The following is a 230,686-nucleotide window of genomic DNA, read 5'->3' on the forward strand; positions in this document are numbered from 1 at the left end:
ATTCGTCGATGATCCGCTTGCTCGCCGCGACCGCCAGCGGTGCCGCGGCCGCGATCTCGGCGGCCAGTTCGAGTGCGGTGTCGAGCGCGCCGCCCGGTTCGGTGACCCGGTTGACCAGGCCGAGTTGATACAGCCGCTCGGCGCTGATCCGGCCGCCGGTCAGCGCCAGCTCGGCCGCGGTGCTGCGCGGTAGGCGCTGGGTCAGCCGCAAGACACCGCCGCCCGCCGCGACCAGGCCGCGCTTGACCTCCGGAATGCCGAACTGCGCGTCCCGGGCGGCGACGATCAGATCGCCGGACAGGGCCAGCTCGAAACCACCGGCCAGCGCGAAGCCTTCGACCGCCGCGATCATCGGCTTGGCAGGCGGTTTGGCCGCGATACCCAGCGGACCGCGATGCGGAGTCATCGGCATTTCCCCGCGCGAGGCGGCGACCAGATCCATTCCGGCACTGAAGGTGCCGCCTGCGCCGGTGAGGACCAGCACCCGGGCTTGCACATCGGCCTCGAACGCGTCCACGGCCGCCTCGATGGCCTGCGCCGTGGCCAGATCGATGGCATTGCGCGCTTCGGGGCGGTTCACGGTCAGCACGGTGATCGCATCACGCCGTTCGACCAGCACCAGATCGGTCATGGGATGTCCTCTCGATGGGCAGCACCTGGCCGTCATCGGATCGTCGACGACCACCGGGATCGACACTATGCGAGGCGGGCCACGCGTGACCCGGCTTCGGTTCGCTCTCCCGCTCAGCGAACCGGCGCCCGGGACCAGTGCGGCCCCGAGTCCTCGAAAGCGCCCCACGGCCGAACTTACCGCAGAGTAAGATAATGCCATGGGCTCACACATCGCGGTGCGATTCGAGGGCGAACGCGCCTACGTCACGCTGAACCGGCCGGACAAGCACAACGGCCTCACCATCGAGATGCTGCGCGATCTGATCGAGGCCGCGGATACCGTGGCGAAGCGGCGCGAGGTGCGCGCGGTCATCCTGTCCGGCAACGGGCCCAGCTTCAGCAGCGGCCTCGATATCGCCAAGGCCACCGGCGATCCGCTGGCCATCGTGCGCAATTTCGTCCCGCTGCCGTGGCGCGGCACCAACACCTTCCAGGAAGCGTGCTGGGCGTGGCGGCGGTTGCCGGTGCCGGTGATCGCCGTCGTGCACGGCCGCTGCTTCGGCGGCGGTCTGCAACTGGCCTTGGCCGCCGACTTCCGTTTCGCCACCCCCGATTCCGAATACTCAATCATGGAGGCCAAATACGGCCTGATCCCGGACATGACCGGCACCGCGACGCTGGCCCGGCTGGTCAGCGCCGATCAGGCCCTGCTGCTCGCCATGACTGCCGACATCGTCGACGCCGCGCACGCCGCCCGCATCGGCCTGGTCACCGAGCTCAGCGCGGATCCACTGGCCGAGGCCGAGAAACTCGCCGATCGGATCGCGGCCCGTCCGCCCGAGGCCGTCGCCGCCGCCAAGCGCCTGATCGACCGCACCTGGCAGGCCTCGGCCCGCCGCGCCTTCGCACTCGAGCGTGCCGCGCAGTTGCCGCTGATCATCCGGCGGGCGTTGGGATCGGGTGGAAAAACACCGAAATAGTTTTGGGGGATCGGCCGGTCGAAGGCGCAACCCCCCAATTCTGGGGATTTCACTGCTAGCATTTCCGACGATTTGCCAGCCAGTCGAAATGTGGTGCACGACACACGCGTGCGTTCCGTGGATCGAGGCCCATTTCGGCGCGACCCCGGAGGCCCGACCCAGTGCGCAGAACCGCGTCCCTCCTGATGTCCGCGCTCGCGGGCGCCTCGGCCCTGCTCCTCACCGCGACTACCCCGGCTACGGCAAACCCAAACGCCATCAACCCGATCCCGGTGCTCAACGGCACCAACGGCCTGCCCAACCTGCCCGGGCGCACCCAGGCCGTGTTCCAGGTGACGGGCATGGCCAGCCCGAACGTCACCCAGAACTACAACGTGCTCGGCACCGACCTCGGCATCATGTGGGACAACGGGCACGGCGAGATGCTCACCGCCTTCGGTGACACCGCCGGCCTCGGCTTCCCGAACCTGCTGGCGGGCAGCATGTGGGCCTGGCGCAGCAACATTCTGGTGCGCAGCCACACCAAGGACCCCTCCGGCGGCATCTACTTCGACAGCGTGGTGCGCGATGTCTTCGGCCAGGCCCGGGATCTGATTCCGAGCCCGAAGATTCCGTTCCTGGAGATCAGCCGCATCCCCACCGCGGGCATCTCGGTGGGCGGCGTGCAGTACATGAGCACCATGTCGGTCAAGACCTGGGACGCGCCCGGCGAATGGACCACCAACTTCTCCGGCCTGGCCGCCTCCGCCGACAACGGCGAGACCTGGGCCGATCTCACCGCGACCCGGCGGCCGAATGAGGGCGGTAACGCCAACTTCCAGATGAACGCCTTCCTGAAGGACGGCGGCTTCGTCTACGTCTACGGCACGCCGTCCGGCCGCAACAACGCCGCCTACGTCTCCCGGGTGCGCGAACCCGATATGCAGAACCTCGGCGCCTACGAGTACTGGGACGGCAGCAGCTGGGTGCGCGATGTGAACAAGGCCGCGCCGATCATGCACGGCGTCGGCGAGCTGTCGGTGATGTACAACGACTATCTCGGCCAGTTCATCTCGCTCACCACCGACCCGTGGAACTCGGTCGTCATGCGCCGCGCGTCCTCGCCGGTGGGCCCGTGGAGCCCGCCCGAGGTGCTGATCGACACCCGCGCCCTGCCCACCGCGTACGCGCCGTCGATCTTCCCGTACCAGACCGGCAGCGATCTGTACTTCCTGACGACGGTGCACAGCCAGTACAACGTGCTGTTGATGCGCACGCGGCTGTAGATTCCGGTTCCGCTGTCACGGTGCCCCGCGCCTGATCGCGCGGGGCATCGGCATGTTCGGGCCTGCCCGAGGCGGATTCGGCGGATGTCACGGCGACCGCGCAAGTCCGAGCGGCGCGTCTTGACCTGAACAATGGTTGATGTACGAGCCTGGTCCCACGCACGATCGACCAGGAGGACGTCATGACCGCTCGAGTGGACTCGGATATCACCGAAGTGCAGCAGTGGCTGCGGGCCCGCGCCCAGCCGGTGCGCACCGAATCCGACGCCGTCGGAGCCGATCTCGATCCGCTGACCGCGCGGCTCGCCGAGGCGACGGTGGTCGGGCTCGGCGAGTCGACCCGGTTCTCCCGCCAGACGTTCGGAGTGCGCGAGCGCATCTTCCGAACCCTGGTGCTACAGCACGGTTTCCGCGCGCTGGCGATTCAGGACGGTGCCCGATCCGGCGAGCGGCTCGACGCGTATGTGCGCACCGGTCAGGGTGATCCGGTCGCAGCGCTCGGCGGGGCCTGGCGGCCGTGGCGGACCGCGCAGATGGTGGCCGCCCTCGACTGGATCCGGGACTTCAACGAACAACATCCCGACGACCCCGTGACGGTGTTCGGCATCGAACCGCCGGCCGCCGAACCCACCGACTACGACGTGGTGCTCGACCACGTCGGCCGGGATTCCCCGGAGGCGCTGGCGCAGCTGCGATCCCATCTCGATCCGATCCGCACCGCGCACCGCATCGACGAGCATGTGCAGCGTCATCGGGGCATCCATCCCGGCCGCCCGTTCGTCGACCACGCCCGCGACGCCCTGCGATTGCTGGAGCAACTGCCCGCCGTCCCCGACGACATCGCCGCGCGCATGCGCATGATCGTCGATTTCCATCAGCACAGCGTCGCCGGACAGGGCGGGTTCGCCAGGGATGAACGCCGGTCGGCGGAGACCATCATCGAGCGGCAGCGGCGCACCGGCGCCAAGATCGTCTACTGGGACGGGCTCGGCCACACCGCGGCCTCGAGCGCGGGAGTCGGGCGCACCGACCAGGCACAATTCCGGGGTGCGGGCGTCCATCTGCGGGCCGAGTTCGGCGAGCGGTACAGCTCCGTCGCGATCGGCTTCCACCACGGCGACCTCGGCCTCGCGATCGTACCGGACCCCGCGCCGGATCTGCTCGACGCGCAACTGGGAGCCGTCGACCTGCCCGCCTTCGCTGTCGATCTGCACGGCGACGCACCCGAACAGGTCGACCGGTGGCGGCGCGGTCCGGCGAAACTGCGCACGATCAGCGGAATCTACGACCCGGCCAAGGACGACGAAGCGTTCGTCGAGGTCGGCTCGCTCACCGATGCCTTCGACATGCTGATCCACATCCGCGCGACGACCCCCGTCGACTGGCTGCCGGAGTTCGACGCCTGACCTCATAGGCGTCAATACACTGGCCCTCATGGACGCGGCCGAATGGGATGCGCGGTACGCGCAGGGTGAATTGGTGTGGGGCGCACCGCCGAACAGCACGGTGGTTGAGCATGTGTTCGGCCTGGATCGGGTGATGCCGCTGCACCCGGACCCCGACGGCGTCGTCCCCGATCTGCCGCGCGCCCTCGATCTGGCCTGCGGGGAAGGGCGCAACGCGCTGTGGCTGGCCACCCATGGCTGGCGGGTGCACGCGGTGGATTTCTCGCAGGTCGGCATCGATAAGGGGCGTACGGTCGCGAGCCGGTTGTCGCGTTCGGTCCGGGAACGGCTCACCTGGCAGTGCGCCGACCTCACCGACTTCGCGGACACCGGGATCACCGGCCCGTACGAACTGGTGCTGATGGTGTTCCTGCATCTGCCCGCCGCTCAGCGCCGCCCGCTGGTGCGGGAGGTGGCGCAGCTGCTCAGCCCCGGCGCGACCCTGCTGGTGCTCGGCCACGACAGCACCAACCTCACCGACGGCTACGGCGGCCCCCAAGACCCGGACATCCTGTTCACACCCGACGACATCGTCACCGATCTGGCCGGTCTACCGGATATCCACATCCGCGTCGCCGACCGCATCCAGCGCCCCACCGAGGGCCGCGACGCGATCGACGCCCTCGTCATCGCCACCCGCGCCCACCTCGATCCGGAGCCTGCGCCGCCGGCCGAGTGAGCGGCGGCACCCATTACGGCCCGCCGCTCCACCGCCGCAACCAGGCACCCGCCGTCTCACCGATGACGTCGAACCCGGCCCGGAAAGAATGCGGCTGACCAGGGATGACGCACACCTCCGCGGCGTCGCCGGGGTCCGGGATCCCGAACGGATCGCTCCCACCGTTGATCACCACGACCTCGATCGCACCGGGCGCGAGCAGCTCCTCGCGCCGGGATTTCTCCGGTTTCCCCGGCGGATGCAACGGGAACGACAGGGCGATCACCCCGCGCGCGCCGACCTCGACGGCGGTCCGGCACGTCACCCGCGCCCCGTTACTGCGCCCACCCTGGATGAGCGGCAGTTTCTTGCCCGCGCGCCGGCGCACGGCGTCCACGATCTCCACCCAGGCGGCGTCCTGCTTCACCGCCGACCCGGGTGCGCGTCCGCCCGCGACCCGGTAGGGCTGCGTCACCAGACCGACCGCCCCGCCTTCGGCCAGTGCCGAATCGCGAACAGCCAGAATGTCTTTGGCATCGACGCCGCCACCGGCGCCATGAGTCAGCAGCAGCAGGAAGGTCGCCGCGCGCGGCTTGCGCAGCTGCACCTCGGCGGGCCCGGCACTCGTCTCGATCCGCACACCTCACAGTAACCGCAGGTCAGCTGCCAGCCCCGGGCCCGGTGGCGGGCGGCGTGTTCATCGCGTCACATTGGCGGTTTTCGTCTTTGCGACCGCCTTACTGGCCGGTAATATGGCGAATAAGTTACCCGCGAGTAGCATGCGGAAAACCGGTATGGCTACCCGGAGGCGACAACGGGCGGGAACGGCAGAACAACCGACCGCACCAACTCGATGGAGAGTGAGTAGCAGACATGGGCCATTACAAGAGCAACGTCCGCGACCTGGAGTTCAACCTCTTCGAGGTGCTCGGCATCGGTTCGCTGCTGGACAGCGGCGCCTACGGTGACCTGGACACCGACACCGTGAAGGAAATGCTGAACGAGGTCCGGCGCCTGGCCGAGGGCCCGCTGGCCGAATCCTTCGTCGACGGCGACCGCAACCCGCCGGTCTTCGACCCGGAGACCCACACCGTCACTCTCCCCGAGTCGTTCAAGAAGTCCTACCGCGCCCTCGAAGACGGCGAGTGGGCCAAGGTCCCGGTCCGCGAAGAGCTCGGTGGCCTCGGCGCCCCCAGCGTCGTCGGCTGGGCCCTCGGCGAGATGATCCTCGGCGCCAACCCGCCCGCGCAGATGTACGCCGCCGGCGCCGGTTTCGCGCAGGTGTTCTACAACAACGGCACCGATGAGCAGAAGAAGTGGGCCCAGATCATCGCCGAGCGCAACTGGGGCGCCACCATGGTGCTGACCGAGCCCGACGCGGGCTCCGACGTCGGCGCCGGCCGCACCAAGGCCATCAAGCAGGAGGACGGCTCCTGGCACATCGAGGGCGTCAAGCGCTTCATCACCTCCGGTGATTCCGACGACCTGTTCGAAAACATCATGCACCTTGTGCTGGCCCGCCCCGAGGGCGCCGGCCCGGGCACCAAGGGCCTGTCGCTGTTCTACGTCCCGAAGTGGCACTTCGACTTCGAGACCCAGACCAAGGGCGACCGCAACGGCGTGTTCGTCACCAACGTCGAGCACAAGATGGGCATCAAGGTCTCGGCCACCTGTGAGGTCACCTTCGGTGGCCACGGCATCCCCGCCAAGGGCTGGCTGGTCGGCGAGGTGCACAACGGCATCGCGCAGATGTTCGACGTCATCGAGAACGCGCGCATGATGGTCGGCACCAAGGCCATCGCGACCCTGTCGACCGGTTACCTGAACGCCCTGGCCTACGCCAAGGAGCGGGTGCAGGGTGCCGACCTGACCCAGATGACCGACAAGACCGCCCCGCGCGTCACCATCACCCACCACCCGGATGTGCGTCGCTCGCTGGCCATGCAGAAGGCCTACGCCGAGGGCCTGCGCGCGATCTACCTCTACACCGCCGCGCACCAGAACGAGGACATCGCCGAGCTGGTCTCGGGTGCGGACAAGGACACCGCGTTCCGCGTCAACGATCTGCTGCTGCCGATCGTCAAGGGTGTCGGTTCCGAGCGCGCCTACCAGTACCTGACCGAATCGCTGCAGACCTTCGGTGGCTCCGGCTTCCTGCAGGACTACCCGATCGAGCAGTACATCCGCGACGCCAAGATCGACTCGCTCTACGAGGGCACCACCGCCATCCAAGCGCAGGACTTCTTCTTCCGCAAGATCGCCCGCGACCGCGGTGTGGCCCTGGCGCACGTGGCCGGCCAGATCCAGAAGTTCATCGACTCCGAGGCGGGCAACGGCCGGCTGAAGGGCGAGCGCAAGCTGCTGGCCACCGCGCTCGAGGACGTACAGGCCATGGCCGCCACCCTCACCGGGCACCTGATGGGCGCCCAGGAGCAGCCGACCGAGCTGTACAAGGTCGGTCTGGGTTCGGTGCGCTTCCTGATGGCCGTGGGCGACCTGCTCATCGGCTGGCAGCTGCTGCGTCAGGCCGAGGTGGCCGGCTCCAAGCTGGACGAGGGCGCCACCGGTGCCGACGAGGCGTTCTACAAGGGCAAGGTCGGCGTCGCGCAGTTCTTCGCCCGCAACGTCCTGCCGGAGCTCACCTCCACCCGCACCGTGCTGTCGAACCTGGACAACGACATCATGGAGCTCGACGAGGCCGCCTTCTGAGGCAGCGCACCCGAGCGATAACAGCATGATCGAAGCGGCCCGGATTCGTCCGGGCCGCTTCGCTGTATCTGGCAGCTGCCGGTCGTCCCGGTTAAGGTTCTCTTGCGTTCGGAACAGGTGGGATCTGGCCAGGAGGAAACGTTGAAGCTGAACCGGTCGTTGGCCGCGCTCGCTCGCGCCGGGGCGGTGGGTGCGGTGTGTTCGATGGTTCTGGCGGGGCCCGCCATCGCGGACCCGAACAATGTCAATCCGATTCCCGGCCTGAACGGTCAGCCGCGCGGACTGCCCGCACTGCCGGGGCCGACGCAGGCCGTCTTCCAAGTCACCGGGATGGACAGCCCGAACCGGACGCAGAACGTCAACGTGCTCGGCACCGACCTGGGCATCATGTGGGACGACGGGCGAGGCGGGATGATCACCGCCTTCGGCGACAGCGCCGGGCTCGGCGTGCCGAATCTGCTCGCGGGCAGCGTCTGGGCGTGGACCAGCAATGTGCTGTTCCGCAGCCACGACCCGAACCCGGCGGACGGCATCATGTTCGACGGCGTGGTGCCCAATCCGCTGCCCAGCCCGAAGATTCCGGGTATCGAGATCAGCCTCATCCCCACGGCGGGCATCTCCGTGGGCGGGGTGCAGTACATGTCCATGATGTCGGTGCGGCACTGGGGTGATCACGGCAAGTGGGAGACCAATTTCGCCACTTTGGCCGTCTCCGGTGACGGCGGCCAGACCTGGGCTCAGCTGCCCACCACCCGCCGCGCGAATGTCGACGGCTTCGAGAAGTTCCAGCAGAACGCCTTCGTCAAGAGCGGGGGCTACGTCTACAAGTACGGCACCCCGGCCGGTCGCGACCACGCCGGATACATCTCCCGGGTGAAAGAGCACGAGATCGCGAATCTCGATGCCTACGAGTACTGGGATGGCCACGGCTGGAAACCCAACGACGCCAAGGCCGCCGCGCCCATTGTCGGTGGGGTCGCCGAACTGTCGGTGCAGTGGAACGACCACCTCGGCCACTACGTCATGCTCACCACCGACCCCGCCAACTCGGTGGTCCTGCGCACCGCGCCTGCCCCGGAAGGCCCGTGGAGCCCGCCCCGCACCCTGATCGAGGCCGCCGCCCTCCCCACCGCCTACGCGCCGATGATCTACCCCTATCAGACCGGTAGCGACCTGTACTTCCTGCTCACCGTGCACAACCAGTACAACGTCATCCTGATGCGCACGCCGCTGTAGTTCGCCCACCCGGGCCGGTTCATGTGCCGGCTCCCAGTCCGGGCATGGCGCTTCCGGCCGCACCCGGTCAGGTATGCCATACTCTGCCCGCGGTACCGATTGCCTTTCGCTCCAATGCATTCGAAGGGCAGGGGTAACGAATGTGCGACGACTCGGTGTAGCGATACGCCGAGGTAGGGATCGGCGCCTATCGTTTCCCTTCTCGGTAGGCAAGTTGTGCGCAATGTGGACATCCGGCGCGGCAGAGGCGTAATTCAGCACACTCTGGCGTGCCGGTTTCGTGGTTTCTGGCGGAAGCGGTGAGGGGACATGATCGAACAGCGCTACACGATCGGCGAATACGTGCGCGAGCGGCGGCATTCGGTGGGAATGAGCTGCGGCGAAATGGCGGTGCGGGCACGGATTCCGCGGACGATCGCCGAGGAGGTGGAAAGCGGTGCGCGCGAACCCAGTTCGCAAACCTTGACGCAACTGTTCGACGCCTTGCAGGTTCCGGTGTGGTTCCGCGGGCATATCAGCACCCTGACCCGGCCGGATTACCTGCCCAGCGGGATCGGCGCCGTACCGGACACGCCCACGCCCGATGATCTGGCGGATCTGCGCAGCCTGACCCACCCGGCGTGTTTCCAGGTATTGCCGACCTTCGATATCGTCGCCGCCAATTCCGCGTATCAGCGGTGGTTTCCCGGCGTGGAGGCCGGGACCAACGCGCTGGAATGGATGTTCCTGAATCCGGCCGCGAAGGCGGTGCTACCCGACTGGCAGGCCGAGGCGCGACTGCTGGTCAACGCGTTCCGGGTGCTGTCACCCGGGCTCGCCGACGACAAGCGGATCGCCGAGATCGCCGACCGCTGCTCCCGGACACCGGAATGGGATCAGCTGTGGGCGGCGCCGCTGCGGCCCGACGAGCTGCACCGGGATCGGGTACTGGTGCGCGATCCCGTCACGCGACGTCAGCGCGGGATGATCGCGCGCATCTACGCGCCGGAGTTCCCGATGCGGCCGTGGATGCTGTACCGGCTGGTGCCCGGCGCCGGGCGCTGATCGCCCACGCCGGGCAGCGCGGCCCGCTACTCACATTTGACGATCGGGATCGGATCGTATTTCACGGTCCGCGTGGTTCGCGAAATCTCTTTACCGGTCGCGATATCGGTGATCACCCGGGTGTCGCTGACGGTGAAACCGTCGGCGCCCTCGGTCGCGATGCAGCCGTCGCCCTTGGGCAACGTGATGGTCTTGGGTTTCGTGGGTTTGGTGCGCTCGCCGGTGATGGATTCCACCTCGACGGTCTTGGTGCCCCAGATCCGCACCGTCACTTCGGAATTGTTGGCGGTGGCTTCGATATAGACGCCGTTCGGTGTGTTGTTGCGGAAACTCAGATCGATGGCGCCGTCGAAGACCGTCGCTTCCCGGGCCGCCGGATACCGCGAGATGTAATAGCTGTGCTCGGTGTGGCCGGCGTCTTCCAGGCCGGCGAAATAGGCGGCGTTGTAGAGGGTGGTGGCGAACTGGCTGATCCCGCCGCCGACCGCTTTGCTCGGTCGGCCGTGATCGATGATGCCGGATTCGACATAACCCTCCGCGATGCCGCGCGGACCGGTGAACTCGTTGAGTGAGAAGGTTTCTCCGGGTTTCACCACCGCGCCGTTGACCTCGCGGGCGACGGTGCGGATATTCACCCCGGACGGTCCACTGAACCCGCTGGTGGTGAATTCGCCCATCGGCTCGACGATGCCGAGGCCTGCGGCCGCTTCGGTGGTCAGCTTCGGCTCGACCTTCTCGTAGACCGCCGGTGCGGTGCGCTGCGGCGCGGGCGCGGCCAGCAGGGTCGCGAGCGGTTCGAGGGTCTTCGGCCAATTGATCTTGTCGCCGACCACCGACGGCACCACGGTGGGCTTGCCGCCGGCGAGGGTGAAGGTCGCGTCCTTGGGTTCGACCTCGGACTCCTTCAGCTGCGGAGCCAGCAGGTCGGTGGCGACCTTCTGGTCGATGCGCGGGGTCAGGCCGCCGTGGCCGTCGGGCGCGAAGGACACGATGGTGGCGATCTGCTCGGGCGCCAGCTGGGCTTTGCCGCCCTTGCCGTCGAAGATCACCGGCGCCGACACCGCGGGCTGCGCGATCTGCTGCAACGCCTGATCGATCGCGTCCTGTCGCACGGCGACCGGCGCGGGCGCGACCGGCACGTTCAGCTGGGTGGCCGTGATCCAGTCGTGGACGAGGACCTCGCGCGCCGCCGCAGCGTCGAGCACCCGGCCCGGGACCGGGGCGACCGCCACCGGCTGCGCGTTCTCGAAGACGATGGTGCCCTCGACCGTCGGCCGGTCGTGCACCCGCAGGCCGTCGAGCGTGGTGTTCAGCGCCTGTTCGTCGACGGCGGTGGCAGCGTCCACGTTTTCGGTGCCGAACAGCGAGGTCAACCGGGTGACCGGGTTGAGCGGCTGCCCGCCGATCCGATCCCAGGTGCCGTCCCAGTCGACGCTCAGCCCCGCCGACCCCGGCACCAGCGTGGTCTGCACATCGCCGATCGTCACAGGCAGTTCCCGACCCGCCCGGCCGTCCAGTTCCGCGCGCAGTTTCGCATCGGCCGCGGCCTTGTCCATACCGCCGATCTCGACCCCGGCGACCACCACGCCACGCGGCACGTCGCCCGAACTCATCGCCAGATCGGCCACGTACCCGAGCAGCCCCAGGCCGAACAGCGCACCCACCGCGATCCCGATCTTGCGCGCCTTCGGCGACTGCATGATCTGCAGGAACTCCGGGCGCTTCTTCGACTCGTCCGCTTGCCGGGAAATCGGGCGCCGCTCACCCGGGGCGCGCGGAGCCGGCGGACGAAGAGACTCGTCGTCGGCCGATCCGTGCTCCGCGCGGTTCGGCGCCGAGTAGGCGAGGTGTTCCTGCGCTCCCCCGTCGTGCCCTCCGGCGGCCACGCCCTGCCCGTCCCCGGACGGCGGCGCGAACCGCAGGGTCGACTCCTGGCCGTTGTCGCGCGCGCTACTGGTGGGCGGAACGGCACTCATGACCTCGGTCGGGGGATCCACGGGCTGCCCGGGGGCCCGGGCGCCGCTGAACCCATCAGCGGACCGACTCGTCGCACTCGCCACATCATCGGACCGACCGGGGCGACCGCGCCCGATCGGTGCATCGGCAGACGGGCCGGGGTAGCCGGCGCCGTTCGATGCCTCCATCGGCAGGCCGAGGTGAGGCACACCATCCGGAGAATCAGCGGATGGACCGGGCCGACCGGCGGCGCTCGAAGAGCCCGCACCAGCGCCGGGTCCGCCGGCCGCCGCACCGGCGGCAGGGCCGGGACGCCCGGGCCTGTTCCTGCCGGCGTGCTCAACGGGCAGGGCGTCGGTCTCGGCGGTTTGGTCGGCCGGACGGGAGGAGGGGACAGCCGGGGCGGGCGGGACGGGGAGCCGCTGCGTCAGGGGTTCCTGGGGCGACGAATCCACGGGCCGCGGATCCCCCGAGTGCGGCCAAGCGTTCTCCGCCTGCGGCCGAACATCCTGCGCATGCGTCCGAGCGAACTCCGCTTGCGACCCAGCACTCTCCGGGTGCAGCCGCGGATCCTGCGAGTGGGGCCGCGCGTGATCCGGCTGGACCGGCAGGCGCTGGGTCAGGTGTTCCGGCGCCGGCTCGGAGTGGCCGGGCGCACTCGGCGACGAGGGGGCGGATGGCATGGGCAGGCGCAGGGTCGCGCGGTCCAGAGGCGAGGTCGCACGTCCGAATCCGGGATCGGGTGCGGGGCGATCGGCGGCGGGCCGATTCGCCGGGGGCATCTCGCCGGACGGTGCACCGGCAGGTCGCTCGAGATCGCGCGGACTTTGGGTGTTTAGACCGGGAGCCGCCGGTGAATCCTGGGGCTGCGGGTGCCGATGGTCACTGAGTGACTGTTGGGGCCGCTGCGGTTGCTGAGGCTCCTGCGGCGACTGAGCCGACTGCGCCTGCTCGGCCTCCCTGCGCTGCTGTTGCTGCTGGGCGCGGGCCGATTCGAGGAACTGACGGAGCCCGCCGGTGGTGGGCTGGGTACGGCGGGCGGGCTCGGATCTCTCGCCGCGTCCGGTGTTCGACTCGCCGGTCACGAATCGTCCTCCCCACATCGGGTTACAAGTTCTCGCGCGGTGCGCGCGCTCGCCCAACGATAACGGTCGGGGTCGGCCACGTCAGTGCCGCACAGATCACACTGGATCGCGATCCAGCAAACCGCGGGCAAAGTTGCAGTTCGCACACCAAAAGGCTCCGTGCAGTTGCCGGGTCGGGGGTCTGGCAACTACACGGAGCCGATCTGTCTATCGGTGCCGCATTCGCCGCGTTACACCCGCCTGCCACATCAATTTCCTCCGGCGCGGGACAATCGGGCACGACCAGGGGTGACGACGAACGAGGAGATGATGGCATGCAGCTGGGAATGATCGGCCTCGGCCGGATGGGCGCCAACATCGTGCGCCGGATCGTCGCCGACGGGCACACCGCCGTCGGATATGAACGGCACGCGCCGCTCATCGACGAACTCAGCGCCGAGCTGGACGCCGCGTTCTCCGGCACCACCGATCTGGCCGAGTTCGTCTCGCGCCTGGAAACCCCGCGCGTGGTGTGGGTGATGATCCCGGCGGGCGCGACGGGCGCGGTCATCGATCAGGTCGCCGAACTGCTCGAGCCGGGCGACATCATCATCGACGGCGGCAACAGCCGCTATCACGAGGACATCCAGCGAGCCGAGCGGCTGAGCCCCAAGGGCATCCACTACGTCGATATCGGCACCTCCGGCGGGGTCTTCGGGCGCACCCGCGGCTTCTGCCTGATGATCGGCGGCGAGGCAGGCCCGGTGAAGTACCTGGATCCGCTGCTGCGTTCCATCGCGCCCGGTGTGGACGCCGCGCCGCGCACACCCGGCCGCACCGGCGAGCCCTCCCCCGCCGAGCAGGGCTATCTGCACTGCGGTCCGGCCGGTGCCGGGCATTTCGTGAAGATGGTGCACAACGGCATCGAGTACGGCGCCATGGCCGCCTACGCCGAGGGCCTCAACATCCTGCACAAGGCCGATTACGGCACCGGATACGACGGCGGCGCGCATTCGGCCGAGGAGACTCCGCTCGAGCACCCCGAGTACTACCGCTACGACATCGACATCCCCGAGGTGACCGAGGTGTGGCGGCGCGGTTCGGTGGTCGCCTCCTGGTTGCTCGATCTGACCGCCGCCGCCCTGCACGCCGACCCGAACCTGGACTCCTTCGGCGGCCGCGTCTCCGACTCCGGTGAGGGCCGCTGGACCATCGACGCCGCCATCGACATCGGCGTCCCGGTCCCGGTGCTCTCGGCCGCGCTGTTCCAGCGCTTCTCCTCGCGCGGTGAAGCGCACTACGCCGACAAGATGCTCTCGGCCATGCGCAAGGCCTTCGGCGGGCACAACGAGCTGCCGCAGGAGTGAGAACCGCAACCACTTCCGCGACTTGCGCGTCGGCGGTCCGCCCGCGGGTAACCGGGTTATATTCGGCGCGACCGGCCGGCCGGGTGATCAGGATCATCCGCGGTTGCGCGTGCGGATCGACGCCGCCCGGGTGTCGACTCTGAGTACCGAACGACCGCCGTGCCACGGCGGGAGGCTAGGAGGCTGGTTCTATGCTGCGGGAATTCCTGGACAAGGGTGTCGTGTCGGCGCTGGATCGCGCCGCGCACGCGCAGGCGCCGGTGGTGGCGAAGTACGCGTACTGGCTGCGCGACCGGCATCCGGAGGAATCGCCCGAGCAGATCGTGCGCCGGCTGGAGCGGCAGTACCTGGTCGCGGTGACCGCGAGCGGTGTTGGCGTGGGTTTGAGCGCGGCGGTGCCCGGCGTGGGCACGGTGGTGGCCCTGTTCGCGACCGGCGCCGACACGCTGGTGTTCCTGGAAGCCTCGAGCGTGCTGACCACGGGAGCCGCCGCCGTCTACGAGATGTCGCCGCAGGACGTGCTCGACAAACGCCTGGTCTCGGCGGTGGTGCTCGGCCAGGCCGGGACGAAGGCGCTGGGCCAGACCGCGGGCCACGCGGCCGGTAAATGGGCCGACGCGCTCGGCAACTGGATCCCGGGCCTCAACCGCATGGACGACTCGCCCATGAAGCGATTCCTGGTGCAGTTCATGGTGAAACGCGGCGTGCTCATGTTCGGCAAGGTGATTCCGGCCGGTATCGGCGCGGTGATCGGCGGCGTCGGCAACAACGCGCTCGGCCGCAACGTCATCGCGAACCTGCACAGCACGCTGGGGCCGGTACCAACGCCGGAACCGGCGCCCGCCACCATCTGAGACTTATGTTTCGGTTCGGCGGACGCGACGCAGCAGCGTAGTCCGCCGCTGCACCGCGCTGGCCTGCCGCGACTTTCACGCCTCCCGGCTGCGCACCCACGCGTACCCGAAACCGAGCGTGAAGCCGAGGTGCACGACGAGAAACACCGCCGCGAGGTCACGCGCCTCACCACTGATCACGCCCCAAATGTCATTGGCGGCAACGGCACCGAAGCCGACGATATTCGCCAGCACCACCGTCCCCCGCACCGCCACCGCCTCCGCATTACGCGAGGTCCAGTTCAACACCGCGATCCCCAGCAGCGGCCCACCCAACAGCCGAAGCAGTGCGATCAGTTCCGGCGAAGCATCCTCCGGCACCGCCCCGACGCCGAACTGCGACGGCACGAAGATCAACGCCAGACCGACGCCCGCGAGATAGATCGCGGTGATGACGAAAAGCGGCTTGAGCATACGAGCACCTCGGGAGGAGACTGCGACGAACTCAGGATCGCAGAAAACGATCGGCCAGGCAGGCCAACTGTGCTTGAACAGCGTCCGCTCACGAACCCGAACCCGCCATTGCCTCCGGGATCGCGGTCTGTCGCGCTCAACCACCGCAAACCCGCTGTAGCGGACACGGCGCTGGTTGTCGAGGTCGTGTCGCCGACCACCATGACCGCCCACTTGGTCGACAAGCGCGCCGAGTACGGGCGGTTCGGGATTCCGGCCGCATCGGCGTTACCACCTTGTGATCTTTCGCATGGTGCAGGCTGCCGAAATCGACGGCAATGCGCGGCGCGGCGATGCTGATACGGTCGCCATTACCAGGCGATCTCCTTCCGATTCCGCGGAATCCGCGGACGTCACCCGCGGCGCGTGGCATGGTTGCATTTGCCGGTCAGGGTGTGTTTACCTGCTCGTAACCTGCTGGGCTGTCGGGGCCGGGTGGTGATCGATCGGTGTTTCGGCATCCGAGCCGGTCAGTTCGGAATGTGGCTATCCGCGGGAAATGTGCTGTCACATCGCGCATTTCTTGAATTCGAGATCAAGAAATCGAGCGTGCGGAGAGGAAGGCTGAACGGCTGATGCGTATCGGAATGGTGCTACGCGCGGCGGTGGTGCTGCTCGCGGCCGCGGTCGGACTGGGCCTGGCCACGGCGCCTGCGTCCGCCGGCGAACTCGACCGCTATCTGGATCTGCCGCTGGTGAACCGCAATGCCGAAGCGGGCCCGGGCGGGGTGCATCCGGATCTGCCCTACGACGCGGCTCAGTTGCGCGGCCTGCTCGATCAGGCCCGCGCCGAGGGCGTCGCCCCCACGCGCTACGCCGCGCTGCTCTACCAATACTGGCTGGTGGACGCCACCAACAAGGCCGGAATCGACCTGCGGACGTGGGATCCACGCGCCGGCGTGGAGGCCAACCGGCAGAACCTGATCAGGTCCTACCGCTACTACGAAGACCTGCAACTGGCCCACCGCGAACTGCAATGGGCGGGCATGGGTGGCCAGGTCGGCGCCGACTTCGGTGGCGGCCTCATCGACTTCGAGCTGATGAGCAACATCTACTCGCTGCCCGGGCTCTCGGAATCGGCGCGCGGTGTGATCGCCGCCGTCGAACAGGCAGCGGGCCCGCAGGCGGTGGCCATGCTGCCGCGTGGGCTGGCCGCGCTCGCCGAGGCGGGACCGCGAATCGCCCCCGAGGACTTGCACTACATCATCGGGATGATCCTGGTGATGCAGAAGAACATCTTCTCCGATCTGATGCCGATGCACGACGCCTACGTCACCGGCGGGCTGCCCGCCCTCGAGGAATTCCAGGCCGCGGGCCTCTTCGGCGCCGACATCATGAATGCCTGGCGCGGCATCGCCTCCGGCGACCACGACCGCATCGCCGACGGCAACGCGACTCTGCTGCGGCGTGAACAGGAATGGGCCATCGGCGCCCAGTGGGACAAGGTGCGCGCGTACAAGGGCGCGGTCGGCGAGGCCATCACCTACGTCAGCGGCGCTGCCGGTTCACCGTCGGTCGCCGGGGTGGCGCCACCGCGGGAATTCAATCCGGTGCGGATTCCGTTCACCATGGCCGACGGCAGGCCCGCCCTGTTGACGATGCCGCTGCCGGATTGGAACTGGTCGGTGCTGGATGCCCGCTGGGACTACATCACCTCCGAGCTGCTGCCCAAATACAAGTGGCAGGTCGAAAACAATTGGCCCGCATTGGAAGCGGTTATGCGCACGCCGTACGAAATCCAAATGGAATCGCATCGCCCGCTGCTGAATATCCCGCAGCTGCTGGATTCGGCGGTGCGGCAGATGAAGGTGACGCCGGTCGGCGCGGAAATGGCGGTGAATTGACCATGAAGGCAACACGATTCACGCGACCGTCCCGGTTCCGTGCCCTCACCGCGCTGTCCGCGGCCGCGGTGACGCTGTTCGCCGGTGCCGGCATCGCTTTCGCCCAACCCGAACCCGAGCAGCCCGCGCCCTTCGTCCCGCCGCGCACGCCCGGACTCGGCGAGGTGTTCAACGGGTATGTGATCGGCACGCTCCAGGGCGCCACCCTCGCCTCACCGCAGGAAGCCTTCCAAGCGCTGCTCGCCAACGACCCCTTCTATCAGGAGCCCCCGCTGACCGGCGACGAAAAGCCGGGCACAGTGCTGAAATCCAAGAAGGTCGACGTCTTGTTCTCCGGCGTGAAGCCGGCGAACCTCGATGCCTACAAGCTGATGTACGTCACCACCGGCGTCGACGGCGTCACGCCCGTGATCAGCACCGGCATCCTGATGATCCCGGTCGACGGTAAGCCGAACGACCAGCGCAAGCTGATCTCCTATCAGGAGGCCAACGACAGCGTCGGCGCGTCCTGCCATCCCAGCACCCAGTGGACCGGCGGCGACCCGCTCGACGGCGCGTCCTGGTCGGCGCTCGGCCCGCTGGCCATGCTGTTCGGCAAGGGCTACGCGGTGATGATCTCCGATGTCGGCAATGACGCCGACCGCAAACCGCACGGCGTCTTCGCGGGCAAGTTCGCCGCCCACGCCCAGCTCGACGGCGCCCGCGCGGCTCTGAACTTCCGCGAGGCCGGACTCGACCCCAAGGCCCAGGTGGGTCTGTTCGGTATCGCCGGTGGCGGCGTCGGCGCGGGCTTCTCCGCCGAACTCCAGCCCACCTACGCACCGGAGCTGGATGTGAAAGCCACGGTGCTGGAAGGCATGGTGGTGAAGCCGCGCAACTTCATGCGCGTGGCCGACGGTTCGGTGGGCTCCGGCTTCGCCTTCGCGACCCTGCTCGGGCTCGAGCCGTGGTATCCGGAGATGAAGATCGACGAAAAGCTCAATCCCGCAGGCAAAGCCATCGCCGATTTCTTCCGCACCCAATGCCAGACCCCGGCCTACTTCGGCATGCCGTTCGTCCCGCTGAACATGCTGTTCAAGTCGGGCCTCAACCCCGCCGACGAACCGGCCTTCCAGCACGTCTACGACGACAATGTCCTCGGCCACGCGGGCACGCCGGAATCCAAGGTGCTCATCACTTCGTGCGCGGCAGACGATTCGTTCATGTCCCTGGTCCCGGCCGCGGACTCACGTGAGCTGGCCGATATCTACCGTTCCAAGGGGACCGACGTCACCTATGCGCCGTCCAATTGCAGCATGGTCCGGATGATCACCGATCTTTACGGTTGGGGCACCGATCTTTTCGGGATGCAGACCATTGATTGGCTGGATGCGCAGTTCGATTGACGGGTGAGCGCCGCCCGGCCGGGTGATGGTGGCCGGGCGGCTCACGCGCCGGTGCGACGGCAATCCATATCGGCCTGCGGCAGTTCGCCGTCGAGCAGAAATTGGTCGACCGCAGCTCCGATACAGGGATTCTGGAGCGTGAGAACACTGTGCCATCGCGTATCGCGCAGGGTGACCAAGCGAGACGCGCTCATCAGCCGGCGCATGGACTGCGCACCCGAGTAGGGAGTGCGGATATCGCCGTCGGCGTGCAGCAGCAGTACCGGTACAGAATGCTGGATCCGAGTCGGCGGCTCCAACGGTGCGGGCCAGAATGCGCACGGCGCGATGTTGTTGGCAAGCGGTCCGAAGATCGGCCACTCGATTCTGCTGCGTTCGATATTGCCCCAGTACCACTCCGGATCACGCGGTGCGGCGACGTCGCCACACTTGATAGCCATATGCGCTTCGAACAGGCCGCCAGACCCGACCCATCCGCGCATCACTTCCCACAGCGGGATCGGTTGCACGGCATGGCCGTCACCCACGGCGCGAAGCTGCTGGATCAATTCGGCCAATTCGGCGGTGTACATCGGATACGACAGTGCGAGATTCAGTACGGTGAGCAAGTTGTCGTCGTCGACGCTCAGTCCAGCGATCTCGATCGGCCGCTGCGCCACTCGCGCAATGAGGTCCCGAACCGTGGTCAGCACCGCCCCGGTACTGTCACCCAGCTGAAACTGCTGCTGTTCGGCAGCCACCGTTTTCGCCCATTCGGCCAACGCGGCCTCGGTGGCTGGGCCCGAATCCTGGAACAGGCCCAGCCAGTAGCGTTCCGGGTCGACCACGCTGTCCAGCACGATCCGGTCACTGTGCTCCGGGAACATCTGGGTGAACACCGCTCCCAGGTAGCTGCCGTAGGACGGCCCGTAATAGCTGATCTTCGACTCGCCGAGCACTCCACCGATCATCCGCATATCGCGCGCGGTATTGCGGGTGTTGATGTGCGGTAGCGCCGCGCCCTCCGCCCCGATGCACAGCGCGGCCAAGTGCGCCGCGCGCTGGACATTGCGGTCGAAGGAGGCTCGATCCGGACCTGGCTGGGCATCGCCGCCCGGTACACGGCCTGCCGGCCATCCACAGGCGACCGGCGCCGACCGGCCGACCCCGCGCGGGTCGAACCCGATCAGGTCGTAGGCCGCCCGCACCTCGGCCGACAGCCCACTGCGGACCCCCTGGCCAGGATTCAATGCGGGCACGCCCGGGCCACCGGTATTGGTCAGCAATACCCCACGCCGCCGGGCCGGGTCGGTCGCGGGCATGCGTGAAATCGCGAGGCCGATCGTCCGCCCACCCGGCGCGCTGTAATCGAGCGGAACCCTGATCTCCGCGCATTCGCCGCGCACCGCGGCCAGATCGGGGTCCGGACACGCATGCCAGACCACGCGCTGACGCTCGAACGGCTCGAGTCCGGCCCCCGCGCCGACAAGCTCGGCCCCCGCTCTGGTGAGTCCCGGCTCCGCTCCGCCCAGTCCAGGCCCGGTCCGGGCAAATCGCGCTGCCGCGTCGGTGATTCCGGAATCCGCCCAGATTGATCCGGCTCCCGAGCCGATAGATCCGGCGCCGAGCCCCACGGCGGTCGCGAGAGCCGCGCCAACGGTGACAAACGCAGCACCGCGATGAAACCACCTGGCGTGCATATGAATCCCCTCCTGAAGGAAGGTTATCGCGGGTGCTGCGTCGGGACAACGAGTCGCGTTCCGGATCGAGCGCAGCCGAGCTCGCCGGGCAGACCTTGTCGTTCATTCCGGCTGTCGGATCCGCACTGAGCGGGCATGATGAGGACGTTCCGTCCCGAATCGACCGCCGTCACCGAGGAGGTAGCCGGTGCTTCCCGTCACGTACTCGATGAGTGTCTCGCTGGACGGTTTCATCGCCGGACCAGACGACGACATCAGCTGGACGGCCCCGGAGCCGGAGATCTTCCGCTTCCACATCGAGCAGACCCGCAATCTGGCCGGGCTCGTGTGCGGCCGCAAGTTGTACGAGGCGATGCTGGTGTGGGAGACCGCCGAGCAGACCATGACCGACGAGGACGAGCTGGAGTTCGCCCGGATCTGGCGCCCGATCCCCAAGGTGGTGTTCTCGAAGACCCTGGATTCGGTGCAGGGCAACGCCCGCCTGGCCACCGACGATCTCGCCACCGAGCTCGCCCGGCTCCGCGATCAGCCCGGCGACGGCGTGGTCGAGATCGGCGGCGCCACCCTCGCCGCGACCGCCATCGCCGAGGACCTGATCGACGAATACCGCCAGTTCGTCTACCCGATCATCGTCGGCGCCGGCATCCCGTTCTTCCCGCCCCGCGCCAAGTCCCTCGAACTGGAGCTGGTCGAGTCGCGAGCCCTGAGCCCGACCGTCGCCTACCTGCGTCACCGGCGCAAGCGCTGAACCGGACATGCCTGCGAGCCGCAGGCACGCCGCCTCGCGGCAACCGCCGGTAGCCGCGATATCGCCAAGGTCAGTCAGCGAGTTCGGCCCGCCTGAAACGGAGCTCGCGTTCGACCCGACGCAGGGGAAAGGCAAATCGGCAGTATATTGCCGATTGCCGCCGTCCAGGACCGCTGGAGGTAGCGATTTCAGACAGATCGGCAAGATTCTGCCGATTTATTCGTGAGCCTGCGACTGCGTCTCGGTTCCGAAGTTCGCCGGGTAACTCCCGCCGACGCGAAAAAGGGGTGGCACCCGGCGCATTGCCGGATGCCACCCCTGATGCGAGGTTCCGCGTAACCGCGGAGCGGGTCAGCGCTCCAGGATCGCGACGACGCCCTGGCCGCCGGCGGCGCAGATGGAGATCAGCGCGCGGCCCGAGCCCTTCTCGGCCAGCATCTTCGCGGTCGAGGCCACGATGCGGCCGCCGGTGGCGGCGAACGGGTGGCCCGCGGCCAGCGAGGAGCCGTTGACGTTGAGCTTGCTGCGGTCGATCGAACCCAGCGCGCCGTCCAAGCCGAGGCGCTCCTTGCAGTACTGGTCGGACTCCCAGGCCTGCAGGGTGGCCAGCACGACCGAGGCGAAGGCCTCGTGGATCTCGTAGTAGTCGAAATCCTGCAGGGTCAGGCCGTTGCGGGCGAGCATGCGCGGCACCGCGTAGGTGGGCGCCATCAGCAGGCCGTCGGGGCCGTGGATGTAGTCGACGGCGGCGACCTCGGAGTCCACCAGGTGCGCGAGCACCGGCAGGTTGCGCTCGGCGGCCCACTCGTCGCTGGACAGCAGCACCGCGGAGGCGCCGTCGGTGAGCGGGGTGGAGTTGCCCGCGGTCATGGTCGCGTCACCGGCCTTGACGCCGAAGACCGGCTTCAGGGTGGCCAGCTTCTCGATCGAGGAGTTCGGGCGCAGGTTGTCGTCGCGGGTCAGCCCGAGGAACGGGGTGATCAGGTCATCGAAGAAACCGCGGTCGTAGGCGGCGGCCATGTTCTTGTGCGACAGGTAGGCCAGCTCGTCCTGGGCCTCGCGAGCGATGCCGAACTCCTTGGCGGTGATGGCGGCGTGCTCACCCATCGACAGGCCGGTGCGCGGCTCGGCGTTGCGCGGGATCTCGATGCCGAGCATGCTCGGGCGCAGCTGGCCGACCAGCTTGAGGCGATCCTTGTTGGTCTTGGCGCGGTTGGCGTCGAGCATCCACTCGCGCATGCCCTCGCTGACGCCGATGGGCGCGTCGGAGGTGGTGTCGGTGCCGCCGCCGACGCCTGCGTCGATGCGGCCGGCCGCGATGGCGTCACCCACGGTGACGATGGCCTGCAGGCCGGTGCCACAGGCCAGCTGCAGGTCGTGGGCGGGGGTGTAGGGGCTGAGCTTGCTGCCGAGCACGCTCTCGCGGATCATGCCGTGCTCGCCGACCCGCTTGAGCACGGCGCCGCCGACGACCATGCCGAGCCGCTCGCCCTGCAGGCCGAAGCGGCTGACCAGGCCGTCCAGGGCGGCGGTGAACATGTCCTGGTTGGAGGCGTGGGCGTACGCCTTGTCGGAACGAGCGAACGGAATCCGGTTACCGCCAACGATCGCGACCGGACGCGGCTGCTTGGTGGTCTTGGCCGGGCTCTTCGTCGAACGGGCTTTGCTAGTCACTCGAGTCTCCAAGGTCTCGTCGGGATCTTCCGGCGCGCCCCGGTGCCGGTGCGGAACCCCTCCACACGTCTCGGCGCCGGTCGCAATCGGTTTACATTAAACTTACTCTGGAGTAAGTTTGTTGTCGATACCGCACCCCGCAATTGTGCGCTCGCGCACCTCACCGATGGTGGTGGTTCCGCTGGTCGGGCACCCTAGGGAGAGAGAACGAGCGCAAACCGGGGGGACGCACCGACATCCACATCGAGCACAGAAAAGGTGGGAATAGTGGCAGCCAAGAGCAAGGGTGCACCCAACCTCTACGGATCGTTCGTCCATTCCGCCCCCGGCGCCTTCCTCGCGAGCAAGCTCGGCCTGCCGCAGCCGGAAACCCTGCGGCGCTACGTCAAGGGCGAGCCCGCGCTGCCCGGTCCGGTGCTGCTCGGCGGTAAGGGCCGGGTCGCCGAACCGATCCGCGCCCTGCTGACCGACTACACCTTCGCCGATGCCCCCAGCCAGGGCACCAAGTACGGCGCGCTGGTCTTCGACGCCACCGGCATCGGCTCCATCGAGGATCTGTCGCAGCTGTTCGAGTTCTTCCAGCCGGCCATGCGCAGCATCGCCGCCTCCGGCCGCGTCGTCGTCATCGGCACCACGCCGGAACTGGCGTCGAGCGTCGACGAGCAGATCGCCCAGCGCGCGCTCGAGGGCTTCACCCGCAGCGTCGCCAAGGAACTGCTGCGCGGCGCCACCGCCCAGCTGGTGTACCTGCACCCGGAGGCCTCCGCCGCCGCCACCGGCCTGGAGTCGACGCTGCGGTTCCTGCTCTCGGCCAAGTCGGCCTTCGTCGACGGCCAGGTCATCCGGGTCGGCAAGGACGACGCCGTCGCCCCCGCCAGCTGGGACCGCCCGCTCGAGGGCAAGGTCGCCGTGGTCACCGGCGCCGCCCGCGGCATCGGCGCCACCATCGCCGAGGTCTTCGCCCGCGACGGCGCGCAGGTGATCGTCGCCGATATCCCGGCCGCCGGTGAAGCGCTGTCGGAGACGGCCAACAAGGTCGGCGGCACCGCGCTCGCGCTCGACGTCACCGCGCCCGACGCCGCGCAGAAGCTGGCCGAATTCGCCACCGAACGCTTCGGCGGCATCGACATCATCGTGCACAACGCCGGCATCACCCGCGACAAGCTGCTGGCCAACATGGACGAGGGCCGCTGGAACTCGGTCATCAACGTCAACCTGGCCGCGCCGCACCGCATCACCGAGGGCCTGGTGGCCTCGGGTGCGCTGCGCGCCGGTGGCCGCGTGATCGACGTGTCCTCCATCGCCGGTATCGCCGGTAACCGCGGCCAGACCAACTACGGCGCGTCCAAGGCCGGCGTCATCGGCATGGTCAACGCCGAGGCGCCGAAGCTGGCCGAGAAGGGCATCACCATCAACGCCGTCGCCCCCGGCTTCATCGAGACCGCGATGACCGCCGCCATCCCGCTCGGCACCCGCGAGGCCGGCCGGCTGATGAGCTCGCTGCTGCAGGGCGGCCAGACCGTCGACGTCGCCGAGACCATCGCCTTCTTCGCCAGCCCGGCGTCGAACGCGGTGAACGGCAACGTGGTTCGCGTCTGCGGTCAGAGCCTGATCGGAGCATGATGACCGAGACCATCACCCTCACCGAACCGCCGAAGAACGGCAAGCTGTACCTGAAGGCAGCGCTCGGTTCGGTGCCGTTGCCGCTGGTCTCGGCGCGCAAGCCGACGCTGCCCGATCGCGAGATCAAGCTCGACGGCGTGCGGGTCGACCCCGATCACCTGGCCGCCTACTGCCGGGCGACGGGGCTGCGGTTCGGTGATTCGCTGCCGCTGACCTACCCGTTCATCCTCACCTTCCCGGTGGTGATGCAGCTGGTTGTGCAGCGCGACTTCCCGTTCGTCGCGGTGGGCGCGGTGCACGCGGAGAACGTCATCGAACGCACCCGCGAGATCTCGGTGAGCGAGCCGCTCGACATCACCGCCCATATCGAGAACCTGCGCGAGCACCCGAAGGGTCTGCTGGTCGACGCGATCAGTGAGATCCGGGTGGGCCGCGAGCTGGTGTGGCGGCAGGTCACTACCTTCCTGCACCAGCAGCGCACCTCGCTCTCGGGTGGGCCCAAGCCCGAGCCGAAGCCGGACGAGGTGCCGCCGCCTCCGCTGCGTACCTTGCGCGTCGATCAGCCGACGATCACCCGCTACGCGGCGGCCTCGGGCGACCACAACCCGATCCACACCTCCGCGCTCGGCGCGAAGGCCTTCGGTTTCCCGAAGGCGATCGCGCACGGCATGTGGTCGGCGGCAACGGTTCTCGGCTCGATCGAGGGCCGGATCCCGGAGCAGGTCACCTATGCGGTGAAGTTCGGCAAGCCGATCTTCCTGCCGTCCACGGTGAACCTGTACGCCGACCCGGCCGACGGCGGCTGGGACCTGGCGCTGCGGCACCCGAAGAAGGGGTACCCGCATCTGACGGCGACGTTGCGCTGAACCGGATTCGATAGGAGCCGCGCACCTTTCGGGGTGCGCGGCTCCTTCGGTTCGGGCATTGGCAGCAGCCTTGCCACCGCGGGTTGCGTGCCGTGGCGGTGGACAGGCGATGCACGCACGCCGGGCAGCGCCGTTCAGCAGTCGCACCCGCATCCGTCGCAGCAGCCACCGCAACATCCGCCACCCTCGCCACCACCGCAGCAGCTGCCGCAGTTCGAGCAGCAGTCGATGCCGTCACAGCAGTTGCCGAGATTCTCCTTCCACCAGGCGGGTTGGCGTTCGCCGGTGCAGGGGTTGGTGTGGTCGGCGCAGCACGCGTATCCGGTGCAGTAGATGCCGAGGACGGCGGGTATGGCCTCGCCGATACCGGGGCGGCGGCGGGTCGGCGGGCGATGGCGGGTTCCGGTTCGGCGTCCGTGGCGGCTTTCAGCCGACTCGCGTGGTGCAACCGAGCAGGCGTGTGCCACGACGCCCGCGCCGCGCCCGATGCGGCGCACCAGCGCGTGCAGCGGGTCGAGCAGCATCCACCGGACGGCGGGCTGCTCTCCGAGATCGGTCGCCGCGATGGCCGCGCGCAGACGCGAATCCGACTGGTGCAGCAGGTCATATGCCTGCGGCATTCCGGTGCCGGTGGCGGCGAGCGGGTTGAACCGGCCGCGTTCGAGGTCGGACTCGTAGTCCTCGATGGCGTCGGCGAGGTGGGCGATGTGGCCGAAATGTTTGCCGGCCTCGCGCAGCGGGGCAATGTTGTCCGGCCGGTCAGCGAGGACCGCCGAGTGGGCGAAGAATTCTGCGACGCACAGCTGGGTCGGCTCGGTCAGCTCGTCGAGGGTCAGCAGGTGTGCGCGACGTTCGCGATCGGATTGCGAATCGAGCGCCGCGACAAGCGGTTCCACGTCGAAGCCGATCAGCCGCGCCTGGCGCCGGGCGGCGTCGGCCCAGCGGGTCGACATCGTCGTCATCGGACGACGGGTCAGTGCGGCGGTGTCACGATCGTCGACGTGGTCGCGGATCTCGGCCGAGCCCAACAACAGTGACGCCGTCGACGCCAGCATGATGCCCTTCGAATCGGCCGTGGCCACCTGCGCGCGCCGCATCCCACGCAACGCGCACCGCCCGGCGGTGGTTCGTTCGCCCGGGCCGTCGAGTTGGGCCTCGGTGAGCATGCTCAACACGATCGCATCGGTATTGGTGGCGCTGCGGGCGAGTTGCCCGTGCCCGTCGCGCAGGCCGAGACACAGCCCGCACATGTGCGCCTGCCACTGCCCCGGATCCACCCCGTATTTCGCCGCGCTGTGCGCACACGGCTGCAACAACCCGAACAAACGTCCCCTCCCGCAAATCCTGCCGAGATCCCCGGCCCCGTAGAACGCCCCGAACTCTCGCACCAACCGCGCCGCACAGCAACTCCGCCGCCGCCCGCGCCACCTCAGACACAGCCCTCCCGAGCGCTACATGGCTGAGGCATTTCGCGAGTAGCGCCCTCGCTCATGTAGCGCTCGTGGGCTATTCGGCTTTCTTGCGCCCTGCCAGGCCGCTCCAGGCGAGGTCGTCGAGGAGGTCGACGGCCTTGGACACTTCGATGCGGCCGGTGGCGACGCGGTCGGCGATGGCCTCACCGGCGCCGATGACGGCGGCCGCGACGACGTCGAAATCGGTGCCGGGGTCGGCGTGCTTGGCGCTGGATTCGAGCAGTTTGGCGGTCAGCTCGATGACGCGCTCGCGGGCGTTCTCGATCTCGGAGGCGAAGGCTTGCTGGCCGATGGCCTGCCGGTAGAGCACCTGCCAGGAATGCCGGTTGTGGTCGACGAAACCGAGGAAGCCCTCCAGCGCGGTGCGCAGCTGTTCGTGCGGGGACAGCAGCGGATTTCCGGCCGGGGCGACCGATTCGATCAGCCGCAGGCCCTCGCGCTGAATGCAGGCGCGGAACAGTTCGTCCTTGGAGCCGTAGTAGAGGTAGAGCATCGGCTTGGAGATCTTGGCCTCGGCGGCGATGGCGTCCATCGAGGTCTCGTGGAAACCCTTACGCGAGAACACCTCGACGGCGGCGTCGAGCATTTGCTGCTCACGAACCGCCCGGGGAAGTCGCTTCGTTCCGCCCGCCATCCGCTCTCCTACTACAGGGTGAGCACCCTATATTACTCCAAGGTAAGTTCTTGGTGGACAGATTTGCCCAGCAGTCGCTCAGATCGGGTCTTTCCCGCCGAGACTCTCAGCAGTGCAGGGGCGCGCCCTTGAACCAGGCCATCCGCAAGACCGAGGCGTCCACCTGGGCGATCGGCAGCCGTCCGCTCCACACGGCCTGCTCCAGCCGGTCGAGCACCTGGGGGACGGCGTCGGTGGTGATCCACAGCGCGTTGTCGGCACCGGCCACGAGTGCGGCCTCGACCGCTTCCGGAATGCTCATGCGGTCGGTGATTGCCGCCATGCCGCCCAGATCATCGGTGAAGATCGGTCCGTCGAAGGGGGCGGCGCCGTAACCGGTGCCCTTACGCAGCAGTTCCATCGCGGCGGGGCTGATGCTGGCGGGCACGTTCGGCTCGGTCAGGCCGGGCACATCCAGATGGCCGACCATCACCCCCGCACCCGAACCCACCAGATCGCGGAACGGCACCAGATCGCGATTCTGCAACTGATCCAGCGGCGGCGTGCGCACCGCACCCAGATGCGAATCACCGGAACCGGCGCCGTGCCCGGGGAAATGCTTCATCACGGTGCCGACGCCGACCTCACGCATGGCCCGGATATAGGCGCCCGCATATTCGGTGACGACCATCGGATCATCGGAGAACGACCGGTCGCCGATGACGGAATTGTCCGGCTGACTGCTCACATCGACGTCGGGCGCGAAATTCACCGTCACGCCCAGGTCTTTGAGCGCCTTACCCCGCTCCAGCGTGGCGGTGTAGAACTCCTCGGTGGTCATCGTCTTCGCGGTCTGCCGGGCCGAGGGCGCCGGGCCGATCAGATCGCTGACCCGCGAGACGCGCCCGCCCTCTTCGTCGATGGTGACCATCAGCGGCGCATTCGCCGCCGCCTTCACCTGCTCGACCTGACCGTCGGCCAGCAGCGACTCATCGGTCCAACCGCCGATGAAGATGCCGCCGACCTGGTGATCACGCACCACGGCCAGCGCATCGGCGGTGCTGTTCACGCCGACGGTGAGCAGCTGGGCCAGCTTCTGGCGCGGGGTGAACTTCGCCAGATAGTCGGCCGAGCAGTCACGCTCGGCGGTGGTGGTGGCGCCGGGCGTTGGCGCGGAGGTCGCATTGGTGGCGACCGGGCGCGTGGTGGTCGAATTTCCGGCGTCGCCACCGGAACAACCGGTCGCGATGGCAGCCAGGACCGCGAACAGGACGAGAGGCGTCTTGCGCATGTAACGACGGTAATCCGCGCGCACGGGTCGGCGGTAATCCACCGGTCAGTGCGCCCGCGCGGGAGCCGGTCGGCTGCCGGGTCCGGGAGTAACCTGAGGACGTAGCCAGGAGACCACCGGGAGGTCGCCGTGCCCTGCGATCTGATGCTCATCGCCTACGACGGGTCCGACCACGCCAAGCGGGCCATCGAATACGCCGGCCGGTTCCTCACGGCCAATCGCGCGGTGGTGCTCACCGCGTGGGAACCCATGGTGCGCCAGGCCGCCCGCATCTCGGGGCTGTCCGGGGTGATGCAACCGGAATGGGTGCCCGACGAGGAGATCGAGGACGTCGCCTACGTCTCGGCCCGCGAAACCAACCGTGAGGGCGTGCGCCTGGCCGAACTGGCCGGACTCAACGCCGAGGCCAGAACCGCCGAATGCACCTCGACGATCTGGAACGCCATCGTCGAATGCGCCGACGAACTCGACGTCGACATCATCGTGGCGGGCACGCGTGGGGCCACCGGCATTCGGGCGCTGCTGCACAGCAGCGTGGCGGACGCGGTGCTCAAACACTGTCATCGGCCGGTATTCCTGGTTCCGCCGGAGAAGTGAACCGTCCCCGATGAGATCTACGTCGCCCCGGCGGACGTAGCTCCCCAACTCGGGGAAATCCGGGGCTACCGTCGGGCTATGGACGGGTTCTTGCTTGCCGCCCCGGACGGTGTGGTCCGGGCGCACGACACGCGCGCCACCTTCGATGACGCACAGCAGGCGGTTGCCGCCCTGCGCGACGGAACGGCCGCGATGGTGGTCGGTGCCCTGCCCTTCGACCCGCGGGAACGGGCGGCATTGAGCGTGCCGGGGCGGGTGGAGCACACCGCGGGTCCGTGGCGGCCGGCCGCCGTCCCCGAGCTACCGCCGGTCAGCGTCATCAGTGAGCTGCCGAGCAAGGGTGAGCACCTGGCTCGGGTGGCGAAGCTGGTCGAGCAGCTCGGCGATCCGCGTCAATCGTTGCGCAAGGTGGTGGCGGCGCGTTCGGTACTCGCCGCGGCCGATGCGCCGTTGGATCCGGAGGTGGTGGCGGCGCAATTGCTGATCCGGCATCCGCGCGCCCACGTCTATGCGGTGGACCTGACGCCGGCCGGACGCGCGGGCGAGACGCTGGTAGGCGCGACGCCGGAAGTGCTGGTCTCCCGGCACGGCAACACCGTCACCCTGCATCCGCTGGCGGGCACTTTGCCCCGGCTCGCCGATCCGGACGCCGACGCGGTGCAGGCCCGAGAGTTGCTGGCCAGCATCAAGAATCGCGATGAGCACGCGTTCGTCATCGAATGGATCGCGGACAAGCTGGGCCCGCTGTGCACCTCGCTGACGATCCCGGAAGGTCCCGAACTGGTGCAGACCCAGCAGGTCTGGCATCTGGGCACGCCGATCACCGGCACGCTGCGCGATCCCGCGCCCACCGCCCTCGAACTGGCGCTGCTGCTTCACCCCACCCCCGCGGTGTGCGGGACGCCGACACCGGACGCGCTGGAGGCGATCATCGAGCTCGAAGGCGACCGCGGGTTCTACGGCGGCGCGGCCGGCTGGTGCGACGCGAACGGCGACGGCGACTGGGTGGTGGCGATCCGCTGCGCCGAGATCGCGGCCGACGGACTGTCGCTGCGGGCGTTCGCCGGCGGCGGGATCGTGGCGGCCTCCGAGCCCGGCATCGAACTGGATGAGACGACCGCCAAATTGCGCACCCTGCTCGACAGCCTCAATTGCGCACTGCCGACACAGTGAGTCCGGGCGCGACGCCCGTCACCAGCCGATCCGGAAATATCTTTTCGCTATAGCAGACCTGCGCATACGCGAATCCCGGAAGTCCTGCTAGGTTGGCCGGGAATACCTGCCTTCCGCGAAGTATTGGAGTGCCCCGATGAAGTTTGCTGTACCTGGTGCCGCTAGTGCGGTCGCCGGCGCCGTCCTGGGTGCGATCGCGGTGTTCATCATCACGGCGGCTGTGCAGCAGAACTCCCGCCCGGACATCGACCGCAGCGGCGACGCCGACTCCTCGCTGTTGAACAACGTCGAATACGGCAGCCGCTGATCAAGCCCCGGTTCACCGAGGATCGCTCGCGCGCGGCGCGGGCGATCTCCTGACCGTGGTGCGCGCCGATCCTGCGCAGCGCCACGGTCTGGACCCCCGCGAGACCATCGCGAGTCGGTCCTGCCCGCAGTCCGCGTTCCCGATCGATGCGACCCGGCGGGTCGCCGCGAACCGGTGGACCGCCGCGAACCGGTGGGCCAGCGCGAACCGCGGGACCGGCGCGACACGGTGGGCCGGCGCGACCCGGTGGGCCGGCACGAACCAGCAGACCAATCCGGATCAGCGTCCGATGCCGGCACCGAGCCACGATCAGCCGCCGGCAGGTTCACTCATGCTTCGGCTGCCCGCCGACGAGGTGCGCCGAGCAGACTGCCCCGCCCCGACGCTCGGTTGCCCGACCCGATGACCTCATCTGCGCCGGTTGAGCGTGTCGCGGCTACCCTCGCGTGTGCTCGCCCCGAAGCCCGCGATGCCGACTGATACGAACGTGATGCCCGACGACACCAAGACCTCCGTGCGCCGACCGGACACCGACCGGCCGTCCACGGGCGTACCCGGTGCGGATCGGGCACCTGCCGAAACCGCGCCGCTGGGCCGGCGCTGGTTCGCGGGCACCGTCGTCGCGGCCTTCCTGCTGACCTTCCTCCAGGCCCCCGGACTCACCGTCGCCGACACCAAGTACGACCTGGCCGAGAACCCGCTCGGATTCCTGGACCGCGCCTCGCACATGTGGAGCAGCCAGGCCCCGATGGGTCAGGTGCAGAACCAGGCCTACGGCTACTTCTTCCCGCACGGGACCTTCTTCTCCCTCGGCGACCTGCTGGGGCTACCGGCCTGGGTGACCCAGCGGATCTGGTGGGCGCTGCTGCTGCTCGCCGGTTTCTGGGGCATCGTCAAGCTGGCCGAGACGCTGGGCATCGGCAGCCGGGGTTCGCGGGTGATCGCCGCCGTGGCGTTCACCTTGTCACCGCGCGTGCTCACCACGCTCGGGTCGATCTCCTCGGAGACGTTGCCGATGGTGCTGGCGCCGTGGGTGCTGCTGGCGCCCGCCGCGATCGGCACGGCGTATCAGCGTCGTCGTGGCGGCGCGCGTTCCCCGGCGGGCAGTGCGCTGGCGTTGGCACTGATGGGCGCGGTGAACGCGGTGGCGACCGTCGCGGCGTTCCTGCCCGCGCTGCTCTGGTGGGTGTCGTACCGGCCCAATCGGCGCTGGTGGCGGTTCACCCGGGCGTGGGTGCCGCTGCTGGTGCTGGCGACGTTCTGGTGGGCGGTGCCGCTGCTGCTGCTCGGCCGGGTGAGCCCGCCGTTCCTCGACTACATCGAGTCCTCCGGCGTCACCACGCAGTGGGCCTCGCTCGGTGAGGTGCTACGCGGCACCGACAGCTGGACGCCGTTCGTCTCGCCGGAACGCATCGCGGGCGCGGTGCTGGTCACCCAACCGGCCGCGGTGCTGGCCACCGGGCTGATCGCGGCGGCGGGCATGGCCGGGCTGGCCATGCGGTCGATGCCCGGACGCGGGCGGCTGACGTTGATCCTGTGCGTCGGGCTGGTCGGCATCAGTGCGGGCTACGTCGGCGAACTGGGCGGGCCGTTCGCCGAATCGGTGCGGGTGTTCCTGGACTCGACCGGCGCGCCACTGCGCAATGTGCACAAGCTGGAACCACTCATCCGCATCCCGCTGGTGCTGGGCCTGGCGCACCTGATCGCGCACGTTCCGCTGCCGGCTTCGGTGCCGATGCCGGTCTGGCGCAGCGCCTTCGCCCATCCCGAGCGCGACCGTAAGGTCGCGGTGACGGCGCTGATCCTCACCGCGCTCGCGCTGTCCACTTCGCTGGCCTGGACCGGCAAGCTGGCCCCGCGCGGCGCCTACGACGAGGTCCCCGGCTATTGGCAGCAGACCGCGCAGTGGCTGGCCGACAATGCCGCCGACACCCGCGCGCTCGTCGTGCCGGGGGCGCCGTTCGGCAGTCAGGTGTGGGGCCTGACCCGCGACGAACCGCTGCAAGCGCTGGCGGAAACGCCGTGGGCGGTGCGCGATGCGGTGCCGTTGAACCCACCCGGCACCATTCGCGCGATGGATTCGGTGCAACGGCTCATCGCCGACGGGCGGCCCTCGGCCGGGCTGGCCGCGACGCTGGCCGGGCAGGGCATCGGCGTGGTGGTGCTGCGCAACGACCTCGACCCGGAGACCTCGCGCTCCACTCGGCCCATGCTCGCCCATCAGGCGCTCGACAATTCGCCGGGCCTGCGCAAGGTGGCCGAGTTCGGTGCTCCGATCGAAACCGGCGTCATCGCCGCCGGATTGGTGGCCGACGGCGATCTGCGTCCGGCCTACCCGGCAGTCGAGATCTACCGGGTCGATATTCCGGCCCCCGGCACGCCCGCCGAGCTGCGCAGCGGTACTGGCGCGCCGGCGGAACTGCCCGGTGCCTACACGGTTCCGCTGAGCACGGTGCCGACGGTGCAGGGCGGGCCGGAGGTGCTCGAACGGCTCAATCGCGATCCCGGTGCGGGCGCCGATCCCAGGCTGCTGGCGGCCGATGCCGAGCGTGCCGGGTTACCGATGGGACCGGTGACCATCACCGATACCCCGATGGCGCGGGAAGCCGATTTCGGCAAGGTCGACAATCACAATTCGGCCCTGCGCGCACCCGACGACGCGCGCCGCACCCACAATCTCGTCCCCGACTATCCGGTTCCCGGTGCGGAATTGGTGCGCGGCGAATGGTCCGGAGCCACCGTAACCGCGTCCAGTTCCGCCGCCGACGCCACGCAGCTCGGCGGTTCCGCACCGGGCAGCTCCACAGTGGCGGCCGTCGACGGCGATCCCGCCACCAGTTGGGTCAGCAATGGTGCCGAACGTGCTGTGGGGCAATGGCTTCGGCTCGACCTCGACCAACCCATCCGCGCCGGGCTGCTGCGGTTGAAGACCAGCGCCGCCGCCATCGGCGATCCGGTGAAATGGGTGGAGGTGCGCACCGATAACGGCAGCGTGTCCGCCCGCATCTCCGAACCCGGTGCGCAGGTGTCGATTTCGCTGCCCGCCGGCACCACCACCTGGCTCACCATCACCGCCATCCGCACCAGGGACGGCACCGCGGGCGGCCAGTTCGGCATCAGCGAACTCACCCTCGACGACTATTCGGTGCGTGACGCGCCGGTCCGCGTCGACATCCAGCACCGGACCGTACTACCGCCCGCACCCGAGGGCGCCGCCGTCGCCGGCTGGGATCTGGGACAGGAATTCCCTGGCCGCAGCGCCTGTTTCGACGCGCCCGACCGGGTGCGCTGCGGCAAGGGTCTGGGACTCGCGCCGGAAGAGCTGGGTGCCTTCCAGCGGACGCTGTCGGTGCCCGAAGCCGTGGCCGTCACGCCGGAACTGACCCTGCGCACCCGTCAGGGACCGGCACTCGAGGCTCTGCTCACCGACCCGCGCCGGCCCATCGCGCGCGGCCAGTCCGACGTGGGCGACCTGCGCGGTTCGGCCTTCGCCGCGACCGACGGCGACCCGCGCACCAGCTGGACCGCTCCCGAGGACTCGGTGCGAAACCTGCTCAGCGCCAAGCCGACCCTGACCATCGAGTTGCCGGAACCGGCACTGGTCACCGGGCTGGACATCACGGCGTCGCTGGGCGGGCTGCCCGCCGCACCGACCAGCGTCGCGGTGAACCTCGGCAATGGGCCACAGGTGCGCGAACTCGACGACGAGACGACCCGTATCGCGCTGCACCCCACCGTCACCGACCGGATCGAACTCACCGTGCAGAGCTGGAAGTCGGTACTCGACCGCACCGCGCTCGGCTTCGCCCAGACCCAACCACCCGGACTGGCCGAGGTGTCGGTGCTCGGGCCGGACTATCCGCCGCCCGCCGACCCGGACCGGTTGATCACCGTCGGCTGCGCGGACGGGCCGACGGTCATGCTGGGCGGACGCGTCTTCCAGACCTCGGTGACCGCTACCGCTGCCGAATTACTTTCGGGAGCACCGGTTTCCGCGCGGGTTTGCGGAGGCGATTCGACGCAGGCCGAGCCGGGTGCGACGGGCAACGAACTCGGCGCGACGCAGCCCGATTCCGGCACTGCCGACGGAGCCCGCTCCCCCGGGGCGGATGGTGAACCGACCCGTCCCACCGTCGACCTGTTCCCCGGCCGGGTCGACGTGATCGCGGCGCCGACCGAGCTGTTCTTCGTCGACCGGTTGCGGCTGGACAATCCGGCGGTGGACCCGGTGCCGAATCCGGCTGTCACCGACGGCCGGCAGCTGCTGGTTCTCCCGCTGAGCACCAACGTCGGCTGGACCGCCGAAACCGCCGATGGTCGTGAACTCGACCCCGTCGTGGTAGACGGATGGAAGCAGGGCTGGGTGGTGCCCGAGGGCGCGCAAGGCCCGATCACCGTGTCGTTCCCCGTCGACCGCTGGTACCGGCTGGCCATCTTCGGCGGCCTGCTGCTGTTGATCCCCCTTGCCGCCCTGGCCTTCCCCCGTCGCGGCCGATCCCTCCCTGATAGCCCGGCCCCGCGCACTTGGCGCTCCCGCTGGGTCCCCGCCGTCGGCCTCACCGCCGCCACCACGATCATCTCCGGCCCGGTCGGCACCGCACTAACCGCGGCAGGACTCGCCCTGATCCGTTTCGTGCCGCGCATCCCGCGCACCGCACTGGTCGTCGTCGCCGGCGTCGGTACCGCGCTCTCGGCCGCAGCGTTGTCGACCGGACCGTGGCGCTCGCCGGACGGCTACATGGGCGGTTCGCTCTGGGTGCAACTACCGGCCCTCATCGCCGTCATCGCGGTGGGTATCGCCGCCCTGCCGCCGCGCGGGGACAAGGAGAAGAGACCGGACTCCGGCCACTCGTCATAAGGGGGCGTGACGCTGCGTTCAGCCTGGCGTCACGCAGAGGCGCCGTAGCCGACCACTACGCCTCCGCGGTTTCCGCCTTCCGTGCCGCCGCCAGCTGTTCACGGCGGCGCACGTAACGCCGGACCGGCTCTTCGACGAGGGCGTAACTGGCGGCGGAGATGGGCAGCGTGATGGCGATGGTCAGGGTCAGCACCAGCAGGAAATCACCGCTGAACGGGATGATGCCGAAGACCGGGAATACGATCGACAGCACGGCCAGATGCCAGATGAAGATGCCGTAGGACCAGCGGCCGATCGCCTGGCAGACCGGCGATTCCAGCCAGCGGTGCGGCTTGGCGTCGGCGTCGCGCAGGATCAGCGGCGCCAGCAAACAGAACCCGATCAGCGCACCCAGCCCCATCTTGGCGGCGTACTGCCACGGCTCGGCGCGGGTGAGGCCCGCCGGACCGCCGAAGTTCGTCGCCGAGATCGCGAAGACCACCAGCGCCACGCCCCACATCAACGGCTGGTTTCCGGCGATCCGGCGGAAACGCAATAGCGGTCGGCTATCGAAAATTAGCTCGGCCAGAAGCATGCCGCCGGCGAACCACGGCAGATATCCGGGCAGCCAATTGTCGGCGTGAATCGCATCCGGCGTCGGCACCGGAAGGAAATTCCAGCCCAGGCAGATCAGCCCCAGCGCGAGCACCGCCGGAATGCGCGCCTTCGCCGCCGCACCGCGCAGGCCCGACAGCGCGAACGCCAGCAGCGGCAGCACCAGATAGAAGGCCACCTCGACCGACAGGCTCCACATCTGGGTCAGGCCGTCGGTCAGCGTCAGGGGGATGAACACCTGCAGCAGCAACAGATTCGACAGCCACACCCGGAACCCCGCGGTATCGGCCGCGCTCGGCAGCAGCACCAGCACCACGCAGACCACCACCCAATACGCGGGCAGGATGCGCGCGGCCCGGTGCCGCAGGTAGCGGCCGACGCCGGGCGCGGTGCCGAGCCCACGAGCCGCCGCGGCGTGCGGGCGCCACAGCAGGAAACCCGACAGCGCGAAGAACACCGCCACCGCCATATCGAAGCGCTCCAGCAACCGGCCGAGCACCGGAATTCCCGTCGCGGCGGTCTGGAACGCCACATGGGTGAGCAAGACACCCAGTGCCGCCATACCGCGCATCCCTTCCAATGCGGGCAGGAAGGCGCGCGGACGGGCCGGGGCGTCCGTTGTGGTGGGTGCGGTGGCGATCATCGGGTCCAGTCTGCCCTGCGGATTTCGACATGAGAATCCGACATTTCACTTTTCGCGCTAGACTCGGGCGATTTTAGGTCCGATTCCGGCCTCGGCACGGCGTGGTTCATCACCGGGCTGTTAGTGTCGGGGCTCACGAGTGCTGTGGCATGCCCACAGTACCGACGGAGCGACCCGTGTTCTACAACGAGGAGACTTTGCATGGCACAGAGTGCCGGAACCAAAAGGACGGTTGCCTGCCTGCTCGTGGGCCTCGGCGCGCTGCTCATCGTGGCCGCGCTGATGATCCCGACCTATACCTTGAGCAAGATGGCGAAGACTCCCCTCGACCTCGAGATCACCACCATCGCCACCAATGTGCCAGGCGAAGAAAGCCTCGTGCTCGACGCCAAATCGCTGACCGCCCCCGAGGGCTCGGCGAAGGTCGATCAGAACGTGCCGCTGGTCTTCCAGCGGTTCGTCACCGTCGAGGAGCCCTCGGACGCGGAGAAGATGACCGTCCAGGCGGGTACCACCCTGCGGCGCACCGACAAGCAGGGCGACACCGGGCTGCTGACCGCCGAGATCGACCGGGTCACCATCGACCGCAAGACCGGTGAGCCGGTGGACGAGGACCCCAACGGCTCCATCGCCACCACGGTGAACAAGGAAGGCGAGAGCGTCGCCGAGCCGTTCAAGCGCGAAGGCCTGCAGTACCGCTTCCCGATCGGCACCGAGAAGAAGGACTACCCGTACTTCGACCGGACCGCCCGCGTCACCTCCGATGCCAAGTTCATCGAGGAGACCGAGATCAACGGCACCACGGTGTACCACTTCCGTCAGGTGGTCGAGCCGGCCAACCTGTACGAGGCCACCAAGAACCCGGCGTTCCGCCTGAAGCTGCCCGCCGCCAAGTGGGGTGTCGAGGGCGAAGGCGACGTGTCGATGGACCGCTGGTACACCAACACCCGCGACCTGTTCGTGGAGCCCGAGACCGGCACCGTCGTCGACGGCCAAGAGGCCATCCACATGTACTACGCCCGCAGCGGCGACAAGCCGGAGGTCACCGCGCTGAAGGCCACCCTGACCTTCGACGAGCCGACCATCGAGTCGCAGCTGTCGGTCGCCAAGGAGAACATCGACAAGCTGTCGCTGTTCGGCCGCGTCGTGCCGATCATCCTCGGCGTCGTCGGCGTCATCGCGCTGATCGCCGGCATCGTGCTCGGTGTTCGCGGTGGCGGTGCCGCCGCTCCCGCCGGCCGTGGTGGCGTGCCGCCGCGTCGCCCGGCTCCCGCCGCGCCGACCGCTCCGCCGGCCGGTCGCCGTGGTGACGCGGACGCGCCGACCGAGACGATCAAGCTTCCCGAGAAGCCCTGATCGCTCGGCGGTAGATACGCACTGAACAACTCGGCTCCCCTGGTACTGCGCCAGGGGAGCCGAGTTGTTTTCGTGGGACCCGTTCTTCGGCGGTCCGGGTCAGGAGTCGGTCTTCGGCTCGGCCGGTTTGCGGGCTGCCGTGTAGAGCACGAGGACCGCGACGATGGCGGTCGTGGTGGCGGCGACGCCTGCTGCGGTGGTGATGAGGGCGGGGATGGTGCGGGCGAAGGCCAGCATGAGGGCGAGTTCGGTGGCCAGGCCCAGCCAGGTGAGGCCGGCCAGGGCGGTGCGGTCGACGGCGATGGCCGACAGCAGCGCGCCTTGCAGCACCGCGAGCACAGCACCGTGCAGGGCGAACAACCACAGCAGCCCTTGGATCGGCGCGTAGTCCTCGCCGGCGAACAGCGGGGCCAGCGGGGCGGCCACCGCCGCGCCGAGCACCGCGAGCACGCCGATGCCCGACAGCACCGCCAGCGCCGAGCGGATCGCACCCGCCGAATGCGCCGGCTGGGCCATTCGGGGGTACAGCACCATGCCGACGGCGGCGGGCAGCCAGAAGGCGATCTTGGTGGCCATGGTGCCGAGCGCGTACCGGCTGGCGTCGTCCTCGTTCAGCACGATGCGCACCACGATCAGGTCCGCCGACGACAGCGCCATCAGCGCCGCCTGCACCTGCGCGGCCCGCAGCACCGCGATCACGCCCGCGAATCCGGCGTTCGGGACAGGTGCGTAGACATCCAGCGATGCCGCGCCTTCGAGGTCGACGGGCGCCTCGCCGGCGTCGGGCACCAGCGCCGCCTCCGCCGCCGGACCCGCTACATACCGGGCGAATACCGCCGCGCCCGTGATGCCCAGCGCCGCCGCCCACAACGCCGGCGCCGCACCGAAGCCCAGCGAAAGCACCACGATCGCGGGCAGCACCCGCGCGACGCCCGCCGCGCCCAGCACGACAGCCAGCCCACGGAACCGCCTGCCGCCCTGCAGAACACCCTGCTCGCCGGACAGCATCACCAACGCCGGGGCCGCCATGAGCGCGGCCGCACAGGCCACCGGACTCACCTCGAGCACCACGGTCACCACCGGGATCAGCGCCACCGCGACCGCCGCGACGATCACCGCGCACCGCCACTGCAACCCACGCAGCGCCGTCACGCTCGCCCCGCGCACCAGCTCCCTGGCGACCACGTTCTGCAGCGCGAGCGCAGGCACCGCACACAGCAACTGCACCGCGAGCAGACTGGCGAATTCGCTGTACCCCGCTACCCCGAGCCACCGCCCGGCCAGCAATTGCAGCAGATACCCGGCCACATTGGCCGTCATCGCCCCCGCCGTCACCAAGCTCAGATCCGCCACGACGGGAAGGCGACGAACAGCAGGCACGCCCGCCATCGTCGCACCCCGAACCCCCACACCGCCCCGCCACCCCCAACGCCGCGCCGAACCGAGCAACCCACCGCGCTGCCGGACCACACACGACGCGGTCGGGCGCTTCAGGGGTCGGGTGGCGGGAACGTAGGGTGCTCAGTCGTGGGTGCGCGTGGTCGGAGTCGAGGCGGTCGGTGGGCGGCGGTCGTTCCGGCCGGGTACAGCGCACTACTTTCGCTGATCATTGCCGCGCCGCTGCTCGGGCCCGGCTATCTGTTGCTGCGGGATGCGGTGAGTACGCCGCGGTCGTATCTCACCGATGCGGCGCTCGGGCTCGGTGATGCCGCGCCGCGCGCCGTCCCGCAGGATGCGCTGCTGGCGGCGTTGTCGACGGTGGTCGACGGCGGGGTGCTGGTGAAGGTGATCCTGCTGGCCGCCCTGTGGGGCGCCGGGTACGGTGCGGCGGTTCTGGCGCGCACCCTGCTGGGGGTACCGGTGGCGGCGCAACTCGTGGCCGTCACCGTGGCGCTCTGGAATCCGTTCGTCGCCGAACGCCTCCTGCAAGGCCACTGGAGCCTGCTCACCGGATACGCGGCGTTGCCGTGGACGGCGCTGGCCGCGCACCGGCTCCGTCAGCGCGGGGGCGGGCACAGCGAAACCCGCAGCTCGCACTACCGGGACTGGGCGGCGCTGGCCGGATGCTTCGCGGCGGCGGGCCTGACGCCGACCGGTGCACTGCTGGCGGGCGTCGTCGGTCTGATCGTCGCCGGCCGCCGCAACTTCCCCGGCGCCCTCGCTCTGCTCATCGCCGCCTCCGCGCCCTGGCTGATCGCCACCGTCGCCTCCGGTGCGGGCACCGAAACCTCCGATCCCGCCGGCATCGCTGCCTTCGCCGCCCGCGCCGAACCCGCCCTCGGCACCCTGGGCAGCCTCGCCGGTCTGGGCGGGATTTGGAATGCCGACGCCGTCCCGTGGTCACGCACCACCCCGCTCGCCTTGATCGGGACCGCGATCCTGCTGGTCCTGGTCGCCCTCGGGGCACGGACCGTTGCCGGATGGCCCCTCCGCCCCCGCTCCACAACGGACAAGGCGCCTGCGGCCGACAGCGCTCGCACCGGCCGCCGCCTCCTCGGACTGGCGATCGCGGCCGTGCTCTTGCCCGCACTCGGCGCCACGTCATGGGGCATGGACGTCCTCGAGTGGCTCGTGGTCGAATTGCCCGGCACCGGGCTGCTTCGCGACACCCAGAAGTACGTCGCCCTCGCGATGCCGGCCTACGCCCTCTGCGCCGCAGCGGGGTGTACAGCCCTCGCCGCACGTTTCGGCCCTCGAACCACCACGATCCCGCAGCCGGGTTCCGGCGACGGCGGTACCGCGGCGAACGACACCGCCAGGCAGGGCAGCGTCGACGCCGCCGGCGTGCCCGACACCGATCGCCCGCGCGTCCCGGATACGCCGGATCGATCCGAGGAACGCCCGAAGACGCCCCACCGCCCATCGAGCCCAGCGCTCACAGCCGTCGCAACCCTCTTCATCGCGGCGCTGATCCTCCCGCTCATCGACTTGGCGTGGGGTGTCGGCGGGGAGATGCGGGCGGTGCGGTATCCGGCGGCCTGGCAGGAGGCGGCGGCGCGCATCGACGGTCCCGGTGACGTCGCCGTCTTGCCTGCCGGCATGTTCCGGCGGTTCCCGTACAGCGGCAGCGCACCGGTCCTCGATCCCGCCCCGCGCATGCTGCCCAACGATGTCTTGCAGACCGGCGAGCTTCCGGTGCGCGGGCAGCGAGTATCCGGCGAGGGCGTGCGAGCGCGCCGGGTGGAACAACTGCTGATAGGGGGCGGTACCGCGGAAGAGCTCGCAACGTTCGGCGTGGGCTGGGTGCTGGTCGAACACCGCACACCGGGACCGATGGGCGAAGCCGAAACGACGCTCGCGCAGCTGGAACCGGTGCTGCGAACCCCGGATCTGTCGCTCTACCGCGTACCCGGCGTCACGACCGAACGAACGAGCGCGCACCGCCCGCTGGTCATCGGCGCCCACGTGCTCTGGGCCGCCATGCTCCTGGCACCGCTGCTCGCATTCGCGCCCACCCGATCACACCGAAATCGCTGACGATCAACCAGAGCCCGGCTGATAGCACTCAACTGGTCATCGACATGACCGGCACGAGCCTCCGCCGGTCGGATCGGAATCCAGGCGGTGGAGAACTGGCGCCGAACCAGCTACCAGCCCGACTCGAAGCCACCCGGCTGCACATCGCGCGGCGAACCACAGCCGCCCCGACTCACACCGGCGGAATCAACCCCGAAACCTTGCGCCCATCGGCAGCCGCCGCCAGCACCTGATACACCCCGGACGCCGTACTCTCCCAAGAGAATTCCCGCGCCCGCGACCGCGCCTTCTCCCCCATGATGGTGCGGGCGGCCGCGTCGTCGAGCAGTTCGGCGACCGATTCGGCCAGCTGGTCGACGTCGTCGACGAGAACCCCGGTGACCCCGTCGACGATGGAATCGGTGAGCCCGCGCGAGGATCGGTAGCCCACGGTGGGCACGCCGTGCTGTGCCGCTTCGATCACCGCCAGGCCCCAGCCTTCCTTGCGGGAGGGCATGACGTGCACCCAGGAGCGGGCGAGCAGTTCGTGTTTGCGGCGTTCGTCGACGTGCCCGTGGAAGGTGACGGCGTCGGCGATACCCAGCTGCGCCGCGACCGATTTCAGGTTGTCGGCCCACCACCCGTCGCCGATGACGTCGAGCTGCACGCCCGGGATCCGGCCGCGCAATTGCGCGACGGCGGCGAGGGCGTCCTCGATCTGCTTGTGCGGGACCAGCCGTGACAGGACCACCACTCTGGGCTCGGCGGTACGGGTTTCGGCGGCCCCTGTCGGAGCATTCTCTGGAACAGGTTCAGCGCCGTTGCGCACCACCGCGATGCGCGATCCGTCGACGCCGAGCGTTGTCAACTCCTCTGCCGACGGCAGCGAAACCGTCAGGTATTGATTGTCGCGATGCACCCGTGGCGACAGCCGCGATTCGATCCACCAGCCGATCCGGCCCACCAGTCGCCCGGCGACGGGCCACTGCTCACGATGCCCGTGATGCACCAGCACCACCGACGGCGCCTTGCTGGCGGCGCGGGCGAAGAACGGGATGCCGTTCTGGGTGTCGATCACGGCGTCGGGCCGGATGCCGCGCAGCGGTCCGAGGCCGAGGCGGCCGAGGGCGATGGCGGCGAGCGCGCGCGGGTATACCGAGTACCGGCCGCCGGCCCGGCTGATGTGGATGCCGTCGACGGTTTCGCGCCGCGCCGCGCCTGGATAGCGGGCGGTGCGCAGGGTGACTTTGACGCCCCGGGCGGCGAGGTGGGCGCCGACCTGCTCGAGGTAGCGTTCGCTGCCCCCACCCTGCGGATGCCCCGTGTCGCGCCAGCAGAGCAGTAGGACTTCGCGCACGGTCGAGCTTCTCCGGTCGTCGGGTCCCCGTCGGGAACGTCGGATATCGTCGTACACCCTAGTGGACGGCTTCCGGCCGTGGTCCGATCCCGGTCCTGACCGGCTGTCGACCCGGCCGCGACCGGGCGGCGCGGCGGTTTGTGCGAGACTCGGCGCCGTGCTCAGAGCCGAGAGAACGACCGGCTGGTCCCCGCAGGCCCGGATGCGTCCGGGGCGCCCGGCCGTACCCGCACCCGCCGGTGCGCGACGCCGCCGCCCCCGTTTCGCCGAGCGCGCTACCCTGCGCCGCTCGATCCGGCTGCTGAGCAGTTTCCGCTTCGAGCAGTCCGCGCCCGCGGTGTTCTACGGCGGCCTCGCCACCGACAGCGCCGCCATGATCAGCGACTTCTACGCTGATGTGACCGGACGCGAGCTGGCCGGCGCCACGATCATCGACGTGGGTGGCGGCCCGGGTTATTTCGCCGACGAGTTCGCCCGCACCGGCGCCCGCTACATCCCGGTGGAGCCGGATCCGTCCGAGCTGCATGCTGCCGGGCTGACGGTGCCGGGCGCGGTGCGTGGTTCCGGGATGGCGCTGCCGTTCCGCGATGGCGCGGTCGATATCTGTTTTTCCTCGAATGTCGCCGAGCACGTGCCGGATCCGTGGCTGATGGCCGACGAGATGGTGCGGGTGACCAGGCCGGGCGGGGTGATCGTGCTGTCCTACACGGTCTGGCTCGGTCCGTTCGGCGGGCACGAGACGGGTCCGTGGCACTACGTGGGCGGTGAGTACGCGGCGCGGCGGTATGTGCGCAAGCATGGTCGCGAGCCCAAGAACAGGTTCGGCCGGTCGATGTTCGCGGTGCGGGCCGCCGACGGTCTGCGGTGGGCGCAGCGGACGCCGGCGCAGGTCTTCGCGGTGTTCCCGCGTTATCACCCGCGGTGGGCCTGGTGGCTGGTGCGTATCCCGTGGTTGCGTGAGTTACTGGTCAGCAACTTGGTGGTCGTCGCGGTCAAACCGGACTGAAAGCCCTTGCGCCGGCGCGGAACGGGCGTTCGCTTGTCAGCGCACCCACAGCGCCTGGCGCCAGCCCCGGGTGACGTGCCGCGCTTCCTGCCAGGGCGATTCCCGCATGGCGAGGCCGACGGTCTCCAGCGTTGTCAACCCGACCAGATCGGCCAGCGTGCCGACCACCGCGACCGCCTCCGCGGCCTGCATGGCGGCGGTTGCCTGCTCCATGGTCAAGGTGCGCCCGGGTAGGAAGGACACTACCCAGCCGCCGCTGCCAACGCTCTTAGCTTGATGCTCGGTCTGGTCGCTGGTCATCAACGACCGGCCGATCACTTGCACCGCCATGAATCGGACTCCCCAATTGCGGTATCGGTTCGATGGGTCGAGCGAGCTGATCAGTAGCTACAGCATCCACTGTCCAGCAACAGAACGCAATAGTGCGTTCTGACGAAAAGCGAACCGACAGGTCGGAATTCACGCAGCTCATGGCAGTGCGTGATGATCGAACTGAAACGTGTTACAGACAACGGGCCGACAAAACTGTAACGTGTTCTCATGGATTACGACAGCCTCTTCATCGGCGGCCGCTGGACCGCGCCCGCCACCACCGAGCGCATCCAGGTCATCTCCCCGGCCACCGAGGAGCCGGTCGGCAGCGTTCCCGCGGTCGACCGGGCCGACGTCGACGCCGCCGTCGCCGCGGCCCGCGCCGCCTTCGATTCGGGCCCGTGGCCGTCGACGCCGCCGGAGGAGCGGGCCCAGGTGCTCACCCGTGCCGCCCGCCTGATCGAGGAACGCGGCGCCGACCTGGCCGCCACCCTCACCGCCGAGATGGGCGCCCCGCTGATGGCGGCGACCACCCTCAACCAGATCCCGGCCGTGGCCGCGCTCGATTACTACGCGGGGCTGGCGAAATCGTTCCCGTGGAACGAGACGCGCACCGGCGTGTTCGGCACCACCCGGGTCTCCCGCGAACCGCGCGGTGTGGTCGCCGCGATCACCGCGTGGAATGTGCCGCTGTTCCTGGCGGTCAACAAGCTGGGCCCGGCACTGCTGGCCGGCTGCACCGTGGTGCTCAAGCCCTCCCCGCTGACGCCGCTGACCACCAACAAGGTGGCCGAGATCTTCGCCGAGGCCGGCCTGCCCGAGGGCGTGCTGTCGGTGCTGCCCGCCGAGGCCGAAGCCTCGGAGTACCTGGTCTCGCATCCGGGGGTGGACAAGCTGACCTTCACCGGCAGCACCGCCGTCGGCCGCAAGATCGGCGCCATCGCCACCGGGCAGCTGAAGTCGGTGTCGCTGGAACTCGGTGGCAAATCGGCGGCAATCCTGTTGCCGGACATGGATATCGCCGCGAGCATCCCGTCGCTGGCCTTCTCCGGCCTGATGAACACCGGCCAGGGCTGTGTCGCGCAGACCCGAATCCTGGCGCCGCGCAGCCACTATGACGAAATCCTCGAGGCGCTGGTCGCTCATGTGCGCACGATGACCGTCGGCGATCCCACCGATCCGGCGACCCAGCTCGGCCCGCTGATCTCGCAGCGGCAGCGCGAACGCGTCGAGGGCTACATCGCCAAGGGCAAGGCCGAGGGCGCGCGCCTGGTGCTGGGCGGCGGCAGGCCCGAGGGACTCGACAAGGGCTGGTTCGTGGAGCCGACCATCTTCGCCGATGTGGACAACGCCTCGACGATCGCGCGGGAAGAGATTTTCGGGCCGGTACTTTCGGTGATTCCGTACGACACCGAGGACGAAGCCGTCGCCCTGGCCAACGATTCCGATTACGGCCTGGCCGGTTCGGTGTGGACCACCGATGTGGAGCACGGCGCCGAGATCGCCGCGCGGGTGCGCACCGGCACCTACGCGATCAACTGGTACGCCTTCGATCCCACCGCGCCGTTCGGCGGATACAAGAACTCCGGCCTCGGCCGCGAGAACGGTCCCGAGGGGCTCGACGCGTACTGCGAACAGAAGTCGGTGCTGATGCCGCTGGGCTGGACCGGCTAGCGGCGACACAGCGGCCGGCCCGGTGCCGGCGTGCGAATCGGCCTCCGGGTGCGGGCGAACGCCTCACTCCGGAGGCTGTACCACGCGCAGAATCGATTGCGAATCCTGCGCGGACGCGGGTGCGTCGACCACTTCGACACACCAGCCCGGCGGCAGGACCGATTGCAGACGCCGGGCCGCCCGCTGCAACGGCGTGCTCGCGTGCGGCAACGCCGCGGTCGGTAGTTCGGCTACCGGAGATCCGGTGTACCCATCGGCCATGCTCCACACCCTCTCGCGCGGCGATCGCGTCGTCGGCGGCGGTTCTCACGCGCCACGAGCAGATCGAGGAAGCAATTCAGTCGATCAGTTAACTGTTGGCAATCGAACTGTCGGTCGTGAGACGGAAGAACATCCAAAGCATAAGCCACACAACGGGCTCAACCCGGCACAACGGACAGGTACCCGCGCCGCGTCGCGCCAAAACCCCAGGCCCCGCAAGAAAAATCGATACCGCCCGCACCCTGCTCTGGATGCGGACGGTATCGAAATGCGGTCTGTGACTAACCCAAGCGCTGCTTCAGGGCCTCGAACTCGTCGCGCACCCCGGACGGCAGCTTGTCGCCGATGAATTCGAACCACTCTTCGATGAGCGGGATCTCCTTCTTCCACTCCTCCGGATCGACCTTCAGCGCCTCGTCGACGTCGGCGGGGTCGACGTCGAGGCCGTCGAGATCCATCTGGGCGGAGGTGGGCACGTGACCGATCGCGGTGGACTCGGCCTGCGCCTTGCCCTCGATGCGGTTGATGACCCACTCCAGCACGCGGGAGTTCTCACCGAATCCGGGCCACAGGAAGCGGCCGTCCTCGCCGCGGCGGAACCAGTTGACGTAGAAGATCTTCGGCAGCTTGCCCTCGTCGGCGCTCTTGCCGACGTTGATCCAGTGGTTCAGGTAGTCGCCGACGTGGTAGCCCATGAACGGCAGCATGGCCATCGGGTCGCGGCGCACCGCGCCGACCTTGCCCTCGGCGGCGGCGGTCTGCTCCGACGCCATGGTGGCGCCCATGAAAACGCCGTGCTGCCAACTGAAGGACTCGGTCACCAGCGGGACGGTGGTCTTGCGGCGGGCGCCGAACAGGATCGCCGAGATCGGCACACCCTGCGGGTCGTCCCATTCCGGGGCCAGGATCGGGCACTGCGACATCGGGGTGCAGTAGCGCGAGTTCGGGTGCGCGGCGAGGGTTTCGGTCTCGCGCAGGTACCAGTCGTTGCCCTTCCAGTCGATCAGGTGATCGGGCTCGCCCTCCAGGCCTTCCCACCACACATCGTTGTCGTCGGTCAGCGCGACGTTGGTGTAGACGGTGTTGCCCGCGTCCATGGTGGCCATGGCGTTGGGGTTGGAGCTGTGGTTGGTGCCGGGCGCGACGCCGAAGAAACCGAACTCCGGGTTCACCGCGTAGAGGCGGCCGTCCTTGCCGAAACGCATCCAGGCGATGTCGTCGCCCAGGGTCTCCGCGCGCCAGCCGGGGATGGTCGGCTGGATCATCGCGAGGTTGGTCTTACCGCAGGCGCTGGGGAAGGCGGCGGCGATGTAGTAGGCCTTGTTCTCCGGGGAGATCAGCTTGAGGATCAGCATGTGCTCGGCCAGCCAGCCCTCGTCGTGCGCCATCGCCGAGGCGATGCGCAGCGAGTAGCACTTCTTGCCGAGCAGCGCGTTGCCGCCGTAGCCGGAGCCGTAGGACCAGATCTCGCGGTCCTCCGGGAAGTGGGTGATGTACTTGGTGTCGTTGCACGGCCACGGCACGTCTTCCTGGCCCTCGGCCAGCGGCGCGCCGACGCTGTGCAGCGCCTTCACGAACGGGCGATCGGTGCCCAGCTTCTCCAGCGCGGCGGCGCCCATGCGGGTCATCACGCGCATGGAGACGACGACGTACTCCGAGTCGGTGATCTCGACACCCAGCTTGGGGTCCTCGGCACCGAGCGGGCCCATGCAGAAAGGCACCACGTACATGGTGCGGCCCTTCATCGAGCCGCGGTACAGCTCGGTCATGGTGGCGCGCATCTCGGTGGGGTCGACCCAGTTGTTGGTCGGGCCCGCGTCGGCCTCGGTCTTGGAACAGATGTAGGTGCGCGATTCCACGCGCGCGACGTCGGAGGGGTCGGACAGCGCGAGGAAGGAGTTGGGCTTCTTCTTCGGGTCCAGGCGCTTGAAGGTACCCGCCTCGACCAGCTGAGTCGTCAGGCGATCCCATTCGGCGTCGGAACCGTCGGCCCAGACCACCCGATCAGGCTGAGTCAGTTCGGCGACTTCCTGTACCCAGGTGAGCAGTTCGCTGTGTTCGGTCGGCGCTTTGCCGTCGGATCCACGAAGACCAGGAATGGTCGCTGAGGTCATGAAAACTCTCCTGAGATGGGCGGTTCTGCGGTGTTTCGATCCTGGCCCAATCGGCGCGTGACCAGCCCCGAACCACCGAGCGCCACCATTGGCTGGATGGCACCCGCTACGGCCCGTCGATCACGCCGGCCGGCTGGACAGCGCACAGGGCGAAGCGGACGCCCAGGTTCCTGTCTAGAGGTTAACGCGATATGACGAACCGTACGGAATCGGGTTCCTCATAGGTACCCCCGATCATTGCCGATCATTCGTCCCACGTCCGGCCGACGACATCCAGTGATCGATGCTCTCGATATCGCGTTCGCAGGCGGCCAGCTGACCGGGTTGTTCGGCGATATAGCGGCGCAGGCGGGCCTCGAGTTCGGCGGCCTTGCGGTCCACCTCGACCATCCGGTCGTTGCTCGCCCGCATCACCCGCTCGGACAACTGCCCCTCGGCCTCCACCATCGCGGTGCCTACCCGTTGCTCGAGCTGGGCTTTTACATTGACGAGGGCGTCGGCCACCCACTGCCGCAGATGGTTGCGGTCGGCGAGCTGGGCGCGCGCCCGCACCACCCAGGCCGCCACCCCGGCGCCGAGCAGCAGCGTCACCGGCACGCTCGCCACGTCCAGCGCGGGCACCAGACTGAACGGCGCGACCAGCAGCCGGCCCAGGCCGACACCGGCCGACGCGCCGAGCGCGATCATGAGGTGATCTTCGACACCCCGCTGCCGTGGTTCGGGATCCGGGCCCACCCGCGGCGGCGGATCGCGGCGCACCGGACCGGGGTCGGGGCCGCCGACGCGGGCGGCCAGCTCGGCCAGCCGGTGCTCGATATCGACGTCGACGCCGGCGGCCAGTTCGGTCACCGCTTGTTGCAGCCGGTCCGGATAGTCACCGATATCGGAGCGGCCGAGCCGGTCGAGTTCGGCCCGCGCGGCGGTGTGCAGGGCCCGGGTCCGGGCGCCGACCTCGGTCATCAGGTCCAGCCGGGCCAGGTTCAGCTGGCTGCGCAGATTGGACATGGCCGCGGCCCGTCCGCCGTCGCGTCCGGCGAGCAAAGTGGCGCGCTCCTCGCGCAGCCGGATCGCCTCGGTACCCGAGCGGAGGGCGGCGACCTGTTCGACGATGCGCGCCCTGGTGTCGGTGAGCACCCGGTTGCGGACGGCGAGCAGCCGGTCGTCGCCCTCGCCGGCGGCGCCGAGGGTGGCCGCGGTGAGTTCGGCGTGCAGTGCGGCCAGCCCGGAGCGATCCAGCAGCGCGGTATCGCCGGAGGAGCGCGCGGCCACCGCCAGGCGGGCGGAGACGGGAACGATATCGATATCGGTGATGCCCTCGCCCGCCAGCAGCGCCAGATCGCGCTCGCGCACCGCGCGCCAATCCTGGTGGGCGTGGATGCCGTTCATGGCCAGCAGCACCCGGGTGCCGCCGGCGCGCAGGCCGCGCACCATGTCGAGCACGCCGGCGCCGAGCGTGGTGCCCGCGTCGAGCAGGATCAATGCCACCGCGGCGGGCGCGTCACCCGACGGTGAGGTGGTCTCGACGGCGGTGCGGGCATCGGCCACCGGATCGGTGAGGTCGACATGCGGTTCGAAGCGGGCCAGCTCGGTGCGCAGCAGCGTGGTGTTGGCGTCGTCGGGGCCGATCAGCATCACCCCCGAGGCATTGCCGAAGCCGGCGACCGCGCGCAGCAACGCCATCCCCTGCGGATTCCATCGCTGCACCACCGCCTCCAGCGCCGCGGGCAGCGCGGCGATCGGAGCAGCGGAATTCGGGCGCGACGGGTGTTCCGGGGGATCAGAGACCGGCACTGCTCATTCGCTCCCATAGCCGGACGTAGCCGTTGTGCACCCGGACCGCGGCGCGACGGGCGGCGGGCGGCATATCGCTGGAGACCAGCGAACGCCAGCGGGTGGCCCGGTTCAGGGCGTCGTCGGCGTCGGCGGGTGCGGGCGAAGGATAGCCGGCGGCCAGGTGCGCGACCGAGGGGTGCGCCAGGCCCGCGCAGAGACCGGTCCACAGGGCGTCGTCGCCGTAGAGGTAGTCCTCGAGCACGTCGCGGGCGCGGCCGCCGTCACCGGGGACCGCGCGGGCGGCCAGCCGGGTGAGTTCGTCGAGCAGTTCACCGCCCCGCTGCGCCGAGACCTGCTCGTAGCGGCGGTGCAGCATCTTGTGCAGCGGATCGACGGCGCTGGCGGCGTGCAGGATCTGCAACAGCGCCTGCCCGGTGATGTCGGGCTGGTTCCGGACGACGGTGAGCGCGCAGTTCACCCCGTACAGATCCCAGCGCTGCAACAGCTGGGTGCGCTCGGCGACATCGGGCCCGGCGCTCGGCGCGGTGAACAGGTCGGGCGAGAGCGTGAAGGCCGGGTCGGTGTTGCCTGCATGCCTGCGCAACGTGGCCAGATCGGCCTCGGTCACCGCACCCGCCCTGGTCCGCACCGCGAGCGAGGCGACCACCGGCAACACCTGACGGCCGAGTTCGCGGCCGTATTGTTCGGCGGCGATGACGGCGTCGGCCCAGCGCGACCCGACCGCGTCGGCCTTGTTCAGCACGACGATGATGCGATCCGGCGGCAACGCACCGATGATGCGCTGGTCGGCCGGGCCGGGCGCGGCGGCGAGAACGTAGACGACGATGTCGCCGTCGAGCACCGGATCGGGCAGTCCCGGCTCGTCGACCGGACCGGTCTCCACCGCCGACATCAGCGCCAGCGCGTGCAGCACGGTGCTGCGGCCGGTATGCGCGCGGCCGGTGACCTGGATGCGCGGCGGCATCCGCCAGCGCTCGACCGCGAGGCCGGCGTGATAGCCGATCTGGGGATCGTTGCCCGCGCCCTGGCGCAGCACATCGAGCAGTTCGTCGAGTTGATCGCGCTCACGCGTTTGCTCACGTCGGTCGAGCATCGTTCCATCCGGTCCGGCGGCGTTCGGCATCGGTGCGCACCCCCCTGTCGAGTTCTGCGGGCATTGTCTCAGAAGTCGGGGCGAGGGCCGGTGCGGGCCGGTTCACGAACCGCTGACGTATTTGTTCACCGTGCGCACCGCCCAGTTGGGCGCGAATTTGGCGGCGGTGGCGAGCAGTTTCGCCTGCGCGCCGATCTCGTAGTGCACCCGCGGCAGCCTGCCCTGTTTCCGGGTGGCCGACCAGATGCCCTTGGCGACGTCGTCGGCGGTCAGCCGCACGCCCAGCGATCGGGTGGACTTGGTGTTGACGCCCTCGACCATCGCGGTGGCCACGAACAGCGGCCAGATCGCGATGACGCGGATGTCGTGGTGCGCCCATTCCAGATCCAGCGCTTCGGTGAGGCCCTTGACCGCGGACTTGCTGGCGCCGTAGCTGGCGAGTTCGGGCTGGCCGTAGATCGCCGAGGCCGAACAGAGGTTCACCACCTGGGCGCCCGGGGTGTCGCGCAGATAGCGGAACGCCAGGTGCGTGCCGTTGATGACGCCGCCGATGTTCACATCGACGACGGCCTGATGCTGGGCGAGGTCGATCGATTCGAACGGGCCCGCGCGCAGGATGCCCGCGTTGTTGATCAGGATGTCGAGCCGTCCGGCGTCGTCCCAGAACTCGGCGAGCCGCTCGGTCCAGTCTGTGGTGTCTGTCACATCGAGTAGCCCGGTGCGGACGCTGCCGCCGGCCTGGCCGATATCGGCGGCCAGGCGCGTCAGCCCGACCTCGTCGACGTCGTAGGCGCCGACGTGATAGCCCTGGGCAGCGAAAAGCAGCGCCGTGGCCCGGCCGATACCCGCCGCCGCACCCGTGATGAAAACCGTCGGACCACCCATGCCAGGCAGCGTAATGGCCTTCGCCACACTGTGCCGTACTATCCGCCGGGGCTGGCCCCGCGAATGCCGGGTAACTTACCCTGACCGAACGGTCGGCACCACAGTCGGTGCGTAGCTTGACTTTTCGTTCACGACGAGCGGGCCACACACGGGCGGCGCCGGACCGCGCGGCGGCGAGACGCCGCAGGAAGTGCCCGAGATCGTGCATCGGGCCTCGACGAGGAGGTTGCGATGACTCGCGACAGGGCGACGCGGCCCAGCGCCGATCCCACGACGACCATCGGTGCCGCGGACAAGTCGGCGCTGCTGCCCAGCCGTGACCCGTTCCATCGCCCGCCGCCCGGATTCGCCGACCAGCCCGCGGGCACCATCCTGCGCAGCCGCGAGGTCGAGCTGGCGCTGTTCGGCGTGGTGCCGCAACAGGTTTCGGCCTGGCAGTTGCTCTACCGCAGCTGCGACCTGCACGGCACACCCGAGGCGGCGGTCACCACCGTGCTGCTGCCGCACGGCGCCGAACCGGCCGAATCCCGTCCGCTGCTGGCCTTTCAATCCGCCATGGACGCGGTCTCGGAACGCTGCGCACCGTCGTACGCGCTGCGCCGCGGCGCCCATGCCCTCGGGTCGATCACCCAGCTGGAATGGCTGCTGGTGGCGAACGCGCTGCGCCGCGGCTGGGCGGTCAGCATCGCCGATCACGAGGGCCCGCGCGGCAACTTCGGCGCACCCCGCGAACCCGGCTACCGGGCCCTCGACGGCATCCGCGCCGCCCTCGCCTTCGCCCCGCTGGGTCTGGGACCGGACACCCGCATCGCGGCCTGGGGCTATTCCGGCGGCGGGATGGCCAGCTCCTGGCTGGTGGAGATGGCGCCGACCTATGCCCCCGAACTCGATATCGCCGGCGCGGTGCTCGGCGCTCCGGTCGGCGATCCGGGCCAGGTGTTCCAGCGGCTCAACGGCGGGTACTTCGCCGGCCTGCCGGCGATCGTGATCGCGGCGCTGCGGCGGATCTATCCGGCGCTGGGCGCGGTGATCCAGAACGAGCTCACCCCCGACGGCCACAAGCTGGTCGCGCGCGCCGAACGCTCCACCACCCTCGCCGCGGTGCTCGGCCTGGCCAACAAGAAGATGGACGACTACCTGCCGCGCCCGCTCGACGAGATCCTGGGCACGCCGGAGATGCAGGCCATGCTCGACGATCTGCGGCTGGGCAATACCGCGCCGAAATGCCCGGTCCTGGTGGTGCAGCCGGTGCACGACCAGGTCATCCACATGGACGGCATCGACGGCCAGGTGCACCGCTACCGCAAGGGCGGCGCCGACGTCACCTATGTGCGCGACCGGCTCAGCGAGCATTTCTCGCTGCTGCCGCTGGCCACCCCGATCACCCTCGACTGGCTCGCGGCCCGGCTGGCGGGCGAACCGGTGACCGACAAGCGCGATGCCACCGTCTGGTCGGTCCTGGCCTCGCCGGTGGGTGTGCGCGGGCTGCTGGAGATGGCGACGACGGCGGTCATGGTCGCGCTCGGGCGTCCGCTGCGGGCGCCGCAGCCGCCGGTCACCGAGGTCGAACAGGCCAAGGCCGCCTGACCCGGTCAAGGACCGGAGGCGGCAGCGGAGCGTAACCACGCAGGTCCTCCGGGGCAGGCACAGTCGATTCAGCCTGACGACGAGAGGTAACCACGCGGTCGCCTGCGCCGTAGAACACCCGATGCTGGACAATGGACGTGTGAACGACGCCGCGAACCATACAGACGAGTCAGTTCCGGTCCCACCGTCCACAGCATCGGCTCCGGCTGAGGCAGGCCGGCGGTCCAAGACCGGGTCCCGCCTGTATCCCAGGGTGACCAGCTTCCGGTCCCGCCGCGGCGCACTCACCCCCAACCAGCAGAAATCCTGGGACCGCACCTGGCCGCTGATCGGCCGCGAGGTGGCCGACGAACCGCTGGACGCCGACGCCTGGTTCGGCCGCTCCGCCCCGCTGGTCATCGAGATCGGCTGCGGTACCGGCACCGCGACCGCGGCCATGGCGCAGGCCGAACCGCACCTGAACCTGATCGGCATCGAGGTCTATCAGCCCGGCCTGGCCCAGCTGGTGCAGGCCATCGAACGCGAGCAGATCGACAACATCCGGCTGCTGCGCGGCGACGCCGTGGACGTGCTGGAGAACATGATTGCCGAAGAGTCGCTGACCGGCGTGCGGGTGTTCTTCCCCGACCCCTGGCCCAAGGCCCGCCATCACAAGCGCAGGCTGCTGCAGCCGGCGACACTCGCGCTGATCGCCAACCGGTTGAAGCCCGGCGGTGTGTTGCACGTCGCGACCGACCACGCGGGTTACGCCGAGCACATCGCCGAGGTCGGCGCCGCCGAACCCCTGCTGACCGGCCTGAACGAGACCACCGGCGGCGTCAGCGCCGAGCATCGCGACAGCGCCCCGATCGGTTTCGAGCGCCCGGTCACCAAGTTCGAGGGCAAGGCCCATCGCGCCGGAAGCGCCATCACCGAGTTCATATGGGGGAAGATCGAATGATGAGCGTCAGTGAGATGGCAGCGACCGGAGATGAGGTTGCCGGCGAGGTGCGCGGCGCCGACACCGCCGATATCCGCCGCGTGCTGTTGGTCTGGGACGCCCCCAATCTCGATATGGGACTCGGCGCCATCCTCGGTGGCCGCCCGACCGCCGCCTACCGTCCGCGCTTCGACGCCCTCGGCCGCTGGCTGCTCTCGCGGACCGCGGAACTGTCCGTCGGCGCCGGCCAGCGGGTCGAACCCGAGGCCACGGTGTTCACCAATATCGCGCCCGGCACTGCCGATGTGGTGCGGCCGTGGGTGGAGGCGCTGCGCAACGTCGGTTACGCCGTCTTCGCCAAACCCAAGATCGACGAAGATTCCGATGTCGACGCCGACATGCTCGCCCATATCGCGATGCGCCGCCGCGGCGCCGGGCTGGCAGGCATCATGGTCGCCTCCGCCGACGGCCAGGCCTTCCGGGAGCCGCTGGAACAGATCGCCGCCGACGGCGTGCCGGTTCAGGTACTCGGCTTCCGCGAGCACGCGAGCTGGGCGGTCACATCCGATACCCTCGAGTTCGTCGATCTCGAGGACATTCCGGGCGTGTTCCGTGAACCGCTGCCCCGGGTTAGCCTCGACTCGCTGCCCGACGAGGGTGCCTGGCTGCAGCCGTTCCGGCCGCTGTCGGCGCTGCTCACCTCTCGCCCCGCACAAGGAGTCGCTTAGTGTTCACCCGCTGGGGCGATCTGGTCTACCGACTACGTTTCGCCGTCATCGGCGTCGTCGTGGCCGCACTGCTGGCACTGGGCGGCTACGGTCTCGGACTCGGCGACCATTTGAGCAACAGCGGATGGGACGACCCCACCTCGGAATCGGCCGAGGCGGCGCGGATCTCCGACTCGGCCTACGGCCGCGATCACACCAGCGACGTGATCGTGCTGTACACCGCGCCCGAGGGCAAAACCATCCACGACCCCGAGTTCAGCAGCAAGATCATCGACAGCCTGAACCGGCTGCCGCGCGAACATCCCGAGCAGATCGCCAAGGTCAACGGCGCCTACTGGCCCACCGAAACCGGTCCGGCGCAGCCGAGCCTGTTCGGGTCAAAGGACGGCAAACACACCTTCGCCTCGATCGCCATCGTCGGCGACAACGACACCGAGATGGTGCGCAACTTCCGCGCGGTCAAGGACGTCTTCTATATCGACGGCGTCGACGTGCAGGTCGCGGGCCTGCAAGCGGTGGCGGGCACGCTCAACGACACCATCGCCAGCGACTCCAAACGCATGGAAGTGCTGGCCATTCCGGCCGTGGCCATCCTGCTGTTCTTCATCTTCGGCGGTGTGGTGGCCGCGGCGCTGCCGCTGATCGTCGGCGGTCTGACGGTGATCGGCGCCAACGGCATCGTGATGGCGTTGACCAACTTCACCGACGTCAACTCCTTCGTCTCCAATGTCGTGTCGATGATCGGTCTCGGTCTGGCGATCGACTACGGCCTGTTCATCGTCAGTAGGTTCCGCGAGGAATTGGCCGAGGGCTACGACACACCGGCGGCGGTCCGGCGCACCGTGATGACCGCGGGCCGCACCGTGGTGTTCTCCGCGACCATGATCATCGCCAGCCTCGGCGGCATGCTGTTGTTCCCACAGGGCTTCCTGAAGTCGGTGGCCTACGGCACCATCGCGACGGTCTCGCTGGCCGCGCTGGCCTCGATCACCCTGCTGCCCGCGATGCTCGGCATCCTCGGGCCGCGGGTGGACATGTTCGGGCTCAAGTGGTTCCGCAAGACCAAGACCGCCGAAGAGGTCGAAAACGGTTTCTGGGGCAAGTCCACCCGCTGGGTGATGAAGCACCCGCTCAAGATCGCAATCCCGATCAGCATCCTGTTGCTGCTGCTGATCATCCCGGTCAAGAACCTGCAGTTCGGTGGTATCAACGAGCGGTATCTGCCGCCGGACAACCCCACCCGGATGGCGCAGCAGAACTTCGATGAGATCTTCCCGCTGCGCAAATCCGATCCGGTGCAGCTGATCATGATCTCCGAGAACGGCAACTCGGTCGGCAAGGTCTGGAAACAGGCCAGCGAGGCGCCGGGGCTGGCGGGCAAGTTCGAAGTGCCCTCGCGCTCCACCGAGCGCCCCGACGTCTACCGGACCACCGCGACGCTGGTCGACTCCGAGGACTACCGGCCCACCATCGAATACCTGCGGGCGATGGACGTTCCCGACGACGTCACCCTGCTGGTCGGCGGGCAACCGGCGTTCACCATGGACAGTATCGACGCACTGATCGATCGCATGCCGTTGATGATCGCGCTGGTGCTGTTCGTCACGACCTTGCTGATGTTCCTGACGTTCGGCTCGCTCGTGCTGCCCATCAAGGCGGCCTTGATGAGCGCGCTCGGTCTCGGGTCCACCCTCGGCATCCTGACCTGGATCTTCGTCGACGGTCACGGCGCCGATCTGCTGAACTTCACCCCGCAGCCGATCATGTCGCCGGTGCTGGTGCTGATCATCGCCGTGGTCTACGGCTTGTCCACCGACTACGAGGTGTTCCTCTTGTCTCGCATGGTGGAGGCGCGCGCACAGGGCGCCTCGACTACCGAGGCGATCCGGATCGGCACCGCGAACACCGGCCGCATCATCACCGCCGCCGCCTTGATCCTGCTGGTGGTGACCGGCGCGTTCGCCTTCTCCGATCTGGTGATGATGCAGTACATCGCCTACGGCATGATCGCGGCGCTGTTCATCGACGCCACCATCCTGCGCATGCTGCTGGTGCCCGCCACCATGAAGCTGCTCGGCGACGACTGCTGGTGGGCGCCGGCCTGGATGAAGCGCATCCAGCAGAAGATCGGGCTCGGCGAACCCATCCTCGACGATGAGCGGCCCGCCCGCGGCGAGGTCGTCGACCTGGTGAAGACCACACCGATCACAGATCCGGTGACCATGCAGATGCCGGCCATGCCGGAAAGCCAGCAGCGCAAGACGCCGCGGCGCCCGCGCACCGTCGAGGAGATCGAGGCCGAGGCGCCCACCCAGCGCCTGGATGCGCTGCCGCCGGAACCGAATCGGCCGCGCGGCGCCTCGTCCACCCAGCACATTCCGATGCCGGTGCCGCCGGATCCGACCCGGCCGCGGGCGGCGCATGCTACGCCACCGGAACCCGGTGAGGCCGGCAAGAGCGGATCGACGTTGCGGTTGACGCCGGAAACTCCGCAGGTGCGCGGTTCCGAGCGGATCCTGCCGCCGCGCACAGTTGCGCCCGATGCCGGGGCAGCCGGTGATGAGGGCGCGCCGGTTTCGGAGACCGGTGTGATCGGCGGCAGTCCCGGTCCGGTCTCGCGGCCTTCGAGCGAATCCGCTTCGGGTTATCCGGGTGCCACGGACTCCGGCCGTTCGGCCGCCACGGGTCCGAGCCACTCGAGCGCCACGGGTCCGGCCCATCCGGCCGAATCCGCTTCGGGACCGTCTGCTTTCGGCGGGCACTTCGGTCCCGCCGATCCGACTCGCCCGCGTCCGCATCCGCCCGAGCAGCCGTTCGCGCCGTTCGGTGAGACCCCGGGTGGTCCGGCGGAATCCGCTCGGCGGCAGCACGACCCGGTCGGCGGCGGGCAGATCGGCGGCGCGCCCCGGGATGCCGAGTCGGCCGGCCCGGGTTCGCACCATGCCGAACCAGCTGCCCCGCTCACGTCCCGCGCCGAACCGGCCGGTCCGCCGCCGGGCACCGCGGAAGCTGCCGGCCGGTATGCCGACTCCGCGCCCACGCACCGAGCGGAGCCGGCAGCAGGTGACGCGTCGGCGACCGCGTTCTTCCGGGTGCCCACACCCGAGCCGGCGCAGGCACCCGACCGGCTGCCTCCGCTGCCCGAGTCGTCCACCGAACCCGCACCGGCGCCCGAACCACAGGAACCCCCGCGTCCGCTGCTGCCCCGCGTCTCCACCCCCGGTGCGAGCCCGGCGCCCGACGAGTCGTCGACGACGGAAGTCCCGGCACAGCAATTGGATTCGACTCAGGCTCCCGAAGCCGAGGCCGGCGACGACAACCGCAGCAGCATCGAGAACTGGATGGCCGAACTCCGCTCCTCCCGCCGCCGCACCCCACCGCCGGACCAGGGGCGGCACCACTCCGGTGACGGGCGCACGGTCAGCGTGAACGAACTGCTGCGGCGGCGCGACAGCGAGTAGGGGTGCAGCCCGGCGGTCACCACCGGGCTTCCGAGTCGCCCCCTATTGCGTCGGCTGGTCCTCGCTGCCGGCGTCGGCGAAGGCGCGGGCGTAGCGGGTGCCTGCGAGCAGGAGCAGGACGCCGACGATCAGGAAGGCGGCCACGCGCACCAGGCCGTCGAGGGTGGCCAGGTCGAACAGGAACAGTTTGGCCAGGGCGGCCGCGGTGACCAGCAGGCCGGAGCCGAGGGCCAGTTTGGCCACGGCCGGTGAGCGGGACAGTTTGCGCAGGCCGTAGAGCAGCGCGGCGGTGGCGGCGACCATCCAGGTGATGGTGGCGGCACTGTGGCCGATGAGGAATCCGTCGGCGGCGCCGGAGGAAACGCCGATCGACACCGTCGCCGCCGTCACCGCGTACAGGCCGGCCAGGCTCCCGGCCACCCAGACCACCGCATCGGCGATATCGCCGCTGATCGCGGGCAGCCTGCGCACGGCCCACACGCCCACCACCACGACCGCGAGGGCGAGCAGCGCGGCCAGCAGGGTCGCGATGCCGAGCTGTTCCTCGGCGAACCGTTGCACCGCAAGGGTTTCCGGCGACGCGCTGTCGAGGAATACCAGCGCCGCGAGAGCGGCGAACATCGCGCCGAGGCCGGCGGCCACCGCATTGCGCAACTGTCCGGCGACGCCGAGGAAGCCGAGGGCGACCAGGAACAGCGCGGTCGGCAGGGTTTGCACGGTCGTCACGCCGATGCACGCCTCCAGCAGCGCGAACGAGCCGGCGACGGCAGCGGTGATCGCGGTGTGCGGCGGAATGAACTGACGCAGTCGTTGATTCTGTACAACGGCGGTCGCGGCCACGGCCAGCAACACCGCGGCGAAGAGTCCGGCGATGAGCACCGAGGTGCGGCGCTCGAACATCACCGGCGCGGCCAGCAGCGGCGTGGCCGCCATCGCGAGGGTGATGGTGGCGGTGAAGTCGCCGACCCGTTCCCGCACCGCGAGCACCGCGCCCACCAGTCCGACGGCGGCGATCGCCACCGCGGCGGTGAGCAGCCAGTACAGCCGGGCCCGCTCGGGCTCGTCGAAGGTGGCCACGGTGATCGCGGCCAGCGTGGCCAGCACCGCCGGCGCCGTCCGGATGACGTGCAGGATCGGCCAGTTGCGCGCCAATTGCACTGGTACACAAGCGGCTTGCAACACGATGAGGAAACCGAGCAGCGCCAGTTCCACGGTGACCACCGGCGACAGCACCGCAGCCCCGGCCACCACCAACACGGCGAGCGTCTGCGAATTCCACCGCATCGCCAACCACACCCCCGCCGCCGCGACCGCCGACGCCAGCACCAACCCCGCCACCGGCGGCAACCACTCGTACACCGTGGTCACCCCGACCACATTCAGATACCCGCCCGCGATACCGGTGGCCGCCAACGCGATTCCACCGACCTGCCCGCCACTACGCCCATACACCCGCACGCCTGCCGCCACCAGCGCCGCCGAGAACACCACACCGGTCACCACCCGAGGCACCGGCCCGAAGAACCCCGCCTGCGCCGCCAGCACCAGCAGCATCACCACCCCGATCAACGTCACCCCGACCCCCGCCACCGCCAACACCCGGCTGATCACCCCCTCCTGCTGCCACCACGGCGTCCGCTTCACCCGCTCCGGCGGCCGCCACGCCGCCCCCACCGGCGCACCCCACCCCCGCCCGACCGGCGGAACCCCACGCGCACTCGGCGGAACCCCATACGCCACCCCGGACCCCCACCCGCCCGGTGCGAAACGCTCACCCGCAGGCGGATACCCACCCGTCTGCGGCACATACGCCCCGGCCGGCGGAACTCCGGTCCTCGGCACCCCACCAGCCGCCTGCGCACCAGCGGCCGCCCGATCTCCGCCCGCCTGCGGCACCCCACTGGCATCCGGCGGACCAACGGCCACCCGATCGCCGCCCGCCTGCGGCACCCGACCGGCACTCGACGTACCGCTCGCACCCGGCGTACCGGTAGCGCCGGGCACAGGAGTGCCCGACATCTCGGCCGCTGACGACGTTCCGGCGGCGCCCGACTCCCCGGTCGCGCCCGGCGTCCCAGCGCGCGGCGGCACAGTAACGCCCGAGGACCCTGTCGCTGCCGACGTCCCGGTCGCGGCCCACGGAACGGACCCGCCCGGCGTCCCGATAGATCCCGGCGGCACTGTTGCGTCCGGCGTCCCGGCAGCACCCGACTCCGCGGCCGCGACTGATGGCACCGAAGCGCCCGGCATCGCTGTGACGTCGGCCGGAGCGGTGGCCTCGGACCCGGCAGCGGCACCCGGCATCCCACTGGCGCCCGACGCAGCGGCCGAGCTGGTCGCTGCGGTTTCGGCGCGCGCTTCAGCAGCCCGCCCCGCGCCGGTAGACGCGTTGGTGTTCGGTGCCACGCCGCGCCGCGAGCCACCGGTCGACTCCTCGCCGGTCCGCATGTCGCCGGCCGATGCCTCACGGGCTCGCGCATCGGTCGGCGCCATGCCAGTTTGCACGTCGCCGGTTTCCGCGACGCCGGTGCGCGACTCACCCGCCCGCGCTTCACCCTCCACAGCGCTCGCGGCCGACGAGTCCTCAGCGCGCCGCCCCGCCCGCTCCGACGCAACCTGGCATCGCAAAACCTCCAGGTCGCGCCCCAACGCCCACATCTGGTTGCCGAGCGTCTCGAACTCTCCCGACAACCGCGAGATCAGCACCGGATCAATAGCTGTACCCATGCTTGCAATGCTCGACCGCGCACACCGGAGAAGGCATGAGTAGAAACCCTCGTCGGCTTCGAAGATCTACGCGATATCGCAGACGGCCGCGTGGCAGCCCGGACGACAGAGGCTTATCCAGCAGCCCCGGAGACCGGGACCGCGATGACGTCGACGATCCGCTCGAGGCCCGCATAGTCCTTGGGGTTTGTGGTGAACAGCGGCAACTGCTCCGCGGCTGCTGTTGCGGCGATCAGGAGGTCGGCGGTTCTGCCCCGCGGCTTGCGACCGATCGCGATCACAGCGGCGTATATGCGCCCGTACACTCGGGCCGCTTCTACATCGAAGGGGATCGGATCGAATTCGCTCTCGGCACGCTGGAGCACTTCCAGGCGTCGGGCACGTTCTTCGTGCTCGTCGTAGTCCTGTTGCTCCGCGTTGCTCCGGACAGCATGCGGCCCCGCCGACAACTCGGCCAAGGTGACGGCGCTGATCGCCATCTGTGCGGGCAGCGTCTCAGGGTCGATATGCCGGCGCAGGATCAGAACATTGGTATCGACAATTCCGATCGCCGGGATATCACCGGTCATATGGGCTGCTCGGCTCGCTATCGGCCACTGCGTCCAGGTCGGCCCGGAACAACGCCGCATCGACCACCGGCGCATTCCGCGACATCGCAGCGAAGTCGGCTCGGCTGACGAAGCGGCGCCGCCGACGGAGCGGAATCAGCTCGCCGATCTGATGACCGTCGCGGGTCACCGTGAACGACCGCCCGTGTTCGACGGCGTCCATGATCTCTTTCGACCGGTTGCGCAGGTCGCGCTGAGTGATCTCGGGCTGCATAAGCCCACGATACCCGCGTATAGCACCGTGCGCCACGGTGTAGCACACACCTCAGAACCCCATGATCTTGCGCCAGTTCGACATGAACGGGTGTTTGGCGGTGACGGAGCCGAAGCGGGTGCGGCCGTGGACGATGAGGTGGAGGCGGCCGATGGGTGGGCCGGTGCGGACCTTGTTGGTGGCGCTGGAGCCGACCAGGTCGAGGCCGTTGAGGTCGACGGTGGCCTCGCTGGGGACGATCAAGGTGAGCCCGGTGGCGTAGTCGTCGACGTGCAGCTCAACCACCTGCGTGGCCATGATCGCCTCGGTGAAATCCAGGGTGACCGAGGAGAGCACATTGTTGGTGTGCAGCACCGGCGCGACCTGCCAGGGTCCGCGGCGGCTGAGGGTGGACAACCTGCCTCGGATGACGTTGCCCGGATGCTGCGGCATCGGCGCGAGGGGCGGCGCGGACGGTCCGGCTAGCGGGCGCGGCGCGTTGACGAAGTCGGTGGACGGGGCGGCGGGCTGCCCGACCAGCCGCACCCCGGGCAGGTCGATGAGCACGGAGTTCAGTTCGCCGCGGGTCTTGGCGGCCAGCGCCGTATCCATCCGCTCGGTGAACTCCCCCAGCGACAGCATCCCCAGCCCGACGGCACGTTGCAGCAGCTCACCCACGTGTTCCCGTTCGGCATCGGAGACCCGCAGGTCACGATCGCCCACCGGACCGCCGGAGCCGAGACCTGATGAAACCGAATCGGGGCCGCCCATGCGTCCGAGGTTACCGAGAAAGCGCCCGGTGCGGCATCGGGGCGATCCCCGATTCCGCCGCACGCGACATCCTCCGGAAGTCGTACGCGCGCGAGCTGCCGCGGCCGCGCACCCCACCCGCTGCCGCGGCCGCGCACCCCACCCGCTGCCGCGGCCGCGCACCCCACCCGCTGCCGCGTCGGCGCACGACACCCGCTGCTGCGCCAGCGCACGGCACCGCGACGTCCCGGCCGCCGCCGTGCGCAATCCTTCCGCCCTACTCCAACCCCTGCTCGATCGCATACCGCGTCAACTCGACCCGATTGGCCAGCTGCAACTTCCGCAACGTCGCCTGCACATGGTTCTCCACCGTGCGATGCGACAACCCCAGCCGCGAGGCGATCTGCTTGGCCGACAACCCCTTCGCCACCATCCGCAGCACCTCGGTTTCCCGCTCGGTGAGCGCGGGCCGCGGCGGCGTCGCCGGATCGGCGGGCGCGGTGGCGATGCGTCGGTACTCACCGAGCACCAGCCCTGCCAGCCCAGGCGTGAACACCGCTTGACCGGCCGCGGTCGCGCGCACGGCATCGCGCAGTTCCGCTGACGACGCGCTCTTCACCAGGTATCCGGTGGCGCCGGCCTTGATCGCGTCGAGCACATCGTCGCGTTCGGCCGACGCCGACAGCACCAGCACCCGGCTCTCCGGCGAGACCCGCAGCACTTCCGCGGTGGCCTGGGCGCCGTTGCCGTCGGGTAGCTGCATGTCCATCAGCACCACGTGGGGTCGCACGGCGGCGGCTCGCCGGGTCGCCGCGCCCACACCGTCGGCGGTGGCCACGACCTCGAATCCGGATTCGGTCAGATCCCGGGAGACGCCGTCGCGCCACATCGGGTGGTCGTCCACCACCATCACGGTGATCGCGTCCTCGCTCATCCGATACCTCCCTCGTCGCAGTGCTCAGCCACGTGGCACCCGGAACTCCCATTCGGTGCCGAAGCCGACACCACCGGTCTCCTCGGTCAGCAGCTCCGCCGTGCCGCCCAGCGCCTCGATCCGGCCGACGATGGAGCGCGAAACCCCCATCCGCCCTTCGCGTTCGGCCTCGGCGAGTCGGCCCGGCGCGATGCCGACGCCGTCGTCGCGCACGCTGACGATCACCTCGTCACCGGTGTCTTCCAGCAGCACATAGGCTTTCGCGTCCGGGCCGGCGTGCAGCGCGACGTTCGACAGCGCCGTGGTCACGGCCGCCGCGATCTCACCGGCCGCCCAGCGCCCGACCGGCACCGGATCGCCCGGCGTCGACACAAACACGCTGGGCGTGGCATGTTCGGTGAGCAGCGGCCGCAGGTCGACTTCCGTCCCGCCTTCGTCGGCGCGGGCGCCCTGCTCGGAGATCAGTACCCGCAACGCCACTTCCTGTTCGCCGGCCCGCTGCGCCAGTTCCGCGGTGGGCCCGCCGATTTCGGTGCCGCGCCGTTTGATGTAGCTCAGGACTTGCAGGACGCCGTCGTGCACCTGACGGGCCAGCCGTTCACGTTCCTCGGTCGCCGCCGTCAGCCGCACCGCCCGTTCCAGCTGACGTTGCGCGGTGCGCGCGGTATTGGCGGCGAGCCCGAGCGCCAGCCCCACCGACACCAGCACCGGCGCGGTCGCGTCGGTCCACACGTCCTGCCCCCACTGGTCGCGCACGGTGATGCTGGCGGCGGCGATGAGCATGCCCGAGCCCACCCCGAACAGCGGCCCGCGCAGGATCGCCGCCGAGATCACCGCATTGGTCGCCCACAGCGTCGTCGGCAGGGTCTGATGCCCGTGGTACCAGTCGTAATCGGCGACCAGCCGGGTCGCGGCCATCAGCGCGATCACCACCACGTGGTCGCCGAGCACCACCCAGCCGCGCAGCCGGATGGCGTCGGGGAAATGCCACTGCGACAACATGATCGCCGAGATCCCCGACCACACCGCCATCGACGCGATCAGCACCCAGCTCAGCCGCTGATTGTCGTAGTAGGGCACCGATGCGACCTGCTGGCCCACCGCGTACAGCAACGTCACCAGCCGGAACGCCTGCGCGGCCCGCCACAGCGGTGCGGTGGCGGTGTCGGCGGAGCTCAGCTCAGTCGGGTGTCGCATCATCGCGGGTCCCGGCGTCATCGGCCGCATCCGGTTTGTCCGCGCCGGGCTTCGCGCCGAGCTTGCGCTGCGCCTCGGCCAGCATGGCACCGACATCGAACCGGCCCGGCTCGGGCACATCCGGCTCGGCCGAATACAACCGCCCGCCCTCCTCGTCGGTGCGCAGCTCTTCGAGCAGCTCCTCCGGGTCCTCGGCCAGCAGTGACCGGATCGCGGTGTTCATCACCGCGACGAACGGCACCGCCAGCAGACCACCCGCGATCCCGCCGAGCACCACGCCAGCGGTGATCGCCAGCACTACCGCCAGCGGGTGGATGCTCACCGCCCGGCCCAGCAGCAGCGGTTGCAGGACATGCCCCTCCAGCTGCATCACCGCGATGATGATGCCGAGCACGATCAGCGCCGTCACCAGGCCTTTGGTCACCAGCGCGATGAACACCGCGACGAACCCGGCCAGGAACGCACCGATGATCGGGATGAAGGCGCCGACGAACACCAGCGAGGCCAGCGGCAACGCCAGCGGTACTCCGAGGATCGCCAGTCCGGCACCGATACCGATCGCATCGACAGCGGCCACCGCCACCGTCGCCCGCACGAACCCGACCAGCGAGCCGAAGCCCAGCTCACCGGCGGTGCGCACGCGCTGCCGATGCGGGGTCGGCACGATCCGGGTAACGAAATGCCAGATCTGATCGCCGCTGTAGAGGAAGAAGATGAGGATGAACAGCGTCAGGAAGGTGCCGGTGAGGATGTGGCCGATCACCGTCGCGGTGGTGAGCGCCCCGCTGGTCAGCTCGTCCTGATTGGACTGGATGGCCTTGACCGCGGTGTCGCCGGCGCTGCGGATCTGGTCTTCGCTGAGGTGGATCGGCCCGTTGATCAGCCAGTCCTGCACCTCTTTGATGCTGTTGGTGAACTGATCGGTCAGCTGCGGCACGCCCTCGACGAACTGCTCCACCACGAAGGTGAGAATCCCCGCGACCAGCCCGAGCGAGCCGACCAGCACCACGAACACTCCGACCGAGCGCGCGATCCCCAGCCGCTGCATCCAGTCCACCAGCGGCGCCAGCAGCGCGGCCGCCAGCAGTGCGATGGCCAGCGGAATCACCACCGTCGCCAACCGCTGCACCACCATGGCGAGCACCGCGACCAGCGCGAAGATGACGAGTAGCCGCCACGCCCATTCCGCGCTCACCCGGACGATCGGATGCACCGCGTCGGCCGCGGCCGGCGCTCTCCCCTCCCGCTGTGCCGCCGTCTCCGGCGTCGATCCCGCGGAACCTGACTTCGGCTCGGTCACGCTGCCGAGCTTATCGGCGCAACCGCGCCGCGCAGAGGATAGATGTTCGAAACGCCGAATCGATGAGAAGCCGGACAGGTACTCAGATTGATCGGGTCCGGCCGGCCCGCTGGTTGCGACGGAAGGTGTCGGGGCTCTGGCCGGTCCATCGGTGGAAGGCGCGGCGCAGGGCCCGGGCATCGGTGTAGCCGAGGCGGGTGGCGACCGCACGGACGGGAAGGTCGGTGTCGCGCAAGAGTTCGGTGGCGTAGTCGTGGCGCACGAGTTCGACTTCGGCCCGCCAGCGGGTGCCGTGGTCGCCGAGGCGGCGTTGCAGGGTGCGGGGGCTCTTGGCCAGCCGATGGGCGACGGTGTCGAGGCTGAGGTCGTCGCGGTGCAGGGCGTCGATCATCGCGGCGCGGAGTTGGTCGCGCCAATTGGGCGCCATCCGCGCGGAGGCGATGGTCAGTTCGGCGTAGTGGCGCATGATCCGGCCGACTTGGGGGTCGGCGCCGAGGGGCAGCGGGCCGGGGTCCCGGAACGTGATTTCGGTGTGTGGAGCGCCGAATTCGATATTCCGCGTGCCGAATTCGTCCACCAGGTATTGGTGGCTGCCGCGGACGCGATGCTTGAAGGTCACCCGCACCGGGATGATCCGCTGCCGGGTGGCCTCACGGGCCCGGCGCAGCAGCAGCGCCTGCGCGAATTCCTCGGTGGGTCCGAAAGCGATATCGCCCGCGTCCACCCGGCGGACGGTGATCAACTGCCCGTCCTCGCTCACCTCGCCGGCGATATCGGGCGCGGTGACGACCGCGCGCAACTCCGACGCGGCGCGGAGTCCGTCGGTCAGTGTGGGTGCCGTGCCGATGAGGTAGTCCCACACGTGCAGGCTGCCCGGCTTCGCGGTGCCGGCGACGAGCAGTCCGACGGTAGGTCCCGCGGTGGCCGCGGCCAGCTCCCACATTCGGAGCGCCGAGTCGAGCGGCACCCGGATCAGGTCCTCGCCGAGCAGAGCTGGATCCAGGCCCGGTAGCCGGTCGAGTTCCGCCCGTGCCACGCCCCCGCACAACACGGTCGTCCGAATCAGTCGGGCCAACTGCGCCGACACCGTGCCGTCCAACATCGTCGGGATGGTAACGGACGTCCGTTGCGCCTCTGCTGACGTCGCGAGCGCTGCACGGTGGCGCGTTCGGTCCGCTGAATGGCAGGTCGGGTCCTCCCGGTAGCACCCGGACAGGCCATATGTTCATGACGGCGCGACCGGATCGACCGTCCGCCGCTCATCCCCTACACCCCGCTCATCAGTCGATTCGTCGATGATTCGACCAAGGAGAACATCGTGAAGATCGCAGTCATCGGCGCCTCCGGCAATCTCGGCGGTGCGGTGGCCCGTGCGGCCGCCACCCGCGGACTCGAGGTCACCCCGCTCGGCCGCAACGACATGGACGTCACCGATCCGGCCTCGATCACCAGCGCCGTGGCCGGACACGAGGCCGTGGTCGCGGCCGTCAAGGGCGAGGACCGCCTGGTACCCCGCGCGGCCGCCGCGCTGCTCGAAGCACTCCCGCTCGCCGGGGTGGACCGCCTGATATTCCTCGGCGGGGGCGGCAGTCTGGAATACGCGCCCGGGCAGCGCTTCGTCGACTCTCCGGACTTTCCGGCGCAGTATCTGCAGACGGCCCGCGATCAGGCCGAAGCATTGGAGATCTTCCGCGGTTCCGCGTCGCCGCTGCGCTGGTCCTACGTCAGCCCGCCCCCGGTGCACCTGATTCCGGGCGCGGCCACCGGAACCTATCGCGCGCAGGCCCGCGACACCCCGATCGTGGATGCCACCGGCGACAGCCGGATCACCTCACTGTCGGCGACTACGCCGACGCCGTCGTCGACGCAGTGCGCAACGGCTCCTTCATCCGGCAGCGCTTCACCGTCGCGTACTGAGCCGGCATCCGGCGCACCGCCGGCCTCCGAAGCGCGCCACCAGCCGCTCGATTCTTCGGCGTCTCGGTTCCGGTCAGCGGAGTCCCGCCCATCCCCTGAGCGGCGGGGAAGCTAGATTGGTGATCGTGTCAGCGCCTCTGGAAGCGGTCAAACAGACCATGCATACGCGCTGGCCGCTGTACCTGACGTCGATGCTGTTGGCCAATGCCTTCGGCGCGGTGCTGGTCTGGGCGTTCATCCAGTACGGACTGCCCATACCCGAAGGTGAGGCCGCCGGACCGCGCCAGGTGGGCCTGCTGATCCCGGCGCTGGTCTTCGTGATCGGTGGCCTGCTCAGCGTGGTCTGCTCGGCGTGGATGCTGCGGCCGGTGATGCGGTGGCAGGTGCGCGGCGGCCCGCCGAGCCGGCAGGAGCAGATGGCCGCCCTGCACGCACCGCTGCGGCAGTCGATCCTGCATCTGGCGTTGTGGATCGTCGGCGGCGCGGTGCTGGCCTCGCTGATCATCGTCGACACGCCCGAGCTGGCCGGTGCGGTGATCGTCACCGAATGTATGGCGGCGACCATCGTGTTCGGCTTCACCTACATGCTCGGTGAACGCATCCTGCGCCCGGTCGCCGCCGAGGCGCTCACCGCGGGCACCTTCGACCACACCCTCACCCCCGGCGTCGGCACCCGGATGGCGATGACCTGGGGCATGGGCACGTTCGCGCCCACCATCGCGATCGTGCTGCTGTGCGTCACCCAGATCTCCTCCGACATCAAGTTCTCCGCGCAGTCGCTGGCGGTGTCGATCCTGCTGCTGTGCGGTGTGGTGATCATGCAGGCGCTGGCGTTGTCCATGCTCACCGCCTCCAGCATCTCCGATCCGGTGCGCCAGCTCAGCCAGGCCATCGACCGGGTGCAGGCCGGCGCGCGCGATGTGCAGGTCGAGGTGTTCGACGGCAGTGAGATCGGGCTGTTGCAGGTGGGCTTCAACCGGATGATGGAAGAGGCCGCCAAACGTCAGCAGCTCCAGGAGTTGTTCGGCCAGCATGTGGGCGCCGAGGTGGCCCAGCGCGCGCTCGACTACGGCACCGAGCTCGGTGGTGAGACCCGGTTCGTCGCGGTGCTGTTCGTGGACATGGTCGGCTCCACCGCCACCGCCGCCGAGCGCCCGCCCACCGAGGTGGTGAGCCTGCTCAACGAGTTCTTCCGGGTGGTGGTCGACGTGATCGACCGGCACCACGGGTTCGTCAACAAGTTCGTCGGTGACGCCGCGCTGGCGATCTTCGGCGCGCCACTGGACCGCCCGGACGCCCCCGCCGCCGCCTTGGCCGCGGCCCGGGAATTGCGTGAGGCCCTGCGCGAGGTGCACGGCCTGGATATCGGTATCGGCGTGTCGGCCGGGCTGGCCGTCGCGGGAAATATCGGTGCCGCCAATCGTTTCGAATACACCGTCATCGGAGATCCGGTCAACGAGGCCTCGCGACTGACCGAGCTGGCCAAAGACCAGCCCGGCCGGGTGCTCGCCTCGGGCTCGGCGCTGTATTTCGCCGATGAAAGTGAGCAAGAGTTTTGGGTGACCGGCGACGAGGTACAGCTGCGTGGACGGCGCAGAAAAACCCGATTGGCCTGGCCCAAGAACGGCGCGGAGGCCACCGGCGATGCAGACGAAGACGAAGAACAGGTGCGTTCGTTAGGCTGACCGCGTGACGGCCAACGGCGCTCCAGCAGGCGATTCTGTCTCGCCTGCGGCTACGGACGCGCCGGCCCGGCGGAATTTCCGGTGGCTGAAATGGGTCGCCGGTGTGGCTTTGCTCGCATTGTTGATCGGCGAGGCCATCTATCTCTGGCCACGATTGCACGAATCCTGGCGCACCCTCACCGAAATCCATTGGGGCTGGGTAGCGCTGTGTATCGCATTCCAGGCGATGTCGATGAGCGGGTTCGGCCGGTTGCAGAAACAACTGCTCGGCGCCGGCGGGGTGCGGGTCAGCCAGCGCAAATCGGTAGCCGTTGTCTATGGCGCGACGGCCATGTCGGTGACGCTGCCTGCCGGGCAAGTCTTCTCCACCGCGTTCACCTATCGGCAGACCCGGCGCTGGGGGGCGAGCCCGGTGGTCGCGTCCTGGCAGCTGGTGTTCTCCGGTGTGGTCGCCGCGGCGGGGCTGGCCTTGCTCGGCTTCGGCGGTGCGCTGCTGGTCGGCAACCGGGTCGGGCCGGTCAAGCTGATCGTGACGGTGCTGGCCATCGTCGCCCTGGTGTGGGCGGGCAACTACATCTCGCGCAATCCCGGCGCGCTCGAGGCGGTGCTGCGCCGCGCGCTCGCGCTGCTGAACCGGATGCGTAAGCAGCCGCCGGACCACGGCATGTCCAAGGTCACCGACATGCTGGCTCAGCTGGAGTCGGTCGATCTCGGCACCCGGGACGGCGCGTGGGTGGCCGGCTGGGCCGTGGTGCACCGCATCGCCGACGTGGCCTGTCTCGGTGCGGCTTGCTACGCGGTGGGCGGCGATCCGAAATGGGCCGGCCTGCTGATCGCATTCGCCGCCGGTAAAGCGGTCGGTTCGATTCCGTTCGCGCCGGGCGGCATCGTCTACGTGGACGCGACCTTGATCTACGGTCTCACCGCCGCCGCGGGATTGCCCGCCGCGCAGGCCGTCGCCGCCGCATTCGTCTATCGGCTGGTGAGTTTCATTCTGGTGGCGATCATCGGCTGGATCGTTTTCGCGTTCGGTTTCCGCACCAAACAGGCCGACGAGGTGGAATACGAAAAGGAATTCGAGCAGCGTCGCACCGTGTAGCCGTGGCGTGGCGGGGGATTGATTGAAACGAACACTAAGCTGACCGGGTGAGGATTTTCCTGCCGTTGCTGGTCGATGCCCTGCTGGTGGTCCTGTTCTGCGCGATCGGACGGCAAAGTCACGACGAAGCGGTGCTCGCCGGATTGTTGCGGACGGTATGGCCGTTCGCCATCGGATTGGCGGTCGGCTGGGTGGTCGCGGTGGCCGCTGCGAGCCGGATGTACGGCGAGAGCGCCCGTTTCGACGGCAGTTCCCTGTGGCCGACCGGCGTGCTGGTCTGGCTGGGCACTCTGGCCGGCGGCATGCTGTTGCGCTCGATCAGCGGTCAGGGCACCGCATTCAGCTTCATGCTGGTGGCCTCGGCCGTGCTGGCCTTGTTCCTGCTCGGCTGGCGCGCGGCCTGGACCGCGATCAACTGATCCGGTCCAGGGCACGCGCGGTTCCGGAATCGAGCGGCTCAGGACTCCCGCGGTTGCGGGCCCGGCCGGCTCACGGCTCGGGCTTGGTGAACGAGCGGAACATCCGGGCCGCCATGCGCACCGCCGCGTCGCCGCCGTCGATATTGTCGATGTGGACCGCGAAGGCCAGATCGCCCAGCGTGGCGATCAACCAGCCGTCCTCGCCCGCTTCGGCGACGAAGCCGGTGACCCCGCCGTACATTCGCAGCTCCGCCATCCGCGGATCGTTCATCCCGTCACGCATCATGGTGCGCAGCCGATCGGTGACCGGCGCGGGCAACGGGTCCAGCTGAGCATCGGTTTCGCTGGGCCGTCCGCGCTCGATCATCGGCGGCGGCACCGAGCCGCGCGCGATGGTCGCGGCGGCGATCGCCATCCCGAACGGGCTGGCCAGCACCGCATCCGCGCCTGCACCCTGCCGGACCTGCTCGGCGCTGCGCCCCGAAATCGCCAGCCGCCCGGTGACCTCGTCCAGCCCCGGCACCCGGAAATCGATGCCGACACCGAGTTTGGTCGCCGCCTCCGCGGCCTCCTGCACCGAGACGTCCGCCGGCGCCTTGCCCTTTTCGACGGCGACGATATTGCGGAACAGCTCGATGTTCGCGCCGATCGGGTAGAGCCCGGTGAAGGCCACCGGACCGTGCTCGCTCGCGTATCCGTTCTGCGCGACCGCGACCACCGCGCCGGTGGAAGGCTGGATCGCCACCAGCGACGCGGGCGTGGCCACGCTGACCACCGCGTCCAAGGCGGCCCGCTGCAACTTCTGGTCCATGGTCGCGGCGATATCCGGCCCGGCCGGGCCCTGCTCACCGGCCAGCTGGGTGATGAATCGGCCGTCCTTCTCGAACAACTGCACAGCCCAGCCCGAGTGCGCCTGCTGGCTGTCTTCCCAGACCTCGGCCAGCCCGTCCAGCATGGGCGAACGCACCCGCCGGTCGACGGAGATGACGCGCGGCTGCTTCTCCATCACCACACCGGGGATGGGCGCCATCAGCGGCTCGAGGATATTGAAATCGCCGTCCCGCAGGCTGACCGCGACGATCGGTTTGCCCTGCGAGGAAGCCAGCTGCTGCATCAGGTACGGCCCGGTAATCAGCGAGGCGACCGGCTCGATCGCGGCCGCGAGGGCATTGGTCGAGGCGACCGGATCGGGCATGCGCGCCGGATCCAGTTTGATCACGTTGATGTTCTGCTCGGCCATCAGCGGTTCGCCGACGATATCGACCACGCGCGGTGGCGGTTTCGGCGTGGTGCGCACCAGCTTGACGTCGCGGGTGTGGCTCAGCTGCGGCATGACGATCGCCGGGTCCCAGGAGATCCGCCAGCCGATGGCGAGTTTTCGCACCGAACCTTCGATGCTGTAGTTCCAGTCCTTGCCCTCGCCGAAATTCCAGTCGACGTCCATGCTGAACAGACCGGAGGCCGGGTCGAGTTCGATGAATTGGGTTTTCTCGTAATCGACTTCGCCTGATTCCAGGCCCTCGAACATTTGCTTCAGGGTTGCCGAGGCCGCAGTGGGGTAGGACGTCAGCTCCGCGGCGGCCGCGTAGTCATGCTCATCGAGCAGCTCGGTGAACCGCTCGACGACAGCCTCGGCTTCGTTCGGCTGCTCACTCAGACCACACGATCCCATCGCGAATACCAGAGCCGCCACCCCCGTGAGGGCCAGTGCGCCCCGGAAGCGAAAGCGGCGGGATCCCCACACATCCATGTCGCCCACTCTTCACTCTTGTCACTCCAGTAACAAGACCACCGTACCTGAAAAATCCCTGTTTGCGGCGCCCCCCGAGCCGGGAGAGCAACCCGTACACAACGATGCCAATTGTGCCCGATCCCTCCCGTCTCCGAAGCCGATCACCAACGTCGTCCGGCGGCCCGAAGACCACCGGCGCAGCTACCGTACCGACCCAGCCGTCGCCGTGTGCAGATACCACCGAACTCGGCGTTTCACATTAGATACCCGATCCCGTCCGCGGCCAATCGCGAAGGTCCGGCGCACCCGGATCGGTAAGGTTGCCGGCATGTCCGATACCGCCGCGCCGACGTTGCCGATCCTGGTGCTCAACGGTCCCAATCTGAATATGCTCGGCGTGCGCCAGCCGGAGATCTACGGCTCCGAGACCCTCGCCGACGTGGTCGAGCTGTGCACCCGCACCGGCGCGGGCCTGGGCCGCGAAGTGCGGGCCTTCCAGTCGAATTCCGAGGGCGCGCTGATCGATGAGATCCACGCGGCGCGCGGGACGGTCTCGGGCATCGTCATCAATCCCGGCGGGCTCACCCATACCTCGGTCGCGTTGCGCGACGCGCTGGTGATTCCCGAGGTGCCGATCGTGGAGGTGCACGTGAGCAATGTGCATGCCCGCGAGGAGTTCCGGCACCACTCCTTCATCTCGCCCATCGCCACCGCGGTGATCGCCGGGATGGGCGTGTTCGGATACGCGGCGGCGATCGAATTTCTGGTGCGGCGGGCGAGTGCCGAGAGTGCGCGGCGCTGATCAGGCGATGCGGAACACGGGAAAGCCCGGCGCGATCGCGGCCAGCTCCGCGTCGGTGGCGTCCTTGGTGACGCCCTCGAAGAACCGGCCGACCTCCCAGCCCCAGCGCTTCAGGTAGGCGCGCAGCAGCGGCACCTTGTCGGCGTCGTCGATCTCGCGCGCGGTGAACGGCTCGACCTTGCGTCCCAGCCGCAACTCGCCCTCGCCGGCGACCCGCAGATTCCGCACCCACTGGGTGTGCCCGCGCGGTGCGACCAGGTAGCGCTCGCCGTCGATGTCCATGACGTTGACCAGCGTGCTGCGCCACTGCCCACTCTTGCGGCCGCGCACCGCCAGCAGCCGGGAGCCCATGATGCTGATGCCGAGCTTGGGCAGGGCGTTCATGATCCGATTCAGTGTCGCCTCCCCACGTCCGGGGCCGATGTAGCGGGTCGCCGCGTTGGTGCCGTTCATTTTCCGTCTCCTTGTGAGCGCTGCTCTCTGTTGAGATCAACAGTCTCACGCGCTGCCCGTTTTCGTCAAGAGCAGTGCTCTCACTTTGCGGCGTGGCCCGGTCGGCGTGGTCCGGTCGCTACGGGTGCGCCCCTGGTGGACGATGGTCGGGTGGCGGCGGCTGATCTCACCGATCTGTTTTTCGTGCTCGACCTGAGCGGCGTACTCGCGAACGCGATCCTGGGTGGGGTGCTGGCGCGGGCCGAGCGGTTCGATCCGATCGGCTTCGTGACGCTGGCGATCCTGTCCGGGCTCGGCGGCGGCCTGATCCGCGACACCCTGCTGCAACGCGGCACCCCCATCGCCCTCACCAACTACGCCTATTTGGTGACGGCACTCGCCGGCGCCTTGATCGCGTTCGTCCTGCTCATCGAGGGCAAGATCTGGGACCGCACATTCCTGTTCGTCGACGCCGCCGCCCTCGGCTGCTGGGCCGCAACCGGCGCCCAGAAAACCCTGGCAGTGGGCTTGGGGTGGCTGCCTGCGATCCTGCTCGGCACCATCACCGCGGTCGGCGGCGGCATGGTCCGCGATATCGTGCTGCGCCGCACCCCACGCATCTTCGGCGGCAACACCCTCTACGCCACCGCCGCCCTAGCGGCCAGCATCGTCATGGTCACCCTCGCCGCCGCCGGCCAGCCGACCGCGGGCATGATCTGCGCGACCACCGTCGGCGCCGGCCTGTGCCTGCTTGCCCACTGGCGCGGCTGGACCCTCCCGGAAAGCCTGCCCCGCCGCGCGGCAGAGCCGGACTGAACTCTGCCGCGCGCCGGCCGATCAGCTCTCCACCGGCTCCGGCAGCACATCGCCGGTTTCCAGCAGCGTTTTCAAACCCGACAGAATCGCGGGCCAGCCGCCTTGAATTCCTTCGAGCACCCGGCTGCCGGGCGCGAAACCGTCGTGGACGACGGTCAGCTTGACGACCTCGCCCTGCGGTTCGATCTCGAAGGTGACCTTGGAGCGGGGTTCGGCGGACCATTCGGCGAGTTCGGCTGCGTCCATGCCGAATTCCGCGGCGAACTCGGGGCCGATGGTGTGCCAGGTATAGGACAGGCGGCGGGGTGGATCGGACTCGAGCACCACTTGCTCGGGATCCTTGCCGACCCAATTACCTTGCTTCCACACCATTTCCGAGCCCTGGCGCCAGTCGGTGTCGAAGGTGGCGCCCCAGTAGCGGCTGGTGAACGTGGGATCGGTAAGGGCCTGCCAGAGCTTTTCCGGCGTGGTTTTGATGTAGGTGGTGTAGACGAATTCGGTGTCGCTCATCGGACTGGTCTCCAATGCGGATTTCAGGTCGGCGAGGGCGGTGACCCGCGCGCGGTGGTAGCGGTTGATCCAGCGGTCGGCGATGGCGTTGATCGGTTCGGCGTTGAGGTAATGCAGTTTTTCGCGGCCACTGCGCCGGGTGGTGACCAAGTTGGCGGCCTCGAGCACCGCCAGATGTTTGCTCACCGATTGGCGGGCCATATCCAGCTCGGCACACAGTTCGCGCAGGCTCTGCCCATTGCGGGCCTGCAGGCTGTCGAGCAGCCGCCTGCGGCTGGGGTCGGCCAGCGCTTTGAATACCTCGTCCATCGCCGTTCTCTCGTGATATGCAGCCATCCGGCTGCATGAATCGAGAATAGGCAACCAAAAGGCTGCATGTCAACCAAGAGACCGCGAGCATTGCCACGGCGAAATGTAGTACGTATGCTACAAACCATCACCAACCCACGACAGGGAGGGAAACCATGACAGTGGGTGATGGCGTGGTGCTCAACGTCGAGCAGCTACGCATGCGCTACGGCACCGAGGACGTCCTCAACGACGTCACGTTCCAGGCGCGGCACGGCGAAGTACTGGTCATGCTCGGGCCCAACGGCGCGGGCAAGACCACGACCATCGAGATCCTGGAGGGCTTCCGCGCGCCCTCGGCGGGCACGGTCGAAGTGCTCGGGATCAACCCCGCACAGGGCGACGAAGCCTGGCGCTCGCGCATCGGGGTGGTCCTGCAATCATGGCGCGACCACAGCAAATGGCGGGTGCGGGACCTGCTGGCCTACCTCGGCTCCTTCTATGCCCCATACAGCACCGACAGCATTCGAAAGCCTTGGGACACCGATGAACTCATCGCGTTGGTCGGGCTGACCGAACATGCCGGAGCAAAGGTCTCCACCCTGTCCGGTGGGCAGCGTCGCAGGCTGGACGTGGCGATCGGCGTCGTCGGCAAGCCGGAGGTGCTGTTCCTGGACGAGCCCACCGCCGGATTCGATCCGGAGGCCCGCCGCGAATTCCACGATCTGGTGCACCGCTTGGCCGACGAGCAGCAGACCACCATCCTGCTCACCACCCACGATCTGGACGAAGCCGAGAAACTCGCCGACCGCATCCTGATCCTGGCCGGCGGCCGCATCATCGCCGACGGTTCCGCCGACGAACTCTCCCGCCGCGTCTCCGTGGACGCCGAGGTGCGCTGGACCCGAGACGGCCAGCGTTTCGTGCACACCACCACCGAGTCGACCAAGTTCGTCTACGAGCTGTTCCAGCAGTTCGGCGAGGACATCGGGGAGCTCGAGGTGCGGCGCGCTTCACTCGAGGAGACCTATATGTCGCTGGTCCGTCATTACGAGAACGGCACGACCGGTGCCGAGATCCACGCCATCGAGGAGGTCGTGCGATGAACCCGAGAACCGTCGCGATCCGGGCCGGGTTCCGCCGGGCCGGTATCGAACTGCGGATGCTGTTCACCAACGGCGAGGACCTCGGCGGCATCCTGCTCAGCCCGATCCTGCTGCTGACCGCCCTGTTCTTCATGCGCAACAGCACATTCCAGGACACCGACCTGAAGCTGGGCGCGCTGGCGTTGCCCGGGGTGATCGGATCGGTCGTCGCGTTCAACGGCCTGTACGGCATCGCCCAGTACCTGGTGCTCGACCGCGAGGACGGCACACTGCTGCGCGCCAAGGCCACGCCGAACGGCATGATCGGCTACTTGATCGGCAAGCTCGGCGCCAACGCCGGATCGGTGCTCGCGCAGGTGGCTATCCTGCTGGGCGTGGGCATGGTGATCGTGGGAGGTGTGTCGCTCGACAGCGTCGGGCCCTGGCTGACGCTCGTGTGGGTCCTTGCGCTCGGCCTGCTCGCCATCTCCTCGCTCGGCGCGATCATCGGCTCGATCTTCGACGATCCCCGCGGCCTGTTCTTCTTCACCATGCCGCTGATGGGTCTGGTCGCCATCTCCGGCATCTTCTATCCGATCACCGGGCTGCCCGGCTGGTTGCAGGTGGTCGGGCAGGTGTTCCCGATGTATTGGCTCGGCCTCGGTATGCGTTCGGCGTTGCTGCCCGACGGCGCGCAGGCGGTCGAGCTCGAAGGCTCCTGGCGTCATCTGGAAACGGCTGCGGTACTGGGCATCTGGTCGGCCGCCGCGCTGCTCATCGCACCGATCGTGATGCGCCGGATGGCGCGCCGCGAGTCGGGCGCGGCGATGGCCGAACGGCGGGAGAAAGCGTTGCAGCGTGCCTACTGAGGTCATCTACAACCGGATCGCGATGCTGCGCGCCGAGCGCGGCATCTCCCGGCGCGAGCTCGCGGAAGCGCTCGGCGTGCACTACCAGACCATCGGATATCTGGAGCGCGGCGAGTACAGCCCGAGCCTGCATCTGGCCTTGCGGATCGCACAGTATTTCGAGGTGGCGGTGGAGGTCGTCTTCTCCACCACCCCCTTCCCCCGGCTCGGGTCGTCCTCGGAATCGGCCTGATCGAACGCTGTGCGGCAGCGGACAGCCGGAACGCCACCATCGGCGTTCCGGCTCGTCCGATTCACGCGGCCGCTCGATCAGGACTTCGTCCCACCGAACAGCTCGAACACCGACACCGGCTTGCCGGCTTCTTCGGTCGCCGCGATCGCCTTGCGCCAGATGCTCTGGGCCACATGGGAGATGGTGGCGTCGACGCCGACTTCCTCGCTGGCGTCGATGATGTGCTGGGCGCCGACGTCCATCATCTTGAAGGCCGACAGATCGCCCCACCCGCCCTGCTTGGCCTGGTTGGCGTACTCCTCCATGAAGAAGGGGTAGGCACCGGCGGCGCGCTGGGCGAACGGCAGGAACTGGCCGACGTCCTGGCCGGAGCGGGCGATGACGGCCAGCGCCTGATCGTAGGCCAGCATCCACGGATGGAAGACGATGAGCAAGGCCTGGTAGAAGACCTGCGCGAGACCGTCATCGGCGCCGAGGTACTCCGGCGGGCTGAGCGGGCGCAGCAACTCGACGTGCGCCTCGAATACCTCGCTCGGACCGCTGTAGAAGATGTAGGAGGCCGGATGCTCGATATTGTCGCCGGCCGACATCACGCCGCCGGAGATGAATTCGGCGCCGTGCGAACGCACCCACTGCGCACCCTTGCGCGCCTTCTCCGGCGAATCCGAGGACAGGTTCGCGATCACCTTGCCCGCGAGATGGTCGGTGGCCTGGCCGAGCACGTCGTACATGGCGTCGTAGTGGGTCAGGCTCACCACGGTCACCTCGTTGGCGTCGAGCGCCTCGGCGACGCTGTTCGCGCGCTTGGCGCCCAGCTCCACCATGGCGTCGACCTTGGCGCTGCTGCGGTTCCACACCGTGACCTCGGTGCCCGCCTTCAAGAAGGCCCGCACCATGGCCTGCCCCATCGGCCCGAGACCGATGACCGAGACCGAGGCCGTGCTGCTCTGCTGAGACATATGCTGATCCTTCGAAAGTCGATACGGTTTCTGTCGGCGCCGGTCTCTATGGTTCGTCTGTGCAGGTAGGCGCGACAAGACCGCACGTACGGGTACGGTTGCTTACGTCGAGGTCCGTATCGAGGTCAGGAGGATCCAGTGACGATCGGCAGTGACGCGGATCACGATGCGTGCGGTATGAGCGTGGCGATCGACGTCGTCGGCGGGAAATGGCGGCTGCACCTGATGTGGGTGCTGGCCGACGGTCCGCGCCGTTTCGGCGAGATCCGCCGCCTGCTCGGCGGCGTCAGCGAGAAGGTGCTCACCGAGAACCTGCGCCATCTGGAGACCTCCGGCGTCGTGCATCGCGAGGTGTTCCCGGAGATCCCGCCCCGCGTCGAGTACTCGCTCACGCCGGTGGGCGCCGAGCTCGCGGCCGCGCTTCGCCCGCTGGAGGAGTGGGGCGATCGGCATCGCCACGAGCTGCTGCCGAAGCTGATGTCGGCGAGCTGATCGGTTCGACAACGGCTCGGCCACGACCGCACCCGGGGGACCGTTGAACGATCAGTTCGCGCCGATGCCACCGGAACCGGCCGGTTTCGGCACACCCGGGTGCGCGGTCCCCGAGAGCGCCGGGTCGCCGACATCGTTGCCTGCGCTCTATGACAGCTTCCGCTCACCCAACCGTTCGGCGGCGATCCGCTCCCCGACCTGTTCGAGTAGCGGTACGGCCTCGGCCATCGAGCGGCCCGGATCGGGTTCCACATCGGCCAGGGCGTAGCCGGCCATGAAGCCTTCCGCGGTGAGCTCGTCCGGCGCGAGGTCGATGCGTCCGGCAACGGCGATGACGGGCACGCCCGCCGAGCGCGCGGCAGCGCAGACTCCCATCGGCGCCTTCCCGTACAGGGTCTGCCGATCCAGGCACCCTTCGCCGGTGATGACAACGCTCGCCGATTCCAGCACCGCCCCGAAGTCGAGCAGTTCGAGCACCACCGCGATGCCACTGTGCATCTGCGCCCCGAGCACGGCCATCGCACCGAAACCGGTGCCGCCCGCCGCGCCCGCACCGGGACGGCCGGCATGCGTTTCGCCGACCAGTGCGGCCCAATTCTGGAGTGCCGCTTCGAGAATCTCCTGATCATCGGGTCCCGCGCCCTTTTGCGCGGAATACACCGCGACCGCACCCGACGGCCCGAGCAGCGGATTGTCCACGTCACTGGCGATGACGAACGTCGCCTCCGCCAGGCCGGGATGCAATCCCCGCAGGTCCAACCGCTTCGCATCCCGCAAAGCCGCACCGCCCCTTGGCACTTCATGACCGTCCGGGCCGTAGATGCGCGCGCCGAGCGCCGTCAGCATGCCCGCCCCGCCGTCGGTCGACGCGCTACCGCCGAGTCCGAGCACGATCCGTTCGGCACCCACTGACAGCGCGTGCGCGATGACGACGCCGAGCCCGAACGTGCTGGCGTGCAACGGATCCGGGCGTCCATCGGGAAGCTTCGCCAGACCGACGACCGCGGCGAGTTCGATCACCGCGGTGTCGCCGCGCACCGCATAGGAGGCTTCCACCGTCTCGCCGGTCGGCCCCGGCGCGGGCAAGGTGACCCGCGTCCACCCCGCCGAGACGAACGCGTCGACGGTCCCGTCCCCGCCGTCGGCCACCGGCACCCGCACCACCCGCGCGTCCGGGCACACCCGCGCGATGCCTGTGGCCAGCGCCGATGCCACCTCGGCAGCGGACAGCGATCCTTTGAATTTGTCCGGGGCGAGTACGACGGTCGGCACCGACTCCATCCTGAGATTGTCCAATGCCGCGCCGTCTGCCGCACCCCGGCGCGCGACCCGCGTCCCGGCCACCGATACGACCACGCGATGCGATGTGTCCGCGGCCCGCCGGTGGAGTAGCTTCGAGCCATGTCGACAGAGGTCCGCAACAACACCGCACTGGAACGCTTCGAGATCTACGTCGACGGCGCGATCGCCGGGTACGCGGAGTACCAGGACACCAATGCCGAACGTGCTTTCGTGCACACCGAGATCTACTCCCAGTACGAGGGCCAGGGCTACGGCCGCATGCTCGTCGAGACCTCGCTGAACCAGACCCGCGCCGACCATCTCGGCGCCCTGCCGATGTGCCCGATGGTGCGCCACTTCGTGGAGACCCGCCCGGAGTACCTGCCGATGGTGCCGCACTGGGCCCGCGGGCGGCTCGGTCTTCCGCAGTAGACAGCCCGGCCGAGCGCCCAGCGTCTTCCCCCGGCACCATCCCGCCCGGCGTGTTCTTCATCGCGCGGCCGGTGCGCTGCCCGAAATGGGCCTGAGCCCGGGGCGCGCCGCGGTTCGCCGAGCGTATCCAGGCGCAACCCAGCTGAGATCAGCGGCCGACGCGGGCTGCGATCGGCCGCGCGCTCAGTACGCCGCGACGGCCCCGTCCAGCGCCTGCTGAAGATCCGTCTTCACCAACCGCGCGATCTCGCCGGGCCGGGCGGGCAGGTCCACGATCGGCACCCCGAAGTAGAAGCTGGCCGACTTCGCTTCCTCCTTGGTCGGCTCCACCGCCGGGTCGGGGCGTGGCCCGTAGCTGAGGCCGATGCTGAGCAGCGCGGGGTCGGTGCCCAGCTTCATGGTGCGGAAGGCGATATGCCCGATGCCGCTGCCGACGGGCTGCACCTTGGTGGGGTCGACGTCGTTGCAGGTGCCTTCGGGGAAGACCGCGAGGCCGTCGCCGTCGTGCAGGCGTTCGGCGCAGATGTCCATCATCCGCTGGCCTGCCGCGTTCACCGCGCGCAGTCCGTGGTCGCGGCCACGGAAGACGGGAATGCCGCCCATCATGTCGATCTTGCGGCGTTGATCGCGTTCCAGGAACAGCTCGTCTTTGGCCAGCACCCGCACCCGGCCGATGATCGGCCGTAGTTCGCTGCGCCAGGCGGCCGCGGCGACGGTGTAGGGGTCGAGCTGGGACAGATGGTTGATCGCGATCAGCAGCGGTTTGCGGGAACGGATCAGTTCCGCGATCCGCGCCCTGGCGCCGGCGGCATAGCTGATCCGGGGCCGGAAACGCCGTCCGAGCAGGGCGTATGCCGCGCGCGCCTGGAACCGCCGCTGCTGATGCGAGCGGTAGTAGTCGTACACGGCATCGCTGTTTTCGAGGACGACCTCGGGCGGTTGCATGCCGCCGACTCTACGACGCCGCTCGTCCCGGTCAACGCCCATGTTGATCTTGTCACCGAGCTCGCGCGTGTTCGCCGCGACACGGAACGCGAAGACAAGCGGCGCGACGGCGCGATAGCTGCGATGATGACGGTGTGGCACGCGCAGAAGACCCGGATGATCGGAAAACTCGCGGCGGTGGCGGTGAGCACGGCAGGCGAAGTTTTCACCGTGGTGAGCAAGTAGTCCGCGCGGGCACCCTGCTGGTGTCCTCGACCGAACTCGTGGAACCCACTTTCCGGCGCACCGTCATCTACATCATCGAACACAACGACGCCGGCAGTCTCGGCGTGGTGATCAACCGCCCGAGCGATACGGCCGTCCATGATGTGCTGCCGCAGTGGGCCGAGGTGGCGGCCGCGCCGCGCACCCTGTTCGTCGGCGGTCCGGTGAAACGCGATGCCGCGCTGTGCCTCGGCACGCTGCGCGTCGGCGCGTCCATCGAGGGTGTGGCGGGTCTGCGCCGGATCGACGGCCGGGTGGTGTTGATCGATCTGGACAGCGATCCCACCCGGATCGCCCCACTGGTGGAGGGTGTTCGCATCTTCGCCGGGTACGCGGGCTGGACGTTCGGGCAGCTCGAGGGCGAGCTGGAGCAGGACGATTGGATCGTGCTCTCGGCGCTGCCGAGTGATCCGATCACCTCCCGCCGCACCGATCTGTGGGCCGAGGTGCTGCGCAGGCAGCCGCTGCCGTTGTCGCTGCTGGCGACTCATCCGATCGAGCTCGAGCGCAACTGAGTCGTCGGCCCGGCATCGGCTGCGACGCGAGAGGTGCGCGGCTTCACCGTGCCCCGCACACGCCGACGATCCCCCGCCGCGGCAGGGGATCGAAGGGGCAGGGCTCAGCTGGCCTGCTTCTTGAACAGCGACATCGACCACAGGTAGCCGACGCCGGCGATGCCCGCGCACCAGGCCAGCGAGACGACCCCGTTGACGCCGATCTCGGTGCCCATCAGCAGTCCGCGGATGGTTTCGGTGATCGGGGTGAACGGCTGGTATTCGGCGAACCAGCGCAGCACCGTCGGCATGGTGTCGGTGGGGACGAGACCGCTGCCGAGGAACGGCATCATCACGATCGGGAAGGGCATATTGCTCGCGCTTTCCGGGTTCGGCGCGGCGAGCCCGAAGCCGACGGCCAGCCAGGTGAAGGCGAACACCACCAGCATCAGCAGTCCGATGACGGCCACCCATTCCACCGGTGTGGCGTCGGGCCGGAAGCCCATCAGCATCGCGACCCCGAGCATGCCCGCCATGGCGAAGGTGCCCTGGATCAGCGTGCCGACCACATGCCCGGTGAGCATGGCCGACTGCGCGATGGCCATCACCCGGAACCGGTTGACGATGCCTTTGGTGATGTCGGTGGCCAGCATGACCGCGACCGACACCGTCAGGTACGCCGGCAGCAACAGCAGCATGCCGGGCGCCAGGTAGTTAATGTATTTCGTGCCGGGTTCGAGCCCGGCTTCCAGCGCTCCGCCGAAGACGTAGTTGAACACCAGCAGCAGCACCGTCGGCATGATCAGGATGCTGAACGCCATGCTCGGGTAGCGCCGCACATGCAGCAGGTTGCGCCGCAGCATGGTCAGCGAATCGGCGAAGACGGACGGGGACGAGGCCTGGACGGTCGCGGTGGTCATCGCACGGGCTCCTTGTCAGCGACGGGGTTTCCGGTGAGGGTGAGGAAGACATCGTCCAGGTTCGGGGTGTGGACCGACAGTCCTTCGGCGGGAATGTGGAATTCGTCGAGCCGGTCGAGCACGGCGCGCACCGAGCCGATTCCGCCGTCGCTCGGGATCGCGAGGGTGAGTTCGTCCTCGATGGGGCGGGCGCTGGAACCGAATGCCGTGGCCGCCGCGTCCAGATCGCCGCGTTCGGCGAATTGCAGCCGGATGTGGCCGCCGGGCACGAGCCGCTTCAGTTCCGCCGCGGTGCCTTCGGCGACGATGGTGCCGTGGTCGAGCACCGCGATGCGGTCGGCGAGCTGATCGGCTTCCTCCAGGTACTGGGTGGTGAGGAAGACGGTGACGCTGTAGCTGTCGACGAGTTCGCGGATGATCTCCCACATCGAGCGCCGGCTGCGCGGGTCGAGGCCGGTGGTTGGCTCGTCGAGGAAGATGATGCGCGGGTCGCCGACCAGCGTCATCGCCAGGTCCAGGCGCCTGGTCATGCCGCCGGAGTAGGTGGAGGCCGGCTTGTCCGCGGCTTCGGTGAGGTCGAAGCGTTCGAGCAGGTCGGCGGCGAGCGACTTGCCGACGCGCCGGGGCAGGTGATGCAGGTCGGCCATCAGCATCAGGTTTTCCCGGCCGGTGAGCAGTTCGTCGACCGCGGAGAACTGTCCGGTGACGCCGATCGCCGCCTTCACCGCGTCGCGGTCGGTGTCCAGGTCGTACCCGCCGACCTGGATTTCGCCGCCGTCGCAGCCGATCAGGGTGGTGAGGATCTGCACGGTCGTCGTCTTGCCCGCGCCGTTGGGGCCGAGCAGCGAGAAGATCGTGCCTTCGGGCACGTTCAGGTCGATGCCGTCGAGAACTACCTTGTCGCCGTATGACTTTCGGAGTCCGGAGACCCAGATCGCCGGTGCGCGTCCACCTGTGGACATGGCCTTTCCTTCCTGGAATTCTTCATAAAACAATGCGAATGACAGCATGAGTTCTCCGCACCACTCCCCTCGGGGAGCGGCGGTGTCGGATGTGAGTGTTCAGTTATGCGGCGGCCGGCGGATTGCCGTGCGCACCGTCATGCCGATCGCGGTGGCAATCGGCCGGTGAGGCCTGCGCCTCAGATATCGAGTTCTTCGATCGGCGGGCGATCCGCGATACTGACAACCCGCTCATAAAGCTTGTCCGGGATCTCGCCCTTCAGCTCGTCAAGGGAATCAACGATCACCAGAATGAAATCACCCCAATCCTGATCGCCGACGCCGAGCATGCGCCGCCAGTTCTTCCAGTCTTTCCAGCCGCTCATGGCGATATCCGGGAGGTCGTCCCAGTTGGAGTATTGGGCGTGGAGCACGTACTTGCCCTTGCGACTGCGGAAAACCCGGACGTGTTCGGCGCGAGTGTCGTTGACATCGCGCCATTCACCGAGCAGCGCACCCTCGAACCGGACCTGCCGGACACCGTTGTGCCCGACCCGGAGCACGATTTCCTCGAATCCTTCCTGCCTGCCCTCCTCCAGTTCGATGAACCGGCGCAGCGCAGTGACCACGGCCCCCGACAGATTGCCGCCGACGAGCTCCTGGGCCCGCTGGAACAGGGGAAGGTCGTCATCGGCAACGTAGATCGTCTTGTTGGGCATGACAGTGACTATACGTAGATGTATACGTACACGCAAGACTTCCGGAAAAACCGGCTCCGATCAGGCTGAACCCGGACGTGGGCGCACCCGTATCTCCTTCTAGGCGGCGCGCAGCACTGCCCACTCGGCGCTGGAAGGAGGTGCGATGCCCGACAGAGTTGTGGACTATCTGGTTCGCGCCATGCCGGACCTCGATGTGCGGCATATCTTCGGCGTCGACGGCGCCAATATCGAAGACCTCTACGACGCCATCTTCGACGCGGGCGGCGCGGTGACCGGCGTGGTCGCCAAACATGAATTCTCTGCCGCCACCATGGCCGACGGGTATGCCCGATCCACCGGTGGACTCGGCGTGGTGGTCGCGACCTCCGGCGGCGGCGCGATGAATCTCGTTGCCGGACTTGCCGAATCGTATGCATCGCGAGTTCCCGTGCTGGCGCTGATCGGGCAGCCGCCGACCATGTTGGAAGGTCACGGCGCCTTCCAGGATTCGAGCGGGCAGGCCGGCGCGATCGACGCGGTCCGGCTGTTCAGCTCGATCAGCCGCTACTGCGCCCGCGTGGCCCACCCCGGTGAACTGCCCGAACGGCTGGCGCGGGCGTTGCGGGCGGCCCGGCGCGGTGGGCCGTCGGTGCTACTGATTCCCAAGGACGTCCAGCAGGCCGAGATGGGTGGCATCGCGCCGTTCCGGCCCGATCCGCGCGCCACCTGGCTCGACGAGGACGAACTCGAGCGGGTGCTGACCGCGGTGGAAACCGCGCGTCAACTGGGCCGGGTGGTGGTGATCGCGGGCGATCAGGTGGCGCGCGACGATGCGCGCACCGCGCTCGCCGAGGTGGTGGCCGAACTCGATGCGATGGTCGGCGTCGCCCCCGACGCCAAGGACACCTACGACAATTTCGCGCCGGCGTTCTGCGGTGTCGCGGGCACCATGGGCCATCGCGAGCTGGCCGACGCCCTGGACGAGGCCACGCTGTGCCTGCTGGTCGGCACCCCCATGCCGGTCACCGCGCGCACCGGGCTCGACGAGCTGCTCGGCCGCACCACCATCGCCAGCATCGGGATGTCCATGCCGCACCTGCCCGCGATCCACGCGACCTGCACCGATGTCGGTGTCGCGTTGCGGATGATCCTGGAGCGCCTGCGCGGCGGACATGACGGGCACGCCGATACCGAGCTCGCCGATTCCGCCGACACCTCCGACTCCACCGGCGCCGCCGCACCGGCGACGGTCGCGACCGCGGTCCGCACCACCCTGGTCACCCGCACCGCACCCGCCCGCACCCTGACGCCGATGCCGGTGCCCGAATCGCACGGTCCCGGCCTGCACTACCGCCAGATCGTCGACGCCATCCAGGCCGCATTGCCCGAGGGCGCGGACGTCTTCGTCGACGCGGGCAATACCGGCGCCGCCGTGGTGCATCAGCTGCGGGTGCCACGCGACGGACGCTTCATCGTCGCGCTCGGAATGGGCGGCATGGGGTACGCGTTCGGCGCGGGCATCGGCTCGGCGTTCGCCCGTTCCCCCGACGGCCACCGCACCGTGGTGATCGCCGGCGACGGCTCGTTCTACATGCACGGGCTGGAACTGCACACCGCCGTCGAGTACGCGCTGCCGGTCACCTTCATCGTGTTCAACAACAACGCCCACGCCATGTGCGTGACCCGCGAGCAGCTGCTGTACCGGGATAGATACAGCTTCAACAGATTCCATCCCGCTTTCTTGGGCGAGGGTGTCGCGGCCATGTTCCCGTCGCTGCGCGCGTGCGCCGTGCACTCGATGGCCGAGTTACCTGACGCGCTCACCGAATGCCTCGCGGGCCCCGGCCCCTCGTTCGTCTCCATCGACTGTGACCCCGACGAAATCCCGCCCTTCCTGCCCTTCCTGAGGAGTACACCGTGACCACCAGTGCCCTGCCCGCCCTCAGTGATATCGGGGACGACGTGATTCCCGGAATTCTGCGGATCGAGAATTCCGATAAGGAAGCCACCACGCCGATCATCATGGACATGCTGCGGTCGGTCTATCCGCACGACCAGATCTACGGCGACTTCTGCCCCGTCAATGCCTACATCGCGGCGCCGCCACGGGAGGTCTTCGAATACCTGTCCGACACCAGGTCGCTCGAGGAATGGACCTACAGCCTGCGCGGATTCACCGAAACCGATGAGCCCGGCCTATGGCTGGCCTACGACCGGCTCGGTGACGCGACCAAGATCTACACCCGCACCGTCACCGATCCGCACGCCATGACGGTCGATTATCACTGCGCCTGGGATCAGGGCGAGCACCTGTGGATGGTGTATCTGATGCGGGTCGTCGACGCGCAGGTGGTGTTCAACAAGCCGGGATCGGTTGTGCTGTGGGTCAATTGCAAACATCCGTTCTACGACGAGAATCCGTATCCGGAGACCGCGCCGCCGAAACGTCCGGTGTGGGTCGGCGATTTCTGGGAGATGTTCTCCGCCGGACACCAATTGGAGATGGACAACCTCAAGGCGATCTGCGAATACCGGGCCGCCCACGGCCTGCCGATCAAACCGGAATGGATGAGCTGATGACGGAAGCGACGCAGGTCAGCCTGGTGGATGTGGCGAGTTATCTGCCCGGCGAACCGGTCGGGACGGAGTACTTCACCCAGTTCTCCCGGTCGGATCGGATGGCCAAGAACGTCATGTTCCGTTCGCCGAAAACGCGCTATCACGTCGGGCGCGACGAAACCGCCGTCGATATGGTTGAGCGCGCGGTGGCGCCGCTGATCAAACGGCACGGCGCGGATTTCGTGTCCGGGGTCGATGTGCTGATCACGCACACTCAATTGCCGGACAACCCCGTCATGGGTTGCGGCGCCGAGGTGGCGCGTCGGCTGAATGCCAAGCCCGCCTGGGTCTTCGACCTGCACAATGGCGGTTGTGCCGCGTTCGTGCACATGATGTCGCTGGCCCAGACCATTCTGCGCACCACCGACGCCAGGACCGCCCTCATCGCCGCCACCCAGAACTGCGCGGGCCCGGTATTCACCCAGCCCGATATCCGCAAACTCGCCCAGGCCCCCGTCCCCGGCGACGGCTGCGGCGTCGGCCTGCTGGTCCGCGACGACAGCGCACCGATCCTGGATATCGAATGCCGCACCTACCCCGAATTCGCCGGCGATATGGACTTCTCCACCAACGGTGACCGCAAATACTGGGAACCGGGCGAGGGCCAGGGCTGTGTGAGTTTCACCGAATCGAAGATCACCAAGGTGTTCGCGCGCGGTAATCGGCTGGTCCCGGAAGTGGCGCTGGCGGTGTGCGATCGGATCGGGGTGAAGGGCCGCGATATCGACACCTTCGTCACCAATCAGCCGAACCGGTTGTTCCTGCGTAACTGGCATGATGCGCTGGAGCTGCCGGCGGAACGTCATCCGGATACGTTCGACTCGTGCGGAAACCTGTTCGCCGCGGGCATTCCGGTGACCTTGGATGTGGAGAACCGGGCCGGGCGCTTGCGTAATGGTTCGGTGGTCCTGATGTCGGCGTTCGCGCATGCGGGCGATTTCGCGGCCGCGGCGGCGGTGCGGTGGGGTGCGGCGCGATGAAGATTCACCGCGTCGACGGCACCGTTTCGCTGCGAGAATCCGCGGTCCCGCACGGCAACGCCGGGGCCACGGAACGCCGGGGAGCAGCGCCTTCCGGTGCACAGTGTCAGCCAGTATCCGCTCGCACAGGGCCGTTCGCGGCCGTCGGCACGCGAAAGGTGCGGCGGTGAGCATCCACCTGGCCGACCGAAGCCGATCATCGCGGCGATTCCAGGTCGCGCCCGCGTCGGTTCGTTTCGATCTCACCCTGAGCGAGAACCCTTTCCCGCCACTGCCTTCTGTACGCGTGGCGATTCAGCGCGAGGTGGGTCGAGCGAACAGATATCCCGAGTTCCTGCCGACCCGCCTGCCCGCCGTCATCGCCGACAGGCTGGGCGTCAGCCCGGACCAGGTGGTGGTCGGCTCCGGCGCTACTGGCGTTGCCATGCAGATCCTGCACACCCTCGCCGGGCCTGGGTCCGGCTGGGGCTCGGGCTGGGGCTCCGGCTTCGGGCCCGGGTCCGACTCCGGCTCCGGGTCGGGCTCCGGGTCGGGCTCGGGCTTCGGCTCCGGGTCGGGCTCCGGGTCGGGCTCGCGCTTCGGCTCCCGGTCGGGCTTCGGGTCTCGCTCCGGCTCCGGATCCGAAATGGTGCTCGGCATGCCGACTTTCGACGGCTACCCGATCATGGCCGGTATGGTCGGCGTCGACGTCGTCGGCGTACCCCTCGACAAGGCCGGCGAGCAAGACCTGCGCGCAATGTCCCGCGCCATCACCTCCCGCACCCGCCTGATAGTCCTGTGCCGCCCGCACAACCCGACCGGAACGCTCATCCCCGAACGCGACCTGCGCCGATTCCTGCGCACCGTCCCCACTCACATCCCGGTGATCCTCGACGAGGCCTACGTCGAATTCCTCCCCGCCGCCGACCGCATCGACCCACGCACCCTCCTCTCCCGCCACCCGAACCTGCTGATCCTGCGCACCTTCTCCAAGGCCTACGGCCTCGCCGGCCTGCGCATCGGCTACGCCCTCGGCAACACCGCCCTGATCCCCCGAGTCCGCCGCATCCAACTCCCCTTCGGAGTCCCCACCTTCGCAACCGCTGCCGTCACCGCCTGCTACGCGGCCGAACCCGAACTCGCGGTACGGGTAGCGCGGATCACCGAGGAGCGCGATTCACTGCGGGAGGCGTTGCGCTGTACAGGAATCAACGTTCCACCGAGCTTTGCAAACTTCCTCTACCTGCCCGGTCCGAGGGTTGCGACAGCATTGCGCCGCGCAGGCATCGCCGCCAAGGCCTACGCGGATGGGAGTGCGCGGATCGCGGTAGGCGATGTAGATGCGGGACGAGCGGTGCTGGATGCGGTGCGCGCCGTGGCCCGGACCGAGTCTCGCTAACCGGTGCTCTCGGCGTCCGAGGTCGGCTCGGCACCGTCGCTGCAACCGACACCAACCGCCGACAACCCGACCGCGAGCACCATGATCAGCACGCCGGAACGGCCGTTCCGGCGTGGACGCCTTCCGAGTCTCCGCTGACGCCGCGCAAGAAGCGCACTACCGGCAGGCGGCGGGTGAACGAATGGGCCGGGGGAACACTGCTCCGCTCGGTCTTCGACCCACGCCCGAGCAGTCGGGCTCTCCGTAGTCGGTGGCGGCGCGGCAAACCGGCAGCGGTGTGGCTCGGGAACCGGACCTCTAGGGCTGCACTCGCGCTGGCTGGCTGAGCAACGCCGTACGCATCCAGTCGAGCGTGTGGTGCACCCCCTCATGCAAAGAGGTCGTCGGCTCCCACCCGAGCAGCCGGCGCGTTCGGGCGAGATCCGGTGGTCGAGCACCGGGCGTCGACGCGACCCGCAGCGCAAGCCCATCGGATCCCGCGCTGCTGGTGCGGCGGGGAGCAGCGCATTCCACCCAACCGCGCCCTGCCAGAGCGATGGCTGTGCGGGCGAACTCGCTGAGCGTGACCATCGGCCCGCCGATATCGACCGGCCCCGCTGTTTCGCAGTCGAGCAGGGCGATCAGGGCGGCGACCACGTCGGTCACGTAGACGAACGACCGCTCTTCGTCGTCCAGGTAGACGGTCTGATCCCGCAACGCGGCAGCGCAGAGCGTCGCGCCGACACCGGTGCCCGGCCTCGAGTGCGGACCGTAGACCTCGAACGGCCGCGCGATGGCCACCCGCGCTCCGGGGTAGTGGCGGGCGGTCGTTTCGGCGATCAGTTCCGCTGCACCGCGTACGGATTCGGCGTCGAGACGGCTCGTGAAGCGCGGCCGGCGATCAGTCCCTCCGTGCGCGCCGGAGACGATGACGATGCGCGCCCCATGCGCGACAGCCAGATCCAAAGCCGCCATCGTGCCCGCCGACGCGGCCCTGATCACCTCGATCGGATCACTGTGCGTGCTGCCGCCGTGGCCGAGATGGGCGACGTGAGTGATCGCCCCGAGCCCGGCGAGAGTGCCAGGAACCGTGCTATCCGCGCAGCGAAAGGCGAACTGCGGGTGCGCGCCGAAGTCCCGCATCGCGGCGGCGCGCTCGGCACTGAGCGGATCGATGGCGGTGACGCGATCGCCCCGCTGGAGCAGCGCCCGGCACAGATGCGAGCCGAGAAAGCCCGCGCAACCGATCACCACGACATGGTTCACGACATCCCCTCCCGACGCCGGTATCGACGCGAGGAATCCGGGGTGATGCGCCCGGCGGCGACCAGCGCGGTGAACGCCGCACGTTTGCGGGCGCAATCATGTTCGCGGTGGTGACGCATGGCTTGATGGGCGTCGTCGATGGTCAGCGGTGCCAGCGGAAGTTCGCAGGTCCACGCCGTCCAACTCGTCTGATCGACCTGGTCGAACGCCACATGCCTGCGTGCGACACCCCGCGAGCGGTGCGCCCCGGACCGCGCGATCCGGCGATGAGCGTGCGCCCGCTGCGGCGGCTCCTCCGGCCACAGACACCCGATGATGAGCACCGCGATCACACATCCCGCGAGAACCGAAACCACACTCGACATCACATGCCACGAATCCACCGCACTCACCCCTCCCGGCCTTCACCGGCATAGCGGGTGAGCCCATCGAGCACCTGACGCAACGTGGCAAGGTCGGTCATCGCGGTCGGCTGTCGAACACTCGCGCCCTCATGCACCGTCGCATCCAGCCCGACCGATCTCGCGCCCGACCTGACATCAGATGCCGTTGCGGCAGTCCCGAACTCGATCCCCCGCCGATAAGCCCGCTCCCGCGGACTCACCGACTGCGGCGCGAGCCGCCCGACATGCACCAGCGTGCAATACGCGACCCACTTCCACGCACACCGCTCGACCCGGCACTCCCGATGCCGCCGCATCACCCGATGCGCCAACTCCACATCCGCGACCCCACACACAACCGGCGCCGCAAGCACCTCCTCCCCCGCCATCACGCCGCCCCCGCCAGATACACGGCCGCGCCCCGGGGAGTGGCACATGAAGCTGGACCGCACGGCGTGTCACCTGCCTCATGCACCACTCGTGCAGCCGCCTCGGCCGATGGCGGGGCATTGGTGGTGGAGGTTCGGGTCCAAGTGGTTGCGGGGCAGACGGTTTCGAGGTCGTACCCTTCGTCGCAGACCCGCGCCGGGCTGTAATCGGTGTGGGCGAGATCGAACACGACAATGGTCTCGACACCCAGCGCAGCGGCAATACCGAGGGCATACCCCACCGGATCGGGATCCCCACTCGGCGGCCGCACCGTATACACAACCCGCCACCCCGACTTCATGGCGTACCTGCGTATCTCAGCCGCATGCCGGACAGCATGCGGCCCGGAAACCTCCTCACGAACAAACCCGATAACCGGCGGTCTGCGGCCGCCCGGCCCGACCTCCACGACGCGCGGATCTGACATGTGCCCCTCCGAAACATGATCGATGGACGAGATCTGAGGCGTCCGAGCGGTCCACGGCAACGAATCAACGTCAGGGGGATCAATCGGCGACCGCCTCGCCGATCAGCTCGCTCCCGCCGATGCTGTTGTGAGTCTGGGGGATTCGTATGGGGTTGACCTGCGGAGTTGCTCGAACGTTGAGTTCAGAAGATCACGGCGCGCTACCCTCGGCCAAGGAGAATCGAATGATTCGAATCCAACTGGCCTGAAGTCCCAGAGCGCGATTCGATCGTGGTTCAGGGGTTGATTCGATTTCGCGCCGCCGTTCCACTCACTTTTGCAATCGGAGGCACACCATGACCAGCGATGATGTAACCGAACCATCGACCTTGCCCAGGCGGCAGCTCGCCAGGTTCCTGCGCGAACAGCGCGATGCCATGGGACTGAGCATTGCGAAGGCGGCGGCCCTCGTAGAGCTGAGCCAGGCCGCGTTGCAGCGCATCGAAGCGGCCAAGACGAAGAAGATCCGCGCCGTGGATGTGCAGGCTCTATGCGAGTTGTACGAGGTGTCCGAAGCAAAGACGGCACACGCAATCGAACTGGCCAAGCAATCGCGAGTTACGTCCTGGTACACGGCTTTCGCCGGCCTGTACAGCGACCCGACATTCACCATGTACGTCGAGCTGACAGCCTCGGCGCGCCAGCTCATCTCGTACCAGGAGATCGTTCTCGGGCTATTGCAGACACCCGACTACGCGAGGGCCTTGATCAGCGCCTTCTACCGGGACGAAGCCAAGGAAGACATCGAACGTCGTGTCGAGCTGCGGATGCGGCGACAAACCATCGTGACGCGCAAGACTGCGCCGGTCCAGCTGGAGCTGCTGCTCCACGAGTCTGCGCTGCACCGCGTTGTCGGCAGCCCGCGGGTCATGGCGGCGCAGCTGCGCCATCTGGCCGAGATCGGCAAGCGCGAGAACATCAGCATTCGGATCCAGCCGTTCAGCGCTGGGTACGCCCGTGGGCTACTGCACGGACCGTTCGTCATCCTGGACTTCGGCGAAGACGCCAAGGGCCGACCTAAAGAGCCCCCACTCGTGTACTTCGAGGGCCACGGAAAACCGGACATCTATCTCGAGAGTGCCGAAGACGTCGAGCGTTACTATGATTTGGCTTCCGCGATACGAAGCACTGCGTACGACGAAATGAAGTCGCGAGACCTGCTCAGGCGGGCAGCAAGGGAGTATGAAACGTGAACACGGACCTATCCCAGGCAGCATGGTTCAAGAGCACCCACAGCGGCGGCCAAACCGATTGCGTCGAGGTGGCATGGCTTGGGGATGGCCAGGTCGGCGTCCGTGACTCGAAGAATCCCACCGGACCGGCGCTGGTCTTCGCCCCGACTCAGTGGGATGCATTCGCGGGCGCGCTGCGAGCGGGCGACTTCGACCGTTAGTCCCGTCCCGCAACGCTCGACACGATCCGCACTGACGAGTGGCACATGACCGAGGCGAATCGCGAGACGAGCCCACGCTCGTGTGCCACTCGATGGCGTTCGTACCAGGCTGGACAGCCGTATGGTCGCAGTTCCAAAATCTGTCGACCCGTGCGCTCGAATCGAGTGGAACCGATCAGCGCGTAGCTGCGTCCTACACTACGAGCGGACAAATCGGCAGCTGGACGGGAGCAGCGGTGGGACAACGAACGACAGCGGTGGTAGCGATGCTGGCGGGAACCTTGCTGGCCGCGACCGGGTGCAATGCGACCAACGAGGGAACCGCAACCCCGGTCTCGACCACAGATAAGGCTGCCGCCACCGAAGCACTGTGGGATCCGTGCACACAAGTCGGCGAGGATGTGCTAGCCCAGGTTGGGGTGGATTCGTCCACTAAGGACACCACAATCTCGGGCGTAGAAAACGTGGAGGGGTGGAAGCTCTGCTCGTGGCACAACAAGCGATCCCGCTGGGACTACACGCTGGGCATCTGGTCGACGATCCACACTGTGGACGAAATCAAAGCCGATCCGAATAATACTGATTTTACGGACATAACAGCAGCAGGACGCTCAGGGATCCAGTTCCGGAAAGCGCATGACGCTGCCTACAATTCCGTGTGCTACATCGCCTTTCCGTCCAACGGGCAAACATTTGAAGTCTCTATCTACAAAACTCCACTGACCACGGACGATCGGGATCCCTGCGAAATCGCACTGGCTGCATCCGAGTTCGTAGTTCCCGTGTTTCCAGCAGAGTAGGAATAGCCCGATGAGCCTTGACGCTGAAATCTCGAGATGGCAATACCTCGCCGACCAAGCAAAGTCAGGGAACTTGTACTTGGACGATGCGGTGGCGCGAAGCTGCCGAACGGCGATAGATGATCAGATCAATGTCTACACTGAGTGCCTAGCAGGCATAGAGCGAATGGCGAATGTCACCGGTCTGGGTGATTTCGAGTGCGGCAAGGAACTCGGCAGGCTACTCGGGTTGAAGGCATTTGACCCCGCAGGCGACGGCGACCTGGCGACAGCCCTACGGGACCACCTAAAGGTATTGGCACTCATGGGTGATACCATCCAAGTAACTCTAGACCGCCTGCAAGAGCAGGATTCCACCAATTCGCAAGGCTATAACGGCGTCTGATCCGCAGGGGGGTGCACGATGCTCGGTCTTCCATCTTTCGAGACGATCGTCTCCAATGTCGGCAAGCTCGTACTGTCCGGCCCGTTGGGCGCGATTGTCACGTCCAACCACGAATTCGACGCCGCCGAAAACGCCTTGAACGTCGCGTTGGGCGATCAGAGCCCGGAATCCATTGCCGCGCGCAACCGTATCAAGGATCTCGCCGACAATCATTTCGACGGCGAGTTTCATGATCCGCGTATTCCCGACAGCTTGTACGGCAATGTGCGCAGCGAGGATCTGGACGAGCTGTATCGCAAAGCGCAGGCCGTCGATGTCGCCGCCATGACCACATTGCATCAGGCCTGGCAGGCGCGGGCGGAGAAGCTCGAGACCGGGCTCAGTGCCTTCGGCCCGAAAATCCTTGCCGCGATGGAAGACACCTGGGAGGGCGAGTCCAAGAAGGCCGCCGCTCAGGGGATCATCGACTATGTCGAGAAGGCCAAGAGCCTGGTGTCGGGCACCAAGATCGTGGCGGGCAAGGTCGAGCTGGTGAAGTCGGCGGTCGAGGTGACCAAGGCCAACGTCCAGCCCAGCCCGGACACCAGCGGCTGGGGCAGCAAGGTCGCCAGCTGGACTCCGGGCCCCACCTGGAAAATGAACGAAGACCGCACCAACGCCGCCGAACTCGCCACCCACTACATCCTCGAACGGGTCTACCACCCCGGCATCCGCGAAGGCGACACCGGCCAACCCCGAATCCCCCTGGCCTACAACCCCATCCAGCAACCCGGCCCCGTGCCACCGGTCACCCCGCCCGGCCCCTGGCCACCGGACGGCCGCGGTGGCGTCGAACCACCGGACATCTCCGGCGGCGGCGAAGAAGAAACCCCCGAAACCAGCGGCGGCGAACCCGAAGACACCACAACCGCCGGCGTCGAACCGGGCACCACGTCGGCGAATCCGTCGAGCCAGGCCGCCACCAACCCGACAGGACTCGGCACCACACCCGCCTCCACCAATCCGGCATCCACCACCGGCCTCGGCACCGGCGGCGTTCCCGGAACCGGCTACACCCCAGGCGGTTCCGGCACCGGCGGTATCGGATCGGGTGGCTCGGGTTCCGGATCGGGCGGTCCCGGCTCCGGCGGCATCGGATCCGGGTCAGGTGGCCCGGGTGGCATCGTCTCCGGTGGACCCGGCCGCTCACTACCCGGCGGCGGCACCCCCGCAGCGGCCGCCGCCGCGACCGGCGCGTCCGCCGCCGCCCGTGGCAACCGCCCGATGGCGATGGGCGGCCCCATGATGCCGCCCGGCGCGCGCGGCAAGGGCGACGACGACAAGGAAAAGGAAAAGTCCGCCATCGCCGAAGCGCTGGTCACCAAGGAGCACGGCGAGGAACTCACCGGGCTCGATCCCGCACACCGGCCGAAGACCGTGCCGCCGGTCCTGGGCGAATAACGCCCGCGATGATGACGATTCGCGGTAGCGCCCCCGCATGTCGCGTGACCGTGCGCGCCGGGCGGGCGCAGCGTTCGGCGAGCACAGAGCCGGGCACGTTCGGAGTTCGGCGCGCGGAGTTCGCTGAGCGCAGGGGACGGCGAGTCCGGAACCGGACGAGCACAGGGACCAGGCAATGGCATTTGATCAGGCGAATGACCCCGGGATGGAAGCGATGACCCAACGCACCTGGACCATGTCCGGGCTGGAATTGACCGTGCTCTGGCACGCCATCGGCCGCGACATCCTGCCCTACCCCCTGCAATACCGTCCCACCGAACCCACCGCCGACGCCTACGACCGCGCTTACAAATCCGCCGCCACCCGCATCCAATCCCTCTTCGACGAAGACATGTACGGCCCGCTGCGCGTGCTGGTCGAACCCGAGGCCAGGATCGAAGTCGCCGGATTCGCCGGCGCCACACCCCCCGTCATGCCCCGCGCCGCCGCCGACCCAACATCCATGGTCCGCATCCACGCCGCCATCTCCGGCAACGCCGCGGTCCTGCTCACCCAGCACCCCACCGACAAACCCAACTCCGGCGGCGCCATCCGCATGGACTACCTCCCCGCCCGCACCATCACCCAGCGCATCATCACCACCCTCCCCACCGCCTCACCCGGCACCACCGCCCCCTTCCACATCAACCGCACCGACCTCGAATCCCCCGACAACACCCCCTTCACCGCCTTCACCGACGACTCCCCCCGTTCCCGCCACGACCAGATCACCCGTTTCTTCGAACGCCCCCGCACCACCGTCACCCACGTCGCCATCTACCCCGGCCCCGCCTTCGACAACCGCCCCACCCCCACCCGCGACTTCCACATCATCGACTACCCGAAGGCCGCTACCGAATCCGCACCACCACCTCCATCCAATCCACCCCCACCACCCCCCAAGCCCTCACCACCCACCTAACCCACCTCCTCACCCGCACCCTGGAGGAGTACCGGGAAGACACGGACCCGGCCTATTACTGATCGATGGCAGGTCAGACAACGGGCGCCCTTGCACAGGATCGAACTTCCGAAGTCGGCGCTTATCAGCAAGAGAGGATTGCGAATCATGACCGATGAGCTGAAGGTCGAGCCAGACGACCTTGATAGCTACGCGACTATCCTCAGGGATCTGTCGGGGCAAGCCGGCACCGCGAAGAAGTATGTTTCGAGCTATTTCGACATCGACGGAGAGCAGTCGAGGCTCTTCTTCTTCGTGAAGGGCATGGTCGACCAGATTCGGCAGGACCTGGAAGCGAACTACGACAAGCTCGCCCGGCTCGCCGACGCATCCTCGATCGAACTCGTGAACAGCAGCCAGATGTACCGGACAACAGATCACAACCACGCGAAGCAGTTGGATGCCCAGTACGTGGAGGTGCCACGTTGACCCAACCACAAGAGCAACTGACGGAACCACAAGCTGAACAACCGATCTCCGACGAGGCCGCGTTCCTACTGGGGGCCAACTTCGTCTCGCCGTCCTATGCTGTGTTCTCGATCATCGAGAAGGTCATCCACGTCAAGATCCCCGATTGGCTGGCATCCCAAATCGGTGGCGACTGGGAGGCAGTCAGTCGAGCAGCGAACGCAGCCGGCAACCTGGCGAAGTTCAACACCTCGTTCGCGGAGTCGCTTACGACAAACTGGCAGACCATACTTGATGAATCGTGGAAAGGTAACGCTGCCGCAAGCGCGAAAGACTATTTCGCGGTACTGGCCAGCTCACTCAACTACCAAGCCGGTCCATTGAACACAATCGATCAAGAACTGCAAAAGATAGCCAACTCGATGGCGAACCTGTCGCGCGTTCTTGGAGACCTGGTGCAGATCCTGGCAGATTCGGCAATCATCTGGAGTATCGAGGCACTGGTAGCTCTCGGCCCAAATCCCGACCCCACCGGCGCCTCACGAGCCGCCGCTCTCGCCGCGATGGCAGCTACCGCCGTCGCGATGGTGAAGACGTTCTTGACGATGGTTGGGAAAGTAACGGCCGTATACGACTCGTTCGTTGCGATCTGGGCCCTCCTCGAACATCAAGTGCGTGGTGCTGGACCTGAAAAGCTGCCAAGTCTCGGCGAGAAGGCATACGACCACCCTGGAGTTTCCTGATGAATCAACCGCCTGAGTTCATGTTCGATGTGGCACGCGGCGACATCGGCGTCGCACGGCGTCTACGCAAGTCCCTGGAGCGGATCAAAGCCTCGCCTATGGCAGCTGATCCACGCGTCCGGAACGCGTTGGAGGACGTGTTGTCCGGGAAGATGAGCGTGCGGGAATTCGGACGGTCGAGCACTTTCGCGAATCTGCTGGACCAGATTCCGAAACAGAAACTAGATGACGTCCTGAACCAGTCGGAGCAACAGCGAGAACGGCTAGCCAAGCAGGGCGAAGCAGACCTAGAGCGGCTGCGTTCGGAAGAGCCGCAGCGCCCGGATCAACCTGCCAGCGGTTCGCCCGAGCAGGAAGGCCGTCGGCCGGAAGCCTCACCACCCAGCGCGCCGCCCTCTGCGTCGGCACCGTTAATTCCTGGCACTCGCAAACCGAACCGTGACCAGATATTCACACCGGATGAACCAGACGAGGACGACCTGTACTTCCAGGAACGTCGTAACCGCGGCTGGCTGGAGTAGCGGCCCATGGCAAGTTACCCGCAAGACCCTCTGGCCTACTGCGTTCGACTCCCGCTCCGTAGCCGACCGCCTGCCGAAGTGGCCCAGCTGAAGAAGCGACACCCGGACCTCTCGCCGGACACGAAGTTCTGGGTACTCGAAATAGCCGCTCCGATGCCGCCCGTCTGCACCGCACACGGGCGGCCTGAGGTCGAACACCGAAAGTATCCACTACGTTTCATGCAGACCAACCGCGGTCGCATACAGTCAACCGCCTACTCGCAGCTACGTTCGTTCGCGCTATCGCTGGCAAAAACCCGGCCATGGAACCCCTTTCCAAAGTCGGCCGAGACCAACACCTACCTGTTCGGAGAATGGCCGCTATGTACGAAATGCGTGGAGCGATTCCGGCGCCTCCAGTGGACCAGCAGGATCCTCATGCTCAGCGGCGTCATCCTGATAGCCGCGTACACGATTGCGCGGATGATGGTAGATGGCCTGCTGGTCCAGCTCTTCCTGCTCATCACCCCCGGCTGGTTCCCGATCGGCATAGCCGTCGCCGGCCTCTGCTCCATATCGGCAAGGACCTACGTCCGCTGCGAACCCCTGGTGGACAATTCGACCGTCCTCATCCACGCCCACCCGGATTTCGTTGCGGCCGTCGGGAATCTTCCAAACACAAAACGCTCATAGGCAGCTACAACCACACCACTGCGGCAAAGCGGCTCGCCGGGCGAGAACCCTGTGGCCGACACAGGTAACCTGCTGAGATCGATTGGAGTCGGAGGCGTCATCCTTCGCCGCCATCGAACTCGATCAGGTCATCGATCGCTGATCTGAGCCACGCATAGAAGCTCGGAAAAGAACCCCTATCCTCCCAGCCCGGATCCGCGAAGTCGTGAACTACCCGAACACCGCGCAGATGCACAGCCAGTGGGGCCGATGACATCGCTACTTGCGCGAGATCGATTGCGGGAGCATGCCGCTCGTCCACGCTGCGTCGAGTTTCCACAGGTATGCGCGCGGCGACTTGATTTCGATCATTTCCCCTAGTGCCGTGCCGTCTAGAGTAAAAGATATGTTGTAGGCGTCCGATACCGACTTGATCATAGTCGTCGCAAATCTACGACAGTTCGAGCACCACTCAATTAGTTCAGCCCTTCCATCAAACCGTTTCATTTCGTGATAATACGCACGGACTGATACCTGGACGCAGTGGGGGCAGCACCGCTCCTGCCGTATCGAATCAAGTTCGGCGCGAGCAAGTTCAGCCTTCTCTACGCCGCTGAAGCCAGTCCACATCTGGTGATTCATGGTCCTGCCGCCGAGTTCGCTAAAATGGAGAATCAGTCGCCTTGGTTCGCGATCCACAGTCCTGATAGGAAATTGAATAGGTTAGGGAAGTCTTGGATTGCGGCTTCGGTGAAGTCCGGGTCGGCAGATCCAATCGCCGCTCGGAGTTTCCCCTCCGGGATTTCAGAAAACTCGCTTCCCGGATCGGCCACCTTGGTCGGTACAATCATCCAATTGCGTCCCGGTTTATCGACACTCCAATCTATGGCGCCCGAGTAGCTGCTCACCGCCGAATGAATCCTATTCGCCGTGTCATCTCGCTCCGACTCGTATCGCCACACGGCAAGCGGTGGCCTCCGTCGTTTGTAGTCGTCGTAACCAACGTCAATACGGGCCCATTCAACCGCACCGAGCTGCGACAAGATGCGCAGGATGGCATTCGCAGCTTCGATATTCGTGGCCTCACTCAACCTGACCACCTTATTCCAGGATTCAGCGACTTCATGATCCTATGGAAATCTCCGATTGGAACCGGCGTCGTGGAGAACCGTGGATCGTAGACGTATCGACCGTCAGTATAGACCTCGTGGAACACATATGGGGTCATTTGACGCCCCATGTCTTCGGGTGTGGAAATTGATCCGAACCGGTCCTGCGGTTCATATCGAATTATGCTACCTTCACCATCAGCTCTGTTCAGCATGAGCTCTGCGATCTCCGAGCAGTCCGTGTTCTCGTGGTAATCACGATTCATCAACTCGTCCAATCGAGGATCCGGCGGATAGGCTGGATTCGGTTGTCGGACCAGGTATGTGCCGTCCTCCGTTCGGCACGGGACAAGCCCTAGGGGATCGGTCCATGTGATCGGATTTCGTGGGTAAGTATTCGGGTTCGCACTCGGCGCCAGGCCGATCGGGTCATTCGTTAGAAATCGACCTGAATCTGGATCATACGTACGGTGGAGGTTGTAATGAAGCCCGGATTCTGGGTCGAACTGTTGCCCCTGGAAGCGTAGAAGGGTATCCGAGGTTCCTCGCCAGGCGACACCTCCCCAGAGCGAGGTTATCGCTGTCGCCTCAACTCTTCCGGAAATTGGATCGAGAAGTTCGACTGGTGCGCCAGAAGTATCAGTCGCGATCGCGACGAATTCACCTTTGCCGGAAGGGATTTTCTTGGATTGCGCAAGCGGTGTGTGCGTCGCCGGATGGAATAGCCAACTCACGACCGAGATATTTGATATCTGTTCGATCAAATATTTTGTTTCCCAAACGTATCCAGTTTGATCAACGGGCACGCCGCCCGTGGTGAGTCGTTGTTTTGTGGTCCTGCGGCCGAGGGCATCGTAGGTGTAGTGCCACCACTGACCCTCCGGCGTATACACGTCCGTCAGCTGGTCGAAGGCGTTGTACCGGTAGTGCCAAACGTCGGGTTTGCGCGATATCCGTGTGGTGGTCTTGCGGATGAGGCGGCCGGCGGGGTCGTAGTGGTATTGGTGTCGGCCGTCTCGAATGAGGAGGTTGTTGTGGTACTCGCGGCGCGTGTCGGCCGGTGAGTGTTGCTGGGGTGCAGCTGGGTTGGGCGGTAGACCGGGTGGAGCAGGATATCCCTGGTGAGACCCTGGCTGCCCGGAGGCAGTCGGGTGCCCCGGCCCCGGGGTGGTTGCGTCGGGCGTGACGACTCCACCGGATGTGATGTTGCTGAGTTTGTCGTAGCTGTAATGCTCGGCGAGAGCCCCGTTGCGGGTGATTGCGGTGACGCGCCCGATCGGGTCGAGGGTGTATTGGCGGTGGTCGGGGGCGGTTTCGGGGTGGGTGGTGGTGTGGGCGGTGAGGTAGCCGTCGGGGCGCCAGGTGTAGTCGTCGCGGCGGAGGATCTGCGGTTCGGGAGCCGAGGGTGCAGGGGTCGGTGTGCTGGGGAGGTGCGCGGTGACGACCTGGTGGGTGGTGTGGCCGACGGGGGTGAATGCGCGGTCGATCGAGATGTTCCCGATGCGCCAGCCGGTGGTGCGTCCGAGCGGGTCGTGGGTGAACGAGATCGCATGCCCGTCGGTGGTCATCGCGGTGACGCGCCCGGATACATCGTGGGTCCAGGTGGTGGTTGCGCCGGAGGGGGTGGTGCGGGAGGTGCGGCGGCCGAACTCGTCGTGGGTGAAGACCATGGGTGGTTGGTCGTCGAGTTGTTGGGAGGCGAGTCGGCCGGTGCGGGTGTGGGTGAATTGGAGGGTGTGGGTGCGGGTTTCGTTAACGCCAGAGACGGCGGTTTTGATGCGTCCGGCGAGGTCGTGGGTGTAGTGGATCCATTCGCCGGTGTCGGCGGTGATCGAGACCAGGCGGCCGAGGATGTCGTGGGTGTGGTGGCGGGTGACGCCGGTGGCGGGGGTGACGGTGTTGATGCGGCCGGCGGGGTCGTGGGTGTAGTGGGTGGTGGCGCCGGTGTAGTCGGTTTCGGAGGTGAGGCGGCCTGCGGGGTCGTAGCGGTAGTGCCAGGTGTGGCCGATGGGGTTGGCGACGGTGGTGAGGCGGCGTTGGGTGTCCCAGGTGTAGTGGGTCATCGCGCCGTCGGGTTCGGTGCGGGCGGTGAGCAGGTCGAAGGCGCCGTAGGTGTAGCGGGTGATGCCGCCGTTGCGGTCGACGTGGGCGGTCAGGTTGAGTTCGCCGTCCCACACCCAGGATTCGCCGATGTCGTCGGGGTCGATGCGGCGCAGCAGTTTTCCTTCGCCGGACCAGATGTAGCGCACGGTCGCCCCGAGCGGATCGGTGACAGCGGTGGGACGGCCGAAGTGGTCGCGTTCGATGGTGGTGGTTCCGCCGTGCGGGTCGGTGACCCGGACCGGGAGTCCGGCGGCGTCGACGTCGATCGTCGTGACCGCACCCGTGGGTTCGGTGACCGAGGCGATGGCGCCGCAGGCGTGGTGGGTGTATTCGGTGCGGTTACCGGCCGGGTCGATGACGGCGGAGAGGTTGCCGCCGGTGTCCCATTCCTGGCGGTGGACGGTGCCGTCGACGTTGAGGATGGCGCTCGGGCGGTTGCGGGCGTGGTGGGTGATGCGGATCTGGGCGTGATCGGGGCGGGTGATGGTGGTGAGGTCGCCGTCGGGAGTGTAGTGGTAGGTGGTGACGGCGCCATCGGGGGCGATGACGCGGGTGGGGCGGCGGTCGTCGTCGTAATCGGTGCGGGTGCGGGCGCCGGACGGGTCGATCTGTTCGATCAGGCGTAGGTCGGCGTTGAAGACGAATGTGGTTGCCGCGCCGAGGGAGTCGGTGTGGATGGTGCGGTGGAGACTGTTGTCGGGGGTGGTGAAGTAATCGAAGGTGGCGTTGAGGATGTTCGAGTTGCCGTGCTGGGCGACGACTCGACCCTCGAGATCGTAGGTGTTGACCATGCGGTTGCCGTTGGAATCGGTCCAACCGGTCAGCCGGTGGGCGTCGTCGTAGGAGTAGTGAGTGGTCGCGCCGACACCGTTGGTGACCGAGACCAGTTCGCCGGCTTCGTAGACGAACGTCCTGACCTGCGTGCGGATCTGCGCCGCATCGGCCGCGTATGCGTCCGGTGAGGCTTCGGCGGATCCGTCGCTCGGGGATAGCTTCGGGTCCGTGCCGACCACAGCCAGCGCGGTGACCCGTCCGTCGTCAGTGGTGACCCGCACCCGGTAACCACCGGAATGGGTGATCTCGACCGGGGCGCCGTCGGTGTCGTAGTGGAAGCGGATGCGGTTGTGATGACGGTCGGTGACCGCGGATATCGCGTAATTGCCGAGCAGCGTGTCCAGCCCGCCGAGCGCGGGAGCGGCGTCGAAATGCCAGGTCAGCTCGCGTTCCGGGTCGTGGACGCGGTAGCCGCCGGCTTCGGTGCGGGTCATCGTCCAGCGCTGGCCACCGTTGCTGGGCAGCACGGGCTTATCCGGTTCGGCGTGCGGGTAGACCAACAGCAGGCCGTGCTCGCCGATGAAGGTGACCGTGTCGGCTTCGATCACCACGCGCATATCGAGCGTCGACGACCAGGACGGGCCGAACCAGCGCCCGAACCGGTAGCTCGACCGATGCCGCCGCAACAGCACCAGCGGGAGAACACCGGGCAGGCTCAGATCGGTTTCCGGGAGCAGGAATTCACCGGTGGCGACGTCGACGGGATCGTTGCATTCGGTGACGTCTTTATCGTCCTGGGTGTTCTTCGGGCCGCCTTCGGTGGCCTTGTCGCCGGCGCCTTCGTCAGCCTTGGCTTGGTTCTCCGGCTTCCCGGATGAGTCCGGCGTGCGCTGGGTATCCGGATCACCAGTCTTCGACGGCGGATCCGTTGATGCCGGCGTGGTGTCCGGAGACTTGTCGCCCGGCTTGCTCGGAGAATCGGGATCGGTCGTCTTCTTCGGCGAGTCTGTCGAGGCGGTCGTGGTATCGGTGGAGGACTTCTTCGTCGACGATGGCGTGGACTTCCCGCCCTTGCCGAGCGTGCGGGCGATCGCCTGCCACGCGTCATTGAGCTTGGCCAGCAGCGGTTTCAGCTTCGCGAACGTGGATGCGACCTTGGAGAACAGCCGCGCGATCGTCGTCATCGTCTTCGCCACGAACGTCGCGGCCTGCGCGGCGATGACCGGGGTCGCGGTACCCAGGGAGAACACCGCCTCCGCCGCCCACACCGCCAACCGGCCAACAGCCTGAGCGACGATATCGCGCACCGTCATCCGCACCGCGGCCACGATCCCGCCCGCCATCTCGATCGCCTGCGAAGCCGCCGTCGCCGCAGCCGACGCCGCCGCCAACGCATCCGAGGTCTCCGCCGCCCGCGCCCGATACGCCGACGCCGACGCCCCCGACCAATTCGCGATATCCGCCTCGACGGCCTGCTTATGCGTATCGACCGCCGAACTGACCTGCGTGGCAACGTTTTCCCACGTCTTCGCATACGCGGTGATCTGATCAGGATCCCCGGCCACCCAATCCAACGCATCCGACAACGGCTGCACATGCTCGATCAGGAAACTGACACCGAACCCCGCCAGCGTGCCGATAGGGTCGACGACCATGGCCGCGACCTCCATCCCCGCGGCCGCGATCCCCACCCCCGCCTCGATCCACGACCCCGACGAAATCGCATCCTTGACATCGGCGACCGACTCGAACAACGTGACACCGGAATACCACTCGGTGGAATCCTCACGCGCGGCGATCAACGGATTCGACGCCGTCTCCGTCACTGCGACACCCCGCTACCAGCCGCCTTCACCGCCGCCGCGTTCGAACCATCGGTCTGGGCGAACGAATCCGCCGCCGAACGCAACTTCCCGGCGTCCTCGGTGAGAGCGGTCAACGCCGTCTCCAGCGCCGTGATCCCGTCGGTCTCGACCGAATCCACGAACAACGGGGGCAAGAACGCGCACAGCTTGCCGAACGCATCCGTTGGAGCCGACACCGCCTTCGCCGCTTCCAATGCTTGGCCCATCGGACCTCGCAGACCGTCCACATTCGTCGCGTGAGTGCGCAGTTCCTCCGGATCCACCTGCACCGGTAGAGCATCGGTCACGGTCTTCCCCCCAATCGAGCATTTCCAGAACGCTCGACGGCTGGCGTCGGCGTCTCGGGTGATGCTACCGGGCGGGGTGGAGGTCCGAGATGACGTAGTGCTGATCGGAATCACCGGCGCGGCATACTGGTCGGATGCTCGGTGCAGGAGAATTCGACCTCGTCATGGCTGTGGTACGTGGCGATGCCGACGAGGTGCGGCGCGCTCACGAGGCCGGTGTGGATCTGGCGAGTGTCACCACGCCGGCTGAGTGGCCGCCACTGTGCGCGGCCGCATATTCCGGCTCACCCGAGTGCGTCCAACTCCTCTTGCGGGCCGGAGCACGGGTCGATGTTCGCATGGGGCCGCAGGCAGGCAGCTCGGGCGGGAAGACGCCCAGGGAGCTTGCGGCGATGCACGTTACAGATGGAACGGCGGAGATACTCAGGCTGCTTGCGCAGTAGACCGCTGAGGGGCAGCGGTTGAGTAATGCTCACGCCGACCGCGGTGCGTACATGATCACCGCAACGCCTACCAGGCAGATGGCGGCGCCGATGAGGTCCCAGCGGTCGGGGCGGAAACCGTCCAGGGCCATGCCCCAGAGTAGAGAGCCGGCTACGAAGACTCCGCCGTAGGCGGCGAGGATGCGGCCGAAATTGGCGTCGGGCCGACCCGCTTCCACGCCGGCGCGGCGTTGAGAACGACCACGACCTCGCTCATTCTCCGCCGCCTCCGCCACCACCCCCGCCGTCGCCTCCATCGCCGCCGCCCCCTCCGCCGTCACCTCCACCGGCCGAGCCACCATCGGAGCCGCCGTCTCCCCATCCGCCGTCGGATCCATCCCAGCCTCCGGCGTCGTCGGCCCAGACCACGGCGATCCCGCCGCCCGTTGCGAGCGAGGTCGCTCCCGCGGCGCGGGACCGAAAGTCCTGCCGCCCGGACGGGTCGGGAACGAGCACGAACTGCGGCACGATGCGGCCCATGAGCCAGCACTGGTTGTTTGCCCGGTCGACCACGATGACCGCGCTGGACCGCGAGCTGCGGTCCAGGAGATACCCGTCAAGGCGGGCGGAGAAGAGGGTCGGCACCGTGGCGCGGTCGCCGAGGAGGACGGCGCGGGTCTCGCCGGCGAGCGCGGCGGCCAGAGCGCTGTCAGGGGCGAGCTGCTCGAGCACGCCGAGCACCGCGACCCGCAGCGGGTTCCCGGCGACGCGCGAGGCCATCCAGCTCCCATCCGGCCGGACGAAGACCAAGTCAGGTGCGGCGTCCGGGTCGAAGCGGCGCAGCGCGTTCCCGCGGCGCACCTGGCGGCCGATCCGCAGCGTCGCCACGACCAGAGCTACGGCCGGGACCACCACCAGGAACGTGGACATCAACAGCCAGGTCACGGAGCCGAACAACACGCCCATCCACTGCTTGTCGTCGGGTGCCGTCCTGTTGACCTCCTCGATCCATTCCAGTGGGCTCATGACCCCCCAGCCGAGCTCGTTGATCACCATCCTGGTGAAGGTCAGCAGCCAGATCACGGCCGCGACCCCCAGCAGCGAGGGCACCAACACGCCGAGCAGGCTCGAGCGGGCTGCTCGCGCGAGCAGTGATCGATCCATTGGACCTCCTTGCCCTGAAGGGAATACAACACCGCCACCCGCTGTCGACGTGATGATTCAGCGGCCGACCGGGACGGTCGCGGGCGCACCGAACGTCCTCCGATCACGCAGCCGTCCGCGAAAATGTCAGGCTCCTCAGCCCTTCAATCGCAGCAACGACCGCAGCCGGGCTTTGATTCGACTCCTCTTCGACGGCAATCGGATTCCCAGGTGTGCTGCGAATCCTGAGATGTCGGCATCAGTGGAAATCTTCGGGCGACCCCGCGCCCATTCGGCGAACGTCTTCTCGAAATCCGGTCCTGCGGCGTGAGCGAGCAGGGGGTTGTGGCGGGCGAGAATGCCCGCGCGTTTGCGGAGCAGGGCGGATTCGGCGGCGCGCAGGGCTGCGTCGTCGAAACCAGGCGGCGTGGCCTCGCCTGCGACCAAGGCTCGGACCAGCGCCGCTTGACGTTCGGCGAGGGCGCGGAGGTCTTCGGGCGAAGCACCGTGCTTTACCGGATCGGGACGCTCGCCCGCCGGACCACCGCGGTAGCTCCCGGGGACCACGGCGGTCACACCCGCCCCCGAACTGAGCGCGCGGCGCGGGCGCGGGCGGTGATCGGCGCGCGGGCGGCGGCGTTGGCGATGGCGTCGAGCTCGTCGAGGAGTTCTTCGGCGGGTGGATAGTTGCCGTCGCGTTCGAGCATCAGCGGGGCCGGGCAGTCGGTGGTGAATTCGGCTACCAGCGTGAGTACTTCGGCGGGAACGGGATGCTGGTGGGTGTCGTGGTAGCGGCCGCCGGATTCGGTGCCGCCCGCGATATGGCAGTAGGCGAGGCGGTCGGTGGGCAGGCGGCGCAGTTCGGCGAGCGGGTCGCGGCCACGGTTGCGGGCGTTGGCGTAGACGTTGGCGATATCGATCAGTAGATGCACGCCGGTGCGTTCGACCAGTTCGGCGAGGAATTCCGATTCGGTGAACTCGTCGTCGGGCCAGTCGAACAAGGCGGCGATATTCTCTACCGCGAGTGGAACCGGCAGCCCGTCCTGCGTCCGGATGATATTGCGGGTCAGCACTTCCAACGACGCGCGGGTACGCGGAACGGGCAGCAGGTGACCGGCCTCCAACCCACCGGCCCGCACGAACGCCACGTGCTCGCTCACCAGCGGCGCGGACACCCGCTCGGCACACAACGCCAGATGTGCGATCCGCCGGTCATCCACCGGATCCACACCGCCCAACGACAGCGTGACCCCATGCGGCACAACGCTTGTGCCCCGCGCGCGCAATGCCTCGAGTTCGGGCGGAACAGCAGCGGTGGCGGGCAGCGATTCCGCGATCACCTCACAGAAGTCCAACCCGTCGAGCTGGTCGATCAGGCCGCAGATCTCCGAGCACCAGCCGATGCCGAGCGCATGATCCGGCAGTGGGCCGTTCATGAATTCACCCACCGCAGCCACCGCAACCACCACAGCCGCCGCAACCACCGTCGCCCCCACCGTCTCCCGCGCCGTCGCCGCCACTTCCACCATCGGCGCCACCCGACGGCGGTTCGACAGCCTGGGCCAGCGCCGGATCCAGCACCATCAGTGCGGCGGCACCGAATACCGCGACGGCGACAGCGGCGGCGCCCACACCGTAGGTGGTGTAGGCCGGCGAGTTCGAGGGTCGCAGATGTGAATTGTCTTCTACAGCACGCGCTGTGGCCGCATCGCCGCGCGGGGTCAGACGCTCGGGCGTCATCACCCACCAGCCGGCGACAGCCAAAACGAGCAGGCAGACCATCAGGAAGCCCGACGGGTTGCCCGCGACCACACCCGCGATGAACCGCACGACACCGAGCAGCCCGACGATCAGGATCGGCATTCCGGCATCGCGCGCTGCGCGCTTGGCCGCCTCGCCCGTGAGGTAGCCGCGCTCGACCAGCGACATCTCCAGTTCACGCAGCGGCCGGCTCGCGGCGGCGGTGATCTCGGTGATCGTCTGCTTCTTCGGGCCGAGCAGGCCGTAGATCGCGCTGGTGAACCAGTCCAGCCGGCTCCGCTCGGCCGCGGTGGGCGTGCGGGTGGGCGTGGCGTCGGAATCGATGAGTTCATGGCTGCGCAGCAGCGTGACGGCGGCGGTGACCGCGCGTTCCGGGCTGAACAGCATCGCTGTCTCCGGAGCGGTCAGCTTGTCCAGCGAGACGCCGTCCCATTCGGGCGCCTGCCGGTAGGTGTACGTGAAGTGCAGATATACCCCCGCCGCAATGGCGAGCAGCGCGATCGGGATGTAGATCAGCAGGAAGTCGCCGCCGGAGATTCCCCAGGTCTCACCCGCCGCGAACCACTGCGTGCCAGTCATTCCCGAACCTGCCACCCGCGACGAGGCATCCGGTACGGCGTGCTCAACCACCGCAACCACCGCCGCCGCAGCCACCGCCGCCACCACCGCCTCCGCCGCCGTCACTTCCGCCGCCGCCATCGGCGCCACCGGTCGGAGCATCCACCGCACTCGCAAGGCCCGGATCGAGGACGGTCAACGCGGACGTGCCGAAAACGGCCACCGCGATCGCGGCCGCACCCACGCCGTAGGTGGCGTAGGCGGGCGAATTCCGCGGCCGCAGATAGGTGTGCTCGGACACCGCCCGCTTCTTGGCTTCGGCGCCGCGCCCCGTCACCCGGCCGGGATAGGCCACCAAACGCCAGGCGATCCCCAACGCGGCCAGCACGAAGAACAGGAACAGCGTCGGATTGCCGTTGATCAATCCCGCGATGAATCGGACGACGCCGAAGATCGCGACGATCGCGATGGGCATACCGGCATCACGGGCGGTCCTGCGGTACGCGGCGTCGGGCATGTACCCACGTTCGGTCAGCGAAGCCCGCAACTGCTCGATCTGCGCACTCGCCGACGCCGCGATACCGGCGACGGTCTGTTCCTGCGGGGTCAGCCGGTCGAAGATCGCCACGGTGAACCAGTCGAGCTGGGCGCGGTCGGCCAGCGTCATCGTCCGAGTCGGGGTGGCCCGCGAGTCGATGAGGCCGTGGCTGCGCAGCAACGCCAGCGCCGCCATCACCGGCCGCTGATCGCCGTGCAACATGGCGATTTCGGGTGCGCTCAACTTCTCGGGGGGCGCGGCCGACCGGTCGGCATTGCGCCGCAACCACACTCCCGCCACCACCGCGAGGATCGCCACCGGGATGTACACCGACAGGAATCCCGGACCCGAAATGCCCCAGGTTTCCCCCGCGAGCACGTCCGGATGCGCTGCGGTGAACCGCTCCAACACATTCATTTTCCGCGCCTCCGACCTGCCTTACCTGTTGCACCAAGTATCAGGGCGAAGGGTATTCGGCGCCACGACGAATCGGTGGCGCGCCAGTAAAACCCGCGTGACCGGTGAGTTCTCAGCCCAGCCAGTCGAGTACCGACGCGGCCGTCCAGGACTGCTGCATGCTGCCGAGCGGTTCGCCGGTGAATGGTTCGTAGTATTCGGCGAAACTGCCGTCGCTGGCCTGACGCAGGCCCTCGGCACGCAACATGTAGGAGCGTTCGGCCCAGCCGCGGCGGGCGAACGACCAGGAGAAAAGCCAGGTCATCACGGGCCAGACCGGGCCGCGCCAGTACTCACGCGGGCGGAAGTCCTTCGACACCGGTGACGTCGACGGCGGCAGCGCGTAGCGCAGATCGGGGTGCGCGCACCACCGCGGGCCCTCGAACGCCCGGATCAACGCGCGTTCGGCGTCGCGTTCGAGCCCACCGCACAGCAACGGCGCGAACATCGACAACGTTTCGGTGGTGATCCAGCGCTGCAACCGCACATCGAAATCGCGGGCCGCGCCGGTGCGCGGGTCGGCGGAGGCGACCACACCCGCACGGAACCGTTTCGCCCAGCCGTACAGCTCGCGCACGTCGGCATGCGGCTGGTGGTACTCCTCGCCGATCTGGGCGAGCACCTCGCACGCCATGGCGAAGATGGCGGAGACGAACACGTCCTCGACGGCGAAACTCATTGTCGAGGTGAGCTGGTAGTCGTCGTAGCCGGCGCGGCGCATCTGCTCGACCAGCCACAGGTAGCGGTCGTATTCGCGGTCGGAGGGGCGCTGGGTCGGGTCGTCGATGATCAGCACGTCCTCGCGGCGGTAGGCGGGCAGATCCTCGGGCACCACGTTCGAGTAGGCGCGGTCCCAGCGCGGTGAATTGTCCATCCCGGATTCCCAGCCGTGGTACAGCGTGATGCGGCCGTTCTCCTTGGGATCGCGGGCGGTGGCGAGCCAGCGGTGCCAGCGCACCAGATCGGGCCAGCGCCGGTTCAGGAACTCCTCGGCCACCGCGCGGGTGCTGCGGCCGTGCCTGCGGGAATGGTCGAGGATGCGCTGCACCGCGATGGCGTGCACCGGCGGCTGGGTGATGCCGGAGGTGTCCGGGCCGTCGGGTGCGTGCGCGGCCAGGGTGCGGCACTCCCACCTGGCCGGACCGGGGAAATAGCCGTCGACGCCGTTGGCGAAGACGATGTGCGGGATCATCCCGTTCTTCCACTGCGCCGACAGCAGCGTGTCGAGCTCCACCACCGCGCGCTCCACACTCAACGGCGCCAGCCCGACCGTGACGAAGGCGGCATCCCAGCTCCACATGTGCGGATACAGCCGAGGCGCGGCGCTCGTCATCGTGCCCAGGTCGTTACCCCGCAGCAGATAGGCCGCGCGGGCGGAGAGCTGAGTGGGGGTGAAACCGGGGTGAACCATCCCCCTATTCTGCGGGTCGACCGGCCGAAACGCTCGCCCGGGCGGGGTAGTTACACGCCGGTGAGCTGCATGTTTCTGGTTCGTCACCGATGGGCGTTGGGGGACAGCGGGAGTCGGACAGCGGCGTCGGCCCCGAGTCGTGGGGGCCGACGCGCTGGATCAGTACTGCTGCTCGCGCTGGATCGCGCTGGCGCCGATCGAGCCGAGCAGGGTAATGATGCACAGGCCGGCGATCAGATTGATCACGGCGGTGGCGATCTTCGCGTCCAGGTCGGCTACCAGGGTGAACGGGAGCAGCACTGCGAGGGCGGTGAGCAGGCCGGTGATCCAGTAGTAGAACTGCATCGGGCTCGGCATGAACGCCAACAGCAGGTTCAGCAGACCGGTGGCGGCGATAGCGGCGGCGGCGCCGGCCAGCGCGTAGGAGGTGGTCGAGACCGTGCCGTAGGCGCCCGCGCCCTCCGGCGAGAGCACCGCGATCTTCAGGATGCCGCGAACCAGCATGATCGCGACGACGATGACCAGCGCGACGACCACTGCCGTGCCGACGCCGCCGGCCCACAATCTGCCCAGGTTGATGTGCGGCATCTGCCGCTGCGGCTCCTGCCCGTACTGCTGTGGCTGCTGCTGCGAGTACTGGCTGTACTGGCTCTGCGTGTACGGCTGGGTATACGGCTGCTGGTGCGGGTCTTCCCGCCCGTAGTTGCGCGACGGATCCGTCATAGGGCGAAACTACCTCGCCGAGCGCGGCATGCATATCCGAATGAGCCGTCGGGCCTGTCGGCCGCGGTGGTTCGGTACGGGCATGGGACCACGGCCGCTGTCGTGACCAGGCGGCGTCGCGTACCGATCCCGCCACGGCGCAGGGCGTTCGAGGCGCGCTGCCCAGGAACGTCCACCGGCGGGCGCGGGGCAGGACCAGGATGCCCGCTGACCCGGGGCCGGACCGCCGGTTAGCGTTGCCCTCATGACCACCGCCTCCGCTTCCGACTCGGCCCGCCCGACGGCCCTGATCACCGGCGCTGCCCGGGGTCTGGGGGCCGCGATCGCCCGCGCCCTCGCTCCGACGCATGACCTGCTGCTCGGCGCCCGTACGCAGCGATCGCTCGAACCGATCCTCGCCGAACTGCCGGGCGCGACGGGCGTGCCGGTGGAACTCACCGACTACGCAGCCGTGGCCGAGGCGGTGGCGCCGATCGAACGCCTCGACGTGCTCGTGCACAACGCGGGCATCGCCGATCTCGGCACGATCGCCGAATCGTCCGTTCAGCAGTGGCGGGCGACGCTGGAGGCCAACGTCATCGCGGTCGCGGAACTCACCCGCCTGCTGCTGCCCGCGCTGCGCGCCGCGAACGGGCATGTGGTGCTGATCAACTCCGGGGCGGGACTGCGGGCGAACGCCGGCTGGGGTTCGTATGCCGCCAGCAAGTTCGCGTTACGCGCCTTCGGTGACGCGCTGCGTTTGGAGGAGCCCGACCTGCGGGTCACCTCGATTCATCCCGGCCGCATCGACACCGATATGCAGCGCGAGATCGTCGACGGCGAGGGCCGCGAATACAACCCGGACGAATTCCTCACCGCCGAAACGGTCGCGCTGGCCGTGCGCAATGCCATCGAGACGCCGCGCGATGCCCATCCGACGGAGATCATCCTGCGGCCGATCGCGCGGTGAGGCACTGGCGCGGGCGCGTCCGCGCATTCCACTGTCTAACCAGCGGAGCACGCCCGGGTTCGCCTGGTCGGCGTACCAGCCCGGCGCCTGCGCGGGCGGGTACGGCCCGATGCTGCGTGAGCCCGAACTCGCGGCCTTCACGATGGCGACAACGACGCCCACCACGATCGTGAGAAGGGCGAGGATGTGTCAGATACTCAACGCTCCCATCGGGTCAGTATTTCGCGTGTAGGCGCGGTAATCGGCGGTGGGCCGCGAATCGCGTGCTGCGTGGCGGTCCCGCCGACAAACGCCGCCCACCGGTAGAGTCCGCCCTGAATTGCCACGTCAGTGAGTGTTTTCCGGTAGCACGGTTCGTCCGGCGAGCGGGGTTGCGTGATGGATAGACGCCAGATGTTGTCGATGGTGGCCGCGGGGACTGCGATGGCGTTGACCGGGTGCAGTGCGGCGCAAGGTGAGCCGGCGGTGGCGGGGATGCCGGAGGTTCCGGTGCCCGCGCCGGTGCCGCCGCCGCTGTTGCCGCCACCGCCGGGCGGGCCGAAGACTCTGATTCCCGCCGAGACCATCACCGCGCTGCCCGGGCCCGGCAGCAGTATGGCGCTCACCGTCGACGACGGCGCGAGTCCGGAAGTGGTCGGCGCCTATATCCGATTCGCCAAGGACACCGGCGCCCGGTTCACCTTCTTCGTCACCGCTTATTACGAAGCCTGGGCGGCGCATCGCGACGAGTTGCGGCCGCTGGTCGATTCCGGGCAGATCCAGCTCGGCAATCACACCTGGGATCACGCCGACCTCACCGCGAGCTCGGCGAGCGCGGCGGCTTCGCAGCTGGAGCGTTGTAAGACGTTCCTGTGGAACAACTTCGGCGTCGACGGCACGCCGTATTATCGACCGCCGTTCGGCAGGCACAACGCGACGGTCGATCGCATCGCCGCCGACCTCGGCTACACCGTCCCGGTGATGTGGTACGGCTCGCTGTCGGACTCGGGGCTGATCACCGAGGCGTACCTGATGGAATGCGCGCGTAAGTATTTCAACCCGCAGACCATCGTCATCGGGCACGCGAACTTCCCGCCGGTCACCCGCTGCTACGGGCAGCTCGTCGACATCATCCGGGAACGCAACCTGTCGATGGTCACGCTGAACGATGTGTTGCAGGTGCAGGCCTGAACCTCGGGCTCAGGCCGTACGCCCAACTCAGGGAACGATATTCACCATTCGGCCCGGCACCACGATGATCTTGCGCGGCGCGTTGCCCTCGAGCAGTGCCGCGATCTTCTCATCGGCCAGTGCCGCCGCCTCGATCGAGGCCTGATCGGCGTCGGCGGGCACCTGGATCCGGCTGCGCACCTTGCCCTTCACCTGAATCGGATACTCCACCGACTCGTCCACCAGCAGCGCCGGATCGGCGACCGGGAACGGGCCGTGAGCCAGCGCGGTGGTGTGGCCGAGGCGCTCCCACAGTTCCTCGGTGATGTGCGGAGCCAGCGGGGCCAGCATCAGCACCAGCGGCTCGACCACCGAACGCGGAGCGCCATCCGGGTAGGCCTTGGTGAGATGGTTGGTCAGCTCGATCAGCTTGGCGCCGGCGGTGTTGTCGCGCAGTGCGGCCAGATCCTCGTCGACGCCGGCGATGGTCTTGTGCAGCAACCGCAGCGTCTCATCCGAGGGCTGCTCATCGGTGACGCGCAGCGCGCCGGTCTCCTCGTCCACCACCAGGCGCCACACGCGCTGCAAGAAGCGGTGCGCGCCAACGACATCCTTGGTCGCCCACGGACGCGAGGTGTCCAGCGGACCCATCGACATCTCGTAGAAGCGGAAGGTGTCGGCGCCGTACTGATCGCAGATCTCGTCCGGGGAGATGGCGTTCTTCAGCGACTTGCCGATCTTGCCGTACTCCTGGTTCACCTCGACCTCGGTGCCCGAGGCGTCGGTCCAGAAGAACTTGCCGTCGCGCTCGACCACCTCGGCCGCGGGCACATACGCGCCGCGGGAATCGGTGTAGGCGTAGGCCTGGATGTAGCCCTGGTTGAACAGGCGACGGTACGGCTCGCAGCCGGAGACGTCACCCAGATCGAACAGCACCTTCTGCCAGAACCGCGCGTACAGCAGGTGCAGCACGGCATGCTCCACACCGCCGACGTACAGGTCGACGCCGCCCGGATCGTCGGGGCCGTGGCCCTCGGCGCGCGGACCCAGCCAATACTGCTCGTTCTCCTTGGCGCAGAACGTCTCCGAGTTCGTCGGGTCGGCGTAGCGCAGCTGGTACCAGGAGCTGCCGGCCCAGTTCGGCATGACGTTGGTGTCGCGGCGGTACTTCTTGAGACCGTCGCCCAGATCCAGTTCGACGTGCACCCAGTCGGTGGCCTTGGCCAGCGGCGGCGACGGCTCGGAATCGGCGTCGTCGGGGTCGAAGGTGACCGGCGCGAAATCGTCCAGCTCCGGAAGCTGCACGGGCAGCATGGATTCCGGCAGTGCGTGCGGGGCGCCGTCCTCGTCGTAGACGATGGGGAACGGCTCGCCCCAGTACCGCTGGCGGGCGAAGAGCCAGTCGCGCAGCTTGTACTGCACGGTTCCGGTGCCGTGGCCGTCGGCTTCCAAGCGGCCGATGACGGTGGCCTTGGCCTCCTCGACGCTGAGCCCGTCCAGGTAGTCGGAGTTCACCAGGGTGCCGTCGCCGGCGTAGGCGGCCTCGGTGACGTCGCCGCCGGAGATCACCTCGACGATCGGCAGGCCGAAGGCGGTCGCGAACTCCCAGTCGCGCTGGTCGTGGCCGGGAACAGCCATGATCGCGCCGGTGCCGTACCCGCTCAGCACGTAGTCGGCGACGAAGATCGGCACCTGCGCGCCGTTGACCGGGTTGGTGGCGTAGCTGCCCAGGAAGACGCCGGTCTTGTCCTTGTTCTCCTGACGCTCCAGATCCGACTTCGCGGCGATCGCCTTGCGGTAATCGGCCAGCGCGTCGGTGGGAGTGGCGGCGCCGCCGTTGGTCCAGCGCGGGTCCACACCCTCCGGCCAGGCCGCAGCGGTCAGCTGATCGGCCAGCTCATGCTCGGGCGCCAGCACCACGTAGGTGGCGCCGAACAGGGTGTCCGGGCGGGTGGTGAAGACCTCCAGCTCGTGCCCGTCGGCCGCGAACCGCACCTGCGCACCGCGCGAACGCCCGATCCAGTTGCGCTGCATGGCCTTGACGTTCTCCGGCCAGTCCAGCCGGTCCAGATCGTCGACCAGCCGGTCGGCGTAGGCGGTGATCCGCATCATCCACTGCCACAGGCGCTTACGGAACACCGGGAAGTTGCCGCGCTCACTGCGGCCCTCTGCGGTGACCTCCTCGTTGGACAGCACCGTGCCCAGACCCGGACACCAGTTGACCACCGAATCGGTCTGGTACACCAGGCGATAGGAGTCGATCAGCGCGCGGCGCTCGGCCTCCAGCAGGCTCGCCCAATCCTTATCACCCGGAACCGGACGCGCGCCGGTGGCGAACTGCTCCTCCAGCTCCGCGATCGGGCGGGCGCGATCCAATTCCTGGTCGTACCAGGCGTTGTAGATGCGCAGGAAGATCCACTGCGTCCACTTGTAGTACTCGGGATCGGTGGTGGCGAACGAGCGACGGCGATCATGGCCCAGTCCCAGCCGGTCCAGCTGACGCTGCATGGTCGCGATATTGGACTCGGTGGTGTCGCGCGGATGCGCGCCGGTCTGCACCGCGTACTGCTCGGCGGGCAGGCCGAAGGCGTCGTAGCCCAGCGCGTGCAGCACATTGCGGCCGTGCATGCGGTGGTAGCGGGCGAACACGTCGGTGGCGATGTAGCCCAGCGGGTGGCCGACGTGCAGGCCCGCACCCGACGGGTACGGGAACATGTCCTGGACGAACAGCTTGTCCGGCGGAGTGGGGCCGGCCAGCGGGCCTACCGGGTTCGGGGCGTGGAAGGTGCCGCGCTCGGCCCAGGTCTGCTGCCAGCGGCGCTCGATGCGTCCGGCGAGCTCGGCGGTGTAGCGGTGCGCAGGTGCGTCATCGGTCGCGGGGGTCTGCCCGGCCGCAGGGTCGGTTGCGCGGGTGTCCTGCACGGTTCTGCCTTCTTTGCTCGCCGATCGGGGAGAAATATCGTCGTCGAACAGGGTAAGACGTGGGACTTGACAACCCCAAAAAGGGGCTGTTGCGCCGCGGCCGCGGTGACTGGGTGGCGCTCCGCCGAGGTCCCGCACGTGATGCCCGCCACGATCGCCGCAGCTCCGGGGAGCGGTCGACCGCTGGTGGGAGGCCCTGCGGTAGCCTGCTGGGGTGGTTGTCGTCCCCATCATCCTGTTCCTGCTGGCCGCGGTAGCGCTGGCGATCGGCGTGCTGGGACTGGTGGGCAAGCTGCCGCGCAACCGATTCGTCGGCGTGCACACCGATGAGGCGCTCAGCACCGACGAGGTCTTCCGCGTCGCCAACCGCGTCGCCGCCCCCACCTCCCTCGCCGCCGGCGCCCTGCTGTTCTGCGGCGGTCTGGTGACCCTCGCGGCCGGTGGCTTCGCCGTCGTCCTGGTCGCCCTCGGCGTCGCGATCATCGCGCTGTTCACCCTCGGCGCAGGCGCCACCGCCGGAGCCCGCGCCGCCGCCGCCCTCGCCCCACCCGCCGAAACCGGTGGTTGCGGCAATTCCTGCGGAGCCTGCTCGCTGCGCGACACCTGCCAGCCCGCGGTCTGAGAGGGGCGCACCGGATCGGCAGGCATCCGGGCGAGTCCGGAGTCTGCTGGCAATGCTGACGACGCCGCCCCATCGCAGTGGGGCTGGAAGTGAGCCGGGGAAGATCTCGCCGGACGACGAGGACTGCGTTGTTTCCGAGCCGTGGTTCAAACGTGGTGACTGTCCACCAAGCGGCCGAGTGAGCATCGCCGGGAACAACACTGTGACCGCTCACGAGTGAACATTCGGCAAAAGCATCAGATGTAACACTGGTCACACTCGTACCGAGTGGCTATCGTCAGTCGGCATGGAACGTACCCGCTGGAGAGCGACCTGCAAGCTTGCGTTGTCCGCCTTCATCGCGGGCGGAATCGCCACCTCGACGATGCCTGCGGCGCAGGCCGAGCAAACCGGGCCCGACGTGTCGTCGTGGCAGCACATCGATGGGCGGATGATCGACTGGTTCGCGGTGAAGCGGGCGGGGCATGACTTCGCGATGGTGAAGGCGACGGAGGGGCTCAGCTACATCAACCCGTATTTCGTGCCGGACAGTGTGTTGATGCGGGCGGCGGGGGTGGCGCGGGGGACCTACCATTACGCGCGGCCGCACCTGCCGCCGGAACCGCAGGCCGCAATGTACGCGGCGGTGGTGCTGGGGCAGAACGGGCCGCTGGATCTGCCGCCGGTGCTGGACCTGGAGGATTCGGGCGGGTTGGCGCCGGCCGCGTTGATCGACTGGACCCACCGCTACCTCTCTACCGTGCAGGCGCTGACCGGCCGGGTGCCGATCATCTACACGTATCCGAACTTCTGGCGCACGGCGATGGCCGACAGCAATCAGTTCCACCGGTACCCGCTGTGGATCGCCGACTATCGCGGCAATCCACAGCCGGAGGTTCCGGGCGACTGGCCCGCGTGGACGTTCTGGCAGACCACCGACAGCGGGTCCGTGCCCGGGATCGCCGGTGGCACCGATGTGAACGTCTACAGCGGGGCGCAGGGCAATTTCGCGCAGTTCGCGAATATGGCCGGGCTGTTCGGCAGCAGCTGAGCCCGGACTACATCCCGATGCGGCCGCCGTCGGCCTTCCACACCGCGACCACCGACGGGCGCGGCTGGGTGTCGCCACCGTCGGGCCAGTGCGAGACCGGCGCGTCGGCCGAGGCACCGTCCTCTTCACCCGGATGCTGCACGCACACCAGCACCCGCTGCTCGGTGATGACCGGTCCGCAGGTCTCGCCGCCGGCGGGGACGGTGAGGAACTGCTTGGTCTCACCGCGCCGCTCACCCTCGAGGGTCACCGCGAACAGGCCGTCGTTGGACTTCAGCGCGTTGCCGTCGGTGGAGATCCACAGGTTGCCGTACGGATCGAAGGCCACGTTGTCCGGGCAGGAGATCGGGCTGACCTTGGTCTTGTCGAACCCGCCGTAGTAGGTGTCGGCGGCGGCCGGGTCACCGCAGACCAGCAGCAGCGACCAGGTGAAGTCGGTGCCCTTGTGGTCGTCGGCGATCTCGAGGATCTGGCCGTTCTTGTTCTTGATCCGCGGGTTCGCCTCGTCGACGCCTGCCTTGCCGTCCTCGCCGCGCTTGCTGTTGTTGGTGAGCGCGACGTAGACCTTGCCGGTCTTCGGGTTGGCCTCGAAATCCTCCGGGCGGTCCATCTTGGTGGCGCCCACCTTGTCGCCGGCCAGCCGGGTGAACACCGCGACTTCCTGCGCGCTCATGCCCTCGACCAGCGATTTCGCGCTGCCGTCTTCCGCGGTCTCCAGGATCGGGATCCACTGCCCCTTGCCGGTGAAGCCCTGATCGGAGGGCACATTGCCGGAGCCGTCGATGCGGTCGGGGTGATCGCCGGTGAGCTTGGCGACGTAGAGGGTGCCCGCGTCGAGGATGGTCATATTGTGGCGGCGGCTGGCCGCGCCGGTGCCCGGCTGGATCTTGCGGGACGAGACGAACTTGTACATGTACTCGAACCGCTCGTCGTCGCCGCTGTAGGCGACCACGGTGCCGTCCTCGGTGACGTGGATATTGGCCGACTCGTGCTTATTGCGGCCAAGGGCGGAATGCTTGACCGGGGTGGACGCGGGATCCCACGGGTCGATCTCGACGACGTAGCCGAATCGGTTGGATTCGTTGGGTTCCTGCGCCACATCGAAACGCTTGTCGAACTTCTCCCAGAAATGCGGGGAATCGACTTCGCCGACACCGTAGCGTTCGGCCCGCTCGGCGGCCACGGGATCGGCGGGCTTGCCGACAAAATATCCGTTGAAGTTCTCTTCACCGGAAAGCACCGTGCCCCAAGGCGTTACGCCACCGGCACAGTTGGCGAAGGTGCCCGCGACCTTGGTGCCGGTGGGGTCGGCGGAGGTCTTCACGAAATCGCTGCCGGCGGCCGGGCCGGTGAGCAGGAATTCGGTGTCGGCGGTGATGCGACGGTTGTACTTGCCGAACGCCGGGGTGAGTTTGCCGGTGCCGGCTTCACCGGCCACCTCGACCACCGAAAGCCCGTGCGCGGCAATGGTGATGCCGAACTGTTCGGGCGTCATGGTGTCGCCGTTGAAGCCTTTGAACATGAACGGTTCGGTGGTGTATTCGTGATTGACCACCAGCAGGTAACGATTGGCCTGGCCTTCGATAGGCAGCAGGGCGGCGAAATCGTTGTTGTAGCCGAATTGTTTGGCCTGCGCGGCGGCGGTCTGGTTGTCGAAGTCGAATTGCGGGGCGTCGGGGAAGATCGGATCGCCCCAGCGGATCACCACGCCCTGCGCGTAGCCGTCGGGGACGACGACGGCGTCCTCGGTATTGGGCGCCACCGGCGTGAACCCGGTGCCCGAGCCGGCGTCGGTGTTCGAGGCCGCCTCCGCGCCGTCGTCACCGCAAGCCGCGAGCAAACTGCCCGCGCCCACCGCCAGCACCGCGGCCGCGCCACCCTTGAGCACGCCACGCCGCGACATGGCGGAGACGATGTCGCCGAAGTATTCGCCCGCGGACTTGTTGGGCACCTCGTGGAAGCACGCGTTACCGCACTTGTAGGCGCAGGTGACCGCGGAGCGCGACGACTTGCCGTCGTGCTGCACGAATAGGGCGAGTGGGGTGAAGCTCACGGTGCCTCCTGGATCAAGCTGACGGGCGCACGCTAAACCACCAGGGCGAGTCGAAGACTACGGCAAGATGAACGTCCATCGAATTAGGCAGCCCTCAGTTATCGCCCTGAACAGGACAAATCGCCACCGACCAACGCCGGTCACACTGGTTCGCCCCGTTCCCACGCCTGGAGAATTTCCTCGAGCGTGCGGCGTTCACTCGGCATGCCGAATTCGTCCACCGTCGACCACGTGCCGTCATCCCACTGCACCCACGCCCGCGGCTCCGGGTCGTTCACCGCATGAACCGCTCGGCCCGCTGATCCGGAACGATCGCCCCCACCGCCACCAGAGTTCTGTACGCATCCCGCTTGTGCGGGCAGCTGTCGATGCTGCATTTCCGGTGCGATTGCATGGTGCTGTGCGCCATCCGCGGGGACATGCGGGGCGCCCGCGCGGTAATAGGAGGTTCGTCCTCCCCGAATGTGTAGGGCAGGACATAGATCAGGGCGAGCAATAAGACGGCAACCGTGCTCGACACAGCGAACGCGGCGATGTAGTCAGACATGGGACCCCCTGCGGTTGTCGGGTTTTGGGCCCGCCCGGCGCCGGGGAATGTGGGGCACGCACCCGGCGCCGCGCGGTGGGGGAACAGTAGGAATGCCGCAGGTTCGTGACGGGTACGTTTCGTACCTCGACCGCGGGTACCCGGGGCTACGCTGGGAAAAAGGGTTCAGCAGCGGAAGGGATGCCGTGGGGATCAACCCTGTCGAAGACGCTCCGATCGGACTGCGCATCAAACGCCTGCGGGAGCGGGTGGGCATGTCGCGGACGGTGCTCGCCGGGCTGGTGGGCCGGTCCACCGAATGGCTGAAAGCCGTTGAGAACGGCCGTCTCCAGCCACCACGTCTGCCGATGCTGCTGCGTATCGCGCACGCGCTCGAGCTCACCGACCTCGCCGAGCTGACCGGGAACGGTGTCGCGGTGCCGGTGGCGATGTTCGCGGGGGAACGTCACGCGGCCCTCACCGCGGTGCAGGCCGCGCTCACCGACTATCGGCTGGCCCCGGCCTCGAAGCCGGCGAACGTCGGCCACCTGGCCCAACGGCTCCGCCAAGCCTGGGCTATCCGGCACGCAAGCCCGGACCATCGGACCCAACTGGGAAACTTGCTTCCCGCGCTGATCAAGGATGCTCAGGGCGCCGTGCGCGCCGGGAGTGACCAGCGTCGCGAGGCGCGGCGAGTGCTGGCTGGGGTGTATCAGCTGGCCGACTTCTACGTCGCCTATCAGCCCGCGCCCGAACTGGTGTGGCTGGTGGCGGACCGCGCGCTCGCCGAGGGCTACGATGCCGACGACCCCTACGTGATCGCCTGCGGGGCATGGGCGATGACGCAGGCGCTGCGTGACTCGGGCCGATGGGAGGAGGCCATCGCGCTGGCACGCACGGCGGTCGACGGGCTGGTGCCCTACCTCGACCGGGACACGACGCCCGACGACTGGCGCGGCATCGCCGGCGCACTGCATGCCGAGGTCGCCTACGTCCACGCCCGTCGTGGCCGGCACGGCGATGCCTGGTCCTACTGGGAGAAGGCCGAGGCAACCGCGCGGGCGCTGGGGCCGGACTATCGCCATATCCAGACGTCGTTCTCGATTCCGGTGCTGGCGGCACATGCCACGACACTCGGAGTGGAGCTGCGCCGCTCCGGCGAAGCCCTGCGCGCGGCCCGCGGCTTCGACGCCGATCAGATCGCGTCGATCCCCCGCCGCAGCCGCCACTTCATCGAGGTCGCCCGCGCGCACGACCAGCGTGACGAGCCGGTGGCGGCGCTGGCGCTGCTGGACAAGGCGGTGCGCACCGCACCGGAGACCGTCAAGTACAACGGCCACGCTCGCGACATCCTGCACACCCTCCTGCGGAAGCCGCCCTCGGGTATGCGGGACGACGTTCATGCGCTGTGCCGCGAGATCGGTCTCGCGCCGGCGTAGGCGGCCCTCCGCACGGCGACCGCCATCTCGGATGAGCTGCCACCCGATGTCGCGCAACCTCGCGGCGGAGCTGGTCACGCACGGCGGCAAGATCATCGCGCGCGACGCCCGCTCGCTTGCGACGCGGCTCGGCGTCACCGCCTAGCGCACATCGCCGAGAGTCACATGGCTGAGGCAAACGTCGAGAAGGCACCTCAGCCATGTAGCTCTCGCGAGGGGTGCTCGGTCGCAGCGGGATTGGGGGGGCTGAGGGCCTGGGTCTGCGTGGTTACGGTGGTGTCTGGTTCCCGCCAGCTATTGGTCTCCGCTCTTCCTACCGTCGGTCGATGTGACTACTCATTTCGTCGACGACACCCGTGACGAGCTGCGGCTGCGCGGGTCGGTTGTGTTGTTCATGTCGCTTGCGGCCGCGCTCGGGACGTCGACCATCTATCCGCTGCAACCGGCGATCGCGGAGGTGGCCGGGTCGTTGCACGCGTCGATCGCGGTGGTCGGGTTCGCGCTGGCGGGCGGGCCGATCGGGTATCTGGTGGGGCTGGTGCTGCTGGTTCCGCTGGTCGACCGGTTCCCGCCCGGGCGGACGCTCGCGATACAGTTCGGGGCGTTGGGGGTCGCGTTGGCGGTGAGTGCCGTCGCGGATCGGGCGTGGCAGGTTGGGCTTCTTATCGGCGTCGTCGGTGCGTGTTCTGCGGTGGGCGCGAGCCTCAGTTCGCTGGCCGGGCGGCTGGCTCCGGCGCGCAGGCGAGCCACGATCCTCGGCATCGTCACCGCGGGCATATCCGCCGGGATCCTCGCGGGCCGGATCGCGGGTGGGTGGTTGGCCGACGCGATTGGTTGGCGCGGAATGCTTTTGGTCTTCGCCGCTGCCTGCCTGTGCGCCGCCGGGCTGTGCGCGGTGCTGCTGCCGGGTACCGCGGGTACGGCCGAGCTTCGCTATCTTGCGACGCTGCGCTCGCTGCCGGGCTTGTTCGTCCGGCACGTCACGCTGCGGATTGCCGCGGTATGCGGCGCGCTGTGGTTCTTCGCGTTCTGCGCGGTGTGGGCCGGGCTCGCGGTCGCGCTCTCGGCGCCGCCGTTCTCCTACTCCGCCGAGCAGATCGGCCTGTTCGCGCTGGCGGGTCTGGCAGGTATCCCGGCCACGCAGGTGGCGGGCCGCTGGACCGATCGGGTGGGTGCCGCACGCGTCATCCTGCTCGGTCTCGCACTGGCCGGTGCCGCTGTCATCGTCGCCGGCCTGACCCTCGCGAATGCCGTCGCCGTGCTGATCTGCCTCGCGTTGTTCGATGCCGGACTCTTCGCCGCGCAAGTGGCGAATCAGAGCACGGTGCTGGCCATCGACCCCCACGCTCCCGCCCGATTCAACAGCGCGTACATGCTGGTGTACTTCGTCGGCGGCAGCCTCGGGACCGCTTGCGGCGCAGCGTCCGTCGAGCGGTTCGGCTGGTCGGCTACCGCGCTGGCAGCGGCCGGGGCCATCGGACTCGCCGCCGTGATCGCCGTGATCAACGGTCGCGGCCCGGTGAAGTCCGGGGCGCGAGCGCTGATCTTCTGAGGCGTCTACCAGTGCATCCGGAACGGCATGAAGATGAAGCCCGTCGGCCCCGGCGGGGGCGGCAGCTGCCAAACCGCCGCTGTTCCTGGTGCATCATCGGCGTCGGCCCGACGGGGCGGCCGCCGCATCGCAGGGGGAATGTTGTCTCGAATTCCCCGGCGTCGCCCTGGTTTCGACGGGAGAGGCGCGGCCACGGGCGCGAGCGAACCGGCAATCTCGGATACGCTGCCGACGGAAACTCTGTTGGGGGATGCGAGGTAGTGGATGGACTCATCGGCGATCGCGGCAGCGGCAGGTGTGGCAACGGCGCTGATTGCCCTCGTCGCGGCTTCGCTGGTGGTGTGGCAGGTGACCGAGATGCGGAAAACCACCAACGCCAGTGCTTTCAAGGCCGTGTACGACATGCTCCAGGACGAGCGCATTCGGCAGGATCGGCGGCTTGTCATGCGGGAGCTGCGGTTTCGTGAACTCGGCGCGTGGACCGAAGAGGAGATCCTGCGGGCCGAACGCGTCTGCCACAGCTACGACTGCGTGGCCATCATGTGCCGCAACGGATACATCCCGACCGTCGTCGTCGCCGATTCCTGGGGCGATTCGCTGCGCACCTGCTGGAGCGTGCTGCGGCCGCTGGTCGAGAAGTACCGCGCCGATCGTGGCGCACCGGAACTGTGGGACGACTTCGCCTGGCTGGCCGGGCGAGCCACCGAACTGCACGGCCGCAGGCAATCGGCGTAGCCCCGCGATCCCACGCTTGACCTCGAGCATGGTTGAGATTCGACGATGGGTGCATGAGTATTCGGGATAACGAGGTGCCGGTGATCGCGGACGACAGCGTCGACCATGCAGCGGATCGGGCAGCGATCGAGGCGATCATCGCCAGAGTCGAGCAGGCCTACAACACCAACGATGCCGAGTTGATGGTGCAGGACCTGGCCGCGAACGCGGTGGTCGGGAACGCCGTCGGGGTGTTGCAGCACGGACGTGCGGCGGTGCTGGAAGCGAGCCGGGCGGGGCTGGCCGGATTCCTGAAGGACGAGTACGTCCGATACGAGGTGACCGACATCGGGTTCCTGCGCCCGGATGTCGCGATCGCGCACAAGGCGGCGCGGGCAGTCACCGCCGAGGGTGCGCCCATCGACGTCGACCCGGCGATGATCGCGCTGTACGTGCTGGTCAAACAGGACGGGCGATGGTGGGTCGCGGCTCGGCAGAACACGCTGGTGCCGCAGGGGTGAGAGCCCAGCGGGCAGCGTTATGGCCGGGCCGTACTGGCTGCGGCGGGACCTCGGTGCAGACTGCCGGACCGACCTACGGCTCGGCCCGGGTGAGCGCGACCACCGGGATGAGCCGCCGGGTCTTCTTCTCGTGGTCGGCGAACCACGGGTAGGTCTGCTTGAGCATCGCCCAGACCTGCTCGCGCTCCTCACCTTCCAACGGCGTCGCGCACGCGTCGTAGGTTTCCTCGCCCACCTCGACGACGACCTTCGGATGCCGGACCAGGTTCGAGTACCAGTCCGGATGACGGGGTGCGCCCATGCTGGATGCGATCACCAGCAGCCGGTCGCCGTCGCGGTGGAACATCATCGGCGCGGTGTGCGGGCGCCCGCTGCGGCGACCGGTGGTGGTCAGCAGGAGCAGACGATCCCGATGCATCCCGTCGGGATCTTCACCTGCCCGGAACTTCGCGATCGTCTCTTGATTGATCCGCGCCAGATCCACCGCACCTCCCGCATCCTGTTCAGCGATAGACGTCAGAACGTTTGGGTACCACAAATATACGAATCATCGACTCGGCGTCATCTACCTCGTAGACGGTCCGGTACTGGCCGATTCGTATCCGCCAGTCGATACGTCCGACGAGTTTCTCGGCGCCGGCCGGTGGTGGCGCGGATGGGGACGTTTTCAGTGCTCGTCGTAGTGGCCGTCGTGGCGGGCGTGCCGGTGGCCGTCGTGGATGTAGTCGACGTGGTCGCCGTGCGGGACCGCGACGTGACCGCAGCCTTCGCCGTGGACGTGGTCGTGCGGGCTGCATTCGGTGTGGCCGCTGGGCTCACATTCGTCGTAATGGCCCTCGTGTTCGCGGTGCAGGTGACCGTCGTGGACGTAGTCGACGTGATCGCCGTGCGGCACGGCAACGTGGCCACAGGTGGGGCCGTGCTTGTGCTCGTGTTCGGTGTGCTGAGCGTGTGCTGTCGTCATCAGAATCCTTCTTCCCGCAGGGGTCAGGTGGAACCGAAGAGCACTTCACACATTACCAAGTGCGCATGAATAGTGAAGGTCGGCGAGCGCCGAATATTCAGCCGAACGTGCTGCGTAGAGCGTCGTCGGCGCCCAACCAGGCGGCGGCGTGTGCCGATATTACGCGCGCGAGCTCGTCCGGAGCGTCTTGCGCGACGAGGTGCCCGGCCGAGGGCACGCCGACACGCGCCACGCGGTTGCGGCCCTTCATCAGGCGATCGCGACCGAAGTGCTCTACGGCCGCAAATTCCGGCGCAGTGCGGGCATGACAGCGGCCGAGGCGAATGATTCGGCCATGCATGTGCGGTGGTGGGTGCGCCAACTCGAGCTCTCCCTCGGGATCGAGCCGGCGCACGGCGGCGCGTGATCCGCTACAGCACCTGGTCCAGGAATCGCCGCAGACGCGGGGTCTCGGCATTGTCGAACAGGGCATCCGGGCTACCCGTCTCCACCACCTGGCCGGCGTCCATGAACACCACGCTGTCGGAGACGCTGCGGGCGAAGCCCATTTCGTGGGTCACCACGATCATCGACATACCGCCGGCGGCGAGGTCCGACATCAGCGCGAGCACGCCCTTGACCAGTTCCGGGTCGAGGGCGGAGGTGGCTTCGTCGAAGAACATGATGTCCGGCTTCATGGCCAGCGCCCGGGCGATGGCGACCCGCTGCTGCTGACCGCCGGACAGGTTGGCCGGGCGGGAATCGGCCTTGCCGGCCAGCCCGACGATCTCCAGCTGCTCGAGGGCCAGCGCCCGCGCCTGCTCCTTGGACAGTCCGCGCAGCTTGCGGGGGCCGAGCGCCACGTTCTCGGCGACGGTCTTGTGCGGGAACAGATTGAAGTGCTGGAACACCATGCCGATGCGCTGGCGCAGTTTGTCCGGGTCCTCGGTGAGCACCGATTTTCCGTCGAGCAGGATGTCGCCGGCGTCGGGTTCGTGCAGGCGGTTGAGCACCCGCAGCAGGGTGGATTTACCCGAACCGGACGGCCCGATGACGGTGGTGGTCTTGCCGGCGTCGACGTGGATGTCCACGCCGCGCAGGATGTCGTTGTTGCCGAGCCGCAGCTTCAGCCCGGTGCCGGTGAGGGAGGCGCTCATCTACCCACGCCCTTCCGTGATCGCGGCCTGATCGGCCGGGTCGATGGGTTGGTCGGGGCGGCCGGTGCGCATCCGGCGGTCGATGTAGTTCACCAGATGGGTGAGCGGGATCGTCAGCAGCAGATACACCAGACCGGCCGCGACCAGCGGAGACAGATTGCCGGTCTGGGCGTTGAGATCGCGGCCGACGGCGAACAGCTCACGCTGGGCGGCGAGCAGGCCGAGGAAATAGATCAGCGACGAATCCTTGATCAGCGCGATGAACTGATTCATCAGCGCAGGCAGCACCCGGCGCACGCCCTGCGGGATCACCACCAGCGTCATCGCCTGCCGATAACCGAAGCCGATGGCGCGCGCTGCCTCCAGCTGGCCGGGCTCCACGGATTGGATACCGGAGCGGAAGATCTCACCGATATAAGCCGAGGCCAGCAGCGCCAGCGCCACCGCACCCAGCCAGTACGGGTTGTTGCCGGTGAGGTCGCGCACCACCGGGCCGACACCGAGACCGATCAGCAGGATGATCACCACGGCGGGCAGACCACGGAAGATGTCGGTGTAGACGCGGGCCGGCCAGCGCAACCAGCGACTGCGCGAAATACCCGCCACTGCCAGCAGCATGCCGATCGCGGTGCCGAGCACACCCGACACCACCGCGAGGATCAAGGTATTCGGCAGGCCGGTCTTGAACAGGTCCGGGAAAGCCTGCCGGTACAGCGACCAATCGAAGAAGGTGTCACGCAATTGTTCCAGCGTGGATTTCGGTTCGGTCTGAATCTGTTCGGCCGGCGCGCGTTCGGCGGCGATAGCGGCGAAATCCGGAAGCTCCGGGACGGGGGCGGATTTGGAGCCCGGCTTCCAGCCCGGCGGGAGTTCACGCGGCACCCATTTGCTGTAGAGCTCGGCGTAGGTGCCGTCGGCGATCACGGCATCCAGGCCGCTATTGAGCGCGTCGACCAGCGGCTGCTTGTTCTTGCCGACCGCCCAGGCCGCGAAATTGTCCAGACTGAAGGCGTTTTCGGCGATCTCGGTGCCGTCACCGGGTGAGATCGCGCCCTCGGCCTGCGCCGACGGCGCCACCCAGGCATCGACCTGACCGGACTTCAGATTGGAATAGGCGGTGTTGTAATCCGGGAACTTCACCGGATCCAAATGCAAAGTGTTGACGACGTATTCGTCCTGCACCGTGCCCTGCACCACCGCGACCCGGCTGTTCGGGCCGAGATCGGCGAAACTCTGGATCGGGCTGTTGTTGCTGACGACCAGGGAGAAATAGCCGAAGTCGTAGCCGTTGGTGAAGTCCACCATCCGCCTGCGCTCATCGGTGGTGGTGATATTCGACGAACCCACGTCGAAACGCCCACCCGCCACCTGCGCGAGCAGGCCAGCGAATTCGGTGCCGGAGAACTCCACCTGCAAACCCAGTTTCGCGGCGACCGCGCGCAGCAGTTCATTGTCGAAACCGGTGAACGCGCCGGCGGAGTTCACGCAGATGCTCGGCGGCGCGTCCGACAAGGTGCCGACGCTCAGCTTGCCGGGCGTGATCAGCCCGAGCTTGGTGATGTCGATCGACTCCAGCGGCACCGTCGTCGGCGTGGTGTAGCGGTCAACGCCCGCCTGGCTGGGCGAGGCCAGATTCGTCGGCGCGGCCGAGGCCGCCTCGACCCCGGGTGGGGCGCACAGGTCGCGGGCCGAGGAGTCGTCACCGGAACCGCAGGCCGTCGCCAAGCCGACGACGGCGAGCAGTATCACGGCGATCAACGCACGAGACCGCACAGCGAGCAGACCAGCCATGGGAGAACACCCTAGCCGTCCAGCTCAGGCTAACCGGCGGCTACCGGTTCGCGTCCGGTCGGCGCGTGGTCGGTGACCACTGGGACGGTGTGCTGCGGACGATTCGACCACCGTGCGAGAAATCGCCTCCGGGAGGGCTGGTCAACGCGCTGCTAACCGGCGACGCCGCAGGCCGTGATCTCCGGCTCGCACCGAACTCGCCCGACTCGGTGCCCCGCCGTTCCCAGCACTCTCGACGGACACCGCTCACGCCGCCGCCCGCGGGCCACCTGACCTACTGAGCCCGCCCGCCGGTCACCCCACCTACGGAGCCCGCCGCCGATCACCCGACCTACGGACCCCGCCCACCTCGGGCAGAGATCAAGCGATCCCGCTGACCGGCTCCGGGTTGACTTCGTCGCGCCAGTTGATCGCCTCGATCACGCGGCTCAGGTCGTAGTCCGGCCCGCTGACGCCGACGGTGAACAGCGTCGCCCCCGCCGCCAGGAACTCCGGCGCCCGGCTCGCACCCGGCCAGCTCACCGAACGTTCGATGCGCGCCGGGTCGGTGCCCGCGGCGGCGCAATGCTCGCCGAGGATGCCGCTCTTGCGGGTGAACACCTCGATATCGCCGAAGCTGTGCCAGATGTCGGCGTACTCGGCCACCAGGCGCAGGGTCTTGCGTTCGCCACCGCCGCCGATGAGCATCGGGATATCGCGGACCGGCTGGGGATTGAGCTTCTTCATCCGCGCGTCGATGCGGGCGAGCGAATCCTTCAGCTTGTCCAGGCGCGTGCCCGGGGTGCCGAACTCGTAGCCGTATTCGGAGTAATCGCGTTCGAACCAGCCGCCGCCGATCCCCAGGATCAACCGGCCGCCACTGATGTGGTCGACGGTGCGCGCCATATCGGCGAGCAGATCCGGATTCCGGTACCCGCCGCCGGTGACCAGTGCGCCGATCTCGACCCGCTCGGTCTGCTCGGCGAACGCGCCGAGCATGGTCCAGCATTCGAAATGCGCGCCGTCGGGGTCGCCGGTGAGGGGATAGAAGTGGTCCCAGTTGAAGACGATGTCCACCCCGGCGTCCTCGGCCCGCCGCACCGCGTCCCGGATCAGCCCGTACTCCGAGGCGTGCTGCGGCTGCAACTGCATTCCCACACGAACCGGTCGACTCATCGCGCTGACTCCTCGTCCCTCGGCTGCCTGCCCGACCGAGGCTACCGTCGCGCGGGGTTGACGGCTCGGCGAACACGGCCCCTCGGTCGCGCCGCCGCCGACCACGGCGGGGCGGGGTGTCGGCGCGTTCGACTTCGATATTGCTGCGCGGCAGTGTTGCTAGACTGAAGTGAAAACCTTCTCATAGTCTCAGCGGTTACGCGGAAGTGGTGGTGCACATGGCAGGTCACCCGCGTGACCGCGAATCCGGCTCGCTGCTTCGGCGTCATCTGGGTGACCGGCGGTTCCTGTTGACGTTGCCGCGCGCGGTGACCTTGCAGATCCTGCATCCGGCGATCGCCGCGGCGTTCGTCGAGCACGTGCCGTATCGGCTGTGGTTGCACAAGCGGCGCACGGTGCTGCAGATGATCCGGCTGGCCTACGACGAGCGCGATGGGCGCCCGATCATCCGGTACGGGCACGAGCACGTGAAGGGGCGCGACAACCTGGGACGGCGCTATCACGCACTGCATCCCGAACTCTTTCATTTCCAGCACGCGACCTACGTCGACACGTTGATCACGTCGGTGAACACCTTCCACGGCCCGCTCACCGACGCCGAGCACGAGCAGCTGTACGCCGAATGTTGCGACTGGTACCGGCTTTACGGCGTCTCGGATCGGCACCTGCCCGGCAGCTGGGCCGGATTCCAGCGGTACTTCGCCGACGCCTGCGCGACCATGCTCCGGCCCACGCCCTACAGCGCACAGCTGGCCCCGCAGGCGCTGCGCCCGGATGCCTGGGTTCCGCGCCTGACTCCGAGCTACGCGATCCGCGGACTGCTCCACGAACGCGCCGCCGACCTGCTGGAGGTCACCGTGAGCGCCCGCGACCGAGCGGCGCTGCGCACCTACGCGACCACCGTTCGCTCCGGTGCCCAGCTGGCTCCCCGTGCGCTCCGGTACCTACCCAGCGCCCGCTGAGCGGGCCCGGCGCGCCGCACGTAAGATCCGCCGGAACCCTCTACTCGGATCGTCCGGCACGTTCCTGCCGGTGAAGGGAAGTGATCTGCCGTGGCTACGGTGACCTTCGACCAGGCCACCCGGTTGTATCCGGGCGCTGGTAAACCGGCTGTCGACCAGTTGAATCTGGAGATCGCCGATGGGGAATTCCTGGTCCTGGTCGGGCCGTCGGGGTGCGGGAAATCCACCTCGCTGCGGATGCTGGCCGGGTTGGAGGAGGTCAACGGCGGACGCATCCTGATCGGCGACAAGGACGTGACGCACGCCGAGCCGAAGGAACGCGATATCGCCATGGTGTTCCAGAACTACGCGCTCTACCCGCATATGACCGTCGCGGAGAACATGGGCTTCGCGCTCAAGCTCGCCAAGGTGAACAAGGCCGAGGCCAAGCAACGGGTGCTGGAAGCGGCGAAACTGCTGGATCTGGAGCCCTACCTGGATCGCAAGCCCAAGGCCCTCTCGGGTGGTCAGCGGCAGCGGGTGGCGATGGGGCGGGCCATCGTGCGGCAGCCGCAGGTGTTCCTGATGGACGAGCCGCTGTCGAACCTCGACGCCAAGCTGCGCGTGCAGACCCGCACCCAGATCGCGCAATTGCAGCGCAGGCTGGGCACCACCACGGTGTATGTCACCCACGACCAGGTCGAGGCCATGACCATGGGCGATCGGGTGGCGGTGCTGCGCGACGGACTGTTGCAGCAGTGCGCCTCACCGCGCGACCTCTACCGCGATCCGGCCAACGTGTTCGTCGCCGGGTTCATGGGCTCGCCCGCGATGAATCTGTTCACCCTGCCCGTCGCCGGCGGCAGCGTCTCGCTGGGCGGCCATGAGCTGGCGCTGCCGCGTTCGGTGGCCGATGCGAGCAATGGCTCGGTGACCGTCGGCGTGCGGCCGGAGCATCTGGAGATCGGCGGCGCGGCGTCCGGGCTGAGCAAGGGCGGCGCCGGGATCGAGATGGAGGTCGACGTGGTCGAGGAACTCGGCTCCGACGCCTACATCTACGGTCGCACCGTCGCCGAGGGCGCGGGCAGCAATGGCGCCGGGGAAACGATTGTGGCGCGGGCGGATTGGCGCAACCCACCGGCCAAGGGTGAGCGGGTGCTGCTCACCGCCGACCCGGAGCACACGTACTTCTTCGCCGCCGAGGACGGGCGCCGGCTGAACTGAGGGTGTGCCCCGCACCCACGGGGCCACGTCAACTCGGTGCGGTGAATATCGCAACGAGGAACCCGCAGACCCAGGTCCCGATGAACAGCGGGGCGCCGATCAACGGCGCCCAGCCGATCGGGCGGCGGCTGCGGACAGCGTCGATGATCATCACCGCGACCGCGCCGATCGTCAGCACGATGCCGGCTGCGGCGATCGCGTAGGCGGCGGTCAGGTCGTGCGGGCGCGCGGACTCGCGGCCGGTGAGTTCGTACCAGTCCAGCAATTGGACTGTCACCCAGCCGGTTCCGGCCGTGATCAGGGTCGCGGGGATCGCGCGCGCGAGATCCAGCATTCGCACAGTTCGAGTGTGCGGGCACAGCGGCAACGCGGCAATCCCGTCAGCGCGGGCAGCCAGAGTTCCGCATCGCCATCGCCGATCAGACCGCCCAGCTCGCGATCTCGTACCCGCCGAGGAACGCCGCGACCACGATGACGATCGACAGCAGGCCGAGATACCAGACGATGCGCTTGCGCAGCGCGAGGATCAGCATGATCACCGGGACGACCAGCAGTGCGACAACGGCTCCGCCCCAGGACACCAGCATGCCGTACCAGATGTACTCATCCCGGCAGGCGCCCGGATTGCAGTTGCCGGCCAGCATTCCGAAGAACATCGTCAGGTAGGCGGCCACCGTGCCGAGGCAGGCGCCGATCGAGTACAGCATCGCACCGAGCACGACGTCCCAGGTGCGGATCGGGGACGAGACCGTGGGCTGGTGAATCATGGTCCCAGCCTCTCGCGGCGCCGCCCGTGACGACTCCGCAGAACTACTCAGCTCGCCTGCGGAAATCCACGACCGGGCCGGGCGGGCTACCCTGCTGACGGTGAGCGATGTCGAACCCGTCGGCGTGTACGCGGTGCCCCTGCGCACCCGGTTCCGTGGCATCACCGTGCGCGAGGGAATGCTGCTGCGCGGCCCGCTCGGCTGGGGCGAGTTCTGCGCGTTCCCCGAATACGACGACCGCGAGGCCGCGCAGTGGCTGGCCACCGCCGTCGAGCAGGTGACGGCGGGCTGGCCCGCGCCGGTGCGGGATCGGATACCGGTGAACTGCACGGTGCCCGCGGTCGGGCCGGAACGCGCGCACGCCATCGTCGCGGGATCGGGCTGCCGCACGGCCAAGGTGAAGGTGGCCGATCACCCCGACTCGCTCGCCGAGGATCTGGCGCGGGTGGAGGCGGTGCGTGATGCGCTCGGCCCCGACGGTGCCGTCCGGGTCGATGCCAACGCGCTGTGGGATGTGGATACAGCGGTGCGGCACATCACCGAAATCGACCGGGCCGCGGGTGGTCTGGAATACGTCGAGCAGCCGTGCCGCACCATCGAGGAGCTGGCGGCCGTGCGGCGGCGCGTCCAGGTGCGCATCGCGGCGGATGAATCGATTCGCCGCGCGGAGGACCCGATGAAGGTGGCCGTCGCGGGCGCCGCCGATATCGCCGTCCTGAAATGCACGCCACTGGGCGGAGTGCGCCGCGCTCTCGAGGTCGCCGACGCCGCCGGACTGCCGTGCGTGGTGTCGTCGGCCTTGGAAACCAGCGTCGGGCTGTCCGCGCAGCTCGCCCTCGCCGCCGCCCTCCCCCAGCTCGACTTCGCTTGCGGGCTGGGCACAGTCGCGCTGTTCGAGGGCGATGTGGTGGCCGAGCCGTTGCTCCCGGTAGACGGGTATCTGCCGGTTCCGCGCACACCGCCGCCGCCCGACCCGGAGCTGCTCGAGCGCTATCGGCATCCCGATCCCGACCGGACGGCGTGGTGGTACGAACGCTTCGACCGCGTCCACGGCCTGCTCGGGCGGCCCTGACCCCCCAGTGCACGGTCGAAGCCGGCGCTGATCGACGGATCCACAACGCGCATATCGTGGATGAGCCATGGCAGACCGGCAACCCGTTCGGCCAAGGAATTCAGTAGATATCCGTTCGGTCCATCCCCCTTGACCGCTACTCGGCGCGTAGGCGTCACCGGACGACGAGTCGGCGGCGCTGAACGGCGCCGGGTCAACCGAGGCGCACACCACAGCCGATCATGGTGCCGCGCAACAACAACGCCGCTTCGGGCCCGATGACGCCATCGACCAACTCGACGTAGCGACTACAGAATTCCGGCCCGTGCGGCGCACGCTCCCCCGGACGCGGTTCGAGATGGTGGGTCAGTTCGTGCAACACCACCAATTCCCGCAGCGCCCAAGCAGTTCCGCTGGTATGCAACGGCACGGCCAGCACCGCCCCGTCGGCCTCGTAGTGCGCCGCCGTGGTACCCGCCCGAGCGCGCACCCGCACCGGCGTGCTCGCCCGGGCCCACTGGCTCGCCACCCAGTTCAGCGCCAGCACCCGATCGCAGTAGTCCTGCACCGAATCCACCGAGGCGAACCGCCGCTCCACCGGCAGGGTGATCTGGGAACCGAACACCTCCACCGTGCGGTGCCCGAACTCATCGGCCCGATCGAAGGCACCCCGAACCAGCTGCTCGGCGTCGTACACCTTGGCGCGCTGACTGTCTCGCACACTCACCCGGGCACCATCCCCAGACGGCCGCGGGTGCGCCGACCAATCGACTCAGGAACGCACGAACCACTCGACTGCCGGTAATCGGTGGTCACGGCCCTCGACCCACCTCGCGCCCAGCGCCGCACACCTCCCGCGGGCACCATTCGAGCGCTACATGAGCGAGGCATCGAACGAGAAGGGGTCACGGTGGTGTGACTCTCGCGGGCACGGCGACCCGATCGTCGGAGGGGAAGGCTCACGGTCGGTCCGCGCGGCGTGCGGTGAGGCGCCCGCGCGGGGCGGGGAGTTCGGGCGAGGTGCCGAGGCGGGCGGCGCGGCCCGCGCGGTCTCCCGCACTGCGCGCGGCGGGCGCGTACCCCGTCGACGCCTGCGGTCCGCGCCAGGTGCCGCGCGCCTCGGAAGTCCGGGTGTAGAAGTCGACCAGCTCGACCTCCTTGTTGCGCAGCGCCAGCGCGGTTCCGGTGGACGCGGCACTCGGTTCGGCGCGGGCCTCGGCCTCCACTTCGGATTTCACCTCCGCCAGCCGTTTGCCGACACGGGCGGCGAAGGCCATCTGGAAGTTCAGCCGGGCCGTCACCGCGGCGACCGGGGCCTGCACCCGCCGGCGCACCCGGCGGCCGCCACGCACCTCGACGACGATCTTGTCCACCGTCGCCGAACGGTAGGCACCGGACTTGATGTACTGGTCGGAGGCTCGCACCATCTGCACCAGCAGGCTGGTGTAGAGCGCCTCGCAGGTGTCGATATCGGAATCGAAACCGTAGGCGTAGACCTGGGTGGAGGTGCGGGCCACGTCGCAGCGCACGTCGTTTGCCGAAGCGATCGCCACGAACAACTGGACGTAGGTGCGCAGTCCTTTACGCCCCGGCTCGCCGATCGGGATGATCCGCTGGATCGGGGTGGGCCGGCGTTCGCGGCCCGCGACGTGTGCGCGCGCCACGGCCAGGTCGATCGACGACCGCGTGGCCAGCCGTTGGGCGGCCGCGAGGAAGGCTTCGGCCTCGTGTTCGTTATCGGTCGACTCGGCCTTGCGCAGCAGCCCGCCGATGCGGGTCAGCATCCGGTCGGGGGCGGGATCTGCGGCAGTCATCGCGCACCAGCCTAGGCATACCGACCGACATGCCCGGGCGCGTCGGATGATCAACAGGTATGTTGCCTTGTGCACCGACGGGTGTGCTGCCGCTCACGTCTCGACCTTGGAGTTTCCGCGATGGCTTTGAAGAAGGTGTCCCTACGTGCCGCACTCGTGTCGCGCGCCGCGCTCACGGTGGCCTCGGCGGCGGTGCTGACCACGGCCTTCGCCACCGCGTGCACCAGCGACAGCGGCGGCAACCCGACCAGTGAGAACCTCACCGGGCGCGGGCCCATCACCTACGTCGAGGGCAAGGACACCACCGAGACGGGTGTCGTCAAGCAGCTCATCGACCGGTGGAACGCGGCCCACCCGGACGAGCAGGTGACCTACAAAGAGCAGTCCAACGACGCCTCCCAGCAGTACGACGACCTGGTCGAGCACATGCGCTCGAAGTCCTCGGACTACGACGTGTTCGCCATGGACGTGCCGTGGACCGCGGAGTTCGCCGCCAAGGGCTGGATCCAGCCGCTGAAGGACTCCTTCGCCATCGACACCTCGGCCCTGCTGCCGCCGACGGTCGCCAGCGCCACCTACAACAACACCCTCTACGCCGCGCCGCGCAACACCAACGGCGGCCTGCTGTTCTACCGCAAGGACCTGGTGCCGAACCCGCCCAAGACCTGGGACGAGATGCTCGGCATGTGCAATATCGCGCGGGAGAACAACATCGGCTGCTACGCCGGCCAGCTCAAGAACTACGAAGGCCTGACCGTGAACACCGCCGAGGTGATCAACGCCTTCGGCGGCAGCTTCGTCGGCGCCGACGGCAAGACCCCGACCGTGGACAGCCCGCAGGCCCGCGCCGGCCTGGGCAAACTGGTCGAAGCCTACGACCGCGGCGACATCCCGCCGGAGGCGATCACCTTCACCGAGACCGAGAGCGGCGCCGCTTTCACCCAGGGCAAGCTGATGTTCCTGCGCTCGTGGCCGTCCACCTACGGTGACGCCGGCTCGGAATCGTCGGTGGTGCGCGACAAGTTCGCCGTCGCCCCGCTGCCCGGCGAGACCGGCATCGGCGCCTCCACCCTCGGCGGCTACAACGCCGCGATCAGCGCGTTCTCCAAGAACAAGGCCACCGCACTGGACTTCCTGCGGTTCCTGATCAGCGAGGACGCCCAGCACATCGTCGCCTCCGGCGCGCTGCCCTCGGTGCGCGAATCCATGTACGACGATCCGGCCCTGATCGCCAAGATGCCCTACCTGCCCGCCCTCAAGGATTCGATCTCCAACGCCGTGCCGCGCCCGGTGACGCCGTTCTACCCGGCGGTGTCGAAGGCCATCCGCGACAATGCCTTCGCCGCCCTGCAGGGCGAGAAGTCGGTGGACGATGCGATCATCGGCATGCAGAAGGGCATCGAGGCGGCCGGTTAGCGGGAAGTTCGGACGGACCCGACCTGCCGGATGAGGAGAGAACGGGTGTCGGATCCTTCGGGAACGGATACGGCCGTGCGGAAGGTGCGCGCGGGCCAGGCGGATGAGCCACCGCGCAAGCGGCGTGGCTGGGGCGCGGTGATCGCCGACGAGCTGCGCCGCTCCGGTAAGGCGTGGATGTTCGTCGCGCCGGTGCTGATCGCGCTCGCCGTGGTCATCGGCTATCCGGTGTTCCGGGCGCTGTGGATGTCGTTCCAGCAGGATTCGGGCGGCATCGACCCCGAAACCGGCATGTTCATCGAGGGCGGCAGCGCCGGGTTCTCGAACTACACGCACTGGCTGCTGCAGCAGTGCGAGACCGCGGCGGGCACCGTCGACTGCCCGACCGGCAATCTGGGCTCGCAGTTCTGGCTGGCGATCGGCGTCACCCTGTTCCTGACCGTGGTCACGGTGTCGCTCGAGGTGATCCTCGGCCTCGCCATGGCCGTGGTGATGGGCAAGACCTTCCGCGGCCGGGCGCTGCTGCGCGCCGCCGTGCTCATCCCGTGGGCCATCCCGACCGCGGTGACGGCGCGGCTGTGGGAGTTCATGTTCCAGTACGACGGGGTGGTCAACCGGGTGCTCGGCACCGGCATCCTGTGGACCTCCGACGAATGGCCTGCCCGGTTCGCGGTGATCGCGGCCGATGTGTGGAAGACGACGCCGTTCATGGCGTTGCTGCTGCTGGCCGGTCTGCAGGTAATCCCGAACGACGTCTACGAGGCCGCGAAGGTCGACGGCGCCTCGGCCTGGCAGCGCTTCGTGCACATCACCCTGCCGCTGCTCAAGCCGGCCCTGCTGGTGGCGATCCTGTTCCGCACCATGGACGCGCTGCGCATGTACGACCTGCCCGCCATCATGACCGCCGACAACCCCGCCACCCGCACGGTGTCGATGCTGGTGGTCGAGCAGGTCCGGCAAGGTCCCAACAGTGCGGCCGCGTTGTCGACGATCACCTTCCTGATGATCTTCGCGGTGGCGTTCGTGCTGGTGAAGGTGCTGGGCGCGAATGCGGTCCGCACCCAGGAAGAGCAGCGGAAGGCATGATGGCCGCGACCACGATGACGAAAGAAAAGCCCGCCGCGCCCGTCACCCGGAATGTGCCGTGGACGCGCAGGCTCGGCTCGGCGCGGCTGTATATCGGCGCGCTGATCGTGCTGGTGTGGGGGCTGGGCCCGTTCTACTGGATGGCGGTCACCGCGTTCCGCGATCCGCGCTACACCTTCGAGAACACCCCGTGGCCCACCCACGTGACGCTGGAGAACTTCCGCGACGTCTTCGACACCAGCCGCGGCAACGACTTCGGCCAGGCGATGGTCAACAGCGTCATCATCGGCTCGATCACCACCGTCATCGCGTTGCTGCTCGGCGTGCTGGCCGCCTACGCGCTGGCGCGGCTGACCTTCCGAGGCAAGTACCTGGTGTCCGGGCTGATCCTGAGCGCGTCGATGTTCCCGGTGGTCGTGCTGGTGACGCCGCTGTTCCAGCTGTTCACCGACCTGGGCTGGATCGGCAAGTACCAGGCGATGATCATCCCGAACATCTCGTTCGTGCTGCCGATGACGGTCTACATCCTTGCGGCGTTCTTCGCCGAACTGCCGTGGGAACTCGAGGAGGCCGCCCGCATCGACGGCGCCACCAAGATGCAGGCGTTCCGGCTGGTCATGCTGCCGCTGGCGGCGCCCGCGGTGTTCACCACGGCGATCCTGGCGTTCATCGCGGCGGTCAACGAGTACCTGCTGGCGCGGCTGCTGTCGAGTGAGTCGACCAAGCCGGTGACGGTCGCCATCGCCGGATTCTCCGGTAACAACCCGCTGGTCCAGCCGTATGCCTCGATCATGGCGGCGGGCACGCTGGTGACGATTCCGCTGGTGATCATGGTGCTGCTGTTCCAACGGCGGATCATCTCGGGTCTGACGGCGGGCGGCGTCAAGAGCTGATCGCGCGGCACGGGCCCGGCCCCGCAGCTCAGCAAACACTGGGCTAGCTATCCCCCAGCTATGATCGGCGGGGTAAGTCTGTGCCCGCTTCCGGTACCCAGGCGGGTGTGGATCGCTGACGATGTGTGATCAGACGGTGGGGTAACCGAGTTTTACCGACGCTCCGGGAGGAGATGATCGTGAGCTCGTTTCGTGACCGGCGCCGCGGTGGCCGCGGCCGATCTCCGGAGCCGGAGTATGCCTCGATCAGCGGATTCGACCCGCGCGCCGGCAAATCCGACGACGGCGGCGGGGGGCGTTCCGGCCGCGACCCGGGCGACCCGGATCGAAGACCGCGCACCCGGGGCAGCCGGATCCGCAGGCTGATCCTCGCGCTGTTCGTGATCTTCATCGCCGTGCCCGCGCTGCTGATGGCGCTGTTCTACTGGAGCGCCGAGATCCCCTCGCCATCGGCGATGCGCACCAACCAGATCGCCACCATCACCGCCGCCGACGGCACCACGGTGATCGCGAAGGTGGTCCCGCCCGAAGGCAACCGCACACCCGTCCCGCTCGCCGAGGTGCCGGTACACGTGCGCAATGCGATGCTCTCGGCCGAGGACCGCAATTTCTACACCAACCCCGGCTATTCGATCCCCGCCTTCCTGCGCGCGGCCCGGGACAACCTGCTCGGCAAGGAGAACGCGGGCGGCGGTTCGACCATCACCCAGCAGTACGTGAAGAACGCTTTCCTCGACTCCGAGCGCACCGTCACCCGGAAGATGCGCGAGCTGGTGATCGCGGCGAAGATGGCGCGCGAGTGGAGCAAGGACGACATCCTCGCCGCCTACCTCAACACCATCTACTACGGCCGCGGCGCCTATGGCATCGCCGCGGCGGCCAAGGCGTACTTCAACAAGCCGGTCCCCGAACTCACCCTGGCCGAGGGCGCCGTGCTCGCCGCGCTGGTCCGCTCCCCCTCGATCCTGGATCCGGAAACCCATCTCGAGGATCTGAAGGCGCGCTGGCGGTACGTGCTCGACGGCATGGTCGAGATGGGGGTGCTGCCCCGCGCCGACCGCGAGACCGCGACCTTCCCGCCCGTCATCCCGATCACCGAGGTGGCCGATGACGGTGCCGCCCGCGGACCCGAGGGCCTGATCCGCACCCAGGTGCTGCGCGAGCTGCGCGCCGCGGGCATCTCCGAACACGAACTCAATACCGGCGCCCTCCAGATCACCACCACCATCGACCCGAAGGCCCAGCAGGCGGCCGTCGCGGCGGCGCAGAGCGCGATGGAGGGCCAGCCGCCGGAGCTGCGCACCGCGGTGGTCTCGATCGATCCGCGCACGGGAGCGGTGCGCGCCTATTACGGTGGCGCCGACGGTGTCGGGTTCGATTTCGCGCAGGCGCCGTTGCAGACCGGGTCGGCGTTCAAGACCTTCGCGGTGCTGGCCGCCCAGCGTCAGGGCATCTCCATGGCCAAACAGTTCGACAGTTCGCCGGTGCAGGTCAACGACGTGCTGGTGCGCAATGTGGAGAACGAGTCATGCGGCACCTGTTCGCTGGCCGAGGCGTTCAAACGCTCGCTCAACACCAGCTTCTACCGGCTCACGCAGTCGATGTTCAACGGTCCGCAGGCCATCGCCGACGCCGCGCACCAGGCCGGGATCCCGGAGGAGATTCCCGGCGTGCCGGGGCGCTCGCTGAGTGAGAACGGCGGACCGCCCGCGCCCTCGATCGTGCTCGGCGTGTACCAGGTGCGCCCGATCGATATGGCCTCGGCGTACGCGACCATCGCCGCGTCCGGCATGTACCACCAGCCGTACTTCGTGCAACGGGTGGTGACCGGGACCGGCCGGGTGCTGCTCGACCGCGGCGCACCCGAACACCAGGTGGGTCAGCAGTTACCGCCGGGTGAGCAGCGCTTCCCCGCCGCCATCGCCGATCGCACCACCCAGGCCATGCTGCCCATTGCCGCCTACTCCAACGGGCACGCCCTCGACGGCAGGCAGTCGGCCGCCAAGACCGGCACCACCCAGCTCGGCGACACCGGCGAGAACAAGGACGCCTGGATGGTGGGTTTCACGCCGTCGCTGTCGACCGCGGTATGGGTGGGCACCGAACACTCCCAGGCCATCCGCACCGCAGGCGGCGCCCGCATCTACGGGTCCGGCCTGCCCGCCGATATCTGGAAGCAAACCATGGACGGCGCCCTGGAAGGCAAACCGGCCGAAAGCTTCCCGGCCCCCGAGGGCGGCTCCGGGCTGCCGATCATTCCGGCCGGACCGCCGCAACCGTCGGGCGGGCCCTACGACATCCTGAACCCGCCGCCGGGCGAGCAGCCGCGCGGACCGGAGATCATCTTCCCGCCCGCGCCGCAGGCCCCCGAGCCCGAACCGCGGGAACCGATCGTCATCTTCCCGCCGGCACCTCCGCCGCCCCCACCACCGCCACCGCCGCCGCGACAGGTGGAGATCCTGCCCGGAATCGTGATTCCGGTACCGGGATGACACCGGGGGAACGCAACCCATGGCAGCATCGTTTGCCAGAGTGAGAGCCCGACCGTGCGGCGGCAGCACCGGCCCGGCGCCGACGCCGCCACAACGATGCGGAAGGATAAGCGACGAGCGACACGACAGCGGCGCGAGCAGCGCGCAGGCGATAGCCCGCGTGCCACGCAACAGCCGGGGAGCGCCGCCGAACGAACACCGCGGCACGAGCGGAGGGCCCGGCGCGTGCCGCCAACTGAACGACAGACGAGAAATAGGGGCTACGCCGGTGGATTTCAATGTCGTTGACCGCCAAGAGACATTGGTGGCGGGAACCGTGCTCCGCAGCCCGGCATTGGCTGTGGAGGGGCCGCGGCGCACCAAGGTGGAAGAAGCGTGGAAGCGCAACCTGGCGCGGGCGCTACCCGGTCCGCCGGCGAGCGCGTTCGTCGACCACGCGCCCGAGATCAACTCCTACCTGACCCATATCGTCGGCTATAAATGCCGCACCATCGACGACCTGCTACCCGGCGACGTGCTCGCGCGGATCCCGGCCGGCAAGTTCGCCCGGTTCACCCTCAGCGGTGACGATCTCGGCGACACCGTGGTAACGGTATGGCGCGCGATCTGGGACGCCGAGGCCGCCGGACGGCTGGAGCGTTCCTACACAGGCGATTTCGAGCGCTACCCCGACAACCGGACGGTCGAGGTCTTCGTGGCGCTGGCAGACGATTCGGTGGACGGGTAGGAACAACGCTGTGGACTTCGAGATAGTCACCCTGGAGGAAAGCCTGGTCGCCGGGCTCACCGTGCCGCTGGCCGGCCGCGAGGTCGCCGCCCGCGACCTCGACCTGGTGAACTTCACCTGGGACCGGTACCTCGCCCGGGAGAAGAACGTGCCCCGGGTGGCGGCCTACATCGGCCAGAACGATCACGCCGTGGCCGTGCTCGGCTACGAGGTCTCGTCGATGGACGAGATGGACGCCGGCGACGTGGTGACCAGGGTGCCGCGCGGGCGCTACGCCAAGTTCGTGGTCTCCGACAAGCCCTACGACCTGCTGCGCACCGCCTGGGCGCAGGTGCGCAAGGCCGAGAGTGCGGGCACCATCACCCGCTCGCACGCCGCCGAGATCGAGCGCTACACCGGACCCACCTCGGTGGAGGTCTACGTCTCGCTCGACTGAGTACACAGACGACGAAAGCCGGTCGAAGCGATTGCTTCGACCGGCTTTCTACTTTGTCGACCCGCTGGATCAGCCCTCGATGATGAAGGCTTCCAGCTGGGCGCGGGCGACGTCGTCGGCCAGCTGCTGCGGCGGGGACTTCATCAGGTAGGCCGACGCCGGGATGACGGGGCCGCCGATGCCGCGGTCCTTGGCGATCTTGGCCGCGCGCACCGCGTCGATGATGATGCCCGCCGAGTTCGGCGAGTCCCACACCTCGAGCTTGTACTCCAGGTTCAGCGGCACGTCACCGAAGGCGCGGCCCTCGAGGCGCACGTAAGCCCACTTGCGGTCGTCGAGCCAGCCGACGTGGTCGGACGGGCCGATGTGCACGTCGTTGGCGCCCAGCTCCTTCTTCAGGTTGCTGGTGACGGCCTGGGTCTTGGAGATCTTCTTCGACTCCAGGCGCTCACGCTCGAGCATGTTCTTGAAGTCCATGTTGCCGCCGACGTTGAGCTGCATGGTGCGGTCGAGCTGCACACCGCGGTCCTCGAACAGCTTGGCCATCACGCGGTGGGTGATGGTGGCGCCGACCTGGCTCTTGATGTCGTCACCGACGATCGGCACGCCGGCCTCGGTGAACTTCGCGGCCCATTCCGGGTCGGAGGCGATGAACACCGGCAGCGCGTTGACGAAGGCCACGCCCGCGTCGATGGCGCACTGGGCGTAGAACTTGTCCGCCTCTTCCGAACCGACGGGCAGGTAGGACACCAGGACGTCGACCTTCGCGTCCTTGAGCGCCTTGACCACGTCGACCGGCTCGGCCTCGGAGACCTCGATGGTCTGCGCGTAGTACTTGCCGATGCCGTCGAGGGTCGGGCCGCGCTGCACGACGACGTCGCTGGGCGGCACGTCGGAGATCTTGATGGTGTTGTTCTCGGAAGCGAAGATCGCCTCGGACAGGTCGAAGCCGACCTTCTTGGCGTCGACGTCGAACGCGGCGACGAACTTCACATCGCGCACGTGGTACTGACCGAACTTGACGTGCATCAGACCGGGAACGGTCGCGGTCTCGTCCGCGTCCTTGTAGTACTGAACGCCCTGGACCAGCGAGGATGCGCAGTTGCCCACACCTACGATGGCGACGCGAACCTCTGTGGCGCTCTCAGCAGCTTTGACATCACTCATGGCCGGTATTTCCCTCTTTCTGTGGTGCCGCCTTCGTCGATTGCTCCGCCGCAATCAACTCGTTGAGCCAGCGCACTTCGCGCTCGCTTGATTCGAGTCCGAGTTGATGGAGCTGGCGGGTGTAGCGATCCAGCGAGCCACTCGCCTTCTTGATCGCCTCCCGTAGCCCCTCTCGGCGCTCCTCGACCTGACGCCGCCTGCCCTCGAGGATCCGCATCCGCGCTTCCGCGGGGGTGCGGCTGAAAAAGGCCAGATGAACGCCGAAGCCGTCGTCGGTGTAGTTCTGCGGTCCGGTGTCGGCCAGGAGCTCGTTGAAGCGCTCCCGTCCGGCCGGGGTCAGCTGGTAGACCCGCCGGGCGCGACGTGTGGTCGCACCGGCCGGGATCTCCTCCGCGAGCAGCCCGTCCGCCTGCATTCGGCGCAGTGTCGGATAGAGCGACCCGTAGGAGAAGGCCCGAAACGCGCCGAGCAGGCCCGTCAGCCGCTTGCGCAGCTCGTAACCGTGCATGGGCGATTCGAGGAGCAGCCCGAGGATTGCGAGTTCGAGCATCGGGCTTCACCCCCTGACTGTGTGCAGACCTAACCGATGGATGCGACTACCAACTATATCGGAGCGATATAACCACGCATAGTTTTTGGTGATGCATGACGCATTTACGCAGGTGGGAAGGGTGTGGTCAGTGGACTGCAGAGACGTCGGCGGGATCGACCGCGCCAGTCGGCCCTGTAGAGGGACAGCATCGGCGCGGCCCGGTTACCGATGGGGGCGCGGGCGTCAGTCCGCCGGGAAGATCTCCAGCGGCTTACCGGCGAGGTCGACCGTCATGTGCGCGGTGCGGCCACCGTCTTCGACGAAGATGTCGATCACCGGCCCCGCGTCGGCGGAGGCGATGAGTTCGTAGCCGATGCCGAGATGCTCGACCACTCCGCCCGGCAGCCGCACCGACTCCGGCGCACCGCGCAACAGACCGGCGAAGACGGTCAGATCGATGGCTCCCAGATCCACGGGCCGGCCATTCGACCAGCTCACCGTGGACGACCCGGTGCGCTCGAAGCCCTCGGCGTCGAACCGGTACAGCACGGGCTGCCCCGCCTCCAGCCGCTGGACCACCACGAACTCGGGCATGACCGTGACGGTGTCGGCGATAGCGTCGCCGAAATGCTGCCGATAGCTGTCGACGAACAGCGCGAACCCGGAACCACTGACCAGGCTGGGCAGCGCCGCCGGCTCGGCCTCCTCCGCCTCCACCCCGATCACAGCGAGCGGGCCACCGGACTCCTCCGACCGCAGCGCTCCCGCCGTCGCACCGATCACCGCGGCCACCGCCAGCACCGCGACCGGAATCCACCAGCGGCGTTTCGGCCGCTCGCGATGCAGCACCGCCGCCTTGGCGAGGTCGTCCGGAATCTGCAGATCGCGGATGAGGACGTTCAGCTCGCCGAAGGATTTGGCGCGCATCGCGGACCGGGTGCGCGCGGCGTGCTCGTCCTCGGTGAGCTGCCCGTCCCGCAAGGCCGCATCGAGGAGCGCACACGCTTCGACGCGGTCGGTGTCGCGCGCTCTGAGCTGGTCGTTTCTGGTCATCACGCGCCTAACCCTCGAACGGCCACACGCGCAGCACCTCGCCGCCGGGGCCGAGGATGAAGTGTCCGGACTCTCTAAAGGTGTTGCTCACATAGACGGCCACGACCATGCGGCCTTCGTTCGGCGGGAACCTGTGGATCTCGACCGACAGGTGCGAGACCTTGCCGTCGGGCACCTGCGCGATCGCCGCGGCATTCGCCAGGGCCGCACCGATCGCCGCGGTATCGAGGACACCGAGGTCGACGGTCGGGGTGTCCACCTTGCGGGTGGTCGGATCGCTCGGCCGTTGGAAGCCGCCGCGGTAGTCGTAGGACACCTGGCGGTTCGGCTGGCCGGGAATGGCGCGGTCGACGTCGCCGTGGTCGGGGTACAGGGAGACCTCGTCGGCGATGGTGTCGCCGAATTCGGCGCGGTAGTCGGCGATGAAGTGGGCCATCCCGGCGCCGGTGATCAGCTCGGGGGTCGCGACGACGATGGGTTCGACGTCATCGAATTCGGGGCGCGGCGCGGGCAGCCCGGCCTGCGGGGCCTCGGCGTCCGGTGCGGCGGCCACCGGCGCTTCGGCGGACGCGGGCTCGGCGTCGCGGCCGGTCAGCGCGAAGGCTCCGAAGGCCACGGCGAGGGCCGCGGCGGTGAGCACCGCGAGATACCAGCCTTGACGGGCCGGCTGAGCCCGGTTCGGTGGCGCAGGCGTCCGGCGATGGCCCTGGAGGTCGGCGGTCAGCTCGGCCAGGTCGCCGAGCGTTGTCGCCTCGCCGAGCAGATCGGAGTAGGCGCGGTGCTCGTCCTCGGTGAGCTGGCCTTCGGTGCGGGCCAGGTCGAGCAGTTCGGCGGCCGCGGCGCGATCGGCGTCGCGTGCCCTGGTGGACGACGGATAGGCCGTCGCGGTACGCGCGGTCGGCACCGGGCGCGGCCGGCCGGACAACGGCAGCGCCGACGGTGCTTGCAGATCGTCGACGAGCGCCGCCAGCTCACCGACTGTTTTCGAGGCTCTGACCTGCGCTATCCGGTCGTGGTATTCGTCCGCGCCAAGCTGGCCCTCCGCATAGGCGGCATCGAGCACACTCTCGGTATGGGAGCGGTCGAGATCACGTGCGCGCATCCGACCGGGGACTGGCGTCGACACCCATGCAGTGTATTCGGACAAGCCCACATTTCGCTTTTCTCGATCCGCTGCCGGACCTGGGACGGCGACCGCCGCGAGGCCCGGAGTGTGGACGCCGATCACTGTGGGCGCGCCGAGCCCGATGCCGGCGAATCCCGCTGGTCCCGTGTCGCAGATGCGCCACAGCAGACCTGCCGGTGACCGCCTACCGAACACGCCGGGCGCCAGCGCAACGAATTGGACACGGCTACTCTGGTGAACGTGCGAATTCAGCGGCAAGTGGTCGACTATGCGCTCCGGCGCCGGTCGCTGCTGGCTGACGTCTATGCGGGCCGTGTCGATGTCGCCGAGGTGTGTGATGCGAATCCATATCTGCTGCGTGCGGCGAAATTCCACGGTCGGGGGAGCGAGGTCACATGCCCTATCTGCCGGAAAGAACAGCTCACACTCGTATCCTGGGTCTACGGCGACGGCCTCGGCCCGGTAGCGGGCTCGGCTCGCACCCCGGAGGAACTGCTCCGGCTCGCCGAGACTCGCGAGGAGTTCTCGGTCCATGTGGTCGAGGTGTGCCGGACCTGCAGCTGGAACCATCTGGTGCAGTCCTATGTGCTCGGCACCACACCGGTTCCGCCGCGACGACGCTCCGGAACCCGAGCCAACCGGCGGACCGCTGCCGAATGAAGTACCTGGTCATCTGCCCGTCGGGTGACTTATAGGGCCGAGCCTGGTCCATCGCGACCTGCCCGGCCCCGAGCCACCCAGACCGATACGAGCTTTGGAGATCTTGTCAGTGAATTCGCCCTACGAGAGCCCTCACGGCGATGACCCGAACGCCCGCACGCAGCGCAGTCCACAACCAGGTCCGAACCCCCGCCCGATGGGGCCGCCGCCCGGCCGCCCCGGCGCTCCCGGCGGTCCGCGTCCGCAGGTGAGCGGTCCGCGGCCCGGTGCGGGTGGGCCGCGTCCCGGTGCGCCGATGCCCGGTCCGAACGGACCGCGGCCGGGTCCGAACGGCCCGCGTCCCGGCCCGAACGGCCGTCCGGGTCCGCAGGGTGGCCGTGGTCCGCAGGGTGGGCCGCCGCCGGGTAATCCGCGCGGGCCGCAGCCGCCGCATCGTCCGGGTCCGCCCCCGGGCCGTGGGCCGCAGGGTGGGCCGCCGCCCGGGCGGGCGCCGCAGGGCAGGCCCGGTCCGAATCCGGCACCGAACTCCGCGCAGTCGACGCAGAAGATATCCCGCCCCGGCGGGGAGGGCGCCACGCCGCCGTCGGCCCAGTCGACGCAGAAGATCAGCCGTCCGGCCTCGCTGTCGGAGGCGGTGTCCCAGCGCGACCGCAAGGCCTCGAGCACCGGTCCGCGTCCGGCCACCCGCAGGCCCGTCACCGGTGCCGCCGGCGGGCCGAACACCGGCGAACGCCGGGCCCAGTCGCGTTCCGGCCCGCCCTCGGGTCCGCCGCCGCGGCGCGGTGGTGGTGACGGCGACGGTTCCGACGGCCCGGGCGGACGCAGGCCCGGCGCCAAGAAGAAGTCGCCGTGGCGGATCGTGCGCCGCACCATCTACGTGCTGATCGCGCTGGCGATCGTGGTGCCGAGCACCGTGTTCTTGATCGCCTACTCCACGGTTTCCGTTCCCCAGCCGGGCGATCTCAAAACCAATCAGGTGGCGATGATCTACGCCGCCGACGGCACCACCGAGATCAGCAAGGTGGTTCCGCCGGAAGGCAACCGCACCGAGGTCACCATCGACCAGGTGCCGCCGCATGTCCGCAACGCCGTCACCGCGGCCGAGGACCGTGATTTCTACACCAACCCGGGCTTCTCGGTGTCCGGTTTCGCCCGCGCCGCGCGCGACAACCTGCTGGGCAAGGAGAGCGCTGGCGGTGGCTCCACCATCACCCAGCAGTACGTGAAGAACGCGCTGGTCGGTGACGAACGCTCGCTCAACCGCAAGCTCAAAGAGCTGGTGATCTCGGCGAAGATGGCGCGGCAGTGGAGCAAGGATGAGATCCTCGCCGCCTACCTCAACACCATCTACTTCGGCCGCGGCGCCTACGGCATCGACGCCGCCGCCAAGGCCTACTTCGACAAGCCGGTGCAGGAGCTGACCGTGGCCGAGGGCGCGGTGCTCGCGGCCACTATCCAGCTGCCGTCGGCGTTGGATCCGGAGCAGAACCCCGAGGGCGCCAAGGCCCGCTGGAACTACGTGCTCGACGGCATGGTGTCGGAGGGCAATCTGCCCGCCGCCGAACGCAAGTCGATGCAGTACCCGGCGGTGCGTCCGCTGGCCTCGCTCGGCGACAAGGCCAACGACGACGGCCCCGAGGGCTTGATCAAGCAGCAGGTGCTGCGCGAGCTGTCGGAAGCGGGCATCAGCGAGCAGCAGCTCAACACCGCGGGCTTGCAGATCACCACCACCATCGATCCGAAGGCGCAGCAGGCCGCGCTCGATGCGGTGGCCGAGAACATGCAGGGCGAGCCCGAGAAGCTGCGCACCGCCGTGGTCTCGATCGATCCGAAATCCGGTGCGGTGCGCGCCTACTACGGCGGCAAGGACGGCCAGGGCTACGACTTCGCCAACGCGGGCTTGCAGACCGGTTCGTCGTTCAAGGTGTTCGGCCTGGCGCAGAACCTGGAGATGGGCATCCCGCTGTCGCAGATGTACGACAGCTCGCCGCTCACCGTGCACGGCATCAAGATCACCAACGTCGAGGGTGAGTCCTGCGGCATGTGCACCATCGCCGAGGCGCTCAAGCGTTCGCTGAACACCAGCTTCTACCGCATGCAGCTGGATATGCAGAACGGCCCGCAGAAGATCGCCGATATGGCGCACAAGCTGGGCATTCCGGAAGAGATCCCGGGCGTCGGCAAGACCCTGACCGAACCGGACGGCTCCGGCCCGAACAACGGCATCGTGCTGGGCCAGTACCAGGCGCGAGTGCTCGATATGGCTTCCGCCTACGCGACTCTCGCGGCGTCGGGCGTCTACCACAAGCCGCACTTCGTGCAGCGCGTGGTGACCGCCGACGGTGAGGTGCTGCTCGATCGCGGTGAGGTCGCCGGCGAGCAGCGCGTCTCGGCTGCCGTGGCCGACAACGTCACCGCGGCGATGAAGCCGATCGCGGCCTACTCCCGCAACCACGGCCTGGCCGGTGGCCGGGAGTCGGCAGCCAAGACCGGTACCGCCCAGCTCGGCGACACCGGCGAGAACAAGGACGCCTGGATGGTCGGCTACACGCCGTCGCTGTCCACCGCGGTCTGGGTCGGCACCGAACAGGGTGAGCCGCTGCGCAATTACGGCGGCGCGATGATCTACGGCTCCAGCCTGCCCTCGGACATCTGGAAGGACACCATGGACGGCGCGCTCGAGGGCACGCCGAAGGAGACCTTCCCCAAGCCCGCCCCCATCAAGGGCCAGGCGGGTGTGCCGGAGTGGACCGCGCCGTACACCGCGCCGTCGACCACCGAGGCTCCCCCGTTCCAGCCGCCAGTGGTGATCACCCCGAGCCAGGTGGAGATCCTGCCCGGCATCACCATCCCTGTCCCCGGCGTGCAACCGAACCCGCAGGCGCAGGTGCGGCCGCAACCGCAGCAGCCGTCGAACCCCGGCCCGCTGCCGGGGCAGCCGACCGCACCGCCGGAGGGCTCACCGGGCACCGGCCAGGGCCAGTCGGGTGAGGACAGTTCCGACAGCGGCACCGAATCCGGCGGCGGCGGTGGTGGTACCGGCGGCGGTGGCACCGGTGGCGACGAGGACTCCGGGGGGACGAGCGGAGCTCCGCCCGGCCGGTCCCGGTAGCCTCGGGTGCCGTGACCGATCAGCGACTCGTGGGCGAGCCGACCAACGGGAACGCGCACCCCGGCCCGGCGGCCGACCGGCCCGGCAGCGCGCGCTACGAGTCCCCGGCTCCGCTCGCTCCCGACCTGCGGTCGTGCGACGCCCGAGACCGGCCGAGCCGCAACGATTCCCTGACAGCGCAGCTGTGCACGGTGATCGGCGGCCCGGTCGGTGATCACGCCCTGATCGGCCGCACCCGGTTCTGGACGCCGATGCGGGTGCTGTTCCTGTTCACGGTGGTGTTCCTGGCCCTCGGCTGGGGCACCAAAGCGGCCTGTATCCAGCAGACCGAAGCCGCCAACGGCGGACTGACGCTGGACTGGAACGACGGCCGCCAGTACACGGCCATGTGCTATTCGGACACTGTCCCGCTCTACGGCGCGGAACGGCTCAACGAAGGCGCGTTCCCGTACAAGAAGTCCTGGATCGAGGAGACGCCCGACGGTGGCACCGAGACCCGGTACATGGAGTACCCGGTGCTGTCGGGGCTCTACCAGTACGTGTCCATGCAGATCGCCAAGAGCTGGGACGCCGGTCCGCTGCCGGGCGCGCTGCAAGTGGTCATCTACTTCAATGTGATCGCCGTCGGGCTGGCGCTGGCCTGGCTGGTCACCGTGTGGGCCACGGCCCTGCTGGCCGGCCGGCGGGTCTGGGATGCCGCGCTGGTGGCCTGCTCACCGCTGGTGATCGTGCACGGCTTCACCAATTTCGACGCCCTGGCAACGGCTTTCGCCGCGACCGGCCTGCTGGCCTGGGCGCGCAGGAAGCCGGTGCTCGCGGGCGTGCTGCTGGGTCTGGGCGGGGCGGCGAAGCTGTATCCGCTGCTGCTGCTCGGCCCGATCCTGGTGCTGTGCCTGCGCGCGGACCCGATGCAGCGCACCCCGAGCGCGCACATCAAGATCCGGTTGAACGAGATCGACGGCACCGCGGCGGCCAAGGAGTGGATCCGCGAGATTCCGCATCGGGTCCGCATCCTGGGCACCCGCCCGCTCGGTGCGGCCGGACTCACCGCCGGCGCGGCGGCCGGGACCTGGGCGATCGTGAATCTGCCGATCGCGGTGCTGTTCCCGACCGGCTGGCGGGAATTCTTCCGGCTCAACACCACCCGGCACGCGGATCCGGATTCGATCTACAACGTCATCACCTCGTTCACCGGCTGGCCCGGTTTCGACGGCGTGCTCGACCACGGTGAGCCGCCGACCATCCTCAATCTGGTCTCGCTGACGCTGTTCGTCATCGCCTGCCTGCTCATCGCCTACATCGGCCTGACCGCCCCGCGCCGCCCGCGGCTGGCCCAGCTGTGCTTCCTGGTGATCGCCGCCTTCTTGCTGACGAACAAGGTGTGGAGCCCGCAGTATTCGCTGTGGCTGGTGCCGCTGGCCGTGCTCGCGCTGCCGCATCGGCGAATCCTGCTGGCCTGGATGACGATCGACGCGCTGGTCTGGGTGCCGCGCATGTTCTACTACCTCGGCCTGGACCGAAAAGGCCTGCCGGAGCAGTGGTTCACCGGCACCGTGCTGCTGCGCGATATTGCGGTGATCATCGTCTGCGCGCTGATCGTGCGCCAGATCTACCGCCCCGAGGACGACCTGGTGCGCCGCGATTTCGTGGACGACCCGGTCGGCGGCCCCCTCGATCACGCCACCGACCCATTGCTGCCGTGGCTTCCGGAACGGTTGCGGCCCAAGGAAGGCCGAGTGCGCACGGGCTGACCGGGCCGCGCGGTTCCCCCTCGCCGGAGAGTCGGCTACCGGCCTGGGAATGCCGGGTCCGCCGCTCAGCGCGCGCGCAGAATTCGCGCCTGCCGTTCGGGTTCCTGCGGGAGCAGATCCAGGTCGAGTTCCCACGCGCTGCCGGTCCACGGGTCGAACAATGGGGTACCCGGGATGGTCGGTAGGTGGCGGCAGGCCCGGGACAGGGTCGCGACCAGGTTGTCCTCGGAATCGGATTCGTTGCTGCCGATGATCACCGTGGACAGGCCGATGAGGTCACCGCGCATCAGCAGCGAACCGAGTCGCTGCACGTCGGTGGCCTGATAGCCGTGCGGGAAATCGGCCGCCACCAGCACCCGGTGCTCGGTGGGCGGGGTGCCCGCACCGCTGTTGTAGGCCATTTCGGCGAGTTCGGCGGCGTCGGCGAGGGTTTTCAGCCGGGCCGAGATATCGGTGTGATGGGTGATCGGCGGGCCGCCGAGTACCGGCCCGAGCAGACCGGTGAGACCGGTGAACGCGCTGGTCAGATCGATGATGTCGACGACGGTGGTGCGCTGCGGAGCCGCCGCGACGAGCCGGGCCAGCAGCGCCCCGACGATCGGCGCGACCGCCGCGGAGGATTCGCTGTCGATCCACAGCGGACGATTCAGCGGAACCGGCACACAGTACGGAATGCGCAGCGGCCCACGGTCGATGGCGTACAGCTCGCCGAGCCGGATGCCGTCGGCGGGTGCCGGTGCGCGGTCCCAGGCCGGGGATTCCCAGGAGGCCAGCGAAGGCGGTAGCGCCTGGTCGGCCTCGGCCAGTTCACGCACCAGTTGATCGCTGTCGCGCCGGTGGTTGGTCTCGGCGGTGGCGTTCAGCTCGTCGTGGCGGCGCTGGGCGGCCGTGCGGGCGGCGTTAGCGGCGGGGGTGTTGCGGGTGGCCGGATCGGAAACCGCTTCGGACAGTTCCTGATCGAGCCGTTTGGCAGCGTAGTCGCGTGCGGAGATCAACGCCGCCGCCGAGCGTGCGGCGTCTTCGAAGATCATCCACAGCCGTTCCAGGCCGTGCCCGACCTCGAGCGGACTGCCGCCCTGCGCGGGCGCGGTCATCGCGTACGGATCCGCCTGCGGTGCGGCGGGTGCCGTCCCGGCCGCGCTGGGCGCCATCCCGGCCGCGCCGTGCGCCTGCAACAGTTCGGCCAGCCCGCCCGCATAACCCTGACCGAGCGCGCGCACCTTCCACGCGCCCTGTCGCCGGTACACCTCGAGGCAGATCAGCGCCCGCTCGCCTGCGGCCGGTGCGATCGCAAATTCGACGGTGGTGGTGCCGTTTTCGGATAGTTCGGCGACCACCTTGCCCAGTTCCGCCGGTTGGCCCGCGGTGCTGGCCACCAGCAGCACCGCCTGGGCGTCGGCGCGCACCTCGGCGAGGCTGAGCGTCACGCCGTCGCCGTCGAGACTCACCCCCGCGGTGGACGTCCGGTCACCGGTGACGACGTCGCCGGCGTCCGATACCCGCAGATCGTCGTTCACCACCAGCGCCGAAAGCGCCGGCGCCGCATCCGCGTGCACGCCGAAGCGCACCGTCTGCCCTGTCAAGGGCACGTTCTGCCCCGCCGTCAGTTGCCGCACGTCCACGTCCCCCGTCCCCACTCAGCCGGTCGCGAGGAAACGGCCGAGCTGCGGTACTGCCTCCCCGGGATGTTTGGCCTGGAAACCTTCGCCGAGCGCCTGCATCTTCCAATCCGCGCCGACCCGATAGACCTTCGCCATCGCCATCGCGGTGAACGGCATGCCGCCCGCAAGGGTGTAGCGGGCCAGTTCGGCGTTGTTGCCGCCGTCGATGAGCCGGCAGAAGGCGTTCTGCACCTGCTCGAAGGTGTGGCCCTTGTAGGAGGTGACGATGAAGAACAGCGTGCTGATGTGGGCGGGGATGCGGGTCAGATCCACCAGGATCATCTCGTCGTCGCCCTCACCCTCGCCGGTGAGGTTGTCGCCCTGGTGGCGGACCGAGCCGTCCTTGGAGCTGAGCTGGCCGTAGTAGGCGACGTCGGCGGGCTGGTGATCGGCGAACATGACCACCGAGGCGTCGAGGTCGATATCGACGGTACGGTTGCCGAACATGCCGCGGCTGCGCACCGGATCCCAGCCCAGACCCATCTTGACGAAGGTGAGCGCGGAACCGCCCTCCTTGCGCAGGGTGACCCGCTGGCCCTTCTGCAGGCTGACCGGACGGTCCTTGCTCAGGCTGACCTCGCCCTGCGGCTGCGCGGGCGGCGGCGGAACCGGAGCACCGGGCGGCGGGTAACCGGCACCCGGACCCGGCGGCGGCGGATAACCGCCACCCTGCGGCGGGTACGGGGCGGTCGGCGGCGGCGGGGCCGGATAACCACCCTGCGGCGGCGCGGCCGGCGGCGGCTGGGTCGGGTAGGCAGGCTGCGCGGGCGGCGGCGGAACCGGAGCGGGCTGCGGCGCGGCGGCGGGCGGCGGGGGCGGCGAATCGTCGACGGTGACGCCGTGGTCGGTGACCAGGGCCGCGAAACCACCGGCGTAACCCTGGCCGACCGCGCGCACCTTCCACGCGCCCTGACGGCGGTAGAGCTCGAGCGCGATGACGATCGACTCGGTGTCGAGGCCGTCGATGCGGTACTCGTAGAGCTGGTTACCGGCCGCGTCCGAGACGATGGCCGTCGGCGCCGGATACCGGCCGAAATTGCTGGTGGCGTCGTCGAGGGTGATGACGGCGCGGATCTGGTCGATATCGGCGGGCACCGCGTTCAGCGACACCGCCAGCGAGGCCGGCTGCCCGGGCGGGCCCGGTTGCAGATTCACGCCGGGGCCACTGGGCTGATTGAAGAACACGAAGTCGGCGTCGGAGCGCACCTTGCCCTGCTCGGTGACCAGGAGCGCGGACAGATCCGCCTGCGCCGTCAGCTGAATGGAGATCACCACATCGTTGCCGGACAGCGGGCCGTTCTGACCCTTGGCGAGTGTTGCGGACAAGTTCGACCCTTCGCTTGTCGGTGCGTACGGAAGCCACTCTACGAGAAAGGTGGATACCACGGCTCGGATGAGTTCGCAGCGGTTGTCCGCGCACTGCGATCGGCCTCGGTCACCATCGTCCATTAGGGTGACGGCGACGCTCATGGAGCATGGGGGGATTGCCCGTGTTCCCTCATCCACACGACAGGCACAACTCTTCTATGGCGCAACTGTTCGAACAGTCGAAGAAGGTGATCGAGGCTCATCTCGCGGGCACCAGTCTGCGCGCGATCTCCGGGTCGATGATCGCCTATGAGGGCAACGTCCAGTTCAAGTCCGCCGGATTCGGTGGCGGCGACGGCGTGATCGCGGGCCTGAAACGGCGCGCGACCGGCGAGAAGCTCTCGTTGATGGAATGCGGCGGCCACGGCCGGGTGTTCTTCGCCGTCAACGGCCAGAACGTCTCGGTGGTGAACCTCAACAACGAGACGCTGCAAGTGGAATCGCAGCAGCTGCTGGCCTTCTGCGGCAACCTGCGCACCGATGTGCGCTTCGCCGGGCTGCACGGCGCCTCCGCCGGGCAGGGCCTGTTCACCACCACGGTGTCCGGGCAGGGCCAGGTGGCGCTGCTGTCGGCGGGCGGTCCGCTCATCCATCTCGAGGTGACACCGCAGTTCCCGCTGGTGGTGGATCCGGACGCGTTCGTCGCCGCGCGCGGCAACCTCAATCAGTCTTTCGTCACCGATGTCTCCTGGCGCACCGTCGTCGGACAGGATGCGGGCGAGGCGTTCTCGCTGCGCTGGGATGGCCAGGGCGTGGTGTCGATCCAGCCGGCGGAACGGTAGGCACGATGTTCGAAAAGGTCAACGGCAAGGTCGTCAAAGTCAACGTCGCGATGGCCGGCGGTGTGGTGGCGCGCGCCGGCGCGATGCTGTTCTACACCGGCGACGTCTCGTTCGCCCCGCACCAGATCCCCGGCGGCGGCCAGGGCATGCCCGGCGGCGGGATCATGCGGATGGCGGGCCGGATGATGCAGGGCGAACACGAACGCACCATGCTCGCCCAAGGCAACGGCGAGGTGCACTACGGCTTCGCCGGCCTGGAAGTGCAGGTGGTCCAGATGCAGCCCGGCGCGGTGTTGCGGGTGGAAGCCTCACGGCTGCTTGCCCATACCGCCGGACTGCAGAGTTCGGTGGTGTCGGTGATGAGCTCCGGGGGTGGCGGCGGCGGTGGCGGCCTGATGGGCGCGCTGCGCGGCGCGGCCTCCGGCGCGATGACCGGGCAGGGCATGTTCACCACCCAGCTGTCCGGGCAGGGCGCGGCGGTGCTGCTCGCGGGGGGTGGTTTCCTGGAACTGCAAGTGGGCGGGCCGAATCCGATCGTGGTCGATCCGCAGGCGTTCGTCGCGGCGTACGGCAATGTGCAGACCGAACTGAAAACGGCGATGAGCTGGCGCGACGCCGTCGGCCGCGGATCCGGTGAGGCGATGCAATTGCAGTGCGCCGGACAGGGTGTCGTGTACGTGCAGGCCTCGGAAGAGAAGTTGTGACCATGAGCCAGATCCTGAACCCGATGACGCTCGGTGAGAGCGACAACATCCCGGGCAACAGCTACGCCTACTGCATCGACCTGACCAAGCCGTGGTTCATGCGCAAGGGCGCGATGATCGCCTACTACGGCCAGATCCAGTTCCAGCTGCTGACCCACGGCCTGCAGGGCTCGCTGATGCACATGGTCTCGCAGCAGTTCTCCGCACCGCTGTTCACCAGCGATTACGTGGTGGCCGAGGGGCACGGCAAGTTGATCATCGGCGACCGCGGCTACGACATCAACTCCTACGATCTCGACGACGGCAACCTCACCATCCGCGCCGCCAACCTGCTCGCCTTCGAGCCCGGCCTGGCGCTCAACCAGTCGATCGTGCCCGGATTCCTCACCCTCATCGGCACCGGCAAGTTCCTGGCCTCCTCCAACGGCCCGGTCATGTTCGCCGAACCGCCGCTGCGCGTCGACCCGGAATCCCTTGTCGGCTGGGCCGATTGCCCGTCGCCGAGCCACCACTACGACCAGCGCTGGATCTCCAGCTTCCTCGCTGCCGGCGCCGCCCGTTTCGGCGTCAACTCTGGTGAGGAACGCCAGTTCGATTTCACCGGCGCCGGCACCGTGCTGATCCAGTCGAGTGAGAAGGTGCTCAGCGATTCCGCACTGGTCCGCACCATCGAGGGCCAGTTGCAGAGCGGGATGACGGTGCCCGGTTTGCAGCGCATTCAGGGTGTGGTGGCGCAGCAGTTGGCGGGACAGCAGCAGTACTGATCGCGACCGCCCGGTGCCCCACGGTGCGGTGGGCACCGGTGCGTTCGTGTCTTCAAGCGACCTCGCGTCGCACGTCGTCGTCCCAGCTCGGGTAGTCCGAATAGCCCTCCGCCGTGCGGCCGTAGAGGTGCGATTCGCGGATCGGGCTCAGGGGTCGATCGCGGGCGATGCGCTCGACCAGGTCGGGGTTGGAGATGAAGGCGCGGCCGAAGGAGACGAGGTCGGCGCCGGTTTCGGTGAGTGCGCGTTCAGCTGCCGCGCCCGTGGTTTGGTCGCGGTTCTCGCCCACATTGGCGATGAGGGTGCCGTGCCAGAGCGGGCGCAGGTCGGTGAGGGCCGGATAGTCGTCGTTGTCGATGAGGTGCAGGTAGGCAAGGCCGCGGCGGTCGAGTTCGGCGACCAGCGGGCGGTAGAGCGGGCCCGGATCGGCCTCGACCATGCCGAACTGCGGGTTGCCGGGCGAGAGCCGGATCGCGGTGCGGTGCGCGCCCACCGCGGCGATGACGGCATCGGTCACCTCGAGCGCGAAACGCATGCGGTTGGCGATCGAGCCGCCGTACTCGTCGTCGCGGAGATTGGTGTTGTCGGCCAGGAATTGATGCACCAGATAGCTGTTGGCGGCATGGATTTCGACGCCGTCGAAGCCGGCCTCGATCGCGTTGGCGGCGGCAGTGGCGAAATGTTCGACGGCGGCGGCGATCTCGGCTCGGGTCATCGCGGCAGGCATGATCGGGCCGGACTTGGTGCCGTCGAGCAGGTGTACATCGTCGTCATCGGGTACGGCCGACGGTCCGGCGGGCAGCGTTCCGTCGATGCGCGCGAGCGGGTGCCCTTTGCGTCCACCGTGCATGAGCTGGGCGAAAATCCGGCCGCCCGCCGCGTGCACGGCCTCGGTGACCCGGCGCCACGCGGCCACGTGGGCGGCGGTCTGCAGGCCGGGGACCCACGCCTCGCTCTGCCCGCTGGAATGCGGCCAGATGCCCTCGGTGATGATCAGGCCCGCGCTCGCCCGCTGGGCGTAGTAATCGACGACGTCGCTGGTGGGCGAGCCGTCGGGCAGCGAACGCAGCCGCGTCATCGGCGACATCACCACCCGGTTCAGCAGGGTCAGGTTCTGGTCTCGATACTCGGTCAGTAGCAGCATGCGCGTACCGTAGAACCTGACATCAATGTCAGGGGCAAGCCCGGATCCCAGGAGGTGTGACGATGCGCATCGGTGAACTGGCCGAACGGACCGGCGTCAGCGTCCGCTCGCTGCGCTACTACGAAACCCAGGGCCTGCTCGCCTCCACCCGCACCGGCGGCGGCCAGCGCGACTACCCCGAATCCGCCGTCGACCGCGTCATCCGGATCCAGGAAATGTTCGCCGCCGGCCTGCACAGCCGCACCATGGCCGAACTCCTGCCCTGCATCCACGACACCGACGGCACCCCGAACGCCACGGCAACCCCCTTCCTCGCCGAAACCCTTGTGGCCGAACGCGAACGGATCGACGCGTGCATCAGGGATCTACACCGGACGCGGGAAGTGCTGGACGGGGTGATTCAAGCTGCGCAGGGAAAGCGCTAGGCGCGAGCGGCCCCGCTTCCCGCGCCGACCACAGGCGGCACCGGTGGGGCTGGCCAACCAGCAGCACTCATCCCGGCGGGTTCAACACCGCCCTCTCGACTCAGGGTGGTCAGGCTGCCGCGCTTCGGTGGGGCGGCTGACTGCCTCGTCGGGCGGGCCCAGCCGGTCGTGTTCCAGGCGCGCCGAGCTCGTCCCGGCGGCGGCGTAACGGCGGGACAGCCGGCTGAACGCCTCGGCAAGTTCGGGTGGGCCGATGACCTCGATATCTGCGTCGAACCGGCCGACCGAGGCGGCCAGCGCCATCCATGACCAGGCGCCGGCGGTCAGCTTGCAGCGGTCGGGGCCGAGTGCTTCGACCGTCGCGTCACCGGCGTAGCGGGAGACCTCGGTGGCGGGTAGGTGCAGGATCATCTCGCCGCGGCACGGCCATCGTCCGGAGTCGGCCCCGCGGAATCTGGCGGCCACGAACGCCGAGACCGATCCACCGGGGACGGTGCGCGGGGTGAAGCGCGGGCCGGTCGGGATGCGCGGGGTGATCCGGTCGGCGCGGAAGATGCGCCAGTCGTCGCGGTCGAGGTCCCAGGCGATGAGGTACCAGCGCCGGGCCCAGGTGACCAGGTGGTGTGGCTGCACCCGGCGCGGCGGCATCGGGTCGGCGGAAGGTGCTGTGGCCGCGTCCTTTTCGGAGCGATAGTCGAATCGCAGTTCTTCCCGCGCGTGGATGGCGGCGCCGAGCGCGATCAGCACATCAGGATCCACCCGGACGGTCCGGCCGCTCGCCCAGGAGTCGACGGCGGCGATGCGCAGCGTGTCGATCCGATGACGCAGCCGCGCCGGCATGACCTGCCGAATCGTGTTCAGCGCCCGGGCCGCGGCGTCCTCGATGCCGACGCCGGACGTCTCGGCCAGCACCAGCCCGACCGCGAGCGCGACCGCCTGCTCGTCGTCGAACAGCAGCGGCGGCAGATCCGTTCCCGCCTCGAGCCGGTACCCACCCTCGGGCCCCTTGACCGAGGCGATCGGATATCCCAGCTCACGCAGGCGATCGACGTCGCGGCGCACCGTGCGCGCGCTGACGTCGAGGCGTTCGGCCAGCAGCGCGCCCGGCCAGTCCCGGCGCACTTGCAGCAGCGAGAGCAGGGCGAGCAGTCGCGCGGAGGTCGTCGGCATATATCGATTCTCGCCGAAGTAGCGGACACAATCTGTCCGCTTCCCCTGCGATGGTTGATCCGACCGAGCAACCAGACCGGAAGGACCACCATGACCGCCGCCGTTCTCGACACCGAACGCACCGAACTGCTCGCCGCCCTCGCCGCCGCGCGATCAGCGCTGACCAGCACCGTCACCGGCCTCACCGATGCCCAGGCCGGCGAACACCCGACCGTGAGCGAGCTGTGCCTCGGCGGGCTGATCAAGCATGTCGCCTCGATGGAGGAGGCCTGGATGCGCTTCGCTGTCGAAGGGCCCTCGGCCATGCACCATGAGCTGCCCGAAGGCGTCACCTGGGCCGACATCTTCGCCGGCACCGCGCGCGAATTCCCGCAGTGGATGATCGAGCACGGCGAGGAATTCCAGATGCAGCCCGGCGACACCCTGGCCGATATCCTCGCCCGCTACGAGCGGGTCGCCGCGCACACCGAAGAAGTACTCGCCGCCATCCCCGACATGTCCGCGGCGCATCCGGTGCCCGACGCACCGTGGTTCGAGCAGGGGGCGGTGTACAGCGTGCGCCGCGTGATGGCTCATCTCATCGCCGAAACCGCACAGCACGCCGGGCACGCCGATATTCTGCGCGAGTCGCTCGACGGGAAGACGGCCTAGACCAGACCTTGCCGGTCCCGGGGCAGCGGCTCCGCGGTTCCGGGACCGCCTCACGCCGCCGCGGGTGCCGCGTCGATGAACCAATCCAGGATCTCCTCGCCCGCCATGATCCCGGAGGCCTCGGTGATGGTGAGGTTGGGATGGGTCCAGTTGAGCAGTTCCAGTTCACCGTGGCGGGGACGGATGGCGGAGTCGGCGGCGCGCAGCATTTCGGCGTCGAGCGCTCCGTCGCCCGCGGCGAGGGTGAGCGCGGTGTCGGTGAGTTCGCCGGATTCGATGAGACGGCGGCGGACCTCGGCGACGGCGCGGCTCTTACAGACCGCCAGCGGCATGGTGTAAATCTTACGGCCCTGCTGAGAGGCGGACCAGCCGCGTGGGCGGCACCAGGCGTCCCATTCCTCGAGGAAACCCTCGGGGACGGCCTTCGGTTTGACGACCAGGTAGCAGAACAGGTGGTCGGCGACCCGGAACTTCGTCGCCCAGCTCTCGTCGATGCGCGAACGCAGTTCGGCGCTGATCGCGGAGAGGGTGGCCCCGCCGGCGCGGACCTCGGCGTCGATGTCGATGCGCCAGCGCATATCCGGGACGCCGTCGACGAGGATATTGCCGCCATTGCTGGTGATCGCGTAACGCCATGGGGCGCCGGGCAATTGGATGCGGCCGAACTGTTTGATGGTGCGGGTGGTGGTGGGGACGACGGCGGCGGGCCGGGTGAGGGTCCGCATCCGGGTGGCCGCGGTGGTGGTCATGTACGACAGCGGCGCGCCCTCCAGATGTTCGACGCAGACGGTCGCGAGTTCATCGTCGGTGCTGAACGCGTTGCGGGAGTAGATCATGGTTCGGTCCAGGTCGGTGGCGACCAGCACCTGTCTTCGAGGCGGAATCACTGCTGCACATCCTTGATCAGTCCCATACACGAATAGGCCAGGTCGCCGACGACCTCGACCGGTACACCGCGGGCCGCGGCGAGCAGGCGGATATGGGCGTGCTCGGGAGCGTCGGGCTCCCGCACCAGCACGCGCCACGGCATCCGGCGCAACAACACCCGGGTGGTCTCGCCGACACCGGGTTTCACGAAATTCACACTCGACACCCCGTATTCGGCGCGCACCTGCTCCACCGAGGCCCAACCGGCCCAGGTGGGAGTGCGGTCGCCGGCCCGGATACCGGCCACGGTGGCGGGCACGCGCTCGCGCACGGCGTCGAAGGCGGCGGTGACGGTGTCGATCAGGCGGCCGGAGACGTCGTCGGCGGCGAGTTCGCGATAGAACTTGGCGCCGTGGAATTCGCCCGGCCCGATCAAGTCGTCGTTGAGCACGGTGCGCGAAACCAACCCGGAGACAGTCGAATTCAGGCAGGCCGAGGCGATCAGGAAATCGTCGCGGGTGCCGTAGGTGCGCACGCACTGGCCGGGATCGGCCAGGACGGCGAGGTCGTCGTTGAATCGAGCGCCACCCGCCGCGTGGTAGGCGTCCAGGGCATCCGACAGCTCGCGGGTGATGGCACCCTTCCCCGTCCAGCCGTCGACGAAGACGATCGAGGCCGGATCATGGTGACGCGCCAGATAATCCAGGGCGAGGGCATCGATGCCGCGATCACGCACGATCGACACCGCATAGTGCGGAATATCGAGGCTCGGCAGACCCGCACCACGGCCGTCGCGCAGCCAGCGCCGCATCAGCACACCGACCGGCGTGCCCGCACGCGCCAGCGAGACCAGCACGATATCGGTACCGCGTTCGGCGACAACCAGTTCCGCGACGGTGCCGACCGCGAGCGCCAGCCGCTGCGCACTGTCGGCGAGCACCTGATCGAACAGCTCGCGATACTGCGCGTCGGGCTGGTATTCGATCGGCAGCGATTCCGCGTAGTGCGCGATACCCGCCTGAATGCGCTGTTCGCGCTCGGTGACATCGGCTTCGAGGTCGACGCCGGAGAGGTCTTTGAGCAGCCAGGCGACGTCATCGGGGGCGTACGAACCGAACTCGGGCCCGTAGAGCGGGCGGGCACCATTCGTCTCGCGCGCAGCGCTCGCCACCTCGGGCACAGCGCTCGCCACCTCGGGCACAGGGCTCGCCACCTCGGACGAAGCACTTGCCGCCTCGGACGAAGCGCTAGCCGTTTCGGGCACACCACTTGCCGCCTCAGGCGCACCACCGGCCGCCTCAGCCGCAGCGCTTGTCAGCACGGCAGGCGCATCGGCCCGCCCCGCATGCAACAGCCGCGGATCGGCACCCGGCAGCACCGCCACCAGCACATCCGCCCCGGACGCAGTCAGCACATCGACGAGCCCGCCCGCCGCCACCAGCTCCTCGGTGTCGGCAGGCTCGTCCACGACCGCTACCAGCACCGGTTCACCCCGCACGGTCTCGGCCTCGGACACATCACCGCTCCACGCCTCGAGTTCGGCGATGAAATCCTCGGCCCAGTGCGCGTTGTAGAGGTAGCGCGGCTGGTCCTGCCCGGATTCCGGTGCGGTGAAACGGAACCCACGCCGCAGCGGATAGCCGGGCTCGTCGAGCACGTAGGCCGGGGATCGGGTGGTGGTCTGGTACCGGGTCGGGATGCCGGAATCGGCCAGTGCGACGGCCAGGCGCAGCGGCAGATACATCAGCTCCTCGTGTCCGAGGACGATCACCGGGCGATCGGCGAACTCGCTGGTCAGCCGTCCCCGCAGCACCTCGGTGGCCGAGCCGAGCGCCGCTTCGAAGGCCTCGGAGTCCGAGTGCAGGATGCCGTGCCGTCCACCCTCGGGAACGTGGGCGGGCCAGGGCAATTCGCAGCGATGGAACGCCCCGCGCTCCGGCGCGACGGGATTGAGCTGCGGCTCCGGCAGGCTCTGCACGGCGTCGATGAGCCCGTCTGGCAGTATCGTGCGGCCGGCTGCCAGGCAGACGGTGTCGATGCGCGCGCCGAGTTCCCGGGCCGCCGCCTCGAATCGGGCGCGATCGGTTTCGGTGCGCATATCCACCAGCGAGGCCAGCACATAATGCGAGCGCGGCGCGAAGGCGTGCAGCGCACGCACGGCGTCCATCGCGGTGTCGCCGGTGGAGATCTCGTCGTCCACCAGCACCAACGGCAGATCGTTGACGAAGATGTCGGCGGGCGCGGGTTGCAGCAGATGCGAGGTGGCGTGGGAATGCCCCTCCTCGAATCCGGTGAGCGTCTCGGCGAGCGGTACCGGCCGCCGGGTGGAATGCAGGTAGCAGGTGGCGCCGATGCGGTCGGCCACACAGTGACCGAGGCCGGTGGCGGTCTCGGCGAACCCCAGCACGACCGCGTCGCGTTCGCCGAGTGCGCCGCGCACCAGATCGCCGAGCCGGTTGCCGGCGTCGAGCACCACCCGGGGGTCGGTGGGCAGATGCTTGCCGAGCACCGTCGACACCAGCAGATGCGCCCGCTTCGGGTTACGCCGCAGACCGGGCCGGATCAGCGAGGCGATCGGCAACTCGGCAGGCAGCACACCCGGCTCGGCGCCGTGCCGGTAGGACGTCTCATGATGCAGCTCGATTCCGAGATGCCGTGTCGCCCAAGCAGTATCCGCTACTTCGCCATCCCGCGATGCGGTCGACTCCTCGCTCATACCGTGACCAACGCCGTCAACAGATCCACGAACGACACTCCTTTATTGGCCACCCCGAACACTCGTGCGCGCAGCAAGGTCTGCCGCGCCCAGCTGCGATGCGGACGCATCTCGTTCATCTTGTTCCGGTACCCCGAGGCCGCGACCCCGCCCACATCGGCTTGCAGGATGTCGAGCGCGTCGGAGTACTCCTCGTGGGTCACCACCGACAGCGCGTGCACCGCGGCCACATGCGAGGGGTGGATCACCGTTTTGCCCTGGATGCCATTGGCGCGGTCGAGGGTGATCTCGCGCAGCAGGCCGTCCAGGTCGCGGCTGACCAGGTAACGCCGGAACGGCACCGCATCGGATTCCTCGAACGGCGCCGTGCGCAGCAGCGGCCGGAACATTCGCTCGTGATCGGCGAAGTACTCCCACACCGGGCCCGTGATCACGAAACCGGTGCCGTCGGCGCGGCCCAGATAGTTGACGATATCGGCGATCACATCGGCGACCACCCGCACGTCGTAGATGGTCAGATCGCGGTCGCGGCGAATGCCGAAGGTCGAGCACATATCGGTCGCGCCGACCCGCACCGCCAGCACCTGATCGCGGTGTTCGGCCAGCAGCGCGGCGATCTCGGTGAGTTCGGCGTCGCGGGTCTGCCGGTGCACCAGCGCCGCCGATTCCAGCACCGGCATGCCGTAGAGCGGCCGGTCCAGCAGGGCGCGCGCATGCTCCAACGCGGCAAGGTATTTCGCCCCGGAGGCCGAATCGAACTTCGGGAAGACGAATCCGGTGAGCACCTCGGCACCCGCTCCGAGCTGCTCGGCGAGCTCGATGATGGTGTCGGCGTCGCGCACCCGCACGAACAGCATCGGGTTCGGATCCACGCCCGCGGCCAGCTCATCGAGGGTGCGCACGGCCTGCGCCTTGGCCGACTCCACCTCGTGATCGGCCACCGCGTCTTCGAGATCGATGACCATCGAGCAGACCCCGCGCGCGGCCCGCTTGCAGATCGTCGCGGTGAGATCGGCCCTGGTCGCGGGCGCGTACAGGGTGGCACCCAGCGCCACGGCGAGCAGTTCGCGGTCGGTCTGACCGCCGATGGGCTCGGGCTGGCGATGGAACAGCGTTCTCGCGTCGGGACCGTTCAACTGCCGGAAATGGCGCAGCAGCACGCGCTTGCGCAGGGAAACTTCCTGCTTGACGGCGATGCCTGCGGTCATCGTCTCCCCACCCCTCACTCTCGTCGTGGTCCTGACTGTTTTCTCATGCGATCCACTACGCCCGCTATGAAATCCGCGACGGCGTCGAGCTCCGTCACGTACGCCCAATAGTCGGGATGACGCCCGGATAGCGCACCGGTGATCCGGTCGATCCGTTCGGCCTGCGCGTCGAGTACCGATCCCCACTCGGCGGCGAGCCCGCGGCCCACCGCGAGCATCTGCGCGTCCCGCAGCCGGAATCGTACGGCCTTGGCCTTGTCTTGCGGATTCTCGCGCACCTCACGCAGGAGCGTCAGCCGTTTGGTGACGGCGTCGACCTGCTGTTCGGCCTCGGCGAGGCTGCCGCGCGCGGTCGTGGTCAGTTCAAGTGCTAACTCCGGGTCGTTCTCGGCCGCGGCCGCGCGGGCCCGGCTCAGGGCGTCATCCGCGGCGGCTATGGCCCGCTGGCTGTCTCGCTCATTGTCAGACAGATCCGCCGAACTCGCAGCATTGAACTCCCGCAGTAGCGCGGAGTACACCGCGCCCACCCCTTCGGCCCTGGTCCGCGCCGCCGCCAGCCGGGTGCGCACCGAGACGATCGCGGTCGCTGCCGCGGCGGCCCGAGATGGGGCCTGCGCCAAAGCATCTGCCAGTTCTTTGCTCGCCGCGTCCAGCCGGTTGGCGGCCTCGCGCACCGCACCGACCCCGGCGCTCTCACGGGCCGCGTGCAATGTGATCAGTGCCTCATCGACCGCGGCGCTCGTCCGCCGGACCGACCCGTAGTGCGCGTAAGGGGACTCGGCAGCCTGCCCCCGCACCTGGGCGGCGGCCGCGGTCACCTGATCGGCCAGCCGCGGCACCATCGCCACGACCGCGACGGCCTCCTCGAGCTGCGCCTGATTGCCGCGGTAGTACTCGTCCACCCCGCGCGCCGCCTCGGCCAGCCTGCGCACCGTCTCCTCGGTTCTGACCTGCCCTTGCGGCACCGAAGCACCGGTGGCCTCGGCCTGATCGAGCTGCTCGGTGAGCTTCAGATAGGCGTCGGCGGCGGCGTAGCAGCGGGCCCGCACCGGTTCCCAGCGCCGGTCCAGGCCGCGTTCGGGGAAGACCTGCTCGGCGGCCGCGGTGGCCGATTCGGCGACGCTCTGGCGCCGGTCCATGTCCAGGAACGCCGACGCGATCGAGTGCCGAGCCTGCTCGATCCACTCGGTATTCCCGGATGACCGGAACCATCCACGCCTGCGGCCTGCCACGACCCGATGGTAGGAGATCTTGCCGGTGCCGGGTCGCGACAACGGCGCCGTCCACCTCGCAGCCGCACCCGGCCGTTGCGAATGCGGGCTACCCGCATCGGTTTATACGCAAGATCGCTGAAACCTACTACTGTCGTATCTCGTACCCGGCGATTCGGACATGCTGGGAATCACAGACGACTATCGAAAGGGAATCCCGCATGGGTGTCAGTTTGTCCAAGGGCGGCAACGTCTCGCTGACCAAGGCGGCGCCTAACCTGACCGCTGTCGCGGTCGGCCTCGGCTGGGACGTTCGTACCACCACCGGCACGGACTTCGACCTCGACGCCAGCGCGATCGCGACCGGAGCCGACAAGAAGGTGGTCTCCGACCAGCACTTCGTCTTCTTCAACAACCTGCGCTCGCCGGAAGGCACCATCGAGCACATCGGCGACAACACCACCGGTGAAGGCGAGGGCGACGACGAGGTCATCAACGTCGATCTGGCCAACACCCCGCCCACCATCGAGTCCATCTTCTTCCCGGTCTCGATCTACGACGCCGATACCCGTCAGCAGTCGTTCGGCCAGGTGCGCAACGCCTACATCCGCGTCGTGGACCGCTCCAACAACGAGGAGCTGGCCCGCTACGACCTGTCCGAGGACGCCTCCACCGAGACCGCCATGGTGTTCGGTGAGCTGTACCGCAACGGCGCCGAATGGAAGTTCCGCGCCATCGGCCAGGGCTACGCCTCCGGCCTGGCCGGCATCGCCCGCGACTACGGCGTGAACGTCTGATCGAGCTCACCCTCGACCAGGAAGGGGGCCCGGCGCCGGGCCCCCTTCCGCTGGGTCCGACTGGACATCTCATGGTCCGGCGACCAGGCTGAATGATGACGGTCGCTTTCGACGTCGGCCCGAAATGTCGGGTTCACCGTCGACCGGTACGGTCGTGTCGAGCGCCGCTCGCACCGGGTCGGCGATCGCACGCAGCAGCTTCAGACGTCCCATATGCCCGGATGACGACCGACTCCGGCGCCGCACACGAAAGGTCCCCGCGTGGTCCTGCGCATATTCGGCCTATCCTTCCTGGTCACCGTCGTATCACTGGTAGTGGCACTGCTCTACGGTGGCCCCACCGCGCTGGTGCTCTGCGCGATCCTCGGCATCCTCGAGGTGTCCCTGTCGTTCGACAACGCCGTCATCAACGCGACCATCCTGCAGCGGATGAGCGAGTTCTGGCAGCGCATGTTCCTGACCGTCGGCATCCTGATCGCCGTGTTCGGCATGCGCCTGGTGTTCCCGCTGGCCATCGTGTGGGTCACCGCCGGGCTGAACCCGGTCGAGGCCTTCGACCTGGCGCTCAACCCGCCGCCCGGTGATGCCGCCTACTTCCCCAACGGCGACCCGAGCTACGAGACGTTGCTCACCGACGCCCATCCGCAGATCGCGGCGTTCGGCGGCATGTTCCTGGCGCTGCTGTTCCTGAACTTCATCTTCGCCGAGCGGGAGATCACCTGGCTGTCGTGGCTGGAGCGGCCGCTGGCCAAGGCGGGCAAGCTGGACATGCTGTCGGTGGTCGTCGCCGGCCTCGGCCTGATCCTGTGCGCGGAGTTCCTCGCCGAGGAAGAGGTCCGCTCCACGGTGCTGCTGGCCGGCCTGCTCGGCATGATCACCTACATCGCGGTCGACGGGCTCGGCTCGATGTTCCACGCCGAGGAGCACGCGGGTCCGTCGGAGGCCGCCAAGGCCACCGGTAAGGCCGGCTTCTTCCTGTTCCTGTACCTCGAGGTGCTGGACGCGTCGTTCTCCTTCGACGGCGTCATCGGCGCGTTCGCCATCACCGCCGACCCGATCATCATCGCGCTGGGCCTGGGCCTGATCGGCGCCATGTTCGTCCGGTCGATCACGGTGTACCTGGTCCGCAAGGGCACCCTGTCGGAGTTCGTCTACCTTGAGCACGGTGCGCACTGGGCCATCGGTGCGCTGGCGGCGATCCTGCTGATCTCGATCGGCGTGCACGTCAACGAACTGATCACCGGCTTCATCGGTATCGCGTTCATCGGCGCGGCGTTCATCAGCAGCATCATGCGCAACCGGCGCGAGGGTGAGCCGGAAGCGGCCGCCGAAAAGGAGCCGACCCCGGTAGGCTGACCGGCGGACGCATACCGAAGACTCGAACGGCAGCGGCCTGGTGTGGCCGCTGCCGTTCTCATCTCCTGAGGGGGGATCGCGGCGATGGCGATCGACGAGCAGCGGGCCGGCGGCGGGAAAGTCACCCTGTCCAAGGCCACGCCGAGCATCAATCTCACCCGGCCCGGCGAGCTACAGGGCATCATGCGGGTCGAGCTCACCTGGGCCGCGCGGGCGAAAAGCCTGTTCCGCAGGTCCAGCACCGTCGAACTCGAACTGGGCTGCCTCTACGAACTGGCCGACGGCCGCACCGGCGCGCTGCGCACCGGCACCGACGCGGGCGCGCTCGAATTCGAGCCGCACATCCTGCTCGACCGTGACGGCACGCGTCCCGGCAGCGCCGGCCTGAACATGGATCTGGCCCGGCCCGAAGCGTTCCGGCAGGTGCTGATCTTCGCGCTCAGCGCGCAGGCGCCGAACTGGGCCGCTGCCAAGGGCACACTCACCCTCGCCCCCACCATCGGCTCGAATGTCGAACTCGCCCTGGACGAGCCGGTCGCCGACACCCGCACCTGCGCCATCGCGCTGTTGCAGAATCAGGGCGCCGGGATCACCGTCTACCGCGAGGCCCGCTACCTCACCGGCGCACTCGACGAGCTGATGCAGGCCTACCGGTGGGGCATGGACACCGATTCCGTGCGCGCCTGACCCGCGCTCACAGCATGCGCCGCGGGTACAGCCGCGCCTTCGGCCGGTGCACCGCGACCCGCGACCACACCGCGTCCTGCAAAGCCAATGTGCCCCAACCGGCCAACGCCATCCCGGACAGGTTCAGCGCCAATTGCAGTGTGCTGCCCCAGACCTCGTCCCAGTGCGCGAACACCGCGGCGAGGGCGATATTGCCGGCCGCGGGCACCGTCGTCACCGAGATGAACACCCCGACCAGACCGCCCGATTTCGCCGAGGTCAGCGAGAGCACACCGGCCGCGGCGGCGATCACGGCCACGATGAACGACCATTTGTCCGGGGTGTAGATGAACGCCGTCTCGGGTCCGGAGCCGACATCGGCGGCGGTGATCCAGCCGAGCCCGCGCGCGGCGAGCACCAGCAGGAACGTCAGCACGATCGCGGTCAGGAACCCGAGAACCAGCGTGCGCACCGCCAGCCCGAACAGCACGAACCGGCGCCGCACCAGCGCCACCCCGAGTGCGGCGATCGCACCGAACTCCGGGCCGAGCACCATCGCGCCGATCACCAGGATCTGCGAATCCACCACGATGGCGATCGCGGCCAGCGTGGTGGCCATGGTCATGAAACTCAGGTAGGTCCAGTTGAGTTCGGTCTCCTCGTAGGAGCGCTGGGCGACATCGGCCCAGACCACCGCGTCGGCGCTGCTGCCGGGAGTGCGCACCTCGGCCTCGAAACCGGCCAGCGACAGCCAGGTCCGCACCGGCTCGAGCTCGATGCTCCCGCATTTGTGCACGCCGGTCGCGCGCAGCCGCTCGACCAGCTCGTTGGCCGCTTCCCTGGCGATATGCGCGATAACCAGATCCCCGGCCGGGCGCAGCGCGGCCCCGCGCATCACCGCCAGCCCGCTGACCGCGTCGTCGCCCTCGAGGATCTCGATCACAGCATCGGTCTTGTCCGCGGGCGCCATTATCCGCACATGCAGCATGGGCTCAGTCTGGCCTATGCGCAGGCGCCGGGCGCGGCGAAACCGGGTGGCGAGTCGTGGCCCGGCGATCTTGTCGGTACCCGGTAATACAGTGGCGCTATGGCAGCACCGGTACACCCTGCGCCGGGCCCGGCACCTCGGCGCGCAGCCGACGATCTGATGCAGATCGCCGCGCGTACCCCGCTGTTCTTCTCCAGCTACACCCCGCTGTTCGCGATCCTCGCCGCCCGCTTCGCCGCCACCCCGTGGCTGGCCTTCGGTGCGCTCGCGCTCATGGCGCTCGGTGCGGGCTGCACGGTGTGGGTGCTGTATCTGCTCGGCTCGTCGGCACGCTCGTCACTCACCGTGGCGCGGGTACACGAGACGGGCAGCGAATCGGGCGGCTACCTGGTGTCCTATGTGCTGCCGTTCCTCACCGTCGAAACCCCGGGCGTGCTCGACGCGCTCGGCTACGGCCTGTTCCTGCTGGTCCTGCTGATCGTCTACGTGCGCACCGACCTCATCCAGGTCAACCCGATGATCTATCTGCTGCTGCGCCGAATCGTGAAGGTGCAGACCGGCACCGGCGATATGGCCTATGTCGTGGTGCGATCGGTGCCCCGGCCCGGCGACACCGTCACGGTGGCCCAGCACGCGGGAATCCGAGTCATGACGGAGCGCCGATGAGCACGCGCGACGGCCGGGCCTGGGCCGATATCGATATCGGCGGCGAACCCATCGACCTGCTGCTGGGCTGGCGCGACGGGCGCAAACACCTGCAAGCGTTGCGGATCGAATTCGCCGCCGCCCTCGGGGCGGAATTGCGTGGCATCGCCGCGGCGACGTTGGACCGGCTCGCGGGCATGGCGCCGATCGAATACGACACCACCGCAACGCTCGTCGACGGCGAGGAGTTCTTCTCCTTCTCCCTCGACGGTTTCGACGGGCAGCAGCCGGGCGCCGAGCCCGGCGAACCCGACGCCCAGATCGCCGGGCTACTACGGCTCATCGCCCGCTCGGCGATGCTGGACACCGTGCTACCCCGGCAGATGCGCGACGGCACCTTCCTGTTCTACGTCCTGATCTGCGAATCCAGCGGCCCCGACCGGCACCGGACCGCGTTCGTGCGATTGCAGCACGGGCTGCGGGTGGCCTCCGCGCACCGCATCCTTGCCACCTTCGGCGAACGGCTGAACCGCGTGGGCGACCCGGTATTCGCCTTCGCCGAGGAATTCGATCTCGTCATCACCGCCGACGAGATCGCCATCCTCAAACCCGACACCTTCCTGCGCCTGTTCACCGACCTCGAACTGCTCACCAAGGCCACACCCGATTTCGTCGACCACATCAGCGAGGCGCTCGGCCTGGACCTGGCCCAACCGGTCAAGGACACCATCATCGCGGTCTGCGCCAAGCGGCCCAGCTACGCCAAGCTGCTCAAACGGCTCAGCGGTGTCGACTACCTGCCGAAGGTCACGCTGACGTCGCTGCAAGCCGAGATCGAGCGCTATCCGGAACTACCCGAGGGGATTCAGATCGGCGAGTCGGGAATCGTGTTGAGCGATCAAGGTGTGCCGACGTTCCTGGAGATCCTGGATCAGCGCATCTGGCGTGGGCCGTTCGATGATTCGTCGCGGGTGGCGACGGCGTACCGGCGGTTGCGGCCGCGGTGAGTGACGGCGTCGGGTTACCTGTCGCTGGGCCGGGTGCGTCGGCGGGCCACTCCAGTGCGACGGCGGGCCACTCCGGTGCGTCGGCGGGGCTCTGGTGGGACGGCGGGGCACTCCGGTGCGTCGGCGGGGCACTCCGGTGCGAGGGCGATGCGCGGGTTCGTCGGCAACCCGATGAGCCCTGGTCTACCGGTGCCCGAGGATCGCCGCCAGCATCCCGCCCACGAAGTCGGCGCCGAAGGAGTTCATCGCCGCCGGCGTGGTCGGTGAGGTCACGGTCTGGATATCGCAACCGGCGACCGGCAGGCCCGCTGCCCGATCCGTCAGCCACGCGAAGGCGGCCGGTGCTCCGAGACCCCATTCGAAGGCGTGCGGGGACACCGCCGACGGAACGAGGTCACGGCGGTAGGTCACCGATGTGCCTGCCGCGCAATAGCTGTCGACGAGCCCGTCCGACGAGGCGATCGTGCTCAGCTCGTCGTCCACGGCGTTGTACACGTAGACCGGAGCGGTGGGAGCGGTCGCACCCAGGGTGCGCTCATCGATCAGCCGTTGGGTCAGCGGCGCGTTCAGCACGTCCTCCATCGGCACCGTCAGCAGCGTGCCGAAATCCAGGAACGGGAAGCTCACCAGGTTCTGCGGCGTGCAACTCGCGGCCGCACCGGCGAGACGCTGTTTACCCTCGGGAGTGAGCAACCGATTCATCATCGCGGCGAATTCCGGCGAATCCTGTTGCAGCGCCGCGATACCCACCGGCGGCAGACCCGCGACGGGGGTGCCGTTGCCGTTGCGGAGACCGGCGCGCAGATCCACCACCGGCGCCCCGACGGCCATCCCGGCGACGTACATATCCGGTGCGTAGTCCGGCTGCACCTGCGCGGCCCAAGCCGTCGCGATCCCGCCGCCGGAGTAGCCCCAGAACATCGCGGGCGCATCCGCCGCGAGCCCGAGCTCGGCGAAATTCTGCGCCGCCCGCACACCGTCGATCGCCACATAACCCGGCTCGCGGGGCGTCAGGAAATGGTTGTCCACCCCACCCAGATCCGGAACCGACACCGCCCAGCCTTGGTTGAGCCCGGCCGCGATCATCGGGACCTCACTCGCGGTGGTGGACAAGGTGATCGGGCCGCCCGCCCCGGAGAAGTCGAACCAGGGCGCGCCGGTCCGCAAGACCTGCGAGGGCATGCAATTGGGTGCGATGGCGTCGATCATGCTGTCGTAGGACAGGATCGCGGTGGGCGCTCGCCCGTGCTCACCCATCAACACCGTGGTCACCGCGGCGTACGGGTTGCCGTGGGAATCGGTGGTCCGATACAGCAGCTGCCAGGCCCGAACCCGCATGGGAATCAACTGAAGCGCGACCGGCGTGATCGGCCGGGTCCGCAATATGGTGCCCGGCGCGGTCGATTCGTAACCGGCAGGCGGCTGGTAGAAGGCGTCGGTGGTATTCGGAATCGCGGGCGCCGGTGTCGCGAGTACGACCAGAGCCGCGCAGGTCGTGGCGACGCTGAGAGCGAGTGCGGAAACCCTGGCCCGCCATCCCCGTCTCCGGCCGAATGCTTCCGACTGTCCGATCCCCGATGTCCGCATGGGCACACTGTAGAACGTGTTCCAGTTTGCGGTGCCGTTTTCGAACAGGCTCAGCGTGCGATGACAGCAGCTCTCGCGAGCCGGCGAGGAACGGCACCCACGAATGCCGATGCGGCGGGCCCCAGTGGGGTCCGCCGCATCGGCTTGTCGGCATCGCATGCCGACCTACTTCCCGTCACCGGTGGCCGCATCAGCCCGATTCACTCACGCTGCACGGAACAACCGGCCACCGGTGTCGCTCAGTTGGTCGCCTCCGCTCGGGCGTCGGTGGTGGGAGCCTCCGCCTTCGTGGTGGTGGTGGTGGTCGACGGCGCCGTCGTGGTGGGTTCCGTCGTCTCCGCCGGCGCCTCGGTGGTGGTCGGCGCGGGCGAGGTGGTCGTGACCTCCGGGGTGGTGGTCGCGGCCTCGCTCGGCGTCGTCGTCGGGGCCGTGGTCGACGGCTCGGCCTCGGGCTTCGGCTTCGCCGTCGTGGTCGTGGACGGCACGGTGGTGGTCGTGCCCTTGGCCGGTTCGGTCGTCGGAGCGGCCGACGTGGTCGACTCCGCCGCCTCGTAGGCCGCCGCCAGATCCGCCTCGGTGGGCTTGGAATTCGTATCCACCTGCTGGCCGGCCTGCGCCTGCTTGGCCAGGTGGGTGATCCAGGCCGCGGCGTACTCGGCCGAGGTCATCGGCTTGCCGTTGCCGGGGTCGGCGTCGTCCCAGTAGTCGAAGTGGTGACCGGTGTGGTTGGGGCCGAGGGTCTGCTTGTACGGATCGCTCAGGATCACCGGGATGGTGTTCTGGTTGGTCACGATCAGCCCGACGATCTCATTGAGGATCTTCTGCGGCAGGTACGCCAGCGGCGACATCTGATCCACCGCGATGGCGTCGGCCTGGGCCGAATCTTTCGGGGCGGGAGTGCCCGGCACGTACTCCGGATCCGAGACCCGCAGCAGCACCTCGAGGAAGGTTTCGTCGCTGGCCATCCAGTTCGGCTGCGAAGCGATATCGGCGAACGCGGTCATCGCGATCCGGCCGAGCACCACGGCGACATCCTGGCCGGTCGCGGGCGTCAGGCCCTCACGCTCGAGCGCGTCGACGTTGAGCTGCCTGCCCACGTTCACCGCCAGGTTGAGCAGTGAGATGTTCTCCGGAGCCGAGCAAGTGAGGTCGCCGTCGGAGCAGAACGAAGCGATCTTGCCGTTCAACGCACCGAAATCACCGCTGGTCCCGGGCAGCGCGCCCGAACCGGGCACCGGCTTCTGGCCGTTCTGGTACTTCTGGTCGAAGCCGTCCGGGTTGGCGAACGGGTCCTCCGCACCGGGGAACGGTCCGTCACCGGTGGAGCGGCCCGGATCGGCGAGGATCACCACGCCGAGCACGTTCTCGGGGTCGACGATGCCGTACCCGCCGTCCTGGCCGGGCTCCTGATGCCCGACCTCCATCGCGACGCGGCGCACCACATCGGCGCCCTCGCTGTAGCCGACGATGGAGAACTTCGTGTCCGGGCAGGCCGCCGCGATCTCCGACATCACCTGCTTGGCATTGGCGACACCGGCATTGACGGCGTCTTCGTAGCTGGCCATATTCGCCGGGTAGGCGATGTAGACCGCGGCGTAGGAGCCCTCGGCGACGTCGTCGCGGGGCGCGTTGACCACCGGATCGAGCCATTCGCTGCTGTGATCGCCCGACAGCGCCGCGGGCAGCGGATTGCCGTTGGCGTCCACCAGCATCGCCGTCGTGCCCTCACGCGGGGTGTCATTGCGGCCGGCCACCGAAATGGTGACCATATCGCGGCATTCGGTGACCGAGGCCACCAGCTGCGTATCCGCCTCGTCCGGTGCGGCGGTGAATGCGAACGTCGCGGCCACCGCCGCCGCCACCCCGAGCACCGCGGGCGCGGCAACGGCCGAGGCCAACCGATGTCGCGCGAAGAACTCACGAAGAGCCATGTCCGAACCCCAGTTTCCTGTAACCGACAAGTGGAAGGACAGGCCCCCCGACGGGCCATGTGTCACGTATGAGGTCGTGGGACGGGTACAGAGTGTTACTGGTGAGGTGTCAGGCAGCGAACGCTTCGGCGATCGCGTGGCTGTCCTCGTACATGTGATAGCGGCTGATCTTGCCGTCGGTGACGGTGAAATGCAGTGCGTAGGAGTTGGTGAACTTCTTGCCGGTGGCCTTGACACCGAACACGCAGGTGGCGAATACCACGGCGTCGTCACCCGGGGCGATCTTGCCGGTGATCTCGAACGCTTCCGGGGCCGTGAGCACCTGCGGGAATATGCCGAAGAACTCCTCTATTTCGGCCCGGCTGGAACGCTCGCCCGCCCACGGCACGTTCGCGGCGCCGTTCACCCGGAAATCGACCTCGTCAGCGAACTGCCCGAGCAGCGCACTCATATTGCCTGCGCCGAAGTTGGTGAAGAACTCGTCGACGACGTCGATGGTGGTGGACATCAGTGCGGCTCCTGACTTCTCGGATCGGAAAAGTGGTGGTCAGACGACAAGTGCGGTAGGGCCTGTCAACGGTGGTGGCCGAGCGGAACGGAATCCTCCTGGCGGACAAGGCTTGTTACCAACTAGGTGGTTGGATCATGGCACACGCCCAGGCACCTGTCCAACCAACCAGTTGGGTGGCTTGTTAACCTGTGCGTATGCCACGCGATTCCGCACGAACCAAGCAGCTACTGCTGGAGGCTGCCCATGCCGAGTTCGCCGAACACGGCATCGCCGGGGCCCGAGTGGACCGGATCGCGGCGGCCGCCGGCTGCAACAAGGAGCGCATCTACGGCCATTTCGGCAATAAGGAAGCCCTGTTCAGCGCCGTGCTCGCCAATGCGATGCTCGGACTGGCCGATACCGTCAAACCCGGCGAGAGCTCGGCTGCCGATCTGGTCGGCCGCGTATTCGACTACCACCGCGCCGACCCGTCGCTGCTGCGCCTGCTGATGTTCGAGGCCCTCTACTACGGCGACACCCTCGCCGACAGCAATGTGCACCGCCGCGACTGGTACACGCAGGTGAAAGCGGCTTTGGTGGAGCGAACCGGCCTGCCGGAACAGGAGATCGGCCGCACCCTGCTCACCCTCGTCGGCCTCGGCGCCTGGCCGGTGGCCATGCCCCAACTCGTGCGCCTGTTCCTCGGCGACACCGCCGACCCCGACGCCACCATGGCCGGCCTGCGAGATTTCCTCGCCGCCTTCGCCGACCGCGCCGCAGACCTGCCCTAGCCCCGCGCCATATCCACGAACCGGCTCAAATGCAGCTGATGCGCCACCGTGATCGTGGCCGTCGGACCGTTTCGGTGCTTACCGAGAATCAGGTCCGCCTCACCACCGCGCGGATCATCACGCTCGAACGCATCGGGGCGGTGCAGCAGGATGACCATGTCGGCGTCCTGTTCCAGCGATCCCGATTCGCGCAGGTCGGAGACCATGGGGCGCTTGTCGGTTCGCTGTTCGGGGCCACGGTTCAGCTGACTGATCGCGACCACCGGGACTTCGAGTTCCTTGGCCAGCAGCTTCAGGTTTCGGGAGAAATCCGAGACTTCCTGCTGCCGGGATTCGACCTTCTTACCGGAGGTCATCAGCTGGAGGTAGTCGACCACGACGAGCTTCAGATCATGGCGCTGCTTCAACCGCCGCGCCTTGGCCCGGATCTCCATCATCGTCAGGTTCGGTGAATCATCCACGAACAGCGGCGCCTCACTGATCTCACTCATCCGCCGCGCCAGCTTCGTCCAGTCGTCATCACTCATCCGCCCGGACCGCATATCCCCCAGCTTGATCTTCGCCTCCGCCGACAGCAAACGCATCACGATCTCGGTCCGGCTCATCTCCAGCGAAAAAATAACGCTCGCCAACCCATGCTTGATGGAACAACTCCGCATGAAATCCATTCCGAGCGTGGATTTACCCACACCAGGCCGCGCCGCGACGATGATCATCTGGCCGGGGTGGAGGCCGTTGGTGATTTCGTCGAGTTCGGTGAAGCCGGTGGGGACGCCGAGGGAGATGCCGCCGCGGCTGGCGATGGAGTCGATTTCGTCCATCGTGGGCTGGAGGAGTTCTTCGAGGGGGAGGAAGTCTTCGGTGGTTCGTCGTTCGGTGACCTCGTAGACCTCGGCTTGGGCGCGGTCGACGACCTCGGCGATGTCTTGGCCGTCGGCGCCGGCGTAGCCGTATTGCACGATGCGGGTGCCGGCTTCGACGAGGCGGCGCAGGATGGCCTTCTCGGCAACGATTTCGGCGTAGTAGCCGGCGTTGGCGGCGGTGGGGACGGTCTGGGTGAGGGTGACCAGGTAGGGGGCGCCGCCGATGCGTTTGAGTTCACCGCGGCGATCGAGGCCGGCGGCGACGGTGACGGGGTCGGCGGGTTCGCCGCGGCCGTACAGGTCGAGGATGGTGTCGTAGATCGCCTGGTGCGCGGGACGATAGAAGTCGCCGGGGCGCAGGGCCTCGACCACGTCGGCGATGGCGTCCTTGCTGAGCAGCATGCCGCCGAGCACGGACTGCTCGGCCGCCATATCGTGCGGTGGCTGACGCCCGAAATCCTCGCCGGGCGGTTCCGGCGGGAATTCGGTATGCCCACGGTCATCGACGACTGCCACCTGACTCGACCGTCCTCTCTACCCGACAGGGCTCACCCTATTGACGACTGGTTCTACCCCCGGGGTACGACAGATTCGGCGTGTCGGACAGGCATGACCAGCACCGTTGCCCGCCCCCGGACACGGGTTCAGTTACCGCTCCGGCACCCACCGGTTCGGGACCGCTCAGAGGCTTCGCGCACGGCGATGCGACGAACCTAGGCGACCGTGCATGCACATACCAAACCCACCTGTGCACACATCTGTGGATAACTTGTGGACTGTTTACCCAACGGTGTGCACCTCCTGTGCACTACTTGGGGAAAACCCTGGTCAGCTATCATAAACACGCAGATAGGTACGTATTTCCACAGGTGTGCATGTGTGGATAAATAAAGTCTCGGCGTGTCGGTGGAGTTGAACAGCCGGGCGTGTTGAGTTAACAGACGATGGACAAGCTATGAGGTGAATCACATTACGAGCGGTTGGTTTCCCTGGTGATCCACAACATGCACATCTGGGGATAACTTCGCGTATGACGGCAGCACGAAGCCACACCTCGGCTGCGGAGCAACCATTCGATGAGCAGAGCTAACCCCCGGCAATCAGCACGGGTAAAGCCCGGTGAACAGACAGCGCACAGTCGAAGGCCACCCCCGTGCGGAACACGGGCGTGGCCTTCGACTATGGATGTTGCGGCGCTGGAGCGCGGAATCAGCTCTCGGCAGCGACGACGTTCAGGTCGAACGTGGCAACCACATCCGGGTGCAGGTGCACCGAGATCTTGTGCTTGCCGGTCGACTTGATGTGCGACTTCGGCAGGTCGATGCTGCGCTTGTCCAGCACCGGGCCGCCGGCCGACTTCACCGCGGCGGCGACGTCGGCCTGGGTGACCGAACCGAACAGCTTGCCGGTGCCCGCGGTCTTCACGCTCAGCGAGACCGACTCCAGGCCCTCGATGGCCTGCTTCAGCTCGTTGGCGTGGTCCAGGTCGCGCACGCGACGGGCATCCTGCGCCCGGCGAATGCCCTCGACCTGCTTCTGCGCGCCACGGCTGGCGACGATGGCAAGGCCGCGCGGGAGCAGGTAGTTGCGCCCGTAACCGTCCTTGACCTCGACCGTGTCGCCGGGGGCACCGAGGTTGTCCACATCAGCGGTCAGAATGAGCTTCATTTGCGTGCCTCCCTTGCTCAGCGAGCCGTCGACACGTAAGGCAGCAGCGCCACCTCACGCGAGTTCTTGACGGCAACCGCGATGTCGCGCTGGTGCTGCACGCAGTTGCCGGTGACCCGGCGGGCACGGATCTTGCCGCGATCGCTGACGTACTTGCGCAGCAGCGCCGTGTCCTTGTAGTCGATGTTGACGAGTCCGGACTTGCTCTCCTTGCAGAACGTGCAAGCCTTCTTCTTGAGCACCTTTTCGCGCGCGGGCGCTTTAGGCATGGTCTTCTACTCCGTAATCTTGGTGGCCCGCCGTCGCGGGCCGATATGAGCCGTTGTCAGAACGGCGGTTCGTCATCCATGCGGCCGCCCCCGAAGGAGCCGGCCGCGGGCGCGCTGCCCCACGGGTCGTCGGCGGCACCCTGGCCACCGGAACGCCCACCACCACTGTTGGCCTGCTGGTAGTTGCCACCACCGCCGCCGGAACCACCGGAGCCGCCGGATCCGAATCCGCCGCCGCCCCCGCCGCCACGGGTGGTCTTGTTGACCTTCGCGGTGGCGTATCGCAGCGAGGGACCGACCTCGTCGACCTCGAGCTCGACGACCGTGCGCTTCTCACCCTCGCGGGTTTCGTAGGAGCGCTGCTTGAGTCGTCCGCTCACGATCACACGAGAACCCCTGGTCAGGCTCTCGGCGACATTCTCCGCGGCCTCGCGCCAGATGTTGCAGCGCAGAAACAGCGCTTCGCCGTCTTTCCATTCATTGGTATTACGGTCGAACACGCGGGGCGTGGAGGCGACGGTGAAGTTCGCCACCGCGGCGCCCGCGGGCGTGAATCGAAGCTCGGGGTCGGCCGTCAGATTTCCGATGACGGTGATGACCGTGTCGCCTGCTGCCATGAGGTTCCTCCTGCTCGGTGTGCAGTTCCCGGGTGCACTCGCTTGTCGTGCTAGAGCCTAGAGACAGGCACCGACCAAACACGGATCAAACGAGAACCGGAAGAACTACTTGTCGTGGCGCAGGACCTTGGTGCGCAGCACCGACTCGTTGAGACCCAGCTGGCGGTCGAGCTCGCTCACGGTGGCGGGCTCGGCGGTCAGGTCGATCACGGCATAGATGCCCTCGGCCTGCTTGCGGATCTCGTAGGCGAGCCGGCGGCGGCCCCAGATGTCGACCTTGTCGACCTTGCCGCCATCGGTGCGAACCACGCTGAGCATGTTCTCCAGGTTCGGACCAACGGTGCGCTCGTCCAGGCTCGGGTCGAGGATGACCATTACTTCATAATGACGCACGGACCAATCACCTCCTGTGGACTAGGAAACGGCCACGGACGGTCCGTGGCAGGAGGGTCGTCGCGTCAGCAACCCGGCAAGGTTACCTGACCAGGTATTGACCGGCGAAATCGATCCCCTCGCCACTACGCTTGTCGGTATGCCGAACGGTCCCGCAGCAGGCGAGCTCGTCGCCGGTCGCCTGCCCCGGGTGGGGCCGGCAACGGTCGCGGTGCTGCTGTGCGGGCTGACGCTGCTGGCCGCGTTCTGGAACAAGGCGCGCTGCGCCGGGGCGCCGTTCCGGCCGGACGGGCGTTCGATCGCCTTCGATCTGTTCAAGGATTCGCGGGTCTGCTATTCCGATATCCAGTTCCTGTGGCTGGGCCGCGATATCGACCAGCACGTCTTTCCTTATATCCATGGCGGCATCACCGGTGACGGCGCGCTGGTCGGCGGCGCGGTCGAATATCCGGTGCTCAGCGGGCTGCTGATGTGGCTTGGCGCGCTGGGCGCCGACAACGACGCCATGTTCCTGCTGCATTCGGCGCTGCTGCTGGCGCCGTTCGCGCTGCTCACCGCCTGGCTGCTGGGCCGGATGGCGGGCTGGCCCGCGCTGCTGTGGGCGGTCGGGCCGCCGCTGGTGCTGTATGCCTTCCACAACTGGGAACTGCCGGTGGTGTGCACCGCGGTCGCGGCGATCTATGTGGTGACGATGCTGCCCCGGTATTCGCTGCGCACCAGGGCGGTGCTGGCCGCGGTGCTGCTGGCGATCGGGTTCTGCCTGAAGCTGTATCCGGGGATCTTCGTCCTGCCGCTGATGGCGTACGTGCTCACCGGTGGCGCCGACGCCGGCAGCGCCGGTCTGCGTGATCGCCGCTTCGATGTGCGCGGCGCGCTGCTGACGGGTGCGGCGGCGCTGGTCACGGTGGTGGCGGTCAATCTGCCGTTCGCGCTGGCCGGATATGAGGGCTGGCGGGCCTCGATCACCTTCCAGCAGCTGCGTCAGGCCGATATCACCACCAATTCGATCTGGTATTGGGGTCTGCGGCCGCTGTTCGGGCCGGACGCGGTGAGCGAGCAGAACTTCCAGCAGGTCGTCTCGGGCGCCTCGCCGGCATTGATCCTGGTGTCGTTCGCGCTGGCGATGTGGCTGGGGTGGCGGCGGTTCGGCACGACGGGCGTGTTCCCGTGGGTGGGTGTGAGCGGCGCGATGCTGTGTGGATTCCTGTTGTTCCACAAGGTGCATTCGCCGCAATACACGCTGTGGATCATTCCGTTCCTGGTGCTGCTGCGGGTGCCGTGGACGCTGGTCGGGGCCTATCTGGTGGCGGACGCGGCCATCGGCGTCGGCGTGTTCCGGTACTTCTATGCCCTCGGCACCGGCAACGCGGTCGAGGCGAGCGAGGCCGTCGTGCAGTTCGGGGTGTGGGGCCGGGCCGGACTGCTGCTCGTGCTGTTCTTCGTGTTCGTGCGGGCGGGCACGCGCGTCGAAAGACCTTCCGTCCCACCGGCTCCCCGCCGCGACTCCGGCGAACTGGTACCCGTCGGCTGAGCACGCGCCGGCGGCCGAGCGACTGACCATCGCGGCGCGGACAATGGTGCGATGGACGATCCCGCCGATATCGAGACCACCCGCACCGCCTACGACGGCGTGGCCGGACTCTACGCCGACCTCGTCACCGGCCACCTGGAACGCAACCCGTTCGACCGCGCGATGCTTGGCATCTTCGCGGAATTGGTGCGCGCCAACGGTTCCGGCCCGGTCGCCGATATCGGTTGCGGGCCCGGCCGGCTGACGGCGCATCTGAACGAACTCGGGCTCGACGTGTTCGGGATGGATCTGTCGCCGGAGATGATCGCGCTGGCCAACCAGTTCTACCCGGGCCTGCGCTTCGGGATCGGCACCATGGAACGGCTGGATCTGCCCGACGGCTCGCTGTCCGGGCTGCTCGCCTGGTATTCGCTCATCCACCTGCCGCCGGCGCGGGTGCCCGAGGTCCTCGCCGGATTCCACCGGGTGCTGGCCGACGGCGGGTACGCGCTGCTGGCCTTCCAGGCGACCGACCCGCCCGAGCTCATCACCGCGTTCGACCACAAGGTCACCGAGGCCTACCGCTGGTCGCCGGAGCATCTGCTCGAGCTGCTGGTGGCGACGGGGTTCGCGCCGGTGACCCGGATGGTGCGGGAACCGGAGCCGGACGAACGATTCGGTCAGGCCTATCTGCTGGTGACCAAGGACCCGGCGGCCGCCTGAAATTTCCCCTCCCGAGCAAAACTAGAACGTGTTACATTCACTTGTATGGCACCGACGCCGATCGATGACGCCGCGTCCGCACATTGGCGATTAACGCGGTACGCGGCGCATTCGAACGCGACGGGCCGGGCACGCGGTTTACCGTCCGTAGACCGGAAAACCGAACATTATGCAACCCGTTCCAGGGCATAGGGAGACCAGAACCGCCATGCGTACCGAAATCTGCGACCGCCTGGGGATCGAGTTCCCCATCTTCGCCTTCACCCATTGCCGCGATGTGGCGGCCGCGGTCAGCAATGCCGGCGGTCTCGGGGTGCTCGGCGCGGTGGGCTTCACCGCCGAACAGCTCGAGGTCGAGCTCACCTGGCTCGACGAGCACGTCGGCGACAAGCCCTACGGCGTCGACCTGGTGATCCCGTCCAAGTACGAGGGCAAAGGCATCGACGGACTCTCCCCCGAGGAGCTCGAAGCCGAGCTCGCCAAGCACGTTCCGCAGGGCCACCGCGATTTCGCGGCCAAGCTGCTTGCCGATCACGGTGTGCCGGAACTGCCCGCCGACGAGGTGCATCCGCAGCTGCTGGGCTGGACCGCCACCACCGCCGCCCCGCAGATCGAGGTGATCCTGCGGCACCCGAAGGCCAAGCTGGTGGCCAACGCGCTGGGGACGCCGCCGCCGGATGTGGTGAGCAAGATCCAGGAGTCGGGGCGGTTGATCGGCGCGCTGTGCGGTTCGGTCAAGCACGCGCTCAACCACAAGGCCGCGGGTCTGGATTTCGCGGTCTGCCAGGGCACCGAGGGCGGCGGCCACTGCGGTGAGGTGTCCTCGCTGGTGCTGTGGCCGCAGGTGATCGACGCGGTCGGCGATATGCCGGTGCTGGCGGCGGGCGGTATCGCCGACGGCCGTCAGGTCGCGGCGGCGATGGCGATGGGCGCGGCCGGCGCGTGGACCGGTTCGATCTGGCTCACCGTCGAGGAGGCCAATGTGCCGCCCGCGCAGATGCAGACGCTGATCGAGGCCAGCAGCCACGACACCGTGCGTTCGCGGGCGTGGACCGGTAAGCCCGCGCGCATGCTGCGCAATGACTGGACCGAGGCGTGGGAGCAGGCCGACACCCCGGATCCGCTGCCGATGCCGTTGCAGATGATGGTCGCCCTCGACGGCGTCAAGCGCGGGCACAAGTACCCGGAGGCCGCCAAGGACGTGAACTTCAATCCGGTCGGTCAGGTCGTCGGCATGATGAACAAGGTCGAGCGTTCCTCCGATGTGATGGCGCGGCTGGTCGAGGAGTACGTGGAGGCCTGCGAGCGGCTGAACAAGCTCAACGGCGCGCTGTGAGGTAGTCACCAGACAGGAAGGCCGCCGGACCGAGGGGTCCCGGCGGCCTTTTCCGTTCGGCGGCACTGAGTTTCGCCGCGCCTATCGGGGGCTACCGAGGCGCCGTCACGGCGGTCCGGAGAATCGCTCCCGTGGGGCAGCCCGGAAAACCCGCCGGACGGAGGGACGGTCGGGAATGCCGACGCCCGTCAGGCAGTCGCGGCCTGCGTGGAATCGGGCTCCTCGGCCGCGTCCAGCAATTCCGCGAAGCGGGCGAGGACCTTCTCGTGATACATGCCGAAGAGGTCTTCGAAGAGCGCGAGCTGCGCCTCGGAGGGACCGGAATCGGACTCCCACACCGCCATCATCGCCCGCCACACCAGCACGTGCAGGTCGGCGGCGCCGGCGAAGTAGGCCTCGATCGCCTCGGGCACCTCGAGCACCATCTCGCCGATCGAGTTCAAGATCGCGCGCTGCATGCTGGAGCCGAGCGCGGTGAGCAGCTTGCGGACCAGGCCGATCTCCACCGAGAGGATTTCGCGGTAGTCCGGAACCTCCAGGCGGGCAAGCGCTTCCAGGGTGTCGATATCGGCCTTGAGCTCGGCCGGGTCGGTGTCGCAGCGGCCGGCGGTGTAGGCCAGCAGCGCGTCCATCACGATGCCGCGCTCCACCTCGACGATGTCGCGGAACATCTCGATCGCGACCTCGGGCATGGGCACCGAGTACCGGAACAGATGCCGGTAGACGTCGATGCCGCCGAGTTCGCGGACGTCGCGAATGGTGAAGCCTTTGCCGCGGCGGGCGTCGACGAAACCGTAGGACTCCAGCCTGCCGAGGGTGAGCTGTGCGGTGGCACGGTTCATCTCGAATTCGTCGGCGACCTGGCGCACCGAGGGCATCAGTTCGCCGGGCCGGTACTCCCCCGCGGCGACCCGGCGTGCCAGCTCATCGGCAGCGTCGGCGACCACCGTCCGGGATCCCATCCTGCACCCTCACCTTCGTCCATACGTCCCAGACAGTCTAGGCGCAATGTGCCAGACTGCACATGGATACTACGGGTCGGCGCAGTGTGAGGTGAATCATGACCACTCGATGGGGCAATGGCCGGGCGAAAGGCCGCCCCGACGGCACGCCGCCGATGAGCCGCGCGGTGCGCAATGCCAGGATGGCGGCCATTCCGGTGGCTTATGCAGGGCGGCGGGCGGCCGGGGCGGGCCGGCGCGCGCTCGGTCGTTCGGCCGAGGAAGTGGATCGGGAGATCCAGTTGCGGACCGCCCAGCACATCTTCGAGGTGCTCGGTGAGCTGAAGGGTTGCGCGACCAAACTCGGTCAGCTGCTGTCTATTTATCAGCTCGCATTGCCCGAAGATATAGCCGGTCCCTATCAGATTGCCTTGACCCGGCTCCAGGACGCCGCGCCGGTCATGTTGCCGCCGACGGTCGATGCGGCGCTGGCCGCGAGCATGGGCGGGGGCTGGCGGGGCGCGTTCCGCGAGTTCGACGATCGGCGCGCGGCGGCGGCCTCGATCGGGCAGGTGCATCGCGGGGTGTGGCACGACGGCAGGCCGGTGGCGGTCAAGATCATGTATCCGGGCGGGCGCGCTGCGGTGGAGGCGGATCTGACTCAACTGCGGCGCATTTCGACGCTCGCGTCGGTGTTCCTGCCCGGCGCCGACGTCAAAGCCGTCACCGAGGCGATCTGCGAGTGTGTGCGCGACGAACTCGATTACGGTGCCGAGGCCGCCAACCAGCAGGCCTTCGCCGCCGCCTTCGCGGGTGCACCCGAGTTCCATATCCCGGCGGTGGTCGAGCAGCGCGGCGATGTGCTGATCACCGAATGGCTCGACGGTACGCCGGTCTCGCGGATCATCGCCTCCGGCAATGCCTGCGAACGTGATCGCGTCGGCAAGCTGATGACGCGGTTCGTGCTGTCCGGCTGGCAGCACGATCTGCTCTACGGCGATCCACATCCGGGCAATTTCCGGCTGCTGCCCGACGGGCGGCTCGGGATCGTCGATTTCGGTGCCTGCTCGCCGTGGCCGAGCGAATTCCGCGCCCTCGCCTACGATTTCTGCGATGCCTTCTTCACCGGCGGCCCGGCCGAACTCGAAGCCGCCGTGCGCGCACACGGTTTCGTCGATCCCGGCCATCCCCTCGACGCCGATGCGTTGGTCGCCGCGCTCGGCGAATGCGGTGAGCCGCTGCGGCACAACTCCTTCCACCTGACCACCCGCTGGCTGCGCAGGCAGGTGCTGCGGACGACGAATCCGCGACTGTCGAATGTGGTGCGCGAGCTGGCCATGCCCGCGCCGTTCACGCCCTTCGCCCGCGCCGGGCTGACCCTGATCGGCGCGTTGAGCCAGCTCGAGGCCGAGGTCTCCTACCTGGACGAGGTGGTGCGCGCGCTGCCGTTTCTGGACGAGGTGTTCCAGCGGGCCGGCACGCTCAGTGCGGGGCGGGCGGGCGAGCCGAGTGCGCAGCGGCGGTTGCGGGTGGTACCGATCGGGTGAGGGGGCATCTGTCGCAGTGCGGCCGCTGCGGCCCGATCGACGGGTAGTGTCCCAGACAATCCGACGCAGGGTGTCTCAGCAATCGTCCGATGATGCCGCCACCTGGTAACAGCTCAGTGCGACAACCACTCTCGCCACATCGGCCGGATCAGATCGGCCAGCACCGTGTAGCCGTCCGTGTCCGGGTGCGCGCCGTCGCCGATGCGGACCTCGTGGCGCCAGATCGGATCGGTGCTCAGCGGCTGATGGACCCGCGCGTACGGCACCTGAGCAGTGGCGCAGAGCTCGGCGAAGCGGGCGTCGAGGGCGGCGGTGCGGGCATTGTGCTCGTCGTCGTCGACCGGTGGCGGTGCGACGACCAGCGCGGGCCAGCCGCGGTCGGCGGCCTCGGCGAGCAGGGCGGTCAGGTTGGCGACCGAATCGGCGGCGGCGGCCCGCGTGCGGCCGTTCTCGATCGTGGTGTCGTTGACGCCGAGGGAGAACACCACGCGCGCGTCGACGTCATCGGGGAGTCGCGGCAGGGATTCGGCCAGCCAGCGCGCCCGGATCTGGGTGGAGGTCTGCCCGCGCACCCCGAGGTTGTACGCGGTCACCGGGTGACCGCAGGCGTGCGCGTCGGCGACCAGGCGCCCGGTCCACCCGAGCGCCGATCGATCACCGGCGCCTGCGACGAAGGAATCGCCGACGAAACAGATACGGGTATCGCGAAGCATCCGACGATCATGCCCTGCGCCGTCGGTGGCCAGCTGCGCCCAGTGCAATAAGATCGCGGTGTTCGTTCGGGAGGGAGTGATCGTGGCAGGGGAATCGGAGCGGCGCGCGGCCGCCCCGCAATGGTTCGCGGACCTGCTCGGCAGCCGGCACTGGATTCGCCGCACCGAGCCGTTTCCGCACGTCTACGCGCGCGATGTATTCGCGCCGGAGTTCTATCAGCGCTTGGCCGAGGAGTTCGAGCGCGCCCGCCGCGAGCACGCCGACCGGTTCGCCAAGGTCGCCGACAACTATGGGGCCAGCGGTATCCGGTTGACGGAGCTGAGCAACGGCCCGCTGGCGGTGTTCCAGTCCCGCGAATGGCACGACATGATCGCGGGCGTGGCCGGGGTCGCCGCGACCGGTGACGTCGAGGCGTCGCTGCACAGCCATCCGGTCGACAGCCCGCGCGGCTGGCCGCACAACGATCTGGCCCCGGCCTGGTTCGCCGGCGCCGCCCCCGGGCCGGGTGAGGTGCGGGTGCCGGAACCGGACGTCGACACCAAGACCGGCCCGCGCCGCGCCGGCATCCACGCCAGGGAAACGGTGCGGGCGGTGACCCTGCTGTTCTATCTGGCCAACGAGCCGTGGGAGCCGGGTGGCGGCGGCGAGACGGCGCTGTTCAGCCGCGGTGAGCGCGGGGCGCGCCCGGCGAGAACGGTGCCGCCGCTGAACAACTCGCTGGTGATGTTCGAATGCACACCGCGCTCCTGGCATGCCTTCGCCGGTGCCAATACCGCCGAACGCAATTGCGTGGTGATGTGGCTGCACCGGCCGAAGGCCGAGGTGGTGCGGCGTTGGGGAGGAGACCGCATTGTCCAGTGGTGAGCGCCGCGTCTGCCTGATCACCGGGGCGGGCGGCAGGCTAGGTGACGCGTTCTGCCGCGCGCTCTACACCCAGTACGACATCGTCGCGGTCTGCCGCAATCGGGTGCCGGCGGCGCCGTCTCAGGAGGAGTGGTTCGTCGATCCGCTCGAACCCGATCGCGAGGTCCCGCAGAACGCCTCGCGGGTGTTCATCGTGCGTTCGGACCTGACCGAGCCGGGCGAGCCGGAACGGGTCGTCGACCTGGCGCTGGCGCGGTTCGGCCGGGTGGATCTGCTGGTGAACAATGCGGCGGACATGTCGCTACACCCGCTCGGCGTGGTCGACGGTGCGGCCGCGCTGGACGCGTTCTCGTCGGTGTTCACGCTGAATGTGGAGGTGCCGCTGCGATTGGCGACGCGGCTGGCGCAGCGGTCGTGGCTGCACGACGACGCGGCCAATCGGGCCCGTAACCGCAATATCGTCAATGTCTCCAGCATGTCGGGATCCGAGGTGTTCGGCGGTCAGACCCTCTACGGCACGTCCAAGGCCGCGCTCAACAAGCTGACGCGCCACCTGGCCGATGAGTTCGACGAGTTCGGCGTGCGGGTCAACGCGATCGCGCCGGACGCGTTCCCCGGCGCCATCTCAACCACGAAGGTGGTGCGCGCCATCATCGAACTCGACAGCGGCGAGATGACGGGCAATGTGTTCAGCGTCGTTCCGCCAGAAGGACCGCCCGTCGGACGGCACGCGCGGGCCACCGCCGGCTGAGCCCGGCCGCCGATACCACTTCACATCTGTCTGGGCAACCGATCGGCCCGGATCGGTGCGGCGTGTTGGTGTGTATCGTCCGCCTCGGCCTCCTGCATACTCACCTGCAGTGAGCGAGGGTGGCCGGCGTAGCTTCAACTCGATCCGAAAGTACCGATACGACATGCGAGTCGATGGGCGGGAAATCCCGGTCACGGGCAGCCTGCTGCAACCGTTGACCCGGCGGACCAGTGACATCGTCCGTGTCGTACTGGCCGCGATCGGCGTCGGGGTGGTGATCGCGGGTTCGCTGATCACCCGGCCGGAGTGGCTGGCACTGGAACGTTCGGTCTCCAATATCGTCGGGTTCCTCAATCCCGACCAATCCAATCTGGTCTACCTGCTCTACGGCATCGCCATCCTGATCCTGCCCTTCGCCATCCTGATCGAGCTGGTGCTGGGCAGGCAGTGGAAACTGCTGGCCGGATACGCGGCGGCCGGACTGGTGGCGGGCCTGCTGCTGTCGATCACCGGGACGGGTCTGTCGGCGCCGAAATGGCATCTGCAGGTGCCGGACAAGCTGGACAACACCTTCTTGCAGCAGTTCCTCGACGATCCGCGCTGGATCGCGATGCTGGCCGCGGTGCTGACGGTGTCGAGCCCGTGGCTGCCGGTCCGGGCCCGGCGCTGGATGTGGTTTCTGCTGCTGGCCTTCGCGCCGATCCATCTGGTGGTCAGCACCGTGGTGCCGGCCAGGGCGATGTTCGGGCTCGCGGTCGGCTGGCTGGTCGGCGCGGTGATCGTGCTGGTGGTCGGCACGCCCGCGCTGGAGGTGCCGCTCGATGCGGCGGTGCGGGTGCTGGCCAAGCGCGGTTTCACCGTCACCGCGTTCACCGTGGTGCGGCCCTCGGGGCCCGGTCCGCTGGTGTTGTCGGCGGCGGTGGCCGGGCCGGAACGCCAGCTCACCGTCGAGTTGTACGGCAAGAATCAGCGCAGCCACGGTGCGCTGCGGCAGCTGTGGCGCTGGCTGACATTCCGGTCCAGCGAAACCGCGCCGCTGCACGGTTCGATGCATCGCGCGGTGGAGCACCGGGCGTTGATGGCCATCGCGGTCGGCGATCTGGGGATGGCGGCGCACGCGCCGGTGGCGGTGGCGTCGCTGGATCGCGGCTGGATGCTGTACGCGCATACGGTGCCGCGCGGTCAGCCGCTGGCCGAGCTCGGCGAGGAGGTGCTGCCCGGACTGTGGCAGTCGCTGGACTCGCTGCACCGGCGGCAGATCGCGATCGGCGAGTTGCGCCCGGACGAGATCCGCATCGATGACGGCGTCGCCCGCTTCGGCGGTTTCGTCGGCGCCGAACTCGGTGCCTCCGACGCCCAGGTGCAGTCCGATGTGGCGCAGCTGCTGGTGTCGACGGCGTCGGTCTTCGGCCGCGAGGCCGCGGTGCGTGCGGCGATCGCGAGCCTCGGTGAGAAGGCGGTGCTGACCGCGTCGCGCAGGCTCACCCGCTCGGGCATGCCGTCGGGAATCCGGAAATCGGTGCCGGAGTGGAAGTCGGTGACGGCGAGTACCCGCGAGGAGGTGCGCAAGCAGACCGGCCAGGACCGCATCGAGGCCGAGCAGATCACCCGGTTCAGCCGCAAGAGCATCATCCAGCTGGTCCTGCTGATCGGCCTGGTGTACGTGGCCTATCCGTTCATCAGCGCCGTGCCGACGTTCTTCAGTCAGCTGCGCACCGCGAACTGGTGGTGGGCGCTGGCCGGTCTGGCGTTGTCGACGCTGACCTATATCGGCACCGCGGCGGCGTTGTGGGCGTGCGCGTCGGGTGTGGTGAGCTTCCGCAATCTGGTGATCATGCAGGTGGCCAACACCTTCGCCGCGACCACCACCCCGGCCCGGGTCGGCGGCCTCGCGCTGAGCGTGCGGTTCTTGCAGAAGGGCGGCCTCGGCGCCGTGCGCGCGACGGCCGCGGTGGCGTTGCAGCAGGCCGTGCAGGTGATCACGCACATCAGCTTGCTGGTGTTCTTCAGTATCGCGGCCGGGACGTCGGCGGATCTGTCGCATTTCGTGCCGGATGCGACCATCCTCTACCTGCTCGCCGGCGTCGGCGTCGGCATCATCGGCACCTTCATGTTCGTGCCGAAACTGCGGCGCTGGTTGAACACCTCGGTGCGGCCGCAGTTGCAGGAAGTGCTCGGCGAGCTCACCGATCTGGCCCGCGATCCGAAGCGGTTCGCCATCATCATCGCCGGCTGCGCGGCCTTGACGCTCGGTCAGGCGCTGGCGTTGTGGGCGAGTGTGGAGGCCTTCGGCGGCGGGACGACCTTCGTCACGGTCACCATCGTCACAATGATCGGTGGCACCCTGGCCTCGGCGGCGCCGACCCCCGGTGGTGTCGGCGCGGTCGAAGCCGCGTTGATCGGTGGTCTGGCCACCTTCGGCCTGCCGATCGAGATCGCGGTGCCGTCGGTGCTGCTGTACCGGGTGCTGACCTGCTGGTTGCCGGTGTTCTGCGGCTGGCAGGTCATGCGCTGGATGACCAACAAGAACATGATCTGAGCCCCGTGGACAGATGCGCCCACCTCTGGGCGGCAACGAATTTCGCTGTCACGCAGAGGTGGGCGACTATCCCCGGGGCGGCATGGCCGACGACGGTCCGGTTCCGCCGTCAATCATGCTGTGGGCGACACGGATTCACGTGAAACCTACGAATGGCTGTTGCGCAGCTCGACTTTCACGACCTTGCCGCTGGCATTGCGCGGCAGTTCCGGGACCACCACGAGTTCCTTCGGGTGCTTGTACCGGGCCAGGTTCTCGTTGAGGAACGGTTCCAGTTCGGCCAGGGTCAGCTCGGCGTCCGGGTCGGTGAGGGCAACGACCGCGACCGGGACCTCACCCCACTTCTCGTGCGGACGCCCGATGACGGCGGCCTCCCGGATCTGCGGATGGGCGAAGAGCACGTTCTCCACCTCGGCGCAGTAGATGTTCTCGCCGCCGGAGATGATCATGTCCTTCTTGCGGTCCACCACATAGATGAAGCCCTCCTCGTCCTGGCGGACCAGGTCGCCGGAGTGGAACCAGCCGCCGGCGAAGGCATCGGCGGTGGCTTCGGGCTTGTTCCAATAGCCCTGCATGAGTGTCGGTCCGCGGTAGACGATCTCGCCGACCTCACCGGGGGCGACGTCATTCATCTCGTCGTCGACGATGCGGGCCTGGATGGTCGGGATGGGCTTGCCGACGGAACCGAGCTTGCGGATCGCGTCCTTGCCCTCGAGCACGCAGGTGATCGGCGACATCTCGGTCTGCCCGAACACCGCGACGTTGAACGCGTCCGGGAAGCAGTCGGCCATGGCCTGCAGCACCGTGTCGGAGGCCGGCGCGGCGCCCCAGCTGAGCGCCTTCAGGGCGAGCTTGCGTTCTTTGACGGTCGGTTCGGCGCAGATCAGCTGCCACTGCGCGGGCACACAGAACGCCGTGGTCGCCTGCTCGGCCTCGAGGGCGTCGAGGAATTCGGTGGCGTCGAAGGCGCCGAGCGGATGCAGCACGGTCTTGGCACCGAGCATGAAATACGGTGCGAGACTGCCCAAGCCCGCGATGTGGAACAGCGGGGAGGTGCAGAAACCGATCGACTCCTGATCGATGGCCAGCGCCCGGATACAGGTCAGCGCCTGGGCGTTCATATTGGCGTGCGACAGGATCGCGCCCTTGGGGCTGCCGGTGGTGCCCGAGGTGTACATGATCAGGCTCGGGGTGTCTTCGGGGATGTCGAGCGGGGTATGCGGCTGCCCCTGCTCGGCGATCAGTTCGTCGTAGCCGAGCACGCCGTCGCCGGACTGCCCGCCGATGACGATGCAGTTCTCCAGCGATTCCACCTGCCCGCGGACCGCGGCGGCCAGCGGCTGCAGCACGGTGTCGGTGACGATCACCTTGGCGCCGCTGTCGGAGGCGATGTAGGCGACCTCGGGCGGGGTGAGCCGGAAGTTCACCGGGACCGCGATGGCGCCGAGGGCGTTGATGCCGAAGACCGACTCCAGGTATTCGGGGTAGTTCAGCGCCAGGATGAGCACCCGGTCACCGAAGCCGACGCCGCGGCGGGCCAGCGCGTCGGCGAACTTCAGCGAGCGTTCGTGCAGCTGCCGCCAGGTGGTGTCGGCGCCGCGGAACCGCACCGCGACCTCGTCGGGCCGCATGGCCGCGTGGGTCGCGAGCTGGTTGTTCCAATGATTGCGCCGCGATCTGATCGGCTCGTCCAACGCTTGCACACCGGTGGTCATCCAGGCACTCCTCTCCCGCACGGTGGCCGCCGGAGCGTCCGGCGGTGGTGACGGGCTCAACCTGTGCGAAGAATAACAAGTAACTTACCCGGCAACAAGGATTCGTGCTGCTGATTCGGCGTTAATCTTGCGGTTCTACGGCTGCGGACGCCGGTCTGACCATATCCGCAGGCTATCGGCGGTTTATCGGGCTCGACAGAAAGAGGCGCCGAGCCAGCAGGAACGCGGCCGTATGCGAATCACCACTCACTTACAGCTTGTCGAGAGGTTGATTCGCGTGTCACGATCTCCCCGAAAGCGGGTGCGCCCGCGAGGAGCAGAGGGAGAAACAATGCTGCGGACCAGGTTCACCGAGACCTTCGGCGTGGAACATCCGATCGTGCAGGGCGGCATGATGTGGGTCGGGCGCGCCGAACTGGTCGCGGCCGTCGCCAACGCGGGCGGGCTCGGCTTCATCACCGCCCTGACCCAGCCCACCCCCGACGACCTGCGCCGCGAGATCGCGCGCACCCGGGAGCTGACCGATAAGCCGTTCGGCGTCAACCTCACCATCCTGCCCTCGATCAACCCGCCCCCGTATGCCGAATACGTGCAGGCGATCATCGACAGCGGCGTGAAGATCGTGGAGACCGCGGGCAGCAACCCCGAACCGTTCCTGCCCGCCTACCGCGACGCCGGCATCAAGGTGCTGCACAAGTGCACCAGCGTGCGGCACGCGCTCAAGGCCGAGCGGATCAGCGTGGACGGCGTGAGCATCGACGGCTTCGAATGCGCGGGCCACCCCGGCGAAGACGACGTCCCCGGCCTGGTCCTCATCCCCGCCGCCGCCCGCGAGCTGAGCATCCCGATGATCGCCTCCGGCGGCATCGCCGACGCCCGCGGCCTGGTTGCCGCGCTGGCCCTGGGCGCGGACGGGGTCAATATGGGCACCCGCTTCCTGTGCACCCAGGAGTCGTGCATCGACCACAAGGTCAAGGAGCGCATCGTCGCGGGCAGCGAACGCGACACTCAGCTCATCTTCCGCACCATGCGCAACACCGCCCGCGTCGCCGACAACGAGGTCAGCCGCAAGGTGGTCGAAATCGAGAAGGCCGGCGGCACTTTCGAGGACGTGCGCGATCTGGTCGCCGGCGCCCGTGGCCGCCGCGTCTTCGACGAGGGCGATCTGGACGCGGGCATCTGGTCGGTCGGCCTGTGCCAGGGCCTGATCCACGACATCCCCACCTGCGCCGAACTCATCGAGCGCATGGTGAGCGAGGCGGAGCAGCTGATCACCGCGCGGCTCGCGGAGACCGTCGTCGTCAGCTGATCCGCTGGATGCCGGGGTGCGCGTTCGGCATCCCGGCATTTGCACCGGAACGACCCGCGCAGGTCGCGACGCTACCCGAGTGGGCGATGGCTGGGCGGGCCGCGCACTGTGGTGTGCCGTCCGACGCTCAGTGGTGCCGCGCCGCCAGCGCTGATACCGCGTCGTGGTCGTGGGCGGCGACCACTTCGATGCCCTCGGGGAGGGCGTGCAGGCGGTGGATGGTGGCGAAGGTGGCGTCGCGGTCTTCGTCGAACAGCAGGCCGGGCATGGGGGCCTTCTCGCGGATCAGCTCGATCTGGAGCTTGTTCCAGACGGCGTCACCGGCCAGCAGGACACGCGAGCCGTCGTCCACGGCGAGTAGGGCGCCGATGCTGCCGGGGGTGTGGCCGGCCAGGTCGACCAGGATCACCGAGCCGTCGCCGAAGAGGTCCTTGCTGCGGTGGAAGGTGAGCACCGGTGGGCCGTCGAGTTCGAACGGGGCGCAGGGGCGGTGGTCCAGCGTGGCCCGCACCACCGACATCGGGGCGTGCGGGCCGGTCTTCGCCCAGGCCAATTCTGTTGCGGGCAACTTGATCTCGATCGAGGCGGGCAGCTCGAACAAGCCCGAGACGTGGTCCCAGTGCAGATGGGTCGGCAGCACGAAATCGATATCGGCGACTGCGATATCGCGGGCGGCGAGCGCATCGGACAGGCCGAGCACCGGCTTGTCGGGGGCGACCAGCAGCGGGATGGGGAACGGCAGTCCCGGCAGCACCCGGCTGTGCGGGTCGGCGCACAACGCGGGGTCGACCAGGAAACGGGCGCTGCGATGTTCGACCAGATACGAACCCATCGCCATCGGCAGCTCACGCAGACTGCGCACACCCTCGGCGACGATGGTGGCGGGCGCCGACATGGTCGCCTGCGGAATCACTCGCAACCGGACGTTCGTCCGAGCCGGCGGTAGCGGCGCCTGCTCGATACTCGCCAGCAATCCGGTATCGGGGCGGCGCGGTCGCAGCAATCGGGGTGGCGTCGCCGCCAGGGCCGCGCAGCAACGCAGCAGGGTCGGCACGGTCGGAATACGCCCTTCGCGGATATCGGCCACGCTGCCACGGTAGGCGATCCGGCGTGTCGGCGAAAGGGCACGCAGGCAGCGCAATCGCACCTTGCCGACACCGGATTCTCCGGCATAATCGCGGGGGTACCAGCCGGGGTGCGCGGCTGCCGATACTTGACGCGGGGAGAGGGGTCGGATGGCGGCGGATCTGCCAGGGGGCCAAGCGCTTACCCGTCGCACCCTCACCGACACCACCGTCGCGACGATCGCCGAAATACTCGCGGTGGACCCGTCCACGATCAGCACCACCGCACCCTTCGCCGACCTCGGTCTCGGCTCGGCGCAACTGGCCCGGCTGACGGCGCGACTGGAGGACATCAGCGGTCTCGAGGTGCCGGTCACCGCGGTGTACGACCATCCCGATATCGAACAACTGGTCGACTCCCTCATGCGATGAGCCCACCCCAGCCCACCGCCGTGCCGGTCTCGATCATCGGAATCGGCTGCCGCCTGCCCGGCGCCGACGGGCCGGAAGAGTTCTGGCAGCTGCTACTCGACTGCCGCGATGTGACCGGCATGCCGCCGCCCGGACGCGCCGGGCATCGTCGCGGCGGTTATCTGGCCCACATCGACCGATTCGACAACGAATGGTTCGGCATCTCCGGCCGCGAGGCCGCCCTGATGGATCCACAGCAGCGCATCGCATTGGAGGTAGCGGTCGAGGCGCTCGACGATGCCGGAATCGGTTACCGCGCACAGGGTTCGGCCGGTGCGGTGATCTTCGGCGCGTGCGGATTCGAGCACGGCGGGGTGGTGCTGGGGCGTGGCGGTTACGACCCGCCCTACGCAGTGACCGGCTCGGCGTCGAGCATCATCGCCAACCGACTGTCCTACGTCTTGGACCTGCGTGGTCCGAGTCTGGTGGTCGATACCGCCTGTTCGTCGTCGCTGGTCGCGGTCGACCTCGCGGTGCGCCTGCTCGCCGATGAGACGGTGCCGTTCGCGGTGGTCGGCGGCGTCAATCTGACGCTGCTGCCGCACACCACCGACTATCTGGCCGAGGCCGGTTTCCTCTCCCCCGCAGGCCGATGCATGCCGTTCGACGTTGCCGCCGACGGGTATGTGCGCGGCGAGGGGTGCGCTGTCGTCGTACTCCAACGCAGCGCCGACGCCCGGCGCGAAGGGAACAGGGTTTATGCCGAGATCGCCGGGTCGGCGGTCGGTTCGGACGGGCGATCCAACGGTTTGTACGCACCGAACGGGCAGGCCCAACGAGACATCATCCGGGCGGCATGGCGCCGTGCGGGGCTGACACCCGATCTGCTCGGCTATCACGAATGTCATGGCACGGGAACAGCTTTGGGAGACGCCGTCGAAGTCGGGGCGCTCACCGAAGTACGCGCGGACACCACGCGAACCACCTTTATCGGATCACTGAAATCGAACGTCGGCCATCTGGAGGCGGCGGCAGGCGTCGCCGGACTGATCAAGGCCGGTCTGGCAGTGCACCACGGAACCATCCCGCCCACAGCGAATTTCGCATCGCCCAATCCCCTGCTCCGTCTCGGCGAGCGCGGGCTGCGCGTGCCCGATGAGCCGGTCGATTGGCGTGCGGTGCCGGTGAACGAGCGGTACGCCGGGGTCAGTTCGTTCGGATTCGGCGGGACCAATGCGCACGTTGCGCTGCGCGGGATCGCCCGGGTACAGGCGCCGGCGCCGCAGCCGCCGATGCTCATTCCGCTGTCCGGACGCGATGCCGGCGAGCTGCGGGAGACGGCGGTGCGCATGGCGGGCATGCTGGATCCGAGGCTCGATGCCGGGAGCACATTCGATTCGGATGCCGGCGGACCCGCCGGTACCCGGGAAGCATCGGCATCGGCGGGGGGTCGCGAGGTCCGGCATGACCCCGCTGACGAGGGACCCGCCGGTACTCGGGGGACTTCCGTATCGGCGGGAGGCCACAAGGCCCGGCATAACCCAGCTGACGAGGGACCCGGTACCCGGGGGAATTCCGTCTCGGCGCGAGGCCGCCAGGCCCAGCATCGCCCCGCTGACGACATGGCCAAAGGCAGCAAGGCCGATGCGACGGCCGCTGTACGCGCCGATTCGCCCTCACCCTCGGTCGATCCAGGGGTGTCCCTGCCGGTACAGGCCGCCGGAGCCGCACGGCTGCTCGGCGAGACGGTGCGGGCGGCGGTGATCGCGGGCGACCGCGATGAAGCTGTGGCCGGGCTCAGCGGATTGGCGGCCGGCACGCAGGGTCCGCGCGTGATCGGCCCGGCGGCGCGGCGGCGGCCGGGTGGGCTGCTGTTCCTGTTTTCCGGTCAGGGTGCCCAGCATGGGCGGATGGGACGGGTGCTGGCGGCGCGGTATCCGGTCTTCGCTCGCACGCTCACGGCGACTGCCGATGCCATCGTGGAGGCCGGCGGTCCGCGCGTGTGGACCCCACGGCGCGGGTTCGGCGGGAATGACGGGGACGCAACGGATTTCGTTCAGCCTGCCTTGTTCGCCTACCAGATCGCCTTGGCGGCTCTGCTGAACTCGTTCGGTGTGCACCCCGACGGGGTGGCGGGGCACAGCCTCGGCGAAGTCGCGGCGGCGGCGGTGAGCGGGGCGCTGGACCTGGAGGATGCGGCTCGCGTGGTGGTCGCGCGCAGCCGGGCTCTGGCGCGGCTGGACGGCCACGGCGCTATGGCGGTGCTGGAGGCCGAGCCGGATCAGGTGGGGCTGATGGTGGAGCCGCTGCGGGATTCGGCCGGGATCGCCGCGGTGAACGGGCCGCGGTCGGTGGTGGTGTCGGGGTCGAAGCGGTCGGTGGAGACGGTGGTGCGGCGGGCCCGGCGGCGCGGGCTGTTCGCCCGGCGGGTGGCGGTCGAGTTCGCGGCGCACAGTCCGCAGGTGGAGACGGTGCTGCCGGAGTTCGGCGCGGCCATCAAGGACGTCGTCGCGCGCGTACCGCAGACGCCCCTGTACTCCACCGCTCACGCCGGTCGGGTGATCACCACCGACGCCACCGACGTCGAGTACTGGCTCGACAATGCCCGCGGCACGGTCGAACTCGCGCAGGCGATGGAGGCCGCGGCGGCCGCCGGGATGTCGACGGTGCTGGAGATCGGCCCGCATCCGCAGCTCATCGCGGCGGTACTCGATCACCCGGATCTCGATCTGGCGGCGCATCCGGCGACCGTCCGCGACGACGAGGCCGCCGGACTGCTCACCTGCCTCGCCCAGTTGTATGCCGAAGGGCGGGCGCTGGATTGGTCGGCCCTTGGCGAGTTCGCGGGTGCGCCGCGCAGGCGGTGGCGGCGCCGGCGGTTTCCACTGGTGGTCGGCGAAGCATCGGGCGGGGTGGCGGATCTCGGCGAGCACGTCGTCGCCGGGGCGGCGCTGATACCTGCCGCGTACTGGCTGCGGCGGTTCACCGACCTCGCGCACGAGTGCGGCCGGGCGGCGATCGCGGATCTCGTCGTGCACCAACCCGCGACGGCCGAGGCGACCGCCGAGGTGGTGTTGCGGCGGGAATCGGAAAGTGTGCGGGCGGAGGCCCCGGGTGCCGGAACGCTGGCTAAAGCACGGCTCACCGATGGCCCCACACCCGGTGACATCATCGCATGGATGCGCGTGGTCGATGCCAATCGGGCTGGTCGCAGCGGTATGCGTGTCCTCGCCGCGACCGCCTTCTATGCCGCGTTGCGCGAGCACGGGCTCGAGTACGGGCCCGCCTTCCGTCCACTGCGCGCCATCGTGAGCGACCGCGACCGCGCCATCGGCACCTTCGCCGAGGACGGCCTCGAGCACACCGCAACCGTCGACGGCTGCCTGCAACTGCTCGCCGCCTTCGATCACGCCACGCTGCCGGCCGACTCGATTCCGCTGCCGATCGCCGTCGGATCCGCCTGGCTGTCATCGGAACCGGGCCGCCACATCCACGAAGCCCACGCCCTGCTGCGCACTCGCACCGCGACCGGCCTCGTCGGCGACATCATCGCCACCGACCAGCACGGCGCGCCCGCCCTCGCGCTCATCGGCGTCCAGATCCGGTTCACACATCGGTCCGGCGGCTCCGTCCCGGCGGTGCCGGAAACTACCTCCGGCCGATCCCCTGCGAGGGATCGGAATCCTGGGATCGTCGAGGATCCCTGGCAGACGGGCACGCGCCAGTTCGATCCCTGGCAGCCGATGGCACCGTTGACATCGGCTCGGTCGCAACCGGGATCCCTCGATCCGACGGATATAGCGGACGGCACAGTACTCGGCGCGGGCTTCGGCGCGGGCGCCGCGACGGTGTGGTGGCGCGAGGTGTGGGAACCGTTCCCGATCGCCGGACTGCTCGCCGAATCCCCGCGCGATGCGGAATCGGCGGCCGGTATCCGGCGCACCCTGGTCGTCGGTGAATCGGAGGCCGCCATCCGGCTCACCCGCGAGCTGGATCGGGTGCTGCCCAGCGAGCGTGTGGCGCGGGAGGTCGAGGCGGCGGGGCCGGTGGTGGACGCGGTGCTCGCCGGGCGCACGGATGCGGCGCGGACCGCCGTCATCGTGGTGTGGCCGGCCGAGCGCGAGGACCCGGCAGGCCAGCCAACCGGCGCCATCGTCGACCGGATCGGGCTGGTGCTGGACCTGGTGCAACGCGTGCTGCGCAGCCCCGCGGCCGCCTCGTTGACGGTGGTGCTGCCCGTCCCGCCCCCTGCTGGGCGCGCGGTCGATCCCCGTGCGGCCGGCGCCGTCGCGGGCCTGCTGCGGTCGGTGCAGCTGGAGTCCGGGCGGACGGTGCGGCTGGTGTGGGCAGGCGAGGCGGCCGACCCGCGGCTGCTGGCCCGGTACCTCACCGACACCTCGCCCGCGCTGCCCACCGAACTGCGCTTCCTCGGTGGGGAACCGGCGCGCCGGCGGTTCGTCCCCGCGCATCCGCGGCCGCTGCCGACCACCATCGACCCGCACGGCACCTATGTGGTGTCCGGTGGCCTCGGCGCGCTCGGCTCGGTGGCGGTGCGCTGGCTGCTCGATGGCGGCGCCCGCGATGTGGTGGTGCCGACCCGCGCCCCGCGCCCCGTCCCCCGGCTGCTGGACGGGTTGGAGGATCGCATTGTGGTGGTGCGCTGCGATACCGCCGATCGATCCGATCTCGAGCACGCGCTGCGCGATATCCGCGAATGCGGTTCCACCATCCGCGGCGTGGTGCATGCGGCGGGCGCGTTGGAGGACGCGCTGATCGAGGACGTCACCACCGCGCAACTGGACCGGATGTTCGCGCCGAAGCTGGCCGCCGCCACCAACCTCATCGAACTCACCGCGGCCGACCCCACCGATTTCGTGCTGCTGTTCTCCTCCGCGACCGGCGCGTTCGGTGCTCCTGGACAAGCCGCCTACGCCTGCGCGAACGCCGCCATGGACGCGCTGGCCCTGTGCTATCCGCAGCGCCGGATCACCAGTATCGGCTGGGGAGTGTGGGATTGCGGCCTGTCCGAAGCCGCGGGCGGCGCCGCGCATCTGCGGCAGGCCGGCATCGTGCCCTTCGACGGCAGGCGCGGCGCCGAACTGCTGGGCCAGGCGATCGGCCATCAGGTTCCGCACCTGGTGGCACTCGATTACCGGCCGACCGCCGATCGGTCACCCGTGGCGCTGCGCCTGGCCGAGCTGATGGGTCCGCGCCGCCCCGAAGCCGTGCCCGGGCGGGCCCCGCGCCGCGACCGCGCGGCCGAACCGTTGGTACCGCTCATCCGGCGGATCGTCGCGCACACCCTGCGCCTCGATGCCGAACAGATAGATACCACAGCGGATTTCAACGACCTCGGCTTGTCGTCGCTGCTGGCGGTGGACATGCGGCGGGCACTCGAACACGAGCTGGGCATCCGCATCGCCACCGCCGAACTGTTCGGTCATCCGACCGTCGAGGCGCTCGCGGCCGCACTTGCCGACCGAATCGAACCCGCGGCTGCCGATCCGATGACGTGACGCCGATGCCCGACCTGTTGCACGAACGCGTCGCCCGGCATGCCCGAGAACGGCCTGGGGCAACGGCTTTCATCGAACTGCGGTACCGGGGAACGTCGTGCCATCCGGTACCGATCAGCTTCGCCGAATTGTTCGACGGGGCACGGCACTACGCTCGGATCCTGCTGGATATCAGCGCGTCCGGCGATCGCGTCGCGATTCTGTGTCCGCACGAATCGAGTTACCCGATCGCCTTTCTGGCCTGTTTGTACGCCGGACGTGTCGCGGTGCCGTTGTTCCCGTCGTCGCGTCCCAGTGATCAGGAACGGATCGACGCCGTCCTCGCGGACGCCCGGCCCGCGCTCGCCCTGATCGGCGCGGGAGATCACCGGACGGCGGTAGCGGTGGAGACGGTCCCGACGCTGGAGATCGGTTCCGGCCCCATCGACGGCACGCCCGGCGGTGCTCACGGCGTCGACCAGGTGTCCGTCGAAGGTGGTCGCCCGCGCGGGCAGGCCCGAGGCCGCGATCCACGAAGCCGATATCGCCGGCCCCCATCACCAGAATTTCCGCAGATCCGTGCCGAGGAGACGGCCTACCTCCAATACACCTCCGGCTCCACCCGGACACCGGCCGGAGTCGAGATCACTCATGCGAATCTCGCAGCCGCACTGGATCAATTGCAGAACGCGCTCCCGACAACCACCCAGGCGCCCATCGTGTCCTGGCTACCGTTCTTCCACGATATGGGCTTGGTTTTCGGCCTGGCGTTACCGCTGCATTCGGGCGTACCCGCCGTGACCATGGCGCCGGGCGAATTCGCGAAACGTCCGGCGCGCTGGCTGCGTGCCTGCGCCGACTATCGCGCCGGGGCCACCGCGTCCCCGAATTTCGGCTTTTCCCTCGCTGTTTCGCACGCGACGCCGCAAGAGCGTGCCGGTCTGGACCTCTCGGGTCTCCAGACGATCCTCAACGGTGCCGAACCGATCCGCGCCGCCACACTCACCGAATTCACCGAGACCTACGCCGCCCACGGATTCCGGCATCGAGCCCATACCCCCGGATTCGGCCTCGCTGAGGCGACATTGCCGGTGACCATTGCCGCCCACGACGCGGAACCGGTGACGCAGGTGTTCGACCGTGCCGCACTCGGCGCCGGGCACGCGGTGCTCGGCTCCGACGAGCGCGACGGCATGCGGCTGGTGGGCTGCGGTGTACCGGTCGGCCAGCAGGTGACCATCGTCGATCCCGACAGCGGCGTCGAGCTGGGCCCGGGCGTGGTCGGTGAGATCTGGGTGGCCGGGCCGAACGTCTGCGGCGGCTACTTCGAGAACCCGGCCGAGTCCGCGCGGACGTTCGGTCACACCCTTCCCGGATCGGACGCGGCATGGCTGCGAACAGGCGATCTCGGTTTCCGGTTCGACGGACAGCTCTATCTCGCGGGCCGCCGCAAGGACCTGATCGTGGTGGACGGCCGCAATCACTATCCGGCCGATATCGAGGCGACCGTCGCCGCCTGCGCACCCGAACTCCGGGCCGGTCGGATCGCCGCGTTCGGCCACGACGACGGGGTGCGCGAACGGTTGGTCCTGGCCGCCGAACTGTCGACGCCCGGCATCGAGGCAGTCGAGGTGAGCCGGCGCATCCGGGCCGCCGTCACGGCGTTCCACGACATCGCACCGATGGATGTCGTACTCACCGCACGCGGGCGGCTGCCGCTCACCAGCAGCGGCAAGATCCGCCGTGCGGCCTGCCGCGAACGATATGCGGCGGGCACACTCTGAGTTCCGGTCAGTCGGTCCGGCCGAGGAGCCGGTCGGTTTCCCGGCGTTCCCGCTTGGTCGGCCGGCCCGAACCGCGGTCGCGGCGCGGCATGGTGGCGAGGATTTCGCGCGATGGCGGCGGCGGGCTGCGGTCTATGAGGCATTGCGCGGCGATCGGAGCGCTCACCCGTTTGGTGATGATGCGCTCGACGATCACGATGCGTTCGATCCCGCCGACCCGGATGCGGACCTCGTCGCCCGGACGCACGGGCTGAGCGGGCTTGGCCGTGGTCCCGTTGACGCGGACGTGGCCACCTCGGCAGGCCTCAGCCGCGGCTGAGCGAGTTTTGAACAGACGCACCGACCACGTCCAGGAATCCACTCGGGCCTGGGCGGCGGTGTTCTGGTTGCCGGATTCGGCGCGGGCCACTCGTTAGACGATACGGCGCGCGGTGACGACGTCGTCCGGCGACAGGGCGGTGTAGGACACCGGGGTGCCGGACTGGACCGCGTTGAGCAGCTGACCGCCACCGGCGTAGATGCCGACGTGACCGCCACCGTTGGTGATGACGATGTCGCCCGGGCGCAGATCTTGGAACGCCACCGGCGCACCGACATGCGACTGTTCGAAGCTGGTGCGGGGCAGCTGGATTCCGGCCTGCCGGTAGGCCCACTGGACCAGACCGGAGCAGTCGAAGCTGAACGGTCCCGCCGCGCCCCAGGAGTACTGGGCGCCGACCTTGGTCTTGGCGGCATTGAGGGCGATATCGCCGGGGGAGTTGTCGAACACGCCGGGCATCACCGGGGCGAAGCCGGGAACACCGGGTGCCGGGGCGGCGGCCTGCGGCCCGCCCTGCGCGTGCGGGGCCATCGCGGCCTGCAACTGCTTGTTGAGCTCGTTCACCGGCTGCTCGAACTCGGGCGGAACGTCCACCTCGAACTTGCCGACACCGGGAACGTCGATCGTGGCCGCCGACGCCGAGATGGCCGGCATGGCCCCTGTGGATGCTGCCACCGCGCCCATGACGAGCGCACCCTTGACGGAATTCGGCAAACGAGAATCCCGCTGCAAGCTGTGTTTACCCACCGAGCTGCGTCTCCGATCTTCGTGCTCTACCGCCGACCGGGCGAGGTCCACGACAACCTGCCGATGCCCGGTTCGAACAGCCGAGATCCACGAATCCCGACCGACGATGAAGCGGTGACCAGTGGCGCCGCTTCTCTGACGAAGCGACAGACTCCACTAAGTCACGAGAAGATTACGGTGCCGACGCGATGTTGTCCAGCGCACAGAGCTGGGACTTTTCACAATCTGCACGGACGAATGCAAACACGCTGGGCAACCGGATCATTGACGGAATGGGCCGCGGATAACGGACCGATGTCACTGGAGACGCCCCGTTATCGGACCGATGCCGATACCCGAACCCCGTCGGCGCTGGCCAGAGCGTTCCCGTCCCGGAAACTCCGGAACAACCGATATCGCAGCATCCACTCAGCTATCGCCCGGCGCCCGACCCGCTGGTGAGATCGCCGACCGATCGCTCGAGTTCTTCGATCCGGCGCCGCGCGGCCGCCAGCTCCACCTCCAGCTTGCCGACCGCCATCACCAGCGGCCCGACCGCCAGGTCGGCGACCAGCTGCGGATCGTCGTAACCGCGTTCGATCGCGATCAGGATGTTGTCGCGGATCCGGCTCGCGACCACCGAACCGGCGGGCACCTCCCAGGACTCGACCACCTCGGCGGTGCCGGAGGGGATGTCCTCTTCGCCGGGCAACTGCTGCTCGCCGGACATGATCGACTCCAATCTTCGCGGGAGTCCCAGCCTAGTTTCGCCCCGTTCCGGCGCCGGCCCGCCGCTCCGTGCTCAGGAATCGATAGCAGTATCTAGAACACGCCGTAGAGATGCCCAGATATCGCTGACCGGACGCGCTACGGTGTCGGGGTATGGACCCCGTGCGCAATCCGTATGCCCCAGGCGCCGGACAGCGCCCGCCCGAATTGGCCGGGCGCGGCAAACAACTCGACGCTTTCGATATCGTGCTCGAGCGCATCGCGCGCGGCCGCCCGGAACGCAGCGTCATGCTCACCGGCCTGCGTGGCGTCGGAAAAACCGTGCTGCTCAATCAACTTCGTTCCGCCGCGGTCTCACGCGGCTGGGGGACCGGCAAGATCGAGGCGCGCCCCGATCAGGAATTGCGCCGCCCGTTGTCCTCGGCGCTGCATATGGCGGTGCGCGCGATCGCGATGGCGCATCGCAATCCCGAGCGGGTCGATGATTTCCTCGGCATCCTGAAGGCCTTCGCCTTGCGCGCGACCGCCGACAAGGGCATGCGGGAACGCTGGCAACCCGGCATCGACGTGCCGGCGGTGACCGGACGCGCCGATTCCGGCGATATCGAAATCGACCTGGTGGAACTGCTGGTCGAGGCGGCGGCTCTTGCCGCCGATATCGGGGTCGGGATCGCGATTTTCATCGACGAGATGCAGGACCTCGGTCCCGCCGACATTTCCGCGATCTGCGGCGCCTGCCATGAATTGAGCCAGGACGCGGCGCCGCTGATCGTGGTCGGGGCGGGCCTGCCGCATCTGCCCGCGGTGCTCTCGGCTTCCAAGAGCTATTCCGAGCGGCTGTTCAGCTACCACCGCATCGACCGGCTCGACCGCGAATCCGCCGATCAGGCGCTCATCGCGCCGGCCGAACGCGAGGAAGTCAAGTTCACCGACGACGCCTTGCGCGCGCTCTACGAAAAGGCCGACGGCTACCCGTATTTCGTACAGGCCTACGGCAAGGCGACCTGGGATCAGGCACCGGGCAGCCCGATCACCGCCGAGGACGTCGCGGTCGCCGCGCCGACCGCCGAGGAGGAACTCGCGGTCGGCTTCTTCGGTTCGCGCTACGAACGCGCAACCCCGGCCGAACGCGAATACATGCGGGCCATGGCGGATCTGTCCGGCGATGACGGCCCGGTGGCGACGGCGGCGGTCGCGGCGGAATTGGGGCGTAAACCGGCCTCGCTGTCCCCCGCTCGCGACGGCTTGATCAAGAAGGGACTGATCTACTCGGCCGAACGGGGCACGATCGGGTTCACCGTGCCGCATTTCGGCCGGTATCTGCGCAGCGTCTGATCTGGGGCCGCATCTATCAAGATCGTTAGAAACCCGTAGAAATAGCTGAGCTCCAGACCTACCGGCGGGTAACCAACTTTCCTACACTCGAATGTGATCCCGATCACGTCCGAGGAGCAGATATGGCCACCACCGCGAAAGTCGACGCCACCGAGGAACAGGCCCGCGCGCTCGTCGAGGAATCCCGCGAAACCGGCTGGGCCAAGCCATCGTTCGCCAAGGAGATGTTTCTCGGTCGCTTCCGGCTCGATCTGATCCACCCCTATCCACGGCCCACCGCCGAAGATGCCGACCGCACCGACGAATTCCTGGCCCGGCTGCGTCCGGTCTGCGCGTCGATGGACGGCACGGTGATCGAGGAGCAGTCCCGCATCCCGGACGACTACGTCCGCAGCCTGGCCGACCTGGGCTGCTTCGGCTTGAAGATCCCGCCGGACTACGGCGGTCAGGGCCTGTCGCAGTACGGCTACAACCGGGCGCTCATGCTGGTCGGCTCGGCACATCCGAGCCTGGGCGTGCTGCTGTCGGCGCACCAGTCCATCGGCGTGCCCGAACCGCTGAAGCTGGCAGGCACCGAGGAGCAGAAGCGCGAATTCCTGCCCCGCTGCGCCGCGGGCGCGGTCAGCGCCTTCCTGCTCACCGAGCCCGATGTGGGCTCCGACCCGGCCCGCATGGCGAGCACCGCCACCCCGACCGAAGACGGCGAAGCGTACGAACTCAACGGCGTGAAGCTGTGGACCACCAACGGCGTGGTGGCCGAACTACTGGTGGTGATGGCACGAGTACCCAAGAGCGAAGGCCATCGCGGTGGGATCTCGGCATTCGTGGTGGAGGCGGATTCGCCGGGTTTGACCGTGGAGCGGCGCAATTCGTTCATGGGCCTGCACGGCATCGAGAACGGCGTCACCCGGATGCACAACGTCCGGGTGCCCGCGCGCAACCTGATCGGCCGCGAAGGCGACGGCCTCAAGATCGCGCTCACCACGCTCAATGCGGGCAGGCTGGCCATTCCCGCACTGTGCACGGCGGCCTCGAAGTGGTCGCTCAAGATCGCCCGCGAATGGAGCACCCAGCGGGTCCAGTGGGGCAGGCCGGTCGGCGAGCACGCCGCTGTCGGGGCGAAACTGTCGTTCATCGCGGCCACTACCTTCGCGCTGGAAGCGGTGCTCGACCTGTCGGCCACCATGGCCGACGAGGGCCGCAATGACATCCGGATCGAGGCCGCGCTGGCCAAACTGTGGTCCAGTGAAATGAGCTGCCGGATCGCCGACGAGCTGGTGCAGATCCGGGGCGGGCGCGGCTACGAGACCGCCGCCTCGCTGGCCGCCCGCGGCGAACGCGCGGTACCCGCCGAACAGCTGGTGCGCGATCTGCGGATCAACCGCATCTTCGAAGGCTCCAGCGAGATCATGCGACTGCTGATCGCCCGGGAGATGGCCGATGCGCATATGGCCGCGGCCGGTGCGCTGGTGGATCGCAATGCCGGACTCGAGGACAAGGCCAAGGCGGCGATCGGCGCCGGCGGCTTCTACGCCAAGTGGTTCCCGCAGCTGGCCGTCGGCGCGGGCACGGTGCCTGCGAGCTATCCCGAGTTCGGCCCGCTGGCCAAGCATCTGCGTTTCGTGGAACGCAATGCCCGCAAGCAGGCCCGGTCGCTGATGTACGCGATGGCGCGCTGGCAGGCGGGGCTGGAGTATCGGCAGAACTTCCTCGGCCGGATCGTCGATATCGGGGCGGAGCTGTTCGCCATGTCGGCGGCCTGCGTGCGGGCCCAGGACCTGCGGACCTCCGGGGCGGTGGAGGCGCGCTCGGCGACCGAACTGGCCGACACCTTCTGTCAGCAGGCCCGGCTGCGGGTGAAGGCGCTGTTCGACGCGCTGTGGGACAACACCGACGACGAGGATCGGGCGCTGACCAGGGGCATCCTCGATGGAAACCACGAGTGGCTGGAGGACGGCGTGCTCGACCAGAGCGAGGGCACCGGGCCGTGGATCGCGGAATGGCAGTTCGGGCCGTCGACCGAGACGAACCTGCTGCGCCCGTTCCTGCCCTCGACCCGACGGGTGGGGACCTGACGGCGCACGTTCGCGATGGGATTATTCGCCGCTATCGGCTTGGCACTAGATAGCCCGATACTTTCATCGCGAACAGACCCGGCACCTGACGGCCACGCGGCTCGGCGTCGTCGCGAGGACGATCTATCTATTTCTAGGAAATCTGCTCGATAGCCGTAGACATACCTCTAGTACTCCTCAGCGCTTTCTGCCCGCATCTAGCAGAGCCGCTAGAGACGGGCAGAGTGTCCTGAGCGATCCCATCCGCCGCCCCAGATCGACCGCCGGACTCGGTTGGGCAACGTGTGCATAACGCCAGGTACGCCCGGCTAACGGCGCGGAAATCGGCAGCGACATCCGGACAAGAACACTCCGACCACGGTGCGGGCGCGGATCCCACCGGGGGCCGACAGGAGATTGTCATGTCCACGACGACCCTTGCCCGCCGGGCAGCCGATGACGGCCACCGCCTCACCGTGGCCACCGACGACGGTGTCCCGCTCGCCGTGCGCATCTTCGGCTCCGACGACGCGGCGCTCACCGTCGTCTTCGTGCACGGGCACTGCCTGCACACCGAATCCTGGTCGTTCCTGCGCGCGCATCTGCTGCGGCAGTGGGGCGGCGGCACCCGGATGGTGTTCTACGACCACCGCGGGCACGGCGAATCCGGTGCGGCCGATCCGGTCACCTACACCATCGAACAGCTCGGCCGCGATCTGGACACCGTGCTGCGGACCGTGAGCCCGCGCGGTCCGGTCGTCCTCGTCGGGCATTCGATGGGCGCGATGGTGGTGCTCGCCTACGCGCGACTGTTCCCGCAAACCATAGGCACCCGCGTCGCCGGGGTCGGACTCATTGCTGGCGCGGCCGGCGGACTCACCGAGGTCGGGCTCGGCCGCCTGCTCAACCGGCACGCGGTGAACTCGCTGCACTTCGCGGTGCGCCGGGCGCCACGGTTCATGCAGGCCTCGAAACGGCTCTCACGGCGAATCCTCGAACCTATCCTGCGCGAAGCGAATTTCGGTACCAGGAAAGTGAATCCGCGTCTCGTCGCTCTTGCCACGGCGATGCTGAACGAGACCTCGCTGCTCACCATGGCCGGGTTCCTGTCGTCGCTGCGGGCCTTCGACGAGACCGCGGCGCTGCATCGGCTCGGCGCGATTCCGGCGCTGGTGCTCGCGGGCACCGCGGACATCATGGTGCCGTTCACCCATTCGGTGGTGCTGGCCTCGCAGCTGTCCGGCTCGGAACTGGTCCGGCTGGAAGGGGCAGGTCATGGCGTGATCTTGGAACGCGCCGAGGAGGTCGCGGCCTCGATCGCCGGCCTGGTCGAGCGAGCCTGCGCGGCGGCCCGCGGGCACGGCCGGGAGTACGCGACGGCCGGGTGATCGATGGGTTACTTGCCGGTATCCGACGAGCCGAATCCGATAACTCGAGTTACTGTGTTGTAGATCACGATGTGTGGTCGGTCACACGACACGCCGTCACGCGGCCAGCGAGGTCCGCGCGGTAGCCGATCCGGATGACCGGGTATGAACTCAGGAGGAATCGATGACACGCAGCGAATTCGCGGATCTCCGCTACGCCGTCGGCCAACTCCGGCAGTCCATCGAGGCACTGCGCGCGAACTACGGCGACGCCACCACGGTGCGCCGGCTGGAGAACGATCTGGAGCGACTCACCATCGACACCGAAGACCTCGAGCAGTCACCGCCGCCGATGGTGGCACGGCGCTCGCAGGAGCCGATCTATGTGCCCGACAGCAAGTCGGACGAAGCCGCATGGATGGGCGCCCAGGACGAGGGCCTCGGCTTCCACTCCCGTCCCCGCACGAAGTAACCCCGCCGGCGTCCGCCCGCCCCGCGCGGGCGGACGTCGTGCGTCTACCTGCCCCTCCCTGATTCCGCGACGAGTTGCCACCGGTTCACCGGCCATCCCGTCCGCGATCGACTGTGACGCAAATCACCGCACTGGGGCGGGGTCCGCGTTGGCGAGACCCTGCTCATGCGATAGCACCGGCGGCGTATGGTGCTCAGCATCACATTCGATCGCGGAGGTAATGATGACCACCCGCACCGCGGATCAGCGAGGGATCGACCGGTGAGTGCCGCACCGACCGTGACCCCCGAAACGGGAACCGGCGTCTTCAGCAGGACCAGGGCCCGCATCACGCAGCAGACGCTGCGCACCGACCGATGGTGGATCCCACCGCTGTTCACGGTGCTCGGCCTGGCCGCGTTCGTCATCTACGCGACGATCAGATCGTATGTGCGCACGGCGTACTGGGTCGCCGACTACCACTACCTGACGCCGTTCTACTCGCCGTGCCTGAGCACTTCGTGTGTCGACGGTTCGAGCCATTTCGGCACCCCGTTCGGCGAGATCCCGGCGATTCTGCCGCTCGGGTTCGTGGCACTGCCGTTCCTGCTCGGGTTCCGGCTCACCTGCTACTACTACCGCAAGGCCTACTACCGGTCGGTGTGGCTGTCGCCGCCGGCCTGCGCGGTCGCCGAACCGCACAAGTCCTACTCCGGTGAGACCAGGCTGCCGCTGATCATCCAGAACGTGCACCGCTACTTCTTCTATGTCGCGGTGATCATTTCGGTGATCAACACCTACGACGCCATCGGCGCCTACCACGGCGCGAGCGGCGGATTCGGGATGGGCCTTGGCAGCCTGATCCTCACCGGCAATGTGATCCTGCTGTGGGCCTACACCCTGTCGTGCCATTCGTGCAGGCATATCGCCGGCGGCAGGCTCAAACACTTCTCCGCCCATCCGGTGCGGTACTGGTTCTGGACCCAGGTCTCCAAGCTCAACACCCGGCACATGGCCCTGGCCTGGACCACCCTCGGCACGCTGGTGATCACCGACTTCTACGTGATGTTGGTTGCCAGCGGGACGATTTCGGATCTTCGATTCATCGACTGAGGAGTTTTCGCGGCTATGCCAGAAGTGGAACGGCACGCATACGACGTCGTCGTCATCGGTGCCGGTGGTGCCGGACTGCGCGCGGTGATCGAGGCCCGAGAGCGCGGTTTGTCGGTGGCGGTGGTGTGCAAATCGCTGTTCGGCAAGGCCCATACCGTGATGGCCGAGGGCGGTTGCGCGGCCTCGATGGGCAACGCCAACGAAAAGGACAACTGGGAAACCCACTTCCGCGACACCATGCGCGGCGGCAAATTCCTCAACAACTGGCGGATGGCCGAATTACACGCGCGCGAGGCACCCGACCGGGTGTGGGAGCTGGAAACCTATGGCGCGCTGTTCGATCGCACGCCCGACGGGCGGATCAGTCAGCGCAACTTCGGCGGCCACACCTATCCGCGGCTGGCGCATGTGGGCGACCGCACCGGCCTCGAGATCATCCGGACCATGCAGCAGAAGATCGTCTCGCTGCAACAGGAGGATTACGCGGAGACCGGCGATTACGAATCGCGGATCAAGGTATTCGCCGAATGCACGGTGACCGAGCTGCTCAAGGACGGCGACCGGATCAGCGGCGCGTTCGGCTACTGGCGCGAATCCGGCCGGTTCATCCTGTTCGAGACGCCCGCGGTGGTGCTGGCCACCGGCGGCATCGGCAAGTCCTACAAGGTCACCTCGAACTCCTGGGAGTACACCGGTGACGGCCACGCGCTCGCGCTGCGGGCCGGCGCCGCCCTGATCAATATGGAGTTCCTGCAATTCCATCCGACCGGCATGGTCTGGCCGCCGAGCGTGAAGGGCATCCTGGTCACCGAGGGCGTGCGCGGTGACGGCGGGGTGCTCAAGAACACCGACGGCAAGCGGTTCATGTTCGACTACATCCCCGCGGTGTTCAAGGGCCAGTACGCCGAGACCGAGGCCGAGGCCGACCAGTGGTTGCGCGATAACGATTCCGCCCGCCGCACCCCGGACCTGCTGCCCCGCGACGAGGTGGCGCGCGCCATCAACGAGGAGGTCAAGGCTGGTCGCGGCACCGAGCACGGCGGCGTCTACCTCGATATCGCCTCCCGCATGCCCGCCGAGGAGATCGTGCGCAGGCTGCCGTCGATGCATCACCAGTTCAAGGAGCTGGCCGATGTCGACATCACCAAGGAGCCGATGGAGGTCGGGCCGACCTGCCACTACGTGATGGGCGGGATCGAGGTCGATCCCGATACCGGTGCCGCGCGGGTGCCGGGCCTGTTCGCGGCTGGTGAATGTTCCGGCGGGATGCACGGCTCGAACCGGCTCGGCGGCAATTCGCTGTCGGACCTGCTGGTTTTCGGTCGCCGGGCCGGGCTCGGCGCGGCCGCGTATGTGCAGGGCCTGGCGGACCGGCCTGCGGTGGCCGACGCCGATATCGCCGCGGCCGCGAAAACCGCGCTGGCACCGTTCGATCCGCCGGCCACCGGCACCGGCGAGAACCCGTACACGCTGCACACCGATCTCCAGCAGACGATGAACGACCTGGTCGGCATCATCCGCAAGGAACACGAGGTGCGCGAGGCCATCGACAAACTGGCCGAGCTGCGCGAGCGGTTCGCCTCGGTCACCGTGGAGGGCCATCGCCAGTTCAACCCGGGCTGGCATCTGGCCATCGACCTGCGCAACATGCTGCTGGTCAGCGAATGTGTCGCGCAGGCGGCGCTGCTGCGCACCGAGAGCCGCGGCGGGCACACCCGCGACGACCATCCGGCCATGGATCCGCAATGGCGCAACAAACTGCTGGTCTGCACCCTGGACCCGGCCCGGCCGGACGGCACGGTGCCCGGTGTGTCGGTGACGGTCGAGGATCAGCTGCCGATGCGGGCCGAACTGCTCGCGCTGTTCGATCTGGCCGAACTCGAGAAGTACTACACCCCAGCCGAACTCGCCGGCCATCCGGCGGCCGGAGTTTCCACCGACGGAGAGGCCTGACTATGGGTTACGACGCCAGGTTCCGCATCTGGCGCGGCGATATCGACGGCGGCGAGCTGCACGACTTCACCGTGCCCGTGCACGAGGGCGAGGTGGTGCTCGACATTATCCACCGCTTGCAGGCCACCCAGGCACCCGATCTGGCGGTGCGCTGGAATTGCAAAGCGGGCAAATGCGGTTCGTGCTCGGCCGAGGTGAACGGGCGGCCGCGGCTGCTGTGCATGACCCGGATGTCGACCTTCACCGAGGACGAACTCATCACGGTGACGCCCATGCGCACCTTCCCGGTCATCAAGGATCTGGTGACCGACGTGTCGTTCAACTACGAAAAGGCCAGGGAAGTCCCGTCGTTCACCCCGCCCCCGGATCTGAAACCGGGGGAGTACCGGATGAAACAAGTCGATGTGGAGCGGTCGCAGGAGTTCCGCAAATGCATCGAATGTTTCCTGTGCCAGAACACCTGTCATGTCGTGCGCGATCACGAGGACAACAAACAGGCCTTTTCCGGCCCGCGGTATTTGATGCGGATCGCCGAATTGGAGATGCATCCGCTCGATGTGGCCGACCGCCGGAATATGGCTCAGGACGAGCACGGCCTCGGCTTCTGCAATATCACGAAATGCTGCACCGAGGTGTGCCCTGAACACATCAAGATCACCGACAATGCGCTCATTCCGATGAAGGAGCGGGTGGTGGATCGTAAATACGATCCGCTGGTGTGGCTGGGCAACAAGCTCTTTCGTCGCTGACCAGCGCCTCGGCGCGAGCCGGTGCCGCCCGCGACGGCGGCGCCGGTGCGGTCACAGCAGCGCTACCACGCCCGCTGCCACCAGCCATACCAGCGCGCCGACGAACAATGCCGACGCCAACGAGCCGGTGAGTACATAGATACCCACCGCCGACACCGCGAAAAGCAGCGCGACGATAAGCCATTCGACCCAGTCGTGCGGCCGCAATCTGCGGTACAAGGGGTGGGTGTTTTTCAGCCCACGGTCCACGAGTTGTTGTCTACCCGTTATCTACGGCAGCCAAACACCAGGTGGACCGTGGGCCGGCGGTCTCCTATTACGAACGGCCTGGCCGGTCGAATTCGCCGTCCTGCACGCCAGCGGTGAACGCGGCCCATTCGCCCGGAGTGAAGACGAGTACCGGACCATCAGGATTCTTACCGTCCCGCATGCCGACGTGGCCATCGGCGAGCATCGCAATCTCCACGGCGTCGCCGTTCTCGCCCTCGCCGGCGCGCAACCACGTGGCGCCGGACAGGTCGATGTCGGCGCCCTTGTCGATACTCATGCCAGGAACTCCTTCGCCAGCTGCCGCAGCAGGTGCCTACTCGATTGATCGTCCAGCGCACACTGCTGGAGGTTCTCGTGCGCCCGATGGTACCGGCGCACATCGGCCGGGCGTTCCAGATACAGATCGCCGGTCAGGCCCTCGGCGTGCACGACCGGCGGTTCCAGCGGACGGCCCGCGCGGTCGGTGCCGAATTCCAGGATGGTGAACGCGCCGGTGCCGACCCCGAGCGGCACGCCCGCCGCGAACGGCAGCACTCGCACCATCACGTTGCCCCTGGTGCCGATATCGGCCAGATGCCGTAGCTGGCCGGCCATCACCTTGGCGCTGCCGACCATGCGGCGCAGCACCGCCTCGTGCACGATCACCCGCACCGTCGCCGGCGCGACCCGGCGGGTGATCAGCGCCTGGCGTTGCAGCCGCAGCTGCACGCGCCGGTCGAGCGCGTCCTCGGACTCCTCGGGATGGGCCAGGCGATACAGCGCCCGCGCGTAGTCGGCGGTCTGCAACAGGGCGGGGACCAGCTCGGGGTGGTAGGCCGTGACGGTTTCGGCGGCGGCCTCCAAACCGACGTGTACGTCGAAGCTTTCGGGGATCACGTCGCCGAAGGCGTGCCACCAGCTCGGCGTGTCGGCCTGCTGGGCGAGTCCGGCCAAGCCCTCGGTGAGCTGGTCGGGCACGCCGTAGATGCGGCACAGCTCCCGGATATCAATGGTGCGGATCCGGTCGGCCTGGCCCTTTTCCAGCCGTTGCAGGGTGCTGGCGCCCCATTCCATCAGCCGAGCCGCCTGGGCGATGGTCAGACCCGCCTGGGTGCGCAGATCGCGCAGATACCGGCCGAGCTGCCGCCGCGGCAGACTCGTGGTTTTACTTCCCGAACTCACCGAACCAGCTGGCACCGCATGCTCCGTTCTGCTCTGGGATGAGCCCCGCGCCGTCGATCGGGGGGAGCCACGCGTGCGGTCCCCCGTCACACTTCGCCTGGGCATTGGGATCTTTCGTCCACTATGGGCAATCCTGCACTCCAGAACGGATCTTGTGCTGGGAATTCGCGCGAAAAGTCGACGGATCGGCAAACCCCGCCTACGGGAGCCGCCGGGGTGGTGTGCTGGAAGTGTGCCAGGAGCGGAAAATCGCCTAGCACAAGGGGAATCACGCAGGACTCCGAAGTCGAGCACCAGCTAACGCACGCAGAACGGGGAGAGTCATGACAGCACACCTCACCGAGTCGTCGCCGATCGCCGGCGGCCGAGCCGCTCCTGGCGCCCGCCGCGCCGGGTGGACGGGGGTCGCGTAATGCAGCTGACCAACCTCAATATGCACGTCGCCTCGCTCTTGGCTTGCCGCAACGACCCCGGTGTCATGACCCCCGAACAAGCCCATGCGGCAATGCAGTTGCACCTGGACTGCACCGTCGACGAATGCCGGGTACGACGGCGCGCGCGGGCGACACTGGTCGAATCCGGCCGGTGTGTCCTCGACGATCGAGCGCTGCGGTAGTGAGGGGGCAGCGCTCGATCGCCGATCGGTGATCAATGCCAGGAATGGTCGGTGATCGGGGTGCGCGGCCCGAACTTCGGTTTGCGCGCCTGCCCGCTCACCGACAGCAGCCGTACCGACCGATAACGGTGCGGCCGTAGCGGTTCCAGATATTCCACCATCGCGGCATCGTCGAGCGGGCGTCCGAGCAGGGTCCAGCCGACGATGGCCGCGAGGTGGAAATCTCCCACCGACAGGGCGTCGGCATCGCCGAAGGCCCGCTGCGAGATCTCGGCGACCGTCCACTCGCCGATCCCGGGCACACTGCGCAGCAGCCGGGCCGCCGCAGCGGGCTCCAGGCCGGTGCCGCGCTCGAGCGATTCGGCCACCCGGGCCGCGCGGACGATGGTCTGCGCCCGCTGCGGGCCCACGTTCGCGCGGTGGAAGGTCCAGGACGGGATGGTGCGCCAGCCGTCGGCGTCCGGGGCCACCCGCATTCCGTCGGGCGCCGGGCCCGGCGGAATGGAACCGAACTGCCGCACCAGGCGCCGCCATGAGGCGTGCGCCGAGACGGTGTGCACCTTCTGTTCCAGCACGGCGGGCACCAGTGCCTCAAACACCAGTCCGGTGCGCAGCATCCGCAGGCCCGGATGACGTCGGTGCGCCTCGGCGATCTTGGGATGCTCGGGGGCGAAGCCGGACAGGTCCTCGTCCAGGCACAACATCCACGGCAGCCGCTCCAGGAATTCCTCCGCGCCGGGCCCCCACGCGCGGGCGTCCACGGTGCCGGGGCCGGCCTGGACGAGCCGGTAGGTGACGGGGCCGGTGGGCATGCGTGCGGTGAGCCAGTGCGCGCCATCGCGGGTCAGCTGATAGCAGGGGTCGCCGGGGCCGCGGCGCAGCGGGGAGATCGTGTGCGCGAGATCGATCGGGCGATCGGAGGTGACGGTGCGGGCCGAGCCGGTGCCGCTCGCTTCCGATCCGACCCTGGTATCGCGCACGGGATCATTGTGCGCCCCGCCGACCCGGGTTTCCGCACGGGGGCCGGTGCCACGCTCGTTTGCTTCCTATCACGATCCGATGACGGCAAAGGCGCAGGTTAACCCGGGTTTGTAACAGTTTCGGAATATCCGGCGATAATGGCGTCGAATCGGCAAACAGCTGGCAGTCGCCACTACGGAGGTTTTCGACAATGATCACCAACGCGCTCAACTGGTTGCTCAACGCCTGGGGTGGAGTCTCCGCGGGCAGCTCCGGCTACCAGATTCCGCCGGGCACCCTGCCCTTCGGCAGCTGACCCGAAGCCGACGCCATCGCGCACGCGAACACCACGACACCCGCGTGCGCGTCAGCGTCGGTTGCCCAGGATGAACTGGGCGAGATGCCTGCTCGGACGCCCGGCCAGGTGCGTGGCCTGGATCCGGCAGGAGAAGCCGTCGGCGATCAGGATCGCATTGTCGCCCGCACGTTGCAGCGCGGGTAGCAGGCCGTTTTCTGCCACCGCGACCGAAATGTCGTAATGGCCCTTCTGCATTCCGAAGTTGCCGGCCAGACCACAGCATCCGGTGATTTCTGTCACCTCGACACCCATTCTGGCTAATATCCGGCGATCGGCCGCGAAGCCGAGCACCGCGTGCTGGTGACAATGCGGCTGCACCAGTACCGACTGTCCCGAGTGGTCCGGCGCGCGCCAGTCCGGTTCCGCGTCGAGGAATTCCGCCAGTGTGCGCACGGCCGCGGCGGTGGGTGCGGCGCGGGGATCGTCGGGCAGCAATTCCGGCAGGTCGGAACGCAGGGCGGCGGTGCATGAGGGCTCGAGGCCGACGACGATGCCGCCCGCGCGGACATGGTCGTCCAGGGCGTCCAGGGTTGCCCGCAGTCGCTTGCGGGCACCGTCGAGCTGGCCGGTGCTGATCCAGGTGAGTCCGCAACACGCCCGTTTCGCGGGAATGCGGACGCGGTAGCCCAGCGATTCCAGCAGCCGCACCGCGGCCAGGGCGATCTCCGGGTCGAAGGCGTCGGTGAAGGTATCGATCCACAGCATGACTTCCGGACCCGTCGAAGCGCCCTCCCGGTGCTCGTCGCGCCAGATCCGGCGGAAGTTGCGACGGGCGAGCGCGGGCACCTCACGCCGCGGGTCCATCCCGCCCACACGCAGCCCGGCACGACGTAATGGCGCCATCCTGGCCCCGGCATTGAGCAGGCGGGGCATCCGGCCCGCGACCGCCAGCCAGGTGGGCAGCCGGCCGAGCGTGTAGTGGTCGATCGGCCGGGGACGACGCCGGTAGCGGCGGTAGAGCGTCTCGGATTTATAGGTGGCGATATCGACGCCCGCCGGGCAGTCCGACCGGCAGGCCTTGCACGACAGGCACAGGTCCAGCGATTGCGCCACCGCCGGCGAGGTCCACGGCAGCGCGCCGCGCACCACCTCCTGCAAGACGCGGGCCCGGCCGCGCGTGCTGTCCTTCTCATCGGCCGTCGCCAAATAGGACGGGCACATGAAACCGCCGCTCGTCCTGGTGTCGGCCCGGCATTTGCCGACGCCGACGCAGCGGTGCACGGCCGTACTCAGATCACCGTCGTCGTGTGGGAACGCGAAGCCCGCGCCCGCCACCTTCGGCAGTCCGGCGAGGCGCAGGTCGTGGTCGATCGGGGCAGGGTCGACGAGCACGCCCGGATTCAGCAGACCGTCCGGGTCGAACAGTGCCTTGAATCCCGCGAACGTCCGCAGCACGTCGGGGGAGTACATGAGCGGAAGCAGTTCCGAGCGGGCGCGGCCGTCGCCGTGTTCGCCGGACAGTGAGCCGCCGTAGCGCACCACCAGTTCGGCGGCATCGTGCAGGAAGGCCCGGAACCGTTGCGGCGCATCGTTGATCGGCAAATCGAGGCGCACATGGATGCAGCCGTCGCCGATATGGCCGTAGAGCAGGCCGTCGACGCGGTGCTCGGCAGTGAGCGCGCCGAAATCGCGCAGGTAGGCGCCGAGGTGCTGGGGCGGTACGGCGGCGTCTTCCCAGCCGGGCCAGGCGGGGTGGCCGTCGGGAGTGCGGCCCGCGAGCCCGGCGCCGTCGGCGCGGATACGCCAGAGTGCCGCGGCGGCAGCGGGATCGGCGACGATCGTGCTGTCCACCGCGCCCGTCGAACGGCACAGGGTGGAGGCCGCCGCGACCGCCTCGCCTGCGGTGGCGCCCGCGAGTTCGACGAACAGCCAGCTGTTTCCACGCGGCAGATCGGGCACGGTGCCGCGATGGGTGCGGACGATATCGACCAGGCGGGCGTCGATCCCCTCCACCGCGATCGGGGCACACGCGGTGACCGCGGCGATATCGTCTGCGGCGGTGGCCATATCCGGGTAACCGAGAACCGCGAGCACCGTCTCCGAGGGAAGCGGCACCAGGTCGACGGTCGCCTCCAGCAACAGCCCGCAGGTGCCCTCGGTGCCGACGAACGCCTTCGCGATCGACGAACCCCGTTCGGGCAGTAGATGTTCCAGTCCGTAGCCGGAGGCCTGGCGCTCGAATCTGCCGAGATCGGTGCGCAGCACGGCCAAGGCGTCGCGAGTGAATTCGGGAAGGCCGGGGACAGCGGACAGATCGGCAGCCAGCCGTCGCTCGGTGCCGGTGCCGTCGAGTACACGCAGCTCACGGACGGTATCGGAGGTGCGGCCCCAGGCCAGGGCATGCGGGCCGCAGGCATTGTTACCGATCATGCCGCCGAGCGTGCAGCGGTTCTGCGTCGACGGATCGGGCCCGAAGCGCAGGCCGTGTGCGGCGGCCCGCCGTTGCAGTCTCGACAGGACGACGCCGGGCTGCACCCGGGCGGTGCGGCGCTCGGGATCCAGCTCCAGCACCACATCCAGGTGCCTGCTGAAATCGAGCACGATGCCCGGCCCGATCGCATTGCCCGCCACCGAGGTTCCCGCCCCGCGCGCCGTCACCGGCAGGCCTTCGGCCCGGGCGACGTCGAGCACCGCCGCCACGTCGTCGTCCACGCGCGGAAACACCACGGCCGCCGGCAACACCCGATAGTTCGACGCATCCGAGGAATATTCGGCGCGCCGCCGCGGGGATACGTCGACCTCACCGCCGATCCGCCGGCGCAACACCCGCGCCAACCGAACCCGCGCACCGTCCTCATCGGTCACCCCACCCAGCCTAGGCGGCTACCTCGCCTCCGCTCGGTCCGGCGCTCCCAGCGGCTACCTCGCCTCCGCTCGGTCCGGCGCTCCCAGCGGCTACCTCGCCTGCGCTCGGCCCGGCACTCCCAGCCGCGACTCACCGACGCTGCTGGTCGGCGCCCGCCGCTGCCCAGAGCGCTCACCATCGAGGCGCCTGCAATCGGTCCACCGGGCACTTGCCGGTGCGCATCCTGCGACGCTGCGTCATCGGATCTGCGTCGGATCGGCGCACTACGGTCCTCCGACCGGGCCTGCGCAGACCCGAAATAACCTTCCGAAACAACTTGCTCTCAACCTTTGTTGAGGTCTTAGTGTCGGTGGCCTGAGGTTGACTGGCGGGGAGTGGAAGGACGGGTCGAGGTGAGCATCGAATCGGTGGCCTGGAGCCAGATGTATCGGCGGATGAACGCGCCCGACGAGCAGCGGCCGTTCAGTATGGCCACGGCGCGGCGGATTCTGCGCTTCGCGGCGCCGCATAAGCGCCGATTGGGCGCGTTCCTGCTGTTCAGCGTCGTTTCCGCGCTGCTGGCGGTGGCCACGCCGCTACTGGCGGGGCGGGTGGTGAACGGCATCGTCGACGGCGCCGCGCCGCGGGTGGTGGTCGTGCTGGCGCTGGCCATCGGCGGGCTCGCGGTCGTCGACGCCGCCCTCGGGCTGGCGATCCGCTGGCTGTCGGCCCGCATCGGTGAGGGGCTGATCCTGGACCTGCGCACCGCCGTGTTCGACCACGTGCAGAAGATGCCCATTGCGTTCTTCACCCGCACCCGCACCGGCGCGCTGGTCAGCCGGTTGAACAACGACGTGATCGGCGCGCAGCGCGCGTTCAGCGACACGTTGTCCGGCGTGGTGGCCAACCTGGTAACGGTCATGTTGACGCTGGTGGTGATGGTCCAGCTGTCCTGGCAGATCACCCTGCTGGCGCTGCTGCTGTTGCCGGTGTTCGTGATCCCGGCGCGCCGGATGGGCGATCGGCTCGCCGATATCCAGCGCGAGGCCGCGGGCCTGAACTCGGCGATGAGCACGCAGATGACCGAGCGGTTCTCCGCGCCGGGCGCGACGCTGGTCAAACTGTTCGGCCGCCCGCATCAGGAATCGGCGGAGTTCGCGCTGCGGGCCCGGCGGGTGCGCGATATCGGGGTGCGCACCGCCATGCTGCAAACCGTCTTCGTCACCTCGCTGACGCTGGTCTCGGCGCTGGCGATCGCCCTCGTCTACGGGCTCGGCGGCTGGTACGCGCTGGCCGGCCGGCTGGACGCGGGCGCCGTCGTCGCGCTGTCGCTGCTGCTGACCCGGCTGTACTCGCCGCTGACGGCGCTGGCCAGTGCGCGGATGGAGATCATGTCCGCGCTGGTGAGCTTCGAGCGGGTCTTCGAGGTGCTGGACCTGAAGCCGCTGATCGAGGACGCGCCCGATGCCGTCCCCGTCCCGGAGGGCCCGGTCGCGGTGGAGCTGCGGAACGTGCGCTTCGGCTACCCGTCGGCGGACAAGGTGTCGCTGGCCTCCCTGGAAGAGGTCGCGACGCTCGATACGCGTGGCGGAGTGGAAGTGCTGCACGATATTTCGCTGCGCGCCGAACCGGGGGAGATGGTGGCGCTGGTGGGTTCGTCCGGCGCGGGTAAATCCACCATCGCGCAGCTGGTCTCGCGGCTCTACGACGTGGACAGCGGTTCGGTGCGGCTCAACGACCGCGATGTGCGCGAGCTGAGCACCCGCTCGATCCAGCAGACCGTCGGCCTGGTCACCCAGGACGGGCACCTGTTCCACGACACCATCCGCGCCAACCTGCTGCTGGCCCGGCCCGAGGCCACCGAGGCCGAGCTGTGGGACGCCCTCGAACGCGCCCGGCTGCGTGATCTGGTCGCCTCGCTGGCCGACGGGCTCGACACCGTGGTCGGCGAACGCGGCTACCGGCTCTCCGGCGGCGAACGTCAGCGGCTGACCATTGCCCGGCTACTGCTCAAGCAGCCGCGCGTGGTGATCCTGGACGAGGCCACCGCCTCCCTGGACTCGACTTCCGAGGCCGCCGTGCAGGAAGCGCTGGCCGAGGCGTTGGAGGGCCGGACCGCACTGGTCATCGCGCACCGGCTGTCCACCATCCGGGCCGCCGACAAGATCGTGGTGCTGGAGGACGGGAACATCGTGGAACGCGGCACCCACCCGCAGCTGCTGGCCGCGGGCGGACGCTATGCGGAGTTGTACCGGACGCAGTTCGCCGAGGAGCCTGCCCCGGTCGCGGCCTGACGTGGCGTCGACGCCCGGCCCGGCAGGAGCTCGGCGGGTCGCCGCCACGACCTGATAACCGCCGGAAACACGGGGCCGGCTCCGATCCCCGCGGCGCACTCCGGCGAGCGACCCGGGCTGCCCGCCGGTCGGTCACACACGAACCAGCGCCGGAGCGTCCGACCGCCCACGCGAGACGGTGTGGGCGGACGAATCGCGCGGTCCGGACTATCCCGGCGAGGACGCGCTCAGAACTCGCCCGCGACCCCGAAGACCGTGCGACCCGAGTGGCTGCCGTCCTTGATCGAACGCAGCACCCGCTCGGCCTCGGTGACCGGCGCGAAGTTCTCGATCTCCGACAGGTGCCGTGGGCGCAGCTCGTTGGCCAGCCGGCCCCACAACTCGCGCCGCTTCTCGATCGGATGGTTGACCGAGTCGATGCCCAGCAACGCCACATTGCGCAGGATGAACGGCATCACCGTGGTCGGCACCTCGGTGCCGCCGGTCAGGCCACTGGCCGCGACAGCGCCGCCGTAGCCGATGGCGCTGAGGATGTACGCCAGCGAGGCGCCGCCGACGCTGTCGACCGCGCCGGCCCACCGCGCCTTGGACAGCGGGCGGACCTTGGTATCGGGTTCCGGGAGACGGCCGATCACCTCGTTGGCACCGAGGTCGGCCAGATGATCGGCAGCGTCGGCCTTACCGGTCGACGCGATCACCTCGTAGCCGAGCCCGGAGAGGATGTCGACGGCTACGCTGCCGACACCACCGGTCGCGCCGGTCACCAGGATGGCGCCGTCATCGGGGGTGAGGCCGCGGTCGAGCAGCGCCTGCACGCTCAGTGCCGCGGTGAATCCGGCCGTGCCGAGCGCGGCGGCGTCGCGGGTGGACAGACCGTCCAGCTTCACCACCCATTCCGCGGGCACCCTGGCGTATTCGGCGAAACCGCCGTGGTGCGAGACGCCGATCTCGTAGCCGTGGGCGACCACCTGATCGCCGGGCGCGAAATCCTCGGATTCGGATTCCACGACTTCACCGGTGAGGTCGATGCCGGGAACGATCGGGTAGTTGCGCACCACGCCGCCACCCGGGGTGATCGCCAGCCCGTCTTTGAAATTGGCGCTCGAATAATGCACCTTGATCGTCACCGCACCCGGTCCGAGGAACTCCGCCCCGACCTGCTGTCGCGCGAGCACGACGCCGCTGTCCGATTCGTGTGCCACCATCGCCCAGAATTCCATGAGCCCGAGCATACGAGCGCGCGGCGGCGGGTTGGTCAGACCGGGACCAATTCGAGCCGGACGCCGAGCAGCCGCACCGGCCGGTCCAGCTCGAACCGGTCGATGATGCGCAGGGCGGCCTCGATGATGGCAGTGCGGTCGGTGGTGGGTTCGGGGAGTTTGGACTGTTTGCTGCGGGTGTAGAAGGTATTGGTGCGCACGGTCACCGATACCCGGATGGTGACCCGGCCCGCTTCGGCCATCTCATCGGCCACCTCCCCGGCCAGCCGCGCGACCTGGGCGCGGATCTCCTCGCGCTCGGTGAGATCGTGCGGGAACGTTTCGGACTTGCTGCGGCCCACGGGGATTCGTGGCTCCGTGACAACCTCTTTATCGCCGGCGCCTTTACCGAGAACCCACAGGTATGGGCCGGTGGTGGGCCCGAACGCCTGGGCCAGCCGGTGCCGGTCCGAGGCCATCAGATCGCCGACGGTCTCGATGCCGAGTTCGGCCAGTCGGGCGGCGATGCGGTTGCCGATGCCCCACAGCGCGCTGGTCGGGCGGTGTGCCATCACCTCGGTCCAGTTGTCCGCGGTGAGCCGGAACATGCCCGCCGCGGCACCGGCTCCGGGTTCCGCGGAATCCTTACCGGAGGATTTGGCGAAACCGGTGGCGAGTTTGGCGGTGAGCTTGTTGTCGCCGATCCCGACCGAACAGCTCAACTCCAATTCCGCGATGGCGGCGCGGATCTCGCGGGCCAACCCCTCCGGATCGTCGGTGTCGGCGGCCAGGAACGCCTCGTCCCAGCCCCACACCTCCACCGGCCCGAAGGTCCGCAACAGCGCCATGACCTCCTCGGACGCCTCCTCGTAGCTGGTCATATCCAGCGGCAGGAACACCCCCTCCGGACACTTGCGCACCGCGGTCCGCAATGCCATCCCCGCCCGCACCCCGAACGCCCGCGCCGGATACGAGGCACAGGTGACCACCTTGCGCGGCTCCTGCGGATCCCCGTTCCCGCCCACGATCACCGGCCGCCCGCGCAGCTCCGGATGACGACGGAACTCCACCGCCGCCTGAAATTGGTCGAGATCGACATGCAACAGCCACCGGGGCATAGGACCGTCTTACCGCATGGGTGTGACAGCCGAGCGTGTATTACAAATCGTATTACACTGGTGTTATGGGAGCGCTGAATGTACGGACAGACGAAGCCATGGAGACGGCGCTACGTGCGCTGACAGGTGAACACCGCACCCGGTCCGAAGCGGTGCGGTACGCGCTGCTGCGCACCTACAAGGAACTGCTGCTGGAGCAGGCCGCGGCCGATTCGGAGCGACTCGACAATGACCCCGACGACCGGGCCGAGATGTTGGCGATCCAGCGATTCATGGGGGTGGAGTGATATTCCGGGGAGCGATTTACGAGATCAAGGCTCTTCCCGGCGCTCGCGGCCATGAGCAACAAGGCCGCCGATATTGCGTGGTGATCCAATCGGATCGGTTCGCCTCCAGCACCGTCATCGTAGCGATGACCTCGACCAGCGCAGCGCCCGCGATCTTCCGGCCCGAGATCGAGTTCGATGGCACCAAGACTCGAATACTCGCCGACCAGATCTACACCGTCGCACCCGAGCGATTGGGTCAGTGCAAGGGTTCCCTGGACGGGTCGGAGCTGTCCGAGCTAGATCGGGCTCTCATGCTGAAACTCGGTCTGCTGTAATCACGATCAGCACGGAGGAGAACCGTTGATGACCACTCCAGAACTCGGAATCGAGCAGGCACGCCAGGTGCTGGCCGCGCAGCCGTTCGCGCAGCTGGTCGGCACGGAGTTGACGGGGTTCGGGGACGGCGCGGCGACCTTGGTGATCCCGCTGCGGGAGGAACTGGGCCAGCAGTTCGGTTTCGTGCACGGCGGCGTGCTGGCCTACGCGGCCGACAACGCGATCACCTTCGCGGCCGGCACGGTGCTGGGTCCCAACGTGCTGACCGGCGGGTTCTCGGTGACCTACCTGCGCCCGGCGAGCGGGAAGCGGCTGCGCGCCGAGGCGAAGGTGACCGGCTCGACCCGCCGCCAAGCGGTGGTGAGCTGCGAGATCTACAGCGAGGACGACGGGGGCGAGCCCGTCCTGTGCGCCGTCGCGCAAGGCACCACCCGCACCGTCGACCGCGAGCTGGGCAACGGCGGCTGAAATCCCGGGGGAGTCCCGGACGGCCTGACCGGACCCCTGCTCGGCCATACGCCGCACATGAAGCCCCGGAACGAACGGAGCCGTGCCCGCTCAGCACAGGCACGGCTCCGTTCAGCGTGACGCCGGCGGCGCCACCCCAGGTCAGGCGGTGGCCGCCAACGGCCGGCCATCCAATGCCGGTTCGGCGACCGGCTCGATGGCGTAGGCCAGGATGTCGGCCACATCGCTGACGGGGCGGACGTCCAGGGCGGCGAGCACATCGGCGGGGACGTCATCCAGGTCCGGCTCGTTGCGGGCCGGGATGAACACCGTCTTTAGGCCGGCCCGCTGAGCGGCGAGCAGCTTCTGCTTGACGCCGCCGATCGGCAGCACCCGGCCGTTCAGCGTGACCTCACCGGTCATGCCGACATCCGCACGCACCTGCCGTCCCAGCGCCAGCGACACCAGGGCGGTGACCATGGTGACGCCGGCCGACGGGCCGTCCTTGGGCACCGCGCCCGCCGGGAAGTGCACGTGAATATTGCGGTCCAGCACCGAGGGTTCGATGCCGATTTCTTCCAGGTGCGAGCGGACGTAGGTCAAGGCGATCTGCGCGGACTCCTTCATCACGTCGCCGAGCTGGCCGGTGAGCGTCAGCGACCGTTCACCGTCGACGGCATTGGTCTCGATGTAGAGCACATCGCCGCCGAGGCCGGTCACCGCCAGGCCGGTGGCCACACCGGGGACGGCGGTGCGTTCCACCGAATCCGGGGTGAACCGCGGACGGCCCAAGTAGTCCTTCAGATCACCGACGTCGATCGTCAGGGACTCACCGGAAACCGCTGCGGTGCGGCCGGATTCGGCGACACGGCTGTTCTCCGATGCGACCTCCGCAAGCAGGTCGTCGTAGCCGAGATCGGGGTCGTAGCCGAGACCGATCGTCGGCACCGCATCGGCGACCGGACCGCCCTCCGACAGCTTGGTCGCCGCCTTCCGCAACGCCTTGGCGATGAGCCGCTCCATCTGCCGGACCCCGGCCTCGCGGGTGTAGTTCGCCGCGAGCTCGCGCAGCGCCGCGTCGGTGACGGTGACCTCCTCGGCGGTCAGCGCATTGCGTTCCAGCTGGCGCGGGACCAGGAAGTCGCGGGCGATGGCGACCTTGTCGTCCTCGGTGTAGCCGTCGACGGTGATCAGTTCCATGCGGTCCAACAGCGGGCCGGGAATGGTCTCCATGACGTTGGCCGTGGCGATGAACAGCACGTCGGACAGGTCAAGATCCAGGTCCAGGTAGTGGTCGCGGAAGGTGTGGTTCTGCGCCGGGTCCAGCACCTCGAGCAGCGCCGCGGCCGGATCGCCCCGGAAATCGGAGCCGACCTTGTCGATCTCGTCCAGCAGCACCACCGGGTTCATCGAACCGGCTTCCTTCATCGCGCGCACGATCCGGCCGGGCAGCGCGCCGACGTAAGTGCGTCGGTGGCCACGGATTTCGGCCTCATCGCGCACACCACCGAGCGCGACCCGCACGAACTTGCGGCCCAGCGCCCGCGCGACGCTCTCACCCAGCGAGGTCTTACCCACACCGGGCGGACCCACCAGCACCAGCACCGCGCCGGACCCGCGTCCGCCGACGACCTCCAGCCCGCGTGCGGCGCGCCGCGAGCGCACCGCCAGGTACTCCACCATCCGGTCCTTGACCTCGTCGAGGCCGTGGTGATCGGCGTCGAGCACGGCACGCGCGGCCGAAACGTCGGTGCTGTCGGTGGTTTTCACCGTCCACGGCAGCTCCAGCACGGTGTC

206 protein-coding genes and 1 pseudogene (2 of these 207 cut by a window edge) are annotated in these 230,686 nt (G+C 68.3%); 109 read left to right on the forward strand and 98 right to left on the reverse strand.

Annotation, left to right across the window (positions count from 1 at the left end; genetic code table 11):
• Positions 1-631, reverse strand: partial view of a crotonase/enoyl-CoA hydratase family protein gene (locus NOCYR_RS26525; protein WP_014353499.1) — the 5' portion only. The gene continues 134 nt to the left of window position 1, outside the view; 631 of the gene's 765 nt are visible here — the first part of the coding sequence; the start codon lies at positions 629-631; its stop codon lies beyond the left edge, outside the window.
• A gap of 199 nt (positions 632-830) precedes the next feature.
• Here NOCYR_RS26525 and NOCYR_RS26530 point away from each other — a divergent pair, with 199 nt between their 5' ends.
• The 4 genes from NOCYR_RS26530 (at position 831) to NOCYR_RS26545 (ending at position 4,981) form a co-directional block, all read left to right on the forward strand.
• Entirely contained in the window at positions 831-1,592 is a 762-nt protein-coding gene (locus NOCYR_RS26530) for a crotonase/enoyl-CoA hydratase family protein (protein ID WP_014353500.1), read from the forward strand.
• Between the two features lie 185 nt (positions 1,593-1,777).
• Entirely contained in the window at positions 1,778-2,857 is a 1,080-nt protein-coding gene (locus tag NOCYR_RS26535; RefSeq protein WP_175587286.1) for a DUF4185 domain-containing protein, read from the forward strand.
• Between the two features lie 182 nt (positions 2,858-3,039).
• A complete protein-coding gene (locus NOCYR_RS26540) occupies positions 3,040-4,263 on the forward strand; it encodes an erythromycin esterase family protein (protein ID WP_014353502.1) in 1,224 nt (407 codons plus the stop codon).
• A 28-nt stretch (positions 4,264-4,291) separates the two neighbouring features.
• Positions 4,292-4,981 (forward strand): class I SAM-dependent methyltransferase, encoded by a 690-nt coding sequence (locus NOCYR_RS26545; protein ID WP_014353503.1) that lies wholly within the window; start codon positions 4,292-4,294, stop codon positions 4,979-4,981.
• A gap of 13 nt (positions 4,982-4,994) precedes the next feature.
• Here the strand turns inward: NOCYR_RS26545 and NOCYR_RS26550 are convergent, their stop codons facing one another.
• Complete coding sequence (locus NOCYR_RS26550) at positions 4,995-5,600, reverse strand: alpha/beta family hydrolase (RefSeq protein WP_014353504.1); 606 nt, start codon at positions 5,598-5,600, stop codon at positions 4,995-4,997.
• Between the two features lie 233 nt (positions 5,601-5,833).
• On the opposite strand from NOCYR_RS26550, the gene NOCYR_RS26555 reads away from it, so the two are divergent.
• The 3 genes from NOCYR_RS26555 to NOCYR_RS26565 all read left to right on the forward strand — a co-directional run bounded on the left by NOCYR_RS26555 (position 5,834) and on the right by NOCYR_RS26565 (position 9,949).
• Complete coding sequence (locus tag NOCYR_RS26555; RefSeq protein ID WP_014353505.1) at positions 5,834-7,669, forward strand: acyl-CoA dehydrogenase; 1,836 nt, start codon at positions 5,834-5,836, stop codon at positions 7,667-7,669.
• A 147-nt stretch (positions 7,670-7,816) separates the two neighbouring features.
• Positions 7,817-8,905: a DUF4185 domain-containing protein gene (locus tag NOCYR_RS26560; protein ID WP_048834471.1), complete on the forward strand. Its 1,089-nt coding sequence runs from the start codon at positions 7,817-7,819 to the stop codon at positions 8,903-8,905.
• Positions 8,906-9,214: 309 nt separating this feature from the next.
• Positions 9,215-9,949, forward strand: a complete 735-nt coding sequence (locus NOCYR_RS26565) for a helix-turn-helix domain-containing protein (RefSeq protein ID WP_014353507.1) — start codon at positions 9,215-9,217, stop codon at positions 9,947-9,949.
• Between the two features lie 26 nt (positions 9,950-9,975).
• Here NOCYR_RS26565 and NOCYR_RS26570 read toward each other — a convergent pair whose 3' ends face one another.
• Entirely contained in the window at positions 9,976-11,925 is a 1,950-nt protein-coding gene (locus NOCYR_RS26570; protein WP_231855996.1) for a VanW family protein, read from the reverse strand.
• A 1,379-nt stretch (positions 11,926-13,304) separates the two neighbouring features.
• Between NOCYR_RS26570 and gnd the strand changes: the two genes are divergently transcribed.
• Complete coding sequence (gnd, locus tag NOCYR_RS26575) at positions 13,305-14,336, forward strand: phosphogluconate dehydrogenase (NAD(+)-dependent, decarboxylating) (protein WP_014353509.1); 1,032 nt, start codon at positions 13,305-13,307, stop codon at positions 14,334-14,336.
• A 191-nt stretch (positions 14,337-14,527) separates the two neighbouring features.
• Entirely contained in the window at positions 14,528-15,190 is a 663-nt protein-coding gene (locus NOCYR_RS26580) for a hypothetical protein (protein WP_014353510.1), read from the forward strand.
• A 75-nt stretch (positions 15,191-15,265) separates the two neighbouring features.
• Here NOCYR_RS26580 and NOCYR_RS26585 read toward each other — a convergent pair whose 3' ends face one another.
• Complete coding sequence (locus NOCYR_RS26585) at positions 15,266-15,787, reverse strand: hypothetical protein (RefSeq protein WP_231855997.1); 522 nt, start codon at positions 15,785-15,787, stop codon at positions 15,266-15,268.
• Positions 15,788-16,257: 470 nt separating this feature from the next.
• On the opposite strand from NOCYR_RS26585, the gene NOCYR_RS26590 reads away from it, so the two are divergent.
• Both NOCYR_RS26590 and NOCYR_RS26595 read left to right on the forward strand, forming a co-directional pair.
• Entirely contained in the window at positions 16,258-17,526 is a 1,269-nt protein-coding gene (locus tag NOCYR_RS26590) for a hypothetical protein (RefSeq protein ID WP_014353512.1), read from the forward strand.
• Between the two features lie 2 nt (positions 17,527-17,528).
• The gene (locus tag NOCYR_RS26595) at positions 17,529-18,911 is read left to right on the forward strand and encodes a lipase family protein (protein ID WP_048833752.1); all 1,383 of its coding nucleotides are present in this window, start codon (positions 17,529-17,531) and stop codon (positions 18,909-18,911) included.
• Positions 18,912-18,952: 41 nt separating this feature from the next.
• Here NOCYR_RS26595 and NOCYR_RS26600 read toward each other — a convergent pair whose 3' ends face one another.
• A complete protein-coding gene (locus tag NOCYR_RS26600; protein WP_014353514.1) occupies positions 18,953-20,335 on the reverse strand; it encodes an alpha/beta hydrolase in 1,383 nt (460 codons plus the stop codon).
• Positions 20,336-20,777: 442 nt separating this feature from the next.
• Between NOCYR_RS26600 and NOCYR_RS26605 the strand changes: the two genes are divergently transcribed.
• Positions 20,778-21,338, forward strand: a complete 561-nt coding sequence (locus tag NOCYR_RS26605) for a dihydrofolate reductase family protein (protein WP_014353515.1) — start codon at positions 20,778-20,780, stop codon at positions 21,336-21,338.
• 351 nt (positions 21,339-21,689) lie between these two features.
• On the opposite strand, the gene NOCYR_RS26610 is transcribed toward NOCYR_RS26605, so the two are convergent.
• The gene (locus NOCYR_RS26610) at positions 21,690-23,012 is read right to left on the reverse strand and encodes an acetyl-CoA C-acetyltransferase (protein ID WP_014353516.1); all 1,323 of its coding nucleotides are present in this window, start codon (positions 23,010-23,012) and stop codon (positions 21,690-21,692) included.
• A gap of 267 nt (positions 23,013-23,279) precedes the next feature.
• Here NOCYR_RS26610 and NOCYR_RS26615 point away from each other — a divergent pair, with 267 nt between their 5' ends.
• Positions 23,280-24,635, forward strand: a complete 1,356-nt coding sequence (locus NOCYR_RS26615; RefSeq protein WP_014353517.1) for a 3-oxoacyl-ACP reductase — start codon at positions 23,280-23,282, stop codon at positions 24,633-24,635.
• Complete coding sequence (locus NOCYR_RS26620; protein ID WP_014353518.1) at positions 24,632-25,501, forward strand: MaoC family dehydratase; 870 nt, start codon at positions 24,632-24,634, stop codon at positions 25,499-25,501. The genes NOCYR_RS26615 and NOCYR_RS26620 overlap by 4 nt, the downstream gene beginning before the upstream one ends.
• A gap of 134 nt (positions 25,502-25,635) precedes the next feature.
• Here NOCYR_RS26620 and NOCYR_RS26625 read toward each other — a convergent pair whose 3' ends face one another.
• The 3 genes from NOCYR_RS26625 to NOCYR_RS26635 all read right to left on the reverse strand — a co-directional run bounded on the left by NOCYR_RS26625 (position 25,636) and on the right by NOCYR_RS26635 (position 28,877).
• Positions 25,636-26,826, reverse strand: a complete 1,191-nt coding sequence (locus NOCYR_RS26625; RefSeq protein WP_014353519.1) for a DUF5685 family protein — start codon at positions 26,824-26,826, stop codon at positions 25,636-25,638.
• Positions 26,827-27,007: 181 nt separating this feature from the next.
• The gene (locus NOCYR_RS26630; RefSeq protein ID WP_048833753.1) at positions 27,008-27,607 is read right to left on the reverse strand and encodes a TetR/AcrR family transcriptional regulator; all 600 of its coding nucleotides are present in this window, start codon (positions 27,605-27,607) and stop codon (positions 27,008-27,010) included.
• Positions 27,608-27,713: 106 nt separating this feature from the next.
• Positions 27,714-28,877, reverse strand: a complete 1,164-nt coding sequence (locus NOCYR_RS26635; protein WP_014353521.1) for a glycoside hydrolase family 3 N-terminal domain-containing protein — start codon at positions 28,875-28,877, stop codon at positions 27,714-27,716.
• A gap of 129 nt (positions 28,878-29,006) precedes the next feature.
• Between NOCYR_RS26635 and NOCYR_RS26640 the strand changes: the two genes are divergently transcribed.
• The 4 genes from NOCYR_RS26640 (at position 29,007) to NOCYR_RS26655 (ending at position 35,812) form a co-directional block, all read left to right on the forward strand.
• Entirely contained in the window at positions 29,007-29,474 is a 468-nt protein-coding gene (locus NOCYR_RS26640) for a universal stress protein (protein ID WP_014353522.1), read from the forward strand.
• Between the two features lie 78 nt (positions 29,475-29,552).
• Entirely contained in the window at positions 29,553-30,647 is a 1,095-nt protein-coding gene (locus tag NOCYR_RS26645) for an isochorismate synthase (RefSeq protein ID WP_014353523.1), read from the forward strand.
• A gap of 136 nt (positions 30,648-30,783) precedes the next feature.
• Positions 30,784-30,954: a DUF2613 domain-containing protein gene (locus NOCYR_RS28725; RefSeq protein WP_014353524.1), complete on the forward strand. Its 171-nt coding sequence runs from the start codon at positions 30,784-30,786 to the stop codon at positions 30,952-30,954.
• Between the two features lie 490 nt (positions 30,955-31,444).
• Positions 31,445-35,812 carry an alpha-(1->3)-arabinofuranosyltransferase gene (locus tag NOCYR_RS26655; RefSeq protein ID WP_014353525.1) on the forward strand — a complete coding sequence of 1,456 codons (4,368 nt, stop codon included), beginning with the start codon at positions 31,445-31,447 and terminating at the stop codon, positions 35,810-35,812.
• A 55-nt stretch (positions 35,813-35,867) separates the two neighbouring features.
• Here NOCYR_RS26655 and NOCYR_RS26660 read toward each other — a convergent pair whose 3' ends face one another.
• Positions 35,868-37,049, reverse strand: a complete 1,182-nt coding sequence (locus tag NOCYR_RS26660; RefSeq protein WP_014353526.1) for an acyltransferase family protein — start codon at positions 37,047-37,049, stop codon at positions 35,868-35,870.
• A 201-nt stretch (positions 37,050-37,250) separates the two neighbouring features.
• Here NOCYR_RS26660 and NOCYR_RS26665 point away from each other — a divergent pair, with 201 nt between their 5' ends.
• Positions 37,251-38,405 carry a DUF3068 domain-containing protein gene (locus NOCYR_RS26665; RefSeq protein WP_014353527.1) on the forward strand — a complete coding sequence of 385 codons (1,155 nt, stop codon included), beginning with the start codon at positions 37,251-37,253 and terminating at the stop codon, positions 38,403-38,405.
• A gap of 99 nt (positions 38,406-38,504) precedes the next feature.
• Here the strand turns inward: NOCYR_RS26665 and NOCYR_RS26670 are convergent, their stop codons facing one another.
• On the reverse strand, positions 38,505-39,794 hold the full coding sequence (locus NOCYR_RS26670) for a hypothetical protein (RefSeq protein WP_048833755.1): 1,290 nt from the start codon (positions 39,792-39,794) through the stop codon (positions 38,505-38,507).
• 138 nt (positions 39,795-39,932) lie between these two features.
• Here NOCYR_RS26670 and NOCYR_RS29850 point away from each other — a divergent pair, with 138 nt between their 5' ends.
• Positions 39,933-41,882: a hypothetical protein gene (locus tag NOCYR_RS29850; RefSeq protein ID WP_048833756.1), complete on the forward strand. Its 1,950-nt coding sequence runs from the start codon at positions 39,933-39,935 to the stop codon at positions 41,880-41,882.
• A 172-nt stretch (positions 41,883-42,054) separates the two neighbouring features.
• Here the strand turns inward: NOCYR_RS29850 and NOCYR_RS26680 are convergent, their stop codons facing one another.
• Positions 42,055-43,218: a glycosyltransferase family 4 protein gene (locus NOCYR_RS26680; protein WP_014353530.1), complete on the reverse strand. Its 1,164-nt coding sequence runs from the start codon at positions 43,216-43,218 to the stop codon at positions 42,055-42,057.
• 202 nt (positions 43,219-43,420) lie between these two features.
• Between NOCYR_RS26680 and NOCYR_RS26685 the strand changes: the two genes are divergently transcribed.
• Positions 43,421-44,224, forward strand: coding sequence for a class I SAM-dependent methyltransferase (locus tag NOCYR_RS26685; protein WP_014353531.1), 804 nt, complete (start codon positions 43,421-43,423; stop codon positions 44,222-44,224).
• A 36-nt stretch (positions 44,225-44,260) separates the two neighbouring features.
• Here the strand turns inward: NOCYR_RS26685 and NOCYR_RS26690 are convergent, their stop codons facing one another.
• Positions 44,261-44,554: a hypothetical protein gene (locus tag NOCYR_RS26690; protein ID WP_014353532.1), complete on the reverse strand. Its 294-nt coding sequence runs from the start codon at positions 44,552-44,554 to the stop codon at positions 44,261-44,263.
• Between the two features lie 210 nt (positions 44,555-44,764).
• On the opposite strand from NOCYR_RS26690, the gene NOCYR_RS26695 reads away from it, so the two are divergent.
• Positions 44,765-46,210 carry an aldehyde dehydrogenase gene (locus tag NOCYR_RS26695; protein WP_014353533.1) on the forward strand — a complete coding sequence of 482 codons (1,446 nt, stop codon included), beginning with the start codon at positions 44,765-44,767 and terminating at the stop codon, positions 46,208-46,210.
• A gap of 63 nt (positions 46,211-46,273) precedes the next feature.
• Here the strand turns inward: NOCYR_RS26695 and NOCYR_RS26700 are convergent, their stop codons facing one another.
• The 5 genes from NOCYR_RS26700 to NOCYR_RS26720 all read right to left on the reverse strand — a co-directional run bounded on the left by NOCYR_RS26700 (position 46,274) and on the right by NOCYR_RS26720 (position 52,357).
• Complete coding sequence (locus tag NOCYR_RS26700) at positions 46,274-46,471, reverse strand: hypothetical protein (RefSeq protein WP_048833757.1); 198 nt, start codon at positions 46,469-46,471, stop codon at positions 46,274-46,276.
• A gap of 281 nt (positions 46,472-46,752) precedes the next feature.
• Positions 46,753-48,585 (reverse strand): phosphoenolpyruvate carboxykinase (GTP), encoded by a 1,833-nt coding sequence (locus NOCYR_RS26705; protein ID WP_014353535.1) that lies wholly within the window; start codon positions 48,583-48,585, stop codon positions 46,753-46,755.
• A 234-nt stretch (positions 48,586-48,819) separates the two neighbouring features.
• Positions 48,820-50,376, reverse strand: a complete 1,557-nt coding sequence (locus tag NOCYR_RS26710) for a hypothetical protein (protein ID WP_014353536.1) — start codon at positions 50,374-50,376, stop codon at positions 48,820-48,822.
• A complete protein-coding gene (locus tag NOCYR_RS26715; protein WP_014353537.1) occupies positions 50,363-51,472 on the reverse strand; it encodes a hypothetical protein in 1,110 nt (369 codons plus the stop codon). The genes NOCYR_RS26710 and NOCYR_RS26715 overlap by 14 nt, the downstream gene beginning before the upstream one ends.
• A gap of 102 nt (positions 51,473-51,574) precedes the next feature.
• A complete protein-coding gene (locus NOCYR_RS26720) occupies positions 51,575-52,357 on the reverse strand; it encodes an SDR family oxidoreductase (RefSeq protein ID WP_014353538.1) in 783 nt (260 codons plus the stop codon).
• 231 nt (positions 52,358-52,588) lie between these two features.
• Between NOCYR_RS26720 and NOCYR_RS26725 the strand changes: the two genes are divergently transcribed.
• From NOCYR_RS26725 to NOCYR_RS26740, 4 genes are all read left to right on the forward strand, one after another.
• Entirely contained in the window at positions 52,589-53,944 is a 1,356-nt protein-coding gene (locus NOCYR_RS26725) for a lipase family protein (protein WP_014353539.1), read from the forward strand.
• A 121-nt stretch (positions 53,945-54,065) separates the two neighbouring features.
• Complete coding sequence (gene trmB, locus NOCYR_RS26730) at positions 54,066-54,884, forward strand: tRNA (guanosine(46)-N7)-methyltransferase TrmB (protein WP_048833759.1); 819 nt, start codon at positions 54,066-54,068, stop codon at positions 54,882-54,884.
• On the forward strand, positions 54,884-55,591 hold the full coding sequence (locus NOCYR_RS26735; RefSeq protein WP_014353541.1) for an NYN domain-containing protein: 708 nt from the start codon (positions 54,884-54,886) through the stop codon (positions 55,589-55,591). The genes trmB and NOCYR_RS26735 overlap by 1 nt, the downstream gene beginning before the upstream one ends.
• On the forward strand, positions 55,591-59,052 hold the full coding sequence (locus tag NOCYR_RS26740) for an MMPL family transporter (RefSeq protein WP_014353542.1): 3,462 nt from the start codon (positions 55,591-55,593) through the stop codon (positions 59,050-59,052). Before NOCYR_RS26735 ends, NOCYR_RS26740 begins: the two co-directional genes overlap by 1 nt.
• A 42-nt stretch (positions 59,053-59,094) precedes the next feature.
• Here NOCYR_RS26740 and NOCYR_RS26745 read toward each other — a convergent pair whose 3' ends face one another.
• The 8 genes from NOCYR_RS26745 to NOCYR_RS26780 all read right to left on the reverse strand — a co-directional run bounded on the left by NOCYR_RS26745 (position 59,095) and on the right by NOCYR_RS26780 (position 67,863).
• Positions 59,095-60,726, reverse strand: coding sequence for a DUF2339 domain-containing protein (locus NOCYR_RS26745; RefSeq protein ID WP_231855999.1), 1,632 nt, complete (start codon positions 60,724-60,726; stop codon positions 59,095-59,097).
• Positions 60,727-61,892: 1,166 nt separating this feature from the next.
• On the reverse strand, positions 61,893-62,348 hold the full coding sequence (locus NOCYR_RS26750; RefSeq protein ID WP_048833760.1) for a type II toxin-antitoxin system VapC family toxin: 456 nt from the start codon (positions 62,346-62,348) through the stop codon (positions 61,893-61,895).
• Positions 62,338-62,601, reverse strand: coding sequence for a type II toxin-antitoxin system Phd/YefM family antitoxin (locus NOCYR_RS26755; RefSeq protein ID WP_014353545.1), 264 nt, complete (start codon positions 62,599-62,601; stop codon positions 62,338-62,340). The genes NOCYR_RS26750 and NOCYR_RS26755 overlap by 11 nt, the downstream gene beginning before the upstream one ends.
• A 51-nt stretch (positions 62,602-62,652) precedes the next feature.
• The gene (locus tag NOCYR_RS26760; protein WP_014353546.1) at positions 62,653-63,303 is read right to left on the reverse strand and encodes a DUF1707 SHOCT-like domain-containing protein; all 651 of its coding nucleotides are present in this window, start codon (positions 63,301-63,303) and stop codon (positions 62,653-62,655) included.
• Positions 63,304-63,607: 304 nt separating this feature from the next.
• Positions 63,608-64,264 (reverse strand): response regulator, encoded by a 657-nt coding sequence (locus NOCYR_RS26765; RefSeq protein ID WP_014353547.1) that lies wholly within the window; start codon positions 64,262-64,264, stop codon positions 63,608-63,610.
• A gap of 24 nt (positions 64,265-64,288) precedes the next feature.
• On the reverse strand, positions 64,289-65,464 hold the full coding sequence (gene macS / locus NOCYR_RS26770) for a MacS family sensor histidine kinase (RefSeq protein WP_048833762.1): 1,176 nt from the start codon (positions 65,462-65,464) through the stop codon (positions 64,289-64,291).
• Entirely contained in the window at positions 65,445-66,674 is a 1,230-nt protein-coding gene (locus NOCYR_RS26775) for an AI-2E family transporter (protein ID WP_014353549.1), read from the reverse strand. Before NOCYR_RS26775 ends, macS begins: the two co-directional genes overlap by 20 nt.
• Positions 66,675-66,843: 169 nt before the next feature.
• Positions 66,844-67,863: a helix-turn-helix domain-containing protein gene (locus tag NOCYR_RS26780; RefSeq protein WP_014353550.1), complete on the reverse strand. Its 1,020-nt coding sequence runs from the start codon at positions 67,861-67,863 to the stop codon at positions 66,844-66,846.
• A 216-nt stretch (positions 67,864-68,079) separates the two neighbouring features.
• Between NOCYR_RS26780 and NOCYR_RS26785 the strand changes: the two genes are divergently transcribed.
• From NOCYR_RS26785 to NOCYR_RS26800, 4 genes are read left to right on the forward strand one after another with little or no spacing between them, the layout of a single operon-like run.
• The gene (locus tag NOCYR_RS26785; RefSeq protein ID WP_014353551.1) at positions 68,080-68,793 is read left to right on the forward strand and encodes an NAD(P)-dependent oxidoreductase; all 714 of its coding nucleotides are present in this window, start codon (positions 68,080-68,082) and stop codon (positions 68,791-68,793) included.
• Positions 68,794-68,836: 43 nt separating this feature from the next.
• Positions 68,837-70,363 carry an adenylate/guanylate cyclase domain-containing protein gene (locus NOCYR_RS26790; RefSeq protein ID WP_081505638.1) on the forward strand — a complete coding sequence of 509 codons (1,527 nt, stop codon included), beginning with the start codon at positions 68,837-68,839 and terminating at the stop codon, positions 70,361-70,363.
• A gap of 4 nt (positions 70,364-70,367) precedes the next feature.
• Positions 70,368-71,462: a lysylphosphatidylglycerol synthase transmembrane domain-containing protein gene (locus NOCYR_RS26795; protein WP_048833763.1), complete on the forward strand. Its 1,095-nt coding sequence runs from the start codon at positions 70,368-70,370 to the stop codon at positions 71,460-71,462.
• A 47-nt stretch (positions 71,463-71,509) separates the two neighbouring features.
• Positions 71,510-71,881: a DUF3054 domain-containing protein gene (locus NOCYR_RS26800; protein WP_048833764.1), complete on the forward strand. Its 372-nt coding sequence runs from the start codon at positions 71,510-71,512 to the stop codon at positions 71,879-71,881.
• 70 nt (positions 71,882-71,951) lie between these two features.
• On the opposite strand, the gene NOCYR_RS26805 is transcribed toward NOCYR_RS26800, so the two are convergent.
• On the reverse strand, positions 71,952-73,631 hold the full coding sequence (locus NOCYR_RS26805; RefSeq protein ID WP_228780745.1) for an NTF2-like N-terminal transpeptidase domain-containing protein: 1,680 nt from the start codon (positions 73,629-73,631) through the stop codon (positions 71,952-71,954).
• Positions 73,632-73,941: 310 nt separating this feature from the next.
• Here NOCYR_RS26805 and aroQ point away from each other — a divergent pair, with 310 nt between their 5' ends.
• Positions 73,942-74,415: a type II 3-dehydroquinate dehydratase gene (gene aroQ / locus NOCYR_RS26810; protein ID WP_014353556.1), complete on the forward strand. Its 474-nt coding sequence runs from the start codon at positions 73,942-73,944 to the stop codon at positions 74,413-74,415.
• Here the strand turns inward: aroQ and NOCYR_RS26815 are convergent, their stop codons facing one another.
• Positions 74,416-74,868, reverse strand: coding sequence for a nitroreductase family deazaflavin-dependent oxidoreductase (locus NOCYR_RS26815; protein WP_014353557.1), 453 nt, complete (start codon positions 74,866-74,868; stop codon positions 74,416-74,418).
• Between the two features lie 150 nt (positions 74,869-75,018).
• On the opposite strand from NOCYR_RS26815, the gene NOCYR_RS26820 reads away from it, so the two are divergent.
• Positions 75,019-75,663, forward strand: coding sequence for a trimeric intracellular cation channel family protein (locus tag NOCYR_RS26820; protein WP_014353558.1), 645 nt, complete (start codon positions 75,019-75,021; stop codon positions 75,661-75,663).
• A 21-nt stretch (positions 75,664-75,684) separates the two neighbouring features.
• Here NOCYR_RS26820 and NOCYR_RS26825 read toward each other — a convergent pair whose 3' ends face one another.
• Positions 75,685-76,482 carry an ArsR/SmtB family transcription factor gene (locus tag NOCYR_RS26825; protein ID WP_014353559.1) on the reverse strand — a complete coding sequence of 266 codons (798 nt, stop codon included), beginning with the start codon at positions 76,480-76,482 and terminating at the stop codon, positions 75,685-75,687.
• 155 nt (positions 76,483-76,637) lie between these two features.
• On the opposite strand from NOCYR_RS26825, the gene NOCYR_RS26830 reads away from it, so the two are divergent.
• From NOCYR_RS26830 to NOCYR_RS26840, 3 genes are read left to right on the forward strand one after another with little or no spacing between them, the layout of a single operon-like run.
• On the forward strand, positions 76,638-77,567 hold the full coding sequence (locus NOCYR_RS26830) for an ABC transporter ATP-binding protein (RefSeq protein WP_014353560.1): 930 nt from the start codon (positions 76,638-76,640) through the stop codon (positions 77,565-77,567).
• Positions 77,564-78,415, forward strand: a complete 852-nt coding sequence (locus NOCYR_RS26835; protein WP_014353561.1) for an ABC transporter permease — start codon at positions 77,564-77,566, stop codon at positions 78,413-78,415. The genes NOCYR_RS26830 and NOCYR_RS26835 overlap by 4 nt, the downstream gene beginning before the upstream one ends.
• Positions 78,405-78,647 carry a helix-turn-helix transcriptional regulator gene (locus NOCYR_RS26840; protein ID WP_048833765.1) on the forward strand — a complete coding sequence of 81 codons (243 nt, stop codon included), beginning with the start codon at positions 78,405-78,407 and terminating at the stop codon, positions 78,645-78,647. The genes NOCYR_RS26835 and NOCYR_RS26840 overlap by 11 nt, the downstream gene beginning before the upstream one ends.
• A gap of 77 nt (positions 78,648-78,724) precedes the next feature.
• Here NOCYR_RS26840 and NOCYR_RS26845 read toward each other — a convergent pair whose 3' ends face one another.
• Entirely contained in the window at positions 78,725-79,684 is a 960-nt protein-coding gene (locus tag NOCYR_RS26845; RefSeq protein ID WP_267469058.1) for an NAD(P)-dependent oxidoreductase, read from the reverse strand.
• Between the two features lie 99 nt (positions 79,685-79,783).
• Here NOCYR_RS26845 and NOCYR_RS26850 point away from each other — a divergent pair, with 99 nt between their 5' ends.
• Positions 79,784-80,098: a winged helix-turn-helix transcriptional regulator gene (locus NOCYR_RS26850; protein WP_086008289.1), complete on the forward strand. Its 315-nt coding sequence runs from the start codon at positions 79,784-79,786 to the stop codon at positions 80,096-80,098.
• Positions 80,099-80,245: 147 nt separating this feature from the next.
• Here the strand turns inward: NOCYR_RS26850 and NOCYR_RS26855 are convergent, their stop codons facing one another.
• The gene (locus tag NOCYR_RS26855; RefSeq protein WP_014353565.1) at positions 80,246-81,379 is read right to left on the reverse strand and encodes a glycerate kinase; all 1,134 of its coding nucleotides are present in this window, start codon (positions 81,377-81,379) and stop codon (positions 80,246-80,248) included.
• A 120-nt stretch (positions 81,380-81,499) separates the two neighbouring features.
• On the opposite strand from NOCYR_RS26855, the gene NOCYR_RS26860 reads away from it, so the two are divergent.
• Positions 81,500-81,811 carry a GNAT family N-acetyltransferase gene (locus NOCYR_RS26860; RefSeq protein ID WP_014353566.1) on the forward strand — a complete coding sequence of 104 codons (312 nt, stop codon included), beginning with the start codon at positions 81,500-81,502 and terminating at the stop codon, positions 81,809-81,811.
• Positions 81,812-81,994: 183 nt separating this feature from the next.
• Here the strand turns inward: NOCYR_RS26860 and NOCYR_RS26865 are convergent, their stop codons facing one another.
• Positions 81,995-82,756 (reverse strand): lysophospholipid acyltransferase family protein, encoded by a 762-nt coding sequence (locus tag NOCYR_RS26865; protein ID WP_014353567.1) that lies wholly within the window; start codon positions 82,754-82,756, stop codon positions 81,995-81,997.
• Here NOCYR_RS26865 and NOCYR_RS29890 point away from each other — a divergent pair.
• Both NOCYR_RS29890 and NOCYR_RS26870 read left to right on the forward strand, forming a co-directional pair.
• Complete coding sequence (locus NOCYR_RS29890) at positions 82,751-82,981, forward strand: hypothetical protein (protein ID WP_162471525.1); 231 nt, start codon at positions 82,751-82,753, stop codon at positions 82,979-82,981. The genes NOCYR_RS26865 and NOCYR_RS29890 overlap by 6 nt on opposite strands.
• Positions 82,891-83,535: a YqgE/AlgH family protein gene (locus NOCYR_RS26870; protein WP_048833766.1), complete on the forward strand. Its 645-nt coding sequence runs from the start codon at positions 82,891-82,893 to the stop codon at positions 83,533-83,535. Before NOCYR_RS29890 ends, NOCYR_RS26870 begins: the two co-directional genes overlap by 91 nt.
• Positions 83,536-83,639: 104 nt before the next feature.
• Here the strand turns inward: NOCYR_RS26870 and NOCYR_RS26875 are convergent, their stop codons facing one another.
• The 3 genes from NOCYR_RS26875 to NOCYR_RS26885 form a co-directional block, all read right to left on the reverse strand.
• Positions 83,640-84,434 carry an ABC transporter permease gene (locus tag NOCYR_RS26875; RefSeq protein WP_014353569.1) on the reverse strand — a complete coding sequence of 265 codons (795 nt, stop codon included), beginning with the start codon at positions 84,432-84,434 and terminating at the stop codon, positions 83,640-83,642.
• Entirely contained in the window at positions 84,431-85,396 is a 966-nt protein-coding gene (locus NOCYR_RS26880; protein ID WP_014353570.1) for an ATP-binding cassette domain-containing protein, read from the reverse strand. The genes NOCYR_RS26875 and NOCYR_RS26880 overlap by 4 nt, the downstream gene beginning before the upstream one ends.
• Positions 85,397-85,575: 179 nt before the next feature.
• Positions 85,576-86,094, reverse strand: a complete 519-nt coding sequence (locus tag NOCYR_RS26885; protein WP_014353571.1) for an EXLDI protein — start codon at positions 86,092-86,094, stop codon at positions 85,576-85,578.
• Between the two features lie 145 nt (positions 86,095-86,239).
• Here NOCYR_RS26885 and NOCYR_RS26890 point away from each other — a divergent pair, with 145 nt between their 5' ends.
• The 4 genes from NOCYR_RS26890 (at position 86,240) to NOCYR_RS26905 (ending at position 91,053) form a co-directional block, all read left to right on the forward strand.
• Positions 86,240-87,997: a thiamine pyrophosphate-binding protein gene (locus tag NOCYR_RS26890; protein ID WP_014353572.1), complete on the forward strand. Its 1,758-nt coding sequence runs from the start codon at positions 86,240-86,242 to the stop codon at positions 87,995-87,997.
• Positions 87,994-88,653 (forward strand): SRPBCC family protein, encoded by a 660-nt coding sequence (locus NOCYR_RS26895; protein WP_014353573.1) that lies wholly within the window; start codon positions 87,994-87,996, stop codon positions 88,651-88,653. Before NOCYR_RS26890 ends, NOCYR_RS26895 begins: the two co-directional genes overlap by 4 nt.
• Positions 88,653-89,675, forward strand: a complete 1,023-nt coding sequence (locus tag NOCYR_RS26900) for a 3-oxoacyl-ACP synthase III family protein (protein WP_014353574.1) — start codon at positions 88,653-88,655, stop codon at positions 89,673-89,675. Before NOCYR_RS26895 ends, NOCYR_RS26900 begins: the two co-directional genes overlap by 1 nt.
• A 247-nt stretch (positions 89,676-89,922) precedes the next feature.
• Positions 89,923-91,053 carry an aminotransferase class I/II-fold pyridoxal phosphate-dependent enzyme gene (locus tag NOCYR_RS26905; RefSeq protein WP_228793223.1) on the forward strand — a complete coding sequence of 377 codons (1,131 nt, stop codon included), beginning with the start codon at positions 89,923-89,925 and terminating at the stop codon, positions 91,051-91,053.
• A gap of 297 nt (positions 91,054-91,350) precedes the next feature.
• Here NOCYR_RS26905 and NOCYR_RS26910 read toward each other — a convergent pair whose 3' ends face one another.
• From NOCYR_RS26910 to NOCYR_RS26920, 3 genes are read right to left on the reverse strand one after another with little or no spacing between them, the layout of a single operon-like run.
• Positions 91,351-92,298: an NAD-dependent epimerase/dehydratase family protein gene (locus NOCYR_RS26910; RefSeq protein ID WP_014353576.1), complete on the reverse strand. Its 948-nt coding sequence runs from the start codon at positions 92,296-92,298 to the stop codon at positions 91,351-91,353.
• Positions 92,295-92,681, reverse strand: a complete 387-nt coding sequence (locus NOCYR_RS29855) for a hypothetical protein (protein ID WP_158430220.1) — start codon at positions 92,679-92,681, stop codon at positions 92,295-92,297. The genes NOCYR_RS26910 and NOCYR_RS29855 overlap by 4 nt, the downstream gene beginning before the upstream one ends.
• 5 nt (positions 92,682-92,686) lie before the next feature.
• Positions 92,687-93,070: a hypothetical protein gene (locus tag NOCYR_RS26920; RefSeq protein WP_048833768.1), complete on the reverse strand. Its 384-nt coding sequence runs from the start codon at positions 93,068-93,070 to the stop codon at positions 92,687-92,689.
• Between the two features lie 802 nt (positions 93,071-93,872).
• On the opposite strand from NOCYR_RS26920, the gene NOCYR_RS26925 reads away from it, so the two are divergent.
• The 10 genes from NOCYR_RS26925 (at position 93,873) to NOCYR_RS26960 (ending at position 100,938) form a co-directional block, all read left to right on the forward strand.
• Positions 93,873-94,769 carry a helix-turn-helix domain-containing protein gene (locus NOCYR_RS26925; protein ID WP_014353579.1) on the forward strand — a complete coding sequence of 299 codons (897 nt, stop codon included), beginning with the start codon at positions 93,873-93,875 and terminating at the stop codon, positions 94,767-94,769.
• A complete protein-coding gene (locus tag NOCYR_RS28730; protein ID WP_014353580.1) occupies positions 94,766-94,969 on the forward strand; it encodes a DUF397 domain-containing protein in 204 nt (67 codons plus the stop codon). Before NOCYR_RS26925 ends, NOCYR_RS28730 begins: the two co-directional genes overlap by 4 nt.
• A gap of 266 nt (positions 94,970-95,235) precedes the next feature.
• Positions 95,236-95,769, forward strand: a complete 534-nt coding sequence (locus tag NOCYR_RS28735) for a DUF3558 domain-containing protein (protein WP_158430222.1) — start codon at positions 95,236-95,238, stop codon at positions 95,767-95,769.
• Between the two features lie 10 nt (positions 95,770-95,779).
• Positions 95,780-96,154, forward strand: a complete 375-nt coding sequence (locus NOCYR_RS26930) for a hypothetical protein (protein WP_014353582.1) — start codon at positions 95,780-95,782, stop codon at positions 96,152-96,154.
• 18 nt (positions 96,155-96,172) lie between these two features.
• Positions 96,173-97,594, forward strand: a complete 1,422-nt coding sequence (locus tag NOCYR_RS29860) for a hypothetical protein (protein ID WP_014353583.1) — start codon at positions 96,173-96,175, stop codon at positions 97,592-97,594.
• A gap of 205 nt (positions 97,595-97,799) precedes the next feature.
• The gene (locus tag NOCYR_RS26940; protein WP_014353584.1) at positions 97,800-98,555 is read left to right on the forward strand and encodes an ESX secretion-associated protein EspG; all 756 of its coding nucleotides are present in this window, start codon (positions 97,800-97,802) and stop codon (positions 98,553-98,555) included.
• A gap of 147 nt (positions 98,556-98,702) precedes the next feature.
• Positions 98,703-99,023, forward strand: coding sequence for a type VII secretion target (locus NOCYR_RS26945; RefSeq protein ID WP_014353585.1), 321 nt, complete (start codon positions 98,703-98,705; stop codon positions 99,021-99,023).
• A complete protein-coding gene (locus NOCYR_RS26950) occupies positions 99,020-99,745 on the forward strand; it encodes a hypothetical protein (protein ID WP_014353586.1) in 726 nt (241 codons plus the stop codon). The genes NOCYR_RS26945 and NOCYR_RS26950 overlap by 4 nt, the downstream gene beginning before the upstream one ends.
• Complete coding sequence (locus tag NOCYR_RS29535) at positions 99,745-100,266, forward strand: hypothetical protein (RefSeq protein ID WP_014353587.1); 522 nt, start codon at positions 99,745-99,747, stop codon at positions 100,264-100,266. The genes NOCYR_RS26950 and NOCYR_RS29535 overlap by 1 nt, the downstream gene beginning before the upstream one ends.
• A 219-nt stretch (positions 100,267-100,485) precedes the next feature.
• Positions 100,486-100,938: a hypothetical protein gene (locus NOCYR_RS26960; protein WP_148280774.1), complete on the forward strand. Its 453-nt coding sequence runs from the start codon at positions 100,486-100,488 to the stop codon at positions 100,936-100,938.
• A 653-nt stretch (positions 100,939-101,591) separates the two neighbouring features.
• Here the strand turns inward: NOCYR_RS26960 and NOCYR_RS29540 are convergent.
• The 3 genes from NOCYR_RS29540 to NOCYR_RS26970 are packed head-to-tail and all read right to left on the reverse strand — an operon-like array spanning position 101,592 to position 107,055.
• The gene (locus tag NOCYR_RS29540; protein WP_148280775.1) at positions 101,592-102,008 is read right to left on the reverse strand and encodes a hypothetical protein; all 417 of its coding nucleotides are present in this window, start codon (positions 102,006-102,008) and stop codon (positions 101,592-101,594) included.
• On the reverse strand, positions 102,005-106,729 hold the full coding sequence (locus NOCYR_RS28020) for an RHS repeat-associated core domain-containing protein (protein ID WP_014353589.1): 4,725 nt from the start codon (positions 106,727-106,729) through the stop codon (positions 102,005-102,007). Before NOCYR_RS28020 ends, NOCYR_RS29540 begins: the two co-directional genes overlap by 4 nt.
• A complete protein-coding gene (locus NOCYR_RS26970; RefSeq protein WP_014353590.1) occupies positions 106,726-107,055 on the reverse strand; it encodes a type VII secretion target in 330 nt (109 codons plus the stop codon). The genes NOCYR_RS28020 and NOCYR_RS26970 overlap by 4 nt, the downstream gene beginning before the upstream one ends.
• 164 nt (positions 107,056-107,219) lie before the next feature.
• On the opposite strand from NOCYR_RS26970, the gene NOCYR_RS31065 reads away from it, so the two are divergent.
• Positions 107,220-107,498, forward strand: coding sequence for an ankyrin repeat domain-containing protein (locus tag NOCYR_RS31065; RefSeq protein ID WP_416382433.1), 279 nt, complete (start codon positions 107,220-107,222; stop codon positions 107,496-107,498).
• A 29-nt stretch (positions 107,499-107,527) separates the two neighbouring features.
• Here the strand turns inward: NOCYR_RS31065 and NOCYR_RS30685 are convergent.
• The 8 genes and pseudogenes from NOCYR_RS30685 to NOCYR_RS27015 form a co-directional block, all read right to left on the reverse strand.
• Positions 107,528-107,704, reverse strand: a pseudogene (locus NOCYR_RS30685) (YnfA family protein); the annotation flags it as partial.
• 46 nt (positions 107,705-107,750) lie between these two features.
• Positions 107,751-108,641: a hypothetical protein gene (locus NOCYR_RS26985; protein ID WP_014353592.1), complete on the reverse strand. Its 891-nt coding sequence runs from the start codon at positions 108,639-108,641 to the stop codon at positions 107,751-107,753.
• Positions 108,642-108,776: 135 nt separating this feature from the next.
• Entirely contained in the window at positions 108,777-109,196 is a 420-nt protein-coding gene (locus NOCYR_RS30090; RefSeq protein WP_193364728.1) for a hypothetical protein, read from the reverse strand.
• Positions 109,193-110,056, reverse strand: coding sequence for a DUF692 domain-containing protein (locus tag NOCYR_RS26995; protein WP_014353594.1), 864 nt, complete (start codon positions 110,054-110,056; stop codon positions 109,193-109,195). The genes NOCYR_RS30090 and NOCYR_RS26995 overlap by 4 nt, the downstream gene beginning before the upstream one ends.
• Positions 110,057-110,060: 4 nt before the next feature.
• Entirely contained in the window at positions 110,061-110,960 is a 900-nt protein-coding gene (locus NOCYR_RS27000) for a TIGR04222 domain-containing membrane protein (protein WP_148280778.1), read from the reverse strand.
• A 43-nt stretch (positions 110,961-111,003) separates the two neighbouring features.
• Positions 111,004-111,894: a TIGR04222 domain-containing membrane protein gene (locus NOCYR_RS27005; protein WP_014353596.1), complete on the reverse strand. Its 891-nt coding sequence runs from the start codon at positions 111,892-111,894 to the stop codon at positions 111,004-111,006.
• A 112-nt stretch (positions 111,895-112,006) separates the two neighbouring features.
• Positions 112,007-113,344 carry a glucosylglycerate hydrolase gene (gene ggh / locus NOCYR_RS27010; RefSeq protein WP_014353597.1) on the reverse strand — a complete coding sequence of 446 codons (1,338 nt, stop codon included), beginning with the start codon at positions 113,342-113,344 and terminating at the stop codon, positions 112,007-112,009.
• 159 nt (positions 113,345-113,503) lie between these two features.
• The gene (locus NOCYR_RS27015; protein WP_014353598.1) at positions 113,504-114,067 is read right to left on the reverse strand and encodes a DUF6069 family protein; all 564 of its coding nucleotides are present in this window, start codon (positions 114,065-114,067) and stop codon (positions 113,504-113,506) included.
• Positions 114,068-114,311: 244 nt separating this feature from the next.
• Between NOCYR_RS27015 and NOCYR_RS27020 the strand changes: the two genes are divergently transcribed.
• Both NOCYR_RS27020 and NOCYR_RS27025 read left to right on the forward strand, forming a co-directional pair.
• On the forward strand, positions 114,312-115,016 hold the full coding sequence (locus NOCYR_RS27020) for an SDR family oxidoreductase (protein ID WP_014353599.1): 705 nt from the start codon (positions 114,312-114,314) through the stop codon (positions 115,014-115,016).
• Between the two features lie 378 nt (positions 115,017-115,394).
• Positions 115,395-116,186, forward strand: a complete 792-nt coding sequence (locus NOCYR_RS27025; RefSeq protein ID WP_231856000.1) for a polysaccharide deacetylase family protein — start codon at positions 115,395-115,397, stop codon at positions 116,184-116,186.
• Between the two features lie 27 nt (positions 116,187-116,213).
• Here NOCYR_RS27025 and leuS read toward each other — a convergent pair whose 3' ends face one another.
• Positions 116,214-119,087: a leucine--tRNA ligase gene (gene leuS / locus NOCYR_RS27030; protein WP_014353601.1), complete on the reverse strand. Its 2,874-nt coding sequence runs from the start codon at positions 119,085-119,087 to the stop codon at positions 116,214-116,216.
• 214 nt (positions 119,088-119,301) lie between these two features.
• Here leuS and NOCYR_RS27035 point away from each other — a divergent pair, with 214 nt between their 5' ends.
• Complete coding sequence (locus NOCYR_RS27035; protein WP_048833777.1) at positions 119,302-119,709, forward strand: SdpI family protein; 408 nt, start codon at positions 119,302-119,304, stop codon at positions 119,707-119,709.
• Between the two features lie 286 nt (positions 119,710-119,995).
• Complete coding sequence (locus NOCYR_RS27040) at positions 119,996-120,739, forward strand: glycoside hydrolase family 25 protein (protein WP_048833778.1); 744 nt, start codon at positions 119,996-119,998, stop codon at positions 120,737-120,739.
• A 7-nt stretch (positions 120,740-120,746) separates the two neighbouring features.
• Here the strand turns inward: NOCYR_RS27040 and NOCYR_RS27045 are convergent, their stop codons facing one another.
• From NOCYR_RS27045 to NOCYR_RS27050, 3 genes are all read right to left on the reverse strand, one after another.
• Positions 120,747-122,792 carry a PhoX family protein gene (locus NOCYR_RS27045; RefSeq protein ID WP_014353603.1) on the reverse strand — a complete coding sequence of 682 codons (2,046 nt, stop codon included), beginning with the start codon at positions 122,790-122,792 and terminating at the stop codon, positions 120,747-120,749.
• Positions 122,793-122,932: 140 nt separating this feature from the next.
• Positions 122,933-123,070, reverse strand: a complete 138-nt coding sequence (locus NOCYR_RS29865; protein WP_158430224.1) for a hypothetical protein — start codon at positions 123,068-123,070, stop codon at positions 122,933-122,935.
• On the reverse strand, positions 123,067-123,339 hold the full coding sequence (locus NOCYR_RS27050; protein ID WP_014353604.1) for a hypothetical protein: 273 nt from the start codon (positions 123,337-123,339) through the stop codon (positions 123,067-123,069). Before NOCYR_RS27050 ends, NOCYR_RS29865 begins: the two co-directional genes overlap by 4 nt.
• Before the next feature lie 185 nt (positions 123,340-123,524).
• Between NOCYR_RS27050 and NOCYR_RS27055 the strand changes: the two genes are divergently transcribed.
• From NOCYR_RS27055 to NOCYR_RS27070, 4 genes are all read left to right on the forward strand, one after another.
• Complete coding sequence (locus tag NOCYR_RS27055; RefSeq protein WP_014353605.1) at positions 123,525-124,757, forward strand: helix-turn-helix domain-containing protein; 1,233 nt, start codon at positions 123,525-123,527, stop codon at positions 124,755-124,757.
• 328 nt (positions 124,758-125,085) lie between these two features.
• Positions 125,086-126,309, forward strand: a complete 1,224-nt coding sequence (locus NOCYR_RS27060; protein WP_014353606.1) for an MFS transporter — start codon at positions 125,086-125,088, stop codon at positions 126,307-126,309.
• Between the two features lie 264 nt (positions 126,310-126,573).
• Positions 126,574-127,044, forward strand: coding sequence for a DUF4760 domain-containing protein (locus NOCYR_RS27065; RefSeq protein ID WP_048833779.1), 471 nt, complete (start codon positions 126,574-126,576; stop codon positions 127,042-127,044).
• A 53-nt stretch (positions 127,045-127,097) separates the two neighbouring features.
• On the forward strand, positions 127,098-127,544 hold the full coding sequence (locus tag NOCYR_RS27070; protein WP_048833780.1) for an SgcJ/EcaC family oxidoreductase: 447 nt from the start codon (positions 127,098-127,100) through the stop codon (positions 127,542-127,544).
• Between the two features lie 73 nt (positions 127,545-127,617).
• Here the strand turns inward: NOCYR_RS27070 and NOCYR_RS27075 are convergent, their stop codons facing one another.
• Complete coding sequence (locus NOCYR_RS27075; protein WP_014353609.1) at positions 127,618-128,028, reverse strand: nitroreductase family deazaflavin-dependent oxidoreductase; 411 nt, start codon at positions 128,026-128,028, stop codon at positions 127,618-127,620.
• Between the two features lie 183 nt (positions 128,029-128,211).
• A complete protein-coding gene (locus tag NOCYR_RS28740) occupies positions 128,212-128,508 on the reverse strand; it encodes a hypothetical protein (RefSeq protein WP_014353610.1) in 297 nt (98 codons plus the stop codon).
• 187 nt (positions 128,509-128,695) lie between these two features.
• Here NOCYR_RS28740 and NOCYR_RS27085 point away from each other — a divergent pair, with 187 nt between their 5' ends.
• Positions 128,696-128,914: a hypothetical protein gene (locus NOCYR_RS27085; protein ID WP_014353611.1), complete on the forward strand. Its 219-nt coding sequence runs from the start codon at positions 128,696-128,698 to the stop codon at positions 128,912-128,914.
• Positions 128,915-128,918: 4 nt separating this feature from the next.
• Here NOCYR_RS27085 and NOCYR_RS27090 read toward each other — a convergent pair whose 3' ends face one another.
• The 3 genes from NOCYR_RS27090 to NOCYR_RS27100 form a co-directional block, all read right to left on the reverse strand.
• Entirely contained in the window at positions 128,919-129,644 is a 726-nt protein-coding gene (locus NOCYR_RS27090) for an amino acid ABC transporter ATP-binding protein (RefSeq protein ID WP_014353612.1), read from the reverse strand.
• On the reverse strand, positions 129,645-131,435 hold the full coding sequence (locus tag NOCYR_RS27095; RefSeq protein ID WP_014353613.1) for an ABC transporter substrate-binding protein/permease: 1,791 nt from the start codon (positions 131,433-131,435) through the stop codon (positions 129,645-129,647).
• Positions 131,436-131,795: 360 nt separating this feature from the next.
• Positions 131,796-132,590 carry an LLM class F420-dependent oxidoreductase gene (locus tag NOCYR_RS27100; protein WP_048833782.1) on the reverse strand — a complete coding sequence of 265 codons (795 nt, stop codon included), beginning with the start codon at positions 132,588-132,590 and terminating at the stop codon, positions 131,796-131,798.
• Positions 132,591-132,808: 218 nt separating this feature from the next.
• Here NOCYR_RS27100 and NOCYR_RS27105 point away from each other — a divergent pair, with 218 nt between their 5' ends.
• A complete protein-coding gene (locus tag NOCYR_RS27105; RefSeq protein ID WP_014353615.1) occupies positions 132,809-133,552 on the forward strand; it encodes an oxygenase MpaB family protein in 744 nt (247 codons plus the stop codon).
• Between the two features lie 90 nt (positions 133,553-133,642).
• Complete coding sequence (locus NOCYR_RS27110) at positions 133,643-134,755, forward strand: ABC transporter ATP-binding protein (RefSeq protein WP_014353616.1); 1,113 nt, start codon at positions 133,643-133,645, stop codon at positions 134,753-134,755.
• A gap of 28 nt (positions 134,756-134,783) precedes the next feature.
• On the opposite strand, the gene NOCYR_RS27115 is transcribed toward NOCYR_RS27110, so the two are convergent.
• Together NOCYR_RS27115 and NOCYR_RS27120 are read right to left on the reverse strand one after the other, a co-directional pair.
• Positions 134,784-135,095 carry a hypothetical protein gene (locus tag NOCYR_RS27115; RefSeq protein WP_148280780.1) on the reverse strand — a complete coding sequence of 104 codons (312 nt, stop codon included), beginning with the start codon at positions 135,093-135,095 and terminating at the stop codon, positions 134,784-134,786.
• 79 nt (positions 135,096-135,174) lie between these two features.
• Positions 135,175-135,522, reverse strand: coding sequence for a hypothetical protein (locus NOCYR_RS27120; protein WP_014353618.1), 348 nt, complete (start codon positions 135,520-135,522; stop codon positions 135,175-135,177).
• 100 nt (positions 135,523-135,622) lie between these two features.
• Between NOCYR_RS27120 and NOCYR_RS27125 the strand changes: the two genes are divergently transcribed.
• Positions 135,623-136,594 (forward strand): o-succinylbenzoate synthase, encoded by a 972-nt coding sequence (locus NOCYR_RS27125; RefSeq protein ID WP_014353619.1) that lies wholly within the window; start codon positions 135,623-135,625, stop codon positions 136,592-136,594.
• Positions 136,595-136,787: 193 nt separating this feature from the next.
• Here the strand turns inward: NOCYR_RS27125 and NOCYR_RS27130 are convergent, their stop codons facing one another.
• Together NOCYR_RS27130 and NOCYR_RS27135 are read right to left on the reverse strand one after the other, a co-directional pair.
• Positions 136,788-137,300: a TIGR04338 family metallohydrolase gene (locus NOCYR_RS27130; RefSeq protein WP_014353620.1), complete on the reverse strand. Its 513-nt coding sequence runs from the start codon at positions 137,298-137,300 to the stop codon at positions 136,788-136,790.
• A 232-nt stretch (positions 137,301-137,532) separates the two neighbouring features.
• A complete protein-coding gene (locus tag NOCYR_RS27135; protein WP_014353621.1) occupies positions 137,533-138,387 on the reverse strand; it encodes a DUF2786 domain-containing protein in 855 nt (284 codons plus the stop codon).
• Between the two features lie 120 nt (positions 138,388-138,507).
• Between NOCYR_RS27135 and NOCYR_RS27140 the strand changes: the two genes are divergently transcribed.
• The 6 genes from NOCYR_RS27140 to NOCYR_RS27165 all read left to right on the forward strand — a co-directional run bounded on the left by NOCYR_RS27140 (position 138,508) and on the right by NOCYR_RS27165 (position 145,437).
• A complete protein-coding gene (locus NOCYR_RS27140; RefSeq protein ID WP_014353622.1) occupies positions 138,508-139,803 on the forward strand; it encodes an ABC transporter substrate-binding protein in 1,296 nt (431 codons plus the stop codon).
• A 45-nt stretch (positions 139,804-139,848) separates the two neighbouring features.
• Positions 139,849-140,889: a carbohydrate ABC transporter permease gene (locus NOCYR_RS27145; protein WP_374760447.1), complete on the forward strand. Its 1,041-nt coding sequence runs from the start codon at positions 139,849-139,851 to the stop codon at positions 140,887-140,889.
• Positions 140,886-141,782 carry a carbohydrate ABC transporter permease gene (locus NOCYR_RS27150; RefSeq protein ID WP_014353624.1) on the forward strand — a complete coding sequence of 299 codons (897 nt, stop codon included), beginning with the start codon at positions 140,886-140,888 and terminating at the stop codon, positions 141,780-141,782. Before NOCYR_RS27145 ends, NOCYR_RS27150 begins: the two co-directional genes overlap by 4 nt.
• Positions 141,783-141,955: 173 nt before the next feature.
• Positions 141,956-144,274, forward strand: coding sequence for a transglycosylase domain-containing protein (locus tag NOCYR_RS27155; RefSeq protein WP_048833784.1), 2,319 nt, complete (start codon positions 141,956-141,958; stop codon positions 144,272-144,274).
• A 268-nt stretch (positions 144,275-144,542) separates the two neighbouring features.
• The gene (locus NOCYR_RS27160) at positions 144,543-145,001 is read left to right on the forward strand and encodes a GyrI-like domain-containing protein (RefSeq protein WP_014353626.1); all 459 of its coding nucleotides are present in this window, start codon (positions 144,543-144,545) and stop codon (positions 144,999-145,001) included.
• 10 nt (positions 145,002-145,011) lie between these two features.
• Complete coding sequence (locus NOCYR_RS27165) at positions 145,012-145,437, forward strand: GyrI-like domain-containing protein (RefSeq protein ID WP_014353627.1); 426 nt, start codon at positions 145,012-145,014, stop codon at positions 145,435-145,437.
• 69 nt (positions 145,438-145,506) lie between these two features.
• Here the strand turns inward: NOCYR_RS27165 and NOCYR_RS27170 are convergent, their stop codons facing one another.
• From NOCYR_RS27170 to NOCYR_RS27185, 4 genes are all read right to left on the reverse strand, one after another.
• On the reverse strand, positions 145,507-146,604 hold the full coding sequence (locus NOCYR_RS27170; protein ID WP_048833785.1) for an inositol-3-phosphate synthase: 1,098 nt from the start codon (positions 146,602-146,604) through the stop codon (positions 145,507-145,509).
• The gene (locus tag NOCYR_RS27175) at positions 146,597-147,154 is read right to left on the reverse strand and encodes a PadR family transcriptional regulator (RefSeq protein WP_014353629.1); all 558 of its coding nucleotides are present in this window, start codon (positions 147,152-147,154) and stop codon (positions 146,597-146,599) included. The genes NOCYR_RS27170 and NOCYR_RS27175 overlap by 8 nt, the downstream gene beginning before the upstream one ends.
• Before the next feature lie 225 nt (positions 147,155-147,379).
• Positions 147,380-148,189 carry a DUF1707 SHOCT-like domain-containing protein gene (locus tag NOCYR_RS27180; RefSeq protein ID WP_014353630.1) on the reverse strand — a complete coding sequence of 270 codons (810 nt, stop codon included), beginning with the start codon at positions 148,187-148,189 and terminating at the stop codon, positions 147,380-147,382.
• A 7-nt stretch (positions 148,190-148,196) separates the two neighbouring features.
• Entirely contained in the window at positions 148,197-149,315 is a 1,119-nt protein-coding gene (locus NOCYR_RS27185; RefSeq protein ID WP_148280781.1) for a DUF1707 SHOCT-like domain-containing protein, read from the reverse strand.
• 240 nt (positions 149,316-149,555) lie between these two features.
• Here NOCYR_RS27185 and NOCYR_RS27190 point away from each other — a divergent pair, with 240 nt between their 5' ends.
• The 3 genes from NOCYR_RS27190 to NOCYR_RS27200 all read left to right on the forward strand — a co-directional run bounded on the left by NOCYR_RS27190 (position 149,556) and on the right by NOCYR_RS27200 (position 154,838).
• Positions 149,556-149,975, forward strand: coding sequence for a DUF5318 domain-containing protein (locus NOCYR_RS27190; protein WP_158430226.1), 420 nt, complete (start codon positions 149,556-149,558; stop codon positions 149,973-149,975).
• Between the two features lie 295 nt (positions 149,976-150,270).
• On the forward strand, positions 150,271-153,087 hold the full coding sequence (locus NOCYR_RS27195) for a transglycosylase domain-containing protein (protein WP_014353633.1): 2,817 nt from the start codon (positions 150,271-150,273) through the stop codon (positions 153,085-153,087).
• Positions 153,088-153,098: 11 nt separating this feature from the next.
• Positions 153,099-154,838, forward strand: a complete 1,740-nt coding sequence (locus NOCYR_RS27200) for a glycosyltransferase family 87 protein (RefSeq protein ID WP_014353634.1) — start codon at positions 153,099-153,101, stop codon at positions 154,836-154,838.
• 65 nt (positions 154,839-154,903) lie between these two features.
• On the opposite strand, the gene NOCYR_RS27205 is transcribed toward NOCYR_RS27200, so the two are convergent.
• Together NOCYR_RS27205 and NOCYR_RS27210 are read right to left on the reverse strand one after the other, a co-directional pair.
• Positions 154,904-156,460 carry a TerD family protein gene (locus tag NOCYR_RS27205; protein WP_231856002.1) on the reverse strand — a complete coding sequence of 519 codons (1,557 nt, stop codon included), beginning with the start codon at positions 156,458-156,460 and terminating at the stop codon, positions 154,904-154,906.
• Positions 156,461-156,475: 15 nt separating this feature from the next.
• The gene (locus tag NOCYR_RS27210; protein WP_014353636.1) at positions 156,476-157,825 is read right to left on the reverse strand and encodes a TerD family protein; all 1,350 of its coding nucleotides are present in this window, start codon (positions 157,823-157,825) and stop codon (positions 156,476-156,478) included.
• A 200-nt stretch (positions 157,826-158,025) separates the two neighbouring features.
• Here NOCYR_RS27210 and NOCYR_RS27215 point away from each other — a divergent pair, with 200 nt between their 5' ends.
• The 3 genes from NOCYR_RS27215 to NOCYR_RS27225 are packed head-to-tail and all read left to right on the forward strand — an operon-like array spanning position 158,026 to position 160,117.
• A complete protein-coding gene (locus NOCYR_RS27215) occupies positions 158,026-158,649 on the forward strand; it encodes an AIM24 family protein (protein ID WP_014353637.1) in 624 nt (207 codons plus the stop codon).
• 5 nt (positions 158,650-158,654) lie between these two features.
• The gene (locus tag NOCYR_RS27220) at positions 158,655-159,353 is read left to right on the forward strand and encodes an AIM24 family protein (RefSeq protein ID WP_014353638.1); all 699 of its coding nucleotides are present in this window, start codon (positions 158,655-158,657) and stop codon (positions 159,351-159,353) included.
• Positions 159,354-159,355: 2 nt separating this feature from the next.
• Positions 159,356-160,117 (forward strand): AIM24 family protein, encoded by a 762-nt coding sequence (locus NOCYR_RS27225; protein ID WP_014353639.1) that lies wholly within the window; start codon positions 159,356-159,358, stop codon positions 160,115-160,117.
• A 52-nt stretch (positions 160,118-160,169) separates the two neighbouring features.
• On the opposite strand, the gene NOCYR_RS27230 is transcribed toward NOCYR_RS27225, so the two are convergent.
• On the reverse strand, positions 160,170-161,261 hold the full coding sequence (locus NOCYR_RS27230; protein WP_014353640.1) for an alkene reductase: 1,092 nt from the start codon (positions 161,259-161,261) through the stop codon (positions 160,170-160,172).
• Positions 161,262-161,323: 62 nt separating this feature from the next.
• Between NOCYR_RS27230 and NOCYR_RS27235 the strand changes: the two genes are divergently transcribed.
• A complete protein-coding gene (locus tag NOCYR_RS27235) occupies positions 161,324-161,686 on the forward strand; it encodes a MerR family transcriptional regulator (RefSeq protein ID WP_014353641.1) in 363 nt (120 codons plus the stop codon).
• 81 nt (positions 161,687-161,767) lie between these two features.
• Here NOCYR_RS27235 and NOCYR_RS27240 read toward each other — a convergent pair whose 3' ends face one another.
• Positions 161,768-162,856 (reverse strand): helix-turn-helix transcriptional regulator, encoded by a 1,089-nt coding sequence (locus NOCYR_RS27240; protein ID WP_014353642.1) that lies wholly within the window; start codon positions 162,854-162,856, stop codon positions 161,768-161,770.
• 90 nt (positions 162,857-162,946) lie between these two features.
• Here NOCYR_RS27240 and NOCYR_RS27245 point away from each other — a divergent pair, with 90 nt between their 5' ends.
• Positions 162,947-163,507, forward strand: coding sequence for a DinB family protein (locus NOCYR_RS27245; protein WP_014353643.1), 561 nt, complete (start codon positions 162,947-162,949; stop codon positions 163,505-163,507).
• A 50-nt stretch (positions 163,508-163,557) separates the two neighbouring features.
• On the opposite strand, the gene NOCYR_RS27250 is transcribed toward NOCYR_RS27245, so the two are convergent.
• Genes NOCYR_RS27250 through NOCYR_RS27265 form a run of 4 tightly spaced genes read right to left on the reverse strand, consistent with a single transcriptional unit; the run spans position 163,558 to position 169,437 of the window.
• A complete protein-coding gene (locus NOCYR_RS27250; protein WP_048834481.1) occupies positions 163,558-164,343 on the reverse strand; it encodes an HAD superfamily hydrolase in 786 nt (261 codons plus the stop codon).
• A gap of 47 nt (positions 164,344-164,390) precedes the next feature.
• Positions 164,391-167,090 (reverse strand): phosphoribosyltransferase, encoded by a 2,700-nt coding sequence (locus NOCYR_RS28745; RefSeq protein ID WP_014353645.1) that lies wholly within the window; start codon positions 167,088-167,090, stop codon positions 164,391-164,393.
• On the reverse strand, positions 167,087-168,298 hold the full coding sequence (locus NOCYR_RS27260) for an HpcH/HpaI aldolase/citrate lyase family protein (RefSeq protein ID WP_014353646.1): 1,212 nt from the start codon (positions 168,296-168,298) through the stop codon (positions 167,087-167,089). Before NOCYR_RS27260 ends, NOCYR_RS28745 begins: the two co-directional genes overlap by 4 nt.
• Positions 168,299-168,312: 14 nt before the next feature.
• Positions 168,313-169,437, reverse strand: a complete 1,125-nt coding sequence (locus NOCYR_RS27265; protein ID WP_014353647.1) for a hypothetical protein — start codon at positions 169,435-169,437, stop codon at positions 168,313-168,315.
• Between the two features lie 293 nt (positions 169,438-169,730).
• Between NOCYR_RS27265 and NOCYR_RS27270 the strand changes: the two genes are divergently transcribed.
• From NOCYR_RS27270 to NOCYR_RS27280, 3 genes are all read left to right on the forward strand, one after another.
• The gene (locus tag NOCYR_RS27270) at positions 169,731-170,306 is read left to right on the forward strand and encodes a TerD family protein (RefSeq protein WP_014353648.1); all 576 of its coding nucleotides are present in this window, start codon (positions 169,731-169,733) and stop codon (positions 170,304-170,306) included.
• 261 nt (positions 170,307-170,567) lie between these two features.
• Positions 170,568-171,662, forward strand: coding sequence for a DUF475 domain-containing protein (locus NOCYR_RS27275; protein WP_014353650.1), 1,095 nt, complete (start codon positions 170,568-170,570; stop codon positions 171,660-171,662).
• Positions 171,663-171,746: 84 nt separating this feature from the next.
• A complete protein-coding gene (locus NOCYR_RS27280) occupies positions 171,747-172,349 on the forward strand; it encodes a putative tellurium resistance protein (RefSeq protein ID WP_014353651.1) in 603 nt (200 codons plus the stop codon).
• A 7-nt stretch (positions 172,350-172,356) separates the two neighbouring features.
• Here the strand turns inward: NOCYR_RS27280 and NOCYR_RS27285 are convergent, their stop codons facing one another.
• The gene (locus tag NOCYR_RS27285) at positions 172,357-173,316 is read right to left on the reverse strand and encodes a DUF389 domain-containing protein (protein WP_048833786.1); all 960 of its coding nucleotides are present in this window, start codon (positions 173,314-173,316) and stop codon (positions 172,357-172,359) included.
• A 99-nt stretch (positions 173,317-173,415) separates the two neighbouring features.
• On the opposite strand from NOCYR_RS27285, the gene NOCYR_RS27290 reads away from it, so the two are divergent.
• Together NOCYR_RS27290 and NOCYR_RS27295 are read left to right on the forward strand one after the other, a co-directional pair.
• On the forward strand, positions 173,416-173,982 hold the full coding sequence (locus NOCYR_RS27290; RefSeq protein ID WP_148280783.1) for a hypothetical protein: 567 nt from the start codon (positions 173,416-173,418) through the stop codon (positions 173,980-173,982).
• Positions 173,979-174,968, forward strand: coding sequence for a hypothetical protein (locus NOCYR_RS27295; protein ID WP_014353654.1), 990 nt, complete (start codon positions 173,979-173,981; stop codon positions 174,966-174,968). The genes NOCYR_RS27290 and NOCYR_RS27295 overlap by 4 nt, the downstream gene beginning before the upstream one ends.
• A 183-nt stretch (positions 174,969-175,151) precedes the next feature.
• Here NOCYR_RS27295 and NOCYR_RS27300 read toward each other — a convergent pair whose 3' ends face one another.
• The 3 genes from NOCYR_RS27300 to NOCYR_RS27310 all read right to left on the reverse strand — a co-directional run bounded on the left by NOCYR_RS27300 (position 175,152) and on the right by NOCYR_RS27310 (position 178,994).
• Positions 175,152-176,555, reverse strand: coding sequence for a lipase family protein (locus NOCYR_RS27300; RefSeq protein WP_048834484.1), 1,404 nt, complete (start codon positions 176,553-176,555; stop codon positions 175,152-175,154).
• Between the two features lie 239 nt (positions 176,556-176,794).
• The gene (locus tag NOCYR_RS27305; protein WP_048833787.1) at positions 176,795-178,486 is read right to left on the reverse strand and encodes a cutinase family protein; all 1,692 of its coding nucleotides are present in this window, start codon (positions 178,484-178,486) and stop codon (positions 176,795-176,797) included.
• A gap of 109 nt (positions 178,487-178,595) precedes the next feature.
• Positions 178,596-178,994, reverse strand: a complete 399-nt coding sequence (locus tag NOCYR_RS27310) for a nuclear transport factor 2 family protein (RefSeq protein WP_014353657.1) — start codon at positions 178,992-178,994, stop codon at positions 178,596-178,598.
• A 197-nt stretch (positions 178,995-179,191) separates the two neighbouring features.
• Here NOCYR_RS27310 and NOCYR_RS27315 point away from each other — a divergent pair, with 197 nt between their 5' ends.
• Complete coding sequence (locus NOCYR_RS27315) at positions 179,192-179,767, forward strand: TetR/AcrR family transcriptional regulator (RefSeq protein ID WP_014353658.1); 576 nt, start codon at positions 179,192-179,194, stop codon at positions 179,765-179,767.
• Here the strand turns inward: NOCYR_RS27315 and dnaB are convergent.
• From dnaB to rpsF, 5 genes are all read right to left on the reverse strand, one after another.
• Positions 179,764-181,146, reverse strand: coding sequence for a replicative DNA helicase (dnaB, locus tag NOCYR_RS27320; RefSeq protein WP_014353659.1), 1,383 nt, complete (start codon positions 181,144-181,146; stop codon positions 179,764-179,766). The two genes, NOCYR_RS27315 and dnaB, sit on opposite strands and share 4 nt — an antisense overlap.
• 693 nt (positions 181,147-181,839) lie before the next feature.
• Complete coding sequence (gene rplI, locus NOCYR_RS27325) at positions 181,840-182,298, reverse strand: 50S ribosomal protein L9 (protein WP_014353660.1); 459 nt, start codon at positions 182,296-182,298, stop codon at positions 181,840-181,842.
• 17 nt (positions 182,299-182,315) lie between these two features.
• Entirely contained in the window at positions 182,316-182,567 is a 252-nt protein-coding gene (gene rpsR, locus NOCYR_RS27330) for a 30S ribosomal protein S18 (RefSeq protein WP_014353661.1), read from the reverse strand.
• A 56-nt stretch (positions 182,568-182,623) separates the two neighbouring features.
• Entirely contained in the window at positions 182,624-183,184 is a 561-nt protein-coding gene (locus tag NOCYR_RS27335; protein ID WP_014353662.1) for a single-stranded DNA-binding protein, read from the reverse strand.
• A 105-nt stretch (positions 183,185-183,289) separates the two neighbouring features.
• Positions 183,290-183,577, reverse strand: coding sequence for a 30S ribosomal protein S6 (gene rpsF / locus NOCYR_RS27340; RefSeq protein WP_036541623.1), 288 nt, complete (start codon positions 183,575-183,577; stop codon positions 183,290-183,292).
• 139 nt (positions 183,578-183,716) lie between these two features.
• On the opposite strand from rpsF, the gene NOCYR_RS27345 reads away from it, so the two are divergent.
• From NOCYR_RS27345 to NOCYR_RS27355, 3 genes are all read left to right on the forward strand, one after another.
• A complete protein-coding gene (locus NOCYR_RS27345) occupies positions 183,717-185,108 on the forward strand; it encodes a membrane protein (protein ID WP_014353664.1) in 1,392 nt (463 codons plus the stop codon).
• A 51-nt stretch (positions 185,109-185,159) separates the two neighbouring features.
• On the forward strand, positions 185,160-185,810 hold the full coding sequence (locus NOCYR_RS27350; protein ID WP_014353665.1) for a class I SAM-dependent methyltransferase: 651 nt from the start codon (positions 185,160-185,162) through the stop codon (positions 185,808-185,810).
• A gap of 208 nt (positions 185,811-186,018) precedes the next feature.
• Positions 186,019-187,146, forward strand: a complete 1,128-nt coding sequence (locus tag NOCYR_RS27355) for an NAD(P)H-dependent flavin oxidoreductase (RefSeq protein WP_014353666.1) — start codon at positions 186,019-186,021, stop codon at positions 187,144-187,146.
• A gap of 188 nt (positions 187,147-187,334) precedes the next feature.
• Here the strand turns inward: NOCYR_RS27355 and NOCYR_RS27360 are convergent, their stop codons facing one another.
• Positions 187,335-188,108 (reverse strand): GntR family transcriptional regulator, encoded by a 774-nt coding sequence (locus NOCYR_RS27360; RefSeq protein WP_014353667.1) that lies wholly within the window; start codon positions 188,106-188,108, stop codon positions 187,335-187,337.
• 98 nt (positions 188,109-188,206) lie between these two features.
• Here NOCYR_RS27360 and NOCYR_RS27365 point away from each other — a divergent pair, with 98 nt between their 5' ends.
• Positions 188,207-189,634, forward strand: coding sequence for an ABC1 kinase family protein (locus NOCYR_RS27365; protein ID WP_228793033.1), 1,428 nt, complete (start codon positions 188,207-188,209; stop codon positions 189,632-189,634).
• 113 nt (positions 189,635-189,747) lie between these two features.
• Here NOCYR_RS27365 and NOCYR_RS27370 read toward each other — a convergent pair whose 3' ends face one another.
• A complete protein-coding gene (locus NOCYR_RS27370; protein ID WP_014353669.1) occupies positions 189,748-190,347 on the reverse strand; it encodes a GDSL-type esterase/lipase family protein in 600 nt (199 codons plus the stop codon).
• Between the two features lie 82 nt (positions 190,348-190,429).
• Here NOCYR_RS27370 and NOCYR_RS27375 point away from each other — a divergent pair, with 82 nt between their 5' ends.
• From NOCYR_RS27375 to NOCYR_RS27385, 3 genes are all read left to right on the forward strand, one after another.
• Positions 190,430-191,212, forward strand: a complete 783-nt coding sequence (locus tag NOCYR_RS27375; RefSeq protein WP_014353670.1) for a 2OG-Fe(II) oxygenase — start codon at positions 190,430-190,432, stop codon at positions 191,210-191,212.
• Positions 191,199-191,963 carry an SDR family NAD(P)-dependent oxidoreductase gene (locus NOCYR_RS27380; RefSeq protein WP_014353671.1) on the forward strand — a complete coding sequence of 255 codons (765 nt, stop codon included), beginning with the start codon at positions 191,199-191,201 and terminating at the stop codon, positions 191,961-191,963. Before NOCYR_RS27375 ends, NOCYR_RS27380 begins: the two co-directional genes overlap by 14 nt.
• 163 nt (positions 191,964-192,126) lie before the next feature.
• On the forward strand, positions 192,127-194,502 hold the full coding sequence (locus NOCYR_RS27385; RefSeq protein WP_014353672.1) for a lysylphosphatidylglycerol synthase transmembrane domain-containing protein: 2,376 nt from the start codon (positions 192,127-192,129) through the stop codon (positions 194,500-194,502).
• 146 nt (positions 194,503-194,648) lie between these two features.
• On the opposite strand, the gene fadD5 is transcribed toward NOCYR_RS27385, so the two are convergent.
• A complete protein-coding gene (gene fadD5 / locus NOCYR_RS27390) occupies positions 194,649-196,217 on the reverse strand; it encodes a fatty-acid--CoA ligase FadD5 (protein WP_014353673.1) in 1,569 nt (522 codons plus the stop codon).
• A gap of 331 nt (positions 196,218-196,548) precedes the next feature.
• Here fadD5 and NOCYR_RS27395 point away from each other — a divergent pair, with 331 nt between their 5' ends.
• Positions 196,549-197,526 (forward strand): NAD(P)H-dependent flavin oxidoreductase, encoded by a 978-nt coding sequence (locus tag NOCYR_RS27395; RefSeq protein ID WP_014353674.1) that lies wholly within the window; start codon positions 196,549-196,551, stop codon positions 197,524-197,526.
• Between the two features lie 127 nt (positions 197,527-197,653).
• On the opposite strand, the gene NOCYR_RS27400 is transcribed toward NOCYR_RS27395, so the two are convergent.
• Positions 197,654-198,613 (reverse strand): MBL fold metallo-hydrolase, encoded by a 960-nt coding sequence (locus NOCYR_RS27400; protein ID WP_231856003.1) that lies wholly within the window; start codon positions 198,611-198,613, stop codon positions 197,654-197,656.
• Positions 198,614-198,761: 148 nt separating this feature from the next.
• On the opposite strand from NOCYR_RS27400, the gene NOCYR_RS27405 reads away from it, so the two are divergent.
• Genes NOCYR_RS27405 through NOCYR_RS27415 form a run of 3 tightly spaced genes read left to right on the forward strand, consistent with a single transcriptional unit; the run spans position 198,762 to position 206,280 of the window.
• A complete protein-coding gene (locus NOCYR_RS27405) occupies positions 198,762-199,022 on the forward strand; it encodes an acyl carrier protein (protein ID WP_048833788.1) in 261 nt (86 codons plus the stop codon).
• Entirely contained in the window at positions 199,019-204,517 is a 5,499-nt protein-coding gene (locus NOCYR_RS27410) for a type I polyketide synthase (protein ID WP_014353676.1), read from the forward strand. The genes NOCYR_RS27405 and NOCYR_RS27410 overlap by 4 nt, the downstream gene beginning before the upstream one ends.
• A gap of 5 nt (positions 204,518-204,522) precedes the next feature.
• On the forward strand, positions 204,523-206,280 hold the full coding sequence (locus NOCYR_RS27415) for a fatty acyl-AMP ligase (RefSeq protein WP_048833789.1): 1,758 nt from the start codon (positions 204,523-204,525) through the stop codon (positions 206,278-206,280).
• 7 nt (positions 206,281-206,287) lie between these two features.
• On the opposite strand, the gene NOCYR_RS27420 is transcribed toward NOCYR_RS27415, so the two are convergent.
• The 3 genes from NOCYR_RS27420 to NOCYR_RS27430 form a co-directional block, all read right to left on the reverse strand.
• Positions 206,288-206,689, reverse strand: a complete 402-nt coding sequence (locus NOCYR_RS27420; RefSeq protein ID WP_014353678.1) for an RNA-binding S4 domain-containing protein — start codon at positions 206,687-206,689, stop codon at positions 206,288-206,290.
• 3 nt (positions 206,690-206,692) lie between these two features.
• Positions 206,693-207,283, reverse strand: coding sequence for a C40 family peptidase (locus NOCYR_RS27425; RefSeq protein WP_014353679.1), 591 nt, complete (start codon positions 207,281-207,283; stop codon positions 206,693-206,695).
• A 475-nt stretch (positions 207,284-207,758) separates the two neighbouring features.
• Complete coding sequence (locus NOCYR_RS27430) at positions 207,759-208,055, reverse strand: hypothetical protein (protein ID WP_014353680.1); 297 nt, start codon at positions 208,053-208,055, stop codon at positions 207,759-207,761.
• 152 nt (positions 208,056-208,207) lie between these two features.
• On the opposite strand from NOCYR_RS27430, the gene NOCYR_RS27435 reads away from it, so the two are divergent.
• From NOCYR_RS27435 to NOCYR_RS27465, 7 genes are all read left to right on the forward strand, one after another.
• Complete coding sequence (locus NOCYR_RS27435; protein ID WP_014353681.1) at positions 208,208-209,389, forward strand: ATP-binding protein; 1,182 nt, start codon at positions 208,208-208,210, stop codon at positions 209,387-209,389.
• A gap of 122 nt (positions 209,390-209,511) precedes the next feature.
• A complete protein-coding gene (locus NOCYR_RS27440) occupies positions 209,512-211,464 on the forward strand; it encodes an acyl-CoA dehydrogenase family protein (protein ID WP_014353682.1) in 1,953 nt (650 codons plus the stop codon).
• 401 nt (positions 211,465-211,865) lie between these two features.
• Positions 211,866-212,831: an alpha/beta fold hydrolase gene (locus tag NOCYR_RS27445; RefSeq protein WP_014353683.1), complete on the forward strand. Its 966-nt coding sequence runs from the start codon at positions 211,866-211,868 to the stop codon at positions 212,829-212,831.
• 163 nt (positions 212,832-212,994) lie between these two features.
• The gene (locus NOCYR_RS27450) at positions 212,995-213,282 is read left to right on the forward strand and encodes a hypothetical protein (RefSeq protein ID WP_014353684.1); all 288 of its coding nucleotides are present in this window, start codon (positions 212,995-212,997) and stop codon (positions 213,280-213,282) included.
• Between the two features lie 261 nt (positions 213,283-213,543).
• The gene (locus tag NOCYR_RS27455; RefSeq protein ID WP_014353685.1) at positions 213,544-214,374 is read left to right on the forward strand and encodes a hypothetical protein; all 831 of its coding nucleotides are present in this window, start codon (positions 213,544-213,546) and stop codon (positions 214,372-214,374) included.
• 15 nt (positions 214,375-214,389) lie between these two features.
• Positions 214,390-216,327 (forward strand): fumarate reductase/succinate dehydrogenase flavoprotein subunit, encoded by a 1,938-nt coding sequence (locus NOCYR_RS27460; protein ID WP_048833790.1) that lies wholly within the window; start codon positions 214,390-214,392, stop codon positions 216,325-216,327.
• Positions 216,328-216,329: 2 nt separating this feature from the next.
• Positions 216,330-217,076 carry a succinate dehydrogenase/fumarate reductase iron-sulfur subunit gene (locus NOCYR_RS27465; protein WP_014353687.1) on the forward strand — a complete coding sequence of 249 codons (747 nt, stop codon included), beginning with the start codon at positions 216,330-216,332 and terminating at the stop codon, positions 217,074-217,076.
• Positions 217,077-217,127: 51 nt separating this feature from the next.
• Here the strand turns inward: NOCYR_RS27465 and NOCYR_RS29550 are convergent, their stop codons facing one another.
• The 3 genes from NOCYR_RS29550 to NOCYR_RS27480 all read right to left on the reverse strand — a co-directional run bounded on the left by NOCYR_RS29550 (position 217,128) and on the right by NOCYR_RS27480 (position 218,522).
• Positions 217,128-217,325 (reverse strand): hypothetical protein, encoded by a 198-nt coding sequence (locus NOCYR_RS29550; protein ID WP_048833791.1) that lies wholly within the window; start codon positions 217,323-217,325, stop codon positions 217,128-217,130.
• A 67-nt stretch (positions 217,326-217,392) separates the two neighbouring features.
• Entirely contained in the window at positions 217,393-217,623 is a 231-nt protein-coding gene (locus NOCYR_RS27475; protein WP_014353689.1) for a DUF397 domain-containing protein, read from the reverse strand.
• A complete protein-coding gene (locus tag NOCYR_RS27480) occupies positions 217,620-218,522 on the reverse strand; it encodes a helix-turn-helix domain-containing protein (protein WP_231856004.1) in 903 nt (300 codons plus the stop codon). The genes NOCYR_RS27475 and NOCYR_RS27480 overlap by 4 nt, the downstream gene beginning before the upstream one ends.
• Before the next feature lie 397 nt (positions 218,523-218,919).
• Here NOCYR_RS27480 and NOCYR_RS27485 point away from each other — a divergent pair, with 397 nt between their 5' ends.
• On the forward strand, positions 218,920-219,123 hold the full coding sequence (locus NOCYR_RS27485; RefSeq protein ID WP_048833792.1) for a hypothetical protein: 204 nt from the start codon (positions 218,920-218,922) through the stop codon (positions 219,121-219,123).
• 32 nt (positions 219,124-219,155) lie between these two features.
• On the opposite strand, the gene NOCYR_RS27490 is transcribed toward NOCYR_RS27485, so the two are convergent.
• Both NOCYR_RS27490 and NOCYR_RS27495 read right to left on the reverse strand, forming a co-directional pair.
• The gene (locus NOCYR_RS27490) at positions 219,156-220,103 is read right to left on the reverse strand and encodes a DNA-3-methyladenine glycosylase family protein (RefSeq protein ID WP_014353692.1); all 948 of its coding nucleotides are present in this window, start codon (positions 220,101-220,103) and stop codon (positions 219,156-219,158) included.
• A 347-nt stretch (positions 220,104-220,450) separates the two neighbouring features.
• Entirely contained in the window at positions 220,451-223,246 is a 2,796-nt protein-coding gene (locus tag NOCYR_RS27495; RefSeq protein WP_014353694.1) for an FAD-binding and (Fe-S)-binding domain-containing protein, read from the reverse strand.
• A gap of 393 nt (positions 223,247-223,639) precedes the next feature.
• On the opposite strand from NOCYR_RS27495, the gene NOCYR_RS27500 reads away from it, so the two are divergent.
• Positions 223,640-225,520 carry an ABC transporter ATP-binding protein gene (locus NOCYR_RS27500; protein ID WP_014353695.1) on the forward strand — a complete coding sequence of 627 codons (1,881 nt, stop codon included), beginning with the start codon at positions 223,640-223,642 and terminating at the stop codon, positions 225,518-225,520.
• Between the two features lie 227 nt (positions 225,521-225,747).
• Here the strand turns inward: NOCYR_RS27500 and NOCYR_RS27505 are convergent, their stop codons facing one another.
• Together NOCYR_RS27505 and NOCYR_RS27510 are read right to left on the reverse strand one after the other, a co-directional pair.
• The gene (locus NOCYR_RS27505; protein WP_048834487.1) at positions 225,748-226,740 is read right to left on the reverse strand and encodes an oxidoreductase; all 993 of its coding nucleotides are present in this window, start codon (positions 226,738-226,740) and stop codon (positions 225,748-225,750) included.
• 35 nt (positions 226,741-226,775) lie between these two features.
• Entirely contained in the window at positions 226,776-227,837 is a 1,062-nt protein-coding gene (locus tag NOCYR_RS27510; protein WP_014353697.1) for a DNA polymerase IV, read from the reverse strand.
• A 65-nt stretch (positions 227,838-227,902) separates the two neighbouring features.
• On the opposite strand from NOCYR_RS27510, the gene NOCYR_RS27515 reads away from it, so the two are divergent.
• Genes NOCYR_RS27515 through NOCYR_RS27525 form a run of 3 tightly spaced genes read left to right on the forward strand, consistent with a single transcriptional unit; the run spans position 227,903 to position 228,910 of the window.
• Complete coding sequence (locus NOCYR_RS27515) at positions 227,903-228,124, forward strand: hypothetical protein (RefSeq protein WP_197538402.1); 222 nt, start codon at positions 227,903-227,905, stop codon at positions 228,122-228,124.
• Positions 228,121-228,441, forward strand: coding sequence for a type II toxin-antitoxin system PemK/MazF family toxin (locus tag NOCYR_RS27520; protein ID WP_048833793.1), 321 nt, complete (start codon positions 228,121-228,123; stop codon positions 228,439-228,441). Before NOCYR_RS27515 ends, NOCYR_RS27520 begins: the two co-directional genes overlap by 4 nt.
• Positions 228,442-228,469: 28 nt before the next feature.
• Positions 228,470-228,910 carry a PaaI family thioesterase gene (locus tag NOCYR_RS27525; RefSeq protein WP_048833794.1) on the forward strand — a complete coding sequence of 147 codons (441 nt, stop codon included), beginning with the start codon at positions 228,470-228,472 and terminating at the stop codon, positions 228,908-228,910.
• Between the two features lie 141 nt (positions 228,911-229,051).
• Here NOCYR_RS27525 and lon read toward each other — a convergent pair whose 3' ends face one another.
• Positions 229,052-230,686, reverse strand: partial view of an endopeptidase La gene (lon, locus tag NOCYR_RS27530; protein ID WP_014353701.1) — the 3' portion only. It continues 813 nt past the right edge of the window; only the last 1,635 of its 2,448 coding nucleotides appear in the window; its start codon lies off the right edge, out of view; the stop codon is at positions 229,052-229,054.

The sequence above is a fragment of the Nocardia cyriacigeorgica GUH-2 genome (genome assembly GCF_000284035.1).
GTDB classification, from domain to species: Bacteria; Actinomycetota; Actinomycetes; order Mycobacteriales; family Mycobacteriaceae; genus Nocardia; species Nocardia cyriacigeorgica_B.

Excerpts from the sequence above, each read along its gene's own strand:
- NOCYR_RS27410 (WP_014353676.1), top strand. The coding sequence starts at position 199,019 with ATGAGCCCACCCCAGCCCACCGCCGTGCCGGTCTCGATCATCGGAATC.
- NOCYR_RS26725 (WP_014353539.1), top strand. The coding sequence starts at position 52,589 with ATGACTCGCGACAGGGCGACGCGGCCCAGCGCCGATCCCACGACGACC.
- NOCYR_RS27280 (WP_014353651.1), top strand. The coding sequence starts at position 171,747 with ATGGCGATCGACGAGCAGCGGGCCGGCGGCGGGAAAGTCACCCTGTCC.
- NOCYR_RS27070 (WP_048833780.1), top strand. The coding sequence starts at position 127,098 with ATGAGTATTCGGGATAACGAGGTGCCGGTGATCGCGGACGACAGCGTC.
- NOCYR_RS26835 (WP_014353561.1), top strand. The coding sequence starts at position 77,564 with ATGAACCCGAGAACCGTCGCGATCCGGGCCGGGTTCCGCCGGGCCGGT.
- NOCYR_RS26985 (WP_014353592.1), bottom strand. The coding sequence starts at position 108,641 with ATGGATCGATCACTGCTCGCGCGAGCAGCCCGCTCGAGCCTGCTCGGC.
- NOCYR_RS27385 (WP_014353672.1), top strand. The coding sequence starts at position 192,127 with ATGCGAGTCGATGGGCGGGAAATCCCGGTCACGGGCAGCCTGCTGCAA.
- NOCYR_RS27355 (WP_014353666.1), top strand. The coding sequence starts at position 186,019 with ATGCGTACCGAAATCTGCGACCGCCTGGGGATCGAGTTCCCCATCTTC.
- NOCYR_RS26875 (WP_014353569.1), bottom strand. The coding sequence starts at position 84,434 with ATGACCACCGCGACCGTCCAGGCCTCGTCCCCGTCCGTCTTCGCCGAT.
- NOCYR_RS27435 (WP_014353681.1), top strand. The coding sequence starts at position 208,208 with ATGGACCCCGTGCGCAATCCGTATGCCCCAGGCGCCGGACAGCGCCCG.
- macS (WP_048833762.1), bottom strand. The coding sequence starts at position 65,464 with ATGATGCGACACCCGACTGAGCTGAGCTCCGCCGACACCGCCACCGCA.
- NOCYR_RS27230 (WP_014353640.1), bottom strand. The coding sequence starts at position 161,261 with ATGCTGCTACTGACCGAGTATCGAGACCAGAACCTGACCCTGCTGAAC.
- NOCYR_RS27090 (WP_014353612.1), bottom strand. The coding sequence starts at position 129,644 with ATGAGCGCCTCCCTCACCGGCACCGGGCTGAAGCTGCGGCTCGGCAAC.
- NOCYR_RS26555 (WP_014353505.1), top strand. The coding sequence starts at position 5,834 with ATGGGCCATTACAAGAGCAACGTCCGCGACCTGGAGTTCAACCTCTTC.
- trmB (WP_048833759.1), top strand. The coding sequence starts at position 54,066 with ATGCTGGACAATGGACGTGTGAACGACGCCGCGAACCATACAGACGAG.
- NOCYR_RS27475 (WP_014353689.1), bottom strand. The coding sequence starts at position 217,623 with ATGAGTATCGACAAGGGCGCCGACATCGACCTGTCCGGCGCCACGTGG.
- NOCYR_RS26735 (WP_014353541.1), top strand. The coding sequence starts at position 54,884 with ATGAGCGTCAGTGAGATGGCAGCGACCGGAGATGAGGTTGCCGGCGAG.
- NOCYR_RS26920 (WP_048833768.1), bottom strand. The coding sequence starts at position 93,070 with ATGGCGGGGGAGGAGGTGCTTGCGGCGCCGGTTGTGTGTGGGGTCGCG.
- NOCYR_RS26925 (WP_014353579.1), top strand. The coding sequence starts at position 93,873 with ATGACCAGCGATGATGTAACCGAACCATCGACCTTGCCCAGGCGGCAG.
- NOCYR_RS27440 (WP_014353682.1), top strand. The coding sequence starts at position 209,512 with ATGGCCACCACCGCGAAAGTCGACGCCACCGAGGAACAGGCCCGCGCG.
- NOCYR_RS26595 (WP_048833752.1), top strand. The coding sequence starts at position 17,529 with ATGAAGGCAACACGATTCACGCGACCGTCCCGGTTCCGTGCCCTCACC.
- NOCYR_RS26700 (WP_048833757.1), bottom strand. The coding sequence starts at position 46,471 with ATGGCCGATGGGTACACCGGATCTCCGGTAGCCGAACTACCGACCGCG.
- NOCYR_RS27265 (WP_014353647.1), bottom strand. The coding sequence starts at position 169,437 with ATGGACCGGCGCCAGAGCGTCGCCGAATCGGCCACCGCGGCCGCCGAG.
- NOCYR_RS26750 (WP_048833760.1), bottom strand. The coding sequence starts at position 62,348 with ATGACCGGTGATATCCCGGCGATCGGAATTGTCGATACCAATGTTCTG.
- NOCYR_RS27460 (WP_048833790.1), top strand. The coding sequence starts at position 214,390 with ATGCCAGAAGTGGAACGGCACGCATACGACGTCGTCGTCATCGGTGCC.
- NOCYR_RS27220 (WP_014353638.1), top strand. The coding sequence starts at position 158,655 with ATGTTCGAAAAGGTCAACGGCAAGGTCGTCAAAGTCAACGTCGCGATG.
- NOCYR_RS27175 (WP_014353629.1), bottom strand. The coding sequence starts at position 147,154 with ATGCTCGAACTCGCAATCCTCGGGCTGCTCCTCGAATCGCCCATGCAC.
- NOCYR_RS27510 (WP_014353697.1), bottom strand. The coding sequence starts at position 227,837 with ATGCCCCGGTGGCTGTTGCATGTCGATCTCGACCAATTTCAGGCGGCG.
- NOCYR_RS26695 (WP_014353533.1), top strand. The coding sequence starts at position 44,765 with ATGGATTACGACAGCCTCTTCATCGGCGGCCGCTGGACCGCGCCCGCC.
- NOCYR_RS26660 (WP_014353526.1), bottom strand. The coding sequence starts at position 37,049 with ATGATCGCCACCGCACCCACCACAACGGACGCCCCGGCCCGTCCGCGC.
- NOCYR_RS26540 (WP_014353502.1), top strand. The coding sequence starts at position 3,040 with ATGACCGCTCGAGTGGACTCGGATATCACCGAAGTGCAGCAGTGGCTG.
- NOCYR_RS27240 (WP_014353642.1), bottom strand. The coding sequence starts at position 162,856 with ATGCCGACGACCTCCGCGCGACTGCTCGCCCTGCTCTCGCTGCTGCAA.
- NOCYR_RS27450 (WP_014353684.1), top strand. The coding sequence starts at position 212,995 with ATGACACGCAGCGAATTCGCGGATCTCCGCTACGCCGTCGGCCAACTC.
- NOCYR_RS26885 (WP_014353571.1), bottom strand. The coding sequence starts at position 86,094 with ATGCCCAACAAGACGATCTACGTTGCCGATGACGACCTTCCCCTGTTC.
- ggh (WP_014353597.1), bottom strand. The coding sequence starts at position 113,344 with ATGGTTCACCCCGGTTTCACCCCCACTCAGCTCTCCGCCCGCGCGGCC.
- NOCYR_RS27155 (WP_048833784.1), top strand. The coding sequence starts at position 141,956 with ATGATCGTGAGCTCGTTTCGTGACCGGCGCCGCGGTGGCCGCGGCCGA.
- NOCYR_RS27315 (WP_014353658.1), top strand. The coding sequence starts at position 179,192 with ATGCCACGCGATTCCGCACGAACCAAGCAGCTACTGCTGGAGGCTGCC.
- NOCYR_RS26765 (WP_014353547.1), bottom strand. The coding sequence starts at position 64,264 with ATGAGCGAGGACGCGATCACCGTGATGGTGGTGGACGACCACCCGATG.
- NOCYR_RS27465 (WP_014353687.1), top strand. The coding sequence starts at position 216,330 with ATGGGTTACGACGCCAGGTTCCGCATCTGGCGCGGCGATATCGACGGC.
- NOCYR_RS26805 (WP_228780745.1), bottom strand. The coding sequence starts at position 73,631 with ATGGATGTGTGGGGATCCCGCCGCTTTCGCTTCCGGGGCGCACTGGCC.
- NOCYR_RS27295 (WP_014353654.1), top strand. The coding sequence starts at position 173,979 with ATGAGCACGCGCGACGGCCGGGCCTGGGCCGATATCGATATCGGCGGC.
- NOCYR_RS27100 (WP_048833782.1), bottom strand. The coding sequence starts at position 132,590 with ATGAGTCGACCGGTTCGTGTGGGAATGCAGTTGCAGCCGCAGCACGCC.
- NOCYR_RS26960 (WP_148280774.1), top strand. The coding sequence starts at position 100,486 with ATGCAGACCAACCGCGGTCGCATACAGTCAACCGCCTACTCGCAGCTA.
- NOCYR_RS27350 (WP_014353665.1), top strand. The coding sequence starts at position 185,160 with ATGGACGATCCCGCCGATATCGAGACCACCCGCACCGCCTACGACGGC.
- NOCYR_RS26715 (WP_014353537.1), bottom strand. The coding sequence starts at position 51,472 with ATGCTCGACCGACGTGAGCAAACGCGTGAGCGCGATCAACTCGACGAA.
- NOCYR_RS26945 (WP_014353585.1), top strand. The coding sequence starts at position 98,703 with ATGACCGATGAGCTGAAGGTCGAGCCAGACGACCTTGATAGCTACGCG.
- NOCYR_RS26860 (WP_014353566.1), top strand. The coding sequence starts at position 81,500 with ATGTCGACAGAGGTCCGCAACAACACCGCACTGGAACGCTTCGAGATC.
- NOCYR_RS26670 (WP_048833755.1), bottom strand. The coding sequence starts at position 39,794 with ATGGCGGGCGTGCCTGCTGTTCGTCGCCTTCCCGTCGTGGCGGATCTG.
- rpsR (WP_014353661.1), bottom strand. The coding sequence starts at position 182,567 with ATGCCTAAAGCGCCCGCGCGCGAAAAGGTGCTCAAGAAGAAGGCTTGC.
- NOCYR_RS27505 (WP_048834487.1), bottom strand. The coding sequence starts at position 226,740 with ATGGAATTCTGGGCGATGGTGGCACACGAATCGGACAGCGGCGTCGTG.
- NOCYR_RS26530 (WP_014353500.1), top strand. The coding sequence starts at position 831 with ATGGGCTCACACATCGCGGTGCGATTCGAGGGCGAACGCGCCTACGTC.
- NOCYR_RS26545 (WP_014353503.1), top strand. The coding sequence starts at position 4,292 with ATGGACGCGGCCGAATGGGATGCGCGGTACGCGCAGGGTGAATTGGTG.
- NOCYR_RS26900 (WP_014353574.1), top strand. The coding sequence starts at position 88,653 with ATGACGGAAGCGACGCAGGTCAGCCTGGTGGATGTGGCGAGTTATCTG.
- NOCYR_RS26930 (WP_014353582.1), top strand. The coding sequence starts at position 95,780 with ATGAGCCTTGACGCTGAAATCTCGAGATGGCAATACCTCGCCGACCAA.
- NOCYR_RS27095 (WP_014353613.1), bottom strand. The coding sequence starts at position 131,435 with ATGGCTGGTCTGCTCGCTGTGCGGTCTCGTGCGTTGATCGCCGTGATA.
- NOCYR_RS27120 (WP_014353618.1), bottom strand. The coding sequence starts at position 135,522 with ATGATTCACCAGCCCACGGTCTCGTCCCCGATCCGCACCTGGGACGTC.
- NOCYR_RS27485 (WP_048833792.1), top strand. The coding sequence starts at position 218,920 with ATGCAGCTGACCAACCTCAATATGCACGTCGCCTCGCTCTTGGCTTGC.
- NOCYR_RS29860 (WP_014353583.1), top strand. The coding sequence starts at position 96,173 with ATGCTCGGTCTTCCATCTTTCGAGACGATCGTCTCCAATGTCGGCAAG.
- NOCYR_RS26790 (WP_081505638.1), top strand. The coding sequence starts at position 68,837 with ATGCATACGCGCTGGCCGCTGTACCTGACGTCGATGCTGTTGGCCAAT.
- NOCYR_RS26630 (WP_048833753.1), bottom strand. The coding sequence starts at position 27,607 with ATGGCGGGCGGAACGAAGCGACTTCCCCGGGCGGTTCGTGAGCAGCAA.
- NOCYR_RS26995 (WP_014353594.1), bottom strand. The coding sequence starts at position 110,056 with ATGAACGGCCCACTGCCGGATCATGCGCTCGGCATCGGCTGGTGCTCG.
- NOCYR_RS26690 (WP_014353532.1), bottom strand. The coding sequence starts at position 44,554 with ATGGCGGTGCAAGTGATCGGCCGGTCGTTGATGACCAGCGACCAGACC.
- NOCYR_RS27365 (WP_228793033.1), top strand. The coding sequence starts at position 188,207 with ATGACCACTCGATGGGGCAATGGCCGGGCGAAAGGCCGCCCCGACGGC.
- NOCYR_RS27405 (WP_048833788.1), top strand. The coding sequence starts at position 198,762 with ATGGCGGCGGATCTGCCAGGGGGCCAAGCGCTTACCCGTCGCACCCTC.
- NOCYR_RS26825 (WP_014353559.1), bottom strand. The coding sequence starts at position 76,482 with ATGGACGAGGTATTCAAAGCGCTGGCCGACCCCAGCCGCAGGCGGCTG.
- NOCYR_RS27245 (WP_014353643.1), top strand. The coding sequence starts at position 162,947 with ATGACCGCCGCCGTTCTCGACACCGAACGCACCGAACTGCTCGCCGCC.
- NOCYR_RS27430 (WP_014353680.1), bottom strand. The coding sequence starts at position 208,055 with ATGTCCGGCGAGCAGCAGTTGCCCGGCGAAGAGGACATCCCCTCCGGC.
- NOCYR_RS27050 (WP_014353604.1), bottom strand. The coding sequence starts at position 123,339 with ATGTCTGACTACATCGCCGCGTTCGCTGTGTCGAGCACGGTTGCCGTC.
- NOCYR_RS28725 (WP_014353524.1), top strand. The coding sequence starts at position 30,784 with ATGAAGTTTGCTGTACCTGGTGCCGCTAGTGCGGTCGCCGGCGCCGTC.
- NOCYR_RS26855 (WP_014353565.1), bottom strand. The coding sequence starts at position 81,379 with ATGGAGTCGGTGCCGACCGTCGTACTCGCCCCGGACAAATTCAAAGGA.
- NOCYR_RS26830 (WP_014353560.1), top strand. The coding sequence starts at position 76,638 with ATGACAGTGGGTGATGGCGTGGTGCTCAACGTCGAGCAGCTACGCATG.
- NOCYR_RS27525 (WP_048833794.1), top strand. The coding sequence starts at position 228,470 with ATGACCACTCCAGAACTCGGAATCGAGCAGGCACGCCAGGTGCTGGCC.
- NOCYR_RS27310 (WP_014353657.1), bottom strand. The coding sequence starts at position 178,994 with ATGTCCACCACCATCGACGTCGTCGACGAGTTCTTCACCAACTTCGGC.
- NOCYR_RS27005 (WP_014353596.1), bottom strand. The coding sequence starts at position 111,894 with ATGAATGTGTTGGAGCGGTTCACCGCAGCGCATCCGGACGTGCTCGCG.
- NOCYR_RS29535 (WP_014353587.1), top strand. The coding sequence starts at position 99,745 with ATGAATCAACCGCCTGAGTTCATGTTCGATGTGGCACGCGGCGACATC.
- NOCYR_RS27445 (WP_014353683.1), top strand. The coding sequence starts at position 211,866 with ATGTCCACGACGACCCTTGCCCGCCGGGCAGCCGATGACGGCCACCGC.
- NOCYR_RS26645 (WP_014353523.1), top strand. The coding sequence starts at position 29,553 with ATGGACGGGTTCTTGCTTGCCGCCCCGGACGGTGTGGTCCGGGCGCAC.
- NOCYR_RS27250 (WP_048834481.1), bottom strand. The coding sequence starts at position 164,343 with ATGATCTACTCCCGCAACGCGTTCAGCACCGACGATGAACTCGCGACC.
- NOCYR_RS26780 (WP_014353550.1), bottom strand. The coding sequence starts at position 67,863 with ATGTTGGACGGCACGGTGTCGGCGCAGTTGGCCCGACTGATTCGGACG.
- rplI (WP_014353660.1), bottom strand. The coding sequence starts at position 182,298 with ATGAAGCTCATTCTGACCGCTGATGTGGACAACCTCGGTGCCCCCGGC.
- NOCYR_RS27170 (WP_048833785.1), bottom strand. The coding sequence starts at position 146,604 with ATGAGTGATGTCAAAGCTGCTGAGAGCGCCACAGAGGTTCGCGTCGCC.
- NOCYR_RS31065 (WP_416382433.1), top strand. The coding sequence starts at position 107,220 with ATGGCTGTGGTACGTGGCGATGCCGACGAGGTGCGGCGCGCTCACGAG.
- NOCYR_RS27235 (WP_014353641.1), top strand. The coding sequence starts at position 161,324 with ATGCGCATCGGTGAACTGGCCGAACGGACCGGCGTCAGCGTCCGCTCG.
- NOCYR_RS27425 (WP_014353679.1), bottom strand. The coding sequence starts at position 207,283 with ATGGGCGCGGTGGCAGCATCCACAGGGGCCATGCCGGCCATCTCGGCG.
- NOCYR_RS27065 (WP_048833779.1), top strand. The coding sequence starts at position 126,574 with ATGGACTCATCGGCGATCGCGGCAGCGGCAGGTGTGGCAACGGCGCTG.
- NOCYR_RS27150 (WP_014353624.1), top strand. The coding sequence starts at position 140,886 with ATGATGGCCGCGACCACGATGACGAAAGAAAAGCCCGCCGCGCCCGTC.
- NOCYR_RS27135 (WP_014353621.1), bottom strand. The coding sequence starts at position 138,387 with ATGACTGCCGCAGATCCCGCCCCCGACCGGATGCTGACCCGCATCGGC.
- NOCYR_RS27305 (WP_048833787.1), bottom strand. The coding sequence starts at position 178,486 with ATGGCTCTTCGTGAGTTCTTCGCGCGACATCGGTTGGCCTCGGCCGTT.
- NOCYR_RS26620 (WP_014353518.1), top strand. The coding sequence starts at position 24,632 with ATGATGACCGAGACCATCACCCTCACCGAACCGCCGAAGAACGGCAAG.
- NOCYR_RS26635 (WP_014353521.1), bottom strand. The coding sequence starts at position 28,877 with ATGCGCAAGACGCCTCTCGTCCTGTTCGCGGTCCTGGCTGCCATCGCG.
- NOCYR_RS27225 (WP_014353639.1), top strand. The coding sequence starts at position 159,356 with ATGAGCCAGATCCTGAACCCGATGACGCTCGGTGAGAGCGACAACATC.
- gnd (WP_014353509.1), top strand. The coding sequence starts at position 13,305 with ATGCAGCTGGGAATGATCGGCCTCGGCCGGATGGGCGCCAACATCGTG.
- NOCYR_RS27180 (WP_014353630.1), bottom strand. The coding sequence starts at position 148,189 with ATGACCAGAAACGACCAGCTCAGAGCGCGCGACACCGACCGCGTCGAA.
- NOCYR_RS27025 (WP_231856000.1), top strand. The coding sequence starts at position 115,395 with ATGGATAGACGCCAGATGTTGTCGATGGTGGCCGCGGGGACTGCGATG.
- NOCYR_RS27300 (WP_048834484.1), bottom strand. The coding sequence starts at position 176,555 with ATGCGGACATCGGGGATCGGACAGTCGGAAGCATTCGGCCGGAGACGG.
- NOCYR_RS27215 (WP_014353637.1), top strand. The coding sequence starts at position 158,026 with ATGGCGCAACTGTTCGAACAGTCGAAGAAGGTGATCGAGGCTCATCTC.
- NOCYR_RS27195 (WP_014353633.1), top strand. The coding sequence starts at position 150,271 with ATGCCCGGTCCGAACGGACCGCGGCCGGGTCCGAACGGCCCGCGTCCC.
- NOCYR_RS27345 (WP_014353664.1), top strand. The coding sequence starts at position 183,717 with ATGCCGAACGGTCCCGCAGCAGGCGAGCTCGTCGCCGGTCGCCTGCCC.
- NOCYR_RS27040 (WP_048833778.1), top strand. The coding sequence starts at position 119,996 with ATGGAACGTACCCGCTGGAGAGCGACCTGCAAGCTTGCGTTGTCCGCC.
- NOCYR_RS27020 (WP_014353599.1), top strand. The coding sequence starts at position 114,312 with ATGACCACCGCCTCCGCTTCCGACTCGGCCCGCCCGACGGCCCTGATC.
- NOCYR_RS26815 (WP_014353557.1), bottom strand. The coding sequence starts at position 74,868 with ATGAACGGCACCAACGCGGCGACCCGCTACATCGGCCCCGGACGTGGG.
- NOCYR_RS26720 (WP_014353538.1), bottom strand. The coding sequence starts at position 52,357 with ATGGGTGGTCCGACGGTTTTCATCACGGGTGCGGCGGCGGGTATCGGC.
- NOCYR_RS26850 (WP_086008289.1), top strand. The coding sequence starts at position 79,784 with ATGAGCGTGGCGATCGACGTCGTCGGCGGGAAATGGCGGCTGCACCTG.
- NOCYR_RS28745 (WP_014353645.1), bottom strand. The coding sequence starts at position 167,090 with ATGAGCGAGGAGTCGACCGCATCGCGGGATGGCGAAGTAGCGGATACT.
- NOCYR_RS27395 (WP_014353674.1), top strand. The coding sequence starts at position 196,549 with ATGCTGCGGACCAGGTTCACCGAGACCTTCGGCGTGGAACATCCGATC.
- NOCYR_RS27000 (WP_148280778.1), bottom strand. The coding sequence starts at position 110,960 with ATGACTGGCACGCAGTGGTTCGCGGCGGGTGAGACCTGGGGAATCTCC.
- NOCYR_RS26665 (WP_014353527.1), top strand. The coding sequence starts at position 37,251 with ATGGCACAGAGTGCCGGAACCAAAAGGACGGTTGCCTGCCTGCTCGTG.
- NOCYR_RS27415 (WP_048833789.1), top strand. The coding sequence starts at position 204,523 with ATGCCCGACCTGTTGCACGAACGCGTCGCCCGGCATGCCCGAGAACGG.
- NOCYR_RS26590 (WP_014353512.1), top strand. The coding sequence starts at position 16,258 with ATGCGTATCGGAATGGTGCTACGCGCGGCGGTGGTGCTGCTCGCGGCC.
- NOCYR_RS26580 (WP_014353510.1), top strand. The coding sequence starts at position 14,528 with ATGCTGCGGGAATTCCTGGACAAGGGTGTCGTGTCGGCGCTGGATCGC.
- NOCYR_RS27105 (WP_014353615.1), top strand. The coding sequence starts at position 132,809 with ATGGCAGGTCACCCGCGTGACCGCGAATCCGGCTCGCTGCTTCGGCGT.
- NOCYR_RS27285 (WP_048833786.1), bottom strand. The coding sequence starts at position 173,316 with ATGCTGCATGTGCGGATAATGGCGCCCGCGGACAAGACCGATGCTGTG.
- NOCYR_RS27360 (WP_014353667.1), bottom strand. The coding sequence starts at position 188,108 with ATGGGATCCCGGACGGTGGTCGCCGACGCTGCCGATGAGCTGGCACGC.
- aroQ (WP_014353556.1), top strand. The coding sequence starts at position 73,942 with ATGTCCGATACCGCCGCGCCGACGTTGCCGATCCTGGTGCTCAACGGT.
- fadD5 (WP_014353673.1), bottom strand. The coding sequence starts at position 196,217 with ATGACCACCGGTGTGCAAGCGTTGGACGAGCCGATCAGATCGCGGCGC.
- NOCYR_RS26755 (WP_014353545.1), bottom strand. The coding sequence starts at position 62,601 with ATGCAGCCCGAGATCACTCAGCGCGACCTGCGCAACCGGTCGAAAGAG.
- NOCYR_RS27515 (WP_197538402.1), top strand. The coding sequence starts at position 227,903 with ATGGGAGCGCTGAATGTACGGACAGACGAAGCCATGGAGACGGCGCTA.
- NOCYR_RS26565 (WP_014353507.1), top strand. The coding sequence starts at position 9,215 with ATGATCGAACAGCGCTACACGATCGGCGAATACGTGCGCGAGCGGCGG.
- NOCYR_RS28740 (WP_014353610.1), bottom strand. The coding sequence starts at position 128,508 with ATGACGACAGCACACGCTCAGCACACCGAACACGAGCACAAGCACGGC.
- NOCYR_RS27260 (WP_014353646.1), bottom strand. The coding sequence starts at position 168,298 with ATGACCGCAGGCATCGCCGTCAAGCAGGAAGTTTCCCTGCGCAAGCGC.
- NOCYR_RS27140 (WP_014353622.1), top strand. The coding sequence starts at position 138,508 with ATGGCTTTGAAGAAGGTGTCCCTACGTGCCGCACTCGTGTCGCGCGCC.
- NOCYR_RS26890 (WP_014353572.1), top strand. The coding sequence starts at position 86,240 with ATGCCCGACAGAGTTGTGGACTATCTGGTTCGCGCCATGCCGGACCTC.
- NOCYR_RS27015 (WP_014353598.1), bottom strand. The coding sequence starts at position 114,067 with ATGACGGATCCGTCGCGCAACTACGGGCGGGAAGACCCGCACCAGCAG.
- NOCYR_RS26940 (WP_014353584.1), top strand. The coding sequence starts at position 97,800 with ATGGAAGCGATGACCCAACGCACCTGGACCATGTCCGGGCTGGAATTG.
- NOCYR_RS27370 (WP_014353669.1), bottom strand. The coding sequence starts at position 190,347 with ATGCTTCGCGATACCCGTATCTGTTTCGTCGGCGATTCCTTCGTCGCA.
- NOCYR_RS26685 (WP_014353531.1), top strand. The coding sequence starts at position 43,421 with ATGCGTCCGGGGCGCCCGGCCGTACCCGCACCCGCCGGTGCGCGACGC.
- NOCYR_RS27290 (WP_148280783.1), top strand. The coding sequence starts at position 173,416 with ATGGCAGCACCGGTACACCCTGCGCCGGGCCCGGCACCTCGGCGCGCA.
- NOCYR_RS26880 (WP_014353570.1), bottom strand. The coding sequence starts at position 85,396 with ATGTCCACAGGTGGACGCGCACCGGCGATCTGGGTCTCCGGACTCCGA.
- NOCYR_RS26655 (WP_014353525.1), top strand. The coding sequence starts at position 31,445 with ATGCCCGACGACACCAAGACCTCCGTGCGCCGACCGGACACCGACCGG.
- NOCYR_RS26865 (WP_014353567.1), bottom strand. The coding sequence starts at position 82,756 with ATGCAACCGCCCGAGGTCGTCCTCGAAAACAGCGATGCCGTGTACGAC.
- NOCYR_RS27335 (WP_014353662.1), bottom strand. The coding sequence starts at position 183,184 with ATGGCAGCAGGCGACACGGTCATCACCGTCATCGGAAATCTGACGGCC.
- NOCYR_RS27270 (WP_014353648.1), top strand. The coding sequence starts at position 169,731 with ATGGGTGTCAGTTTGTCCAAGGGCGGCAACGTCTCGCTGACCAAGGCG.
- NOCYR_RS26535 (WP_175587286.1), top strand. The coding sequence starts at position 1,778 with ATGTCCGCGCTCGCGGGCGCCTCGGCCCTGCTCCTCACCGCGACTACC.
- NOCYR_RS26570 (WP_231855996.1), bottom strand. The coding sequence starts at position 11,925 with ATGAGTGCCGTTCCGCCCACCAGTAGCGCGCGCGACAACGGCCAGGAG.
- NOCYR_RS26705 (WP_014353535.1), bottom strand. The coding sequence starts at position 48,585 with ATGACCTCAGCGACCATTCCTGGTCTTCGTGGATCCGACGGCAAAGCG.
- NOCYR_RS28735 (WP_158430222.1), top strand. The coding sequence starts at position 95,236 with ATGCTGGCGGGAACCTTGCTGGCCGCGACCGGGTGCAATGCGACCAAC.